Origin of the sequence: Streptomyces sp. PsTaAH-124, assembly GCF_000373685.1 — a bacterium.
GTDB lineage: Bacteria > Actinomycetota > Actinomycetes > Streptomycetales > Streptomycetaceae > Streptomyces > Streptomyces andamanensis.
This window is the reverse complement of record NZ_KB892206.1, coordinates 226426-407095: the sequence shown is the minus strand read 5'-3', so window position 1 is coordinate 407095 and position 180670 is coordinate 226426. Positions and strand designations below refer to the sequence as shown.

Annotated in this window: 150 protein-coding genes and 4 tRNA genes (1 of these 154 cut by a window edge); 109 read left to right on the top strand and 45 right to left on the bottom strand. The window is 72.6% G+C overall.

Annotated elements, in window-relative coordinates; all coding sequences use genetic code 11:
- The first annotated feature begins 1 nt into the window (after nucleotide 1).
- The 9 genes from B086_RS0133645 to B086_RS0133605 all read left to right on the top strand — a co-directional run bounded on the left by B086_RS0133645 (nucleotide 2) and on the right by B086_RS0133605 (nucleotide 12802).
- Nucleotides 2–388 (top strand): DUF6507 family protein, encoded by a 387-nt coding sequence (locus B086_RS0133645; RefSeq protein ID WP_026253039.1) that lies wholly within the window; start codon nucleotides 2–4, stop codon nucleotides 386–388.
- Nucleotides 385–2847 carry an ADP-ribosyltransferase gene (locus tag B086_RS0133640; protein WP_018570836.1) on the top strand — a complete coding sequence of 821 codons (2463 nt, stop codon included), beginning with the start codon at nucleotides 385–387 and terminating at the stop codon, nucleotides 2845–2847. Before B086_RS0133645 ends, B086_RS0133640 begins: the two co-directional genes overlap by 4 nt.
- A gap of 40 nt (nucleotides 2848–2887) precedes the next feature.
- Nucleotides 2888–3292: a hypothetical protein gene (locus B086_RS0133635; protein WP_037874365.1), complete on the top strand. Its 405-nt coding sequence runs from the start codon at nucleotides 2888–2890 to the stop codon at nucleotides 3290–3292.
- A gap of 272 nt (nucleotides 3293–3564) precedes the next feature.
- Nucleotides 3565–4008 (top strand): HD domain-containing protein, encoded by a 444-nt coding sequence (locus tag B086_RS0133630; protein ID WP_037874364.1) that lies wholly within the window; start codon nucleotides 3565–3567, stop codon nucleotides 4006–4008.
- A 109-nt stretch (nucleotides 4009–4117) separates the two neighbouring features.
- Nucleotides 4118–4432 carry a hypothetical protein gene (locus B086_RS0133625; RefSeq protein WP_018570833.1) on the top strand — a complete coding sequence of 105 codons (315 nt, stop codon included), beginning with the start codon at nucleotides 4118–4120 and terminating at the stop codon, nucleotides 4430–4432.
- 75 nt (nucleotides 4433–4507) lie between these two features.
- On the top strand, nucleotides 4508–5863 hold the full coding sequence (gene eccD / locus B086_RS0133620) for a type VII secretion integral membrane protein EccD (RefSeq protein WP_018570832.1): 1356 nt from the start codon (nucleotides 4508–4510) through the stop codon (nucleotides 5861–5863).
- 70 nt (nucleotides 5864–5933) lie between these two features.
- Nucleotides 5934–7343 (top strand): MinD/ParA family ATP-binding protein, encoded by a 1410-nt coding sequence (locus B086_RS45785; RefSeq protein ID WP_018570831.1) that lies wholly within the window; start codon nucleotides 5934–5936, stop codon nucleotides 7341–7343.
- Nucleotides 7344–7386: 43 nt separating this feature from the next.
- Entirely contained in the window at nucleotides 7387–11364 is a 3978-nt protein-coding gene (locus B086_RS0133610; protein ID WP_018570830.1) for a type VII secretion protein EccC, read from the top strand.
- Nucleotides 11365–11371: 7 nt separating this feature from the next.
- On the top strand, nucleotides 11372–12802 hold the full coding sequence (locus B086_RS0133605) for a DUF6177 family protein (protein ID WP_018570829.1): 1431 nt from the start codon (nucleotides 11372–11374) through the stop codon (nucleotides 12800–12802).
- Between the two features lie 22 nt (nucleotides 12803–12824).
- On the opposite strand, the gene B086_RS0133600 is transcribed toward B086_RS0133605, so the two are convergent.
- Nucleotides 12825–14057, bottom strand: a complete 1233-nt coding sequence (locus tag B086_RS0133600; protein ID WP_018570828.1) for an acyltransferase family protein — start codon at nucleotides 14055–14057, stop codon at nucleotides 12825–12827.
- A 462-nt stretch (nucleotides 14058–14519) separates the two neighbouring features.
- Between B086_RS0133600 and B086_RS0133595 the strand changes: the two genes are divergently transcribed.
- On the top strand, nucleotides 14520–14714 hold the full coding sequence (locus B086_RS0133595; RefSeq protein WP_037854478.1) for a hypothetical protein: 195 nt from the start codon (nucleotides 14520–14522) through the stop codon (nucleotides 14712–14714).
- 125 nt (nucleotides 14715–14839) lie between these two features.
- Here the strand turns inward: B086_RS0133595 and B086_RS0133590 are convergent.
- A tRNA-Gly gene (locus tag B086_RS0133590) sits at nucleotides 14840–14913 on the bottom strand.
- A gap of 417 nt (nucleotides 14914–15330) precedes the next feature.
- Between B086_RS0133590 and B086_RS0133585 the strand changes: the two genes are divergently transcribed.
- The 5 genes from B086_RS0133585 to clpX all read left to right on the top strand — a co-directional run bounded on the left by B086_RS0133585 (nucleotide 15331) and on the right by clpX (nucleotide 20065).
- A tRNA-Pro gene (locus B086_RS0133585) sits at nucleotides 15331–15407 on the top strand.
- A 200-nt stretch (nucleotides 15408–15607) separates the two neighbouring features.
- Entirely contained in the window at nucleotides 15608–16993 is a 1386-nt protein-coding gene (gene tig, locus B086_RS0133580) for a trigger factor (RefSeq protein ID WP_018570826.1), read from the top strand.
- Nucleotides 16994–17268: 275 nt separating this feature from the next.
- A complete protein-coding gene (locus B086_RS0133575) occupies nucleotides 17269–17874 on the top strand; it encodes an ATP-dependent Clp protease proteolytic subunit (protein WP_026253037.1) in 606 nt (201 codons plus the stop codon).
- Nucleotides 17875–17930: 56 nt separating this feature from the next.
- Nucleotides 17931–18611 carry an ATP-dependent Clp protease proteolytic subunit gene (locus tag B086_RS0133570; protein WP_018570824.1) on the top strand — a complete coding sequence of 227 codons (681 nt, stop codon included), beginning with the start codon at nucleotides 17931–17933 and terminating at the stop codon, nucleotides 18609–18611.
- Between the two features lie 167 nt (nucleotides 18612–18778).
- A complete protein-coding gene (gene clpX / locus B086_RS0133565) occupies nucleotides 18779–20065 on the top strand; it encodes an ATP-dependent Clp protease ATP-binding subunit ClpX (RefSeq protein ID WP_018570823.1) in 1287 nt (428 codons plus the stop codon).
- Between the two features lie 85 nt (nucleotides 20066–20150).
- Here the strand turns inward: clpX and B086_RS0133560 are convergent, their stop codons facing one another.
- Nucleotides 20151–21155, bottom strand: a complete 1005-nt coding sequence (locus B086_RS0133560) for a hypothetical protein (RefSeq protein ID WP_018570822.1) — start codon at nucleotides 21153–21155, stop codon at nucleotides 20151–20153.
- 136 nt (nucleotides 21156–21291) lie between these two features.
- Between B086_RS0133560 and B086_RS0133555 the strand changes: the two genes are divergently transcribed.
- From B086_RS0133555 to B086_RS0133465, 19 genes are all read left to right on the top strand, one after another.
- A complete protein-coding gene (locus B086_RS0133555) occupies nucleotides 21292–23916 on the top strand; it encodes a valine--tRNA ligase (RefSeq protein WP_018570821.1) in 2625 nt (874 codons plus the stop codon).
- Between the two features lie 256 nt (nucleotides 23917–24172).
- Nucleotides 24173–25687, top strand: coding sequence for a bifunctional tetrahydrofolate synthase/dihydrofolate synthase (gene folC / locus B086_RS0133550; RefSeq protein ID WP_018570820.1), 1515 nt, complete (start codon nucleotides 24173–24175; stop codon nucleotides 25685–25687).
- Between the two features lie 5 nt (nucleotides 25688–25692).
- The gene (locus tag B086_RS0133545; RefSeq protein ID WP_018570819.1) at nucleotides 25693–26073 is read left to right on the top strand and encodes a DUF4233 domain-containing protein; all 381 of its coding nucleotides are present in this window, start codon (nucleotides 25693–25695) and stop codon (nucleotides 26071–26073) included.
- Between the two features lie 55 nt (nucleotides 26074–26128).
- Nucleotides 26129–26542, top strand: coding sequence for a nucleoside-diphosphate kinase (ndk, locus tag B086_RS0133540; RefSeq protein ID WP_018570818.1), 414 nt, complete (start codon nucleotides 26129–26131; stop codon nucleotides 26540–26542).
- A gap of 300 nt (nucleotides 26543–26842) precedes the next feature.
- Nucleotides 26843–27862 (top strand): rod shape-determining protein, encoded by a 1020-nt coding sequence (locus B086_RS0133535; protein WP_018570817.1) that lies wholly within the window; start codon nucleotides 26843–26845, stop codon nucleotides 27860–27862.
- A 164-nt stretch (nucleotides 27863–28026) separates the two neighbouring features.
- Nucleotides 28027–29064 (top strand): rod shape-determining protein MreC, encoded by a 1038-nt coding sequence (mreC, locus tag B086_RS0133530; RefSeq protein WP_018570816.1) that lies wholly within the window; start codon nucleotides 28027–28029, stop codon nucleotides 29062–29064.
- 17 nt (nucleotides 29065–29081) lie between these two features.
- Nucleotides 29082–29759 carry a rod shape-determining protein MreD gene (gene mreD, locus B086_RS0133525; protein ID WP_018570815.1) on the top strand — a complete coding sequence of 226 codons (678 nt, stop codon included), beginning with the start codon at nucleotides 29082–29084 and terminating at the stop codon, nucleotides 29757–29759.
- Between the two features lie 53 nt (nucleotides 29760–29812).
- Entirely contained in the window at nucleotides 29813–32095 is a 2283-nt protein-coding gene (gene mrdA, locus B086_RS0133520) for a penicillin-binding protein 2 (RefSeq protein WP_018570814.1), read from the top strand.
- Nucleotides 32092–33291 carry a rod shape-determining protein RodA gene (gene rodA / locus B086_RS0133515; protein ID WP_018570813.1) on the top strand — a complete coding sequence of 400 codons (1200 nt, stop codon included), beginning with the start codon at nucleotides 32092–32094 and terminating at the stop codon, nucleotides 33289–33291. Before mrdA ends, rodA begins: the two co-directional genes overlap by 4 nt.
- Nucleotides 33292–33362: 71 nt before the next feature.
- Nucleotides 33363–34910 carry a CYTH and CHAD domain-containing protein gene (locus B086_RS0133510; protein ID WP_018570812.1) on the top strand — a complete coding sequence of 516 codons (1548 nt, stop codon included), beginning with the start codon at nucleotides 33363–33365 and terminating at the stop codon, nucleotides 34908–34910.
- Between the two features lie 40 nt (nucleotides 34911–34950).
- Nucleotides 34951–36900 carry a TIGR03960 family B12-binding radical SAM protein gene (locus tag B086_RS0133505; protein WP_018570811.1) on the top strand — a complete coding sequence of 650 codons (1950 nt, stop codon included), beginning with the start codon at nucleotides 34951–34953 and terminating at the stop codon, nucleotides 36898–36900.
- A gap of 392 nt (nucleotides 36901–37292) precedes the next feature.
- A complete protein-coding gene (locus tag B086_RS0133500; protein ID WP_018570810.1) occupies nucleotides 37293–38078 on the top strand; it encodes a TIGR03936 family radical SAM-associated protein in 786 nt (261 codons plus the stop codon).
- A 277-nt stretch (nucleotides 38079–38355) separates the two neighbouring features.
- A complete protein-coding gene (locus B086_RS0133495) occupies nucleotides 38356–42636 on the top strand; it encodes an Rne/Rng family ribonuclease (protein ID WP_018570809.1) in 4281 nt (1426 codons plus the stop codon).
- A gap of 274 nt (nucleotides 42637–42910) precedes the next feature.
- Nucleotides 42911–43231, top strand: a complete 321-nt coding sequence (rplU, locus tag B086_RS0133490) for a 50S ribosomal protein L21 (protein WP_007449531.1) — start codon at nucleotides 42911–42913, stop codon at nucleotides 43229–43231.
- A 14-nt stretch (nucleotides 43232–43245) separates the two neighbouring features.
- A complete protein-coding gene (gene rpmA / locus B086_RS0133485; RefSeq protein WP_018570808.1) occupies nucleotides 43246–43500 on the top strand; it encodes a 50S ribosomal protein L27 in 255 nt (84 codons plus the stop codon).
- Between the two features lie 103 nt (nucleotides 43501–43603).
- Nucleotides 43604–45040, top strand: coding sequence for a GTPase ObgE (gene obgE, locus B086_RS0133480; protein WP_018570807.1), 1437 nt, complete (start codon nucleotides 43604–43606; stop codon nucleotides 45038–45040).
- Nucleotides 45041–45295: 255 nt separating this feature from the next.
- Nucleotides 45296–47056: a stealth conserved region 3 domain-containing protein gene (locus B086_RS0133475; RefSeq protein ID WP_026253036.1), complete on the top strand. Its 1761-nt coding sequence runs from the start codon at nucleotides 45296–45298 to the stop codon at nucleotides 47054–47056.
- On the top strand, nucleotides 47053–48042 hold the full coding sequence (locus B086_RS0133470) for a hypothetical protein (protein WP_086024342.1): 990 nt from the start codon (nucleotides 47053–47055) through the stop codon (nucleotides 48040–48042). The genes B086_RS0133475 and B086_RS0133470 overlap by 4 nt, the downstream gene beginning before the upstream one ends.
- Before the next feature lie 5 nt (nucleotides 48043–48047).
- Nucleotides 48048–50882: a stealth conserved region 3 domain-containing protein gene (locus B086_RS0133465; protein WP_018570804.1), complete on the top strand. Its 2835-nt coding sequence runs from the start codon at nucleotides 48048–48050 to the stop codon at nucleotides 50880–50882.
- Nucleotides 50883–50959: 77 nt separating this feature from the next.
- On the opposite strand, the gene B086_RS0133460 is transcribed toward B086_RS0133465, so the two are convergent.
- The 3 genes from B086_RS0133460 to B086_RS46015 form a co-directional block, all read right to left on the bottom strand.
- Nucleotides 50960–53164: a S1 family peptidase gene (locus B086_RS0133460; RefSeq protein WP_026253035.1), complete on the bottom strand. Its 2205-nt coding sequence runs from the start codon at nucleotides 53162–53164 to the stop codon at nucleotides 50960–50962.
- A 97-nt stretch (nucleotides 53165–53261) separates the two neighbouring features.
- Nucleotides 53262–53783, bottom strand: coding sequence for a hypothetical protein (locus B086_RS0133455; RefSeq protein ID WP_018570802.1), 522 nt, complete (start codon nucleotides 53781–53783; stop codon nucleotides 53262–53264).
- Nucleotides 53784–54345: 562 nt separating this feature from the next.
- On the bottom strand, nucleotides 54346–57717 hold the full coding sequence (locus B086_RS46015; protein WP_018570801.1) for an ALF repeat-containing protein: 3372 nt from the start codon (nucleotides 57715–57717) through the stop codon (nucleotides 54346–54348).
- 401 nt (nucleotides 57718–58118) lie between these two features.
- Between B086_RS46015 and proB the strand changes: the two genes are divergently transcribed.
- From proB to B086_RS0133425, 5 genes are all read left to right on the top strand, one after another.
- The gene (proB, locus tag B086_RS0133445; protein ID WP_078531262.1) at nucleotides 58119–59246 is read left to right on the top strand and encodes a glutamate 5-kinase; all 1128 of its coding nucleotides are present in this window, start codon (nucleotides 58119–58121) and stop codon (nucleotides 59244–59246) included.
- A gap of 143 nt (nucleotides 59247–59389) precedes the next feature.
- Nucleotides 59390–59935, top strand: coding sequence for a hypothetical protein (locus B086_RS0133440; protein WP_018570799.1), 546 nt, complete (start codon nucleotides 59390–59392; stop codon nucleotides 59933–59935).
- A gap of 1181 nt (nucleotides 59936–61116) precedes the next feature.
- The gene (locus tag B086_RS0133435; protein WP_018570798.1) at nucleotides 61117–62403 is read left to right on the top strand and encodes a glutamate-5-semialdehyde dehydrogenase; all 1287 of its coding nucleotides are present in this window, start codon (nucleotides 61117–61119) and stop codon (nucleotides 62401–62403) included.
- Between the two features lie 78 nt (nucleotides 62404–62481).
- Nucleotides 62482–63096: a hypothetical protein gene (locus B086_RS0133430; RefSeq protein ID WP_078509942.1), complete on the top strand. Its 615-nt coding sequence runs from the start codon at nucleotides 62482–62484 to the stop codon at nucleotides 63094–63096.
- Nucleotides 63097–63197: 101 nt separating this feature from the next.
- Nucleotides 63198–64280, top strand: coding sequence for a hypothetical protein (locus tag B086_RS0133425; protein WP_026253034.1), 1083 nt, complete (start codon nucleotides 63198–63200; stop codon nucleotides 64278–64280).
- Nucleotides 64281–64360: 80 nt separating this feature from the next.
- Here the strand turns inward: B086_RS0133425 and B086_RS0133420 are convergent, their stop codons facing one another.
- A complete protein-coding gene (locus tag B086_RS0133420; RefSeq protein ID WP_018570794.1) occupies nucleotides 64361–65533 on the bottom strand; it encodes a M48 family metallopeptidase in 1173 nt (390 codons plus the stop codon).
- Between the two features lie 99 nt (nucleotides 65534–65632).
- Here B086_RS0133420 and B086_RS45190 point away from each other — a divergent pair, with 99 nt between their 5' ends.
- The 18 genes from B086_RS45190 to holA all read left to right on the top strand — a co-directional run bounded on the left by B086_RS45190 (nucleotide 65633) and on the right by holA (nucleotide 82757).
- Nucleotides 65633–65797, top strand: coding sequence for a hypothetical protein (locus tag B086_RS45190; RefSeq protein WP_018570793.1), 165 nt, complete (start codon nucleotides 65633–65635; stop codon nucleotides 65795–65797).
- A 200-nt stretch (nucleotides 65798–65997) separates the two neighbouring features.
- Nucleotides 65998–66153, top strand: coding sequence for a hypothetical protein (locus B086_RS45185; protein WP_026253033.1), 156 nt, complete (start codon nucleotides 65998–66000; stop codon nucleotides 66151–66153).
- 43 nt (nucleotides 66154–66196) lie between these two features.
- On the top strand, nucleotides 66197–66871 hold the full coding sequence (gene nadD / locus B086_RS0133405; protein WP_026253032.1) for a nicotinate-nucleotide adenylyltransferase: 675 nt from the start codon (nucleotides 66197–66199) through the stop codon (nucleotides 66869–66871).
- Between the two features lie 16 nt (nucleotides 66872–66887).
- A complete protein-coding gene (locus B086_RS0133400) occupies nucleotides 66888–68774 on the top strand; it encodes an LCP family protein (RefSeq protein ID WP_018570790.1) in 1887 nt (628 codons plus the stop codon).
- A 76-nt stretch (nucleotides 68775–68850) separates the two neighbouring features.
- Complete coding sequence (gene rsfS, locus B086_RS0133395) at nucleotides 68851–69297, top strand: ribosome silencing factor (protein WP_018570789.1); 447 nt, start codon at nucleotides 68851–68853, stop codon at nucleotides 69295–69297.
- Complete coding sequence (locus B086_RS0133390; RefSeq protein ID WP_018570788.1) at nucleotides 69288–69965, top strand: histidine phosphatase family protein; 678 nt, start codon at nucleotides 69288–69290, stop codon at nucleotides 69963–69965. Before rsfS ends, B086_RS0133390 begins: the two co-directional genes overlap by 10 nt.
- A gap of 107 nt (nucleotides 69966–70072) precedes the next feature.
- Nucleotides 70073–70145: transfer RNA gene (locus B086_RS0133385), tRNA-Ala, on the top strand.
- 208 nt (nucleotides 70146–70353) lie between these two features.
- On the top strand, nucleotides 70354–70533 hold the full coding sequence (locus B086_RS0133380; RefSeq protein WP_018570787.1) for a hypothetical protein: 180 nt from the start codon (nucleotides 70354–70356) through the stop codon (nucleotides 70531–70533).
- Nucleotides 70534–70536: 3 nt separating this feature from the next.
- On the top strand, nucleotides 70537–70770 hold the full coding sequence (locus B086_RS0133375) for a hypothetical protein (protein WP_006136074.1): 234 nt from the start codon (nucleotides 70537–70539) through the stop codon (nucleotides 70768–70770).
- Nucleotides 70771–70950: 180 nt separating this feature from the next.
- A tRNA-Ala gene (locus B086_RS0133370) sits at nucleotides 70951–71023 on the top strand.
- A 348-nt stretch (nucleotides 71024–71371) separates the two neighbouring features.
- Entirely contained in the window at nucleotides 71372–74251 is a 2880-nt protein-coding gene (gene leuS / locus B086_RS0133365; RefSeq protein WP_018570786.1) for a leucine--tRNA ligase, read from the top strand.
- A gap of 128 nt (nucleotides 74252–74379) precedes the next feature.
- Nucleotides 74380–75174 (top strand): hypothetical protein, encoded by a 795-nt coding sequence (locus tag B086_RS0133360; protein ID WP_018570785.1) that lies wholly within the window; start codon nucleotides 74380–74382, stop codon nucleotides 75172–75174.
- Between the two features lie 127 nt (nucleotides 75175–75301).
- Nucleotides 75302–76147: a DegV family protein gene (locus B086_RS0133355; protein ID WP_018570784.1), complete on the top strand. Its 846-nt coding sequence runs from the start codon at nucleotides 75302–75304 to the stop codon at nucleotides 76145–76147.
- A gap of 95 nt (nucleotides 76148–76242) precedes the next feature.
- Entirely contained in the window at nucleotides 76243–77475 is a 1233-nt protein-coding gene (locus tag B086_RS41430; protein ID WP_037874305.1) for a ComEA family DNA-binding protein, read from the top strand.
- A 188-nt stretch (nucleotides 77476–77663) separates the two neighbouring features.
- Nucleotides 77664–80189, top strand: coding sequence for a ComEC/Rec2 family competence protein (locus tag B086_RS0133345; RefSeq protein WP_018570782.1), 2526 nt, complete (start codon nucleotides 77664–77666; stop codon nucleotides 80187–80189).
- Between the two features lie 221 nt (nucleotides 80190–80410).
- Entirely contained in the window at nucleotides 80411–81292 is an 882-nt protein-coding gene (locus B086_RS0133340) for a YceI family protein (RefSeq protein WP_026253030.1), read from the top strand.
- Between the two features lie 127 nt (nucleotides 81293–81419).
- Nucleotides 81420–81674 (top strand): hypothetical protein, encoded by a 255-nt coding sequence (locus tag B086_RS0133335; RefSeq protein ID WP_037874304.1) that lies wholly within the window; start codon nucleotides 81420–81422, stop codon nucleotides 81672–81674.
- A 93-nt stretch (nucleotides 81675–81767) separates the two neighbouring features.
- Nucleotides 81768–82757: a DNA polymerase III subunit delta gene (gene holA / locus B086_RS0133330; protein ID WP_026253028.1), complete on the top strand. Its 990-nt coding sequence runs from the start codon at nucleotides 81768–81770 to the stop codon at nucleotides 82755–82757.
- 214 nt (nucleotides 82758–82971) lie between these two features.
- Here holA and rpsT read toward each other — a convergent pair whose 3' ends face one another.
- Nucleotides 82972–83238: a 30S ribosomal protein S20 gene (gene rpsT, locus B086_RS0133325; RefSeq protein WP_018570778.1), complete on the bottom strand. Its 267-nt coding sequence runs from the start codon at nucleotides 83236–83238 to the stop codon at nucleotides 82972–82974.
- A 222-nt stretch (nucleotides 83239–83460) separates the two neighbouring features.
- Between rpsT and lepA the strand changes: the two genes are divergently transcribed.
- From lepA to hemW, 4 genes are all read left to right on the top strand, one after another.
- Nucleotides 83461–85329 carry a translation elongation factor 4 gene (gene lepA / locus B086_RS0133320; RefSeq protein ID WP_018570777.1) on the top strand — a complete coding sequence of 623 codons (1869 nt, stop codon included), beginning with the start codon at nucleotides 83461–83463 and terminating at the stop codon, nucleotides 85327–85329.
- A 309-nt stretch (nucleotides 85330–85638) separates the two neighbouring features.
- On the top strand, nucleotides 85639–87513 hold the full coding sequence (locus tag B086_RS0133315; RefSeq protein ID WP_018570776.1) for an AMP-dependent synthetase/ligase: 1875 nt from the start codon (nucleotides 85639–85641) through the stop codon (nucleotides 87511–87513).
- A gap of 242 nt (nucleotides 87514–87755) precedes the next feature.
- A complete protein-coding gene (locus tag B086_RS0133310; RefSeq protein ID WP_018570775.1) occupies nucleotides 87756–89648 on the top strand; it encodes an ATP-binding SpoIIE family protein phosphatase in 1893 nt (630 codons plus the stop codon).
- A 485-nt stretch (nucleotides 89649–90133) separates the two neighbouring features.
- Complete coding sequence (gene hemW / locus B086_RS0133305) at nucleotides 90134–91366, top strand: radical SAM family heme chaperone HemW (protein ID WP_018570774.1); 1233 nt, start codon at nucleotides 90134–90136, stop codon at nucleotides 91364–91366.
- Between the two features lie 24 nt (nucleotides 91367–91390).
- Here the strand turns inward: hemW and B086_RS0133300 are convergent, their stop codons facing one another.
- On the bottom strand, nucleotides 91391–92194 hold the full coding sequence (locus B086_RS0133300) for a DUF3097 domain-containing protein (RefSeq protein ID WP_018570773.1): 804 nt from the start codon (nucleotides 92192–92194) through the stop codon (nucleotides 91391–91393).
- Nucleotides 92195–92226: 32 nt separating this feature from the next.
- Nucleotides 92227–92964 (bottom strand): MBL fold metallo-hydrolase, encoded by a 738-nt coding sequence (locus B086_RS0133295; protein WP_018570772.1) that lies wholly within the window; start codon nucleotides 92962–92964, stop codon nucleotides 92227–92229.
- 311 nt (nucleotides 92965–93275) lie between these two features.
- Between B086_RS0133295 and hrcA the strand changes: the two genes are divergently transcribed.
- The 13 genes from hrcA to B086_RS0133230 all read left to right on the top strand — a co-directional run bounded on the left by hrcA (nucleotide 93276) and on the right by B086_RS0133230 (nucleotide 110484).
- Entirely contained in the window at nucleotides 93276–94292 is a 1017-nt protein-coding gene (gene hrcA / locus B086_RS0133290; RefSeq protein WP_018570771.1) for a heat-inducible transcriptional repressor HrcA, read from the top strand.
- Nucleotides 94293–95429 (top strand): molecular chaperone DnaJ, encoded by a 1137-nt coding sequence (gene dnaJ, locus B086_RS0133285; RefSeq protein ID WP_018570770.1) that lies wholly within the window; start codon nucleotides 94293–94295, stop codon nucleotides 95427–95429.
- 132 nt (nucleotides 95430–95561) lie between these two features.
- Entirely contained in the window at nucleotides 95562–96659 is a 1098-nt protein-coding gene (locus B086_RS0133280; protein WP_037874299.1) for a nitronate monooxygenase, read from the top strand.
- Nucleotides 96656–97393, top strand: coding sequence for a 16S rRNA (uracil(1498)-N(3))-methyltransferase (locus tag B086_RS0133275; RefSeq protein ID WP_018570768.1), 738 nt, complete (start codon nucleotides 96656–96658; stop codon nucleotides 97391–97393). Before B086_RS0133280 ends, B086_RS0133275 begins: the two co-directional genes overlap by 4 nt.
- 35 nt (nucleotides 97394–97428) lie before the next feature.
- Complete coding sequence (locus tag B086_RS0133270; protein ID WP_026253027.1) at nucleotides 97429–97821, top strand: VOC family protein; 393 nt, start codon at nucleotides 97429–97431, stop codon at nucleotides 97819–97821.
- A 161-nt stretch (nucleotides 97822–97982) separates the two neighbouring features.
- Entirely contained in the window at nucleotides 97983–98615 is a 633-nt protein-coding gene (locus B086_RS0133265) for a hypothetical protein (RefSeq protein WP_234029419.1), read from the top strand.
- A 104-nt stretch (nucleotides 98616–98719) separates the two neighbouring features.
- Nucleotides 98720–101947 (top strand): S41 family peptidase, encoded by a 3228-nt coding sequence (locus tag B086_RS0133260; protein WP_051115964.1) that lies wholly within the window; start codon nucleotides 98720–98722, stop codon nucleotides 101945–101947.
- Nucleotides 101948–102067: 120 nt separating this feature from the next.
- The gene (locus B086_RS0133255; RefSeq protein WP_018570764.1) at nucleotides 102068–102421 is read left to right on the top strand and encodes a histidine triad nucleotide-binding protein; all 354 of its coding nucleotides are present in this window, start codon (nucleotides 102068–102070) and stop codon (nucleotides 102419–102421) included.
- 12 nt (nucleotides 102422–102433) lie between these two features.
- Nucleotides 102434–103339, top strand: coding sequence for a ribonuclease Z (locus tag B086_RS0133250; protein WP_018570763.1), 906 nt, complete (start codon nucleotides 102434–102436; stop codon nucleotides 103337–103339).
- Nucleotides 103340–103359: 20 nt separating this feature from the next.
- Entirely contained in the window at nucleotides 103360–104361 is a 1002-nt protein-coding gene (locus tag B086_RS0133245) for an adenosine deaminase (protein ID WP_018570762.1), read from the top strand.
- A gap of 1050 nt (nucleotides 104362–105411) precedes the next feature.
- Nucleotides 105412–106716: a glucarate dehydratase family protein gene (locus tag B086_RS0133240; protein WP_018570761.1), complete on the top strand. Its 1305-nt coding sequence runs from the start codon at nucleotides 105412–105414 to the stop codon at nucleotides 106714–106716.
- A gap of 171 nt (nucleotides 106717–106887) precedes the next feature.
- On the top strand, nucleotides 106888–108204 hold the full coding sequence (locus B086_RS0133235; protein ID WP_018570760.1) for a PfkB family carbohydrate kinase: 1317 nt from the start codon (nucleotides 106888–106890) through the stop codon (nucleotides 108202–108204).
- 177 nt (nucleotides 108205–108381) lie between these two features.
- The gene (locus B086_RS0133230) at nucleotides 108382–110484 is read left to right on the top strand and encodes a glycoside hydrolase family 31 protein (protein WP_026253026.1); all 2103 of its coding nucleotides are present in this window, start codon (nucleotides 108382–108384) and stop codon (nucleotides 110482–110484) included.
- Nucleotides 110485–110951: 467 nt separating this feature from the next.
- Here the strand turns inward: B086_RS0133230 and era are convergent, their stop codons facing one another.
- From era to B086_RS0133215, 3 genes are all read right to left on the bottom strand, one after another.
- On the bottom strand, nucleotides 110952–111905 hold the full coding sequence (era, locus tag B086_RS0133225; RefSeq protein ID WP_018570758.1) for a GTPase Era: 954 nt from the start codon (nucleotides 111903–111905) through the stop codon (nucleotides 110952–110954).
- Between the two features lie 121 nt (nucleotides 111906–112026).
- Entirely contained in the window at nucleotides 112027–112398 is a 372-nt protein-coding gene (locus tag B086_RS0133220; protein ID WP_026253025.1) for a hypothetical protein, read from the bottom strand.
- A 126-nt stretch (nucleotides 112399–112524) separates the two neighbouring features.
- Complete coding sequence (locus B086_RS0133215) at nucleotides 112525–113346, bottom strand: helix-turn-helix transcriptional regulator (RefSeq protein WP_234021164.1); 822 nt, start codon at nucleotides 113344–113346, stop codon at nucleotides 112525–112527.
- A gap of 148 nt (nucleotides 113347–113494) precedes the next feature.
- On the opposite strand from B086_RS0133215, the gene B086_RS0133210 reads away from it, so the two are divergent.
- The gene (locus B086_RS0133210) at nucleotides 113495–115009 is read left to right on the top strand and encodes an MFS transporter (protein WP_018570755.1); all 1515 of its coding nucleotides are present in this window, start codon (nucleotides 113495–113497) and stop codon (nucleotides 115007–115009) included.
- A gap of 25 nt (nucleotides 115010–115034) precedes the next feature.
- Here the strand turns inward: B086_RS0133210 and B086_RS0133205 are convergent, their stop codons facing one another.
- The 8 genes from B086_RS0133205 to B086_RS0133170 form a co-directional block, all read right to left on the bottom strand.
- The gene (locus B086_RS0133205) at nucleotides 115035–115394 is read right to left on the bottom strand and encodes an MmcQ/YjbR family DNA-binding protein (protein WP_018570754.1); all 360 of its coding nucleotides are present in this window, start codon (nucleotides 115392–115394) and stop codon (nucleotides 115035–115037) included.
- Nucleotides 115391–116689, bottom strand: a complete 1299-nt coding sequence (locus tag B086_RS0133200) for a hemolysin family protein (protein WP_018570753.1) — start codon at nucleotides 116687–116689, stop codon at nucleotides 115391–115393. Before B086_RS0133200 ends, B086_RS0133205 begins: the two co-directional genes overlap by 4 nt.
- A 6-nt stretch (nucleotides 116690–116695) precedes the next feature.
- Nucleotides 116696–117193, bottom strand: a complete 498-nt coding sequence (ybeY, locus tag B086_RS0133195) for an rRNA maturation RNase YbeY (RefSeq protein ID WP_018570752.1) — start codon at nucleotides 117191–117193, stop codon at nucleotides 116696–116698.
- A 12-nt stretch (nucleotides 117194–117205) separates the two neighbouring features.
- Nucleotides 117206–118297 (bottom strand): PhoH family protein, encoded by a 1092-nt coding sequence (locus B086_RS0133190; protein ID WP_078509943.1) that lies wholly within the window; start codon nucleotides 118295–118297, stop codon nucleotides 117206–117208.
- 144 nt (nucleotides 118298–118441) lie between these two features.
- Entirely contained in the window at nucleotides 118442–119596 is a 1155-nt protein-coding gene (locus tag B086_RS0133185) for an MFS transporter (RefSeq protein ID WP_018570750.1), read from the bottom strand.
- Nucleotides 119597–119811: 215 nt separating this feature from the next.
- Nucleotides 119812–121143, bottom strand: coding sequence for a GH1 family beta-glucosidase (locus B086_RS0133180; protein WP_018570749.1), 1332 nt, complete (start codon nucleotides 121141–121143; stop codon nucleotides 119812–119814).
- A 69-nt stretch (nucleotides 121144–121212) separates the two neighbouring features.
- Nucleotides 121213–121479 (bottom strand): protealysin inhibitor emfourin, encoded by a 267-nt coding sequence (locus B086_RS0133175; RefSeq protein WP_018570748.1) that lies wholly within the window; start codon nucleotides 121477–121479, stop codon nucleotides 121213–121215.
- 21 nt (nucleotides 121480–121500) lie between these two features.
- Entirely contained in the window at nucleotides 121501–122571 is a 1071-nt protein-coding gene (locus B086_RS0133170) for a M4 family metallopeptidase (RefSeq protein WP_018570747.1), read from the bottom strand.
- Between the two features lie 368 nt (nucleotides 122572–122939).
- Here B086_RS0133170 and leuA point away from each other — a divergent pair, with 368 nt between their 5' ends.
- On the top strand, nucleotides 122940–124661 hold the full coding sequence (leuA, locus tag B086_RS0133165) for a 2-isopropylmalate synthase (RefSeq protein ID WP_018570746.1): 1722 nt from the start codon (nucleotides 122940–122942) through the stop codon (nucleotides 124659–124661).
- 182 nt (nucleotides 124662–124843) lie between these two features.
- Nucleotides 124844–125545, top strand: coding sequence for a TerB family tellurite resistance protein (locus B086_RS0133160; RefSeq protein ID WP_026253023.1), 702 nt, complete (start codon nucleotides 124844–124846; stop codon nucleotides 125543–125545).
- 223 nt (nucleotides 125546–125768) lie between these two features.
- Here the strand turns inward: B086_RS0133160 and B086_RS0133155 are convergent, their stop codons facing one another.
- Complete coding sequence (locus B086_RS0133155; RefSeq protein ID WP_018570744.1) at nucleotides 125769–126698, bottom strand: dihydrodipicolinate synthase family protein; 930 nt, start codon at nucleotides 126696–126698, stop codon at nucleotides 125769–125771.
- 86 nt (nucleotides 126699–126784) lie between these two features.
- On the opposite strand from B086_RS0133155, the gene B086_RS0133150 reads away from it, so the two are divergent.
- Nucleotides 126785–127285, top strand: coding sequence for a protein-tyrosine phosphatase family protein (locus B086_RS0133150; protein WP_018570743.1), 501 nt, complete (start codon nucleotides 126785–126787; stop codon nucleotides 127283–127285).
- Here B086_RS0133150 and B086_RS0133145 read toward each other — a convergent pair.
- Nucleotides 127269–127811: a GNAT family N-acetyltransferase gene (locus B086_RS0133145; protein ID WP_018570742.1), complete on the bottom strand. Its 543-nt coding sequence runs from the start codon at nucleotides 127809–127811 to the stop codon at nucleotides 127269–127271. The two genes, B086_RS0133150 and B086_RS0133145, sit on opposite strands and share 17 nt — an antisense overlap.
- A gap of 326 nt (nucleotides 127812–128137) precedes the next feature.
- On the opposite strand from B086_RS0133145, the gene B086_RS0133140 reads away from it, so the two are divergent.
- The 6 genes from B086_RS0133140 to B086_RS0133115 all read left to right on the top strand — a co-directional run bounded on the left by B086_RS0133140 (nucleotide 128138) and on the right by B086_RS0133115 (nucleotide 134997).
- The gene (locus B086_RS0133140) at nucleotides 128138–128887 is read left to right on the top strand and encodes an SCO2525 family SAM-dependent methyltransferase (RefSeq protein ID WP_018570741.1); all 750 of its coding nucleotides are present in this window, start codon (nucleotides 128138–128140) and stop codon (nucleotides 128885–128887) included.
- Between the two features lie 82 nt (nucleotides 128888–128969).
- A complete protein-coding gene (locus tag B086_RS0133135) occupies nucleotides 128970–130814 on the top strand; it encodes an SCO2524 family protein (protein ID WP_018570740.1) in 1845 nt (614 codons plus the stop codon).
- 3 nt (nucleotides 130815–130817) lie between these two features.
- Nucleotides 130818–131735 (top strand): SCO2523 family variant P-loop protein, encoded by a 918-nt coding sequence (locus B086_RS0133130; protein ID WP_018570739.1) that lies wholly within the window; start codon nucleotides 130818–130820, stop codon nucleotides 131733–131735.
- Nucleotides 131732–132697, top strand: coding sequence for an SCO2522 family protein (locus tag B086_RS0133125; protein WP_018570738.1), 966 nt, complete (start codon nucleotides 131732–131734; stop codon nucleotides 132695–132697). The genes B086_RS0133130 and B086_RS0133125 overlap by 4 nt, the downstream gene beginning before the upstream one ends.
- Nucleotide 132698: 1 nt before the next feature.
- Nucleotides 132699–133730, top strand: a complete 1032-nt coding sequence (locus B086_RS0133120) for an SCO2521 family protein (protein ID WP_018570737.1) — start codon at nucleotides 132699–132701, stop codon at nucleotides 133728–133730.
- Nucleotides 133731–133812: 82 nt separating this feature from the next.
- Entirely contained in the window at nucleotides 133813–134997 is a 1185-nt protein-coding gene (locus B086_RS0133115) for a hypothetical protein (RefSeq protein WP_018570736.1), read from the top strand.
- Nucleotides 134998–135013: 16 nt separating this feature from the next.
- Here the strand turns inward: B086_RS0133115 and B086_RS0133110 are convergent, their stop codons facing one another.
- From B086_RS0133110 to B086_RS41425, 3 genes are all read right to left on the bottom strand, one after another.
- Nucleotides 135014–136558: an alpha/beta hydrolase gene (locus B086_RS0133110; protein ID WP_018570735.1), complete on the bottom strand. Its 1545-nt coding sequence runs from the start codon at nucleotides 136556–136558 to the stop codon at nucleotides 135014–135016.
- Nucleotides 136559–136648: 90 nt separating this feature from the next.
- On the bottom strand, nucleotides 136649–137011 hold the full coding sequence (locus B086_RS0133105; protein ID WP_026253020.1) for a DUF1304 domain-containing protein: 363 nt from the start codon (nucleotides 137009–137011) through the stop codon (nucleotides 136649–136651).
- A gap of 64 nt (nucleotides 137012–137075) precedes the next feature.
- On the bottom strand, nucleotides 137076–137585 hold the full coding sequence (locus B086_RS41425; RefSeq protein ID WP_018570733.1) for an RICIN domain-containing protein: 510 nt from the start codon (nucleotides 137583–137585) through the stop codon (nucleotides 137076–137078).
- 293 nt (nucleotides 137586–137878) lie between these two features.
- Here B086_RS41425 and B086_RS0133095 point away from each other — a divergent pair, with 293 nt between their 5' ends.
- Entirely contained in the window at nucleotides 137879–138871 is a 993-nt protein-coding gene (locus tag B086_RS0133095) for a helix-turn-helix domain-containing protein (RefSeq protein WP_018570732.1), read from the top strand.
- Nucleotides 138872–138878: 7 nt separating this feature from the next.
- Here the strand turns inward: B086_RS0133095 and B086_RS0133090 are convergent, their stop codons facing one another.
- Together B086_RS0133090 and B086_RS0133085 are read right to left on the bottom strand one after the other, a co-directional pair.
- Entirely contained in the window at nucleotides 138879–139235 is a 357-nt protein-coding gene (locus tag B086_RS0133090) for a DUF397 domain-containing protein (protein ID WP_018570731.1), read from the bottom strand.
- On the bottom strand, nucleotides 139217–140050 hold the full coding sequence (locus tag B086_RS0133085; RefSeq protein WP_018570730.1) for a helix-turn-helix domain-containing protein: 834 nt from the start codon (nucleotides 140048–140050) through the stop codon (nucleotides 139217–139219). Before B086_RS0133085 ends, B086_RS0133090 begins: the two co-directional genes overlap by 19 nt.
- 140 nt (nucleotides 140051–140190) lie before the next feature.
- On the opposite strand from B086_RS0133085, the gene B086_RS44355 reads away from it, so the two are divergent.
- The 6 genes from B086_RS44355 to B086_RS0133055 all read left to right on the top strand — a co-directional run bounded on the left by B086_RS44355 (nucleotide 140191) and on the right by B086_RS0133055 (nucleotide 144336).
- Nucleotides 140191–140409, top strand: coding sequence for a hypothetical protein (locus tag B086_RS44355; protein ID WP_026253019.1), 219 nt, complete (start codon nucleotides 140191–140193; stop codon nucleotides 140407–140409).
- A 17-nt stretch (nucleotides 140410–140426) separates the two neighbouring features.
- Complete coding sequence (locus B086_RS0133075; RefSeq protein WP_018570728.1) at nucleotides 140427–140630, top strand: hypothetical protein; 204 nt, start codon at nucleotides 140427–140429, stop codon at nucleotides 140628–140630.
- Nucleotides 140631–140718: 88 nt separating this feature from the next.
- Entirely contained in the window at nucleotides 140719–141960 is a 1242-nt protein-coding gene (locus B086_RS0133070; protein WP_026253018.1) for a sensor histidine kinase, read from the top strand.
- The gene (locus B086_RS0133065) at nucleotides 141957–142619 is read left to right on the top strand and encodes a response regulator (protein WP_026253017.1); all 663 of its coding nucleotides are present in this window, start codon (nucleotides 141957–141959) and stop codon (nucleotides 142617–142619) included. Before B086_RS0133070 ends, B086_RS0133065 begins: the two co-directional genes overlap by 4 nt.
- 84 nt (nucleotides 142620–142703) lie before the next feature.
- On the top strand, nucleotides 142704–143450 hold the full coding sequence (gene recO / locus B086_RS0133060) for a DNA repair protein RecO (protein ID WP_026253016.1): 747 nt from the start codon (nucleotides 142704–142706) through the stop codon (nucleotides 143448–143450).
- A 40-nt stretch (nucleotides 143451–143490) separates the two neighbouring features.
- Complete coding sequence (locus B086_RS0133055) at nucleotides 143491–144336, top strand: isoprenyl transferase (RefSeq protein WP_018570724.1); 846 nt, start codon at nucleotides 143491–143493, stop codon at nucleotides 144334–144336.
- A 44-nt stretch (nucleotides 144337–144380) separates the two neighbouring features.
- Here B086_RS0133055 and B086_RS0133050 read toward each other — a convergent pair whose 3' ends face one another.
- From B086_RS0133050 to B086_RS0133035, 4 genes are read right to left on the bottom strand one after another with little or no spacing between them, the layout of a single operon-like run.
- Nucleotides 144381–144809 (bottom strand): Fur family transcriptional regulator, encoded by a 429-nt coding sequence (locus B086_RS0133050; protein ID WP_026253015.1) that lies wholly within the window; start codon nucleotides 144807–144809, stop codon nucleotides 144381–144383.
- Between the two features lie 60 nt (nucleotides 144810–144869).
- On the bottom strand, nucleotides 144870–145772 hold the full coding sequence (locus B086_RS0133045) for a metal ABC transporter permease (protein WP_018570722.1): 903 nt from the start codon (nucleotides 145770–145772) through the stop codon (nucleotides 144870–144872).
- Nucleotides 145772–146539 carry a metal ABC transporter ATP-binding protein gene (locus B086_RS0133040; protein WP_018570721.1) on the bottom strand — a complete coding sequence of 256 codons (768 nt, stop codon included), beginning with the start codon at nucleotides 146537–146539 and terminating at the stop codon, nucleotides 145772–145774. The genes B086_RS0133045 and B086_RS0133040 overlap by 1 nt, the downstream gene beginning before the upstream one ends.
- A 29-nt stretch (nucleotides 146540–146568) precedes the next feature.
- A complete protein-coding gene (locus tag B086_RS0133035) occupies nucleotides 146569–147561 on the bottom strand; it encodes a metal ABC transporter substrate-binding protein (RefSeq protein ID WP_018570720.1) in 993 nt (330 codons plus the stop codon).
- A 184-nt stretch (nucleotides 147562–147745) separates the two neighbouring features.
- Between B086_RS0133035 and B086_RS0133030 the strand changes: the two genes are divergently transcribed.
- The 3 genes from B086_RS0133030 to B086_RS0133020 all read left to right on the top strand — a co-directional run bounded on the left by B086_RS0133030 (nucleotide 147746) and on the right by B086_RS0133020 (nucleotide 150937).
- Nucleotides 147746–149128, top strand: a complete 1383-nt coding sequence (locus B086_RS0133030; protein ID WP_018570719.1) for a glycine--tRNA ligase — start codon at nucleotides 147746–147748, stop codon at nucleotides 149126–149128.
- 170 nt (nucleotides 149129–149298) lie between these two features.
- Nucleotides 149299–150309 carry an aldo/keto reductase gene (locus tag B086_RS0133025; protein WP_018570718.1) on the top strand — a complete coding sequence of 337 codons (1011 nt, stop codon included), beginning with the start codon at nucleotides 149299–149301 and terminating at the stop codon, nucleotides 150307–150309.
- Between the two features lie 37 nt (nucleotides 150310–150346).
- Complete coding sequence (locus B086_RS0133020; protein ID WP_018570717.1) at nucleotides 150347–150937, top strand: TetR family transcriptional regulator; 591 nt, start codon at nucleotides 150347–150349, stop codon at nucleotides 150935–150937.
- Nucleotides 150938–150965: 28 nt separating this feature from the next.
- Here the strand turns inward: B086_RS0133020 and B086_RS41420 are convergent, their stop codons facing one another.
- Together B086_RS41420 and B086_RS0133010 are read right to left on the bottom strand one after the other, a co-directional pair.
- Entirely contained in the window at nucleotides 150966–151400 is a 435-nt protein-coding gene (locus tag B086_RS41420) for a hypothetical protein (RefSeq protein ID WP_018570716.1), read from the bottom strand.
- 220 nt (nucleotides 151401–151620) lie between these two features.
- Nucleotides 151621–153117 (bottom strand): MFS transporter, encoded by a 1497-nt coding sequence (locus tag B086_RS0133010; protein WP_018570715.1) that lies wholly within the window; start codon nucleotides 153115–153117, stop codon nucleotides 151621–151623.
- 107 nt (nucleotides 153118–153224) lie between these two features.
- Here B086_RS0133010 and B086_RS0133005 point away from each other — a divergent pair, with 107 nt between their 5' ends.
- Both B086_RS0133005 and B086_RS0133000 read left to right on the top strand, forming a co-directional pair.
- Nucleotides 153225–154118, top strand: a complete 894-nt coding sequence (locus B086_RS0133005; protein WP_026253014.1) for a helix-turn-helix transcriptional regulator — start codon at nucleotides 153225–153227, stop codon at nucleotides 154116–154118.
- Between the two features lie 122 nt (nucleotides 154119–154240).
- Nucleotides 154241–155215 (top strand): hypothetical protein, encoded by a 975-nt coding sequence (locus B086_RS0133000; RefSeq protein ID WP_018570712.1) that lies wholly within the window; start codon nucleotides 154241–154243, stop codon nucleotides 155213–155215.
- Nucleotides 155216–155268: 53 nt separating this feature from the next.
- On the opposite strand, the gene B086_RS0132995 is transcribed toward B086_RS0133000, so the two are convergent.
- Nucleotides 155269–155493 (bottom strand): hypothetical protein, encoded by a 225-nt coding sequence (locus tag B086_RS0132995; protein ID WP_018570711.1) that lies wholly within the window; start codon nucleotides 155491–155493, stop codon nucleotides 155269–155271.
- A gap of 249 nt (nucleotides 155494–155742) precedes the next feature.
- Between B086_RS0132995 and B086_RS0132990 the strand changes: the two genes are divergently transcribed.
- Complete coding sequence (locus tag B086_RS0132990; protein ID WP_026253013.1) at nucleotides 155743–157065, top strand: UDP-glucose dehydrogenase family protein; 1323 nt, start codon at nucleotides 155743–155745, stop codon at nucleotides 157063–157065.
- Nucleotides 157066–157105: 40 nt separating this feature from the next.
- Here B086_RS0132990 and B086_RS0132985 read toward each other — a convergent pair whose 3' ends face one another.
- Both B086_RS0132985 and B086_RS0132980 read right to left on the bottom strand, forming a co-directional pair.
- Nucleotides 157106–157318 carry a DUF397 domain-containing protein gene (locus B086_RS0132985; protein WP_018570709.1) on the bottom strand — a complete coding sequence of 71 codons (213 nt, stop codon included), beginning with the start codon at nucleotides 157316–157318 and terminating at the stop codon, nucleotides 157106–157108.
- On the bottom strand, nucleotides 157315–158145 hold the full coding sequence (locus B086_RS0132980; protein ID WP_026253012.1) for a helix-turn-helix domain-containing protein: 831 nt from the start codon (nucleotides 158143–158145) through the stop codon (nucleotides 157315–157317). The genes B086_RS0132985 and B086_RS0132980 overlap by 4 nt, the downstream gene beginning before the upstream one ends.
- A 103-nt stretch (nucleotides 158146–158248) precedes the next feature.
- On the opposite strand from B086_RS0132980, the gene B086_RS0132975 reads away from it, so the two are divergent.
- The 3 genes from B086_RS0132975 to B086_RS41415 all read left to right on the top strand — a co-directional run bounded on the left by B086_RS0132975 (nucleotide 158249) and on the right by B086_RS41415 (nucleotide 161401).
- Nucleotides 158249–158509, top strand: a complete 261-nt coding sequence (locus B086_RS0132975) for a hypothetical protein (protein ID WP_018570707.1) — start codon at nucleotides 158249–158251, stop codon at nucleotides 158507–158509.
- A gap of 26 nt (nucleotides 158510–158535) precedes the next feature.
- The gene (locus B086_RS0132970) at nucleotides 158536–159684 is read left to right on the top strand and encodes an NAD-binding protein (protein ID WP_018570706.1); all 1149 of its coding nucleotides are present in this window, start codon (nucleotides 158536–158538) and stop codon (nucleotides 159682–159684) included.
- A gap of 454 nt (nucleotides 159685–160138) precedes the next feature.
- Complete coding sequence (locus B086_RS41415; RefSeq protein WP_078509946.1) at nucleotides 160139–161401, top strand: glycine cleavage T C-terminal barrel domain-containing protein; 1263 nt, start codon at nucleotides 160139–160141, stop codon at nucleotides 161399–161401.
- Between the two features lie 100 nt (nucleotides 161402–161501).
- On the opposite strand, the gene B086_RS0132960 is transcribed toward B086_RS41415, so the two are convergent.
- Entirely contained in the window at nucleotides 161502–162950 is a 1449-nt protein-coding gene (locus B086_RS0132960) for an MFS transporter (RefSeq protein ID WP_018570704.1), read from the bottom strand.
- Nucleotides 162951–163031: 81 nt separating this feature from the next.
- Here B086_RS0132960 and dusB point away from each other — a divergent pair, with 81 nt between their 5' ends.
- Together dusB and ppdK are read left to right on the top strand one after the other, a co-directional pair.
- Nucleotides 163032–164177, top strand: coding sequence for a tRNA dihydrouridine synthase DusB (dusB, locus tag B086_RS0132955; RefSeq protein WP_026253011.1), 1146 nt, complete (start codon nucleotides 163032–163034; stop codon nucleotides 164175–164177).
- 1277 nt (nucleotides 164178–165454) lie between these two features.
- Nucleotides 165455–168202 (top strand): pyruvate, phosphate dikinase, encoded by a 2748-nt coding sequence (ppdK, locus tag B086_RS0132950; RefSeq protein ID WP_026253010.1) that lies wholly within the window; start codon nucleotides 165455–165457, stop codon nucleotides 168200–168202.
- Nucleotides 168203–168402: 200 nt separating this feature from the next.
- On the opposite strand, the gene B086_RS0132945 is transcribed toward ppdK, so the two are convergent.
- A complete protein-coding gene (locus B086_RS0132945; protein ID WP_018570701.1) occupies nucleotides 168403–169191 on the bottom strand; it encodes a PepSY domain-containing protein in 789 nt (262 codons plus the stop codon).
- A 299-nt stretch (nucleotides 169192–169490) separates the two neighbouring features.
- Between B086_RS0132945 and B086_RS0132940 the strand changes: the two genes are divergently transcribed.
- The 3 genes from B086_RS0132940 to B086_RS0132930 all read left to right on the top strand — a co-directional run bounded on the left by B086_RS0132940 (nucleotide 169491) and on the right by B086_RS0132930 (nucleotide 172571).
- Nucleotides 169491–170753, top strand: coding sequence for an ABC transporter substrate-binding protein (locus B086_RS0132940; protein ID WP_018570700.1), 1263 nt, complete (start codon nucleotides 169491–169493; stop codon nucleotides 170751–170753).
- An 89-nt stretch (nucleotides 170754–170842) separates the two neighbouring features.
- Complete coding sequence (locus tag B086_RS0132935; protein ID WP_026253009.1) at nucleotides 170843–171745, top strand: carbohydrate ABC transporter permease; 903 nt, start codon at nucleotides 170843–170845, stop codon at nucleotides 171743–171745.
- Nucleotides 171738–172571, top strand: a complete 834-nt coding sequence (locus B086_RS0132930) for a carbohydrate ABC transporter permease (RefSeq protein ID WP_018570698.1) — start codon at nucleotides 171738–171740, stop codon at nucleotides 172569–172571. Before B086_RS0132935 ends, B086_RS0132930 begins: the two co-directional genes overlap by 8 nt.
- Nucleotides 172572–172598: 27 nt before the next feature.
- Here B086_RS0132930 and B086_RS0132925 read toward each other — a convergent pair whose 3' ends face one another.
- Together B086_RS0132925 and B086_RS0132920 are read right to left on the bottom strand one after the other, a co-directional pair.
- On the bottom strand, nucleotides 172599–173384 hold the full coding sequence (locus tag B086_RS0132925) for an SDR family NAD(P)-dependent oxidoreductase (protein WP_018570697.1): 786 nt from the start codon (nucleotides 173382–173384) through the stop codon (nucleotides 172599–172601).
- Nucleotides 173385–173497: 113 nt separating this feature from the next.
- Nucleotides 173498–174079, bottom strand: coding sequence for a TetR/AcrR family transcriptional regulator (locus B086_RS0132920; protein WP_026253008.1), 582 nt, complete (start codon nucleotides 174077–174079; stop codon nucleotides 173498–173500).
- 361 nt (nucleotides 174080–174440) lie between these two features.
- On the opposite strand from B086_RS0132920, the gene B086_RS0132915 reads away from it, so the two are divergent.
- Complete coding sequence (locus B086_RS0132915; protein ID WP_026253007.1) at nucleotides 174441–175223, top strand: sulfite exporter TauE/SafE family protein; 783 nt, start codon at nucleotides 174441–174443, stop codon at nucleotides 175221–175223.
- Nucleotides 175224–175248: 25 nt separating this feature from the next.
- Here B086_RS0132915 and B086_RS0132910 read toward each other — a convergent pair whose 3' ends face one another.
- Both B086_RS0132910 and B086_RS0132905 read right to left on the bottom strand, forming a co-directional pair.
- A complete protein-coding gene (locus tag B086_RS0132910; RefSeq protein ID WP_018570694.1) occupies nucleotides 175249–175869 on the bottom strand; it encodes a class F sortase in 621 nt (206 codons plus the stop codon).
- A gap of 138 nt (nucleotides 175870–176007) precedes the next feature.
- Entirely contained in the window at nucleotides 176008–176577 is a 570-nt protein-coding gene (locus B086_RS0132905; protein ID WP_018570693.1) for a hypothetical protein, read from the bottom strand.
- Nucleotides 176578–176911: 334 nt separating this feature from the next.
- Here B086_RS0132905 and B086_RS0132900 point away from each other — a divergent pair, with 334 nt between their 5' ends.
- From B086_RS0132900 to B086_RS0132890, 3 genes are all read left to right on the top strand, one after another.
- Nucleotides 176912–177508, top strand: coding sequence for an NADPH-dependent FMN reductase (locus tag B086_RS0132900; RefSeq protein ID WP_018570692.1), 597 nt, complete (start codon nucleotides 176912–176914; stop codon nucleotides 177506–177508).
- 356 nt (nucleotides 177509–177864) lie between these two features.
- Entirely contained in the window at nucleotides 177865–178137 is a 273-nt protein-coding gene (locus B086_RS41410) for a type II toxin-antitoxin system VapB family antitoxin (RefSeq protein WP_018570691.1), read from the top strand.
- On the top strand, nucleotides 178134–178538 hold the full coding sequence (locus B086_RS0132890; protein WP_018570690.1) for a PIN domain nuclease: 405 nt from the start codon (nucleotides 178134–178136) through the stop codon (nucleotides 178536–178538). The genes B086_RS41410 and B086_RS0132890 overlap by 4 nt, the downstream gene beginning before the upstream one ends.
- A 78-nt stretch (nucleotides 178539–178616) precedes the next feature.
- Here B086_RS0132890 and B086_RS0132885 read toward each other — a convergent pair whose 3' ends face one another.
- On the bottom strand, nucleotides 178617–180263 hold the full coding sequence (locus B086_RS0132885) for a M4 family metallopeptidase (protein ID WP_018570689.1): 1647 nt from the start codon (nucleotides 180261–180263) through the stop codon (nucleotides 178617–178619).
- A gap of 234 nt (nucleotides 180264–180497) precedes the next feature.
- Nucleotides 180498–180670, bottom strand: partial view of an arylamine N-acetyltransferase family protein gene (locus tag B086_RS0132880; RefSeq protein WP_018570688.1) — the 3' portion only. It continues 763 nt past the right edge of the window; the window shows 173 of its 936 coding nt (coding positions 764–936); its start codon lies beyond the right edge, outside the window; it ends in the stop codon at nucleotides 180498–180500.

The window sequence follows — 180670 nt, the reverse complement described above, 5'->3', positions numbered from 1 at the left end:
GGTGTCGGGCTGGGATCTGAAGCCGCAGGGTATTTCGGGTGTGTTGAAGACGACGGGTGAGTCGGCGTCGCATCTGGAGACGTACGGGAAGGCGTTCGGGGAGCATCTGACGTCGGCGGCGACGTATGCGGGGACGATCTCGGCGGATTCCGGCGGGGGTAAGGACGGTAAGGGGCAGGGGGGTCTGGTGGCGTTGGCTCTGTCGCAGTGGGCGGAGCATGCGTCGAAGGATCTTCAGTTCGTGGCGGCGCGGGCGGGTAAGTCGTTGCAGGGTGTGGTGGATGCGACGACGGCGTATCTGAATGGTGACGAGGAGATGGCGGCGCGTGCGCAGCGTGCTGCGTTGAAGGCGCCGAAGCTGGATGCTCCTGGGGTGGGCGAGAGGTGATCAAGCCTGAGGAGATTCCGCAGTTCACGGGTGATCTGGGGCTGCTGGAGAAGGCGTACGGGAACCTGAAGGCGGATGCGGGCCATTTCCGTTCGACCGGTCAGGACGTTCATACGAAGTTCCAGGGACTGTCGGCGTATTACACGGCTCCGGAGGCGGAGCAGTTGTTCGCGTCGACCAAGCCCGTGAAGGACCGCGCCGACACGTTCGCCACCGGCCTGGAGTCCGTGTCGGGAGCCCTGTCGGGATACGCGACGGAGATCCGCCCGCTCGTCAAGAAGCTGGAGGACCTGAAGAGCGAAGCGACGACGTTCGTCAACTCGGTGAAGGATGACGACGACTGGCAGTACGACGGTGACAAGGTTGATCATCACAACCGGATCCGGGACGAGATCACGCGGACGGTCGCGGCGTTCTGGGCGGCGGAACGCACCTGCCACAACAAGATCACCGCGCTGTTCCACGGTACGCAGATGGTCGCGGGGGACGGATCCGACCGCAAGGACCAGTACGGGTTCAACGCGGATGACCTGAAGAACGCGAAGCTTCCCTGGGGCGACCCGGTCGAGGAGAAGCATCACTGGTACGAGGTGGGTCACTGGGTCAAGTCGTTCGTGTGGGACGGCCTGATCGTGGACGGTGTGTGGGGCACGATCAAGGGCCTGGGGACGCTGGTCGGTTTCGGCGGCTGGGAGGCGATGGGGCAGGCGTGGAAGGGCCTCGCGCAACTCGCCACCGGCCTGGTCCTGACCTCGTTGCCGGGCCTGGGCACCCTCTTCTGGGCACTGCCCGACGACAAACTCCCCTCCTGGATCCGTGATTCGCGTACGGCGATGAAGGAGACGGGCAAGGCGCTGGTGGCGTGGGACGAGTGGGGCAAGAACCCCGCGCGTGCGGCCGGTGCGGTCACCTTCAATGTGCTGACCACGGTGTTCACGGGTGGTGCGGGGGGTGCGGCGTCGGGTGCGGGCAAGGCCGGCGCGGTCGCGAAGGTGCTGTCGGTGGCGGGCAAGGCGGGCAAGGTCATCGACCCGATGACGTATGTCGCCAAGGGCGCGGGTGCGGGCCTGTCGAAGATCGGGGACATCACCAAGGCCCTGAAGGGCATCGGCAAGATCGATATGCCGACGCTGCCGGACGGCTCGGTCCACCTGCCCGACGGACGGCTGCTGGACCCGCACGGCAACATCACGGCCCCCAACGGCATCCCCGAGACCACACCGGTCCCGCACGAGACCGTCCCGAACGCCCCGAAGGTCCCCGGCCTTCCCGACAGCTGGACGATCCACGGACAGCAGCCCGTCCACGCGGGCGTACACACCGGCGCGGACGGCGTGTCCCACACGACCGACCCGGCCGCGCACTACGGCCACACGCCGTCACCGTCGACGTACGACCACACGGTCCCGCCGTCCGCGTACGACCACACGCCGCCGCCGTCGTCCTACGACCACGCCCCGGCCTCGTACGACCACACCCCGGCGCACACGCCGACCCACGACGTCCCCACGCACGACGTCCCGGGCAGCGGCGGGCACGGCCACACCTCGGACGCGCCGAACGGCCACGGCCAGGGGCATGGCCACGACGGCACGGGACACACCGAGCACGGCGGCGGTGACCACACCGACCACCACGGCGGCGGCCACCACACGGACGGCCACGCCGACGACGCCTCGCACGTGGGCGACCACGTGGACCTCGACCACCCGGTCCTCGACGCCACCGCGCACCACGGCGCCGACGCCCCGGCGACCCCGGTCCACGACCACCCGGACGTGCCGGGACACGGCACCGGGGAACCGTTCGAGTACAAGCCCCTCATGTCGGGGGACGAGTTCGACAACCTGGCCACCGACGCGGAGAAGCACGCGGTGGCCGCGGCCGAACTGACGCCCGGCACGAACCTGGAGCCCAGCTTCAGCGACGAGGCGGGTCAGGCGTACGGCGACAGTTACTGGAACGATTTCCTGGACGACCTCGATCCGGACGCCAGGGACGCGCTGTACACCTACAGCGATCATTACTACACACAGATCAACGGCCACCTCCGCTCCGGGATGGACGTGTCCCAGCACATCCTGGACACCATTGACAACATGGACGAGGTGATGGGCACCCGGCCGGTGCCCGAGGACGTCATGGTCATCCGAGGCACCGGCATCGACCACCTCAATTTGAGGTCGCCCCTCGAGATGGAAGGCCGTGTCTTCGGAGATCTCGCCTACACCTCCACGGCGTTCGGCGAGACGGTGCCGCCAGCGTTCAGGTACAAACCGGTGGTCATGCACTGGAGGGTCCCCAAGGGCACGCCTGCTCTCTGGATCGACCACATCTCAGCCAACCCGGGAGAGCGGGAAATCCTTCTTGCCCGCGGTACGGACTACAAGGTGACGCGGGTCTTCATGGACGACGCGGGCAAGTGGCATGTTTACGGTGAGGTCCTCCCGAGGCCGTAACCTCGTTGAGTGTCGGCACAGGTAAAGGAACGTGGACTTCATGAGCAGTGAACAGCCGGTCAACCCGCGCTTGGAAGACGACCTGAGGTTCGTGGAGAGGGCGGGTGGCCCGCCTCGCTATCAGGACTGGACCGAGAAGCCGGTGCGGTATTTCACGGTAGTCGACAAGCAGAGCGGAGCGATTCTCGGTTATGTGTGGGCCGGTGACGAGGATGACGCCGCCGCCTACGAGCCCCGGCAGGCGGCCGGTCCTCGTGGCGTGAACGAGGGCGGATCCTGGGGCCGTCGGCTGCGCGCGGCCAAGGAACGGGGAGCCCGCCCCTCCCAGGCCCTTGCGGAGCTGTACGGCGACCCCGAGCCGGGCGGCAAGGGCCGCCCCCTGTCTGGCTCCCTGGCGGATGCACCGAACGCAGCGGCCGTCGAAGCCCTCGCCAAAGGCGACTGAACTCCCGCCTCTCGACGGGTGAGCTGCCTTTGTGAAGGAACGTCCGCCCCGGCCGCCGGGCCCGGTCCGCCGGATGCCGTGGCGGTCTCGCCGGGTACGTGGCACGCTGCCCGTCAGGGCACGGGGGAAGGGGCCGCGGGGCTCCACCCCGGGTGTACGGGCGGCCCGTCCATGCCATATGTTGCGGAAGCGAAGTAGGGGGATCCGCGATGCCGCAGGAAAGGCCGCCCCGGACGGGGCGGGCGCAGGCGCCGGTGCGCGCCGGGGCGGTGATGAGCCCGGCCGAGGTCGAGGCCGTCGCCCGTGCCGCGCACGCCGGGCAGACGGACAAGGCCGGACGGCCGTACGCCGAGCACCTGTCGGCCGTCGCCGAGGGCGTCCGCGCCCGCGGCGGAGGTGACGACCTGGTCGCCGCCGCCTGGCTGCACGATGCCCTGGAGGACGGCGCGCTCAGCGAGGAGTGGCTCGACGCGGCCCCGCTGCCCGCCCGTACCAAGGACGCCGTACGGGCCGTGACCAAGCGGCCGGGCGAGGAGCCGGAGGCGTACGCGCGCCGGATCCTGGCCGTGCCCGGCGCCCGTCTGGTCAAGGCGGCCGACCTCGCGCACAACGCCGACCCGCGGCGCCTGGCCGCACTGGACGAGCCCACCGCACGGCGGCTCGCGCACAAGTACGCCACGATGCGCGGCCACCTCGGACTCGGCCCGGACGACTGACGGACGCGCGCACGACGGGCACCGGCACGGGCGACGGACACGGGCACGGACACGGGCGCGGAGCCACGAGACACGGTCACAGCAAACAGCTACTGCACAGGACGACGGGATGGCACGGGACTACGACAGCCAGCTGCTCGAGTCGGTGGCGGTGCGTCGGCGCCGGATGCGCGACGCCCTGCTGTTCGGCGCGCAGCGCGGACGGCGCACGGTCGACGAACGGCTCGGCAAGGTCTTCGCGGGCATCGCCATCGCCGCCGTCCTGTGCGCGGGCTGCGTCGGCTGGTCGTTCCTCCAGGCGACCCTGGCCAAGCAGAAGGCCGACCAGAAGAAGCAGCAGCAACAGCAGGAGCAGATGTACAACCCGTCGGGTACGCCGGCCCCTTCGGCGACCGGCGGCGCCAAGGCTACGGAGAAGCCGTGAAGACGATGTGCGTGGTCACCATGGTCACGTCACGCGGACCCGTGACGGAGAAGACGCGATGATAGGTTCCGGTGAGTGGTGAGCACAGCAACGACGTCCCGGACCCAGCTGAGCCGGGTCACCCTGGTCGGTGAACGCCGACGCGCCGACATCGTCCTGCCGTCGGACACCCCGATCGGCCAACTGCTCCCCGACATCCTGCGGCTGCTCGACGACCGGGCCTCCACCCGCCCGGCCACCCGGCAGCTGATCACCTCCGACGGCTCGGTCCTGCCGCACGACGCGACCCTGTCCTCGGCCGGGATCCCCGACGGCGCCGTCCTCCAGCTCGTGCGCGCCCACGCCGCGCCGCCGGCCCCGGTCGTGCACGACGTCACCGACCAGGTCGCCGACGACCTCGACCTGCGCGCCTGGCGCTGGCGCCCGGCCGCGCGCCGGGCCAGCGCCGGGGTCGCCACGGTCGGCTTCACGGTGGCCGCGGGTGTGCTCGCCCGGCGCGAGTTCGCGCTGGAGAGCGTCACCACCGCCCTCGCGGCCGTCACCGTGGTCTGCCTGGTCGCCGGTGCCCTGGTGGCCCGGATCGGCCAGGGCAACCGGGGGCTCGCCACCGCGCTGCTGCTCGCCACCGGCGGACTCGGGCTGCTCACCGCCTGGACCGCCGCCGACGCCTACGGCTGGTCCGGGACCGCCCGGCTGGCCGGTGTCGTCGCGGCCCTGGTGGTCACCCTCGTCCTCCTCGCGTACTTCTCGCCCCTCGGCCGCGGCGGGCTCGTCGGCGCCGGTGCGGCGGCCGCGATCGCCGTCGTGTGGGAGGCCGTCGCCGCGCTCCAGGACCGGCCGGACCGGCTCGGCGCGGTGATGGCGGTCTTCTCCGTCGTGCTGCTCGGCCTGCTGCCCCGCCTCGCGCTGATGGCGTCCGGGCTCACCGGACTCGACGACCGGCGCTCCTCGGGCGTCTCGGTCAGCCGGCACCAGGTCGCCAACGCGCTCGCCGCCACCCACCGCGGACTCGCCCTGGCCACGGTGGTCACCGCGGTCTCGGCCGCGGCCGGCGGCTGGCTGCTGACCACCGCCCACGAACCGACCGTGTGGACGGTGGCGCTGGCCGCGCTGACGGCCGTCGTCCTGCTGTCGCGGGCGCGGGCCTTCCCGCTGGTCGCGGAGGTCGTGGCGCTGCTCGCGGCGGCGGCCGTGCTCGTCGTGCGGCTGGCGGTGCTGTGGCTGCACCACGCGGGCGGCGCGGGCGCGCTGGTGCTGCTCGGCGCGGCCGGGCTGCTGCCGCTGCTCGTCCTCGCGGTGGAGCCGCCCGAGCACGTACGGGTGCGGCTGCGCCGGTTCGCCGACCTGATCGAGTCCCTCGGCGTGATCGGGCTCTTCCCGCTCGCCGTCGGCGTGTTCGGCATCTACGGGCAACTGCTCGACAAGTTCTGAGACTCACGGACCACTCACGGACGACGCGCCGGCGCTCCGGGCGGGACGACGAGGCGGGGAAGAAGGCGACATGCCCAACGGGGACAACTGGCAGAACGACGTGCTGCGCGACTTGAGGAACACCGCGCCCCGGCGCGGCCCGCAGGAGGAGACCGCGGCGCCGCGACCGGCGGGGCCGGAGGGCCATCAGCCCCCGGGGCCGGCCCAGGCGCCCGCACCGGCGTACGGCTACCCGCACCCGCAGACACCGGCGGAGGCCCAGGGCCCCGCACCGGCGTACGGCTACCCGCACGCCCAGGCCCCCGCCGACCCGCAGGCCCAGGCCGCCCCCTACCCGGCCCAGCCCCAGCCCGCCTTCCCCGCCGAGGGCCAGGCCCCGGCCGCCTTCCCGGCGCAGGCGCAGGCCCCGCAGCCGTACCAGCACCCGCAGGCCCAGCAGCCGTACCAGCCGCAGCAGGCCCAGCAGCCGTACCAGCCCCAGCAGCCCGCCGCACCCCACCAGCCCGCCGCCGCCCGCCCGGCCGCCGCCCAGTACCCCGGCTCCCCACAGCGCGGCGCCACCCCCGACTCGCGTCCCGTGGTCGACAAGCGGCTGGCCGCCACCGGGGGCAAGCCGCGCCGCGGCGAGCCGTTCGCGGCGCGGGCGCTGCGCGCGGTGCGCCGTACCGTGTCCTCCTCGGCCGCGCGCGAGGTCGCCGAGACCACCGCCGTCGCCGAGGTGCTCCAGCAGGCCGTCACCACCGGCCGGCAGATCGCCGTGACCTCCATCCGCGGCGGTTCCGGCAAGACCACCGTCGCCGCGCTGCTCTCCACCACCTACGCGCACTACCGGCAGGACCCGGTGCTGGTCGTGGAGGCCGACCCGGCGCTCGGCTCGCTGCCGCTGCGCCTGGGCGCCGAGAGCCTGCGCTGGACCACCGGCGACCTCGCCGGACTGGTCGAACCGCAGATGTCCCTGCTGGACGTGACCGGCTACCTGGTCCAGCTGCCCGACAACGCCTGGCTGCTGCCCGGCAGCCAGGGCCAGGTCGGCGCGATGCTCGACACCCGCGGCTACGAGCGCGTCATGGTGTCGCTGCGCCGCTACTTCGGCGTGACCGTCGTGGACTGCGAGACGCTGCCCGCCGAGGTCGCCCGCACCGCGCTGTCCGCCGCCCAGGCCCGGGTGCTCACCGTGCCCGCCACCCTGGAGGGCCTGGCCAGCACGCACGCCGTCCTGGAGTGGATGCGCGGCCTGCCCCGGTCCGTCACCACCTCCACCGTCGTCCTGCTCACCGAGACCGTGCCGCACACCGGGCTCGACCTGGACAAGGCGGCCGGGCAGCTGAAGGAGACCGGTGCGAGCGTGCGCGTCCTGCCCTACGACCGGCATCTGGCGGCCGGCGGCGCGATCCGCACCGACCTGCTCGCCCGCGCCACCCGGCAGGCCGCCACCGAACTGGCCGCCGAGGTCTTCCGGCTGTCCCAGACACGCCGCTGAACCCCGTAGCCGAAGGGCACTTGAGGACGACGAGGCACCCACGATGAGCACCCGACTGATCCACCGGCCCGCCCGGACCACCCGGCCCGCGGCGGCCCCCGAACCGCGCACCATAGAGGCGCCGCCCAACCTGCCCGAGGGCAAGGCCGGTTCCATCGCGACCTCGCTGCTGCCGGTGGCCGGTGTGATGTCCTCCGTCGTGATGATGACGGTCGTGCGCAACAGCCAGTTCGCCGGTCTGGGCGCGATCATCCTCGTCGTCACCCTGGCCGGTTCGATGACGCTGGTCTTCTCCCAGCGCGGCAAGGCCCAGCGCACCCGCCGCACCCAGCGCGAGGCGTACCTCGCCTATCTGGAGGACCTGCGCGAGGAGCTGTCCGGGGAGGAACGCGAGCGGCGCGAACGCGCCCAGGTGCTCAACCCGCCGCCGGACGCCCTCTACGACATCGTGCGCGACCCGGCCCGGCTGTGGGAGCGGCGCCGCGTGGACGGGGACTTCCTGCGGGTGCGGGTCGGCACCGGCGAGATGCCCGTACGGGACCTGAAGGTGGCCCAGCAGGGCTCCTCCGTGCTCACCCCGCCCGACCAGTTCATGCTGAACGAGGCGTCCGCGCTGATGTCCCGCTTCAGCAGCGGCACCGAACTGCCCCTCACCGTCCCGCTCGACCGGGTCGGCAACATCAGCGTCATCGGCCCCCGCGAGGACACCCTGCGGGTGGCCCGCGCCCTGATGGTGCAGACCGCCGCCACCCACGCCCCCGACGACGTCGCCATGGCACTGGCCGCCCCCGGCGACCGGATCGCCGACTGGGAATGGGCCAAGTGGCTGCCGCACCTGCTCGACCCCGAGCAGTTCGACGGGCCCGTCGCCGCCCGCCGCATCGCGCCCTCGCTGCCCCAGCTCGCCCGGCAGACCGGCGCCGAGCTGCGCCGCCGCGCCTCCTACGCCGCCGAGGTGCGGCGCGGACTGTCCGGCCCGGACGCCCTGGCCATGACCTCCCGGCTCCTCGTGGTCGCCGACGGACACGGCGCCGACGCCGTCGAACTGCCGCGCCCCGACGACGCGGTGGGCCTGCGCGAGATGGGCGTCACCGTGCTGCACCTGCTCGACGAACGCGTCCAGGAGCCCGGCAGCGTCGGCGTGCGCATCACCGTCGACGGCGACCGCATCCTCATCGAGGACCTGCGCGAGGCCGAACCGGTCAGCGCCCACGGCACCGTCGACGAGGTCGGCGTGCCCTTCGCCGAGGGCCTGGCCCGGATGCTCGCCCCGCTGCGGCTGTCCGCCGAGTCCATGGCCGACGCCCCGCTGACCGGGCCCGTCGACTTCGCCGAACTCCTCGGCATCGACGACGTCGCCCGCCTCGACCTGGACCGGCTGTGGGCGCCGCGCGGCGAACGTGCCTTCCTGCGCGTCCCGATCGGCGTCAGCGACGCCCACGAGCCGGTCCTGCTCGACCTCAAGGAGTCCTCCGAGCTGGGCATGGGCCCGCACGGCCTGTGCGTCGGCGCCACCGGCTCCGGCAAGTCCGAGCTGCTGCGCACCCTGGTGCTCGCCCTGGTCGCCACCCACCCGCCGGACGACCTCGCGCTCGTCCTCGTCGACTACAAGGGCGGCGCGACCTTCGCCCCGTTCGCCGACCTGCCGCACGTCGCCGGAGTCATCACCAACCTGGAGAACCAGGCCGGTCTCGTCGAACGCGTCCACGCCTCCCTCGCCGGTGAGGTCAAGCGCCGCCAGCAGGTCCTCAAGGACGCCGGGAACGTCGCCGACATCGGGCACTACGCCGCCCTGCGCGCCGAGAAGCGCCCCGACCTCGAACCGCTGCCGCACCTGTTCGTCGTCATCGACGAGTTCGGCGAACTCCTCACCGCCAAGCCCGACTTCATCGACCTGTTCCTGTCCATCGGCCGGATCGGCCGGTCCATCGGCGTGCACCTGCTGCTGTCCAGCCAGCGCATCGAGGGCGGCAAGCTCAAGGGCCTGGACACCTATCTGTCCTACCGGCTCGGCCTGCGCACCTTCTCCGCCGACGAGTCCCGTACGGTCCTGGACACCACCGACGCCTTCCACCTGCCCCCGCTGCCCGGCTTCGGCTACCTCAAGGTCGACACCAGCCACTACGAGCGGTTCAAGGCGAGCTATGTGTCCGGCGCCTACCGCGGCCCGGTGGAGCGCGAGACCGAGGACACCGGGCCGCTGGCCCTGGAGTACGCGGCGTACAACACCCTCGGCCAGGACGAGTCCGCCGGGGCCGAGGAACCGCAGATGCGGCGCCGCGAGACCGGACCCACCGAGATGGGCGTCCTGGTCCAGCAGATCGAGGACGCCGGGGCCCGCACCGTACGCCGGATCTGGCTGCCCCCGCTGCCCGACGCCGTCGCCCTCGACCAGGTCGCCGGACCCGTCGAGGTGGGCGCGCGCGGCATGCAGCTCGCCGGGCGGCGCGGGCCGCTCCGGGTGCCCCTCGGCCTGCTGGACGACCCGACCAAGCAGTGGCAGGGCCAGTGGTACCTGGACCTCACCGTCGCGGGCGGCCACGCCGCCGTCATCGGCGGCCCGCAGTCCGGCAAGACCACCCTGCTGCGCACCCTCGCCCTGTCCCTGGCGCTCACCCACACCCCGCAGGAGGTCGGCGTCTACGGCCTCGACCTGGTCGGCGGCGGCCTCCAGGCGCTCGCCGGACTGCCACACGTCGGCGGTGTCGCCGGCCGCGCCGACCGCGAGCGCGCCGCCCGCACCATCGACTCGGTGCGCGGCATGCTCGACCAGCGCGAGGAACTGTTCCGCGTCCACAACATCGACTCCCTGGAGCAGCTGCGCACCCTGCGCGCCGCGGGCCGGCTGCCCGAGCTGGCCTCCACCGAGATCGTGCTGCTCATCGACGGCTTCGGCGCCCTGCGCGACGACTTCGAGGACCTGGACGACGCGGTCGTCGACATCCTCAAGCGCGGCAGCGGCTACGGCATCCACGTGGTCGCGGGCATGCTGCGCTGGAACGACGTGCGGATCGCCACCCAGTCCCAGTTCGGCACCCGCGTCGAACTGCGGCTGAACGACCCCACCGAGTCCAGCGTCGACCGCAAGCTCGCCGAGACCCTCTCCCCGGAGGAGAAGGGCCGCGTCCTCACCGACGGCAAGCTCTTCGCGCAGGTCGCGCTGCCCCGCACCGACGGCCTCGGCGACAGAGCCGAACTCGGCGCCGTCCTGGAGCGCACGGCCCGTACCGTCCGCGCCACCTGGACCGGCGAGGTCGCCCAGCCCGTCCGGGTGCTGCCGCACCTGCTGGAACCGCACCTGCTGCCCGGCCCGGCCGCCGAACCGCGCCGCGTGCCCATCGGCCTGGACCAGACGAAGCTGGCGCCCGTCCCGCTGGACCTGTTCGCGCACGACCAGCACCTGATGATCATGGGCGACAGCGAGTGCGGCAAGACCAACCTGCTCAAGGTCGTCGTCGAGGGCCTGATCGAACGCCACGGCGACGACGAGCTGGTCTTCGGCGTCTTCGACCCGCGCCGCGGACTGCGCGGCGCCGTCCCCGAGGAGTACCGCGGCGGCTACGCCTACAACGCCAAGCTGGCCGGTGCGCTGGCCCACGGCATCGCGGGCGAACTGGACAAGCGGCTGCCCGACGAGAGCGCCGACCCCGCCGACCTGGAGCCCGGCAGCTGGGGCTCGGGCCCGCGCATCGTGATCCTCGTCGACGACTACGACGTCCTGACCACCGCGGGACAGCAGCCGCTCGCCCCCTTCGTGCCGTACATCCCCTCCGCCGTCGACATCGGCCTGCACTTCGTCCTCACCCGCCGGGTCGCGGGCGCCTCGCGCGGCCTGTACGAACCGCTGCTCCAGGGGCTGCGCGAGTCCGGCTCCACGGCGCTGGTGATGTCCGGCGACCGCAGCGAGGGCCAGCTCTTCCCCGGCGTGTACGCGAGCCAGCAGCCGCCCGGCCGCGGCGTGCTGGTGCGCAGGGGCGAGCCGAACCGGCTGATCCAGACCGTCTACGCCGGGAACAGGTGAACCAGCCATGACCAAGGACGTCGTCACCCTCACCCAGAAGATGCCCGATCCGCTGAGCGTGATCGCGGGCCTGCTCTCCGGCGGCCCCGACAAGCTGGTCGGCGCCGAGGACGGGGGCGCCGTGGTGCGCCTGTGCGACGAGCAGGGCCGCCCCCTCGTCACCGTGGAGGCGCCGCTGCTCGTCCAGGTCAGGGGCGAGGCGCAGCGGCTGCTCGGCGCGAGCGAGCCCGAGGTGCCGTACTGGTGGACCGAGGCCCGCGCCACCACCGGCGTCAAGGAGGGCGAGGAACTGGCCGGCACCTTCGCGGCCCGGCTCGCCACCCTCGTCGGCGGCACCGCCTGGCCGCCCCAGGCCGCCCGCTCGCTGGCCGTGGTGAAGACCGACGGGGTGAGCGCCGTCCCGGTGCCCGCCGCGGCCCAGCCCGCCGTGGACGTCCTCACCGACAAGGTCGCCGTGGTCATCCAGGACCGGCCGGTGGTCGCCCTGTCCGCCTGGCTCGCCGACGCCTTCCGCGCGGCGGCCGAGGCCCAGCTCGGCCTCCAGATCGTCACCCCGGCCGGCACCCGGCTCTCCCCGGCGGTCCGCAACGCCCTGCCCGGCTGGCCCTCGCGCTGGGTCGTCCAGGACGAGCGGGACGGCTACTACGACGGCCTGTCCGGCGCCGTACTGGAGTGGAACAACGGCCTGTTCGTGACCGTCGAGTCCCCGCAGGCCACCCCCGAGGACCCGCGTACGCCGCTGGCCGCCGCCTTCACCCGGGACACCGCCGACACCGGTGAACGCCAGCTCGCCGTCTCCTACCGGGCGATCCATCCCGCCGACGACCGGCTCGTCCTCGGCGGCGCCCTGGAGGCCGTCTGGCGCGAGATCACCGGCGAGCCGCCGGCCGGCTGGGGCACCGAGGAACCCGCCAACCTGCCGTGGTCGCTGCGCCAGTTCACCGACGTCGCCCACGAACGGGCCCCCGCGCCGACCTGGTTCGTCGTCGTCGGCAGCCCCGAACGCCCCGCCCTCGCCACGGTCCGGGTCAGCCGCACCAAGGGCGGCGTCGAGGAGGACGTCACCCTGGCGTTCGGCTTCGGCCCCGGCGAGGAGATCCCCCACGAGGCGGTGCCGCGCGCCGCCGAGATCCTCGCCACCCGGCACGACCTCCAGTCCATGCTGGTGCAGATCCGCAGGGCTCGCCGCGACCTGTCGGTGCCCCCGCGCTTCGAGGGCCCGGGAGTCCCGTACGCCTTCGTCCTGGGCGCCGAGGAGGTACGGGCCATGCCCGGCGACCGCGCCCGCAACACCCCGCTCGACCGGCGTCCGCGCGAACTGGGCCCGCGCACCCGTCCGGCGCTGTACTACCCCTTCCCCGGCGACCCGTCCGACCTGTCGGGCTGGCAGCACTTCGAGCGGCTGATGCGGCACCTGAAGGGCGAGCCGCCGGCCTGACGCCGGGCGCGGGGCGGACGGCTCAGCGGACCAGCGCGGCGCCGCGCCCGGCGGCACCGGCGGTTCCGGTGGGCCCACTGCCGTTGTCGCTGCCGCCCGGCCGCCCGCTGCCCCGGCCGTCCGTCGCCGTCCCGCTCCCGGCGGTGTCCCGGCGGAAGGCCCAGTCCATCCGCGGCTCCACGACACACCGGAAGACGCCGCGCACCGGCCGGGTGCACAGCAGCGTGACCCCGCCCGCCGCGACCACGGTGACCACGAGCGCGCCGAGCGGCCGGTGCAGCCACGCCGTCTCGAACCAGCCCGCGTACAGCACGCCCTTGATCACGAAACCGTGCAGCAGATAGCCGTACAGCGTGCCCGTGCCGAGGGCGGTGCACCACATCCGGCGCCCCGGCACCAGCGCCAGGAAGCAGCCGGTCAGCAGCACCGACCCGGCGAACAGCAGCAGCACCATCACCGGCCCGGCCCACCACGGCGCGCCCAGGTCCTGCGCGGCGCCGTTGCGGTAGACCCACGCGGTGTTGAGGTCCGGCACGGTCCACCAGCCGGCCAGGAGCGCCACCGCGAACACCGGGACCGCCACCAGCCGTGCCGCACGGCGGCGCACCAGCCGGAAGTGCTCGGGCCGCAGGCAGAGCCCCAGCACGAAGCAGGGCAGGAACTGGAGCACGCGCGGCAGGTCGAGCGAGCCGCCCATGGCCGGTGACACCGACGCCAGCATCGCGATCCCGAGGGCCACCGCCAGGGGGTGGCGCACCAGCTTCCACACCGGAGCCGTCACCCGCCAGATGAACAGCGCGCACAGGAACCAGGTCAGGTACCACGGTTCGAGAAGGCTGATCGCGTGGTCGCCGGAACGCCCGACGAAGACCCGGAAGAGTGAATACGCCGTCTCGAAGACGACGTAGGGCACGACGATCCCGGTGATCAGCCGTTTCAGCCGGCTCGGCCGCAGATCGAAATCGCGGGAGAAGAAGCCGGAAATGATGACGAACGCCGGCATGTGGAAGGTGTACACGACGTTGTACGCGCCTTCGAGGAACCGGTTGCCGCTCATGACCGGCGCCCAGGAATGCCCCAATGCCACCAGCACGATGGCCAGATACTTCGCATTGTCGAAGAACGGATCGCGCTGCTTTCCGGACCGCCCGGCACCGTCACCGGGTCTGTGCGGCACCGGAGCGGCGGCGTCCGGTGCCTGGGCCGGGGGGAGGGGGGTTCTGTTCTGGCCGGGGGAGGAGGCAGCGTGGAACATCTCAGGCACCTTAGCGTCGACCGTGCGCGATTCGCGGAACCTCCGTCGGCGATCCCGGCTCTGCGCGGCGGCTGCCCCGGATGCGGCCGGGAATTCCCGTCCTGCGGGGTGTCGCCCACCACATGACGACAGGGGCGTGAGCCCTTGATGTCGGGATCGTTCAGGAGGAGTTGACGCGCGGCCCACCGCCCGGCGACAACAATTCGAATTACCGGCGAACGAAATGTGCAGACATCGAAACGGAAACCTCCGCTGTCGCGGCGGCCGCACCGCCGGTCACCGCCCCGCGGCCCCATGGAGCCCGGCCCGCACCGCCGTCCCGGGTGCCGCGCGTGTCACAGACCCGGCCGATGATGCGTCAGGCACGGCATAGGCGGCCCGTGTTGGTGGCACGATGGTTCCAGCGGGGGCGTGGGACGGGCACCCGGCGGGAGAGCGGACCGATCGAAGGTGTGATCAGTTGTGGCCATTTCACTGTCAGTGGTGCTGCTGTTGGCGATCATCCTGGTGGTGCTGCTCCGGGGCGGCTCCATCAAGGCCGGCCCCGCCATCGTCGCCGTGCTCTTCGGCTTCTTCCTGGCCTCCACCGGCATGGCCCCGTCGATCAACCGCTTCATGAACTCGATAGCGGACACGATCAACTCGATCAACTTCTGAGCCGGTGGCCGACCGGTCCCACGGGGCCGGTCCCTGCCCGCGCCCACCGCACCCCGGCGGCGCACCCGGGAAACCACCTCGGGGCCGACCCGGGAAACGATCCCCGGACCGGCCCCGAGCCGTCCTGGAGCGGGCGACGGGAATCGAACCCGCGTAGCCAGTTTGGAAGACTGGGGCTCTACCATTGAGCTACGCCCGCACACAACACGCGCCGCCGGTCGGAGACCGACCGCGGCACACAGGCATCGTAGCGGGTCGCGCCCCGTCCCCGCACACCCCCTTGCGGAGCGGTCGCGCGCGCGGGCCGTCCCGAGGGGCGGTGTCCGCGTCCGGCCCGCCCGGCCCGCCCGTCCGGCACCCGGCCGGGCGTACGCGGTGGCCGGGAATCCAGCCCGGCGGAGCAGGCGCCCCGCGCGTCCGGCGGCCCGTGTCCCCCAGTCGCCGCCCTCCATGGGTACGTAAGGCGTATACGTACGGTCCGCGTACGTACTGTCCGCGCGCCGGGTGAGCGGGTGGGTGCGGCGGGTGCGCCGCCTGCCGGGGGAGGGCGGCTCGGCGGGCGGGAAATGCGGCGGCCGTACCGCCTGCGGGCATGTACCCTACGTGTCGCACCAGACGGGGTGTGGCGCAGCTTGGTAGCGCGTCCGCTTTGGGAGCGGAAGGCCGTGGGTTCAAATCCCGCCACCCCGACCACTCGCCGGCCGCAGGTCGGCGCCACCTCATGTGATTCCCGTGATCGCCTTTTGGGGCGCTGAGCGGCTGCGGTTACTATGCAAGCTGCGCGCCCGTGTGTCCGGCCCAAGTGGGCCTGCGAACTCCTCCGGGCGGCTAATCCGCCGGACCCCCTCTGGCTCCGGCGAAACCAAAGAAGTCAGCCACAAGGAGACCGAACCGTGAAGAGCGCCGTGGAGACCCTGAACCCGACTCGGGTTCGGCTCACTGTCGAGGTGCCCTTCGAGGAGCTCAAGGACAGCCTCGACGCGGCGTACAAGAAGATCAACCAGCAGGTCACGGTGAAGGGCTTCCGCAAGGGCAAGATCCCGGCCCGGGTCATCGACCAGCGGTTCGGCCGCGGTGCGGTTCTGGAGGAGGCGGTCAACGACGCGCTTCCGAAGTTCTACACCGACGCGGTCAACGAGGCCGAGCTGACCCCGCTGGGCCAGCCCGAGGTCGACATCACGGAGCTGAAGGACGGCGAGACGCTGAACTTCACCGCCGAGGTCGACATCCGCCCGGTCATCGAGATCCCGGACTACTCCGGCATCGAGGTCGAGGTGGACGCGGTCGAGGTGACCGACGAGGACGTCGACAAGGCCGTCGAGCAGCTGCGCGAGCGCTTCGCCTCGACCAGCCCGGTCGAGCGGGCCGCCGAGGACGGCGACGTCGTCACCCTCGACCTGGAGGCCAAGGTCGACGGCGAGGTGCTGGAGGACGGCATTGCCGACGGCGTCTCCTACACCATCGGCTCCGGTGAGCTGCTGGACGGCATCGACGACGCCGTGAAGGGCGTGGAGGCCGGTGGCGAGGCCACCTTCACCTCCGAGCTGAAGGGCGGCTCGGCGGCGGGCAAGGAGGCCGAGGTCACCGTCAAGGTCACCCAGGTCGCCGCCCGCGAACTGCCCGCGCTGGACGACGACTTCGCGCAGCTCGCCTCGGAGTTCGACACCCTCGACGAGGTCCGGGCCGACAGCCGCAAGCGCCTGGAGAGCATGAAGCAGTACGACCAGGCCACGCAGGCCCAGGAGCGCGTGCTGGACAAGCTGCTCGAGCTGGTCGAGATCCCCGTCCCCGAGAAGCTCCTCGAGGACGAGGTCAACACCCGCAAGCACAACCTGGAGCACCACCAGCTCGGCCAGATGGGTCTGACCCTCGACAAGTACCTGGAGATCCAGGGCAAGACCGCCGAGGAGTTCGAGACCGAGACCCGTGACGCCGCGGTCAAGGGCATCAAGACCCAGTTCGTCCTGGACGAGCTGGTCAACAAGGAGAAGCTCAACGTCAGCCAGGAAGAGCTGACCGAGCACCTCATGCGCCGCGCCGCCTCCTCCGGCATGTCGCCCGACCAGTTCGCGCAGGCGGTCGTCCAGAACAACCAGGTCCCGCTGCTGGTCGGCGAGGTCGCCCGCGGCAAGGCCCTGGCCGTCGTGGTCGAGGCCGCGACCGTGAAGGACACCAACGGCGAGGTCGTCGACCTGGAGGACGAGGAGGACGAGTCCACCGAGGGCGAGACCGCCGAGGCCGCCGCCGAGGGCGAGGGCGAGGAGAAGGCCGAGGCCTGATCCGCGCGGCGTCCCCGACGTACGTACGATGGGCCCTGGGGCATGTTCCCCGGGGCCCGTCGTCACACCTGGCCACCCCGCCCCACGGGCCCCGGACTACGCCCCCGGCGAACACTCCCCTTCGCGGGATTCCCCGAAGGGGCCCGCGCGTTAGGGTCCATGAATACGAGGGCAGGGGAGTCCCCGGAACCGGCCGGACGGCCCACGCCCCGGCAGTACACGTGAGACGGCCCGGCGCCGTCGTAAGACGAGCAGGTGGATACGTGACGAATCTGATGCCCTCCGCCGCCGGCGAGCCCTCCATCGGTGGTGGCCTCGGCGACCAGGTCTACAACCGGCTGCTCGGCGAGCGGATCATCTTCCTCGGCCAGCCGGTGGACGACGACATCGCGAACAAGATCACCGCACAGCTGCTGCTCCTTGCCGCGGACCCGGACAAGGACATCTTCCTCTACATCAACAGCCCCGGCGGTTCGATCACGGCCGGCATGGCGATCTACGACACCATGCAGTACATCAAGAACGACGTGGTGACCATCGCCATGGGCCTGGCGGCCTCCATGGGCCAGTTCCTGCTCAGCGCCGGCACGCCCGGCAAGCGCTTCGCGCTGCCGAACGCCGAGATCCTGATCCACCAGCCCTCCGCCGGCCTGGCCGGTTCGGCCTCGGACATCAAGATCCACGCCGAGCGGCTGCTGCACACCAAGAAGCGCATGGCCGAGCTGACCTCGCACCACACCGGGCAGACGGTCGAGCAGATCACCCGCGACTCCGACCGCGACCGCTGGTTCGACGCCCACGAGGCCAAGGAGTACGGCCTCATCGACGACGTCATCACGCACGCCGCCGGCATGCCGGGCGGCGGTGGCACCGGGGCCTGAGCCGACCGGCCCAGCCGGCCCCCAGCCGACCGTCCAGCCCCTTTCCAGGAGACATCGTGAACGACTTCCCCGGCAGCGGCATCCACGACCGCACGCGTGCCGAGTACACCGGCCCCACCGCCGAGTCCCGCTACGTCATCCCGCGCTTCGTCGAGCGCACCTCGCAGGGCGTCCGCGAGTACGACCCGTACGCGAAGCTCTTCGAGGAGCGCGTGATCTTCCTCGGCGTCCAGATCGACGACGCCTCCGCCAACGACGTCATGGCGCAGCTGCTGTGCCTGGAGTCGATGGACCCCGACCGGGACATCTCGATCTACATCAACAGCCCCGGCGGTTCCTTCACCGCGCTGACGGCCATCTACGACACGATGCAGTTCGTCAAGCCCGACATCCAGACGGTCTGCATGGGCCAGGCGGCCTCCGCCGCCGCGGTCCTGCTGGCCGCCGGCACCCCGGGCAAGCGCATGGCCCTGCCGAACGCCCGCGTGCTGATCCACCAGCCCTACAGCGAGACCGGCCGCGGCCAGGTCTCCGACCTGGAGATCGCCGCCAACGAGATCCTCCGGATGCGTGCGCAGCTGGAGGAGATGCTGGCCAAGCACTCCACCACGCCGATCGAGAAGATCCGCGAGGACATCGAGCGCGACAAGATCCTCACGGCCGAGGAGGCCCTGTCGTACGGGCTGATCGACCAGATCATCTCCACCCGGAAGCTGAACAACGAAGCCGTCCGCTGACGCGGAAGCCGTACCCCTGGCCGCCCCCCGGCACGGTCACGTCGAAGTGAACCGTGCCAAGGGGGGCCCGAACGGGGGGCCCGGCAAGGTACCGTCGACATAAGGCAGCACCAGGAGTCGCTGGACGAGCGCGTCCAGGCGGCCCCCAGGCGAAGGGGAAGCACACCGTGGCACGCATCGGTGACGGCGGCGATCTGCTCAAGTGCTCGTTCTGCGGCAAGAGCCAGAAGCAGGTCAAGAAGCTCATCGCAGGGCCCGGTGTGTACATCTGCGACGAGTGCATCGATCTCTGCAACGAGATCATCGAGGAAGAGCTCGCCGAGACGAGCGAGGTGCGCTGGGAGGAACTGCCCAAGCCCCGCGAGATCTACGAGTTCCTCGACGGCTATGTGGTCGGCCAGGAGGCGGCCAAGAAGGCCCTCTCCGTCGCGGTGTACAACCACTACAAGCGGGTCCAGGCCGGGGAGAACGGCGGCGGCCAGGGCCGCGAGGACGCCATCGAGCTGGCCAAGTCCAACATCCTCCTGCTCGGCCCCACCGGGTCCGGCAAGACCCTGCTGGCCCAGACCCTGGCCCGCATGCTCAACGTCCCGTTCGCCATCGCGGACGCCACGGCGCTGACCGAGGCGGGGTATGTGGGCGAGGACGTCGAGAACATCCTCCTGAAGCTGATCCAGGCCGCCGACTACGACGTCAAGAAGGCCGAGACCGGGATCATCTACATCGACGAGATCGACAAGGTCGCCCGCAAGAGCGAGAACCCGTCGATCACCCGGGACGTCTCCGGCGAGGGCGTACAGCAGGCCCTGCTGAAGATCCTGGAGGGCACCACGGCGTCGGTCCCGCCGCAGGGCGGCCGCAAGCACCCGCACCAGGAGTTCATCCAGATCGACACGACGAACGTGCTGTTCATCGTGGGCGGTGCCTTCGCGGGTCTGGAGAAGATCATCGAGGGCCGCGCGGGTGCCAAGGGCATCGGCTTCGGCGCGACGATCCGCTCCAAGCGGGAGCTGGAGGCCAAGGACCAGTTCGAGGACGTCATGCCCGAGGACCTGGTCAAGTTCGGCATGATCCCCGAGTTCATCGGGCGCCTCCCCGTCATCACCTCGGTCCACAACCTCGACCGCGAAGCCCTGCTGAAGATCCTCGTAGAGCCGCGCAACGCGCTGGTGAAGCAGTACCAGCGGCTCTTCGAACTCGACGGTGTGGAGCTCGACTTCGAGCGCGAGGCGCTGGAGGCCATCGCCGACCAGGCCATCCTCCGCCAGACCGGCGCGCGCGGCCTGCGCGCCATCATGGAGGAGGTCCTCCAGGGCGTGATGTACGAGGTCCCGTCCCGCAAGGACGTCGCCCGCGTCGTCATCACCGCCGACGTGGTCCTCTCCAACGTCAACCCCACCCTGATCCCCCGCGACGCCCGCGGCCGGGGACCGGGGGAGCAGAAGACGGCGTAGCCGCCCTTCGCCACCGCATACGGAAGGGGCCCCGGTCACTGGACCGGGGCCCCTTCCCTGTGCGTGCCGCGCCGCGCGGGCCGGATCAGATCTTGACCCGGACCTCCTTGCGGAGCTTCGCGGTGGTCTCGGCGGCGGCCGACGGCTCGGTGCTCTTGCCCGACAGGATGTCGGCCATGTCCATCGGGATGACGAAGCCGAGCGTGCTGTGGTCGCCCCAGACGCAGACCGTCATGTTCAGGATCTTCGGCGCGCCGGTGCTCTTCTCGGAGGAGTTGTCTATCTTCGCCTGCTGGCACTTGAGGACCGCGCCGTCGAGCCCGGCGGGCGAGTACGCCTTCGGCTCGCCGACCAGGGTGGTGTCCGCGTCGTCGCCGTCCTTCTTGCCGGACTCCGACTTCATGTGGGCGAACATCGCGTCCACCGTCTTCGCGGGGTCGTCGATGGTGCCGTAGACGCCGTTGAACTGGAGCTGCTTCATGGCCAGCGGCGCGCTCTTGTCGCCGGACTGGTAGGAGGCGCCGATGTCCTTGGGGTTGTGCACACCCCACTTCTCGGCGTCCTTCATGTCGTCCTTCGACATGGTGCCGCTCTCGCCGTCGGCCTTGGCGTAGTTCCCGAGCACCGTCGCCGGCGTCACCAGCTTGTGCGGGCCGTCGTCGGCCACCGAGCCGCTGCCGCCGCTCCCGCCGATCAGGAAGTACGCGCCCACCGCGATCGCCGCCACGACCGCGACCGCCCCGATGATCACCGCCGTCTTCTTGCCGCCTCCGCCGCCACTGCCGGCCGGGGGCTGGGGCATCCCGCCGTAAGGGGGCTGCTGGCCGTACTGCGGCTGCTGCTGCCCGTACGGGCCCGGCTGCTGGGGCTGCTGCGGGTAGCCGTAGCCCTGCTGGGGCTGGGGCGGCGGCGCCTGCTGCGGGTAGCCGTAACCCGGCTGCGGCTGCTGCGGCGGTGTCTGCTGGGGGTAGCCGTAGCCGGGCTGCGCGGGCGGCGCCTGCGGCGGCTGCTGGCCGTAGGGGCCCGGCTGACCGTACGGTCCGGGCTGCTGGGGCTGCCCGCCGTACGGGCCCGGCTGGTTGTGACTCATTACTGGGTTCCCCTCCAGATGCTTATGCGTACCTGACATCCTGGCCCAGCCGGACGCGGCCCAGGCCACCGGGGTGCGCACCGTTACAGAACAAATGCGGTTCGGGACACGGCCGTGACGCCTCTAAACTGGGCGCGTGACCGAGAACGCTCAGCAGCAGCCACCAGCGCCCGACACCGAACTGCCGACCCAGTACGCGCCGGCCGATGTAGAGGGGCCGCTGTACGAGCGCTGGGTGGAGCGGGGGTACTTCGAGGCGGACGAGAAGAGCGACAAGCCGCCGTTCACCGTCGTCATCCCGCCGCCGAACGTCACGGGCAGCCTCCACCTGGGCCACGCCTTCGAGCACACGCTCATCGACGCCCTCACCCGCCGCAAGCGCATGCAGGGCCACGAGACGCTGTGGCAGCCCGGCATGGACCACGCCGGCATCGCCACGCAGAACGTGGTCGAGCGCGAACTGGCCAAGGAGGGCAAGTCCCGCCACGACCTGGGCCGCGAGGCGTTCGTCGAGCGCGTCTGGCAGTGGAAGGGCGAGTCCGGCGGCCAGATCAGCGGCCAGATGCGCCGCCTCGGTGACGGCGTCGCCTGGTCCCGTGAGCGCTTCACCATGGACGAGGGCCTCTCCCAGGCCGTCCAGACCATCTTCAAGCGGCTCTACGACGACGAGCTGATCTACCGCGCCGAGCGCATCATCAACTGGTGCCCGCGCTGTCTGACCGCGATCTCCGACATCGAGGTCGAGTACCAGGACGACGACGGCGAGCTGGTCTCGATGACGTACGGCGACGGGGACGACACCATCGTCGTCGCCACCACCCGTGCCGAGACGATGCTCGGCGACACGGCCGTCGCCGTCCACCCCGACGACGAGCGCTACAAGCACCTGGTCGGCAAGCTCATCAAGCTGCCGCTGACCGACCGCTCGATCCCCGTCGTCGCCGACGAGCACGTCGACCCGGAGTTCGGCACGGGCGCCGTCAAGGTCACCCCGGCCCACGACCCGAACGACTTCGAGATCGGCCGGCGCCACGACCTGCCCGCCATCACCGTCCTCGACGAGCACGCCGTCATCACCGCGCACGGCCCCTTCCAGGGTCTGGACCGCTTCGAGGCCCGTTCCGCCATCGTCGCGGCCCTGCGCGCCGAGGGCCGGATCGTCGCCGAGAAGCGGCCCTACGTCCACTCCGTGGGCCACTGCTCGCGCTGCAAGACCACGGTCGAGCCGCGCCTGTCCATGCAGTGGTGGGTCAAGGTCGGCCCGCTCGCGAAGGCCGCCGGTGACGCGGTCCGCGAGGGCAAGGTCAAGATCCACCCGCAGGAGATGGAGAAGCGGTACTTCGACTGGGTCGACAACCTCCACGACTGGTGCATCTCGCGGCAGTTGTGGTGGGGCCACCGCATCCCGGTCTGGTACGGGCCGAACGGCGAGACCGTCTGCGTCGGCCCCGGCGAGGAGCCGCCGTCCGGCGAGGGCTGGCACCAGGAGACCGACGTCCTGGACACCTGGTTCTCCTCCGGCCTGTGGCCGTTCTCCACGCTCGGCTGGCCCGAGCGGACCGAGTCGCTCGCGAAGTTCTACCCGAACTCCGTCCTGGTCACCGGCTACGACATCCTCTTCTTCTGGGTCGCCCGGATGATGATGTTCGGCCTGTACGCGATGGACGGCACCCCGCCGTTCCACACCATCGCCCTGCACGGCATGGTCCGCGACCAGTTCGGCAAGAAGATGTCGAAGTCCTTCGGCAACGCGGTCAACCCGCTGGACTGGATGGACAAGTACGGCTCCGACGCGCTCCGCTTCACCCTGGCGCGCGGCGCCAACCCGGGCGTCGACGTCCCGATCGGCGAGGACTGGGTCCAGGGCTCGCGCAACTTCGCCAACAAGATCTGGAACGCCACCCGCTTCGCGCTGATGAACGGCGCGACGGTGGAGGGCCCGCTGCCACAGCCGTCGGCGATGTCGGCGACCGACCGCTGGATCCTGTCCCGGCTCAACTCGGTCGTCGCCGAGGTCGACGCGTACTACGAGGACTTCCAGTTCGCCAAGCTGTCCGACGCGCTGTTCCACTTCGCCTGGGACGAGGTGTTCGACTGGTACGTCGAGCTGTCCAAGACCACCTTCCAGGCGGGCGGCGAGGCCGCCGAGGTCTCCAAGCGGGTCCTGGGCGAGGTCCTGGACGTGACGCTGCGGCTGCTGCACCCGGTCGTCCCGTTCGTCACCGAGACGCTGTGGACGACCCTCACCGGCGGCGAGTCGGTCGTCATCGCCGCCTGGCCGGCCGACAGCGGCTTCCGGGACGCGGACGCCGAGCGGGAGATCGAGACGCTCCAGGCGGTCATCACCGAGGTCCGCCGCTTCCGCGCCGACCAGGGCCTCCAGCCGGGCCAGCGGGTCCCGGCCCGGCTGACCCTGGACGGCACGGCGCTCGCCGCGCACGAGGCCGCCGTCCGCCAGTTGCTGCGGCTCCAGCCGGAGGGCGAGGCGTTCACCGCCACGGCCACCCTGCCGGTCGCCGGGGCCGAGGTCGCCCTCGACCTGTCGGGCACCATCGACGTCGCCGCCGAGCGCAAGCGGCTCGCCAAGGACCTGGCCGCCGCCGAGAAGGAGAAGGCCCAGGCGAACGGCAAGCTCGGCAACGAGGCGTTCCTGTCGAAGGCACCCGAAAAGGTGATCGACGGCATCCGCGCCCGGCTCGCCAAGGCCGAGGAGGACATCGCCCGCATCACCGCCCAGCTGGAGCGGCTGCCGCAGGCGTGACATCCCGTACACCCGAAGGCCCCGGAGTCCTCGAGACCCCGGGGCCTTCGGCCGTCCGTGACGTGAGGTGACGTGACGGGGCGGGGGCCTGACGGGGCGGCGCGGGGGCGGGGCGGGCCGGGACGCGGGTCTCCGTGGGGGAGCGGCCCCGAACCCCACCCCCTGAAAGCGGCCGCCCCGCCCCCGCCCCCGGCCTCGCGCACCCCCACGCCGAACCGGCGCCGCGCCTCGTCCCGGTGCTCCGTAGACTGAACCCGTGAGCGACCTCCCGCACGAGAACGACCGGCCCGACCCCCTCGACTCCTTCGACGAGATCATCGAGGCCGAGACCACCCGTGACCCCGATCTCGCGGTGATCGAGGCCGGCAGCCGCACCCTGCGCACCCAGGGCGGGCCGCCGCAGGCCGACGTGCCCGGCCGGCCCGAGGACCCCGAGGTCGACAAGGCGCTGCGGGAGGTCGAGGCCGAGCTGGCGACGCGCTGGGGCGAGACCAAGCTGGAGCCCTCGGTCAGCAGGATCGCCGCGCTGATGGACGTCCTGGGCGAGCCGCAGCGGTCGTACCCCTCGATCCACATCACCGGGACCAACGGCAAGACCTCCACCGCCCGCATGATCGAGGCGCTGCTCGGCGCGTTCGAGCTGCGCACCGGCCGCTACACCTCGCCGCACGTGCAGTCGGTGACCGAGCGGATCAGCCTGGACGGCGCGCCGGTCTCCGCGGAGCGGTTCGTCGAGACGTACCAGGACATCAAGCCGTACGTGGAGATGGTCGACGCCGCGCAGGAGTACCGGCTGTCGTTCTTCGAGGTGCTGACCGGCATGGCCTACGCGGCCTTCGCCGACGCGCCGGTGGACGTCGCCGTGGTCGAGGTGGGCATGGGCGGCACCTGGGACGCCACGAACGTCATCGACGCGGATGTCGCCGTCGTCACCCCGATCGGCCTGGACCACACCGACCGGCTCGGCTCGACCACCGGGGAGATCGCCGGGGAGAAGGCCGGGATCATCAAGCGGGACGCCACGGTGATCATGGCCCAGCAGCCGGTGGACGCGGCGCAGGTGCTGCTGAAGAAGGCCGTGGAGGTCAACGCCACGGTGGCCCGCGAGGGCCTGGAGTTCGGCGTCGTGGCGCGGCAGCCGGCCGTGGGCGGGCAGCTGCTGACGCTGCGCGGCCTGGGCGGCGAGTACCCGGAGGTGTACCTGCCGCTGCACGGCGCGCACCAGGCGCACAACGCGGCCGTGGCGCTCGCCGCCGTGGAGGCGTTCTTCGGCGTGGGCTCGCAGCGCGCCGAGTCGCTGGAGCCGGAGACCGTCCGCAAGGCGTTCGCCGCGGTCAGCTCGCCCGGCCGGATGGAGGTCGTGCGGCGCTCGCCGACCGTGGTGCTGGACGCCGCGCACAATCCGGCGGGCGCACAGGTCACGGCGGAGGCGGTGCAGGAGGCGTTCGACTTCAGCCGGCTGATCGGCGTGGTCGGCGCCAGCGCTGACAAGAACGTGCGCGGGCTGCTGGAGGCGTTCGAGCCGATCTTCGCGGAGGTCGTGGTCACGCAGAACTCCAGCCACCGCGCGATGGACGCCGACGAGCTGGCGGGGATCGCGGTGGAGGTGTTCGGCGAGGAGCGGGTCCAGGTGGAGCCGCGGCTGCCGGACGCGCTGGAGGCCGCGATCACGCTCGCCGAGGAGGAGGGCGAGTTCGCCGGCGGCGGTGTGCTGGTCACCGGTTCCGTCATCACCGTGGGTGAGGCCCGACTGCTCCTCGGGAGGGGCTGACTCTCGTGCGTACGCTGTGTTCCTCGACCCTGATCGGCGAGTTCTTCGTCATCGGTTTCGCCGCGCTGGTCGCGATGAAGGACCCGGACCTGTCCATGGGGACGGTGTGGACGGTCAGCGGCATCGCGATGGTGCTGTGCGTGCTGCTGTGCGGGATGCTGGGCCGGCCCGGCGGGGTGGCCCTCGGCTGGGCCCTCCAGATCGCACTGGTCGCGTCCGGCTTCGTGGTGCCGGTGATGTACTTCCTCGGCGCGGTGTTCGCGGGGCTGTGGTGGGCGTCGGTGCACTTCGGGCGGAAGATCGACGAGGCGAAGGCGAGATTCGCGGCGCGGGCCGCCGAGGCGGAGGCGGCTTCCGCGCCCGCCGCCTCGGCTGACGCTGTGTGACCGCGACCTTGTAGGGTCGTGCCACCGCACATCTGTACAGCAGAAGGAGTCCACCGTGACCCAGCGCACCCTCGTCCTCCTCAAGCCCGACGCGGTCCGTCGCGGCCTGACCGGCGAGATCATCAGCCGTATCGAGCGCAAGGCCGGCTGGCAGATCACCGCGCTGGAGCTGCGCACCCTGGACCAGGACACGCTGGAGCAGCACTACGGCGAGCACAAGGGCAAGCCTTTCTACGAGCCGCTGATGGTGTTCATGGCCTCGGGCCCGGTGGTCGCGATGATCGTCGAGGGCGAGCGGGTCATCGAGGGGGTGCGCGCCCTGGCCGGTCCGACCGACCCGATCGCCGCCGCGCCCGGTTCCATCCGCGGGGACTACGGTGTGATCGTGCGGGAGAACCTGATCCACGCCTCCGACTCCGAGGAGTCCGCCGAGCGCGAGGTGAAGATCTTCTTTCCCGGTCGTGGCTGAGACGTCGGAGCCGCTTTCTGACGTATCGTCAGTTCATCAGCCCGCCTGACCTGGGCGGCCGTGGACATGCGGCCGCCCATCGGCATACCCGAAGGCGATCGGGGGAACGCGTGCCCCCGATGGACCGTCTCCACAAGCGAGGCGGTACGCCATCTGCTGACAATGGCGAAGACCCTCGCGCGGTGTTCGTGCAGGCGCGTTTACGATGGAAGCCTTCACGTCACAGCACCCACCTCGCCGTACCTGAAATGCCCTCAAAAGCTCCCAGGGAAGGCCAGACGAATCCTGATGGGGAACTCAATGTCGTTCATCGGCCGTGACATGGCTGTCGACCTCGGGACCGCCAACACGCTGGTGTACGTCAGGGGTCGCGGGATCGTACTCAACGAGCCGTCCGTCGTCGCGATCAACACGAACACCGGTGGCATCCTCGCCGTCGGCGCCGAGGCGAAGAAGATGATCGGGCGCACGCCCGGCAACATCGTCGCCGTGCGCCCGCTCAAGGACGGCGTCATCGCGGACTTCGAGATCACCGAACGGATGCTCCGCTACTTCATCCTGAAGATCCACAAGCGGCGCTATCTGGCTCGTCCGCGGGTCGTGGTCTGCGTGCCCTCCGGCATCACCGGCGTCGAGCGGCGCGCTGTCATCGAGGCCTCCTCCCAGGCCGGCGCCCGCCAGGTGCACATCATCGAGGAGCCCATGGCCGCGGCCATCGGCTCCGGCCTGCCGGTCCACGAGGCCACGGGCAACATGGTGGTGGACATCGGCGGCGGCACCACGGAGGTCGCGGTCATCTCGCTCGGCGGCATCGTCACCGCCCAGTCCATCCGCGTCGCCGGCGACGAACTGGACAACGCGATCATCCAGTACGTCAAGAAGGAGTACAGCCTTCTGCTGGGCGAGCGCACGGCCGAGCAGATCAAGATCACGATCGGCTCCGCGTACGAACTCGACGCCGACGAGCACACCGAGATCCGCGGCCGGGACCTGGTCTCCGGCCTGCCCAAGACCGTCGTCATCTCGGCCGCCGAGGTGCGCAAGGCGATCGAGGAACCGGTCAACGCGATCGTCGACGCGGTCAAGACGACCCTCGACAAGTGCCCGCCGGAGCTGTCCGGCGACATCATGGACCGGGGCATCGTGCTGACCGGCGGCGGCGCCCTGCTGCGCGGCCTGGACGAGCGGCTGCGCCGGGAGACCGGCATGCCGATCCATATCGCCGAGGACCCGCTGGACAGCGTGGCGCTCGGCTCCGGGAAGTGCGTCGAGGAGTTCGAGGCGCTTCAGCAGGTGCTGGACGCCCAGCCGCGCCGATGACACGACGTTTCGATTCCGCCGTACGAGATGATCTCCTCTCGTACGGCGGATCGTTGATATAGAGGCATAAGCTCCCACAAACGGCCCCCGAGGGTGTGCGCTTTCCCACCGGCGCTCACCGGGGGCCACCCGAATTCCTACGAGGAAGGGCACGGCCGCCGCACGTGAGGGACACGAAAGAGAGCCGGCTGCTCCTGGTGCTGCTGATCGCCGTGGCGTTCGCGCTGATCACGGTCGATATCCGCGGCGGGGAGAATTCCCCGGTGGACGGCGCCCGACGCGGCGCCGCCACCGTCTTCGGCCCGATCGAGAACGGCGTGTCGGGCGCGGTGGACCCGGTCGGCGACGCGGTCTCCGCGGTCCGCGACTCCGGCGGCCGCCACGACCGGCTCGCCGCGCTGGAGAAGGAGAACGCGGCGCTCAAGGCCAAGCTCGGCAGCGACGACCGCAACCGCAGCCGCCTGAGCCAGCTCGACAAGATGCTCAAGCTCGCCGGCCAGGGCCAGTACGGCATCAAGGGCGCCCAGGTCATCGCCATAGGAGCCGCGCAGGGCTTCTCCTGGACCATCACCATCGACGCCGGCGCCGACGACGGCATCCGGCGCGACATGACCGTCCTCAACGGCGACGGCCTGGTCGGCCGCGTCACCACCGTCGGCCCCGGCACGTCGACCGTGCTGCTCGCCAACGACCCCGACTTCACCGTCGGCACCCGCATGGAGGGCACCGACGAACTCGGCTTCGCCTCCGGCCAGGGCGACCGCCCGATGCGCGTGCAACTCCTCAACGGCAAGGCGGAGGTGAAGAAGGGCGACCGGCTGATCACCTTCGGCTCCCAGGCCGACAAGCCGTTCGTGCCCGGCGTCCCGGTCGGCGTCGTCTCCCGCGTCGACCCCTCCGGCGGCGACCTGACCCGCACCGTCTACGTCACGCCGTACGTCGGCTTCACCAAGCTCGACGTCATCGGTGTCGTCGTCCAGGCCCCGAAGAAGGACCCGCGCGACACGGTCCTGCCGGCCAAGCCCAAGCCGGCCCCGACGCCCACCGTGACGGTCACGGTCACCCCGACCGGCGGCGCGAACGACACGTCCGGCCGCTCCGGGGACGGCGCGGGCCTGCCCGACACCCGGGGCACCGGGGCGCGCGACAGCCAGGGCACCGGGGAGCCCGATCCGCAGTCCACCGACGACCAGCAGCCGTAGGAGCGAGAAAAGTCCCCATGCGTCTCAACCGGATCCTGCTCTCCACCGTGCTGGTCGTCGTCGCCCTGGTGATCCAGGTGAGCGTCCTGGCCCGGCTGCACCTGCCCGGCGCCGTGCCCGACCTGCTGCTGCTCACCGTGCTCGGCCTGGCCATGGTCTACGGGCACGTCGGCGGCTGCCTGGTCGGCTTCGGCGCCGGACTCCTCGCCGACCTCGCCCCGCCCGCCGACCACGCCGCCGGCCGCTACGCCCTCGTGCTCTGTGTCATCGGCTATCTGGCCGGGCTCATCAAGCCCGAGACCGGCCAGGTCAAGTCGGCCACCGGCCCGATGGCCGTGGTGGTCGCCGCCGCCCTCGGCTCCACCCTGCTGTACGCCGGTGTCGGCGCCCTCGTCGGCGACACCGCCGCCCGCCACGTCGGCCTGCCCGGACTGCTGATCAGCGCCGCCGTCTACGACCTGCTGCTCGCCCCGTTCGTGGTGCCCGGCATCATGGCGCTGGCCCGGCGCGCCGAGAACGACCCGCTCGCCGAGGCCGGTTCCGCCGCCAAGAAGGCCGACATCTCCTCCGGCTGGCTCTCCTCGGGCACCGGACTGCGCATCGGCGGCCAGCGCGGCGCGCTCGGCTCACTGAAGACCAAGGCCCGCTCCCGCTCCACCCGGGTCGGCCGCATCAAGGGGGTCAAGCGCCTGTGACAGGCCCGCACGCACACGACTCGTCCGGACACTGAGAGGGGGAGGCAGCACCAGTGACCAACATTCCCGAGACCGGTCGGACCCCACGCGTCCAGACCCGGCTCATCGTCCTCCAGATCCTCGTCCTCTCCCTGCTCGGCACCCTCGGCGGCCGGCTGTGGTACCTCCAGATCCGCGAGGGCGCGCAGTACCAGAAGGAGGCGTCGGGCAACCACGTCCAGCAGGTCGTCCAGCCCGCCGTGCGCGGCTCGATCCTGGACGCGCGCGGTGTCCCGCTCGCCGACAACGAGACCCGGCTCGTGGTCTCCGCCTCCCGCACCGACCTGCTCAGGCAGAAGGACGACGGCAAGGCGGTCCTCGCCAAGCTCGCCGGGGTCCTCGGCATGGACCCGCAGGAGATCCAGCAGAAGGTCCGGCTCTGCGACGCCAAGACGCCGCAGCCCTGCTGGAACGGCTCGCCCTACCAGCCCATCCCGCTCACCGACGAGGCCACCCCCAAGCAGGCCCTCCAGATCCGCGAGCGCGCCGAGGACTTCCCCGGCATCACCGCCGAGCCCGAGGCCGTGCGCCGCTACGCGGGCCCCGGCAAGTCCAACACCGCGCAGGTCCTCGGCTACCTCTCACCGGTCACCGACGACGAGATCCAGCAGGCCAAGGACACCTCCTCGCCCTATCTGCGCTCCGACATGGTCGGCCGCTCCGGTCTGGAGCGCCAGTACGACAAGGAGCTGCGCGGCAAGGCCGGCGTCACCCGCTACGAGGTCGACAACCTCGGCCGCGTCATCGGCAAGGCCAAGTCGGACGCCGCCCAGCCCGGCTCCAACCTGGTCACCAGCATCGACGCCCGGGTCCAGCGGGTCGCCGAGTACGAGCTGGACAAGGCGATGAAGGCTGCCCGCCAGCAGTACGACAGCATCACCGGCACCAACTACAAGGCCGACTCCGGCGCCGTCGTCGTGATGGAGGCCAAGACCGGCCGGATCGTCTCCATGGCGTCCGCGCCGACGTACGACCCGAACGTCTGGGTCGGCGGCATCTCCGCCAAGGACTACGCGAAGCTCACCGGCAAGAACTCCGACTACCCGCTGCTGAACCGTGCCATACAGGGTCAGTCCGCGCCCGGTTCGACCTTCAAGGTGGTCTCCACGGCCGCCGCGGTCGAGGCCGGCTACGACTTCAACGGCAACTACCCCTGCACCAGCTCGTACTCGGTCGGCGGCCAGGTCTTCAAGAACTTCGAGGGCGAGAACTTCGGCAACATCTCCCTGGGCCGGGCCCTGGAGGTCTCCTGCGACACCGTCTTCTACGGCCTCGCGGACAACGAGTGGAAGAAGGACGGGGGCATCAACCCGAAGAAGGGCCAGCCCAAGGACTACTTCTTCAAGGCCGCCCACCAGTTCGGCCTGGGTAAGGAGACCGGCCTCGACCTGCCCAACGAGGTCACCGGCCGCGTCCCCGACCGCCAGTGGAAGCAGAAGTACTGGGCGGCCAACAAGGACGCCTGGTGCAAGTCCGGCAAGAAGAACGGCAGCTACGTCGAGAAGATCGCCTACGAGAACTGCCTCGAAGGCAACAAGATGCGCGAGGGTGACGCGATCAACTACTCCATCGGCCAGGGCGACACCCTGCTGACGCCGATCCAGGAGGCCGTCATCTACGGTGCCATCTCCAACGGCGGCACCATGTACACCCCGACCATCGGCAAGGCCGTGGTCAGCCCCGACGGCAAGCACGTCACCGAGATCAAGCCCAGGTCCCACGGCAGGCTGCCCATCACCAAGGCCACCCGCGACATGATGGACCAGGCACTCGCAGGCGTCGCCACCCGCGGTACCGCCGCCTGGAAGTTCAACGGCTGGCCGCAGGACAAGTTCCCGCTGCACGCCAAGACCGGTACCGCCGAGGTCTACGGCAAGCAGACCACGTCCTGGCTCGCCACCTACAGCAAGGACTACACGGTCATCATGACCATCGCCCAGGCCGGTACCGGCTCCGGCGCCTCCGGCGAGGCCGTGCGCAACATCTACAGCGCCCTGTACGGCGTGCAGGCCGACGGGTCCGTCGACAACAAGAAGGCCCTGCTGCCCACCCCGATGAAGGGCCTGCCGAAGATCCAGGCCGACGGCACCATCCCCGCCCCGAAGATCAACGGCGACCCCGCCAAGGACCAGGAGAAGGTCGCCAAGGAGGTCGCCCAGCAGGGCACCACCACCGCCCCGGACGGCGACCAGGACACCCCGGCGACCACCAACAACACGGGGGCGGGCAACCGCGACACCCGAAGGCGCCCGCGCAGGCGCCCGCAGCGCGGAGGAAGGCGGAGGACGACCGCATGACCGGCGCGAACAACTTCTCCGTCTCCGGGTACGGACCCGAGCGGGCCGGCTGGACCCGGCTGCTCGCCCGCGACTCGGTCACCCGCCGCCTGGACTGGCCGATACTGCTGTCGGCGCTCGCCCTCTCCGGGATCGGCTCCCTCCTGGTCTTCTCGGCCACCCGCAACCGCACCGAGATCAACCAGGGCGACCCGTACTACTTCCTGCTCCGGCACCTGATGAACACCGGCATCGGGCTCGCCCTGATGATCGGCATCATCTGGCTCGGCCACCGCACCCTGCGCACCGCCGTGCCGATCCTCTACGGCGCCTCGGTCTTCGGCATCCTGCTGGTGCTCACCCCGCTCGGCTCCACCGTCAACGGCGCGCACTCCTGGATCGTCCTCGGCGGCGGCTTCTCCATCCAGCCCTCCGAGTTCGTGAAGATCACGATCATCCTGGGGATGGCGATGATGCTCGCCGCCCGGGTGGACGCGGGCGACAAGGAGCACCCCGACCACCGCACCGTCCTCCAGGCCCTGGGCCTGGCCTCGGTCCCCATCCTGATCGTCCTGCTCATGCCGGACCTCGGCTCGGTCATGGTCATGGTGGTGATCATCCTGGGGGCGCTGCTCGCCTCCGGCGCCTCCAACCGCTGGACCCTGGGCCTCGTGGCCACCGGCACGCTCGGCGCCGTCGCGGTCTGGCAGCTGCACATCCTCGACGAGTACCAGATCAACCGGTTCGCGGCCTTCGCCAACCCCAGCCTCGACCCGGCCGGCGTCGGCTACAACACCAACCAGGCCCGAATCGCCATCGGCTCCGGCGGACTGACCGGCTCGGGCCTCTTCCACGGCTCCCAGACCACCGGCCAGTTCGTGCCCGAGCAGCAGACCGACTTCGTCTTCACCGTCGCGGGGGAGGAGCTGGGCTTCGCGGGCGCCGGGCTGATCATCGTGCTGCTCGGGGTCGTCCTGTGGCGTGCCTGCCGCATCGCCCGCGAGACCACCGAGCTGTACGGCACCGTCGTCGCCGCCGGGATCGTCGCCTGGTTCGCCTTCCAGGCGTTCGAGAACATCGGCATGACACTGGGCATCATGCCGGTCACCGGCCTGCCCCTGCCGTTCGTCTCCTACGGAGGCTCGTCCATGTTCGCGGTCTGGGCGGCGGTCGGACTGCTCCAGTCGATCAGAGTGCAGCGGCCCATGTCGGCGTAGCGCACGCCTCCTGCGCACCGGATCCGTGCGCAGGAGGCGCCCCCGGCGGCGCGGACCACTACATTCGGTGCATGGCGGCCGTCCGGCGCGAGATCGAGCGGAAGTACGAGTCCGGTACAGGCCGACTGCCGGACCTCACCGGCGTCGGCCCGGTCGCCGCCGTCGCCGACCGGGGCACCATGGCCCTCGACGCCGCCCACTACGACACCGCCGACGCACGCCTGGCCGCCGCCGGACTCACCCTGCGCCGCCGCACCGGCGGCACCGACGCGGGCTGGCACCTGAAGATCCCGGCCGCCCCCGGCGTACGCGACGAGATCCAGGCCCCGCTGTCCGACGAGGTGCCGCCCGCCCTGGCCGCCCTGCTGCGCTCCCGGGTCCGCGGCGCCGCGCTGCGCCCCGTGCTCCGGCTGCGCTCCACCCGCGCCGTCCGCCACCTGCTCGACGCCCGCGGCACGCTGCTGGCCGAGCTGAGCGTGGACACCGTACGGGCCGACCGGCCGGCCGACACCGCCGACGACCGCGGGAGCCACGGCGGTCGCGCCGCCACGGCCCGCTGGACCGAGATCGAGGTGGAACTCGCCGAGGGCGGCGACCCCGCCCTCCTCGATCTGCTGGACGACCGGCTGCGCGCGGCGGGCGTACGGCGCTCGGCCGCCCCCTCCAAGGCCGCCCGCGCCCTGGCGGAGACCGCCCCGCCCGGCCACCGCCCGCTGCCCGGACCGCCCGCCCCGCCGGTCACCGCGGGCGACCACGTCCTCGCCCGGCTGCGCGCCCAGCGCGATGCCGTCGTCGCCCTCGACCCGGCGGTCCGCCGCGACCTGCCCGACTCCGTGCACCGCATGCGCGTCGCCACCCGACGGCTGCGCAGCGCCCTGCGCAGCCACGGCCGGGTCCTGGACCGCGCCGCCACCGCCCCGCTCGCCGCCGAACTGAAGTGGCTCGCCGGGGAACTCGGCCTCGACCGCGACCACGAGGTCCTCGCCGAACGCCTCACCGCCGCCCTCGACGCCCTCCCCGAGACCCTGGTGACCGGGCCGGTCCGCACCCGGCTGCGGCTGTGGTCCGCGAGCCGCCGCGCGGGCGCCCGCAGCCGGGTGCTGGCCGTCCTGGACGGCGGCCGGTACCTGGCCCTGCTCGACGCGCTGGACGCGCTGACCGCCCGGCCGCCGCTGCGGCCCGCGGCCGGCGGCGACCCGGCCGAGGTGCTGGGCCGGGCCCTCGGCGAGGAACACGCCCGGCTGGCCGCCGCCCTCGACCGGGCGCTCGCCCTGCCGCCCGGACCCGCCCGCGACCTCGCCCTGCACGAGGCCCGCAAGCAGGCCAAGCGCACCCGGTACGCGGCCGAGACCGCCGCCGGGGCCCTCGGCGCGGCGGCCGGGCCGCCGGGCGCGGACGCCAAGGCCCTCCAGACGCTGCTCGGCGACCACCAGGACGGCGTGCTGGCCCGCCGCGCCCTGCGCGAGCTGGCCGGGCAGGCGCAGGCGGCCCGGGAGAGCTCCTTCACCTACGGGCTGCTGTACGGGCGCGAGGAGCACCGCGCGGCCGTGCTGGAGGCGGAACTCCCCCGGCTGCGGGCGGGGCTGCGGCCGTTCGGTACGGGCCGCGGAGCGGGTTAGGCTAGATGGTCACCCCTGTCAGCTGACGAAAGTTCCCGCGATGACCGTCGAGTCGGTTTTCCCGCAGCTCGAAGCCTTGCTCCCGCATGTGCAGAAGCCGATCCAGTACGTGGGCGGCGAGCTCAACTCCACCGTCAAGAGCTGGGACGAGTGCGACGTCCGCTGGGCGCTCATGTACCCGGACGCGTACGAGGTCGGCCTGCCCAACCAGGGCGTCATGATCCTCTACGAGGTGCTGAACGAGCGGGCGGGCGTCCTCGCCGAGCGCACCTACAGCGTGTGGCCGGACCTGGAGGCGCTGATGCGGGAGCACGGCGTCCCGCAGTTCACGGTGGACAGCCACCGCCCGGTGAAGGCGTTCGACGTGTTCGGCCTGTCCTTCTCCACGGAGCTGGGCTACACCAACATGCTCACCGCCCTCGACCTGGCCGGGATCCCGCTGGAGGCCCGCGACCGCACGGTCGACGACCCGATCGTGGTGGCCGGCGGCCACGCGGCCTTCAACCCGGAGCCGATCGCCGACTTCATCGACTGCGCGGTCATCGGCGACGGCGAGCAGGCGGTCCTGGAGATCACCGAGATCGTCCGCGCCTGGAAGGCCGAGGGGCGCCCCGGCGGCCGCGCGGAGGTGCTGCTGCGCCTGGCGAGGACCGGCGGGGTCTACGTCCCCGGCTTCTACGACGTCGAGTACCTCCCCGACGGCCGGATCGCCCGCATCGTGCCCAACCGCTCCGGTGTGCCCTGGCGGGTGTCCAAGCACACCGTGATGGACCTGGACGAGTGGCCCTACCCCAAGCAGCCGCTGGTCCCGCTCGCCGAGACGGTGCACGAGCGCATGTCGGTGGAGATCTTCCGCGGCTGCACCCGCGGCTGCCGCTTCTGCCAGGCCGGCATGATCACCCGCCCGGTGCGCGAGCGCTCCATCACCGGCATCGGCGAGATGGTCGAGAAGGGCCTGAAGGCGACCGGCTTCGAGGAGGTCGGGCTGCTCTCCCTGTCCTCCGCGGACCACAGCGAGATCGGTGACATCGCCAAGGGCCTGGCCGACCGCTACACGGACGACAAGATCGGCCTGTCCCTGCCCTCCACCCGCGTGGACGCCTTCAACGTCGACCTGGCCGACGAGCTGACGCGCAACGGCCGCCGCTCCGGTCTGACCTTCGCCCCCGAGGGCGGCTCCGAGCGGATGCGCAAGGTCATCAACAAGATGGTCTCCGAGGACGACCTGATCCGCACCGTCGCCACCGCGTACGGCAACGGCTGGCGCCAGGTCAAGCTGTACTTCATGTGCGGCCTGCCCACCGAGACCGACGAGGACGTGCTCCAGATCGCCGACATGGCGACCCATGTCATCGCCAAGGGCCGCGAGGTCTCCGGCTCGGGCGACATCCGCTGCACGGTCTCCATCGGCGGGTTCGTGCCCAAGCCGCACACCCCCTTCCAGTGGGCGCCGCAGCTGAGCGCCGAGGAGACCGACGCCCGCCTCCAGAAGCTCCGGGACAAGATCCGCGGCGACAAGAAGTACGGCCGCTCCATCGGCTTCCGCTACCACGACGGCAAGCCCGGCATCATCGAGGGCCTGCTCTCCCGCGGCGACCGCCGCACCGGCGCGGTGATCCGCGCGGTCTACGAGGACGGCGGCCGCTTCGACGGCTGGCGCGAGCACTTCTCCTACGACCGCTGGATGAACTGCGCCGCCAAGGCCCTGGCCCCCTACGGCGTCGACGTCGACTGGTACACCACCCGCGAGCGCTCCTACGAGGAGGTCCTGCCCTGGGACCACCTCGACTCCGGGCTCGACAAGGACTGGCTCTGGGAGGACTGGCAGGACGCCCTCGACGAGACCGAGGTCGAGGACTGCCGCTGGACGCCCTGCTTCGACTGCGGGGTGTGCCCGGCGATGGACACCAGCATCCAGATCGGCCCGACGGGCAAGAAGCTGCTGCCGCTGACGGTGAAGCAGCCCGCGGGCAGCGGGCACGCGCACTGAGCAGCCGCCTGCACCGAGCCGCCGGGCGGCCGGGCGGGATGTGACGGGAGCGGGCCGGGACACCACGAGGGTGGCGTCCCGGCCCGCTCCCGTCGTCGGGCGGCGCTCTGGGCTCTGGGCCCGGCTTCCGCGCCTCCTCGTCGGCAGGGACGCCGGGGAGCCCCGGCCGGTGGCCCGGCGGGAACCCGGGACGGCCGGGACGCGTACTCTAGACAGAAGGAACGGGCCCGAGACGCCCCCGCGCGCGGGAGGCGGTCCGGACCGGCCGGCACCGGCAGGACGCCGGCCGGAAGGCTCCCCGGCCGGGGAGCGCGCCCGGTACCGCCCGCCGTACACAAGGAGAAGTTCCCCTGGGCAAGCGACAGCCCGAAGGCCCGCCGCCCGCACCCACGGTGCAGCGCATCCGACTGCGCTACACCAAGCGTGGCCGCCTCCGGTTCACCAGCCACCGTGACTTCCAGCGCGCCTTCGAGCGCGCGCTGCGCCGCGCCGAGGTGCCGATGGCGTACTCGGCGGGGTTCACTCCGCACCCCAAGGTGTCCTACGCCAACGCCGCGCCCACCGGCACGGCCAGCGAGGCGGAGTTTCTGGAGATCGCGCTCACCGCGCCCCGTGACCCGGAGCGGCTGCGCGGTCTCCTCGACGAGTCGATGCCCACCGGACTCGACATCGTCGACGCGGTCGAGGCCCGTACCCCGGGACTCGCCGACCGGCTGACGGCCTCCGTCTGGGAACTGCGCCTGGACGGCGTGGACCCGGCCGAGGCGGACCGGGCGGTCGCGGCCTTCGACGGCGCCGAGACCGTCGAGGTGCAGCGCCAGACCAAGAACGGCGTCCGCACGTTCGACGCCCGCTCCGCGGTCGTGCGTCTGGCCCGCGTGGAAACGCCTGGTGCGGCGGCCGATAGGCCGAGCGACCGGCCCTGTGCGATACTGCGGCTGGTTGTTCGGCACGTGACGCCTGCCGTACGACCCGACGACGTCCTGTCCGGTCTCCGCGCCGTGGCCGACCTGGCGCCGCCGGTCCCCGCAGCGGTGACCAGGCTGGCGCAGGGGCTGCTCGATGAAGAGACCGGCACGGTGACCGACCCGCTCGCGCCCGACCGCGAGGCAGACCCGGCCGCCCCGGCCGCTTCAGAAGGGGCCGCCGGAGCCGCCGCCGCGAAGGTGCCTGCTTAGGGAAGGTTCCGTAGGGACGGACGTCGAAAGCGCCGCCCTCGTACTCGGGAGCCACCTGGGTCGGGCAGCGCACCGACCACAAGACTTTCGCCAGGCCGTACGCGACAAGGCGTACGGAACCGGCGAGACAGGACACAGAGAGCTCCCGTGCGGCGCCCGCGCCCCGGACGGCGGCCATCGCGCAACCGCGAGGCCGCGGACGTCAGCGGTGTCCGATCGACGCGATCGGACACCGGACCAGCGCGGCGCCCGGGAGCCTGACGGGAGATTCGCCCGCATGCTCGAACCGACCGAGCCCACCCAGGGTTCCGAAGAACTGAACACCCCCAGCGACACGCTGCCGCCGCGCCGTCGGCGCCGCGCCGCGTCGCGTCCGGCGGGCCCGCCCGGCGCCGCCGAGGCGCCGGCCGAGGTCACCGCTCCGGCCGTACCGGCTGCGTCCGCCGAGGACATCGCGGACGCCGAGGCCACCGAGGACACCGAGGACGCCGTGGACACGGCCGCCGGGACCCCGGCCGCCGAGGAGCCCGCCGCCCCCGCGCGCCGCACCCGCCGCCGGGCCTCCGCGCCCTCCGGGACACCGAAGACCACCGAGGCCCCGGCCGCCGAGACCGTCGTCCCGGCGACCGCCGCCGAGGAGACCGGGACGGTGGACGAGACGTCCGCCGGGACCGTCGAGAGCGGCGAGGCCGCCGCTCCGCGCCGTACCCGCCGCCGCGCCACGCGCAGCGTGTCCGCGCCCACCGGTGGCGCCGACGAGGCCGCCGAGAGCGGTGCCGTGAGCGGTACGCAGGAGTCGGCCGCGCCCGTGGAGGCCGCCGCCGAGGCGCCCGCGCCCGTCCGCCGGACCCGCCGCCGCGCGTCCGCCGCCGCCGGTGCGCCGCAGGCCGCCGAGACCGCCGCGCCCGCCGCTCCCGCGGAGCAGCCCGCCGCAGTCGAGGCCGCCGAGGAGCCCGCGCCGCCGCGTGCCCGTCGCCGTGCCACGCGCAAGGTGTCGGCGCCCGCCGCCGAGGCAGCCGTGCAGACGGCTGCCGAGGTCCCGGCCGCCGAGGAGCCCGCTCCCGCTGCCGAGGCCGCGGAAGAGCCCGCGCCGCCGCGTGCCCGTCGCCGTGCCACCCGCAAGGTGTCGGCGCCCGCCGCCGAGGCGGCCGAGGCCCCGGTCGCGGAGGAGCCCGCTCCCGCCGCGGAGGTCGCGGAAGAGCCCGCGCCGCGTGCCCGTCGCCGGGCCACCCGCAAGGGTGCGGCGTCCGCCGCCGAGGTGGGCGAGCCCGCCGCCGCGGCTCCCGCCGCCGAGCCCGCGCCCGCCGCCGAGGAGGCCGCGCCGCGCCGTGGCCGCCGCCGGGTGGAGCGGCGCGCCGCGACCGGGTTCTCCGAGCCCGCCGCGCGCTCCGGCGCCGGGGACGACGCGCCGCGCAAGCCCGCGCGGCCCGCCGTCGCGGTCTTCCAGCCGCCCGTCTTCGCCGAGCCGAAGTTCCAGTTCCAGACCCCGCAGCGGGCCGCCGCCGAGGCGGCCGCCGAGGCCGCGCACGAGGAGGAGCCCGACGGGACCGAGGCCCCCGCGGCGGAGCAGGCCGCGCGGACCGAGCCGGCCGAGCAGCCCGGAGCGCGGCGCCGCCGCCGTCGCCGGGGCGCCGCCGACGAGGAGCCCGAGGCCCGTACCGCCGAGGACGCCGTCGAGGCGCCCGCCGCCCCCGCCGCCGACGACGAGGCGGAGGACACCGAAGACGCCGAGGACACCGCGGCCGCCGAGGATCTCGCGGACGGCGACGACGGCGAGGAGTCCGGCTCGCGGCGGCGCCGCCGCCGCGGGGGCCGTCGCCGTCGCCGCGGCGAGGCCGCCGAGCACGGTGACGAGGAGCCGGAGGAGAGCGGCGAACTCGCCGCCGCGCAGGCCGCGCAGGACGTCGAGGACACCGCCGAGCAGGTCGAGGAGGACGCCGAGGACGCGTCCGAGGAGAGCGACGAGGGCGAGGAGCACGCGGGCGCCGCGGGCGGCAACAGCAGCAGCCGCCGCCGTCGCCGCAGGCGTCGCCGGGCCGGGGACGGCGGCCAGGACGGCGAGCCGTCCGCCGACGACCCCGAGCGCACCGTCGTCAAGGTCCGCGAGCCGCGCGGCAAGAAGGACGAGCGGCCCGGCGGCGGCAGCGACGAGGTCCAGTCCATCAAGGGCTCGACCCGCCTGGAGGCGAAGAAGCAGCGCCGCCGCGAGGGCCGCGAGCAGGGCCGCCGCCGTGTGCCGATCATCACCGAGGCCGAGTTCCTGGCCCGCCGCGAGGCCGTCGAGCGCGTGATGGTGGTCCGGCAGAACGGCGACCGCACGCAGATCGGCGTCCTCGAGGACGACGTGCTCGTCGAGCACTACGTCAACAAGGAGCAGGCCGTCTCGTACGTCGGCAATGTCTACCTCGGCAAGGTGCAGAACGTCCTGCCGTCGATGGAGGCCGCCTTCATCGACATCGGCAAGGGCCGCAACGCCGTGCTGTACGCGGGCGAGGTCAACTTCGAGGCGCTCGGCATGGGCAACGGTCCGCGCCGCATCGAGTCCGCCCTGAAGTCCGGGCAGTCCGTCCTCGTCCAGGTCACCAAGGACCCGATCGGACACAAGGGCGCCCGCCTGACCAGCCAGGTCTCCCTGCCGGGCCGCTACCTCGTGTACGTCCCCGAGGGCTCGATGACCGGCATCAGCCGCAAGCTGCCCGACACCGAGCGGGCCCGGCTGAAGACCATCCTCAAGAAGATCGTCCCCGACGACGCGGGCGTCATCGTGCGCACCGCCGCCGAGGGCGCGAGCGAGGAGGAGCTGCGCCGCGACGTCGAGCGGCTCCAGGCGCAGTGGGAGGACATCCGCAAGAAGGCGAAGAACGGCAACTCCAGCGCGCCGACCCTGCTGTACGGCGAGCCGGACATGACCGTCCGCGTGGTGCGCGACATCTTCAACGAGGACTTCTCCAAGGTCATCGTCAGCGGTGACGAGGCGTGGGAGACCATCCACGGCTATGTCGCGCACGTCGCCCCGGACCTCGCCCCGCGTCTGTCGCGCTGGACGAGCGAGGTCGACGTCTTCGCCACGTACCGGATCGACGAGCAGCTCGCCAAGGCGCTGGACCGCAAGGTCTGGCTGCCCAGCGGCGGTTCGCTGGTGATCGACCGGACCGAGGCGATGGTCGTGGTCGACGTCAACACCGGCAAGTTCACCGGCCAGGGCGGCAACCTGGAGGAGACGGTCACCAGGAACAACCTGGAGGCGGCCGAGGAGATCGTGCGCCAGCTCAGGCTGCGCGACCTCGGCGGCATCATCGTGATCGACTTCATCGACATGGTCCTGGAGTCCAACCGCGACCTGGTGCTGCGCCGGCTGCTGGAGTGCCTGGGCCGCGACCGCACCAAGCACCAGGTGGCCGAGGTGACCTCGCTGGGCCTGGTGCAGATGACCCGCAAGCGGGTGGGCCAGGGTCTGCTGGAGTCCTTCTCCGAGACCTGCGTCCACTGCAACGGCCGCGGTGTCATCGTGCACATGGAGCAGCCCACGGCCGCCGGGGGCGGCGGCAAGCGCCGCAAGCGCGCCCGCGCCGGTGCCGAGCAGCCGCACGAGCACGAGCACGAGACCGCGGCGGTCCAGGCCGCCGTGCCCACCGCCGAGGAGGAGGCGGAGGCCGAGGCCGACGTCGTCGTCGAGGCGCAGGCCGAGCCGGTCGAGGTGCCCGCGTTCGAGCTGTCCCCGGACGAGGAGCTGTACAGCTCCGTCGCCGAGGCGGAGGCCGCCGCGTCCCGTGGCCGCGGCCGTCGCCGGGCGAGCCGGCGGGCGTCCGCCCCGGCGGGTGCGCCGAAGGCGGCGGCGGACGGCGCGGCCCCGGCCGCTCCCGAGGTGCCGACCGCCCAGCAGGTGACCGCGGAGCAGGAGGCCGGGCGCCCGGTGCGTCCGGAGCCCGCCGCCGCGGCGCAGGCCGAGCCGGTGGCCGCCGAGGACCCGGTGGTCCCGGCCGCCGAGCCCGAGGCGCCGGTGGCCGAGGAGGCCGCGCCGAAGGGCCGTACCCGGCGCCGCGCGACCCGCAGGGCGTCGGCTCCGGCCGGTTCCCCGGCGGGAGCCGAGACGGCCGTGGTGACGGTCGCGGAGACCGCGTCCGAGCCGCGGCCGGTCCCGGCCGAGGAGGCCGCCCCGGCGGCTGCTCCGGCCGAGGCCGAGGCGCCCGCGGAGGAGGCCGCTCCGGCCCGTCCGCGCCGCCGTGCGGTGCGCAAGGCCACCGCGCCGACCGCGTCCGAGGAGGCGGCCGTCATGGTCGTCCCGTCGGGCCAGGCCGGTGCGGAGGAGCCCGCGGCGGCCGCGGAGACCGAAGCGGCCGGGGAGGCCCCGGCCAAGAAGACGGTCCGCAAGGCCGCCAAGAAGGCCACGGCGAAGAAGGCCGCGACCAAGAAGACGGCGGCCAAGAAGACCGTCGCGAAGAAGGCGACGGCCAAGAAGGCGACGAAGACCGCCAAGACGGCCGGCGCCGCGAAGAAGTCGGCGGCGAAGAAGACCGCGGCGGCGTCCCCGGCCTCCGCCGCGGCCGACGAGAGCTGATCCGCATCCGCGGGACGGTCCTGGTACGTGTACCAGGACCGTCCCGCGGGCCGGTCGCGGCCGCCGCCGTGACCGGCCGCCCTTGCGCGGGCCCGGCCTGGTTTGACCCCTTCGGCCACGGCCCGTAACCTTGACCGTCGACGTGCCGACTGAGCACGTCACATCCCCGTAAACCTCTTCCTCCCGGTCACTGGGTTGGCCGGGAGAGGTCCGCCCGTCGCCGGGCGGCTGGCCTGCGGGGGTGCCGTTTCCCGAGCGAGAGAGTGAGATCCGCGTGTACGCCATCGTGCGCAGCGGTGGTCGCCAGCACAAGGTTGCTGTCGGCGACATCGTTGAGGTTGACAAGATTTCCACTGCCCAGGTTGGCGACACGGTCGAGCTCTCGACCCTGCTCGTTGTCGACGGCGACGCTGTGACCAGCGACCCGTGGGTGCTGGCCGGCATCAAGGTCCAGGCCGAGGTCGTGGACCACCACAAGGGGCAGAAGATCGACATTCTGCGCTACAAGAACAAGACCGGCTACCGCCGTCGTCAGGGCCACCGCCAGCAGTACACGGCGATCAAGGTCACTGAGATCCCCGCGGCTGCGAAGTAAGGGACTGAGGAGACATGGCACACAAGAAGGGCGCATCGTCCACCCGGAACGGTCGCGACTCGAATGCCCAGCGGCTCGGCGTGAAGCGCTTCGGCGGTCAGGTCGTGAACGCCGGTGAGATCATCATCCGCCAGCGCGGCACCCACTTCCACCCCGGCGCGGGCGTCGGCCGTGGCGGCGACGACACGCTGTTCGCGCTCCAGCCCGGCGCGGTGGAGTTCGGCACCCACCGTGGCCGCAAGGTCGTGAACATCGTCCCGGTCGCCTGACCGGAGGCTTTCGCGAGGCGGACCTCACTTCCCGGTCGGGAAGGCGGGTCCGCCTTTCGCGTGTTACCCAAGAGATATTCCCGTAGTTTCTGGAGGCACCAACATGACCACCTTCGTGGACCGCGTCGAACTGCATGTCGCCGCGGGTAACGGGGGCCACGGCTGTGCCTCCGTGCACCGTGAGAAGTTCAAGCCGCTGGGCGGCCCGGACGGCGGCACCGGCGGACGCGGCGGGGACGTGATCCTCACCGTCGACCAGTCCGTCACCACGCTGCTCGAATACCACCACTCGCCGCACCGCAAGGCCACCAACGGCAAGCCCGGCGAGGGCGGCAACCGGTCCGGCAAGGACGGCGAGGACCTGGTGCTGCCGGTGCCGGACGGCACGGTCGTGCTGGACCGGGCGGGCAACGTGCTGGCAGACCTGATCGGCCACGGCACCTCCTACGTCGCCGCGCAGGGCGGCCGGGGCGGTCTGGGCAACGCGGCGCTGGCCTCGGCCCGCCGCAAGGCGCCCGGCTTCGCGCTGCTCGGCGAGCCCGGTGACCTCGGGGACATCGTCCTGGAGCTGAAGACCGTCGCCGACGTGGCGCTGGTGGGCTACCCGAGCGCCGGCAAGTCGTCGCTGATCTCCGTGCTCAGCGCCGCCAAGCCGAAGATCGCCGACTACCCGTTCACCACCCTGGTGCCCAACCTCGGTGTGGTGACGGCGGGTTCGACCGTGTACACCGTCGCCGACGTGCCCGGTCTCATCCCCGGCGCCAGCCAGGGCAAGGGGCTGGGCCTGGAGTTCCTGCGGCACGTGGAGCGGTGCAGCGTCCTCGTGCACGTACTGGACACCGCGACCCTGGAGTCGGACCGCGACCCGGTCTCCGACCTCGACATCATCGAGGAGGAGCTGCGCCAGTACGGCGGCCTGGGCAACCGGCCGCGCATGGTCGTCCTCAACAAGATCGACGTACCCGACGGCAAGGACCTCGCCGAGATGGTCCGGCCCGACCTGGAGGCGCGCGGCTACCGCGTCTTCGAGGTGTCGGCGGTGGCGCACACCGGTCTGAAGGAGCTGTCGTACGCCCTGGCCGAACTGGTCGCCACGGCGCGGGCCGCCCGGCCGAAGGAGGAGGCGACGCGCGTCGTCATCCGGCCCAAGGCCGTCGACGAGGCCGGTTTCACGGTCACCCGCGAGGACGAGGGCCTGTTCCGCGTGCGCGGCGAGAAGCCCGAACGCTGGGTGCGGCAGACCGACTTCAACAACGACGAGGCCGTGGGCTACCTCGCCGACCGGCTCAACCGGCTCGGTGTCGAGGAGCAGTTGCTGAAGGCGGGCGCCCGCTCCGGCGACGGCGTCGCCATCGGCCCCGAGGACAACGCGGTCGTCTTCGACTGGGAGCCGTCCGTGATGGCGGGTGCCGAGATGCTCGGCCGCCGCGGCGAGGACCACCGCTTCGAGGCGCCCCGCCCGGCCGCCCAGCGCCGTCGCGACCGGCAGGCCGAGCGCGACGAGACCGAGCAGGAGTACGACGACTTCGAGCCGTTCTGACCGGCACGGCTGCGCGTCCGGAAGCCCCGGTGGCTTCCGGACGCGGCTGGTGTCCGCGCGGTTCCACGCTGTGATTTATGTCAACACTCGTGACCGATCGGCCCGGTATGTCGCCTTTGCTGACGGTTGCGGTTGTGGCACGGCCATGGGGACGTGGGGTAAACACACTGCATACTTGTCTCGCCGTGTTTTTACCGGATCACCTAGTGGGAGCGTGCCGTTCACCCAGCCGTTCCCGTCGGAGGAGCTCCCGCAGTGCGAAACCCTGAAGCCTCCCGGTTGGTTGGCGTATACCGCCGCGCGGTGCCGGTCGGCGCTCGGCGAGTGATCGCCGAACATGTGGGGACCGACTTCCGCGAGCAGCTGAAGTCGGGGATCGCCGCCGCGGCCGAGGTGCGCAACCAGGTCAAGCGTGTCCGGGTGGTACGCCGTCACCGCGCGCTGCTGGCGCGGCACGACCGGACCGTCGTCAGCGTGGACGGGACGCCGCGCATAGCGCATGTCGTCCCCGACATCACCCCGCTCCAGGCGCGCCGGGCCAACCTCGACGAGGTGATGGCCGCGCTGCGCGGGGCGGGCGTCGACCACTTCTGCGTGCGCTCGGACTCCGAGACCTCCGCGGCCGTCGCGGTACGCCGCGAGGACCGCGAGCGCGTGCTCACCGCGCTGCGCCAGGCCTGCCGGATCAGGCCCGGTTACGTGGTGCCGGTACGGGGCCGCCAGCCCCAGGAGGAGTCCGCGCTGCCCGGCTACGGCGCGGGCCCGTGGAAGCGGGTCGCCGGTGCCGACGTGCTGCGCTGCACCTGGTACCTCACCGACCAGACCGGCCGTCTGGTGCTGGGCCTGCGCTACGGCTGCGACATCGAGTTCTGGCGCCAGGAGGGCGGCGAACTGGTCTCCCCCCGGCGCAACGTTGTCGCCGAGGCCGTACCGGTGGCCGAGCCGCTGGTGGAGGCCGACGAGAGCCTGTTCACCGAACTCGCGCCGCTGCCCGCCGAGCAGGAGCAGGAGCCGGTACGGGTGCCGACCCGGCCGGCCTTCGCCGCGGTCGCCGTGGGCAGCCGCACCTTCCCCGTCGACGTGGTCTACACCTGGGTGGACGGCTCCGACCCGGACTGGCTGCGCCAGCGGGCCGCCTTCTCCGACCGGCCCTACCACGAGGAGGCCGCCAACGCGGCGCGCTACCTCAGCCGCGACGAACTGCGCTACTCACTGCGCTCCCTGCACCTCTACGCGCCCTGGGTCCGCAACATCTACCTGGTGACCGCCGACCAGACCCCGGAGTGGCTGAACACCGACCACCCCCGTATCAAGGTCGTCAGCCACAAGGAGATCTTCAAGGACCCGGCCGCGCTGCCGACGTTCAACTCGCACGCGATCGAGAGCCAGCTGCACCACATCGACGGGCTCTCCGCGCACTTCCTGTACTTCAACGACGACGTCATGCTCGGCCGGGAGGTGCTCCCGCAGCACTTCTTCCTGCCCAACGGCCTCGGCAAGTTCTACCTCTCGCCCGCCCTGGTGCCCTTCGGCGAGTCCTCCGCCGAGGACCCGCCGGTGGCGGCGGCCGGCAAGAACAACCGCAGGCTGATCGTCGAGCGCTTCGGCGACAACATCTTCCGCAAGATGAAGCATGTGCCGCACGCGCTGCACCGTGACGTCCTCGACGAGATCGAGCGGGAGTTCCCCGAGGAGCACCGGCGCACCGCCGCCAGCCGCTTCCGCAGCGTCGACGACATTTCCGTCGCCTCGTCCCTGCACCACTACTACGCGTTCCACACCCAGCGTTCCTTCTCCGGCGAAGGGCTCGTGTACCGCTACTGCGACGTGGGCAGACCCGGGGTCGAGCGCGTGCTCGGCCGACTGCTCGCCCAGCGTGACGCGCACGTCTTCTGCCTGAACGACACGACCTCCACGGAAGCCGAACTGGGCCGCCAGCAGGCCCTGATGAGCCGCTTCCTGGACGAGTACTTCCCGTACCCCAGCCCCTACGAGCGTGGTGCAGACAACCGATGAGACAACTCCCTACCCCGCACAAGGTGATGCGCAAGGGGTACGACGTGGTGCGCTCGGCACGGTCGCGACTGGACAGTCTCGTCCTGGTCCCGCCGAGCGCCGACGACTGGCCGCGCGTCACCGCCGAGCATCTCTCCCTGCTCGACGGCCGGACGCTGAACTTCTGCGTCCGGGTGCCCGGCGAGGTGACCGCCTCGTCCGCCTCCCTGCTGCTGGGCGGCTCCTCGTCCCCGGTGGTCGTCCCGCTGACACTCGTCCAGCGCGGTGACGGCCAGGTCGAGGCCCAGGGCACGGCCGTCCTCGACCTGCTGGAGGCCGACGCCGACACCCACCCGCCGGTGCCCGCCGGAATGCGCAGGTTCCTGCTGGGCTCGGGCCAGTGGCGGCTGTCCGTCGTCTTCACCGACCCCGCGGGCACCGAGCGCCGCTTCGCTCTCGCCAAGGCACCCCGGCTGATGGCCGACGGCCCCACCGTCCCCGAGCCGGTGCGCCCGGACGGCACCTACTGCCGGCTCATCGCCTCCGGCACCGGCCGCGCGTACGTGTCCGTGGGCCGCGACGACGCCGAGGCGGAGATCCTCTCCGTGAAGATCGGCTGGTCCGAGGTGACGCTGGAGGGCCGGCTCGTCAACGCGTCGGCCGGGGAGTGCACCGGTGACGTCGAACTCGTCCGCCGCAGCGGCAAGGCGGCCCGCACCGTCCCGGTGACCTGGCACGGCGACGTCTTCACCTGCGCGCTGCGGGTGGCCGACTTCGGCGACCTCGGCACCAAGGAGCAGATCTTCGACGTACGGCTCCAGCGCCCGCGCCGCCGCGCGCTGAAGATCTCCCGGCAGCGCACCGACGTGCGCAGCCCCCGGGACGTCTTCCGGATGCCGCACCGCCTGCTGACCGCCGACGACGACTCCGTGCTCAGGATCAACCCGTACTACACGCCCATCGGCAGTCTCGCCTTCCGAGCGGCCCACCTCCCCACTGGATGTTGACACCAATGAAGATCACGTTTCTGCTCACCTGGGGCGACGAGATGGGCGGCACGGAGCAGGCCGTCTACACCCAGGCGACGCATCTGGCGCCCCGGCACACCGTCGAGGTGCTCAGCGTCTTCAAGACCCGCGAGAGCCCCTTCTTCTCCGTGGACGAGCGGGTCCCGGTGCGCTACCTCGTGGACCGCACGGGCAAGACGGAACGTCCGGTGCGCGAGAGCGACATCGGCGCCGAGGAGTGCCGCCGGCTGGCCGGGCTGCCCAGCGACCTGATCAGCTCCAAGTGGGAGGCGACCTTCGACGCCCTCTCCGACGTCGAGATGAACCGCGCCCTGCGCACCCTCGACACCGACATCCTCATCACCACCTCCCCGGCGCTGATGTCCGCCGTCGCCGACCTGGTGCCCTCCCGGGTGATCACCATCCACCAGGAGCACCGGCCCTCGCAGCTGCGCGGCGGCACCGGCGAACCGCTGCTGCTGCGGGCCCCGGAGATCGACGCCCTGGTCGTGCTCACCGAGCGCACCAAGCAGTGGCTGGAGGAGTCGCTCGGCAAGGCCGCACCGCGCCTGGCGGCCATCCCCAACGCCATCCCCGAGGGCTTCCGGCCGCGCTCCAGCCTCACCGGCAAGAGCATCGTGATGCCGCGCCGGCTCGTGCCCGACAAGCAGGTCGACCACGCCATCCAGGCCTTCGCCAAGGCACTGCCCGAGCACCCCGGCTGGCGGCTGCGCGTCTTCGGCGACGGACCGCAGATGTCCCGGCTGCGCAACCTCGTCCAGGGCCTCGGCCTGCACGACGCCGTGGAGATACTCGGCCCGAGCCAGCACATGACCGAGGAGTGGGCCAAGGCCAGCCTCACCATGCTGCCCTCGCAGGACGGCGAGGCGTTCCCGCTGGTGCTCCTGGAGGCGTTCGCCGCCGGTGTCCCGGCGGTCGCGTACGACATCGTCACCGGGCCCGCCGAGATCATCCGGCACGGCGTGGACGGGCTGCTCGTCGCGCCCAACGACATCGAGGGCCTGGCCGAGTCCATCTCCCGGCTGATGGGCGACGAGGAACTGCTGCGCTCCTACGGGGAGAACGCGCACGAGGGTTCCGCGCGCTTCGCCGCCGACGTGATCGTCAAGCAGTGGGAGGAGCTGTTCACCGAGCTGCTCTACCGCCGCGACGACCCGCAGCGCATGGCGCAGCGCGCCGACCGCATGGCCCACCGGGTGGCGCACGGCGGCGCGGGCCGCTTCCACGCCGCGGTCGCCGCGGACCGCACGGCGCCCTCCTCGGGCGACCAGCGCGCCCGCGAGCTGATGATCGGCGCCGCCAACCGCGCCCTGGTCCGCGCCAGCGGCCGGCTCTCCGAGGTCCACGACGACCTCCAGGGCACCGACATAGTGCAGCGGAACTTCGAGACGGTCGTCGCCGCGCTGGAGAAGCACGACATCCCCTTCGTGCTGCTGCGCGACCGCGAGGACTCCCCGCGCCGGCGCCTGGCCGTGGACACCGTCCACCAGACGGCGGTCCGCAAGGCGCTGGCCACCGACTACGAGGGCAAGGCGGTCTACGCCGAACTCCTCAAGCCCCGTACGCACGCGCCCGGTGTGCTGCTCGCCGAGCGGCTGGAGGGCGCCGGAGAGGTCGCCGGACTGCGGGTCTTCCGTCCCGTGGTGACCTCCAGCCGCACACTGCGCTTCGGCCCCGCCTACGGCTGCGACGTGGAGTTCTGGCGGCAGGTGCCCGAGGAGGAGGGCGGCGACGGCCAGTACGTCACGCCGCTGCGCGCCAGCGCCGTCGGTCCCAAGCTGCCGACGCTGACCGCCGACGCCCGGCTGCGGGTGCGCGACCGCGAGTACCCGACGCTGGAGCCGTTCACCAAGAAGCTGGTCAGCGACATCACCTTCCCGGTGGACGTCGTCTACACCTGGGTCGACGACGCGGACCCGAGCTGGCAGGAGCGGCGGACGCGGCGGCGCGCGGAACTCGGCTTCGCCGCCGAGACCGCGGGTTCCGGTGACGAGGCGGCGCGGTTCCGCAACCGCGACGAACTGCGCTACTCGCTGCGCTCGCTGGCGATGTTCGCGCCCTGGGTGCGCAAGGTCTACCTGGTCACCGACGACCAGACCCCGCAGTGGCTGAACACCGAGCACCCGGACATCGAGGTGGTGTCGCACCGCGACATCTTCACCGACCCGTCCTGCCTGCCGACGTTCAACTCGCACGCCATCGAGAGCCAGCTGCACCACATCGACGGCCTGTCCGAGCACTTCCTGTACATGAACGACGACGTGTTCATCGGCAGGCCGCTCACCGCGCAGAAGTTCTTCCAGCCCAACGGCACCAGCCGCTTCTACTGGACCCCGACGACCGTGCCGATCGGCGAACCGGCCGAGACGGACGAGGGCTACTTCGCCGCCGCGAAGAACAACCGCAAGCTGCTGGAGGAGCGCTTCGGGGTGACCGTGGCGAACAGCTTCGCGCACGCCCCGCACCCGCTGCGCAGGAGCGTCCTGGACAGCATCGAGGAGGACTTCCCGGAGAGCGTGGCCCGCACCGCCGCCAACCCGATGCGCGGCTGGCAGGACATCTCGATGGTCTCCTCGCTGCACCACCACTACGGCTATCTGACGGGCAGCGCGGTGCCCAGCAGCATCCGCTGCGCCTACATCGACGTCGGCACCTACTCCCGGCACCCGGAGCTGACGCGGCTGCTCGCGATCCGCGGGCACGACGTGTTCTGCCTGGGCGAGTCGCAGGACGCCGAGGTCCCGGACCAGGAGCAGGCCCGCATCATAGGCTCGTTCCTGCGCGCCTACTTCCCGGTGAAGAGCCCGTACGAGCGCTGATCCGGCGGGACGCGGAAGGGGGGCTTCCCCGGCACCAGGTGCCGGGGAAGCCCCCCTTCGTCCGTACCGGCCGGGTCCTAGCGGACCACGTAGCCGAAGCGGCCGCCGGCCGACGGCAGGCCGTCCTTGCCGGGCTGGTACGTGGTGATCGCCGTGTTGGAGCCGCCGGCGGTCACGTTGGCCAGCGGCAGGGCGTAGACCGTGCCGTAGCTGCCCGGACCGTAGGGCATGCCCAGGTACAGGTGGGTGCCCGTGTAGTGGATGCTCTGGCCGAGGTGCTGGTTGGCACCGGCCGGGCCCGGGATGCCGGAGGTACCGGCCTCGATCCAGCGGTTGTTGGAGCCGGGCGAGCCGATCAGCGAGAAGGTGGTGAGGGCACCGGCCTTCGCGGTGGTGCCGATCGCCTCGTCGGTGATGCCGACGGCCAGCTTCATCGTCGCCGTGGTGCTCACCGCGCGCGGCGCGGTGTTCACGGCGGCCAGGGCGGTGCCGAAGCGGTCACCGGCCTCCGAGGTACCGGGCACGGCGTCCGAAGCGGTGCCGGACAGGTAGGTGTTGAGCTGGGTGTACTTGCCGTCCGCACCGATGCGGAAGCTCTGCGCCATGCCCGCGTCGGTCTTGTCGACGCCGTCGACCGACACGTCCTCGCCCGGGGAGCCGACCACGAGGATCGACTCGTTCGCGCTCGCCGCGCCCGAGGGGCGGTAGGGAACCATGGCCAGGGACTTGCCGAACAGGTCGCCGGGCTCGGCGGCGCCGGAGACGGTGTCCAGGTCCTGGTCGAGGCCGAACAGCGGGGTGGGCCGCTTCTCGGAGTTCAGCTGGTGCGAGAAGACCGCCAGGTTGCCGGCGTCCGCGTCGGTGCCGATCGTCTCGTTCGGCGCGGCGATGACGATGTGGTTGGCGTCGGCCGCGACCGCGCCGCCGAAGCCGTCGTTCGCCTCCACGGCGCCGGGTACGCCGGTGCTGTCCTGGCTGATGGCGACGTTGGTGTCACCGTGCACGTAGAAGGCCATGCCGGCCTTGGCGACCTTGCCGATGGCCTCGCCCGGGGAGCCGATCACGACGAACGGCTCGCCCGCGGCGGTGACGCCGGCGGCGACGGCCTGGCCGGTGCGGTCACCGGCCTCCGGGCTGGACGACTTGAAGGAGCCCGTGCCCATGCCCTGCTCGAAGTGGGTGTCCTTCAGGGCGCCCGTGCCGATGCCGCCCGGGGCGCCGTACAGGATGTCGGCCATGCCCGCGTCGGTGGCGGTGCCGAGGTCCTCGGAGGGGGTGCCGACGACCAGGTCGGTGCAGCCGTCCTCGTTGTAGTCAACGGTGTCGACGGCCTCGCCGAACCAGTCGCCGGGCTCGGAGCCGCCGGGCACCCAGTCGAGGTCCTGGTTGATCTCGGCGGTGCCCTTGCCGCCGCCGTAGACGATACGGACCACACCGGCGCCGTCGTCGCCGCCCACGGCCGCCTTCGGGTCGGCGATGGCGACATCCTCGACGCCGTCGCAGTTGAAGTCGGTGATGCGCGGGGCGCCGGTCTTGGAGGCCACCCAGGAGGCGAGGTCGTCGACCCGGGCGCCGATGCCGCCGGTGCGGGTCTCGGCCGGGTCGATGCCGAAGCAGCCGCCCTGGTAGGAACGGCTGTTGAGGGCGACCAGCTGGGGCGTGCCGCCCGCCGTGCGCACCACGGGACCGCCGGTGTCGCCCATGCAGGCGGCGGCGCCGTCCTTGCCGGTGACGGTGGCGGTGGTGGCGTCGGCGGAGTCCACGGTGAGCGCGCCGGTGTGCAGCTTCAGGGGCGCCCACTCGGTCTTGTCGCGTCCGTACCCGGCGAACTTCAGCTCCTCGCCGGCGGCGGGCGCGGTGGCGGCCAGGGCGACGGGGGCGACATTGGTGACCGGGCGGTTCAGCCGGGCCAGCACCACGTCGCGGTCGGCGCGGGGGACCAGCTCGACGATCTCGCGGACGGCGCCGTCGGTGCCGCTCAGGTCGGCACGGCCGACGGTCGCGGTCGTCTTCGCCTTCGGCTTGCCCGCGGGCACGGTGAGGTCGCTCGCGGGGTTGTCGGCGAAGCAGCTGGCCGCGGTGAGCAGCCATTCGGTGTCGACCAGGACGCCGGAGCAGCCCCGGTCGTGGTCACCGACGACGACCTGCGCCGTGAAGGCGAAGGACGCGTCGGTGACCGGGGTGCCGGTCACGGCGGACGCGGGCGCGGCGCAGACCGCCAGGGGGCCCGCGATGAGTGCGGTGGCGAGTGCGGCGAGACGCACGTGTCGGGTATGTGGCATGTGGTGAGTCCTTGGAACGTGGTTTCCGCGGGCCCTCGGCGGCCGGCGGATCGGCTGGCGGAACTGCGTGGAGCGCGGGCGCAGGCGCGGGCGCGGGCTACTTGGAGGTGCGGATCTCCACGAGCATGTGCTCCCGGCCCTGCGGGTCCGCGCTCTCGCCGACCGCGGTCCAGGTGTTCTTGGCGATGTCGAAGCTCTTCTCCTCCGAACCGACCGTCATGTCCACCTGAGCCGCGTAGTCGTTGCCGCGCACGGCGTAGACGGAGGGGATCTCCAGGGTCAGCCAGCCGGAGTTGCCGCTGACCTGGAAGCAGATCTTGTCCTTGCTGCGGGCCCAGACCTCCAGGAAGCCGGTGCCGCTCGCACAGTCGGCGAGGGTGATGTGCCCGTCGCCGCGCTTCAGCACGATGTTCTTCTCCGCGAGGATCTTGTCGGCGCCCGGGTAGTTGAAGTCCTCCACGGCGTATCCGGGGGCCTCACCGGCGACGGAGGTGACCGAGTCCGCCGTGTCACCCCGCGCGGCGGAGGCTCCGCCGCTCAGTGCCGTGAACGCCAGGGCACCCGCGGCCGCGGCCGCCAGGACGGTTCCGGCGATCCTTTTCTGGTACGGCTTCGCCATAACGGTACGTGCCTTCATCGCAGTCCTCACTCGTCGGCTCCGGACCGGACGAACCGGAGCGCATTTCATGCAGCGGCGTGAAGGCAACCGGAAGTGACGTGCAGTGCCCCCACTCCCGGCCGTCGGGGAAAAGGGCCGCTGCCAAAGGGGGCCGCCGACTGCCGGGAAACTGCTCGAACTTGGCTATGAAACCCTCTGAAGTGAACCCTTGTCCACTTCGCAAGCTACTTAAATGGGGCGTAAAGTGGATCCCTTGATGTGAGGTGGATCACAACTTGGGGATGTTTCTCGGACGGATCCCTGCGTCATTTGTCGCACTGCTCGCGCAAGGGATGGAAGGCGATTCCTTCCGGGTGTCCTGCACTGTTCCCGATTTTACCCGTACCGCCTCTGATCAGGCATGATGGGATGAAAAAGCGAACCGGGAAATGGCGAAAGAAGCCCTGTGCGGAAATCGGGAAACAAGGGGCCGCCGGGCGTGGACGGACCTTTCAGGAAATCCCGGCGAGGGTCGACGGGAGAAGTGCCCGCCGACCCTTGCCGGGATGAGGAGACAGAACCGTCAGAAGAGAGATCCCAGCAGTCCGGTGACCGGCGAGATCAGATCATGTCCCGCCTGGGTGAGTTTGGTCGCGACCTTCGCCCCGCCGAGCGCGCCGATCCACTTCGACTGACCGAACGTGATGACGCTCAGCGCGGCACTTCCCAGGGAGGACTGGAACTCGCTGCTGCCCCAGCCGTAGCCGATTCCGGTGAACAGGACGTTCAGTCCCGTGAATGCGAGAGACGCATATCCGAAACCGGCCGCGATGCCTTCGAGGGCGACTCCGGCCGGCGGGAAGAAGACACCCACCCCGAGCCCGACCAGACCGATGCCCACCGAGGCGAAGCCGGTGCCGATGCTGGCCCAGTTCGTGGCGTTGGCCAGCCATCGGGCGTCCTTCTTCCACCAGGGAAGTCCGCCCTTGACATCGTCGTTGTCGGGGGTGTCGGCCGGGTTCTTCCCCGCCTCCTTGGCCTTGCGCGCCTCCTCGGCCGCCTTCTTGGCCGCCGCGGCGATCTCGGCCTTCCGCTTGGCCGCCGCGATCTGGTGGGCCTGGCTGGCCGCCGCCGCCGCGGTCTGCGCGTCCTTGCCCGCCTGGACCGCCGAGGCGCGCGCCGATGCCGCCGACGCCTGCGCCGAGTTGGCCGACGCCACCGCGCGCTGCGCGGCGTCCACGGCCCGGTTGGCGGAGTAGTTCGCCGAGCGCGCCGCCGTACGGGCGGTGGCCGCCGCGGCCTTCGCCCGGTCGGCCGACGCCTGCGCGTTGCGGGCCGACTGCTCGGCGGCGTCCGCGTTGCTGTCCGCCTGCTTGGCGGCCACGGCGGCCTGGTCGGCGGCGGCCTTCGCCTTGTCCGCCCACTTCAGGGCCTCGTCGGCCGCGTTACGGGCCTTGGCCGCCGCCTCCTGGGCGCGGGCGGCGTCCTCCTGCGCCTTGTTCGCGATCTTCGCGGCGGCGGCGATGGCTCCCTGCACCGCCGCGATGTGGGCGGCCGAGTCGTAGTCGAGCTGCGCCGTCTTGTACTGCACCGAGGCGACGAAGTTGCGGCGCATCCACGTCGGGCCCTCCATCGCGGCCTGCGCGTGCGCCTTGGTGTAGGGGCCGCCCGTCTGGATGAGGGCGGCGGTGGCCACCGCGTCGTCCTCGCGCTGCGCCGCCTCGTGGGTGACGCTCAGGAACTCGTACAGGGCCTCGGCGGTCCCGGCGTTCAGCGCGTCGTCGGCCGCCTTCGTCACCGCGCTGCCCGGACCGGCCGAGAGCACCCGGGAGACCGCGACCCGGTTGTCCGTGGCGGCGGCCTCGACGACACCGGTGGCCAGGAACGAGGTGCCGGCCTCCGGGTCGTCGTTCTCCAGCGCCCTGGTCGCGGCGTCCGCCACGTCCGGGCTGGTGATCTGCGCCAGGTACAGGACGGTCTCGCGGTCGTCCTGCTTCTGCGCCAGCGCCCGGTCGGTGTCGATCCAGCCGTGCACGTCCGCCTCCGCGCCGGACAGCGCGAACCGCGCCGCCTCGCGCGACCAGGAGCCGCGGGACTCCAGGTGGGCGAGGGCCGCCTTGCGGCCCAGGGTGGCGGCGAGGCCCAGGTCGTTCGCCCTGAGTGCCGCCTCGGCCCGCGCGACGAGGTCCTTGGTGGCCTGCTCGGCCTGCGAGGCCTGGGTGCGCTTCTCGGCGTACTCGGCCCGCTCCTGGTCCTCGATCTGCGCGAGGTCGCGGGCCTCCTCCAGCGCCTGCTTGACATCGTCGTCAAGACGCTGCCATTCGGCGTCACGGGCCTGCTTCTCCACCGCCACCGCCTGGTTGACGGCGGCGGTCGCGTTGTTGGCGGCCTCCGTGGCCGCGTTGGCGAACTCGGTGGACTTCTTCGCGTACTCGACGGCCTGGCCCGCGTACTTGACGGCCCACTCGGCGGCGTCCGCGGCCTTGTCCGCGTGCCCGGCCGCGCTGTTGGCGGCGTCGCGCGCGGTGCGCGCGGCACTGGCGGCGGTGTTCGCCAGCGCCTGCGCGGTGCCGGCCGCGTTGGTCGCGATCTGCGCGTTGGCGCTGGCGATCCGCGCCTGCCGCTTGGCCTCGGCGGCCTCGGCCTGCGCCTTGCCCGCGGCGGACGCGGCGGTCGCGGAGGCGTTCGCGGCGGACGCGGCGTTGCGCGCGGCCGAGGCGGCGGCGGAACCGGCGCTCGCGGCCTGCGCGGAGGAGGTGGCGGCGTAGTCGGCGGCCTTCGCGGCGCTGCGGGCCTTGGCGGCGGCGTTGCGCGCGGCGACCGCGGCGTCCTTGGCGACGGACGCCTTGGAGGCGTCCTTGGAGGCGGCGATGGCCGCGTTGTACGCGCGGGCGGCGGCGGAACCGGCGGTGGCCGCGGCCTGGCTCGCGGCGGTGGCGGCGTAGGCGGCCCGGCGGGACGCCTGTACGGCGGCGTGCGAGGCCCGGATGGCGACCCGGGACGAGTCGGCGGCCCCCTGCGCGGCCTGCGCCGCCTTGCGGGCGGCCTTGCCCGACTTGACCACGTCGTCCTGGGCGGCCTGGGCCTCGGCGGCGGCCTTCTCGGCGGCCTCCTTGGCCTTCGCGGCGGCCTCGACGGCGCGGGCGGCGGCCTCCTCGGCCTCCTTCGTCTTCGCGTCGGCCTTCTTGCCCTCGCGCTCGACGACCGCGACCAGTTCCTCGATCTTGGCGGACTCCTGGTCGCGGGCGCGCGCGATGTGCTGGCCGGTGTCGAGGAACCACTCGACGTCGTCGGCGGTGCCGTCCAGCGCCCGGGTGGCGTATTTCCGCACCTCCGGGCCCGCGTTCACGGTGAGCGCGGACACCTCGAAGCGCATGTCCTCCAGGCGGGCGCTGTACTGCCCCTCGGTGAGGAAGTCCTCCAGGGCGCCCTGGGTGCCCGCGCCCAGGGCGGCGTCGCCGTCCCGGCGCACGGCCTTGGCGCCGGTCGCCATCACGGTGGAGGTGGCGACGCGCAGGTCCTCGACGATCGCGGTCCTGAAGCCGGTGTCGAGGTAGGCGGCGACGGCGGCGTCGCCGCCGTCGAGCGCGGCCGCGGCCGCCCGCCGGGTGCCGGCGCCGCCGGCGGCCAGGGAGGTCAGGATGGCGACGCGGTTGTCCTCGGCCGTGGCCGCGGGCAGTTCACCGGTCAGGAAGGTGCTGATGTCCGCGTCGGTGCCGCTCAGCGCCAGCTCCGCGGCGGCGCGCACGGCCGGGCCGCCCAGCAGCCAGGCCTTCACGGCCTTGGCCCGGTCGGTGTCCGGCAGGTCGAGCGGGTCGCCGTCGTCGTCCGCCGGGGGCGTGTCCGCGGCCCAGGCGGCGACGGGGTTGAGCACGAGGCTCGACGTGGTCGCCACGGCCGCGGTGGCGGCGAGGGTGCCCAGAACGCGGCGTCTGCTCCAGTAGGTGGTGTCCAAAGCGGTCCTTCGTTGTCGGTGCCCGACGGCTGCGCGAAGACGGCGGAACGCCGCCGGACAGACTGATGTCCGCCGCGCGCATGTCCCCCCGTTGGTGCAGAAGTTGAGCAGGGACACGACAGAGCGCCACGTGAACATACGCACTTTGAAGGAGTTGTTGAACACCTGTGGAGGTCTCGTTGGCCAAATGAAAGCGCTCACAGAAGGCTTTGAGCCATCTTTCGTTCAACCGGCCGTTGCCATGAGCGGCTTGGACGCCACTTGAGAGACACCTCACGTTTCAGACACACCCCGGGGCGAGAACCGGTCATTCGTCCGCGTACTGGACGAACGAGCGGCGGCCGTCCGCCTCGCGTAGATTGCGAGGCGGATCACCGGCACGCGAGGGGACGGACAGCAAGGTGGCAGGGGCAAGGCAGGCCGTGCGCGAGGCCCGCAGGATCGTCGTCAAGGTGGGCTCCTCCTCGCTGACCACCGCCACCGGCGGCCTGGACGCCGACCGGGTGGACGCCCTCGTCGACGTCCTCGCCAAGAGCAGCGGCCCGGGGAACAAGGAGGTCGTCCTCGTCTCCTCCGGTGCCATCGCCGCCGGACTCGCCCCGCTCGGCCTGGCCCGCCGCCCCAAGGACCTCGCCCGCCAGCAGGCCGCGGCCAGCGTCGGCCAGGGGCTGCTGGTCGCCCGCTACACCGCTTCTTTCGCCCGCTACGGCATCCGCGTCGGCCAGGTCCTGCTGACCGGCGACGACACCAGCCGCCGCGCCCACCACCGCAACGCCTCGCGCACCCTCGACAAGCTGCTCGCCATGGGCGCCCTGCCGGTCGTCAACGAGAACGACACGGTCGCCACCGACGAGATCCGCTTCGGCGACAACGACCGCCTCGCCGCCCTCGTCGCCCACCTGGTCCGCGCCGACCTGCTGGTCCTGCTCTCCGACGTGGACGGCGTCTACGACGGCGACCCGAGCCGGCCGGGCACCTCCCGCATCACCGAGGTGCGCGGCCCGGCCGACCTGGCGGGCGTCGAGATCGGCAGCGCGGGCAAGGCGGGCGTCGGCACCGGCGGCATGGTCACCAAGGTCGAGGCCGCCCGGATCGCCGCCGCCGCGGGCATCCCCGTGGTCCTCACCAGCGCGGTGCACGCCGCCGACGCCCTGTCCGGCGAGGACACCGGCACCTACTTCCACCCCACCGGGCGGCGCTCCGCCGACCGGCTGCTCTGGCTCCAGCACGCCTCCGCGCCGCAGGGCGCCCTCACCCTCGACGACGGCGCGGTGCGCGCGGTCGTCCAGGGCCGCAAGTCGCTGCTCCCGGCGGGCATCGCCGCCGTCGAGGGCGACTTCACCGCGGGCGACCCCGTCGAGCTGCGCGACGCGGGCGGCCGCGCCGTCGCCCGCGGCCTGGTCAACTTCGACGCCCGGGAGATCCCCCGGCTGCTCGGCCGCTCCACCCGGGAACTCGCCCGCGAGCTGGGATCGGCGTACGAACGCGAGGTCGTACACAGGGACGACCTGGTGGTCCTGGAGCCGTAATGGGCCGAAACGTCCGGCCGGCCGGTCCCTGAAGGTGGGGGACCTTCCGCAAAACCGCCCCACAGACCCGTACGGCCTGCTGCACTTTGTCCCAGGGACATATTCCGCACGAGCACTGGGTGAAGGAGGCCGTCGTGAGACGAGTGCGCCCTGGGGCGGCGGGGTCCCGCGGTGGTGGCGGCCCGTCCCCCTCCCGCGTACCCGGTGAGGAGCGGACCCTGACCAGCGTCGCGGCCGGCGACCGCTACGAGCGCGAGCACCGGGAGCACCGGGAGCACGACGGCGCGGAAGGCGGGCGGGAGCACGGCACGCACCAGGCGCACGACGGGCGCCCGGAACAGGCGGAGCAGCCCCGGCTGTGGCACATCACCCTGCGGGTCTCCGGGGCCGGGACCCCGCTCCAGGAAGTACGGCGCGGGCTCGAACAGCTCGCCCACGACCACCCCTTCCTGCTGACCAGCCGCTACGCCGACGACCACGCCGAGATCCGCTACTGGGAGGAGGCCCGCGACCTGCACGACGCCGCGGCCGTCGCCCTGCGGCTGTGGGGCGAACACCGCCAGAGCGCTCAGCTCCCGCCCTGGGAGATCGTCGGCCTGGAGGTCATCGACCGCGAGACCTACCACCAACGCCTCGCCGAGGGCTACGGCCCACCCCCGGCGACCCCGATCGGCGTCCACCCCTTCTGAGGCGCCGCGCCCGGTCCGCGGACCTACGCCCGTCCGAGGCCGATCCGATCCGGTCCTGGCCCGTCGCCGGGCGTCTCGTCTCGTCAGGATCGTCGGACCCGCCGCCCCCCGGCCCCGGCCGGGGCGGGACTGCTCCGGGGAGCGAGGCGCGGGCCAGGAAGAGACGGCTTCCCCGATCGAGGAAGGCTGCGCCGGTCCAGCCGATCGGCCGCCCGGCCCAGGAGGAGCCGCCGGTCCGGTCCGGGCCGGGCCACCGACGGGCCCGGCGGCGGCCGGGACCACATCGTCGGCCATCGTCGGCTTCTGCCTGCCGGCTTCTGCCCGTCGGACCCCGCTGCCGGTCCCTGCCCGCCGGGCCGGGGACCGACGTGCGCTGCGGCCTCCGGCCGGTCCGGGGTACGGCGGGCAGGGACCGGACGGGCTGTCCCGGGCCCCGGGGGAGCAGGAGTCGCACCCTGCGGATTGCGCCTCCGGCGCCCTGACCGGTCCGAGTCCCGGTGCTGGGGCCGCACGGGCTGTCCCGGGCACCGGAGGAGTGAGACCCGTGTCCCGGCGGACTGTGCCCATGGCATTCGCACCAGGCCGGGCGCCTGCTCAGAGCCGGGTCCGCTCCGGGGAGCGAGGCGCGGGCGCTCCCCGGTCTCTCCGGCCGGTCCGGACCCGCTGCCGGGGCTGCACGGGTCGTCCCGGGCTCCGGGGGAGCAGGAGGACCCGCGTCCCGCGGATTGCGCCCCCGCCGTCCGGACCGGGCCGGGACCGGCGCCGGATGCCCGTCCAGGGCCGGGTCCGCTCCGGGGAGCGAGGCGCGGGCCCGGTCGCGGCCCGGCCGGTGTCTCTTCCCCGGTCGGGGGGAGGGGCGCCGGACCGGTAGGTCGGCCGCCCGGCCCAGGAGGACCCGTCGCTCCAGCCCGCCGACCGGCCGGAGGCGCGGCCGGGACCACATCGTCGGCCTCCGCCTGTCCGGGCTGCCGGTCCCTGCCACCCGGGCCGGGGCCTGTTCCCCGGCTCCGGCCGGTCCGGGCCCGGGACCGGGACCGGGTTCCCGCGGGCCGCCCCCGCCCCCGCCCCCGGCCCCGGAGGCGCAAGGCCCGCCCCCAAGCACCCACGCCCCCCGCCCCGCCCACGTCTCGCGCTGTGGAACAGCGCGTGAACGCCGCAGCACGGCGCACTACGCTGCCCCCATGACCACGCTCTCGCCGTACGACTCCATGTCCCCGGTGACCCAGGCCGCCTACCGGGCCAAGGCCGCCGCCGCCGACCTCGCGCCGCTGCCGCGCGCCGAGAAGGACGACGCGCTGCTCGCCGTCGCGGACGCCCTGGAGGTCCGTACCAGCGAGATCGTCGAGGCCAACGCGCAGGACGTCGCCAGGGCGCGCGCCGCCGGGACCAGCGAGGCGATCGTCGACCGGCTCACGCTCACCCCGGAGCGGGTGCGGGCCATCGCCGCCGACGTACGGGACGTGGTCGCGCTGCCCGACCCCGTCGGCGAGGTGGTCCGCGGCTCCACGCTGCCCAACGGGCTCGACCTGCGCCAGGTCCGCGTCCCGCTCGGCGTGGTCGGCATCATCTACGAGGCCCGCCCCAACGTCACCGTGGACGCCGCCGCCCTCTGCCTGAAGTCGGGCAACGCCGTGCTGCTGCGCGGCTCCGCCTCCGCCTACGCGTCGAACACCGCCCTGGTCCGGGTGATCCGCGACGCCGTCGGCGGCGCCGGGCTGCCCGCCGACGCCGTCCAGCTCGTGCCCGGCGAGAGCCGCGAGAGCGTACGCGAGCTGATGCGTGCCCGCGGCCTGGTCGACGTCCTCATCCCGCGCGGCGGCGCCTCCCTGATCCGCACCGTGGTCAACGAGTCCACCGTCCCCGTCATCGAGACCGGCACCGGCAACTGCCACGTCTACGTCGACGCCCAGGCCGACCTCGACATGGCCGTCGGCATCCTCATCAACTCCAAGGCCCAGCGCCCCAGCGTCTGCAACGCCGCCGAGACCCTCCTCGTCCACCAGGACATCGCCGCCGAGTTCCTGCCGCGCGCCCTGGACGCCCTCGCCGACGCCGGGGTCACCGTGCACGCCGACGAGCGCGTCATGGCGTACGCCAAGGACTCCCGCGCCACCGTCGTGGAGGCCACGCCGGAGGACTGGGACACCGAGTACCTCTCCTACGACATCGCCGCCGCCGTCGTCGACTCCCTGGACCGGGCCGTCGCCCACATCCGGCTGTGGAGCTCCGGCCACACCGAGGCCATCGTCACCACCTCGCAGCAGGCCGCCCGCCGCTTCACCCAGTTGGTGGACTCCACCACCGTCGCCGTGAACGCCTCCACCCGCTTCACCGACGGCAGCCAGTTCGGCTTCGGCGCCGAGATCGGCATCTCCACGCAGAAGCTGCACGCCCGCGGCCCCATGGGGCTGCCCGAGCTGACCAGCACCAAGTACATCGTCACCGGCGACGGGCACGTCCGCCGCTGAACCCGGACCGCGCCGGTCGCCCCGGGCGGCCCGGTGCCGTCTCAGCAAGCGGATGAATTTCCCTGCGGTCTGCCCAAATTGACCCCCCAGGTCTACTCTGGATCCGTGCCGGAGGACGTGGGGGGCACGCCGTTCCCGGACGGCTGGGAGCCCGACGACGACCACGACCGCGGGGTGTCGGACGAAGAGTTCGCCTCCGTGGTCTTCGACGAGGCGTTCGTACGGGCGGCCGTGGTGCACGAGCCGACCGCCGTCGAACGCCTGCTGGCCGCGGCCCAGGCCAGAGCAGAGGCGTCCGAGGCCGAGGCGCGCCGCGCCCGCACCAGAGGCGAGCGCCACGACGACCGCTTCGGCGCCGACCGGCACGGCTTCGCCACCCGGCACGGCGCGGAGGACCCGGACGACGCCGACCACCAGGACGACGACGGCCCCGACGGGTTCGCACACCGCTTCGGCGGCCCCCGTGCCTTCGGCAGACAGGTCCGCTGGCACCGCCCCGTCGCCTGGGTGCTCGCGGTCGTCATGGGCATCGGCATGGTCGCCCTGGCCTTCGCCGCGGTCTACCGCGGCGGCTCCTCCGGCAGCCGCGACCAGGTGCCGCCGCCCGCCTCCACCGGCCTGGAGCAGGGCAGCGCCGCCGCCCCCGCCGAGCACTCCCGGCCGCCGGTGTCCGCGGCCCCCGGCGGCCACTGAGCACCCACCGGCCGTTGGCCGGCCGCCCATGGCGAGCGGCTGTCACAACTTGGCGCAGAGCAGCGCGTTTACCGGCGCTCCGCGCGACCTACCCTGAAAGTATGGGAGGGCCTGGCGACCCGCCTGAAGGGACACCCGAAGGCACTCCCTCAGGCGCGGAGGACGAGTACCGATCCGTCGTCTTCGACGAATCGTTCGTGCGCGCTGCCCGCCTCCAGGAGTACTCCGCCCAGGAGCGGATGACCGACCACACGCCCGCCGTCCGCCGCCGTCCGCACCTGCGCCGCTCGCTGCCGCGCCAGGCGCTGTTCCTGCTCCTGCTGATCGTGGTCGCCTTCGCCACCGCGATCTACCTGGGCGTGCGCACCCCCTACCGGGACGCGCGGACCCTGCGCCCCGTCGAACAGCTGCGGACGACCGTGATCCCGCTGGCCCCCACCGGAAAGGTGCCCGGGGACAGCGATCCCGCCCGGCTGTACGCCCGCAGTCCGGCCGCCGCGTACGCCACCGGTGCCGAGGGCATCCCGCTGCCCGCCCACCGCGGCACCGCGCACTTCTCGGACAGCCAGGTCGTCGCCGCGCTGACCGGCGCCCGGGACTACATCGTCGCCTCCTCCCTCGACCCGGAGGTGCTCCACGGCGACCGGACCGAGGCGGTGCGGGCGCTGCTCGACCCGGACCAGCTCGACCAGTTCGACCGCAGCACCGGCGGCCATGCCCCCGCCGACGGACGGCACGCGGCCACCGGCTGGCTGGTCCGCTTCGACCCGCGCCGGGTGGAACCGGGCGGCGCCCCCATCCGGGCCCAGGGCAGCCTCCAGGTCGTCGAGACCGACCCCTCCACCCTGGAGGTCACCGCCGACCCCGTCCTCGTCTACGCCCTCAGGCCGGCCGGTTCCGCCGCCACGGCGGCGGCCTCGCTCTTCACCGTCCGGCGGGAACTGCGGTTCCGCTTCGACCGCGACGACCTCAGGCTGCACCAGGTGCAACTGGTCATGTCCACCGTCCAGGCGGGCCCGCTGTCCTGCTCCGAGGACGCCACCGCCCGCTTCCGGCCACTGCTGGCCGGCCAGAGCGCCCGGCCCGGGGGCCCGGCCGGGACGGACCCGTACGCGCCGGACGGCACCGCGGCCGTGTGCGGCTCCCTGGCCCCCGACGCCCAGCCCATGGCCCCCAGGAACTGAGCCGCCGGGGCCCTGAGTCTCCGGGGCCCTGAGCCGCCGGGCCCCGAACCGTCCGCAGCGCCCCCGCGCGGGGGAGGGCTTCAGTCCTCCTCGCGGGCCGCCCCACCGGCGGGCGGCCCGTCCCCGCCGCCCTCTGCGCCCTTCGCGCCCTTCGTACCCTCGGCGCCCTCGGGGGCGTCCTTGCGCGGCCCCGAGCCGCCGGTGAACCCGCTGAAGCCGCGCCGGACCTTCTCGCCCAGGTCGCCCGCGCCGCCCGCCAGGTCGGTCACCAGCTTCATCAGCGGGTCCTTGGAGTTCTTCACCTGGCCCGCGTAGTGCGCGGCCGACTCGCGGAAGGAGTCGGTGACGGAGGTGTCCTTGTCCTCCTCGCGGCGCGGATAGTGGCCGTCCACGATCCGCTGGTAGTCGCGCGACTCGGCCCACGTCTTCAGCTCGGCCGCCCGCACGGTGGTGAAGGGGTGGGTGCGCGGCAGGACGTTCAGGATCTTCAGGACCGAGTCGCGCAGGTCGCCCGCCGACTCGTACTCCTCGGCCTGGCGCAGGAAGGCGTCCACGTTCATCTCGTGCAGGTGGTTGCCGCCCGCGATCTTCATCAGACCGCGCATGGAGGCCCGCAGGTCCTGCCCGACCAGCAGCCCCGCCCGGTCCGCCGACAGCTCCGACTTGCGGAACCACTCGCGCAGTGCCGTCACGATGGCCATGATCGCTATGTTGCCCAGCGGGATCCACGCCACCCGCACCGCCAGGCTGGTCAGGAACAGCAGGATCGTGCGGTACACCGCGTGACCGGACAGGGCGTGGCCCACCTCGTGGCCGACGACCGCCCGCATCTCCTCCTCGTCGAGCAGCTCGACCAGACCCGTGGTCACCACGATGATCGGCTCGTCCAGGCCGATGCACATCGCGTTGGGCTGCGGGTCCTGGTTGACGTACATCGGCGGGACCTTGTCCAGGTCCAGGATGTAGCAGGCGTCGCGCAGCATGTCGTGCAGGTGTGCGAACTGCTCGTCCGAGACGCGTACCGAGTCGGACAGGAAGAGCAGCCGCAGACTGCGCTCGGGCAGCAGGCCGCTGAGGGCCTTGAACACCGTGTCGAAACCGCTCAGCTTGCGCAGCGCGACCAGCGCGGAGCGGTCGGCCGGATGCTCGTACGCACGCGAGGAGATCCCCGGGAAGCGCGCGCGGCGCCGGCCCGGCACCTGCTCGCGCTCGTCGTGCCGGTGGCCCTCGTGCCGGTGGCCTTCGTCGGACATGTCATCCCCCATGCGTCGGTGTCGCCCCATGTGCCCCCGAGGCAGGAGCCACACTAGGCGGAGATACCGTGGCGGGCAGTACACCGAAGGAGTCCCGCCATGGAGCACCATCCTCTGGCCGTGCGGCTGGTCGAGGCCGCGAACACCACCTCCCAGCACCAGGGATCGGGCTATCTGCTCAAGGTCGTCCTGGTCGTGATGGTCCTGGGCTGTGCGCTCACCGGCTGGTTCCTGCTGCGCGGCTACAAACGCAACGACGACTGACCCCGCCGGAAGGTTCCCGGCCCGTCCGCCGCCGGGTGCGGAGCACGGCCCGGCGCGCGCCCGCGCACAACCGTGGGGCACCACGCACAACCGCGGGGTCCCCGCGCACAACGGTGGAGTCGGGGTGGGGCGCGGGAAGCCGGGCGCATACGATGGGCGCACATCTTTATCCCGCCCACACCCGGATAGGTCTGCCGAAGATGAGCATCCCCAGCACCGCTGCCCAGTTGGCCACCCTCGCCGAGGCCGAGGGCGGCCACCACGACAGCCTCAACCCCGTGGTGACGGGCGGGGCCGCCTTCATCATCCTGCTGCTCCTGCTGTGGGTCACCACCCGCTTCAACCGCGACCGCTGAGCCCGGCGGGAGCACTCGGGCCGGGCCGGTAGGGTCTGCACGCATGGGAGAGCAGGACACGCCTACCGGTCCGGTGAGCGACACGGTGAAGCACCTCGGGTACGGCCCCGGCAGCGGCCCCTCGTTCACGGGCAAGCGGCGCCTCGGCGTCATGGGCGGCACGTTCGACCCGATCCACCACGGGCACCTCGTGGCGGCCAGCGAGGTCGTCGCGCAGTTCGAGCTGGACGAGGTGGTGTTCGTCCCCACCGGGCAGCCCTGGCAGAAGTCCCACCGCAAGGTCTCCGCCGCCGAGGACCGCTATCTGATGACGGTCATCGCGACCGCCGAGAACCCGCAGTTCTCCGTCAGCCGCATCGACATCGACCGCGGCGGCGCCACGTACACCGTGGACACCCTGCGCGATCTGCGCGCCCTCAACCCCGACACGGACCTGTTCTTCATCACGGGTGCCGACGCGCTCGGCCAGATCCTCACCTGGCGCGACTCGGAGGAGCTGTTCTCCCTGGCGCACTTCATCGGCGTCACCCGCCCCGGCCACAGCCTCACCGACCCCGGTCTGCCCGAGGGTGGCGTCTCCCTGGTCGAGGTCCCCGCCCTGGCCATCTCCTCCACGGACTGCCGGGCGAGAGTCGCCAAGGGCGACCCCATCTGGTACATGGTGCCGGACGGAGTCGTGCGCTACATCGCCAAGCGCGAGCTGTACCGCGGCGAGTGAGCCGAGAGGGGCACCGGTGAACGACCGATACGACGCTGGGTACGAGAGTGAGGGCTACGAGCTCGTCGGCTACGACGAGTACGGCCGTCCCATGTACCGGCAGGTCCCCGTCCAGCAGACTCCCCAGCAGACGTACGACGCCTACGGCAGCCAGGGGCAGGGACAGGGCTACGGCTACGACCCGTACGCGGCGGACGGCGGGCAATCCGCGGCCCCGCCCGCCTACGGCGGCGCCCAGGACACCGGCGCCCAGCAGCCCGTCCCGGCCCCCGGCGACCCGTACCAGGCGTACCACCAGCAGCCGTACGAGCCGTACGAGCCGTACCCGCACCAGACCGGGCAGCAGCAGCCCTACGACGCGCACCGAGGCGGCGGCTACGGTTCCGGCGTCCAGGCGGACCCGTACGCGCCCCACGACCCGAGCGGCGGCGGCCACGACCCGTACGGCCGGGCCCCGGCCGGCGGGCAGCAGCCCCGTACCGCCGCGCAGCAGCCCCGCGTCCCGCACCAGGCGGGCCCCCCGGCCGGCGGCCCGGCGCAGGACGGCCCTGACGCCGTGGGCGGCGCCGGGCACACGGGCGGCCCAGGCCGCACCGGAGGCCCGGGGGACGATGACGCGCCGGACTACCGCACCGAGCAGTTCGCGTTCGTCGAGGAGCCCAGCGACGACTCCGAGGACGTCATCGACTGGCTCAAGTTCACCGAGAACCGCACCGAGCGCCGCGAGGAGGCCCGCCGCCGCGCCAGGAGCCGCCTCGTCGCGCTGGCCGTGGTGCTGGCACTGGTCGCGGCCGGCGGCGTCGGCTACCTCTGGTACGCCGGGAAGCTCCCCGGTCTCTCGTCGTCCGGCGGCGGGACCGGCACCTCGGCCGCGGCGGGCGCCCAGAAGCGCGACGTGATCGTCGTCCATCTGCACGACACCGCGGGGGGCGGCACCTCCACCGCGCTGCTCGTCGACAACACCACCACCAAGCAGGGCACCACCGTCCTGCTGCCCAACACCCTCGCCCTGGCCTCCGACGACGGCAGCGCCACCACCCTGGCCAAGTCGGTCAAGGACGACGGCTCGGCGGGGACCCGCGACCAGCTCGACACCGTGCTCGGCACCAGCATCCAGGGCACCTGGCGCCTGGACACGCCCTACCTCCAGAACCTCGTCGACCTGGTCGGCGGCATCGAGGCCGACATCGATGCCGACGTGCCCGACCGGGACGCGAAGAAGAAGGGCACCACGCTCCTCGTCCACAAGGGCACGGGCCAGACCCTCAGCGGCCGGATGGCCGTCGCCTACGCCACCTACCTCGGACCGGGGGAGGACCAGAACGTCCGGCTCAAGCGGTTCGGGCAGGTGATGCAGGGCGTGCTGCGCAAGATCTCCTCCGATCCGCAGGCGGCCACCGTCACCGTGCAGACGCTGGCGCAGATCCTCGACCCCTCGCTCACCGACCAGGACCTCGGCACCTTCCTGGCCAAGCTCTCCGAGCTGGCCAAGGGCGGGGACCTCAGGACCGCGCTGCTGCCGGTGCAGAGCGACGGCAGGCTGACTGCGCGGACCAGCGACAGCGTGGTCAAGGACATCCTGGGCGGCACCGCGAAGAGCCCCGGCCAGGGCTCGGCGGTACGGGTCTCGGTGCAGAACGCCTCCGGCACCGGGGGCGACACCGACAAGGCGCGCGTCACCCTGCTCAACGGCGGTTTCACCTTCCTGGACGGGGGCACGGCGTCCGCGGCCCGTCCGGCGTCGGAGGTCAGCTACGCCGACGACGCCCACAAGGACGACGCCACCGAGGCCGCCAAGACGCTGGGCCTGCCCGCGAGCGCCGTGAAGAAGGGTTCGGTCGGCACGAACGCCGACGTCTCGGTCGTGCTCGGCCAGGACTACAAGCCCGGCTCCGCCCGGTGATCCCGTAATGACGTGGGGGCTGTCGGCGGTCCGTGAGACCCTTGGTGTCAAGTGACCGCCGACGGAAAGCCCTGTAGTGACCGCGACCGACCGTTCCATCGAGCTCATCAACACCGCCGCGCAGGCGGCCGCCGACAAGCTCGCGCACGACATCATCGCCTACGACGTCAGTGACGTCCTGTCGATCACCGACGCCTTCCTGCTGGCGTCCGCGCCCAACGACCGCCAGGTCAAGTCGATCGTCGACGAGATCGAGGAGCGGCTCCAGAAGGAACTGGGCGTCAAGCCGGTCCGCCGTGAGGGCGACCGCGAGGCCCGCTGGATCCTGCTCGACTACGTCGACATCGTCGTCCACGTCCAGCACAGCGAGGAGCGCGTCTTCTACGCCCTGGAGCGGCTGTGGAAGGACTGCCCCGAGCTGGAGCTGCCCGAGGAGGCGAAGGCGACCCGCGGCAAGGCTGCGGAGCACGCCAGGCTCCAGGCCGCCGAGGAGCCGGCGCAGCCGGACGGTGAGTGGCGGTGAGCGGCGCCGCTGAGGCGGCCGTCCGGCCGCCCGGCCGGGGCCGCCGCGTCATCCTCTGGCGGCACGGCCAGACCTCGTGGAACGTGGAGCGCCGCTTCCAGGGCTCCACGGACGTCGAGCTGACCGGGACCGGCGTCGGCCAGGCCCGCCGGGCCGCCCGTCTGCTGGCCTCCCTCGGCCCGGACGCGATCGTCTCCTCCGACCTGAAGCGGGCCGCGCGCACCGCCGACGAGCTGGCCGCCCTCACCGGTCTGGAGGTCGCCCGCGACGAGGGTCTGCGCGAGACCTACGCGGGCGTGTGGCAGGGGCTCACGCACGAGGAGATCATCGCCCGGTACGGCGAGGAGTACGCCGCGTGGAAGCGCGGCGAGCCGGTGCGCCGGGGCGGGGGCGAACTGGAGAGCGAGGTCGCCGACCGCGCCGCCCCCGTGGTGCTGCGGCACGCGGACAAGCTGCCCGAGGACGGCACGCTGGTGGTGGTCAGCCACGGCGGCACCATCCGTACGACCATCGGGCGTCTGCTCGGCCTGGAGGCCCGTCACTGGGAGAGCCTGGGCGGGCTGTCCAACTGCTGCTGGTCGGTGCTGGGCGAGGGCGCCCGCGGCTGGCGCCTGCTGGAGCACAACGCCGGCACGCTCCCGGAGCCGGTCCTCGGCGACGACACCTGAGCCCGCCCCCGGGCGGGCTGTCCCCCGCGAGGGACCCGGATTTCACTTTCCGGCAGGTCGCAGGCTAAAGTTCTTCTTGTTCGCCCCGCAGCGCGGGGAGTGAACGAGGGGCTATAGCTCAGTTGGTAGAGCGCCTGCATGGCATGCAGGAGGTCAGGAGTTCAATTCTCCTTAGCTCCACTGATCGGTCCTCCGCGAGGAGAGCCAGAGATCGGTGAAGAGAATCCCGTCCCGCAAGGGGCGGGATTCTCTGCTTTACGCCCCCTCCTGCCCCGGATCCGCCGAGGTCCGGGTACGTATACCTCCGCTACCTCTGCGAAGAGGCCCGGTGGCCGTGGCAGAATCAAACGGCCGGAAGGGGGCGCGGCCCGACTGGGAGGGAGTGGCGATGCCTGCGAGCATCCTCGAGGAGGGCGGACACCTCCTCGGTGCGGCGTCGATACGCGCCACCGCCACCGCCACCCGCCTGGTCTGCCCCTCCTGCGGTTCCCTCCATGTCGCCCAGGTCCTCGGCGACAACGGCGGGGTCTCGTACGTGTGCACGGCCTGCGGCCACAGCTGGAGCTGATCGATGGGTGCCCACAGGCGTAAGTGCGACTGGTGCGGCAGCGGTACGCCGATCGTCCGTGACATGGAGCCGATCAACCCCGACTACCAGTACTGGTGCGAGGAGTGCGCGCGGGCGCTGATCATAAAAGGCGACCCGATCGAGACGTACCGCGAGCTGGAGGGCGAACCGATCTACGGGCGGCTCCTGGAGGAGCACTGCACACTGAAGCGGTTCTACTCGTTCGTCACGGCGTGACGACCCGACCGGCAGACCGACCGGCAGACCGCCAGACCGGCCGGTCGACCGACCGATCCGGCTGATCAAACTGGTCGATATCGGTCATCTCGGGCGAAGCGGAAACCGATTTGGTGAAGCACCCCCTGGACCGTGTAATGTTGGCGTCGCCGCCGGGGAAACCGGGCGGAAGCGGGACAAGGGGCTATAGCTCAGTTGGTAGAGCGCCTGCATGGCATGCAGGAGGTCAGGAGTTCAATTCTCCTTAGCTCCACAGGAATCGAAGGCGGGTCGTCCGAGCGGGCGGCCCGCCTTCGGCGTATGTCTCCGGTGCCCCTGCCGGTGCCCCTGCGGGTGCCTCCGGCCCCCACCCGCCGTGTCCCCTCCCGGTGGCCCTCGCCCCGGTCGTCCACAAGCCTGTCGCGGGCCGCTCGACGGCTGCGGTACCCTGACGCCATGCGTGCCGTACGCCTTCTGCTTAGCGAGCCGCGCTGATCACTCCCGACCGCCGGGTCAATCGGTGGGTCGGCATCGGCGCGGCGTCCCCTCCTGTGCGAGGGGATTTTTCATTTCCGGAAAGTCGCAGCCGCGGGCAGAGACGATCGATGGAGCTTTGAGGATCATGAGCGAGACGAACCCCGCAGCCACCGCCGGCCAGGCGGAGACTGCGCCGCACCGCTACACGGCCGCCGTGGCGGCCGACATCGAGGCACGCTGGCAGGACTTCTGGGACGCCGACGGCACCTACGCGGCGCCGAACCCCACCGGTGACCTGGCCGGGGACCCGGAGCTGGCCGCCCGTCCCAAGAAGTTCATCATGGACATGTTCCCGTACCCCTCCGGTGCGGGCCTGCACGTCGGCCACCCCCTGGGGTACATCGCCACCGACGTCTATGCCCGGTTCCAGCGGATGAGCGGCCACAACGTGCTGCACACCCTGGGCTTCGACGCCTTCGGCCTGCCCGCCGAGCAGTACGCCGTGCAGACCGGCACGCACCCGCGCGTGTCCACCGAGGCCAACATGGAGAACATGAAGGCCCAGCTGCGCCGGCTGGGCCTGGGCCACGACAAGCGCCGGTCGTTCGCGACGATCGACCCGGAGTACTACAAGTGGACCCAGTGGATCTTCCTACAGATCTTCAACTCCTGGTACGACGAGGAGGCCGGGCGGGCCCGCCCGATCGCCGAACTGGTCGCGCGCTTCGAGTCCGGTGAGCGCCCGGTACCCGGGCACACGCGCGCGTGGAGCGAGCTGACCGCCGCCGAGCGCGCCGACGTCCTGGGCGGCTTCCGTCTGGCCTACGCCTCCGACGCGCCCGTCAACTGGTGCCCCGGCCTGGGCACCGTGCTGGCCAACGAGGAGGTCACCGCCGACGGCCGCTCCGAGCGCGGCAACTTCCCCGTCTTCAAGGCCAAGCTGCGCCAGTGGAACATGCGCATCACCGCCTACGCCGACCGGCTGCTGGACGACCTGGAGGAGCTGGACTGGCCCGAGGCCATCAAGCTCCAGCAGCGCAACTGGATCGGCCGCTCGGAGGGCGCCCGCGTCGGCTTCCCGATCGACGGCGAGCGCATCACCGTCTTCACCACCCGCCCCGACACCCTGTTCGGCGCCACCTACATGGTGCTGGCCCCCGAGCACCCGCTGGTCGAGAAGTTCGTCCCGGCCGCCTGGCCCGAGGGCACCCACGAGGTGTGGACCGGCGGCCACGCCACGCCCGCCGAGGCCGTCGCCGCCTACCGCGCGCAGGCCGCCGCCAAGTCCGACGTGGAGCGCCAGGCCGAGGCCAAGGACAAGACCGGCGTCTTCATCGGCGCGTACGCCACGAACCCGGTCAACGGCGAGCGGGTGCCGGTGTTCATCGCGGACTACGTCCTGATGGGCTACGGCACCGGCGCGATCATGGCCGTCCCGGCGGGCGACCAGCGCGACTTCGAGTTCGCGCGCGCCTTCGAGCTGCCGATCCACTGCGTGGTCGAGCCCACCGACGGCCGCGGCACCGACACCGCCACGTGGGAGGACGCCTTCGGCTCCCACGACGCGAGGATCATCAACTCCGCCAACGACGAGATCTCCCTGGACGGCCTGGGCGTCGTCGAGGCCAAGGCGCGCATCACCGAGTGGCTGGAGCGCACCGGCACCGGTGAGGGCACCGTCAACTTCCGCCTGCGCGACTGGCTGTTCAGCCGCCAGCGCTACTGGGGCGAGCCCTTCCCGATCGTCTACGACGAGGACGGCATCGCGCATCCGCTGCCCGAGTCGATGCTGCCGCTGGAGCTGCCCGAGGTCGAGGACTACAGCCCGCGCACCTTCGACCCGGACGACGCCGACACCCGGCCCGAGACGCCGCTGTCGCGCAACGAGGACTGGGTCCACGTCACCCTGGACCTGGGCGACGGCCCGAAGAAGTACCGCCGCGAGACCAACACCATGCCCAACTGGGCCGGTTCCTGCTGGTACGAGTTCCGCTACCTGGACCCGCACAACGACCGCGCGCTGGTCGACCCGGAGATCGAGCGCTACTGGATGGGCCCGCGCGAGGGCATGCCGCACGGCGGCGTCGACCTGTACGTGGGCGGTGCCGAACACGCCGTGCTGCACCTGCTGTACGCGCGCTTCTGGTCCAAGGTCCTCTTCGACCTGGGGTACGTCTCCTCCGCCGAGCCGTTCCACAAGCTGTTCAACCAGGGCATGATCCAGGCGTTCGTCTACCGCGACAGCCGCGGCATCGCGGTGCCGGCCGCCGAGGTGGAGGAGCGCGACGGCGCGTACTACCACGCGGGCGAGAAGGTCTCCCGGCTGCTGGGCAAGATGGGCAAGTCCCTGAAGAACGCGGTCACCCCGGACGAGATCTGCGCCGAGTACGGCGCCGACACCCTGCGCCTGTACGAGATGGCGATGGGCCCGCTGGACGTCTCCCGGCCGTGGGACACGCGCGCGGTGGTCGGCCAGTACCGGCTGCTCCAGCGGCTGTGGCGCAACATCGTCGACGAGACCACCGGTGAGGTCACCGTCTCCGCCGCCGAGCCCGACGAGGAGACGCTGCGGGCCCTGCACAAGGCGATCGACGGTGTGCGCCAGGACCTGGAGCACCTGCGCTTCAACACGGCCATCGCCAAGATCACCGAGCTGAACAACCACCTGACGAAGACGGGCGGTCCGCTCTCCCGCGCGGTGGCCGAACCGCTGGTGCTGATGGTGGCGCCGCTGGCCCCGCACATCGCCGAGGAGCTGTGGCACCGGCTGGGCCACAGCGACTCGGTCGTCCACCGCGACTTCCCCGTCGCCGACCCGGCCTACGTCGTGGACGAGACCGTGACCTGCGTCGTCCAGATCAAGGGCAAGGTCAAGGCCCGCCTGGAGGTGCCGCCGGCCATCTCCGAGGACGAGCTGGAGAAGGCGGCGCTCGCCGACGAGAAGGTCGTGGCGGCGCTGGCCGGCGCGGGCATCCGCAAGGTGATCGTCCGCGCGCCGAAGCTGGTGAACATCGTGACCGCGTGATGCGCGGCGCGGCCTCGGGGTAGTCCCCTACGGGCAGGTTCGGGGTTTTCATGGAACCCCGGACCTGCCCGCTGCGTTTACCGTGGAGGGGTGGCGCGCAGCGCGCCGCCGAGCCGAGGAGGAGCGTCGTGGAAGCAGTCATCGCGGTCTTCGCCGTGCTCTTCCTGCTCTGCCTGGGCGTGGGCGCCTACGCCACGGTCAAGGCGGTCGGCGCCGCCAAGCGCGGTGTGGACCGCACGATCCACCAGGCGCGCCGCGCGGTGGAGGACCAGACCCTGCGGGCCAAGTCCTTCGCCCAGCCGGGCCCGGCCGGTGAACTGGCCCAGCTCCGGCTCGGCCTGCGCACCTCCATGCGCGCCACCCAGGACGCCCTGTACGCGGGCGCCACCGAGGACGAGTCCCTCAAGGAGTCCGTCGCCCTGTTCGAACGCCTCAGCATCCACGGGCGCGAACTGGACCACGAACTCAAGCGGCTGGAGAGCGAGCCGAACCGCGCGACGCTCGCCGAGCGGCTCCCGGCCCTGGCCGAGCGGACCCGGCGCGTCACGGATTCGGCCGACGCCCTGCGCTGGGCCGCCCACGACCGCGCCCGCCGCTTCGCCGACGACGACCTGGACGTGCTGAGCGACCAGATTGGCGTGGAGGCCGACGCCCTGCGCCACTGGACCAGCACCGGCAACACCGGCGGCACCGATGGTGCGGGCGGCGCCGGTGGCACCGGACCTGGGGCCTCCCGACCGGACGAGGGCGGCTTGTGGCCGTCCCCGGACGAGCAGGCCGCCCGGCCGTCCTCGGACCGGGAGCGGGACCGGGGGCAGGCCCGGGACGCGGACCGCGGAGGGGACCGCCCCGCCCTCACGGAGCCGGTGCGCCGCCCCACCTACTCCTGGCAGAAGAAGCCCCGCCCCGAGAGCACCACCTGAGCCGCCGGGCCCGGCGGATCCCGCTCCGCCCGCCCCACCGGTTCCGGCCATCTGTTCCGGCCACCTGCGCACCCGGTCAGAGGGGCTGGACTGCCACCCGGACGCTACGGCAGGTAACCTCCAGCTCATGTCCCGCCATGTCGCGATCGTCACCGATTCAACGGCCTACCTGCCGCCGCGGACGATGGAGCGCCACGGCATCACCGCGGTCCCGCTGACCGTGGTCCTCGGCGACCGGGCTCTCGAAGAGGGCACCGAGATCTCGACCCGCTCCCTCGCCCAGGCCCTCCAGAAGCGGCGCTCCGTCACCACCTCGCGCCCCAGCCCCGAGCGCTTCGCCGAGACCTACCGACGGCTCGCCGAGTCCGGCGCGACCGGCATCGTCTCCCTGCATCTGTCGGCGGAGCTGTCGGGCACCCATGACGCCGCCGTGCTCGCCGCCCGCGAGGCGCCGGTCCCGGTCCGGGTCGTGGACACCGGGATGGTCGCGATGGCCCTCGGCTTCTGCGCCGTGGCCGCCGCCGAGACGGCGGAGGGCGGCGGCACGGTGGACGAGGCGGTCGCGGCCGCCGAGAAGCGCGCCGCGGGCACCTCCGCGCACTTCTACGTCGACACGCTCGACTATCTGCGCCGGGGCGGACGCATCGGCACCGCACAGGCCCTGCTCGGCTCCGCACTCGCCGTCAAACCCCTGCTGCAACTCCAGGACGGCCGGATCGAGCTGCTGGAGAAGGTGCGGACCGCCTCCAGGGCCATCGCCCGCCTGGAGGAGATCGCGGCCGAGCGCGCGAGCGGGGACGGCATCGACATCGCCGTCCACCATCTCGCCGCCCCCGACCGGGCCGCGGCGCTCGCCGACCGGCTGCGGGCCCGGGTGCCGGGCCTCGCCGACCTGCATGTGAGCGAGGTCGGCGCGGTGATCGGCGCGCACACCGGGCCGGGGCTGCTGGGGGTCGTGGTCTCCCCGCGCTGACCCGTGTGGGTGACGCGGTTGTCCACAACCGGCGGGTGGTCCCCGGAAATTGAGCAAGATCATCATGAAGTGACGGGCTGTCCGATGCTGACGCCATGGCACTTCGACCGCATCCACGCCCCGTGACGGCGACCAGCGGCCCGGGTCGCGCCCCGGGCTCGGACAGCCGCACCCATGGCCGCCGCCACCACCCCGCTCCCACCCGCTCCGGACCCCGCCGCCACCAGGCCCCGGCCGAGGACCTGCGCCGCCGCGCCGAGGCCCTGTTCGCCGGGTGTCCCGCCCGCGCGGAGGAGACGGGGGAAGCGGAGGCATCGGGGAGCGGACCTCCGGGCGGTGCGGTCGGAGCCGGCGACGGTCCCGGGGCTGGGCGCGACAGCGCCTCCCGGCCTGCGCGCTCGGTGCCGCCGCTCGCGCCAGGGGCCCGGCCGGTCGCGCCCCCGGCGTCCCCGGCTCACCCGGCCGCTTCCGTGATGGCTTCCGTGATGTCTTCGGCGGTGCCTGCGGACACCCCTCCCGGTACGGCTGGTACGCCTGCCGCGACCGGCGCCGCGGAGGAGGCGGCGCGGACCCGGCGCGGCCCGGCCGCCCTCGCCCTCGCCCTGCGCGAGCGGCTGCCGCTGTGGCTCCAGGCGCGGTGCGGGGTCGAGCGCAGGCATGTGATCGCGCTGACGGTGGTGCTCGTCGCCGCGGCTGTCCTGGCCGTGCAGCACTTCTGGACCGGCCGCACCCAGTCCGTCGCGGCACCCGAGGTGGTCCGGGCGGCGGCGTCCCGGCCGGGCCGTGTCACCGGTGACGACCGGAGCGCAGCGCCGGACTTCCCGGTGGCATCGGCCGCCCCGGCCGCCGCACCGCCGGGGGCCGCTGCCCCGACCGGGGCCCGCCAGATCATGGTGGACGTGAGCGGCAAGGTCCGGCACCCCGGAGTCCACCGCCTCCCGGCCGGTTCACGGGTCACCGACGCACTCCGGGCGGCCGGCGGTGTACGGCCCGGGACCGACCTCGACGGCCTCAACCGGGCGAGATTCCTCGTGGACGGCGAGCAACTGGTCGTCGGCGGACCGGCACCGGCCACCGGAGCGGGGGCGGGGGCGGCCTCGGGCGCCGGGGCCCCGGGCGCGGCCGGGGCCCCGGCGGGCCCGGTCTCCCTCAACACCGCCACCGCCGACCAGTTGGAGACACTGCCCGGTGTCGGCCCGGTACTGGCCCAGCACATCGTCGACTACCGCAGTCGGCACGGCGGCTTCCGCTCGGTGGAGGAACTGCGCCAGGTCACCGGCATCGGCGACCGCCGCTTCGCCGACCTGCGCGGCCTGGTGACGGAATGACCCCGCCCGCGACCACTCGAACCCCCGACACCCGAACCCCCGACACTCGAACCCCTGACACTCGAACCCCTGATACCTGGACCCCCGACAACCCGCCCGCCGCGACCCGCGCCCCCGGCACACCGCCGGGCCAGTCCGCGGCCCCGGAGACCTCGCGCACCGACACCGCCCCCCGTCCCCGCTCCCCGGTGCACCTCGCCTCCGGCCACCGGCTCGGTGCCTCCCGTCCCCGGCAGGAGGGCCCGCCCGATCTGCGGCTGGTGCCTCCCGCCCTCGCCGCCTGGGCGACCGCGGCGCTGGCCCTGGACGCCTCCGTGCGCCAGGTGACGGCAGTCGTCGTCGCCTGCCTCGCCGTGGGAGTTCCGCTCCTCCTGCGGCGGTCCCACCGGGACCGCCGCCCGCACCCCTGGCTGCGCACCGCCACCGCGCTCGCGCTGCTCGCCGCCGCCGCGGCCGCCGCCTCCGCGGGACTGCACGGCGCGGACGTACGGCGCGGACCGGTCCCCGGCCTGGCGCGGCAGTACGCGACGGTGACCGCCGAGGTGGAGCTGACCTCCGATCCCCGGCTCACCCGGCCCCGGGTCAGCGGCGACCACATGGCGCCCGTCTCCGTGCTGGCCGAGGCGGAGGTACGGCGGGTCCAGCGGCCGGGCGGAGCCGCGGTGGCGACCCGCGCGCCGGTGCTGGTCCTCGTGAACACCCGCGCCCCGGCCGCCGAGGACAGGGCGACCACCGGACCGCGCACGGACGGATCCGGCCCCCGGAGCACGTCCCCCTGGCTGGGCCTGCTGCCGTCCACCCGGCTGCGGGTGACCGGACGGCTGGCGCCTCCGCTGACGGGCGGTGACCGGATCGCGGCGGTGCTGAGGGTCCAGGCGAGCGGGACGGGCGGGGCGGCCCCCGAGGTGACCGCGGGCCCCTCCGCGCCGCAACGCCTGGCGGGCCGGCTGCGGGCCGGTCTGCGCGCGGCGACCGACGGCCTGCCGGGGGACGCGCGCGCCCTGCTGCCGGGACTCGTCGTCGGGGACACCTCGCGGATCACACCCGAGCTGGACCAGGCGTTCAAGGACACGGACCTCGCCCATGTGCTGGCCGTCTCCGGGAGCAATCTCACGATCCTGCTCGCCCTGCTCATCGGCCCGCCCGGCCTCGCCCAGCACGCCGAACGCCGGGGCCTGGCACCGAGGCTCGGCCTGTCGCTGCGGGCCACCGCGCTGGCGGGCTCGGTGCTCACCCTGGGGTTCGTCGTGGTGTGCCGGCCCGACCCGAGTGTGCTGCGCGCCGCGGCCTGCGGATCGGTGGTGCTGCTCGCCCTCGCCACGGGACGGCGCCGGTCGCTGCTTCCGGCCCTGGCGGCGGCCGTCCTGCTGCTGGTGCTCTACGACCCGTGGCTGGCTCGCAGTTACGGCTTCCTGCTGTCGGTGCTGGCCACCGGAGCCCTGCTCACCCTGGCTCCCCGGTGGAGCGCGGCGCTGCGGCGGCGCGGGATGCCCGCCCGCCCGGCGGAGGCGCTCGCGGCGGCGGCCGCCGCACAGGCGCTGTGCGCGCCGGTGGTCGCCGTGCTGTCGGCCCGGGTGAGCCTGGTGGCGGTGCCGTGCAACCTGCTGGCGGAGATCGCGGTGGCGCCCGCGACGGTGCTGGGCTTCGCGGCCCTGGCGTGCGCACCGGTCGCGATGCCGGTGGCCGAGGTGCTCGCCCGGTGCGCGCGCTGGCCCGCCGCCTGGATCGCGCGGGTGGCCAGGACCGGCGCCGCGCTGCCCGGCGGGGGAGTGGACTGGCCGGGGGACTGGACCGGGGCGCTGCTGCTGGCGCTGGTCACGGCCGTACTCGTCCTGCTGGGCCGACGGCTGCTGCACCGGCCCTGGCTGTGCGCCGCCTGCGGGCTGCTGCTCCTGGTCGCGGTGGTGCAGCCGCCGCCGCTGACCCGGGTGATCACCGGCTGGCCGCCGCCGGGGTGGCGGTTCGCGATGTGCGATGTGGGGCAGGGCGACGCGACGGTGCTGGCGGCGGGCCCCGGCGCCGGTGTGGTGGTGGACGCCGGTCCCGACTCCCGCCGGGTGGACCGCTGTCTGCGCGCGCTCGGCGTCACCCGGGTCCCGCTGCTCGTGCTGACCCACTTCCACGCCGACCATGTGACAGGTCTGCCCGGTGTGCTGCGGGGGCGCCGGGTGGGCGAGATCGAGACGACGGCCTACGAAGAACCGCCGGAACAGGCGGCGTTCGTGCGGCGGGAGGCGGCGCGGCGGGGCATCCCCCTCACCCGCGCCGTCGCGGGCGAGGAGCGGCGCACCGGCGATCTCGCCTGGCGGGTGCTCTGGCCGCCCGCCCGCCCGGCCGTCGCCCCGGACGGCCCCAACGACGCCAGCGTCACCCTGCTCGTCCGCTCCGGCTCCCTGAGCCTCCTGCTCCTGGGCGACCTGGAGCCTCCGGCCCAGCAGCAGTTGGCCCACTCGCCCGACGCGGCCCGGCTGACCCGCGTCGACATCCTGAAAGTCGCCCACCACGGCTCGGCGTACCAGGCCCCCGAGCTGATGCACCTCGTCTCCCCGAGAGTGGCCCTCATCTCCGTCGGCGCGGGCAACACCTACGGCCACCCGTCCCCGCGTACCGTCGCCGCCCTGCACGCCCAGGGCGCCACGGTCCTGCGCACCGACCGCGACGGCGCGCTCGCGGTCACGGGCGAGGGAGCGGGGGTGCGCGTGGTGCGGGACTGACGGGGTGCGGGGTGGCGCACGGCACCCACCGACGCGCCGCCGGGCGCGGTGCGAAACCCTTCCCTGAACGGGTAATTCAGGTCACATCCGGCTACTCGTGCGAGAGGCAGCACATGCACTGGTTTCCCATGATGTGGCCCCGTGTTGCCTCGAATGCCTCATCGGTGATCGAATGATTCTTCGGAAACAGGTGTTGTCACATCGTGCAGAGGGTGTCGTAGATGATCGGCCGCTTGCTGGGAAGCCGTACGAAGCGAGTGCAACGGACGAGTCCCCTGGCGGCGGTGCGGACCCCACCGGACGCCGGGGTGCTCAGCTGCCGGGTGCTCGATCCGGTCAGCCAGCCGGTGCCGCAGGCGGAGTTCGCGGTGATGGACAGCGTGGGGCGCAAGGTGGTCGGCGGCGGGACGGACCCGTTCGGCTCGTTCGTGGCGGCGGTGCCCGCGGGGGAGTACCGGCTCGCCGTGTCCGCCGAGGGGTACGCGCCCTACCGGGCCGCCGCGACCGTCGCGGAGAGCTCGCTCACCTCGCTCGGCGATGTGACGTTGCAGGTCGCGCAGCCGCCCGAGCTGCCCGCGCCGGGCGACTGGGACATCGAGCCCACGCACTCCTCCATCGGGTTCACCGCCCGGCACATCGGACTGGCCCGGATCCACGGCCGGTTCAACTCCTTCGCCGGGGTGCTGCGGGTCGCCGAGGACATCGAGCAGTCGGCGATGCATGTGGTGATCGACGCGGCGTCCATCGACACCAACGTCAGGATGCGCGACGACCACCTGCGTTCGCCGGACTTCCTGGACGTGGCGCGGTTCCCGACGCTGGAGTTCTACGGCGACCGGTTCGCGCACCGCGGCGGCAACCGGTGGGCGATCACCGGCGCGCTCTCCCTGCACGGTGTGACCCGCACGGTCACCCTGGACACGGACTACCTGGGCCTCGGCCACGGCATGGAGGGCGAGGTCCGGGCGGCCTGCCGGGCCACCGCCGAGCTGCACCGCGACGACTTCACCGTCAGCTGGCAGACGATGCTGGCGCGCGGCATCGCCGTGGTCGGCCCCACCATCAAGGTCGAACTCGACATACAGATCGTGCCCAAGGGCTGAGGCCGGGCGGTTCGCCGGTAGCGCCGATGACGGCGGGGCGGCCGGGGGCGGGTCCGGGGCCGGTGCCCGGCGACGGTGCGCTGCTCCACCGCATCCACCGCATCCACCGCGTTCTCCATGTCCGACAATGGCGTGCGTGAGTGACGTGAGACATGTCCTGGTGCTGCCCGACCGCGATGCCGCCCAGGAGGCGGCCGAGGAACTGGCGGAGCGGTTCGGCATCAGTGAGGAGCCGCAGCTCGTGCGGGACGCGCTGGCCGGTGAGGACGACGCCGAGGACGCCCAGTGGCTCGTCGTCCTGCGTGACGAGGAGGAGCGCCTGGACGCGGCGGAGCTGGACGCGTTCGCGGGCGAGTGGGACGGCTGGCGCGAGGAGCCGTAGCGGCCGGAGCGGGCACACGGAGCGCCCGGTCGACGGGTGCGCGGTGGGTGCGCGGCGCGGGCGTTGTCAGTGGCCCGTGGGATGCTTGTCGCGATGGCCAGGAAGACTGCGAATGACGACCCGCTCGCCCCCCTGACGCTCGCCGTGGGCCAGGAGGAGCTGCTGCTCGACCGCGCCGTGCGGGAGGTGGTGGCCGCCGCGCGTGCCGCCGACGCCGACACGGACGTACGGGACCTCACCCCCGACCAGTTGCAGCCCGGCACCCTCGCCGAGCTGACCAGCCCATCGCTCTTCGCCGAGCGCAAGGTCGTGGTCGTACGCGCGGCGCAGGACCTGTCGGCCGACACCGTCAAGGACGTGAAGGCGTATCTGGCCTCGCCCGCCGAGGAGATCACGCTCGTGCTGCTGCACGCGGGCGGCGCCAAGGGCAAGGGTCTGCTGGACGCGGCCCGCAAGGCGGGCGCGCGGGAGGTGGCCTGCCCCAAGATGACCAAGCCCGCCGACCGTCTCGCCTTCGTGCGCGGCGAGTTCCGCGGTCTGGGCCGCTCGGCGACCCCCGAGGCGTGCCAGGCGCTGGTCGACGCGATCGGCAGCGATCTGCGGGAGCTGGCGTCGGCGGTGTCCCAGCTGGTCGCCGACGTGGAGGGGACGATCGACGAGGCCGTCGTCGCCCGGTACTACACGGGCCGCGCGGAGGCCTCCAGCTTCACCGTCGCCGACCGGGCCGTGGAGGGCCGCGCGGCCGAGGCCCTGGAGGCGCTGCGCTGGTCGCTGGCGACCGGGGTGGCGCCCGTGCTGATCACCAGCGCGCTGGCGCAGGGCGTGCGCGCCATCGGCAAGCTGTCCTCCGCGCGCGGCGGCCGCCCCGCCGATCTGGCGCGCGAGCTGGGCATGCCGCCGTGGAAGATCGACCGCGTGCGCCAGCAGATGCGCGGCTGGACCCCGGACGGCGTCGCCATGGCCCTGCGCGCCGTCGCCGAGGCGGACGCCGGGGTGAAGGGCGGCGGCGACGACCCGGAGTACGCGCTGGAGAAGGCCGTGGTGACCATCGCCCGCGCGGCCCGTTCCCGGGGACGCGGATAGCGGGAGCGCACCGAAGGCACCGCGCCCACCGCGCCCAAGACACACCGAAGGCCCCGGACGCGCTCCCTGGGGAAGGGAGGCGGCCGGGGCCTTCGGTCATGCTGGTGAGCCCATGCCCGCGTGGCGAACGCAGGCCGCGCACAGGCTCTGGGTGCCGTCCGGGGGCGGATGAGAGAGGGCCCGCCCGGGTCCGTCCGGCGTCAAGTCAGGGAGTTCAGCCCTTGAGGGTCGCGACCTTGGTGGCCAGCGCCGACTTCTTGTTGGCGGCCTGGTTCTTGTGGATGACGCCCTTCGAGACGGCCTTGTCGAGCTGACGCGCGGCAGCGCGCTGGTACTCGGTGGCCTTCTCGACGTCACCCGCGGCAGCGGCCTCGCGGGCCTTGCGGATCGCGGTCTTCAGGGAGGACTTGACGGCCTTGTTGCGCAGCCGAGCCTTCTCGTTGGTCTTGATCCGCTTGATCTGGGACTTGATGTTCGCCACGAATGAGCCTTCTCTTTCGAAAATTTTCCGGTGTGCCTCGCGCTGAGAGGGCATGAGACACAGCCCCCCACGTTACCAGCGCCCCGTTCCACGGCCCAAACCGGTCGCCGCTCCCCGGTCGCCGCCGGACATGGGACCATGGAAAGACTACGTATCGATCCGACCCGAGACCGCAGACGGACAAGCACACGTATGCGGACGCCTCAAGAATCAGGACCCTGCGTGCCCGCGACCCCCAGCCATGTGCCCGAGCCGAGCCGTACCGACCCGGCGCTGATCCGCAACTTCTGCATCATCGCGCACATCGACCACGGCAAGTCCACTCTCGCCGACCGGATGCTCCAGCTCACCGGTGTGGTCGAGCAGCGGCAGATGCGCGCTCAGTACCTCGACCGCATGGACATCGAGCGCGAGCGCGGCATCACGATCAAGTCCCAGGCGGTGCGACTGCCGTGGGCGCCGACCCACGACCCCGGCAACACGCACATCCTCAACATGATCGACACGCCGGGGCACGTCGACTTCACCTACGAGGTCTCCCGCTCGCTCGCCGCCTGCGAGGGGACGATCCTCCTGGTCGACGCGGCCCAGGGCATCGAGGCGCAGACCCTCGCCAACCTCTATCTGGCGATGGAGAACGACCTCACGATCATCCCGGTCCTCAACAAGATCGACCTGCCGGCCGCGCAGCCGGAGAAGTTCGCCGAGGAGCTGGCGAACCTGGTCGGCTGCGACCCGGACGACGTGCTGAAGGTCTCCGCCAAGACGGGCCTTGGCGTGGAGGCGCTGCTCGACCGGGCGGTCGAGCGCATCCCCGCCCCGGTCGGCGTCAAGGACGCCCCGGCCCGCGCGATGATCTTCGACTCGGTCTACGACTCCTACCGGGGCGTGGTGACGTACGTCCGAGTCATCGACGGCCAGCTCAACAAGCGCGAGCGGATCCGGATGATGTCCACCGGCGCCACCCACGAGCTGCTGGAGATCGGCACCAACTCCCCGGAGATGCTGCCGGCCGACGGCCTGGGCGTCGGCGAGGTGGGCTATCTCATCACCGGGGTGAAGGACGTCCGCCAGTCCAAGGTCGGTGACACCGTCACCAGCCAGCACAAGGGCGCCACCGAGGCCCTCGGCGGGTACAAGGACCCCAAGCCGATGGTCTTCTCCGGCCTGTACCCGCTGGACGGCTCGGACTACCCGGAGCTGCGCGAGGCGCTGGACAAGCTCCAGCTCAACGACGCCGCGCTGGTCTACGAGCCGGAGACGTCCGCCGCGCTCGGCTTCGGCTTCCGCGTCGGCTTCCTCGGCCTGCTGCACCTGGACGTGATCCGCGAGCGCCTGGAGCGCGAGTTCGGCCTCGACCTGATCGCCACCGCCCCCAACGTGGTCTACCGCGTGATCATGGAGGACGACAGCGAGATCACCGTCACCAACCCGAGCGAGTTCCCCGAGGGGAAGATCGCGGAGGTGTACGAGCCGGTCGTGCGCGCCACGATCCTCGCGCCCACCGAGTTCATCGGCGCGATCATGGAGCTGTGCCAGACCCGGCGCGGCACCCTGCTCGGCATGGACTACCTCTCCGAGGACCGGGTCGAGATCCGCTACACCCTCCCGCTCGCGGAGATCGTCTTCGACTTCTTCGACCAGCTGAAGTCCAAGACGCGCGGCTACGCCTCCCTGGACTACGAGCCCACCGGCGAGCAGAGCAGTTCCCTGGTCAAGGTCGACATCCTGCTGCACGGCGACAAGGTGGACGCGTTCTCCGCGATCACCCACAAGGACCAGGCGTACGCGTACGGCGTGCGGCTCGTCGCCAAGCTGCGCGAGCTGATCCCGCGGCAGAACTTCGAGGTGCCCGTCCAGGCCGCCATCGGGTCGCGCGTGATCGCCCGCGAGACCATCCGCGCCATCCGCAAGGACGTCCTCGCCAAGTGCTACGGCGGTGACATCTCGCGCAAGCGCAAGCTGCTGGAGAAGCAGAAGGAGGGCAAGAAGCGCATGAAGATGGTGGGTTCCGTGGAGGTTCCCCAGGAGGCGTTCATCGCGGTGCTCTCCAGCGACGACAGCGGGGCGGCGGCCAAGAGCAAGAAGTGACCGCAGCGGTCCGCCGTGTCCCGCCGCCGCGGCGGCGGACCGGGCGCGGAACCGGGTGAAAAGGGGCCCGTCGCACGAAAGTGCGGCGGGCCCCTGCGCATGCGCGTGGTAGCGCTCTGTGGGAAGTCTCAGGCCACAGCCCCTTACGCGGTGGCCGGTCGCCCTCTACCCTGATGCCTGCTCGCTAGTTACTCGTGAGTTAAACAAGCCGGCGCCGCCGGCCGGACCAGCCAGCCCAGCCACCACCCGTGAGTCAACCCAGCCGCACCTGAGCCAGCCGCCGCACTGCCGCGGGCCCCGGAGGATGTCGTGAGCGACGCACAGACCCTGATCGAGAACCGTCCGCCGTCCGTGGCGGCCCTCTTCCTGGAGCGTGTGGCGGCCACACCGGACGCCGAGGCCTACCGCTACCCCGTGCCACCGTCCTCGGGCGAGGGCCCCGACGAATGGCGCTCGCTGAGCTGGGCGCAGGCCGCCGAGCGGGTGCACGCCATCGCCGCCGGTCTCATCGAACTGGGCGTACGGCCCGAGGAGCGCGTCGCGCTCGCCTCGTCCACGCGCGTGGAGTGGCTGCTCGCCGACCTCGGCATCATGTGCGCGGGCGCGGCCACCACCACGGTCTACCCGCAGACCAACGCCGACGAGTCCGCCTTCATCCTCTCCGACTCCGAGAGCCGGGTGCTGATCGCGGAGAACGCCGAGCAGCTGGCCAAGGCGGCGGACCGGCGCGCCGAGCTGCCCGACCTGCACCATGTCGTCGTGATCGACCCGGCGGGCGTGGAGAGCGGCGAGTGGGTGCTGACCCTGGCCGAGCTGGAGGAGCGCGGCGCCGCCTACCTGGAGAAGCACCCTGAGCTGATCAAGGAGCGGGTCGGCGCGATCACCAAGGACCAGCTCGCCACCCTCATCTACACCTCCGGCACCACCGGCCGCCCCAAGGGTGTCCGCCTGCCGCACGACAACTGGTCGTACATGGCCAAGGCGATCGCCTCCACCGGTCTGCTCGGCCCCGACGACGTGCAGTACCTGTGGCTGCCGCTCGCCCATGTCTTCGGCAAGGTGCTCACCTCCGGGCAGATCGAGCTGGGGCACGTCACCGCCGTCGACGGCCGCGTCGACAAGATCATCGAGAACCTCCCGGTGGTCCGGCCGACCTACATGGCCGCCGTGCCGCGCATCTTCGAGAAGGTCTACAACGGCGTCGCCGCCAAGGCCCGCGCCGGCGGCAACGCCAAGTACAAGATCTTCCAGTGGGCCGCCGAGGTCGCGCGCGAGTACGGCAAGGTCACCCAGGACAACTTCAAGCGCACCGGTGTGCACACGGCGCCGTTCGCGCTGGCCGCCCGGCACAAGGTCGCCGACGCGCTCGTCTACGCCAAGATCCGCGACGCGTTCGGCGGGCGGCTGCGCGCCTGCATCTCCGGCAGCGCCGCCCTCGCCCCGGAGATCGGCTACTTCTTCTCCGGCGCGGGCATCCACATTCTGGAGGGCTACGGCCTCACCGAGTCCTCCGCGGCCTCCTTCGTCAACCCGGGCGAGGCCTATCGCACCGGCACCGTCGGCAAGCCGCTGCCCGGCACCGAGGTGCGGATCGCCGCCGACGGAGAGGTCCTGCTGCGCGGCCCCGGCATCATGCAGGGCTACCACAAGCTGCCCGAGAAGACCGAAGAGGTGCTGGAGTCCGACGGCTGGTTCCACACCGGTGACATCGGCGAGCTGTCCCCGGACGGCTATCTGCGCATCACCGACCGCAAGAAGGACCTCATCAAGACCTCCGGCGGCAAGTACATCGCGCCCGCCGAGGTCGAGGGCCAGTTCAAGGCGGTCTGCCCGTACGTCTCGAACATCCTCGTCCACGGCGCCGACCGGAACTTCTGCACCGCCCTCATCTCGCTGGACGAGCCCGCCCTCCTCGAATGGGCCGCGGAGAACGGCCTGCGCGGCCGCTCCTACGCCGAGGTCGTCGCCGCCCCGCAGACCGTGGAGCTGATCGACGGCTACGTCCGGCAGCTCAACGACGGTCTCCAGCGCTGGCAGACCATCAAGAAGTTCCGCCTGCTCCCGCGCGACCTCGACGTCGAGCACGGCGAGATCACCCCGTCCCTCAAGCTCAAGCGGCCGGTGGTAGAGCGGGCGTACAAGCATCTGATCGACGACATGTACGCGGGGACCCGGGAGGTCTGACCGCCCCGCCGCCCCGCCCGCGCGGCTCCCTCGGCCGCGCGGGTCGCGGTCGGCCGCCCCGGATCGCCTGTGCCCCCTCGGAACGGTCCCGAAGTGGCCGGAAACGTTCGGGTCCGTGCGCTCCTCGGCGGAGTTCTCGCGTGGGGCGGTCCACTTCGGTAACCCGGTGCTTCGGAGCGTGGTCGGTCTGTCACCCTGGCGGCGATGACCGACCTTTCGTCCGATTGCTCGGGGAGCTGTAGATGGGGGCCATTCCGACGCAGCGGGAGACGGGGTTCCGCGCCGGTGAGCCGGGCGCACGCCGGGGCGCGGCGGCGGCCGGGGAGGTGTGCGCGACCCTGCCCGGCAGCCCGGTGGCGCCCGGCTCCGCCCGCGCGCTGGTGCGCACCGCGTTCACGAAATGGCGCGATCTCGGCCTCGCCGTCCCGGAGCGGCTCGCCGACGAGATCCTGGTCGTCGTCAGCGAACTGGTCACCAACGCCGTCGTGCACGCTGGCACCCAGGCCGAGCTGAGCTGCCGCCGGGAGCCCGACACCGGCGCGTGCGTGGTGGAGGTCACCGACCGGCACCCCTCGCGCGCCCCCCGCGGCCACGGCCAGGAGACGGCGTACGAGCCCCCGGAGTACGGCCGCGGCCTGCGCCTGGTCGCCGCGCTCGCGCAGGAGTGGGGCATCACCTACCGGACCGGCGCCAAGACGGTGTGGGCGCGGCTCTCCGCCGACGAGCGCCAGCCGGACGAGGAGGGCGCAGCGGCAGCGCCGGGCGCCGAACCCTGCCTCGGTGTCGCCGAGATCCTCGCGCCCGGACCGCAGCGCGCCGAACGCGACCGCGAATGGCTGGGCCGCGGCGCCCTGTCCTTCCTCGCCGAGGCGTCCGACCTGCTCGCCGGGCAGCTCGACGAGGACCTCGTCGCCTCGCTCACCGGACAGCTCGTCGTGCCGCGCCTGGCCGACTGGTGCGCGGTGTGGCTGGAGGACGAGGCAACGGCGCGCGGCGGCCTGTGGGGCGACGGCACCGGCGCGCCCGGCGGACGCCTCGCCCGCGTCTGGCACGGCAGCGAGAACCACCTGGAACAACTGCGCCTGGCCCTGGAGAAGGACCCGCCCCGGCCCGCGGACGACGCGCCGGGCTCCGGTCCCGTTCCCTATCCGTGGCCCGGGGCGGCCCTGGGCCCGCGCGAGGCGGACGGCGCCGCGCTCGCCTACCGGCTGGTCGCCGGGGGCCGCCCGCTGGGCACCCTCGTCATCGGCCGGGCCGGACTGCCCCGCTTCCCCGACGAGATCACCGGCCTGGTGGAGGACCTCAGCCGCCGGGTCGCGCTCGGCATCGGCGCGGCCCGCCAGTACGCCCGGCAGGCCACCATCAGCGCCGTCCTCCAGCGCGGACTGCTGCCCGGCGCGGTCGCCGAGATCCCGGGGCTGCGCAGCGCCCTCGTCTACGAGCCGTGCGACCAGGGCGGCCCGAGCGGCGACTTCTACGACCTCTTCCCGGCGGGCGACGGCCGCTGGTGCTTCGCCGTCGGCGACGTCCAGGGCAAGGGCCCGGAGGCCGCCGTGGTGATCGGGCTCGCCCGGCCCTGGCTGCGGCTGCTGGCCCGCGAGGGCTACGGCGTCCCCGACGTCCTGGACCGCCTCAACCAGCTCCTCCTGGACGACGCCACCGAGGCCGCCGACGCCGCCGCGCGCGCCCTGGCCGGTCCCGTCGCCCCCGGCGACGCGCCGCAGACCCGCTTCCTGTCCCTCCTCTACGGCGAGCTGGCCCCCTTCGAGGGCGGTGTCCGCTGCACCCTCGCCTGCGCCGGGCACCCGCTGCCGCTGCTGCTCACCCGGGGCGGCGACGTCCGCACGGTCGCGCACCCGCAGACCCTGCTCGGCGTCATCGAGGACGAGACGTACCTCTGCGACAGCTTCGAGCTGGCCCCCGGCGACTCCCTCCTCTGCGTCACCGACGGGGTGACCGAGCGCCGCTCCGGCTCCCGCCAGCTCGACGACGGCGACGGCCTCGCCGCCGCCCTCGCCGACTGCGCGGGCCTGGACGCCGACCTGATCGCCGACCGCATCCGCGACCTCGTCCACGGCTTCGGCGAGTCCCCTCCCGAGGACGACCTGGCCCTGCTGGTGCTCCAGGCCCAGTGACGGGCCTCCGGCGGTCGGAGGAACACCGGTCACGCCCCGCGACTGCCGGGCGGCGAGCGGCACGCCGGTTGCCGGTCGTGCCCCGGTCCGTGCACGGCCGGGCCGGGCCCGTGACCGGCGTACGGTCGCCGCCCGGAGCATGGCCTGGCGCGGCGTCGGCCCGCCCTCCCCGAGCCGACGCCGGTCGTGCTCCCTACGGCAGGCGGCACACCCCTCATGCTCCGGTCGGCAGGTCGGCAGGTCGGCAGGTCGGCAGGCCAGCACCAGCGTGCCCCGGCGATGCCCGCCGGTCGCGAGTTGGACGCGAGCCGGACGCGCCCCCGGGCGGCCGACGGAACCCCGTTCCTGCCCTAGGCCCACCGGCCCACCGGCCGCCCACTCCTCCCGGCCGCCCGCCCACTCCGCCCGGCCGCTCACGCCTCCCGGCCGCCCGGCCGGCTCCCGTCGCGTCCGGTCCACCGGTCCGATGCCGGACAATGGAAGGCATGCCTTCCGCACTCCCCGACGGCGAGCCCGTCCCCGCCGACGGCGCGCTGCCCGCCTCCGCGCTCACCGGCGCCGCAGGCCGGCCGCTCGGGTTCTATCTGCACGTCCCGTACTGCGCCACCCGCTGCGGCTACTGCGACTTCAACACCTACACCGCCACCGAGCTGCGCGGCACCGGCGGCGTCCTCGCCTCCCGCGACAACTACGCCGAGACCCTCGTCGACGAGGTCCGGCTCGCCCGCAAGGTCCTCGGCGACGACCCGCGCCCGGTCCGCACGGTCTTCGTCGGCGGCGGTACGCCCACCCTGCTCGCCGCCGGTGACCTGGTCCGGATGCTGGCCGCGATCCGGGACGAGTTCGGTCTCGCGCCCGACGCGGAGATCACCACGGAGGCCAACCCCGAGTCGGTCGGCCCGGCGTATCTGGCGGCCCTGCGGGAGGGCGGCTTCAACCGGATCTCCTTCGGCATGCAGAGCGCCCGGCAGCATGTGCTGAAGATCCTCGACCGCACCCACACGCCCGGCCGCCCCGAGGCGTGTGTCGCCGAGGCCCGCGCCGCCGGTTTCGAGCATGTCAACCTCGATTTGATCTACGGCACGCCCGGCGAGTCCGACGACGACTGGCGTGCCTCCCTGGGCGCGGCCCTCGGCGCGGGCCCCGACCATGTCTCCGCCTACGCGCTCATTGTCGAGGAGGGCACCCGGCTGGCCCGCCGGATCCGGCGCGGCGAGGTCCCCATGACCGACGACGACGTGCACGCCGACCGCTATCTGATCGCCGAGGAGACGCTGTCGGCCGCGGGCTTCGAGTGGTACGAGGTGTCCAACTGGGCGACCTCCCGGGCCGCCCGCTGCCTGCACAACGAGCTGTACTGGCGCGGCGCGGACTGGTGGGGCGCGGGCCCCGGCGCGCACAGCCATGTGGGCGGCGTGCGCTGGTGGAACGTCAAGCACCCCGGCGCGTACGCGGCGGCCCTCGCCCAGGGGCGCTCCCCGGGCGCCGGGCGCGAACTGCTCACCGAGGAGGACCGCCGGGTGGAGCGGATCCTGCTGGAGCTGCGGCTGCGCGAGGGCGTACCGCTGGACCTGCTGCGCGAGGCGGGCCTCGCGGCCGCCCGCCGGGCGCTGTCGGACGGCCTGCTCCAGCAAGAGCCGTACGACACCGGGCGCGCGGCGCTCACCCTGCGCGGCCGGCTGCTGGCGGACGCGGTGGTACGGGACCTGGTGGACTGAGCGACCCGGGCCGGCCGGGCGGCTCTACGCCGGCTCCGTCACGAAATCGATCAGTTGCTCGACCCGGCCCAGCAGCTCCGGCTCCAGATCCTTGTACGACCGCACCCGGGAGAGGATCTGCTGCCAGGCCGCGCCCGTGTGGTCCGGCCAGCCCAGGGCGCGGCAGACCCCGGTCTTCCAGTCCTGGCCGCGCGGGATCCGGGGCCACGCCTCGATGCCCAGCGAGGACGGCTTCACGGCCTCCCAGACGTCGATGTACGGGTGCCCGACGACGAGCGCGTGCTCACTGGTGACCGCCTCGGCGATCCGCCACTCCTTGCTGCCCGGGACGAGATGGTCCACGAGGACGCCGAGGCGGGCGTCCGGGCCGGGCGCGAACTCCTCGACGATCGCGGGCAGGTCGTCCACGCCCTCCAGGTACTCCACGACGACGCCCTCGATGCGCAGGTCGTCGCCCCACACCTTCTCGACCAGCTCGGCGTCGTGCCGCCCCTCCACGTAGATGCGCCCGGCGCGGGCCACGCGCGCGCGTGCGCCGGGGACGGCGACCGAACCGGAGGCGGTGCGGGTGGGACGTACCGGACCCGAGGCGGGCCGCACCAGCGTCACCGGGCGGCCCTCCAGCAGGAAGCCCCCGGGCTGGAGCGGGAAGACGCGGTGCTTGCCGAAGCGGTCCTCCAGGGTCACCGTGCCCGCCTCGCAGCGGATCACCGCCCCGCAGAATCCGGTCGCCGGTTCCTCGACCACGAGCCCCGGCTCGGCCGCCACCCCGGGCACGGCCCGCGGCTTCTTCCAGGGCGGGGTGAGGTCGGCGGAGTACTGGCGCATTCGAGTGACGATAGGGAGATCCGGGGCCGCGGTCAGCGCGACACGCCGAAGCGGTCGGCCAGCGCGTCGCGCTGGGCCCGGACGAAGGCGGCGTCGACCACCGCGCCGTGCCCGGGGACGTAGAGCGCGTCCTCGCCGCCCAGTACGAGGAGCCGGTCCAGCGCGGCGGGCCAGCGGGACGGCGCCGCGTCCGGACCCGCCTGCGGCTCGCCGGACTCCTCGACCAGGTCGCCGCAGAAGACCACCGGCCGTCCGCCCGGCACCGGCACCAGCACCGCCAGGTCGTGCGTGCTGTGCGCGGCGCCCAGGTCTGCCAGTACCGCCTCCCGGCCGCCGCCCAGCGGCAGGGCCAGCCGCCCGCTGACCTCGCGGCCGGGGACCGGGAGGGCCGCGGCGGCCTCCTCGGCCGCCGCCGCGTCGAGTCCCTGGCGCACCGCGTCCTCGCGCAGCTCCGCGCGCCCGCGCGCGTCGCCGAGCACCGTGCGCGTCCCCTCGGCGGCGAGGATCTCGGCGCCGTCGAACGCCGCCGCCCCGAGCACATGGTCGAAGTGGGGGTGCGTCAGCGCGAGATGTGTCACATCGCCGCCGGTCAGCTCGCGCGCCCGCGCGCGCAGCCGAGCGCCCTCGGCCAGGCAGGAGCCCGCGTCCACCATCAGCGCCGCCCCGGCTCCGGCGACCAGCCCGACCGTGCAGTCCCACCCCGCCAGCCGCACCCGCCCCACGCCGTCCGCCAGCCGCTCCCACCCGAGCTCTTCCCAAGTCACGGTCATACCGGAACGCTAGGGCCTCTCGTTCGGATCATGCCGGGCTCGCGTGCCCTGGCGCCGCACCTCGCCGCGTTGTCGTCGGTTGCCATGGCTCCGCCATGCCGCCCTCCTCCGCCTTGCGAGGCACGGCACCAGACCCCGCTCCCTCATCCGGCCTGATCCGAACGAAAGACCCTGGCCTTCCCCGGACCGGTCACCTGGACCAGTCTTGCCCCGGGCGTACCCCACGGCCGTACACTGGGCCGGGGAATGCTGGCACTCGTATGCGCCGAGTGCCAGGCGGAAGCCGAGGGACGACTCTGGAGGTGTGCGCGATGCTCAGCGAGCGACGGCTTCAGGTGCTGCGCGCCATCGTCCAGGACTACGTCGGCACCGAGGAGCCGGTGGGCTCCAAGGCCCTCACCGAGCGGCACAACCTCGGCGTCTCACCGGCCACGGTCCGCAACGACATGGCGGCCCTGGAGGACGAGGGCTTCATCGCCCAGCCGCACACCAGCGCGGGCCGGATCCCCACCGACAAGGGGTACCGCCTCTTCGTCGACAAGCTGGCCGGGGTCAAGCCGATGACCGCGCCCGAGCGGCGTGCCATCCAGAACTTCCTCGACGGCGCCGTCGACCTCGACGACGTGGTGGCCCGCACGGTGCGGCTGCTGGCGCAGCTGACCCGGCAGGTCGCCGTGGTGCAGTACCCGTCGCTGACCCGTTCGACCGTGCGGCACGTGGAACTGCTCGCGCTCGCACCCGCGCGCGTGATGCTCGTGCTGATCACGGACACCGGCCGGGTCGAGCAGCGGATGATCGACTGCCCGGCGCCCTTCGGCGAGACGTCCCTCGCGGACCTGCGGGCGCGGCTGAACAGCCGGGTCGCGGGCCGCCGCTTCGCGGACGTGCCGCAGCTGGTCGAGGACCTCCCCGACGGGTTCGACCTGGAGGACCGGGGCACGGTCGCCACCGTGCTGTCCACCCTCCTGGAGACCCTCGTCGAGGAGAACGAGGAGCGGCTGATGATCGGCGGCACCGCCAACCTCACCCGCTTCGGACACGACTTCCCCCTCACCATCCGGCCCGTGCTGGAGGCGCTGGAGGAGCAGGTCGTCCTGCTGAAGCTGCTCGGTGAGACACAGGACCAGGGCATGACCGTGCGCATCGGTCACGAGAACGCCCACGAAGGACTCAACTCCACGTCCATCGTGTCGGTCGGCTACGGTTCGGGCGGCGAGGCAGTGGCCAAGCTCGGCGTGGTCGGACCGACCCGCATGGACTACCCGGGAACGATGGGAGCGGTACGCGCAGTGGCACGGTACGTCGGACAGATCCTGGCGGAGTCGTAAGTGGCCACGGACTACTACGCCGTTCTCGGCGTGCGCCGCGACGCGTCGCAGGATGAGATCAAGAAGGCGTTCCGGCGGCTCGCGCGCGAGCTGCACCCGGACGTCAACCCCGATCCGAAGACCCAGGAGCGGTTCAAGGAGATCAACGCCGCCTACGAGGTGCTGTCGGACCCGCAGAAGAAGCAGGTCTACGACCTCGGCGGGGATCCCCTCTCGCAGTCCGGCGGGGCCGGTGCGGGCGGCTTCGGCGCCGGTTCCTTCGGCAACTTCTCCGACATCATGGACGCGTTCTTCGGCACGGCCTCGCAGCGCGGACCGCGCTCGCGCACGCGCCGCGGCCAGGACGCCATGATCCGGCTGGAGGTCGAGCTGGACGAGGCGGCCTTCGGCACCACGAAGGACATCCAGGTCGACACCGCCGTCGTGTGCACCACGTGCAGCGGCGAGGGCGCGGCCCCGGGCACCACCGCCCAGACCTGCGACATGTGCCGCGGCCGCGGTGAGGTCTCGCAGGTCACCCGGTCCTTCCTGGGCCAGGTCATGACCTCGCGGCCCTGCCCGCAGTGCCAGGGCTTCGGCACCGTCGTGCCCACCCCGTGCCCGGAGTGCGCGGGCGACGGCCGCATCCGCGCCCGCCGCACCCTGACGGTGAAGATCCCGGCCGGTGTGGACAACGGCACCCGCATCCAGCTCGCGGGCGAGGGCGAGGTCGGCCCCGGCGGCGGCCCGGCCGGTGACCTCTACGTCGAGATCCACGAGCTGCCGCACGCCGCCTTCCAGCGGCGCGGCGACGACCTGCACTGCACGGTCACCCTGCCGATGACGGCGGCGGCCCTGGGCACCAAGGTGCCGCTGGAGACGCTGGACGGCCTGGAGGAGGTCGACATCCGGCCGGGCACCCAGTCCGGCCAGTCGATCCCGCTGCACGAGCGGGGCGTCACGCATCTGCGCGGCGGCGGCCGGGGCGACCTCATCGTGCACGTCGAGGTGCAGACGCCGACCAAGCTCGACCCCGAGCAGGAGCGCCTGCTGCGGGAACTGGCCGGGCTGCGCGGCGAGGAGCGCCCCCAGGGGCAGTTCCAGCCCGGCCAGCAGGGCCTGTTCTCGCGGCTGAAGGACGCGTTCAACGGACGCTGAGCGTCCCCGCCCGGCCGCGACCGGGCGGGGAAGCGCTCCCCAGGGCAGCCACCGGTATCGGTGGCTGCCTTTGGCATATGCCAGAGGACGCCCGGATGCGGCGGCGTGCCGCAGACGTGACACCATGCGGTCATGTCCTCCGCATTGTCCGCGCTGACCGATCTCTTCCCTCGGCCGATCGTGCAGGCCCCGATGGCGGGCGGCCCCTCCGGGCCGCAGCTGGCCGCCGCGGTCTCCGAGGCCGGCGGACTGGGCTTCCTGGCCGCCGGCTACAAGACGGCGGACGGCATGTACCAGGAGATCAAGCAGGTGCGCGGGCTGACCGGCCGCCCCTTCGGCGTCAATGTCTTCATGCCTCAGCCCGACCTCGCGGAGTCCGGCGCCGTCGATCTCTACGCCCAGCAACTGGCGGGCGAGGCCACCTGGTACGAGACGGAGCTGGGCGATGCCGAGTGCGGGCACGACGACGGCTACGACGTGAAACTCGCCGTCCTGCTGGACGACCCGGTCCCCGTGGTGTCCTTCCACTTCGGCGCCCCCACCCGTGAGGTCGTCGACTCCCTGCACCGCGTCGGCACCTACGTCCTGGTCACCGCGACCACCGTCGACGAGGCGCTGGCCGTGGGCCGGTCCGGCGCGGACGCGGTGATCGCCCAGGGCGTGGAGGCGGGCGGCCACCAGGGCACCCACCGCGACCAGCCGGAGAACGACGGCGCGGGCATCGGCGTACTCTCCCTGGTCGCACAGGTCAGCGAGGCGGTGGACCTGCCGGTCATCGCCGCGGGCGGCATCATGCGCGGCAGCCAGATCGCCGCCGTCCTCGCCGCCGGCGCGAGCGCCGCCCAGCTCGGCACGGCCTTCCTCGCCACCCCCGAGTCCGGGGCCCACGCCCTGCACAAGCAGGCCCTGACCGACCCGCTGTTCCCGCACACGGAACTGACCCGCGCCTTCTCCGGACGGCCCGCCCGCGGCCTGGTCAACCGCTTCATGCGCGAACACGGCCCCTACGCCCCGGCCGCCTACCCGCAGGTCCACCACCTCGCCTCCCCGCTGCGCAAGGCGGCGGCGCAGGCCGGTGACCCGCAGGGCATGGCGCTGTGGGCCGGGCAGGGCCACCGCCAGGCCCGCGCCCTGCCCGCCGGGGAACTCGTCCAGGTCCTGGCGGCCGAACTGGACGCCGCCCACAGCGCGTTGTCCGCCCGACCGCGGACCGGAGGCGACCCGCGATGACCGCACCGGTGTTCGTGGCCGACGGACTGGCCGGTGCCCGCGGGGAGTTCGTGCTGGACGGCCCCGAGGGGCGGCACGCCGTCTCGGTGAAGCGGCTCCAGCCCGGCGAGCGGGTGGTGCTCACCGACGGCACCGGCCGCCGGGCCGAGGGCGAGGTCACCGCGGCCGAGGGCAAGGACCGGCTCGTCGTCCGGCTGGACGAGGTGACCGAGGAGCCCGCGCCCTCGCCCCGGATCACCGTCGTCCAGGCCCTGCCCAAGGGCGACCGCGGCGAACTGGCCGTGGAGACCATGACGGAGGTCGGCGTCGACGCGATCGTGCCCTGGGCCGCCTCGCGCTGCATCACCCAGTGGCGGGGCGAGCGGGGCCTGAAGGCGCTCGGCAAGTGGCGGGCGACCGCCCGCGAGGCGGGCAAGCAGTCCCGCCGCGTCCGCTTCCCCGAGGTCGCGGACGCCGCCACCGCCAAGCAGGTCGCCGCGCTGGTCGCCGGGGCCGACTTCGCCGCCGTCCTGCACGAGAGCGGCCACGACCCGCTGGCCACCGCCGACCTCCCCGCCACCGGCGAGATCGTGCTGATCGTGGGCCCCGAGGGCGGCGTGTCCCCCGAGGAGCTGGCGCTCTTCGCGGAGGCGGGCGCGCGGATCTGCGTCCTCGGGCGTACGGTGCTGCGTACATCGACCGCGGGGACCGCGGCGGCGGCCCTGCTGATGGGGCGTACGGGCCGCTGGTCCTGAGTCCGCGGTCACCGACCTCACAGGGGGACATGACCGTGGAACTCGCCCAGGTCCGGCTGCTCGTCACCGACTTCGCCGCCTGCTACCGCTTCTACGCCGACGTGCTCGGCCTCAAGCCGCAGTCGGGCGCCGAGCAGGGCCCGTACGAGAAGTTCAGCTCGGCCACCGGTTCGGCGGGCATCGCCCTCCAGGACCGGGCGATGATGGCCGAGGTGCTGGGGGAGCTGGGGGAGACCGCGACCGGGCACCGTTCGCTGGTGGTGCTGCGCGTGGACGACCTGGACGCCTACTGCGCGCAGCTCACCGCCCGCGGCGCCCAACTGGCCCACGGCCCGGCGCCGATGGGCGACCGGATGCACGTCGCCCACCTCAAGGACCCGGAGGGCAACGTCGTGGAGTTGCAGGAGTGGCTGCTGCTGCGCTCCTGACCGTGCGCGATGCCTGCGCTATGCGCCGTGTCCCGCGCTGTGCGCCGTGTCCTGCTTTGTGTGCTGTGTCCTGCTTTGTGTGCCGTGCGCGGGCGCGCACGGCGCGCGCGTGGCCGTGTGCGCTCTACCGCCGGGGGCGGGCCGGTGGCATTCTGCCGGGTATGCGGGTATCGAGGCGGATCCGGCACCTGCCGCGCGGGCGGCGGACGATGGCCGCGGCGGCGCTCGTGGCCGCCGCGGTGGGCGGCCTGGCCGCCTGCGATCCCGGCGCTGGCCTGAGCACAACGGCGGTGTCGTACACGACCGACCGCACGGCCACCGCCGAGCTGAACCGGCGGCATGTCTCCGTGAGCTGGTTCAGCTGCACCGCCCGCTCCCGGGACGACGGCAAGGCGTCCGCGCCGGACCGGGGGAGCGGCTCCTCGCCCGCCGCGTCCCGGTCCGTGCTCGCCTCCGTCGACTGCCAGGGCCGTACGAAGGACAACCGGAAGATCACCGTCACCGGGCAGGTCGACGGGACCGTCGACGGCGCCTGCGTGCGCGGGGACCTGACCGCGAAGGTGGACGGCAAGGTGCTCTTCCACGCCGACGGCCTCGGCGACTGCCGCGCGACCACCGTCCCCACGTACCGGCCGACCACGTACCGGCCGACCACGTACCGGCCGACCACCTACCGGCCGACCACCTACCGTCCGCCCGCGCCCCGGCAGCCGGGGCCGACGGTCACGGTCACCGTCACCCGCACGGTGTGGTGCGGCACCGATCCCGGATGCCCGCCCGCCCGGGGCAAGTAGCGGCGCCCCGGCCCGCCTTGCCGACGAGCGCGGACCCCGGGAAGTGATCGGCGAAGTGATCCGTCCCCCTGTCCGGGACCGCGGGCGCTGCGTAGGGTGACCGGGTGACTCAGTCAGCATCGTCTGCATCGACCGTACCGTCCGCGTATCTCCGCTTTCCGCACCTGCACGGGGAGTTGGTCGCCTTCACCGCCGAGGACGACGTGTGGCTCGCGCCGCTGGACGGCGGCCGGGCCTGGCGGGTCAGCGCCGACAACGTGCCGGTGAACCACCCGCGCATCTCGCCCGACGGCGCCACCGTCGCCTGGACCTCCACCCGCGACGGCGCCCCCGAGGTACATGCCGCGCCCGTCGCCGGCGGCCCCGCCACCCGCCTGACGCACTGGGGCAGCTGGCGCACCCAGGTGCGCGGCTGGACCCCCGGCGGCGAGGTCCTCGCGATCAGCACCCAGGGCCAGGCCAGCCTGCGCCGCAGCTGGGCCCGCGCCGTCCCGCTGGACGGCTCCGAGGCCGCCGTCCTGCCCTACGGCCCGGTCGGCGACGTCGCGTACGGGCCGCACACCGTGCTGCTGTCCGCGCCCATGGGCCGCGAGGCGGCCTGGTGGAAGCGGTACCGGGGCGGCACGGCCGGGAAGCTGTGGATCGACCCCGAGGACACCGGCGAGTTCGTCCGGCTGCACGCGGACCTGGACGGCAACATCGAGTACCCGCTGTGGGTGGGCGACAGGATCGCGTTCCTCTCCGACCACGAGGGCACCGGCGCGCTGTACTCCTCCCTCGCCGACGGCTCCGACCTGCGCCGCCACACGCCCGCCGACGGCTTCTACGCCCGGCACGCCGCCACCGACGGCACCCGCGTCGTCTACGCGAGCGCCGGTGAACTGTGGCTCCTGGACGACCTGGAGGACGCCGCGCCACGCCGCCTGGACATCCGGCTCGGCGGCCCGCGCACCGACCTCCAGCCCTACCCGGTCAACGCCGCCCGCTGGTTCGGGTCCGCCGCCCCCGACCACACCGCGCGCGGCAGCGCCGTCTCGGTGCGCGGCGCCGTCCACTGGGTCACCCACCGCTCGGGCCCGGCCCGCGCGCTGGCCGCCGAGCCCGGCGTGCGCAACCGGCTGCCGCGCACCTTCCGCGCCGACGGCGAGGAGTGGGCCGTGTGGGTCACCGACGCCGAGGGCGAGGACGCCCTGGAGTTCGCGCCCGCCACCGGCCTCACGCCCGGCGCCACCGCGCGCCGGCTGGCCGCCGGACAGCTCGGCCGGGTCCTGGAACTGGCCATGGCCCCCGACGGCAGCCGCGCCGCCGTCGCCGCCCACGACGGCCGGCTGCTGCTCGTCGAACGCGAGAGCGGCGAGGTCCGCGAGGTCGACCGCAGCGACAACGGCGACGTCACCGGCCTCGCCTTCTCGCCCGACTCCGCCTGGCTCGCCTGGTCGCACCCCGGCCCGAGCCCGCTCAGCCAGCTCCGCCTGGCCAACACCACCGACCTGTCGGTCACCGAGGCCACTCCGCTGCGCTTCCACGACTACGCGCCCGCGTTCACCCTGGACGGCAAGCACCTCGCCTTCCTCTCGCACCGCTCCTTCGACCCGGTCTACGACGAACACGTCTTCGACCTGGCGTTCGTGGAGAGTTCCCGCCCGCATCTGATCACCCTGGCCGCGACCACCCCGTCCCCGTTCGGGCCGCAGCGCCACGGCCGCCCCTTCGAGACCGCCGACAAGGACGAGACCCCGGACAGCGAGGGCGCCCCGGCCACCCGGATCGACCTCGAAGGGCTCGCCGACCGGATCGTGCCCTTCCCGGTCGAGGCCGCCCGCTACTCCAATCTGCGGGCCGCCCGCGACGGCGTGCTCTGGCTGCGCCACCCGGTGACCGGAGTGCTCGGCGCCACCCGCGCCACCCCGGACGACCCCGACCCCAAGACCGAGCTGGAACGCTACGACCTCGCCCAGCAGCGCCTGGAGCATCTGGCCGCCGACGCCGACCACTTCGAGGTCAGCGGCGACGGCAAGCGCGTCCTGCTGTGGTCGGACGGCAAGCTCCGGGTCGTGCCCAGCGACCGGCGCGCCTCCGGCGACGAGGACAGTGACTCCAACATCACCGTCGACCTCGGCCGGGTGCGGCAGTACGTCGAACCGGCCGCCGAGTGGCGGCAGATGTACGAGGAGACCGGCCGCGTCATGCGGGACCACTTCTGGCGCGCGGACATGAGCGGCGTCGACTGGGACGGCGTCCTGGACCGCTACCGGCCCGTCCTGGACCGCGTCGCCACCCACGACGACCTGGTGGACCTGCTGTGGGAGGTGCACGGCGAACTCGGCACCTCGCACGCCTACGTCACCCCCTACGGCTCCTTCGGCGACGGCGCCCGGCAGGGGCTGCTCGGCGCGGACATCTCCCGCCACGAGGACGGCAGTTGGCGGGTCGACCGGATCCTGCCCTCGGAGACCTCCGACCCGCACGCCCGCAGCCCGCTCGCCGCGCCCGGCGCCGCGGTGCGCGCCGGGGACGCCGTCGTCGCGGTCGCCGGCCGCCCGGTGGACCCGGTGGCCGGCCCCGGACCGCTGCTGGTCGGCACCGCCGGGAAGCCCGTCGAGCTGACGATCTCACCGGCCGGCGGCGGGGACGTACGGCACGCGGTCGTGGTGCCCCTGGCCGACGAGGAACCACTGCGCTACCACGCCTGGGTGACCGACCGCCGGGCCTACGTCCACGAGCGGTCCGGCGGGCGGCTCGGCTATCTGCACGTGCCCGACATGCAGGCGCCCGGCTGGGCGCAGATCCACCGCGACCTGCGCGTCGAGGTGGCCCGCGAGGGCCTGGTGGTGGACGTGCGCGAGAACCGCGGCGGGCACACCTCCCAACTGGTGGTGGAGAAGCTGGCCCGGCGGATCGTCGGCTGGGACCTGCCGCGCGGAATGCGTGCGGAGAGCTATCCGCGCGACGCCCCGCGCGGCCCGGTCGTCGTCGTCGCCAACGAGTTCTCCGGCTCGGACGGCGACATCGTCAACGCGGCCGTCAAGGCGCTGGGCATCGGCCCGGTCGTCGGCACCCGCACCTGGGGCGGCGTGATCGGCATCGACAGCCGCTACCGGCTGGTCGACGGCACCCTGATCACCCAGCCCAAGTACGCGTTCTGGCTGGAGGGTTACGGCTGGGGCGTGGAGAACCACGGCGTGGACCCGGACGTGGAGGTCCTCCAGCGCCCGCAGGACCACGCGGCGGGCCGCGACCCCCAGCTCGACGAGGCGATCAGGCTGGCCCTCGAAGCGCTGGAGGCGACCCCGGCCAAGACGCCGCCCGCGCTGCCCGGACAGGGGGACTGACCCCGCACCGCGGGGAGCGCGGACGGCCTGTGCACCGGCCCGTGCACCGGCCCGCGTTCCCCGCGGCCGACCGACTACGATGCCCCGTACCAGCTCACCGGCCCGAAGGAGCGCACGCGTATGGCAGGGGAAGCGCAGGACGACTGCCTGTTCTGCAAGATCGTCGCGGGTCAGGTCCCCGCGACCGTCGTCCGCGAGACGGACACGACCGTCGCCTTCCGCGACATCAACCCCCAGGCGCCCACCCACATCCTGGTGATCCCCAAGGCGCACTACCAGGACGCCGCCGCGCTCGCCGCGGGCGCCCCGGAACTCGCCGCCGACGTGCTGCGCGAGACGCGGGCCGTCGCCGACGAGGAGAAGCTGGAGAGCTACCGCACCGTCTTCAACACCGGCGCCGGCGCCGGGCAGACCGTGTGGCACGCCCACGCGCACGTCCTCGGCGGCCGTGGCCTCCAGTGGCCGCCCGGCTAGGCGACCGGTCCCATGTCCGTACGTGAACTCGTCGTCCTCGGCACGGCCAGCCAGGTCCCGACCCGGCACCGCAACCACAACGGCTATCTGCTGCGCTGGGACGGCGAGGGCATCCTGTTCGACCCGGGGGAGGGCACCCAGCGGCAGATGCTGCGCGCCGGGGCCGCCGCCCACGACCTGAACCGGATCTGCGTCACCCACTTCCACGGCGACCACAGCCTGGGCCTGGCCGGGGTGATCCAGCGCATCAACCTCGACCGGGTGCCGCACGAGATCACCGCGCACTACCCGCGCTCCGGCAAGCGCTTCTTCGACCGGCTCCGGCACGCCACCGCCTACCGCGAGACGGTCGCCCTCACCGAGGTCCCGGTGGACGCGGACGGCGTCCTCGCCACGACAGCGGCGTACACCCTCGAAGCGCGCCGCCTCTCCCACCCGGTGGAGTCCTACGGCTACCGGCTCGTCGAACCCGACGGGCGCCGCATGCTGCCCGACCGGCTCGCCGCGCACGGCATCACCGGCCCGGACGTGGGCCGGATCCAGCACGAGGGCTCCCTTCGCGGGGTGCCGCTGGAGGCGGTGAGCGAGGTGCGGCGTGGGCAGCGGTTCGCGTTCGTCATGGACACCCGGCTGTGCGAGGGGGCGCGGGAACTGGCCGAGGACTGCGACCTGCTGGTGATCGAGTCGACCTTCCTCGACGAGGACGAGGCGCTTGCCACCGAGCACGGTCACCTCACCGCCGGGCAGGCCGCCCGCCTGGCCCGGGACGCGGGCGTACGGCACCTGGTCCTCACCCACTTCAGCCAGCGCTACTCCGAGCCCGCCGAGTTCGAACGGCAGGCGCGGGCCGCCGGGTTCGAGGGCGAGCTGACCGTGGCCCATGATCTGCTCCGGGTGCCGGTTCCGAAACGTCGGTGAAGGCGCCGTACGATTCTTTGATGCCCCTGCCCAAAGCTGAACTGCACCTCCATATCGAAGGCACCCTGGAACCCGAGCTGGCCTTCGAGCTGGCCGCGCGCAACGGTGTGACGCTGCCCTACGCGGACACCGAGGCCCTGCGCGAGGCGTACCGCTTCCAGGACCTCCAGTCCTTCCTGAACCTGTACTACGAGCTGATGGCCGTCCTGCGCACCGAGCAGGACTTCGCCGACCTCGCCGACGCCTATCTCGGGCGGGCCGCCGCGCAGGGCGTACGGCACGCGGAGATCTTCTTCGACCCGCAGGCGCACGCGGCGCGCGGCATCGGCATGGGCACGGTCGTCGAGGGGCTGTGGCGGGCGCTGGGCCGCAGCGAGGAGCGGCACGGCGTCTCGACCCGGCTGATCCTGTGCTTCCTGCGCGACGAGTCCGCCGCGTCCGCGCTGGAGACCCTGGAGGCCGCCCGGCCGTACCTGGACCGGATCACCGGCATCGGGCTCGACTCGGCCGAGGTCGGGCACCCGCCGGCCAAGTTCCGCGAGGTGTTCGAGCGGGCCGCCGCGCTCGGTCTGCGGCGGGTGGCGCACGCGGGGGAGGAGGGGCCGCCGCAGTACATCACCGAGGCGCTGGACGTGCTCGGCGTCGAGCGCGTCGACCACGGGCTGCGCTGCATGGAGGATCCCGCGCTGGTCGGGCGGCTGGTCCGCGAGCGGGTCCCGCTGACCCTGTGCCCGCTGTCCAACGTCCGGCTGCGCGCCGTCGACACCCTCGCCGGCCATCCGCTGCCCGCCATGCTGGAGGCGGGGCTGCTGTGCACGGTCAACTCCGACGACCCGGCCTACTTCGGCGGGTACGCGGGCGACACCTTCGACGCCGTCCACCGCGTCCTCGGTCTGTCCGAGGAACGGCTGCGCGAGCTGGCCCGCAACTCCTTCCTCGCCTCCTTCCTGGAGGACGACGAGGAGCGCAGGGGGCGGTATCTGGCGGAGGTGGAGGCGTACGAGTTCCCCCGGACCGCCTGACGCGTCCGCGTCCCTGGCTCGGCCCACCCACCCACCCGGCTCGGTGGATGGGAGGGTCCCGCCCCGGGGCTCCGCCCCCGTCGCCCACCCACCCACCCGGCTCGGTGGGTGAGTGGGTTCCGCCCCGGGGCTCCGCCCCGGCCCCCGGCGGGGGCTCCGCCCCCTGCGCCCCTGAGTTCTCGCCCACCCGCCCACCCGATTCGGTGGGTGAGAGGGACCCGCCACGGGGCTCTGCCCCGGTCCCCGGCGGGGGCTCCGCCCCCTGCACCCCTGGGCTTGCTCGTCCGTCCGCCCGCCTGGCTCGGTGGGTGGGTGGGTCCTGTCACGGGGCTCCGCCCCGGGCCCCGGCGGGGCTCTGCCCCGGGCCTCGGTGGGGGCTTCGCCCCCTGCGCCCCAGGGCTTGCTCGTCCGTCCGCCCACCCGGCTCGGTGCGCGGGAGGGTTCCGTCACGGGGCTTCGCCCCGAACCCCGGCTGGGGCTCTGCTTCCTGCGCCCCTGGACTCGTCCGTCCGCCAGCCCGACGCGGTGAGTCGGGAGGTCCCCCAACGGAGCTCTGCCCCGGACCCCCGCGTGGCCGCACCCCCTGCACCCCCGGCTTGCACGCCCGTCCGCCCGGCTCGGCAGGGCAGGAGGCCCTGCCACCGGGCCCCACGAGGCTTCGCTCCGCCGCCTGCGCCCCCGGGCTCGCCCATCCGCCCGCGCGACTCGGGGGGTGAGAGGGCTCCGCGTGGCTCCGCCCCCTGCACCCCGATGCTCGCTCGCCCTCGGGCGGCTGGAGCGTCCCGTCACAGGGCTTCGCTCCCAAGCCCCTGCGAGGGTTCCGTCGCCTGTGACCCGCCCACCCGGCTCGGTGGGCCGGGAGATCTCGCGCGGGGGCTGCGCCCCCTGTACCCCGTCCGCCCTGTCCCGGCCCGGCCCGGCCTGCCCCGGCCCGAGGAGTCTTTTCCGACGTGGGTCCATTGACGCGACCTGTTCGCCTACCTAGTCTCCATTCTCATACATGGACAGTGTTCAGGTGGGCGGGCGGGTGGAGGCAAGGTGGGGGACAGGGTGTCGGATCTCGGGGCCGGGCTCACGATCACCGGGGTGCGGCTGACCCCGATCCTGGTCGCCGATCCGCCGCTGCTGAACACGCAGGGTGTGCACCAGCCGTACACGCCCCGGCTGATCGTCGAGGTGGAGACGGCGGGGGGTGTGACGGGGGTCGGGGAGACCTACGGTGACACCAAGTACCTGGAGCTGGCCAGGCCGTTCGCCGCGCGGCTCGAAGGGCGCCGGGTCAGTGATCTGAACGTGCTGTTCACGCTCGCGGACGAGGTCGCCGTGGACGCCTCCCGGGTCGAGGTCGCCGTGGACGTCGGCGGGCTGCGCGGCGCCCAGACCGCCGACAAGCTGCGCCTCTCCGTCGTCTCCGCCTTCGAGGTCGCCTGCTTGGACGCGCTCGGCAGGACCCTCGGCCTGCCGGTGCACGAACTGCTCGGCGGCAAGCTGCGCGACCGTGTCGAGTACAGCGCCTACCTCTTCTACAAATGGGCCCGGCACCCGGCGGGCGTCCCCGCCGAACCGGACGACTGGGGCGCCGCCCTCGACCCGGCCGGAGTCGTCGCACAGGCCCGGCGGTTCAAGGAGCGGTACGGCTTCACCTCCTTCAAGCTCAAGGGCGGAGTGTTCCCGCCCGAGGAGGAGGTCGCCGCGATCCGGGCCCTGGCCGAGGCGTTCCCCGGGCACCCGCTGCGCCTCGACCCCAACGGCGCCTGGTCCGTCGCCACCTCGCTGGAGGTGGCCGGGCAGCTCGCCGGTGTCCTGGAGTACCTGGAGGACCCCGCGCTCGGCACCCCCGCCATGGCCGAGGTCGCCGCCCGCACCGGGGTGCCGCTGGCCACCAACATGTGCGTGACCACGTTCGCCGAGATACCCGAGGCGTTCACCCGCGACGCCGTCCAGGTCGTCCTGTGCGATCACCACTACTGGGGCGGACTGCGCAACACCCGCCAACTCGCCGCGCTCTGCCGCACCTTCGGCGTCGGCGTGTCCATGCACTCCAACACCCACCTCGGCATCAGCCTCGCCGCCATGACCCACGTCGCCGCGACGCTCCCCGGCCTCCACCACGCCTGCGACTCCCACTACCCCTGGCAGTCGGAGGACGTCCTCACCGAACGCCTCGCCTTCACCGACGGTCACGTCACTGTGCCGGACGGCCCCGGTCTCGGCGTCGAACTCGACCGCGACAGGCTGGCGTTCCTGCACCGGCGCTGGCTCGACGACGACGGTTCGCTGCGCGACCGCGACGACACGGCGGCCCTGCGCGCCGCCGACCCCCGGTGGACCGCCCCGCCCGTACCGCGCTGGTGACGGGCCGGCCGGACCAGCGCGTCCGGTCCGGCGGCGGGCCACCGCACCCCCGTGCCCACCGAACACGTCCCCGTACTTACCGAGGTATCGCCCCACCCGGCGTGACACCCCCGCCGGGTGCACGTGGTGGTGCACACTGGCTGGATCCGCACCATGCCAGGGGAGCGCACCGTGACCGCGTCCAACACGCCCGCCGGAGAAGGACCGGAGCAGCCGGAACACCCGGACGTCCGGCGGGTCCCGCCGCGCCGCGAGACGCCCGAGTCCCGCGAGACGCCCGAGTCCCGCGAGTACCCGCAGGACCGGGAGTACGTCGTCGGGGCCCCGCACGCCCCCGGCGCCCCGCAGCTCGACCCGCTGGCCGGGCTGCGCACCACGGACGACCCGCCCTGCGACGTCTACCTCACCGGGACCGTCTTCCTCGACATCGTCTTCACCGGCCTCGACTCCGCCCCGGTGCGCGGCACCGAGTCCTGGGCGCGCGGCATGGGATCGAGCCCCGGCGGCGTGGCCAACATGGCGACCGCCCTGGCCCGCCTCGGCCTGCGCACCTCGCTCGCGGCGGCCTTCGGCGACGACCACTACGGGGAGTACTGCTGGGACGCGCTGGAACAGGGCGAGGGCATCGACCTCACCCCGTCGCGCACCGTCCCCGGCTGGCACTCGCCGGTCACCGTCTCCATGGCGTACGAGGGCGAGCGCACCATGGTCTCCCATGGCCACGAGCCGCCCCCGGAGAAGGTCCTCCTCCAGGACTTCCAGGACTTCCAGGGCCTCCAGGGCCTCCAGGGCGCCCGCGGTCTCCCGGACGGCACACCCCCGTGCCTGCCGTCCGCGCGGGCCGCCGTCGCCTCGCTGACGCCCGGCAGGCGCGAGCCGTGGATCGCCGAGGCCGCCCGGCAGGGGACCCGGGTCTTCGGGGACGTCGGCTGGGACGACACCGGCGCCTGGGACCTGGCCGGACTCGCCGACCTGGAGCACTGCGAGGCGTTCCTGCCCAACGCCGAGGAGGCGATGCGCTACACCCGCACCGACTGCCCGCGCGCCGCGGCGCACGCGCTCACCGCGTTCGTGCCGGTCGCGGTGGTCACCCTCGGCGCGGAGGGCGCCTACGCCGTCGACCGGCGCACCGGGGAGAGCGCCGAGGTGCCCGCCATCGCGGTCGAGGCGCTCGACCCGACCGGCGCGGGCGACGTCTTCGTGGCCGGTTTCGTCACCGGCAGCCTGGCCGGCTGGCCGCTGGCCGACCGGCTCGCCTTCGCCGGGCTCACCGCCGCGCTGTCGGTGCAGGAGTTCGGCGGCTCGCTGTCGGCGCCGGGCTGGTCCGAGATCGCCGCCTGGTGGCGCCGGGTCCAGTCGGTACCGGGCCAGGACCCGGCCGCGCTGCGCCGGTACGCCTTCCTGGACCGGCTGCTGCCCGCGGCGTGCGCGGAGTCCTGGCCCCGCCGCCGGGCGGTGCCCACCATCGGTTTCGGCCGCTCCGCGTGACCCGCCGCGCCCGCGTGCGCCGCAACTCCCGGGCCCGGGTACGCCATTGACAGATGACGTTTGCTGCTCAATTATCGGCGGAATCAAGCACGATTTTGCACGCAGCACGGTTTTGCACGGGCCCGCACTTCCAGACCCATGGCTCCCTCCTGACCGCTCCGTCGAAGGACATGCGTCGTGCGCAGACCATCACGCAGCCCCCGAGTGCTCCTCGCCGCCCTCGCCCTGGCCCTCGCCCTCCCCGTGGGACTCACCGCGCAGGACCAGGCCCAGGCCGCCCAGGCGACCCCCGCCGCCCCCGCCCCCCGCCTCACCTCGTCCCCCGCCGAGCTGACCCTCACCGTCCCGCGCGGCCGCACCGCCCCCGGCTACCGGCTGACGGTTTCGACCGCTCAACTCGCCCTCACCACCAGCCGCTCCGGCGCCACCGTCCTGGCCACCGCCCCGGCCGGCACGGGCGCCCTGCGCTTCCGCGCCGACGGGACCTGGCAGCACGCCACCCGCGTCACCGACTGGACCTGGCGCCACGGCACCCTCACGCTCACCGCGGCCACCACCGCGCCCGGCACCAGCGTCCAGGCCCGCATCACACCCGCCGCCGACCGCTACCAGCTCGACTGGCACGTCACCGGCGGCCAGGCCGTCCCCGACCGCCTCGGCCTCGCCTACGCCCTCTCCTCCGCCGGCCACTGGTACGGCCACGGCGAGGCCCAGACCCCCTCGGGCGGACCCGGCACCGACCAGCCCTGGCCGCTGGACAGCGGACAGGTCGTGCACACCAACTTCGGCCCGGCCTCGTACTACATGGTCGACCCGTTCTGGTACACCTCGCGCTCCACCGGGCTGCGCGTGGACACCGGGCACGTCATGGACGTCGCCCTCAACCAGGGCGGGGACGGCCTCGGCCGCTTCGACATCGAGTCCGCCGAACCGTACAGGGCGACCGTCTTCGTCGAGTCGACGCCCCTGGACGTCTACCGCGACTACATCGGCATCGTCGGCAAGCCCGCCAAGAGCGACGCCACCTACCGGCAGTACGCCGAGCCCGTCTGGAACTCCTGGGCGCAGTTCTACACCCACGTCGACCAGGCCAAGCTGCTCGACTACGCCCAGGACCTGCACGACAACGGCATCGGCGGCCACACCCTCCAGCTCGACGACAAGTGGGAGTCCAACTACGGGAACATGACCTTCGACCCGAAGGCGTACCCCGACCCCGCCGCCATGTCGAAGAAGATCCACGGCCTCGGCTTCGACTTCGGCCTCTGGGTCACCCTCTGGATCAACCTCGACTCCGACCAGTACGGCTACGCCGCCGACCACGGCTACCTGCTGAAGTCCGCCGCCGACACCACCAAGCCCTGCACGGTCACCTGGTGGAACGGCACGGCCGGCATCGTCGACCTCGCCAACCCGGACGCCAAGGCCTGGTACGAGGGCCGCCTGAAGTCCCTCATGAGCGCCTACGGCGTCGACGGCCTGAAGTTCGACACCCGCTTCATCGACGAGAAGTGCGCCCCGCACGAGGGCTACAAGCCCACCGACTACCAGCGGCTCGGCGCGCAGCTCGCCGACGAGTACGACCTCCAGGGCGTCGGCATCCGCGTCCACTGGGACACCACCGCCCACCGGGCCGGATTCGTCACCCGCCAGGAGGACAAGGGCACCGGCTGGGACTCCCTGCGGGCCTCCGTCTCCCAGAACCTCGCCATCTCCACCATCGGCTACCCCTTCGTCACCACCGACATGATCGGCGGCTCGCTGGGCCAGCCGGCCCCCACCAAGCAGGTCCTGGTCCGCTGGGCCCAGTCGGCGTCCCTGATGCCCCTGATGTACGCGTCCACGTCCCCCGTCGAGACGAACGACCCCACCACCGGCCAGAAGGTCGTCTACGACCGGGAGACCACCGACCTCTACCGCGCCGCCCTCGCCCGCCACGCCCGCCTGGCCCCGTACATCTGGGACCAGGTCCAGGCCACCCTGCGCACCGGCGACCCGATCATGCGCCCCCTCTTCTTCGACTTCCCGAAGGACGAGGCCGCCTACACGGTCACCGACGAGTGGATGCTCGGCCCGGCCGTCCTCGCCGCCCCCCAGCTCACCGACGCCCCCACCCGCTCCGTCCACCTCCCCCCGGGCACCTGGTACGACGTCGCCCACCACAGGACGATCCCCGGCAACCGCACCCTCACCTCCTACAGCACCCCCCTGGGCACGGCCCCGGTCTTCGTCAACCTCCACGCGAAGGGAGCCCAGCAGGCCCTGCGCGCCCTCCGCTGACCCGCACCACCACGACCGACGGGCCGAGCGCCGTGTGCTCGGCCCGTCGGCCGTGGGGGAAACCGGGAACCGGGAACCGGGGAGGGAGGGAGGAGAGAGGCGCGGCTGTGCAGGAGCCCTGGGCGAGCGTCAGGGGAGAGAGGCCGGGGGCGAGCCGCGCGACGCGACTGTCCGGCCGGCCGAGGCCGACCGAGCGCCGGAGCGGAGGGGCCGAGCCCCGTGGAAGACTTCCCGGCCCACCGGGTCGAGCGGCCGGGTGGGCGAGCCCAGGTGCGCAGGGAGGGGCGGAGCCCCGCAGGGGTCCGGGGCGGAGCCCCGGGGCAGGGCCTCACGACCCACCGAGTCGGGTGGGCGGGTGGGCAAGTCCGGGGTGCAGGGGGCGGAGCCCCCGTCGGGGTTCGGGGCGGAGCCCCGTGGCGGGGCCTCGCCGCCCACCGAGTCGGGTGGGCGGGTGGGCCGGGGGACCCTCAGAAACCGAGCCGACGCAACTGCTTGGGATCCCGCTGCCAGTCCTTCGCGACCTTCACATGGAGGTCGAGGAACACCGGTGTACCGAGCAACGCCTCGATCTGCTTGCGCGACTTGATCCCGACCTCCTTCAACCGCTTCCCCTTCGGCCCGATGATGATCCCCTTCTGGCTGGGCCGCTCGATGAAGACGTTCGCGTGGATGTCCAGCAGCGGCTTGTCCTCCGGCCGGTCCTCCCGTGGCAGCATCTCCTCGACGACCACGGCGATGGAGTGCGGCAACTCGTCCCGCACCCCCTCCAGCGCCGCCTCCCGGATCAGCTCGGCCACCATCACCTGCTCGGGCTCGTCGGTCAGATCCCCCTCGGGATACAGCGCGGGCCCCTCCGGCAGCAGCGGGATCAGCAGATCGGCGAGCAGGTCCACCTGCCGGCCGGCCGTCGCCGACACCGGCACGATCTCCGCCCACTCGATCCCCAGCTCCTTGCCCAGCTGGTCGACCGCGATGAGCTGCTCGGCGAGCGCCTTGCCGTCCACGAGGTCGGTCTTCGTGACGATCGCGACCTTCGGCGTCTTCCTGATCCCCGCCAGCTCCTTGGCGATGAACCGGTCACCGGGCCCGATCTTCTGGTCGGCGGGCAGACAGAAGCCGATCACGTCCACCTCGGCCCACGTGGTGCGCACCACGTCGTTCAGCCGCTCGCCCAGCAGCGTCCGCGGCTTGTGCAGCCCCGGCGTGTCCACGAGGATCAGCTGCGCGTCCGGCCGGTGCACGATGCCGCGCACGGTGTGCCGGGTGGTCTGCGGCCGGTTGGAGGTGATCGCCACCTTCTGCCCGACCAGAGCGTTCGTGAGGGTGGACTTGCCCGCGTTGGGGCGGCCCACGAAACAGGCGAAGCCGGCCCGGTGGGCAGCCTCGGCGGACTGCTCGGATGACTGGGTACGAACGCTCATGGCGCCCATTGTCCCTGATCCACGACCCCCCGCCGAACAGGGCGCCGCGACCGGCACCCCACCGCCCCCGGCAGCCGCCCCACCACCCCGGACGCGCCCGGCCGCCCGGCCGCCCGCGCCGCTACTCCGCCGTCCGCGCCGCCAGCGTCACCCGCACGGCGCCGTCCGGCCCGGCCAGCAGCACCGGCGTACCCGCCCCGCCCAGGTCCGCCACGGCCGCCAGGTCCTCCGGCGGCAGCCCCTGAGCCGAGCTGACCACGGCCGCCGCCTCCAGCGAGGTCGCCCCGGACGCCACCGCCATCGCCACCGCGGTGCGCAGCGCGCTCAGCTCCAGCGAGGCCAGCCGCACCGACCCGGCGGCGTAGGTACGGCCCGTCTCGTCCCGTACCGCCGCGCCCTCCGGCACGCCGTTGCGGGCCCGTACCGAACGGGCCAGGGTGACGATCTTGCGGTCCTCGGCGTCCAGCGCGCTGCTGTCGGTGCTCTCGGTCATGGCCCCGAGCATACGGAGCCCCGCCGACAGTCCCACCGACAGCCCTCCCGCGCACCCCGGCCCCCGCACCACACCCGGCCCCCGCGCCGCCCCGCGCCGCACCCGGCCCCGCCCCGCGGCGGAACCTCACCCCGCCACCGGATACATCGCCCCGCGCCGTCCCTCCGGCGAGGCCAGCCACTCCAGCTTCGCCGCGGTGTTCGCCTCGTCCAGCGGCGTGTGCAGCACCACCGTGAGATCCGGCCGAGCCGGCACCTTCATCGCCGTGGACTCCACGCACAGCAGCCCCACCAGCGGATGCTCCAGCTCCTTGCGCACCTGCCCCGGCTCCTCGACGTCCCACTCCTCCCACAGCGCCGTGAACTCCGCGCTGGCCCGCGAGACCCGCTCCAGCACCGCCTGGTACCCCTCGTCGCCCGGCCGGGCGGCGCACGCGGCCCGGAACTGCGCGACGACGGTACGGGCGTTGCGCTCCCAGCTGTGCGAGCGGGCGCGGTACAGCGGGTCGGTGAAGAAGTCGACGAGGCAGTTCTGCGTGATGTCCGGACGCATGCCCAGCACCACCGCGGCGGCGTCGTTGTACAGCACGCAGTTGTAGTAGAGGTCCATGATGTGCGCCGGATACGGCATCCACGTGTCGATCAGCCGCCGCAGCCCCTCGCACATGTCCCGCTTGTCCGGCGCCACCTCGGGCGCGGGCGGGTTCAGCCCGGCGAGCACGTACAGATGGCGCCGCTCGGTGCCACCGAGCCGCAGCACCCGCGCCACCGCGTCCAGGACCTGCGCGGAGACGGAGATGTCCCGCCCCTGCTCCAGCCACTGGTACCAGGAGGCGCCCACCCCGGCGAGCACGGCGACCTCCTCCCGCCGCAGTCCGGGCGTACGCCGACGCGCCCCGCCGTCCGGCAGCCCCGCCTCGGCCGGGGACACCCGGGCCCGCCTGCTCATCAGGAACTCGCGCAGCTCATGCCGCCGCTGACTCTTCGACACGTCCGTATCCGGCACGTACGGATCCCCCTCGCGCTGTCTGGTGGTGCCACCACCACCATAAGTTCCGACTCCCCACATCTGTTCCGGCCGCAAGAAGCTCTTTGCCATGGCGATCGACACCACCCCGACGGCCACCCCGGCCACTCCATCCACCCCGGCCGCTTCAGCCGCCCCGACAACCGTCCCCGACCCCCGGCCCGCCCCCTCGACGCCGGAGACCTTCCGGCTGTCGACGCGCGACAAGCTCGTCCTGTTCGTCCTGTGCGCGGCCCAGTTCATGGTCGCCCTGGACTTCTCCGTCCTGAACGTGGCCCTGCCGGAACTCGGCACCGACCTCGGCATGAGCCGCTCCGCGCTCCAGTGGGCCGTCACCGCGTTCGCCCTGCCCTCCGGCGGCTTCCTGCTGCTGTTCGGCCGGGTCGGCGACCTGTTCGGCCGCCGCAGGCTGTTCCTCGCCGGGCTCGCCCTGTTCGGCGCGGCCTCCCTGCTGGCCACCCTCGCCTGGGACCCGGCGTCCTTCCTGACCGGGCGGGTGCTCCAGGGCCTGGGCGCCGCGGCCATCGTGCCCACCGGCATGTCCCTGCTGACCACCACCTTCCCGGAGGGCCCGGCCCGCGACCGCGCCCTCGGCATCTCCGGCACCCTGCTGTCGCTGGGCTTCACCGTCGGCATGGTCGCCGGCGGCGTCCTCACCGACGCCCTCGGCTGGCGCTCCACGATGGCACTGCTCACCGTCTTCGCGCTGATCGTGCTGCCCCTGGCCCCCGGCCTGCTCCCCAAGTCCCTCCCCCATGGCCTCAAGGGCATGGGAGGCGCCCCCACTCCCCACCGCCCCCGCCTCGACGTGCCCGGCGCGGTCACCGTCACCACCGGTCTGCTCTCGCTGATCTACGCCCTGTCCACCGCCGCCGACCACGGCTTCGGCCGCGCCGACGTGATCGCCGCGCTGCTCGCCGGACTCGCCCTGCTGGCCGTGTTCGCGGTCGTGGAGTCCCGCTCCGCCGCCCCGCTGGTCTCGCTGCCCATGCTGCGCCGCCGCACGGTGGCCTTCGGCAACCTGGGCGGTCTGGTCACCTTCTCGATGATGTCGACGGTCGTCTTCGTCCTGACCCTCTACCTCCAGGAGACCCTGCGCCTGTCGGCCTTCGAGACCGGCCTCGTCTTCGGGGTGCAGGGCGTGCTGTCGGCCGTCGCCGGCTCGTACGCGGCGAAGGTCATCGGCCGCTTCGGCGCCCGCCGCACGCTGGCCGGTTCGCTGGCCGGGCAGGGCGCGCTGATCGCCGCGCTGCTCGGGCTGGGCACCGGCTCCTGGTCGGTGTGGCTGGCCACCGCCGCCGTCGCCCTGGCCAGCATGTTCCACCTGGGCGCGATCGTCTCCTACGGTCTGACCGTCACCTCGGGCGTGCCCGACGAGGAGCAGGGCCTGGCCACCGGGCTGGTCACCTCCACCCAGCAGGTGGGCATCACCGTCGGCATCCCGCTGCTGGGCGTCCTCGCCACCACCTCCGACGACCTGCTGGCCGGGGTGCACACCGTGCTCGCCCTGGACGCGCTGATCGTGCTGGCGGCGGCGGTGCTGGTGGGACTCGGCCTGCGCGCCGGCCGGGGAGCCCGTTCCTGAGGGGGTCTCAGGGGCCTCAGGGGCCTCAGGGCCGGTCGAGGCGGAGCCGCTCGGCACGCGGCAGACCGGCCACCACCAGGTCGTACGAATCCTCGACCAGCTCCCGGACCAGCCGGTCCGGGAGCCGTCCGTCGACCGTGACCGTGTTCCAGTGCCGCTTGTTCATGTGCCAGCCCGGGACGACCAGCCCCGGGTGCTCGCCGCGCAGCCGCACCGCGTCCTCGGGATCGCACTTGAGGTTGACGGTCAGGGGCCGCGCGTCCAGCGCCGTCAGCGCGAAGAGCTTGCCCCGCACCTTGAAGACCGAGGTCTCCGGGGTGAAGGGGAAGTCCTCCACGGTGGCGTTGAAGGACAGGCACAGGGCGCGCAGCTCCTGGGGCGTCATCCGCTCTCCGCTCCGTCCCCGGGGCCGCCCACCGGCTCCACCAGCACCGTCACGATCTTGTTCCGGCGGCCCGCCGCGGACTCCGCGGTCAGCCGCAGCGTCCGCCCGTCGGGCAGCTCGACCGGCGCCGAGGCACCCGCGATGGGAACCCGGCCCAGCGCCTTGGCGAGCAGCCCGCCGACCGTCTCCACGTCCTCGTCGTCGTACTCCTCCAGGCCGTACAGCTCGCCCAGATCGGTGATGTCGAGGCGGGCGGTGACCCGGTGGCGGCCCTCGCCGAGGTCCTCCACCGGAGGCAGCTCCCGGTCGTACTCGTCGGTGATCTCGCCGACGATCTCCTCCAGGATGTCCTCGATGGTGACGATCCCGGCCGTGCCGCCGTACTCGTCGATGACGACCGCGACGTGGTTGCGCTCCTTCTGCATCTCGCGCAGCAGGTCACCGGCGTTCTTGGTGTCCGGTACGAACACCGCCGGGCGCATCGCCGTGGACACCAGCTCGTTCTCCGCCTCCCGGGTGATGTGGGTGCGGCGGACCAGGTCCTTCAGATAGACGATGCCGACGACGTCGTCCTCGCTCTCCCCGGTGACCGGGATACGCGAGAAACCGGAGCGCAGCGCCAGCGTGAGGGCCTGGCGGATGGTCTTGTACCGCTCGATGACGACGAGGTCGGTGCGCGGCACCATCACCTCCCGCACCAGCGTGTCCCCGAGCTCGAAGACGGAGTGCACCATGCGGCGCTCGTCGTCCTCGATCAGGGACTCCTGCTCGGCCAGGTCGACCAGCGCCCGCAGCTCCGCCTCCGAGGCGAACGGGCCGCGCCGGAAGCCCTTGCCCGGCGTGAGCGCGTTGCCGATGAGGATCAGCAGCGAGGGGATCGGGCCCATGATCCGGGCGAGCGGGACCAGGACGTACGCCGCCACGGTGGCCGTGTTCAGCGGATGCTGCCGGCCGATGGTGCGCGGGGAGACCCCGACGGCGACGTAGGACACCAGGACCATGACGGCGATCGCGACCACCAGGGCCTCACCGGTCCCGGAGAACGCGTCCAGGCAGACATAGGTGACCAGGGCCGCCGCCGCCATCTCGCAGGCGACGCGGACCAGCAGGGCCACGTTCAGATAGCGGGTCGGGTCGGCGGCGACCTGGGCGAGCTTGGCGCCGCCCCGGCGGCCGGACTTCACGGCCTCGTCGGCGCGGAAGCTGGAGACGCGCGCGAGGCCCGCCTCCGCGCAGGCGGCGAGCCAGGCGACGACGACCAGGGCGACGGCGCCGACGACGATCTGCGGACTCATCGGCGGTTACGAGACGGTCGGCGCCGGAGAGGGACCCTCCAGGCCCCGCTCGGCACGCCAGCCGTCCACGATCGCCGCCTGGAGGCCGAACATCTCGGCCTTCTCGTCCGGCTCCTCGTGGTCGTAGCCCAGCAGATGCAGCACCCCGTGGACGGTGAGCAGGTGCAGCTCCTCGTCCATGGAGTGCTTCGTCTCCGCCTCGGCGCCCTGCCGGGCGGCGACCTCGGGGCACAGCACGATGTCACCGAGGAGGCCCTGCGGGGGCTCCTCGTCGTCCTTGCCCGGCGGACGCAGCTCGTCCATCGGGAAGGACATGACATCCGTCGGACCCGGCAGGTCCATCCACTGGATGTGCAGCTGCTCCATGGCGTCGGCGTCCACGACGATCACCGACAGTTCGGAGAGCGGGTGGATGCGCATCCGCGCGAGCGCGTAGCGGGCGATGTCGAGGATCGCCTGCTCGTCGACCTCGGTTCCGGACTCGTTGTTGACGTCGATCGACATGGTCGTGCTGGTCTACTTCCCCTTGTGCCCGTGGCCGTGCCCGGCGGCGGACCGGGACCGGCCGCCCTTGGACACGCCCCCGTTCTCGGTGCCGTGCGTGCTGTCGTACTTCTCGTACGCGTCGACGATACGGCCCACCAGCTTGTGCCGTACGACGTCCTGCGACGACAGCCGGGAGAAGTGGACGTCCTCGACGCCCTCCAGGATGTCCTGCACCTGCCGCAGACCCGACTTGGTCCCGCTCGGCAGGTCCACCTGGGTGACGTCACCCGTGATCACGATCTTCGAGTCGAAGCCGAGCCGGGTGAGGAACATCTTCATCTGCTCGGGGCTGGTGTTCTGCGCCTCGTCCAGGATGATGAAGGCGTCGTTCAGGGTCCTGCCGCGCATGTACGCCAGCGGGGCCACCTCGATCGTGCCCGCGGCCATCAGGCGGGGGATCGAGTCCGGGTCGATCATGTCGTGCAGCGCGTCGTAGAGCGGGCGTAGATAGGGGTCGATCTTCTCGTAGAGCGTGCCCGGCAGGAAGCCGAGGCGCTCGCCGGCCTCGACCGCGGGGCGGGTCAGGATGATGCGGTTGACCTGCTTGGACTGGAGGGCCTGCACCGCCTTGGCCATCGCCAGATAGGTCTTGCCGGTACCGGCGGGGCCGATGCCGAAGACGATGGTGTGCTTGTCGATGGCGTCGACGTAGCGCTTCTGGTTGAGCGTCTTGGGGCGGATGGTGCGCCCGCGCGAGGACAGGATGTTCTGCGTCAGCACCTCGGCCGGGGTCTCCTGGCCGTCGCCCTCGCCGTTCCCGCTCGCCTTGAGCATGGCGATCGAGCGTTCCACTGCGTCCTCCGTCATCGGCTGCCCGGTGCGGAGCACGAGCATCATCTCGTCGAACACGCGCTGTATCAGGGCCACGTCCGCTGTGTCGCCCACCGCGCTGATCTCATTGCCCCGGACGTGGATGTCGGCCCCCGGGAAGGCCTTCTCGATCACGCGCAGGAGGGAGTCGCCGGAACCCAGCACGGTCACCATGGGGTGCTGGGCGGGGACGGTGAACTGTGCTCTCGCCTGCCCCTGCGCGGGGGTCTTGGCTGCGGGTGTCTGAGTCATGGGCCGGCGCTCGACGCCTGCTTTTCCTCCTCGTCACGGCCGCACAGCTGACGGCGGCCTCGCGCTTCCCAGGGTACGACGGGGGAGCGACAAGCCCGTAGGGCTTTTCCCCGGCCGACGGCCCGGATCCGTCCACGCCCCGGATCAGTCCACGCCCCGGATCCGGCCCACCAGCACCGCCCCGGCCAGCCCGATCGCGGCCGCGACCAGGTAGAGGACGCGGTAGCCGCCGAGGTACGTCACGATCGGCGCGGCCAGCGCCGGGGCCGCGACCTGGGGGAGGGCGTTGGCGACGTTGATGACGCCGAGGTCCTTGCCGCGGTCCAGGGCGGTGGGCAGCACGTCGGTCATCAGGGCGAAGTCGACCGAGGTGAAGACGCCGAAGCCGACGCCGAGGACGGCCGCCGCCACGAGCGCGCCCGGCCAGGTCTGCCACGCCGCCAGCGCGGCCGTGGCCACCGCCATGAGCACGCCCGACCAGACCACGAACGGCTTGCGGCGGCCGGTCCGGTCCGACCACACCCCGCCCGCCACCACCGTGGCCAGCAGGGTGATCCCGTTCACCGCCGTCAGGACGAGGACGCCCCGCTCGGGATCGGCGTAGCCGACGCGGTCGCGCAGGTAGTAGAGGAGGTAGAGCAGCACCAGGGAGTTGCTGAGGTTGATCAGGAAGCGGGTCAGCCAGGCCCAGCCGAGGTCCGGGTGGCGGCGCGGGCTGAGCAGGAAGCCGCCCCAGAAGCCCCGCCAGGACCAGGGCGGGCGGCGTGCCGCCGGGAGCCGCAGGTCCCGGAAGCCGAGGAGATACGGCAGCACGCCCACCGCCGTGAACACCGCGCAGGCCGCGTACCCGGCCCCGGTGCCCCCGGCCAGCGTCGCGAGGCCCGTCCCGCCGACCACCCCGAGGATCTGCGCCGCTCCCAGCCAGCCGCCCACCGCTCCGCGCTGCGCGCGCGGCACCCGGTCCGGCACGGCCGCCGTCACCGCCGCGAAGGCCGCGTTCAGCGTGAGCTGGACCAGGCACCAGCCGGCCGTCATCGCGGCCACGCCGTGCGCGCCCGCCAGCAGCAGCAGCGACAGCGCGCCGCCCACCGCCCCGGCCGCGATCCACGGCGAGCGGCGGCCCCAGCGGGCCGTCGTCCGGTCCGACAGTGCCCCGAACAGCGGGTTGGCCACCAGCGACACCACCGCCCCGGCGCCCGTCACCCAGGCCAGCAGCGATTCCTTGGACAGGCCGGTGCCGGGCGCGAAGTCCCGCGCCTGGGCGGCGAGCAGGATCTGGAGCGGCCCGTACCAGCCCACCCAGATCGCGCCGTTGGCCAGCGAGAGCGCGGCCGTCCAGCCCCGCCCGACCGGCCGGACGGGTTCGGCGAGCGGGTCGGGCCCGGCGGGCGCTGCGAGCCCGCCCGGGTCCGCGGACGGGCCCGGCGGATCCGCCGGTTCCGCCGGATCCTGTGGACCCGGTGGGCGCGGTGGACCCGGTGGATCCGGTGGGCGCGGCGGTCGGCGGGGGCGGGTCATCTCTGGGCGCTGAGCAGGCCGCGGTACCAGTGGTAGGAGGACTTCGGGGTGCGTTCCAGGGTCGCGTAGTCGACGTGGACGAGGCCGAAGCGCCGGGCGTAGCCCTCCGCCCACTCCCAGTTGTCCAGCAGGGACCACACGAAGTAGCCGCGTACGTCCACGCCCGCCGTCATCGCCCGGTGCAGGGCCCGCAGATGAGCGTCCAGGTAGGCGATGCGGTCCTGGTCGTCCAGGCCCTCGTAGGAGCAGCCGTTCTCGGTGATGACGAGCGGCGGGAGGCGGTCGCGGTAGCGCTCGCGGAAGCCGGTCAGCAGCTCGGTCAGGCCCTCGGGGACCACCGGCCAGCCGAAGTCGGTGACCGGGCGGTCCTCGATCTGACGGACGGTGAAGGGCAGTCCGGCGGGCAGCGCGATCCCGCCGACCTCCACGTCGGTGCCCTGCGGGGCGCCCACCCGGGCCGGGGCGTAGTAGTTGACGCCGTACCAGTCCAGCGGCTCCGCGATCACTTCGAGGTCGGCCTCGACGTCGCCGGGCATCAGCTCGCCGACGCCCTCCGGGTAGCGGCCCAGCAGCAGCGGCTCGGCGAACAGGCGGTTGAGCAGCATGTCGTAGAAGTCCGCCGCCTCCACGTCCGCGGCCTCGCGCGAGGCGGGCCAGGTCGGGGCGTGCGAGTTGGCGATGCCGATGTCCGCCGCCCCGGCCGCGCGCAGCGCCCGTACGGCCAGACCGTGCGCGAGGAGCTGGTGGTGGGCGGCGGGCAGGGCGTCGAACAGGAGCTGCCTGCCCGGCGCGTGCACCCCCAGCGCATGGCCGAGGAGGGTGTGTTCGGCGGGTTCGTTGAGGGTGATCCACTTGCCGACGCGGTCGCCGAGGCGATCGGCGACCACCGTCACGTACTCCGCGAAGTGCTCCGCCGTGTCGCGCTCCAGCCAGTCCAGACCGGCGGGCAGGTCCCAGTGGAAGAGCGTCGGGACGGGGCGCACCCCGGCCGCGCACAGCTCGTCGACGAGCCGGTCGTAGAAGCCGAGGCCGCCGGGGGAGTTCACCCGGGGCCAGGACACCGAGAAGCGGTAGGCGCCGACGCCGAGCCCGGCCAGCAGGGCGACGTCCTCGGTGTGCCGGTGGTAGTGGTCGCAGGCCACCGCCGCCGTGGAGCCGTCCTTGATCCGGCCGGCCTCGGCGGAGAACACGTCCCACACGGACGGCTCCCGGGCGTCCGCCGCTCCCTCGATCTGGTGCGCCGAGGTGGACACCCCCCACAGGAAGCCGTCCGGGAACCGGGGGAGCGGCCCGGCCGAGGTGCCTGGGGTGCCTGCGTCAGTCGCCATGCGCGGATCATCCGTACCGGCGGTAACGGAAGTCAACGCCCGTGCACGGAAAGGGCTTGCGGGCCCCGGCTACGCGCCTTCCTTCAGCACTCTGGTGATCAGCTCGCGCTGGTCGTCGGTGAGCCGCGGGTCGGCGGCGTGGACCGTGTGCCCGTCGACCGTGATCTCGTAGTGGAAGCCGTCCGGGACCCCGGCGGGCGGGGTGCCCTGGCTCGCGGCGAGGGCCTTCTCGGCCAGGGACCGCCACTCGGGGGCATCGGGCCGCTGCGAGGTGTCCACCTCGGCGTGCCGCTCGATGCCCGCGAAGCCGCCCGTGCGCCGTACCTGAATACGCATGGGTCAGTGTCTAGTACGGATTCAGAGCGTCCGCACCCCCACCTGCTCCCAGCCCTTCTGGACGGCCTGGAGCACGTCCCCCGCGCCGTACCGCTCGCGGGCGGTCTGCACGGTGAGGGTGGCGAAGGCCGCGAAGTCCGCGTCCTCCTTGAGCTTGCCGCCGGTCAGCGCGTCGTACCAGACCTGTCCGGCCTTCTCCCAGGCGTGCCCGCCGAGGGCGGTGGCGACCAGGTAGAAGGCGTGGTTGGGGATGCCGGAGTTGATGTGCACGCCGCCGTTGTCGCTGCCGGTGTGGACGTAGTCGTCCATGGTGGCGGGCTGCGGGTCCTTGCCGAGCACGTCGTCGTCGTAGGCGGTGCCGGGCGCCTTCATGGAGCGCAGCGCGGTGCCGGTGACGCGCGGGGCGAGCAGCCCGGCGCCGATCAGCCAGTCGGCCTCGCTCGCGCTCTGCCCGAGCGTGTACTGCTTGATCAGCGAGCCGAAGACGTCGGAGACCGACTCGTTGAGCGCGCCGGACTGGCCGAAGTAGGCCAGGTTGGCGGTGTGCTGGGTGACGCCGTGGGTCAGCTCGTGGCCGATGACGTCGACCGGGATGGTGAAGTCGAGGAAGATCTCGCCGTCGCCGTCGCCGAACACCATCTGCTCGCCGTTCCAGAAGGCGTTGTTGTACTTCTCGTCGTAGTGCACGGTCGCGTCCAGCGGCAGGCCGCTGCCGTCGATGGAGTCGCGGCCGTACGCCTTCAGATACAGCTCGAAGGTGGCGCCGAGGCCGGAGTAGGCGCGGTTGACGGTGGCGTCCTTGCCGGGCTGCCGGCCCTCGCCGCGGACCTTGGTGCCGGGCAGGTCGGTGCGGTGGTGGGCGTCGTAGATCGTGCGGTGCGGCTGCTCGGCCTGCTTGCCGGCGGGCGGGGCGACGGCGGTGGCGCCGACGACGGTGGTCAGGCGCCTGCGGGTGCGTTCCATGGCGTCGCGCTGGAGGCTGCGGCGGGCCGGGCCGGACAGCGCGGGGTCCTCGTTCCGGGCGAGCCGGTCGAGGACGTGGGGCGGGACGATGGTGCAGAAGACGGGCTCTTGGCCCCCGTGGGTGGTCATACGTCGACCATCGCACTGCGTGATGTCAAAGTCACTACCTGCAACCTTGATTGGTGAAAAATCGGGGCAAGGCGTTCCTTCGGCGGTCGCGAAGGGTAGGGATGGCTGCGCGGTGTGACGACGCGCACTCTTTGTACCTTTTGCTCCCTTTCGCGGGTCTCGTTTCGCATACTGGACGGGTCCACACATCCGACGCGGCTCGGCTAGGCTGCACAGCACCATGCGTTTCGGGCTGCTTCTCCTTAGCTGCCGCGGCGAGGGCCTGTAGTCGAGGCCGACCCCCTCCCCGCGGAGTCTGGCGTTGCGCCGTCGGCCGCCCCACCGGCCTCCGCGTCACCCGCGGACCTCCCGAGGAGCCCCACGCCACCATGGTCAACCGCCAGCAGTCCAGTTCCATGCCGGTCCGCAAGTACGGCCAGTACGAGCAGGTCGACATCCCCGACCGCACCTGGCCCGAGCAGCGCATCACCGCCGCCCCCCGCTGGCTCTCCACCGATCTGCGCGACGGCAACCAGGCCCTGATCGACCCGATGTCGCCCGCGCGCAAGCGCGCCATGTTCGACCTGCTGGTCAAGCTGGGCTACAAGGAGATCGAGGTCGGCTTCCCGGCCTCCGGCCAGACCGACTTCGACTTCGTGCGCTCCATCATCGAGGAGGAGGGCGCGATCCCGGACGACGTCACGATCTCCGTGCTGACCCAGGCCCGCGAGGACCTGATCGAGCGGACCGTGGAGTCCCTGAAGGGCGCCCGCCGCGCCACCGTCCACCTGTACAACGCCACCGCGCCGGTCTTCCGCCGGGTCGTCTTCCGCGGCTCCAAGGACGACATCAAGCAGATCGCCGTCGACGGCACCCGTCTGGTGATGGAGTACGCCGAGAAGCTGCTCGGCCCGGAGACGGAATTCGGGTACCAGTACAGCCCCGAGATCTTCACCGACACCGAGCTGGACTTCGCGCTGGAGGTCTGCGAGGCGGTGATGGACGTCTACCAGCCGGGACCGGGCCGCGAGATCATCCTCAACCTGCCGGCCACCGTGGAGCGTTCGGCACCTTCCACGCACGCGGACCGCTTCGAGTGGATGCACCGCAACCTCTCCCGGCGCGAGCACGTCTGCCTGTCCGTCCACCCGCACAACGACCGCGGCACGGCGGTGGCCGCGGCCGAGCTGGCGGTCATGGCCGGCGCCGACCGCGTCGAGGGCTGCCTGTTCGGCCAGGGCGAGCGCACCGGCAACGTCGACCTGGTCACCCTGGGCATGAACCTGTTCTCGCAGGGTGTCGACCCGCAGATCGACTTCTCCGACATCGACGAGATCCGCCGTACGTGGGAGTACTGCAACCAGATGGAGGTCCACCCGCGCCACCCGTACGTGGGCGACCTGGTCTACACGTCCTTCTCCGGCTCCCACCAGGACGCCATCAAGAAGGGCTTCGACGCCATGGAGGCCGACGCGCGGGCCAAGGGCGTCACGGTCGACGACATCGAGTGGGCGGTGCCCTATCTGCCGATCGACCCGAAGGACGTCGGCCGCTCCTACGAGGCGGTCATCCGCGTCAACTCGCAGTCCGGCAAGGGCGGCATCGCCTACGTCCTGAAGAACGACCACAAGCTGGACCTGCCCCGCCGGATGCAGATCGAGTTCTCGAAGATCATCCAGGCGAAGACCGACGCCGAGGGCGGCGAGGTCACGCCGAAGGACATCTGGTCCGTCTTCCAGGACGAGTACCTGCCCAACCCGGACAACCCCTGGGGCCGCATCCAGGTCAAGACGGGCCAGTCGACCACCGACACCGACGGCGTGGACAGCCTGACGGTGGAGGCCCAGGTGGACGGCGAGGACACCGTGCTGACCGGCTCCGGCAACGGCCCGATCTCCGCGTTCTTCGACGCCCTCCAGTCCATCGGCATCGACGTACGCCTGCTGGACTACCAGGAGCACACGATGAGCGAGGGCGCCTCCGCGCAGGCCGCCTCCTACATCGAATGCGCGATCGAGGACAAGGTCCTGTGGGGGATCGGCATCGACGCGAACACGACACGTGCGTCGCTGAAGGCGGTCGTCTCCGCCGTCAACCGAGCCGCCCGCTGACCACCCTGACCGGCGTTTTCCCGGCCCCGGCCGCCCATCGAGGCAGCCGGGGCCTGGATTTTTGCCGTCGTTTACCGGCCAGGTCACGGAAAGGTCTCGTCCCGGGTACTGACTCAGCCTCACCGATGTGGCTAACATCACGCCCACGTGGCGATGTTGCCGCGTGGTTACGGAGGTGCGACGTGCTGCCAGTACGGGGACGAAACGGCCGTGCCGTCAGGCTTGCCCGCATACTGGGCACCCGTACCGCCTGGACACCCGTGGGCGACGGCGAGTTCTTCTGCCCCGGCTGCGGCGGTGACCGCAACTACCAGCGGCTCACCGGCCGGCGCCGGTTCACCGTCCTCGGGGTGCCGCTGCTGCCGCGCGGCGCGGCCGGACCGGTCGTGGAGTGCGCCGCCTGCACCGGCCGCTTCGGCACGGACGCCCTGGACCACCCGACCACCACCCGCTTCTCCGCGATGCTGCGCGACGCCGTGCACACCGTCGCCCTCGCGGTGCTCTCCGCGGGCGGCACCTCCTCGCGTACGGTGCTGGAGACGGCCGCCGCCGCGGTGCGCGCCGCCGGTTTCGCCGAGTGCACCGAGGAGCAGCTCGCCGCCCTGGTCGACGCGCTGGCCGCGGACACCGGGCGGGTCTACGAGGACCAGCCGTGCGCCCCCGGGCTGACCATAGAGCTGCACGAGGCCCTGGACCCGCTGGCCCCGCACCTCGCCCCGGCGGGCCGCGAGGCGGTCCTGCTCCAGGCCGCCCGCATCGCCCTGGCCGACGGCCCCTACACCCCCGCCGAGCGCGACGTCCTCGCCACGGTGGGCGCGGCCCTCACCATCTGCGCGGACGACATCGGCCGCCTGCTGGCAGCGGCGGCCCGCACCCCGTCCTGACCACCGGCCCCCACCGGGGTCGGGATGCTTTCCCGGCCGCTGACCCTCGGCCCTCGGCCCGTCCCGGACGCCGTCCCGGCCAACGCTCCCGGCAGACCCCGGCCGCTGTCCCGAACCTGCCCCGGCGGGGTCGGGATGCTGCCCGTCCGCTGCCCCCCGGCCCCCGCCAAGACCCGGCCCCCGCCACCGCCCGCCCCGCGCACCCCGGCCCCCGCCCCGGGCCCTACAGCAGTCCCGCCGCCGCGAGGTGGTCGCGTACGTGTGACACCTCCCGTTCCGTCAGCGGGAGCTGTGGCCCTGCGGTGGCCGGGCAGGCGATGATTCCGCGCAGGTGCAGGGCCGCCTTCAAGGGGCCGGGTGCCGCGGGTCCCGGGCCGCCGGTCCGGGTGAGGGCGAACAGCGCGCACAGCCGCTCCTGCTCGGCCCGCGCCCCCTGCGCGTCACCGGCGCGCGCGAGGCGGTAGAGGCGTACGAAGCCGTGCGGGTCGACATTGGCGAGCCCCGGCACCGCGCCGTCGGCGCCCAGTGCCAGCGCCACGTCGACCAGCCGCTCGGAGCCGGTCAGCACGCTGAACCCGGCCGTACGGGAATCCGCGCGCACCCCGGCGGCGACCTCCCGGAAGCCGTCTAGCTCCCCGCTGGAGTCCTTCAGCCCGGCCAGGACCCCTTCCCCGGCCAGCTCCAGCACGAGAGCGGCGGGCAGCTTGGTGTGCACCGCGGCGGGGATGTCGTGGGCCAGCACCGGGACCGGGCTCGCGGCGGCGACGCGGCGGTAGTGGCGGGCGACCTCCGCCGGGCGGGCGGCCGCGTAGAAGGGCGCGGTCACCACCACGGCCCGCGCGCCCGCCGCCGCGACCGCGGCCACCTGGTCGAGCACCCGCGCCGTGGTCATGTCGACCGCGCCCGCCAGCACCGGCAGCCCCGCCCCCACGTGCCCGGCGACCGCCTCCACCACCTGCCTGCGCTGCCGGTCCGTCAGGAACGCCGCCTCCGAGGCCGTCCCGAGCACGAACAGCCCGTGCACCCCGCCCGCCACCAGATGGTCGACCAGCCGCAGCAGCGACCCCACGTCCACCTCGCCCTCCGGCGTCAGCGGCGTGCACACGGGCGGGACGACACCGGTCAGCGGCGCGGGGAACGCGGGGAAGGTCATACGGGCTCCCGGGAGCGGTGGCGGTCGACGACAACTGCCTTGTATCGTCGCCGCGCCACCACACGTCCGAGGGGAGCGCCGCGCCCGTGAACGAGCAGTCCGCGCCGCCCGGCGGGCGGTCCGTGCCCCTCTGGGACGAGGACGCCCCCGGCGTCCTGCGCCTCCCGTCCGGCCGCCTGGTGCGCGGCCGGGGCCTCAGCCGCCCCCTCGACCCGGCCGCCCCCGCCCCCACCTGCGGCGTCTATCTGCTCGGCAGCCCGCCGCCCGGCTTCCCCTGGGAGTCCCACTGGCTGCGCTGGCCCGACTTCCGGCTGCCCGCCGACCCGGAGGCGGCCCGCGAGCTGTTCACCCGTGCCTGGCGGCGTACGGCCACCGAGCGCGTCGAGTTCGCCTGCGCCGGCGGCCTGGGCCGCACCGGCACCGCTCTGGCCTGCCTGTCCGTGCTGGACGGCGTACCTCCCGGGGACGCGGTCGGCTATGTGCGCGCGCACTACGACCGGCGTGCTGTGGAGACGCCCTGGCAGGAGCGTTATGTGCGGGACTTCGCGCCGCCGCGCACGGCCGGGCCGCTCAGCGGCCCCGGGTGAGGTCGAGGCGCAGTATCCGCCGGTGCATCCCGGGGCCGAAGTAGTCCGGGCGCAGGCCCCCGTCGGGTTCCTCGGGATCGAAGCCCAGCGAGCGGTAGAGGAGTATCGCGGCCCGGTTGGTGGGCTCGACGGTGAGCCGGACCTGCTCGATCCCGGCGCGGCGCAGCCGGTCCAGGACCGCCGTCATCAGCTCCCGGCCCAGCCCGTTGCGGCGCCGGTCGTGGGTCACGCCCAGGCCGAGGATCCAGCTGTCGCGGCCGAGCGCCGTCGTGCCCGCCAGCACATAGCCGCGCAGCCGGCCCGTCCCGTCGTCCAGGACGAGGAAGTGCTCCGCGTACATGTCGTAGAGCTGGCGCAGCAGAAAACCGGGGTACGCGACCTCGTGGAAGACCTCCGCGTCCAGCCGTTGCAGTTCGGGCAGGTCGGACTCGTGCACCCGGCGCAGGACGAGTGGCAGCGAGGCCGGGAACGGTGCGGTGAGCTGCTCGTGGCGGTCGAGGAAATGCTCCAGCGGTTCGGCGGTCATGCCACCCCCAGTCGGGACATGCGGATGTCAATCCGGCGGAAGCAGGCGCGCTCACCCGAAGGACTGAGGCCCGGATGTGGCGGCCGGCTGCTCGTTCTGCCACAGTGGAGCCTCCAAGTTCCGTACTGCAAGGGTCAGTTGGGGTGTGCGCCCGGATGTGCTGACGTGCGCCGGGGTGCACCGGACGCGTCCCGCGGTGAGGGACCGGCGTGTTCGGGGCGGGTCTACGGTGCGGGGGACGAGGTCCGCCGCCTCGGGCTGCCGGTGTCCAGCGGGCTCGCGCACACGGATCGGCAGGCAGGGAAATGGAACGCGGCAGGGTGACTATGGATCGCAACGCTGACGCCCCGTGGTCGAAGTTCGATCCTGAGGTGTACGTCGACAACAACTACCGCACGCCGCTGGAGGCCGACCTCCACATCGTGCGCCTGCTGCGCGACTACTTCAGCCGCTGCTTCGCCGGCTCCGCGCCCGCCCTCGCGCGGGGCGTCGACGTCGGCGCGGGCGCCAACCTGTACCCCGCGCTGTCCATGCTGCCGTGGTGCGAGAAGGTCCTCCTGCTGGAGTACGCGCCGCCGAACATCGAGTACCTCAAGCGGCAGACCGCTCCCGGGGGCCTGGGTACGGAGTGGGACGCCTTCTGGGACGTGCTCACCGAGGCCCCTGCCTACCGCGGCGTCGACCCGCACAGCCGGGTCGGCGAGATCGTCCGGGTGGAACGGGCCAACCTGTTCGACCTCGACGGGCGGCGCCGCTGGGACATCGGGACGATGTTCTTTGTCGCCGACTCGATGTCCGAGTGCCCCGAGGAGTTCCAGCGGGGCGTGCGCTGCTTCATGGAGGCGCTCGCGGACGGGGCGCCGTTCGCCGTGGCGTTCATGAAGGAGTCGGTCGGCTACCGCGTGGGCGAGCACCGTTATCCGGCCTACCGGGTCAACGAGGAGCGGGCCAGGCAGGCCCTGGAGCCGTTCACCGCCGAGCTGGAGCTCCACGATCTGCACCACGTGGTGCGGCCGGGACACGAGGGCATGATCCTCGCCCTGGGACGGCGCAAAGAGGAGATTGCCGCTCCGTAGGAACGGGGACCATGTCTGGGCGTGAGGGGCGCCGGCACGGGCGACGGCACAGGACAACGGGATCTGTTCGAGGGGTACGGGGATGCAGATCAAGCCACGGCAGCATCTGCTGGACATCTGGCGGGCCACGGCCCGGCAGTCGTTCGAGGACGGCAAGCTCCTCACGGGCGACACCGACGGGATGAGCAGTGTCGCGGACGCCGAGCGCCTGCTGTGCCTGCTGTATCCCGCCACCGAGGTCCCCGCGTTCCGCGTCGACCAGCCCGACACCACCGAGCGGGACGTCCTGCGCGCCGTGGAGCGGGTCGGCAGCCGCCTGGAGATCCCGCTCAACCTGATCACCGCGCTGACCCAGTTCATGCGCACCCACACCGGAGCCGACGACAGCCCCACCTTCGCCGGCGGCCACTACTTCAAACCGGCCGAGGCCGGCGGCGAACTCACCCACGACCAGGAGCAGCTGGGGGTGGTCGACTCCTACTCCATGTCCGTCACGCTCTGCCTGGCCACCCTCGGCTTCCTCAAGGTCTACGAGACCACCACGACCCGCCCCGAGGTCCGCCGGGCCGTCGACGAACTGCGTGACGCCACCAACGCCCGGCTGACCGCCGCGATGATCAGCCTGCTGCGCTCCTTCACGGTCAACGTCTTCGACGCCGAGTCCGAGCAGGGCAAGCGGCTGATCCGGGTCATCGGGCAGAACCGCCAGTCCGACCGGGCCGTCCTCCAGCAGTTCTCCCGCCGCTTCCGGCCGCTGCGCGCCACCATCATCGAGAGCCTCACCCGCGGCATCCAGGTCGACGAGAGCATCCGCGACGAGAGCCAGCTCTTCGAGTGCGGCTGGGCCTGGGGCGTGGTGCGGGACGCGCCGCGCGTCACCGACCTGGACGTCCAGGTCCCCGGCCAGCCCGACGGCATCGCCGACCGGCTGCCCTACGTGTACTTCACCGTGGTCGCGCTCGACGGCATCCAGGACCTGTTCTCCGAGCGCACCCTCACCCTCGGACTGCTCGACGCCGACCAGCAGAAGCTCTCCGAGGCGCTGCGCCTGCGCTGGGAGCTGAGCCAGCAGTACTGGTCCGCCGTCGCCCGCTTCGGCAGCGAGCGCTGGCCCCTGGAGGACCTGCCCTGGCAGACCACCGGCCTGCGGCTGGAGTCCGAGTACTTCTCCCTGACCGTCGCCGCCATCCTCGTCCACGACCTGGTCCGCCGGAAGGCCACCGACGACGACCTGACCCGCACGGTCGCCATCATGGAACGCCTGGCCGACCGCGGCCGCGTCACCAGCCGGATGACCCGCAACGACCCCGCCATCGGCCTGCACCACCCCGGCGTCACCATGCCGCTCGCCGGTTCCGACCGCTCCGGCGGACTGCTCCTGTGGCGGATGACCGACTTCTCCGCCCAGCTCCTCAAACGGATCGTGCAGCTCGCCGAGCTGTCCCGGAACATCGACGCGCAGGACCGCCTGCTGCGCCTGGCCGAGCAGACCTTCGAGCACCTGTGGAACCGGCGGATCCAGGACGGCACGGGCATCGACCTCTGGGACGACGTACGGACCGTCTACCCGGACGCGCGCGGGACGCCCCCGCGCATGTCCTGGAGCATCACCGAGCGCATCGTCGAGTGCCTGGTGGCCGCCCGCAACCTGTACGAGCAGCAGCCCATCCGCAGCCCCGAACTCGCCCAGCTCGCCCGGGAACTGCTCAGTGAGGCCACCCATCTGTTCGGCCAGGAGCAGCTGGAGGCCGCCACCGGCACCGACAGCGGCCGGGGCCGGACCATGCGGAGCATCGAGAGCCGCCTCGAACACGCCCGCAGCCTGCTCGACGACCGGCCCGCCACCGCCTTCGCGCTCGCCCTGCCCGTCCTCCAGGAACTCGACACCCTGGCCCAGGCCAGGGGCGCCGCCACCCAGGAGGTGTGAGCCGTGCTCGTCTTCGCCGCCTCCGACAAGGGAGGCACCGGCCGCTCGGTGACCAGCGCCAACCTGGCCTACCAGCGCGCCCTCAGCGGCGACCATGTGGCCTACGTGGACTTCGACTTCGGCTCGCCGACCGCCGCCGCCGTCTTCGACGTGCCGGGCGCCATGCGCGGCATCAAGGAGCGCGGCCTGCACTCCTACCTGGAGGGCGAGACCGCCGAGCCCGCCAGGATCGACGTCTGGCGGCAGACCGAGCACCCGCTGCTGCGGGCCCGCCCCAACCAGTCCGGCCGGCTGGTCCTGCTGCCCGGTGACGCGGGCGGCGGCGAGTTCGCCACCGGCGAGGAGACCCTGGAGCGGTGCGTCGACCTGCTGCTGCGGCTGAACACCGAGTTCGACGTGATCGTCGTCGACCTCAGCGCGGGCCGCAGCTACGCCGTCGACCTGGCCCTCGCGGCCACCGCCCACCCCAGGATGCGCAACGTTCCCTTCCGCTGGCTGGTCTTCCACCGCTGGACCCGGCAGCACGTGATCGCCGCCTCCGGGCTGGTCCACAAGGAACACGGCATCATCAAGGGCGGTGTGGCCCGCGGCCACGACGAGCAGGCGCTGCGGGCCGCGATCCGCTTCGTACGGGCCGCCGTACCGGATCCCGAGTCGCCGCTGTGGTCGCACGGCTCGTCCGCCCAGGCCGCCTGGATGCAGGCCTGCGACGAGACACTGCGCAGGCTCGCCGCCGAGCACCGCATCGGGGACAGCGTCGTCGTCGGCATCGTCCCGCTGGAACCGATCCTCCAGTGGCGCGAACAGCTCATCACCGAGGAGGACGTGCTCTCCACCCAGATCGCCAACAAGGAGACCCTGGAGGCGCTGGAGGAGCTGGCCCGGCGGCTGACGGACGACATGTACTGGGGGCAGCTGTGACGGAGGCCGTGTTCCGCGAGACCGCGGCCGAGCCGCGCACCCAGGCGGTGCCCCTGTCCCACCTGTCCCTCGAACTGGGCCACCTCTACATGGAGGACTTCGAGGCCGGTCCGCAGCGGCTGCGGGACCACTTCGAGCAGGTGCGGCCCTGGGCGGAGGCGGCCCGCGCCGCCGCGGCGGCCCGCACCGGCGGCCGGCGCCCCCGGATCAGCACCTGCTTCCTCATCGACGACTACTTCACCCGCTTCTCCAGCCCCGCCGAACTCGTCCCGCTGCTGCTAGCCGAGGCCGAACGGGCCGGGCTGGCCGTCGACTACCTGGCCCGCGAGTCCGGCTGCGCCGACACCGGCGAGGTGCCCGTCGCCCAGGCCGTGGCCGCCCGGCTGGTGGAGGAGCCCGCGCCGGGCAGCCACGGCGCCCGGCCGCCCGCCGCGCAGACCGGCTGGCTCGCCAACGGCGAGCGCAGCCCCGCCGCCCGCGCCCCGCAGGCGATGAAGACCGCCGCCGCCTGGCAGCCGCCCCGGGAGACCGCGGCCCGCCGCCACTCCGTCTTCCTTGACGCCGAGCTGTGGAGCGACGACGCCGACGGGCGGCGCACCTGGTCCTGCCCGTTCCTGGCCGCCGTCTGGCAGCTCGGCCGCCTCGGACTGCTGCGCCACGAGGGCGCGCCCGTCTTCGACCCGCACCGGCCGTCCGGCGCGGGCTTCCCCGACGACTGGGACGACCTGCCGCCGCTGCTGCGCCTGAACGAGCGCGCCGACCCGTTCGCCGCCTACCGCACCTGCTCGGTGCTGCCCAGCCGGTTCCTGCCCGTCGAGCACGCCGTGCGGGTGGTGCTCGACCAGACCGACGTGGACCGGGGGGCGCTCGACCAGGTGGCCGAGCGGTCCGCCCGCGAGCGGGTGACCGTCCCGGACTCGGTGGCCGACCGGGTCTCCTACGTGTTCTACGCGGGGCCCTGACATGGCGGACACGCCCCTGGACGGGACCGGGACCGGGGCCGGGGCCGGGGCCGGGAACACCGTGCTCGCCTGCGGCGAGGTCCGCACCTGCCTGCTGCCCGCCGGACAGGCCCTCGACATCCGGGCCGCCGACCGGCTCCTCGCGCTGCGCGCCGGTGAACGCGTCCTGCTCTCCGAACGCCCCAACCTCTACGCGCGCTCTCCCGAGACCCTCACCGGCGTCGACTGCCCGCTGCCCAGCGCGGGCGGCGCCGTCCGGGCGGTCGGCACGGTCGCCGCGCGGGCCGCGCTCACCGAGGGCCGCGTCCTACAGACCTCCGCGTACTTCCGGCTGGCCGCCACCGGCCCCGACCAGCGGCGCCCCTGGGGCCAGTACCTGGTGCGGCCCGGTCTGCTGGAGCCGTTCGGGAAGGCGCCGCACGAGGCGGTCGCCCGGGGCGTGCTCGACGGCGGACGCCCCGGCGACCTCGACGTCGGCCTGATCGCCGACGCGCTGCTCACCCGGCTGCTGCGCGATCCCCTGCTCGACCAGCGCCCGCCGCTGCGCTCCCGGCCTACCCGGCTGCGCTGGGCGGCCCTGCCCGCCGAGGGGGCGGCCCGGCCCGCCGTCGAGCGGTTCACCCTCGCCGAGGACGAGTTGCGCACCGTGCGGCTGCGGGTGCCCGAGGGCACGCCCGCTGCCGACATCGCCGGACTCTGCGACGACCTGGCCCTGCACGACTGGCTGCTGACCACCCTGGTCCGGCTGCTGGACGGCATCACCCTGGGCGCCCCGGCGCAGCCGGTGCGCGCGAGAGCGGCGGCGCGGGACCGCCCCACCGTCGTCACCGTGCTGCGGCCCGCCGTCGACCACCTGCTGCACCTGTGGATGCCGCGGGCCCGGGTGGCGGCGGAACTGGCCCCGCTCTGGGACGTCCTGGAGGAGCGGCCCGGCTTCACCCGGCAGTGGCGGGCGCAGGTGCAGCGCATCCGCGACCAGCTCGCCCTGCACGCGATCCCCGCGCCGCACCGGGAGGTGGAGCCGGTCCCCTGACCGGACGCCCGCCCGCCCGGGTCCCCCACGGCACCTCACCGCATCCCGATCCGACGCGTATCCCAACGGGGGGAGAAGCGAGATGAGCACGGCACAGACACCCCAGCCCGATGAACCGGCCGCCCCGGACGGCCCGGCGGCGCCGTCCGGCCCCGCGAACCGGCTCCGAGCGGCCCTCGCCCCCCACCCGGCGCGAGCGGCCCGCCCCGGCCCGTCCCGGTGGGCGCGCCGGATCGCGGCCGGTGTGGTCACCGGCGCGCTCGCCTGGTCCGTCACGGCGGTACTGGCCCCGCACACCGCGCTGTCCCGGCAGGCCGGGGCCGCCGTCCTGTGCGCCACCGCGGCGGTCCTCGTGCAGCACGTCCTCGGCCTGGACCGGCGGCTCGACGAGCACGGCGGAGCGCTGGCCGCGCACTCCCGGGACACCGCGACCCTGCTGAGCGGGGCCGCCGACGCCGTACGCGACGGTCTGCGCCGCCACGACGACCGGCTGGACACCGGACTGACCCGGCACTCCGCCGACATGCGCCAGCTGGTGGAGAGCCGGATCGCCGAGGCGGACCGGTCCGCCGGGCCCTATCTCCCGCCCGCCCAGATCCGCGTCGACGGCGTGCCCGAACTGGCCAAGGGCTTCGCCGAGGTGCTGGCCCCCGGCACACCGCTCCTCTACACGTTCGTCCGCCTGGAGATGGGCCGGGTCGTCGGCCACATGGCGGACCTGGCCAGTCTGAGCGCCGAGTGCCCCGGCGAGAACCACGACTGGCTGCTGTCCCTCACCCGGGCCGCCGAGCACTCCATCTGCGCCACCAGCACCTCCGTGGACCGCGAGTTCTGGAACAGCGAGCCCGCCAGCCGCTACCTCCAGGCGCAGCGGGAGGCGGTGGAGCGGGGCGTGAGCGTGCGCCGCGTGTTCCTGCTGGAGAGCGCCCGCGAACTGGGCGACCCGCTGTTACGGCTGTGCGAGGAACAGGAGCTGCTGCACATCGAGGTGCGCGTCTCGATCCTGCCCGAGCTGCCGCCGCTGCTCCAGCGCGGCACCACCGACGACTTCATCGTCTACGACGAGGAGGCGTCCTTCGAGATCGACCAGGACCTGCGCGACGTCAACGTCCGCACCCGCCTCATCGCCCGCCACGACCACGTCGAGGACCGCATGAAGCGGTTCCGCGAACTGTGGGAGGCGGGCATGAGCGTGCGGGAACTGGAGGTCCGGGTCGACGACGAGGAGGACGGCACCTGGATGGTCGACGCGGTCGAGCCGGGCTGAGCGCGGCCCGCCCGGCTCAGCGGCAGTACACGTCCGCCGCCGGGCGCTGCCCCGTCGCCAGGAAGCGCGAGACGGTGCGGTCGCCGCAGGGATTGCCGTTGGCCAGGTAGGCGTCGTGGCCGATGGAGTCCACGGTGACCATGACGGCGCGCCGGCCGAGGGCCGCACGGAGTTTCAGGGCACCGCCGAGCGGGGTGGCGACGTCGCGCCGGTTCTGGACGAGCAGCACACGGGACGGGCCGCGGTCGGTGACGCGGACGGGGGCCTCGCGGGGCGCGGTGGGCCAGGCGGCGCACAGCATCGCGTTACGGGGCATGCCCGCCGTCAGCGGGTACGCGGCCCGGCTGTCCGCCACGTCCTTCGCGTACGCCGCCGCCGAGTGCGGCCAGGCCACGTCGTTGCAGAGGGTACCGGCGCCCACGGCCGCCACGTTCTGGAGCACCTCCTCCGGGGGCCCCTGCGGCGCGGGCGGGACGGTGCCCTGCCGCGCGGCCTGGATCAGCTTCGCCAGGGCCGGGTAGTTCTTCGGCGCGTAGAGGCTGTCCAGCAGGGTCTGGCGCAGCACGTTCCCGTTCAGCTCCTCGGGGTTCGCGCCGGGCCACGGGATCGGGGCGCGGTCCAGGCGGGCGGCGAGGTCCAGGAACAACGGCCGTACGTCGGACGCACGTTCGGCCAGGCGGTCCGGGTTGCCGGGCCGTGACGCCCAGGCCGCGAAGTCCGGGAAGGTGTCCTCCACACCCTGCTCGTGCGCGCCCAGCCAGGCGCGGTTGACCTGCTCCGGGTCCGGGTTGTCGTTGCTGTCCAGCACCATGCGGTCGACGCGGCGCGGGAAGAGCTGGTTGTAGACGGCGCCGACGTACGTCCCGTACGACACGCCCCACGCGGACACCGTGTCCTCGCCGAGCGCGGCCCGCAGACGGTCGAGGTCGCGGGCCTCGTTCGCGGTGCTCAGATGCTGGAGCAGCGGCCCGGCGTTCTTCGCGCAGGCGTCCGCCATGCGCCGGGCGTCGGCCAGGTTCCCGTCGATCGAGCCGTCGGCGGCCGGCCACGGGCGCAGCCGGGACGTCGCCAGGTCGGCGTGGTCGAGCCCGCAGTCCACGGCGGTGGACGGCGCGAGGCCGCGCGGTGCGAAGCCGACCAGGTCGTACTGGTCGCGGACCGCCTGCGGCAGCTTCTGCCCCTTGCCGGACGGGTCGTTCAGGCTGGAGCCGCCGGGGCCGCCCGGGATCAGCAGCAGCACCCCGTGCCGTGCGGACGGTTTCTCGCTCGCGATGCGCGAGACGGCGATCTCGATGTGCGGGCCGTGCGGATCGGCGTAGTCCATCGGGACGTCCAGGGTCGCACACCGCTGGCGCGGATCGAGGCCGTCGCCCGCGCACTTCGTCCAGGTGAGGGTGGGGGCCGGGGACGGCCGGGCGGCGGCCGACGCGGTCACGGGCGCGGTGATGCCGAGCAGGACGGCGGTGGCGCCGACGAGTGCGGCGTTGCGGCGGGTGCGGACAGTGCGGACGGTGCGGACGGTGCGGACACGGGTGCGCTTGCGCTGGGTCAGCTGGGTCATAGGAGGAGCCTCCCGGACCGCCCCGGCCCGCTCCATCCGGCCAACTGGCATGCCGTACAGGGGGTTTACCCCCGCAGAACCCCTACGGGTTCAGTGTGACAGGAGCACCAGCGCGAGACCGGCGGCGGCCGGGACGGTCTGGACGAAGAGGATCTTCCGGCTGGAGGTGGCGGCCCCGTACAGGCCCGCGAGCGCGACGCAGGCCAGGAAGAACACCCGCACCTGGAAGCCCACCGGATCGGAGGCGAGTGCGCCCCAGATCAGCCCGGCGGCCAGGAAGCCGTTGTAGAGGCCCTGGTTGGCGGCGAGCGTCTTCGTCCGCTCGGCGAACTCCGCGGTGGTGCCGAAGGACCCCCGCACCCTCGGCACCGTCCACAGGAACATCTCCACACCCATGATCAGAAGGTGCACACAGGCGTTGAGCCAGACCAGGACGGCCGCTGCGATCGACATGCCGACCATGATCGCCCGTCGCGGGCCGCTTGCCCAGGGGCAGCGGCCCGCGAGGTGGCCGGACTCAGTACCAGACCTGGTACTGGCCCCCGTTGCACTTCAGCGTGTAGACCGCGCCCTGGGCGTTGCTGTCGAGGCACTGGCCGGTCATGCGGTTGACGAGGTTGAAGCCGTTGCCGACCCAGACCTCCTTCCACTGCTCCCAGTAGTTGGCCGGGCTGGAGCAGGGCTCCAGGTACGCGGCGCCGTTGGAGTAGGCCGTCAGACAGCCGCGGCCCGCGGGTCCGCCCGCCGGTGACTCCACCCAGTACTCACCGGTCTGGTCCTGGAGGTTGCTGGACTCGTCGTTCCACAGGCTGCCCTGCGGGCTGCACACGCCGAGGATCGGGTTGACGGCCTGGAGCAGATAGCCCCACGGGTTGGAGTGGTCCTTCCAGTACAGGCACTTGTCGGTGGCGCGGTTGCGCCAGGTGATGTTCTGGCCGTCCGCGTGGGCGCTGACGCCGGTGGTGATCAGCAGGGCGGGAACCGCCACCGCGAGGCCGACGAGTCTGGCCAGCCGCTTGCTCTTCATCACTGTCCCCGTTCAGGTCGTGTGGGTCGTGCTGCGGGTCGTACGGGCCGTGCGGGTCCGTGTGGAACCGGGCCAGACGGAGCCTAGGCAGCCGGGCACCGGTTCCTGTGTGCACGCCGTGCGGTCTTCCTCGACGATGCGTGCAATGCCCCGCAACGGCTCTGAACAGCACAATTCCCCTCTGGCGTGAGCGGCTCGGCGTCATGCACACTTCCCCTCGGCCCCGCCCGCCGACCGCGGTGACGGGGTGCGGCAGGGCGCGGGGGGCGCCGGGGGACAGGGGGATCTCGACGATGTGGCAGGGCGGTTCCACGGGGGCGGTACCGGCGGACGACCGGTTCGCCTGGTTCAGTGATGTCGTGTCCAGCGCGCTGATGCCCTCGGCGTTCAGCGCGCCCGACACCACCGGCTTCTACGCCGAAGGGGCGCTGCTGGATCTCGGCGGCGCCCAGGTGTCCCGGTTCACCTACTCACCGCTGCGCTCCCGGCGCACCCCGGCGCTGATCCGCCGCGGCGACCCCGAGCAGTACCAGCTCGGGCTGGTCACCCGGGGCTCCGCCTGGTTCGCGCAGAACGGCGCCGAGGCGGAGCTGCGGCCCGGGGACATGGCCCTGTGGGACACCTCACGGCCCTACGAGTCGGGTTCGGGCGCGGACGGCGGGTCCGTGGAGGTCTTCGTCCTCCAGATACCCAAGTCCGCGATGCCGCTGCGCACCGAGCGGCTGGAACGGCTCCTCGCCCGCCGCATCCCCGGCGGCCGGGGGCTCCCCGGCGTCCTGGCCGACTTCCTGACGTCCCTCACCGGCAACGGGCCCGACTGCCGCCCCGAGGACCTGAGCGGCCTCGGCGGCATGGCCGTGGAACTGGCCGCCACCTGCCTGGCCCAGCAGGCCGGTGCGGTCCGCGAGATGTCCGAAGAGGCGCGCGCCGAGGCGCTGTTCCGGCGCGTCGACGCCTTCATCGAGAACCACCTCGGCCATCCCGACCTCACCCCGCGCGCGATCGCCGAGCACCATCACATCTCGCTGCGGACCCTGTACGCCCTCTTCCAGGACCGGCGGGAGGGCGTCGCCGCGTCCATCCGCCGACGCCGCCTCGAACGCTGCCGCGCCGATCTGGCCCGCCCGGAGCTGCGGGACACGTCCGTGCAGACCATCTCCGCCCGGTGGGGCTTCACCAGCCCCACCGTCTTCAGCCGCACCTTCCGCGGCGTCTACGGCATCACCCCGAGCGAGTACCGCCACCGGGCCCGTATCGAGGGGACGGCGGCGGACCTGCCGCGCTGACGCCTGCCTACTCGGCCCCGGCCACTCCGGCGACGAAGCGCGCCCACGCACCGGCCCGCACCACCAGCACGGGACCGTCCGCGACCTTGCTGTCCCGGACGGGGACGACACCGGGGAAGCCGTCGGCGACCTCTACGCACGAGCCGCCTTCGCCATTGCTGTAGGTGCTTTTGCGCCAGCGGGCGGCGCCGGGGAAGTCGTAGGCGACTTCCACGCAGTTGCCACCGCTCCCGTTGCTGTGGGTGCTTTTGCGCCAGCGGGCGGCACCTGGGAAGTCGCGGGCGACCTCGACGCAGTCGCCGCCGTTGCCGTCGCTGTAACTGCTCTTGCACCAGCGGGCGCTGGTCAGGTCGTACTCGCGCATTGTCTGAAATCCTCCGCCGTTGAATCGATCAGGGCCAGGGACACCTCAGGCGACAGCGCGGCGGCCCTGATCTGATCGTATGCCGAGCGGACACGCTTGACCACGGGCGGATCGTCCAGCAGGTTGCCGGAATACACCGCCTCTGTATAGGCAGTTGGCGGTGCGTCGTCAAACTCCATGAGCTTCATGGGTCCCGTCATGGCCGGATAGGCGCCCGAGGCGTACGGCAGCACCTGCACCTTCACCACGCGCTCGCGCGCCATCCGCGCGATGCAGTCGAGCTGTGCCGCCATGCTTGCCGGTCCGCCGGCGGGGATGCGCAGCGCGTTCTCGTGCAGGACGACCCAGTACCGAGGCCGGGTCGCGTCCGCGAGGATGCGGGCGCGGTCCAGGCGGCCGGAGACCTTCTCCTCGATGTACTCGTCGGGTGCGAACGGGTTCATCGACACCGTGACCGCCCAGGCGTAATCCCTGGTCTGGAGCAGCCCAGGCACCAGCGCGGGCGCGAACTCGTAGATCTCGGTGGCCAGTCGCTCCAACTCCACCACATGGGCGAAGTAATCCGCGTACCGTGGATCGTCGATCAGCTTTCTGCACAGCCGCTCGAAAATACCGTCGGTTTGCAGGACGTCGTCGATCCGCTGGGCCACATCCAGTTGTGGTTTTCTGATCGCCTGTTCGAACTGGCCGATGTAGCCGCCCGAGACGAAGACCCGCCCGCCCAGCTCCACCTGCGTCAATCCGGCGTTCTCCCGGCGCCGCTTCAGTTCGGTGCCGAAGAACTCCCAGACGACCTGGCGTGAAGCATTGGCCATTACCAACCCCCTTGTGCAGCCGCTCCCTTGCAGTGCCCGAAACCCTTCCGAGTGTAGACGTGAAACACCATTGTGGAGACGCGAAGAGTAAAACCCCGGGATGACGGAAATCCCGGAAAGGGAAAGGGAGGAAGAACACCGTGGCAGCACAGCAGCACTCGGCTCACTCGGCGGTCTGTGTCCAGGAGGCGGAGGAAACACTTGTTGAATTGCGTACCGCGCTGGAAAAGGCCGGAATCACCCTGCCCTCACTGGGGCTCGACCCGAGCGGGCTCGCCCGTGAGGCGCCCTGCCCGCTGGTGGAACTGGGCCGCTGTTCCGTGGAGACGGCGGCCCGGCTCGTCGCGGTACTGCGGTGAGCGGCCCGTGTCCGCCGGTGGGGGCTTACGCGCTCGACACCGGCACCGGGTGCGTCGGCGTGGTCATGGGCCACGAGGGGCCGTACGTCCAGCTGCGGCCCCTCGGCGGGGGCCGCGAGTGGGACTGCGTACCGGAGCGGGTCCGGGCGGCGACCCTGGCGGAGCGGCTGAGCGCGGCGACGGCGTACGCGAACGCCCGCAGCCGGGGCGAGGCACCGTGAGCCGCGCGGACCCGGCGCGGGATGTCGACCCGGGGCGTACGTCCCCGGGCCGATGACCGGCGGCCGTGGCCGGTCCTACGATCACGGCATGTCCGCCACCGTGCCGCCGCCGCTGCTCCGCCGTGTCCCGCCCTCGGGCTGGACGGCGCTCGTATGGTGCGCGAGCACGCTGTTCACCCTGCTGACCACTGTCCGGCTGCCCGGCGAGACCGAGCCCGGACAGTGGCCGGCGGCCCAGCTCTACCGCTGGGACGGCCTGACGGTCACCGTGCTGTCCACCGCCCTGGTGCTGTACGGCGGCCTGCTGCTGGGGCGGCGGCCGCTCGTCGCGCTGGCCGTGCTGATCGCGGCGGCCATCGGGGAGACGACCACCCTCGGGGTGGGCGAGCTGCCCATGGCGCAGTACCTCGCGGTGGCGGTGGCGCTGTACTTCGTCGCCGCGGGCAGGCCGCGCCGCACCGCCGCGGCCGGTCTCGCCCTGGCGGTCGGCACGCTCGTCGGCTTCGTCGCCTTCCGGTTGCTGCGCGGCTGGTCGGCGGGTGTCTCGGCGGAACTGGCCGTGGCCCTGGTCGCGGTGATCGCCTGGCTGCTCGGCGACTCGGCGCACCGGTCCCGCGAGCACGCGCGGTGGATGAACGAGCGGGCCGCCGAACAGGCGGTCACGGCCGAACGGCTGCGCATCGCCCGGGAGATGCACGACACCGTCGCGCACAGCATCGGCATCATCGCCCTCCAGGCGGGCGCGGCGGTCCGGGTGGCGGCCACCCGGCCGGACGCGGCCCGCGAGGCGATGCGGGCGGTGGAGAGCACCGGCCGCGAGACCCTGGCCGGGCTGCGCCGGATGCTGGTCGCCCTGCGCGAGACCGACCCGGACCCCACCGATCCCACCGATCCCACCGGCCCCATCGCCCCCACCGATCCTGCCTGCCCCATTGATCCCGTCGGGCTCGGTGGCCTCGACCGGCTGGCCGCCGCGACCACCGCGGCGGGGGTCCGGGTGGAGGTGCGGCGGCTGGGGGAGGTGCGGCGGCTGCCGCCGGACGTCGACCTGTCGGCGTTCCGCATCGTCCAGGAGTCCGTCACCAACGTCGTACGGCACTCCGGGGCGCCCGCCTGCCGGGTGACCGTGGACTACGGGGACGGCGCGCTCGCCCTGGAGGTCACCGACGACGGCCGCGGCCACGGCACCGCGACCGGCACCGGGTTCGGGCTCGCCGGGATGCGCGAGCGGGTCGCCCTGCTGCACGGCGAGTTCAGCGCGGCGCCCCGGCCGGAGGGCGGCTTCCGGGTGGCGGCGCGGCTGCCCCTGCCCGCGGCGGCCCCGCGATGACGGTCCGGGTGGTCCTCGCCGACGACCAGCAGCTGATCCGCGCCGCGCTGCGCATGGTCATGGCGGACCTGGCCGACATGGAGGTGGTGGGCGAGGCCGCCACCGGCGCCGAGGCGGTGGCGCTCACCGGGGAACTCGACCCGGACGTCGTCGTCATGGACATCCGGATGCCGGGGACGGACGGCATCGAGGCGACCCGGGCGATCACCGCGGGTCCGGCCGCGGCGCGGATCGTCGTCCTGACGACCTTCGACGACGACGCGTACGTGTACGGGGCGCTGCGCGCGGGCGCCTCCGGCTTCCTGGTCAAGGACATGGGTCTGGACGACATCATCGGGGCGGTACGGGTGGTCGCCGCCGGGGACGGGCTGATCGCGCCGAGCGTCACCCGCCGCCTGATCGAGGACTTCGCGAGCCGGGCCGCGCCGTCCGCCGGGCCCGCCCGCCGCGAGCTGACCGGCATCACCGAGCGGGAGCGGGAGGTGCTGACCCTCGTCGGCACGGGTCTGTCCAACACGGAGATCGCCGCCGAACTGTGCATCAGCGTGGCCACCGCCAAGACCTATCTCAGCCGCCTGCTGGCCAAGCTGGGCGCCCGCGACCGCGTCCAGCTGGTGATCATGGCGTTCGAGGCGGGACTGGTGTCGGTGCCGGGCTGACCGCGCCCAGGTCAGCGCCCGCGCGGGCGGCGGCGTCCACCCGGGCGGACCGGGACGCGTCCGCGGTGGGCGAGAATGGACCCCATGAGTCTGTTCCGCGACGACGGCATCGTGCTGCGCACCCAGAAGCTGGGTGAGGCGGACCGGATCATCACGCTGCTCACGCGCGGCCACGGCCGGGTGCGGGCGGTGGCGCGGGGCGTACGGCGCACGAAGTCCAAGTTCGGCGCCCGGCTGGAACCCTTCTCGCACGTGGACGTGCAGTTCTTCGCCCGCGGCAGCGAGCTGATCGGGCGCGGGCTGCCGCTGTGCACGCAGAGCGAGACCATCGCGCCGTACGGCGGCGGGATCGTGACCGACTACGCGCGCTACACCGCCGGGACGGCCATGCTGGAGACGGCCGAGCGGTTCACGGACCACGAGGGCGAACCGGCCGTCCAGCAGTATCTGCTGCTGGTGGGCGCCCTGCGCACACTGGCCCGCGGCGAGCACGCCCCGCACCTGGTGCTGGACGCGTTCCTGCTGCGCTCGCTGGCCGTCAACGGCTACGCGCCCAGCTTCGGCGACTGCGCGAAGTGCGGCATGCCGGGGCCCAACCGGTTCTTCTCGGTGGCCTCCGGCGGCTCCGTCTGCGTCGACTGCCGGGTGGCCGGCAGTGTCGTACCCTCGCCGCAGACCCTCGCACTGCTGGGCGCGCTGCTCACCGGGGACTGGGCGACGGCGGACGCCTGCGAGCCGCGGCATGTGCGGGAGGGCAGCGGGCTGGTCTCCGCCTACCTGCACTGGCATCTGGAGCGCGGCCTGCGCTCGCTGCGGTACGTGGAAAAGTAGAGAGCAGCACGGGCAACACAGCAGAGGGAGACGAGAGCACATGGCCGTACGCGGGTTCCTGGGCAGCCGGCGACGCGAGTACCTGGCGCCCGAGCCGCATCCGTCCGGCGCGCGCCCCCCGAAGCTCCCGGGCGAGCTGGTCCCCGAGCACGTGGCGATCGTCATGGACGGCAACGGCCGCTGGGCCAAGCAGCGCGGCCTGCCCCGCACCGAGGGGCACAAGGTCGGCGCCGAACGCGTCCTGGACGTGCTCCAGGGCGGCATCGAGATCGGTGTGCGCAACATCTCGCTGTACGCCTTCTCCACCGAGAACTGGAAGCGCTCGCCCGACGAGGTGCGCTTCCTGATGAACTTCAACCGGGACTTCATCCGCAAGTCCCGCGAGCAGCTCGACGGGCTCGGCGTCCGGGTGCGCTGGGTGGGCCGGATGCCCCGGCTGTGGAAGTCGGTCGCCAAGGAGTTGCAGATCGCCCAGGAGCAGACCAAGGACAACGACCTGATCACGCTGTACTTCTGCATGAACTACGGCGGCCGGGCCGAGCTGGCGGACGCGGCCAAGGCGATGGCCGAGGACGTGGCCGCGGGCCGCCTCGACCCGTCCAAGGTCAGCGAGAAGACCATCCAGAAGTACCTGTACTACCCGGACATGCCGGACGTGGACCTGTTCCTGCGCCCGAGCGGCGAGCAGCGCACCTCCAACTACCTGATCTGGCAGAGCGCGTACGCGGAGATGGTCTTCCAGGACGTCCTGTGGCCCGACTTCGACCGCCGCGACCTGTGGCGCGCCTGCCTGGAGTTCGCCTCCCGCGACCGCCGCTTCGGCGGCGCCATCCCCAACGAGCAACTGCTCGCCATGGAGGGCCGCCAGGAGGACCCCTCCGCGTAGGGCCCCGGCCGATACCGGCCCAGGCTCACCGCCTGGGCCGCAGCTCACCGTTCGGCGTGGGTCTCCAGGGCCGCGCAGTCCGCGCAGGTGCCGAAGATCTCGACCGTGTGGGCGACGTTGACGTAGCCGTGTTCCGTGGCGATGGCCTCGGCCCACTTCTCCACGGCCGGGCCCTCCACCTCGACGGCCTTGCCGCAGACGCGGCAGACGAGGTGGTGGTGGTGCTCGCCGGTGGAGCAGCGGCGGTAGACGGACTCGCCGTCGGAGGTGCGCAGCACATCGACCTCGCCGGCGTCGGCGAGGGACTGGAGGGTGCGGTAGACGGTGGTGAGGCCCACCGAGTCGCCCTTGTGCTTGAGCATGTCGTGCAGGTCCTGCGCGCTGCGGAACTCGTCGACCTCGTCGAGGGCTGCCGCGACGGCGGCGCGCTGCCGGGTGGCCCGGCCCTTCACGGGCGGTCCTGCGGTCGTCACCGGATGCCTCCTCACGTCTGCGCCTGCCGGGGCCATTGTGCCAGCCCCGGCAGGCCCGGGTCAGACGCCGATCCCGTCCGCGGCGCCCCGGCTGGCCGGAATCGCGCACTCCGCGGGGTCGCCGGCGGGCCGTGCGGCGGCGAGCGTCCGGGCGCGGCGCCGGGCCAGTGGTGTGGCCAGGACGGTGAGGACCACGAACGCGCCGATGGTCAGCAGCACGATCGTCGCGCCGGGCGGCACGTCCTGGTAGTACGAGGTGACCGTGCCGCCGATGGTCACGCTCACACCGATGGCCACGGCCACGGCGAAGGTCGCCGCGAAGCTGCGGGTGAGCTGCTGGGCGGCGGCGACGGGCACCACCATGAGCGCGGAGACCAGCAGCAGCCCGACCACGCGCATGGCGACCGTCACCGTCACCGCCGCCGTGACGGCCGTGAGCAGGTTCAGGGCGCGCACCGGCAGCCCGGTCACCCGCGCGAACTCCTCGTCCTGGCTGACCGCGAAGAGCTGGCGGCGCAGGCCCAGGGTGACCAGCACGACGAAGGCGGCCAGCAGGCAGATCGCCACCACGTCGGACTGGGAGACGGTGGAGAGCGAGCCGAAGAGGTACGACGTCAGGTTCGCGGTGGAGCCGCCGGGGGCGAGGCTGATGAACATGACACCGCCCGCCATGCCGCCGTAGAAGAGCATCGCGAGGGCGATGTCGCCGCGGGTGCGGCCGTACCAGCGGATCAGCTCCATCAGGACGGCGCCGAGCACGGAGACCGCCGACGCCATCCACACCGGCGAGGCGGAGAGCAGGAAGCCGAGGCCGACGCCGGTCATCGCCACATGGCCGATGCCGTCGCCCATCAGCGCCTGGCGGCGCTGGACCAGGTAGATGCCGACCGCGGGCGCGGTGATGCCGACCAGGACGGCGGCCAGCAGCGCCCGCTGCATGAAGGCGTAGTTCAGGAAGTCCATCAGCTCAGCAGTCCCGTGCGGATCGGATCGGCGCCGACGGCGTCGTGGGGGTGGACGTGGTCGTGGCCCGGCAGGGCATGCTGGCCCACGGCCTTCGGGGGCGGGCCGTCGTGCAGGACGCAGCCGTCGCGCAGCACGACCGCCCGGTCGATCAGCGGTTCCAGCGGGCCCAGCTCGTGCAGCACCAGCAGCACCGTCGCCCCGGCGGCGACCTGCCCCTCCAGCGTCGCGGCCAGCACCTCCTGGCTGGCCAGGTCGACGCCCGCCATCGGCTCGTCCATGATCAGCAGTTCGGGCGCGGCGGCCAGCGCGCGGGCGATCAGCACCCGCTGGTGCTGGCCGCCGGAGAGCGCGTCGACCGAGTCCTTGGCGCGGTCCGCCATGCCGACCAGTTCCAGGGCGCGGCCGACGGCCTCCCGGTCGCTCCGGCGGAAGACGCCGAAGCGGGTGCGGGAGAGCCGGCCGGAGGAGACGATCTCGGTGACGGTGGCCGGGACGCCGCCCGCGGCGGTGGTGCGCTGCGGTACGTAGCCGACGCGCGCCCAGTCGCTAAAGCGGCGCCGCGGGACGCCGAACAGCTCGATCTCGCCGCTCGTCACCGGCACCTGGCCGATGACGCTGCGCACCGCCGTCGACTTGCCGGAGCCGTTGGCGCCGAGCAGCGCGACGACCTCGCCGCGGCGCACGGTGAGGTCGATGCCGCGCAGCACGGTGCGGGCGCCGAGATCGGCGGTGACCTTGCGCATGGCTATGACGGGCTCGCCCATGGGAGGCTCCTCGGGCCGCTGGGAGTGGGTCACTTGGCGCCCAGGGCCTGCTGGAGGGCCTTGAGGTTGGCCTCCTGCACCGCGAGGTAGTCGCGGCCCCGGGACTTGTCGGTGATGCCCTCGATCGGGTCCAGGACGTCGGTCTTGAGCCCGGCGTCCTGCGCGACGGTCTTCGCGGTCTTGTCGCTGACGAGGGTCTCGTAGAAGACGGTGGTGACGCCGTCGGCCTTCGCCATCTTCTCCAGGTCCTTGATCCGGGCGGCGCTGGGCTCGGACTCCGGGTCGAGGCCGCTGATGGCCTCCTCGGTCAGGCCGTAGCGCTCGGCGAGGTAGCCGAAGGCGGCGTGCGTGGTGATGAAGACCTTGGACTCGGTGTGCGCGAGGCCGTCCTTGAACCGGGTGTTCAGCTCGTCGAGCTGCTTGACCAGGGCGGCGGTGTTCTTGCGGTAGTCGGCCGCGTGGTCCGGGTCGCCCTTCTCGAAGGCCTTGCCGACGCCCTCGGCGATCTGGGCGTAGCGCACCGGGTCGAGCCAGACGTGCGGGTCCTTGCCGCCGCTCTCGCCCTCGTCCTCGCCCTCGTGGGTGTCGTGCGCGGCGGCGTGCCCGCCGACCTCGCTGCCGTGCTCCTCCAGGGTGGTCAGGGAGGCGGCGTCGACCTTGGTCCTGATCCCGGACTGGTCGATGGCCTTGTCCACGGAGGGCTGGAGGCCCTTGAGGTAGAGGGCCGCGTCGGAGTCCTGGAGCCGCGCGGTCTGCTGGGCGCTGATCTCCAGGTCGTGCGGCTCCTGGCCGGGCTGGGTGAGGTTGGTGACGTGGACGTGGTCGCCGCCGATCCGCTCGGCGAGGTAGGCCATCGGGTAGAAGGACGCGACGACGTCGTACTTGCCCGTCTTGCCCGGCTTGCCGGAGGCGTCCGCGGACGAGCAGGCGGTCAGGGCGCCGAGTCCGACGGCGGTGACCGCGGTGAGCGCGGCGGCCGTGCGTATGCGGGACGGGGCGAGGAGGTGTCGTCGAGCGTTCATGACACTCATTTTCATCAAAAATGGAAACCGTTGTCAACAAGCCCCCCTGAACAGGTCCGGAGGTGCCCGGACCGTGCCGTTTCCGGGCACCGATTTGATTGAGGGGGAGCCCCCGCCGGTACCCTGAGGCATTCGCTCTGAAGCGTCTCGCTTCGTCGCCCGTCGTCGTAATGAAGAGAGCACCGTGGCCGCCGACAAGATCGACACCATCGTCAGCCTGAGCAAGCGCCGTGGCTTCGTATTCCCGTGCAGTGAGATCTACGGCGGCCAGCGCGCCGCCTGGGACTACGGTCCGCTCGGTGTCGAGCTGAAGGAGAACCTCAAGCGCCAGTGGTGGCGCTACATGGTGACGTCGCGCGAGGACGTGGTCGGCATCGACTCGTCCGTCATCCTGGCCACCGAGGTCTGGGTGGCCTCCGGCCACGTCGCCACCTTCACGGACCCGCTGACCGAGTGCACCGCCTGTCACAAGCGGTTCCGCGCGGACCACCTGGAGGAGGCGTACGAGGCCAAGCACCACCGCCTCCCGGAGAACGGCCTCGCGGACGTCAACTGCCCCAACTGCGGCAACAAGGGCCAGTTCACCGAGCCCAAGCAGTTCTCGGGCCTGCTCTCCACGCACCTCGGCCCCACCCAGGACACCGGCTCCGTCGCCTACCTGCGCCCGGAGACCGCCCAGGGCATCTTCACCAACTTCGCCCAGGTGCAGACCACTTCGCGCCGCAAGCCGCCGTTCGGCATCGCCCAGATGGGCAAGTCCTTCCGCAACGAGATCACGCCCGGCAACTTCATCTTCCGCACCCGCGAGTTCGAGCAGATGGAGATGGAGTTCTTCGTCAAGCCGGGCGAGGACGAGAAGTGGCAGGAGTACTGGATGGAGCAGCGCTGGAACTGGTACACCGGCCTGGGCCTGCGCGAGGAGAACATGCGGTGGTACGAGCACCCGAAGGAGAAGCTCTCCCACTACTCCAAGCGCACCGCCGACATCGAGTACCGCTTCCAGTTCGGCGGCAGCGAGTGGGGTGAGCTGGAGGGCGTCGCCAACCGCACCGACTACGACCTCGGCGCCCACGCCAAGGCCTCCGGCCAGGACCTCGCGTACTACGACCAGGAGGCCCAGGAGCGCTGGACGCCCTACGTCATCGAGCCCGCGGCCGGTGTCGGCCGCGCGATGCTGGCGTTCCTGCTCGACGCCTACGTCGAGGACGAGGCGCCCAACGCCAAGGGCAAGATGGAGAAGCGCACCGTGCTGCGCCTCGACCACCGCCTGGCCCCGGTGAAGGCCGCGGTGCTGCCGCTGTCGCGCAACCCGGAGCTGTCCCCGAAGGCCAAGGGCCTGGCCCAGGCGCTGCGCCAGCACTGGAACATCGAGTTCGACGACGCGGGCGCCATCGGCCGCCGCTACCGCCGCCAGGACGAGATCGGCACGCCGTTCTGCGTGACCGTCGACTTCGACACCCTGGACGACAACGCGGTCACCGTCCGCGAGCGCGACTCGATGAAGCAGGAGCGCGTCTCCCTCGACCAGATCGAGGGCTACCTGGCCGCTCGCCTGATCGGCTGCTGAGCCCGCACCACCCCGCTTGGACGAATGCCGTACGGCCGCCGGATCACTTCCGGCGGCCGTACGGCTTTTCTGTGCGGGTCGGCGTCCGGGCCGGCCGGTGCTTCGTGGGGGCTGACAAGTATGGAATGACAGATATTGAAATCTGTCATTCCTTGTGCGAGGGTGGAGTCATGACGACGCACACCCGCTCCCTCGGAACCACCGGCCCCCAGGTCTTCTCCCTCGGTCTCGGCTGCATGGGCATGTCCGCGCTGTACGGCGAGGCGGACCGGACCGAGTCGATCGCCACCGTGCACGCCGCCCTGGAGGCCGGCGTGACCCTGCTCGACACCGGCGACTTCTACGCCATGGGCCACAACGAGATGCTGATCGGCGAGGCCCTGCGCACCGCCCCCGCCGCGCTCCGCGAGAAGGCCCTCACCAGCGTCAAGTTCGGCGCTCTGCGCGACCCCGACGGCAACTGGAGCGGCTACGACGGCCGCCCCGCCGCGGTGAAGAACTTCGCCGCCTACTCCCTCCAGCGCCTCGGCGTCGACCACCTCGACGTCTACCGCCTGGCCCGCCTCGACCCGGACGTCCCCGTCGAGGAGACCGTCGGCGCCATCGCCGAGCTGGTCGAGAAGGGGTACGTACGCCACATCGGCCTCAGCGAGGTCGGCGCCGACACCATCCGCCGGGCCGCCGCCACCGCCCCGATCTCCGACCTCCAGATCGAGTACTCGCTGATCTCGCGCGGCGTCGAGGACCGCATCCTGCCCGTCACCCGGGAACTGGGCATCGCGATCACCGCGTACGGCGTCCTGTCGCGCGGGCTGATCTCCGGGCGCCTCACCCCCGGCCACCGCTTCGCCCCCGGCGACTTCCGCTCTTTCTCGCCCCGCTTCCAGGGCGAGAACCTGCGGCGCAACCTGGACCTCGTCGAGGCGCTGCGCGCGGTGGCCGAGGGCAAGGGCGCCACGGTCGCGCAGACCGCCATCGCCTGGGTGCTCTCCCGGGGCGAGGACATCGTGCCGCTCGTCGGCGCCCGCACCCGCGAGCGGCTGGCCGAGTCCCTGGGCGCGCTGGACGTCACCCTGGACGCGGCCGACCTGGCGGCGATCGAGGAGGCCGTACCGGCGGACGCGGCGGCCGGCACCCGCTACCCGCAGGCGCTGATGGCCGACCTGGACAGCGAGCACTGACCGCCGTGCCGGACAGCCGCTTGGGTACGGTCTAGGCATGTCACCCGCTGCTGAGACCCTGACCGCCGAGCGCATCATCGAGGCGACCGAGGAAGTGCTGCGCCGCCACGGCCCGGCCAAGGCGACCGTGGTGGACGTGGCCCGCGCGCTCGGCGTCAGCCACGGCAGTGTCTACCGGCACTTCCGCACCAAGGCCGCGCTGCGCGAGGCGGTCACCAAGCGGTGGCTCGACCGGACCCACGACGCCCTGTCCGGCCTCGCCGCCGACCCCGGGCGCACCCCGGAGGAGCGGCTGCGGACCTGGCTGCGGGCGCTGTTCGAGGCCAAGCTGCGCAAGGCGGGCGACGACCCGGAGATGTTCGCGACGTACTCGGTCCTCGCCGCGGAGAACGGCGCGGCGGTCGAGCAGCACATCGCCGAGCTGACCGAGCAGTTGACCGCGATCGTCGCGGCGGGCGCGGCCGCCGGGGACTTCACCGCCGCCGACCCGGCGGTGACGGCCCGCGCCCTCTTCCACGCCACCGGCCGCTTCCACGACCCGTGTTACGCGGGGGAGTGGAAGCGGCCGGGGATCCAGGACGAGTTCGACGCGGTCCTGGACCTGCTGGTACGCGGCCTGCGGCCCTGACGGCCGTCAGGCGGATGTCAGGTGGCCGTCAGTGCACCTTGACGGCCACCGCCGAGGAGTGCGTCTTGCCGTCCGTGGTCGCCACCCGCAGGTGCTCGGTGCCCTTGGTGCCGAGCTTGTTCGAGGTCAGCGAGAAGACGCCGCCCTTCTTGACGGTGGTGCTCGCGTGCAGCGTGGTCCACTTGCCGTTGTGCAGGTGCTGGAGGACCAGCTTGGTGCCGGGCTTGACGTCCTTGGCGTGACCGGCGAGCTTGACGGTCTCACCGGTCTTGACCGTGGTGTGGTTGGCCTTTGCCGTGATCGAGCCCTTGGTCTTCGTCATGGTGCTGTGCGACGGGCTCGGCTTCGCCACCGGCGCGTTGTCCGAGGCGAGGGCGGCGGCCGATCCGGCCGACACCAGGGCTGCGGACAGGGCACCGGCGGCGAGCGCGCGGGCCCAGCGGCGGCTGGTGGTGACAGGCATGGTGGTCTCCCGTTGGTCGACGGATTCCCCCCTGCGGCGCGGGACCCCAGGGGCCGTCCGCGCTCCTCCAGAGTTGCCGGGGTTCGCCCGCGCGGCGAGTCGAGAACGCTCGGAACACGTGCCGAAATTCCCAGGTTTGGGATAAACCCGCAGGTCGGCGCGGGCGTCCCGGTTCACCTTTTTCTTACCTTCGGCCCGCCGGGGCGATCATGCGCGCCCGTCAGCCGACGGTGCGCGGCAGCCGCAGACTGAGCAGTCCCGTCAGCACGATCCCGCAGAGCTGCACCAGCAGGGTGGTCACCAGGGCGCCGCCCATGCCCAGGCCGGGCACCAGGGACAGGAACAGCGTGCCCAGGGTGGCCACGCCCAGCGCCAGCGCCGACTGCTGGGCGGTGACCATCACCCCGCTGCCCACCCCGGCACGCGCCGTCGGCACCTCGGACAGGATGATCCGGAAGATCACGGGCAGTTGCAGCGCCTGCCCCGCACCGGCGACCGCCGCGCCGGGCAGCAGCTCCACGAAGCCCACGTGCGGCCAGGACCCGTGCACGGCCAGCGCCAGCAGGCCCACGCCCACGAACTGCACCACCGCGCCCGCCGTCACCACCCGGGTCCCGAACCGGGCGACCAGCCGGGGCCCGGCCAGCGAGACCAGGAAGAAGACGACGGCCATCGGTGCGAGTGCCAGGCCCGCCGGGACCGGACCGAGCCGCGCGCCCTGCTGCAAGGCCACCGCGATGACGAACATGAAGCCGCTGAAGCCGATGGAGAACGGCACGATCAGCGCGAGCCCGCGGCGCAGCGAGACCAGCCGGAACAGGCTCGGCGGCACCAGCGGCGTACGGCCCGCGCGGTCCGCGCGCCGCTCCACGGCGTAGAACCAGGCCGCCACCGCCGGGAAGGCGGCCAGCGACAGCCAGGTCCACAGCGGCCAGTGGGCGGCCCGGCCCTCGGTGAGCGGGACGAGCAGCGTCAGCAGGGAGGCGGCGAGCAGGACCGTGCCGGGGCCGTCGACCGGCTCCGGGCGCTGCGAGCGCGTCTCCGGTACGGCCCTGGCCGCCAGCACCAGCCCGACGGCGGCGACCGGCACGTTCACCAGGAACACCGAGCGCCAGCCCGTGCCCCACAGGTCCGCGGCGACCAGGACGCCGCCGAGGATCTGCCCGGCCACCATGGACAGGCCCGCCGTGGCGCCGTACAGGCCCATCGCGCGGGCCCGGCGCGGCCCCGCGGTGGCCGCCTGGATGGTCGCGAGCACCTGCGGCAGCATCGCGGCGGCCGCCGCGCCCTGCGCCACCCGCGCCCCGACCAGGGACCAGGCGTCCGGTGCCAGACCGCAGGCCAGCGAGGTCAGGCCGAAGGCCGCCATGCCGCCGAGGAAGAGCCGCCGCCGGCCGAACAGGTCGCCCAGCCGGCCGCCGAGGACCAGCAGCACGGCGTAGGCCACTCCGTAGCCCGCGACGACGAGTTCGAGGACGGCCTCGCCCGCGTGCAGGTCGCGACCCATGGTGGGCAGGGCCACGTTGACGATGAAGAAGTCGATGAGGGGGAGCGCCGCGCCCAGCAGCACCGTGAACAGTCCGAGGCCGCTGAGCGCCGGGGGCGCGGTGGCGGCGGCGGTGGCGGTGGCGGGGGTGCGGACGGCGGGCGAGGACGCCGAGGACGGCGAGGACGCCGAGGACGGTGAGGACGACGAGGAGACGGTTCGGGTGGTCACGTCACCGAGCCTGCGCCTCCGCCGAACCGGGTACCAGAGTGTCCTTATCCTGGTAGTAGGAGTACCTGGCAACAGGGTCGGCGGAGCGGCAGGCTGGAGGCATGAGCATGAGCACGATGGCCTCGCACACGGCGGTCGCCCCCCGGACCCGGGAGGCCACCGCCTCGGCGGTGCGGCGCCACGAACTCGCCGCCTTCCTGCGCCACCGCCGCGAGCACATCACCCCCGAGCAGGTCGGCCTGCCACGCGGCGCCCGCCGCCGTACGCCGGGCCTGCGCCGCGAGGAGGTCGCGCACCTCTCGGCGGTCGGGGTCACCTGGTACACCTGGCTCGAACAGGCCCGTGACATCCAGGTCTCCGTGCAGGTCCTGGACGCGCTCGCCCGCACCCTGCTGCTCGACCCCACCGAGCGGGCCCACCTCTTCCAGCTCGCCGGTACCGCCGACCCGGCCCCGACGACCACGTGCCCCTCGGTCACCCCGGCCCTGCGCGCCCTCCTGGAGCAGATCGAGCCCTTCCCGGCCTGCCTCCAGAACAGCAGGTACGACATCCTCGCCCACAACCGCACCTACGGCCTGCTCCTGTGCGACCTGGAGTCGGTGCCGCCCGAGGACCGCAACTGCATGATCCTGTCGTACACCCACGAGCAGTGGCGCTCCTCGATCGTCCACCTGGAGTCCGTGACCCGGCTCATGGCCGCCCGCTTCCGCGCGGCGATGGCCGGCCACCTCGCCGACCCGGCCTGGAAGGCGCTGCTCAAGCGGCTGCGCGAGTCCTCGCCCGACTTCCGCGAGATCTGGGACCGCCACGAGGTGGTCGCCCCGGTCGGCAAGCGCAAGGAGTTCCGCAACGCCTACGTCGGCCGCCTCACCGTCGACCACACCGACCTCTGGCTCAGCCCCGACATCGGCCCCCGCATGGTCACCTACGTCCCCGCCGACGAGGAGTCCCGGCAGCGGCTGGAGAAGCTGCACGCGATCGCGCTGGAGCGGCAGGCGTAGCCGCACGCTCTCGTGAACCGGTCCAGACCTGGCCTCGTTACCTGACTGTGGGGCAGTCAACGTGCCCCAGCCGCCCACGTGTTAACGGCTGGGGCCGGTGAGGTCAGGGAAGCAGGAATCTCGTGCACTTCTGGAAGAGATGGCAACTGGGGCTGGTCGCTCTCGTCGCGGCGCTCGGTCTGGGTCTGGTCACCGCGGGAACCGCGGCGGCCGCCGAGTCCGGCTGGTCCAACTGGGACCCGGGCGAGACCACGGCGGACTCGCCCTCCGAAGCGGTCAGCACCAGGGCGGGCTCCACGTGCATGGTGTGGCGGGGAAGCGGCAACGACCACCACATCTATTACGTGATCTACACGGCCGGGACCGAGCCCGGTCCCGGGGCGGTGATGAGCGACACCTACACCGACAGCGCACCGACCGTGGTCGCGGTCGACGGCCAGTTCGTGATCTTCCACCGCACCGCGGAGAACAACATCGCCTACTCCCAGAACATCGGTGACTTCTGGACCCAGTGGTACACCGTCCCGGGAAGCCAGACCCGGACGACGCCGGTGGCGACGGAGATCAACGGCCAGGTGGCACTGGCCTGGACAGGTCTGGACGGGGTGCCGAGGAGCAGGATGGGGTCGCTGATGGGCTCGTTCTCGCCGATCGACTGGGTTTCCTCGCAGCAGGCGCCGATCATGACGCAGAACGCCCCGGCCATCATCAACTTCGCCGGTACGCTGGTCATGTTCGTCCGCAACAGCAACCAGCGTGTCGCCTGGGCATGGCATGACGGCCAGCTCGATTCCTGGGGACAGTTCTCCCAGGTCCCCAACAGCCCCGCGACAAATGGCAGGCCGACGGCTGCGGCAGTCGGTAACACCATCGATGTGGCGGCTCTCAGCAGGGACGAGAGTGCGGGCGGCGGATACACCATCAATCGCTGGGTGTGGAACGCGGCGACCGGCGGTGCGGGCCGGTGGAGCCAGGATCCCCAGAGCTGGCGCAGCCGTTCGGTACCGACCCTGATGGCCATCGGTGCCGTAGCCGTCTGGATGTTCCTGCGCGGAATGGACAACGCGATCTACCAGAAGAACTTCCAGAGCTTCTGACGACATCGCGCGTCGGAAGAAGCGGCTGCCTGTCCGTGCGGCGGGCAGCCGCCCTACCCCTCTCGACGTGCCCCGCACGAGCGCAGACGCTCCAGGAAGTCCCGCACTCCGTCGACCGCCGTGTACGGGCGGAACTCCGGCCCCAGGTCGCGCACCAGGGCCACGCAGCGGTCGGCGCCGATCCGCTGCGCCAGGTCCAGGGACTCGGCGGAGACCGCGAGAGCCTGCTCGACCTCCCCGGCCCGGATCAGTGACCGTGCCTCGTACGTACGGAACACCCCTCGCGTCTTGTCCCGCGAACGAGGCAACAACGACAGGCCCTCTCCGATCCGGGCGCATCTCATCGAGGGCGCCCGGGAGGGCGATGTCGTGGTTCGCTCGGAGGCTGCCCCCGCACTGCTCCGTCTGGCTGAACTTCTCCGCTTAGACGTTTGAGCGGACACGGATCGCTCCCGGCCCCGCTCACGCACCGATAGCGTCCAAAGGCGCACCGGGCACGGTGTGCCTCCGACGGACAAGGACCTGCCATGCGTGTTTCCGTGATCGGCTGTGGTCACCTCGGTATCCCGCACGCTGCGGCGATGGCCGACCTCGGGCACGAGGTCATCGGGGTGGACGTCGACCGGTCCAAGGTCGACCGGCTCAACAACGGCGAATGCCCCATCTACGAGGCCGGACTTCCCGAACTGCTCGCCCGCCACACCGCGAGCGGACGCTTGAAGTTCACCACGGACATCCGTGACGCCGCCGCATGCGCGGACCTGCATTTCATCGGGGTCGGAACACCCATCGACGCCGACGGACGCTCCTACGACACCGGCCAGGTGTACGGCGCCGTCCGGGGACTGGCCCCTCATCTGAACCGGCCCTGCACCATCGTGGGCAAGTCCACCGTCACCGTCGGCACGACCCGTCGTGTCACGGCGCTCGCCCAGCGGCTGGCTCCGGCGGGCGGCCGTGTCGACGTCGTATGGAATCCGGAGTTCCTCCGTGAGGGGCACGCGGTGCAGGACACCCTCCGGCCGGACCGGATCATCGCCGGTCTCACCACCGCTGAGGCCGAGAAGGCGATCCGCGCTGTCTACGCCCCCATCCTCGACACCGGCGTTCCGCTCTTCGTCACCGACCCGCAGACGGCCGAACTCGCCAAGGGCGCGGCGAACACGTACCTCGGCCTCAAGATCTCGTACATCAACGCCGTCTCCGACATGTGCGAGGCCGCAGGTGGCGACGTGGCGCAGATCGTGGACATCCTCGGCATCGACCCGCGCATCGGCAGCGGCGGGATGAGGCCCGGCATCGGTTACGGCGGTGGCTGCCTTCCCAAGGACGTCCGCGCTTTCACCGCTTCCGCCCGGCAGCTCGGCGCCGACCGGGTCGCCGACCTCCTGCGCGCCGCCGAAGTGATCAACGAGAACCGCACGGTCGTCGCCCTCGGCCTCATCACCCGCGCCCTGGGCGAGCGCCCTCTCCGGGGCACCCGGGTCACCGTGTGGGGTGCCGCCTTCAAGCCCGGCACCAACGACGTCAGGGAGAGCCCGGCCCTCGCCCTCGCTCAGGCCCTCCAGCAGGCCGGCGCCCTCGTCACCGTCCACGACCCGCAGGCCGTGCCCACCGCGATGGTGCGCAACCCGGAGCTGGAGTACACCGTCGACCTGGCCGCGTCCCTCGACGGCGCCGAACTCGTCGTCCTGGCCACCGAGTGGCCCGAGTACGGGCGGGCCGACGCGAGGGCCCTGGTGGACCGCCCCGCCGCCCCCCTGCTCGTCGACTGCCGAACCACCCTCGACCCCGAGCCCTGGCGCACCGCGGGCTGGACGGTCCACCAACTCGGCCGTCCCGGGAAGTAGCCCCTCGGAGCGGCCGCTTCCCGGGATCAGGGCCGGAGGGTCAGGCGGACCTGAACCGCCCGGACTTGACGCCCGCGACGAACGTCGAGAACGCCCCGGTGGGCAGGTTGAGGACCGGGCCGGTGGTGTTCTTGGAGTCGCGGACGGGGATCACGCCGTGGGTGGCGGTGAGGTTGACGGCGACCTCCACGCAGGCGCCGCCGTTGTCGCTGTACGAGGACGTGAACCAGCGGGGGGAGTCGGTCGTCGTCACGGGATGCCCTTTCGAAGCTCTTTGATCATGTCCACCGATGCCGCCTGGTGGAGCGCTTCCGCCTGTAGCTGATGGTAGGCCGTCAAGTGCGGCAGCACGGAAGTGGTTTCGCGATCAAGGTGTCCCTGGGTCTGCGACTCGGCGTAGCACATCATGGACCGGTCCGTCATGGTCAGCAAATAGACGGGCAGATTGAATGGGCGGCGTTCGCCCATCTCGAACGGCGCCACCTGCAACACCGTGTTGGGGCGCTCAGCGAACTCAAGCAGTCGGTCGAGCTGTGCACGCATGACAGCGGGGCCTCCGACGGGACGGCGGATACAGCTCTCGTCCATCACGACGAAGATCATCGGGGAATGGCGCCGCTCCAGAGCCTTCTGGCGCTCGGCGACGACCGAGACGCGCTCGGCGGCGTAGTCGACGGTGATGGCTCCCCGTCCCACCGCACTGTCGGCCAGCACCCGTGCGTACTCCGGTGTCTGGAGCAGGCCAGGGATGATTCCGATCTCATACAGCCGGATCTCCACCGCGCGGCCCTCGTGCCCGACATACTCGGGGAAGCCCTCCAGCAGCACCCCGTGCTTGATCTCGCGGTACTTGCGTTCGAACAGGTCACCCGTGCCCAGCGCCCGGTCGGCACTGCGCGAGAAGCGCAAGGTTGCCATTTTCCGACCAGTTTCAACAGCTGAGACATGAGTGCTGGAGTAGCCCATCTCCGCGCCCAGATCCTCCTGCTTCCACCCTCTGTTCTCGCGGCAACTGCGTAGCTGTGCTCCGTAGCCTGCCTGCGGGCTGCTCTCGGGTCGAAGCTCCTTGCGATTGACCAACGCGACACCAACTCTCCTGCCAGCACTGACACGTTGAGTGAGCACCGACTCTACGCCACGCTGAATCCGCTTGGTAGCGAAATGGCTACGGAGAGGAACGGCCATGCCTGGCGAACACAGTCCTGCCGACCGACAGGAGACCCGCACCCTTCCGCCCGTCGGCACGCTGGTGGTGGACACCGGAAGCGGGGACGCCGTGGGGGAGTTCCGCGGTGTCACCGGCTCCCGCTGGTCGCTGCGGCCGGTGTGCGGCGGGGCCGAGTGGGAGGCGGAACCCGGCCGCGTACGGCCGGTGAGCGACGCGGAGCGCCTGCGTGCGCGGACCGCCCGCGCGAACGCCCGGAGCCGGGGCGAGTTCCTGTGAAGCGCGAGATCAAGGGAAGGTGTCCGATGAAGACTGGAGAACGTGCGCGGCTGGAGGCGTACTTCGCCCGCACCGCATGGGAGTTCGCCCCCTCGCTGGTGCCTTCCTCGCTGCTGGTGACGCGGCTTGCGCCCGAACGGCTCCCGTTCGTACGGGTGGTGGGCACGGTCTCGCGCCTGCGCGGCGTGCTCCCGGAGCCCGCGTCCGGCTCCGGAGCCGCCTCCGGAGCCGGGGACCGTGAGGCGAAGCGCGAGGCGGAGCGGCTGTTCGCGGTGGACGAGCTGTCCCGCGAGCGGTTCGCCGATCCGGGGACGGTGCTGACGTATCTGGAGACCCGGGCGGCCGGTGAACCGGTGGTGCTGCTGGACGCGGGCGGCTGCTTCGCGCCGTCCCTCGACGTGCTGTGCGAGCGGTTCAGCGGAACCGTGCTCGGCGTGGTCGAGGACAGCGACAGCGGGCACCGGCGGTACGCCGCGCGGGAGAAGCTGCCCTGCCCCGTGGTCTCCGTCGCGCGGTCCCCGCTGCGGGAGCCGGAGGAGTTCCTGCTCGGGCAGTCCGTCGTCTCCGCGGCGGAGGCGCTGCTGCGCGGGTGGCGGGAGACGCCGGGCGCCCGGCCCGCGCTGGTGCTCGGCTTCGGGCGGCTCGGCGGCTCGGTGGCCTCCGCGCTGCGCGCCAGGGGAGCGCGGGTCACGGTGTACGACACCGATCCGGAGCGGCGCGCACAGGCGCTGGCGCAGGAATACGCCGTCGTGGCGGACCGGGCGGCCGCGCTGGAGACCGCGGCGCTCGTCGTCTGCGCGTCGGGCGTGCTCGCACTGCGCGGCGAGGACTTCCGTGTACTGCCGGACGGGGCCTTCGTCACGTCGGTGACCGGCCCGGCGGAGGCACCGGACCTCTCCGGGCTGCCCGACGACTACAGCAGGTACACCGCGACCCGGCACGTCACCCGCTACGAAGCGGACGACCACTACTTCTACCTGCACGACGCGGGCGCGGCCGTCGGCGTTACGCGCGGCGCGGGCGTGGACCCGTACCCCGTCCTGGCGCAGGCCGAAACCCTCGCGGCCCTGCGCACCCTCGCGGACGGCCGCCCCACCCGCGCCCTGCACGAGGTACCCCCGGCCGACCGCCGCAAGATCGCCGCCCTCTGGCTCCACTACTACAGCGAGCGCTGACCGGCCCGCCCGTCCGAGGCCGGCCCGACCGAGCCCTCGTGTCCTCGCCGCCGTCCTGAGTGCCGTACACGGGACAGGCGGCGGCGGGATTTTTTCGTCCGGAAAGTGTCTTCGGGTTCGTCGGGGACAAGGGCTCGGGAAATCCCTGTTCTCGCTGGTGGCGCCGCGAGGCTGTTGATCCGGTGTCTTTCCGGTTTCCTTTCGATGTCTTTCGGGCTTCACGGCATGTGTGCATTCGGCGCGTTTGCGCCGGTCACCCGGCACGGAGCGCGGTCGCGCGGCACGCGTTTTGAAGCGGTGGAGGGCCGTGAGACGGTCCTTGGTCACGGGTTCGCGCCGTGTTACATTCGGGAATGCACCATGTCCGATTCGCTGGTTCGCAGCGAATATCGCTGCCATCGCCGCGTACCTCAATGAACCGGCACCGAGTAAGGTAGCCACGGTAGGGGATAGTGTGACGAACGAGTCTGGCAAATGGGCGGACCCCAACTACTCATCGGTCGATCAGTCGGACAGAACAGTCCCTGTCAATCTGCGGCAGACAGGCCGACCGGACATCAAGCTTCTGATATCGACGCGCGCCCGTAAATCGCCGTACTGGCATCTCGCGGTCGAGGCGGGATGCTGGCGCGCAGAGGTCTACAACCGCATGTATCTGCCCAGGGGCTACGGCTCCGACGAGGGCGGCGGGTCCGGAGCCGAGTACGAGGCGCTGACGCAGCGGGTGACGTTGTGGGACATCGCGGCCGCCCGGCAGATCCGCGTGCAGGGGCCCGAGGCCACCGAGTTCGTCGATTACGTCGTGACGCGGGACGTCACGCGGCTGGCGTCCATGCGGGCGGCGTACGCCGTGCTCTGCGACGCCGGCGGCCGGATGATCAACGACCCGCTGCTGCTGAAGATCTCCCCCGAGGAGTACTGGTTCAGCATCTCCGACTCGGATCTGTCGCTGTGGCTCAAGGGCGTGAATGTCGGCAAGGGGTTCGATGTCCAGATCCAGGAGATGGACGTGTCGCCCGTCCAGATCCAGGGGGCGCAGGCGAACAGCCTGATGGCCGACCTCATCGGCGATATGGCCGCCGAGATGCCCGTTTTCGGTCTGGCGGAGACCGAGATTGCCGGACTTCCGGTACTCGTTTCCCGGACCGGTTTCTCCGGAGAGGCCGGATACGAAGTCTACCTGAAGAATTCGAGCATTCACGCGGAGCAGATGTGGGATGCGATTCTCCGGGCGGGCGATAAGTACGGACTGACGGTGACCGGTCCCATCCAGCCCCACCGGGTCACGTCAGGAATTCTTGCGTGGGGGCAGGACGTCGACAGCGAGATGGTTCCTTTCCAGGTCGGACTGGCGTCCCACATTCCCCGCAACAAGGCGTCGGACTACATCGGCCGTGCCGCCCTCGAAAAGATGCGGGACGAGATCGCCGCCGGAAACCATCCTTACCGGCTCACCATGGTGGGCCTGAAGGTGGAGGGCGAGCCGCTCGTGGACTACCTGTCCGACTTCTGGCTGGTCGCGCCGGCGCCGGACGCGGAGCCCGTGGGCTACCTGACGTCCGCCTCGTACGCCCCGAAGATCCGGTCGAACGTCGCCCTGGCCCGCCTGCCCGTCGACCTCGCGGTCCCGGGGACACAGGTGTACGTGTTCAAGCCGTCCGGCGACTCGACGGGCACGGGCATCCCGGCCGTGGTCTCGGAGTTCCCGATCGAGTGAGGCCGCCCGGCCACGGCCCCGGGCAGCCGGAACGGCCCGTCGGCTCCCCCCGGCGGGCCGTTCCGGCCGCCCGGCCGCGGGCGCGGGGGTGGTTCCTGCCTCAGGCCGAGCCGACCCCCGCCGTCTGCCGCACCTCGTCCTCCTGGAGGCGGTCGGCGGTGCGCTCGGCGGTGCGGCGGGCCCAGGGGCCGCTGGTGAGGGCGCCCAGGACGAGGACGAGGACGCCGCAGGCGACCAGGACCCACCAGCCGGGACGGGCGGCGGAGACGAAGGTGTCGCGGTAGGACGAGGAGCCGATGCCGGAGACCAGGAGGGCGCCGACCACGGCGACGCCGAGGGTCGAGCCGAGCTGCCTGCTGGTGGAGGCGACCGCCGCGGCGACCCCGGCCTGGGCGCGGGGCATGCCGGAGACGGCGGTGTTGGTGATGGGCGCGTTCACGAAGCCGAAACCGATGCCGAACAGGACGTAGCCGAGGACCAGGGTGAGGTCGGACGTCTCCGCCTCGAAGGCGGCGAACAGCACCGCGCTCACCGTCATCGCGGTTCCGGCGATCAGCAGCGGCAGCCGGGGACCGCGGGTGCCGACCAGCCGCCCGGACAGCGGCGCGCACAGGAACGTGGGCGCCGCCATCGGCAGCATCCACAGACCGGCGTGCAGGGCGTCGAGGCCGCGCACGTTCTGGAGATAGAGCGTGGACAGGAACAGGAAGCCGCCGAGTGCCGCGAAGCCGCTGACCGCGATGACCGTGGCCCCGCTGAACGGCGCTGAGCGGAAGAAGCGCAGGTCGATCAGGGGTTCGGCGCGGCGCGGCTCGTACCACAGCAGCCCGAGCAGCGCGGCGAACGCGACGACGCCGAACGGCACCACGACGGCGGCGCTCGCGTCCGGCGCCTCGATGATCGCGTACGTCAGCGCGCCGAACAGGGCGATGACGAGCACCTGGCCGACCGGGTCGGGGCGGCGGGCCTTCGGGGCGCGGGACTCGGGGACGTAGCGGAGGGTGAGCAGGATCGCGGCGAGGGCGACGGGCAGATTGAGCCAGAAGATCGAGCGCCAGCCGACCGACTCCACCAGCAGCCCGCCGACCAGCGGTCCGGCCGCCATGGATATGCCGACCACCGCGCCCCACGCACCGATGGCGCGGGCGCGTTCGCGCGGGTCGGTGAAGGTGTTGGTGATGATCGACATGGCGACCGGGTTGAGCATCGAGCCGCCGACCGCCTGCACCATCCGGAAGACGACGAGCAGCTCCAGGTCGGGTGCGAGCGAGCACAGCAGCGAGCCGAGGGCGAAGACGACGAGACCGGTCATGAAGACGCGCTTGCGGCCGACGCGGTCGGCGGTGGACCCGGCGAGCATCAGCAGCGACGCCAGGACCAGCGTGTACGCGTCGATGGTCCATTGCAGGCCGGACGTGCTCGCGTGCAGCTCGCGCTGCATGGAGGGCAGGGCGACGTTCAGGACGGTGTTGTCGAGGCTCACGATCAGCAGGCTCATGCAGCAGATCGCGAGCACCAGCAGCCGTCGGCGGTGGCTCAGCTCGGGCATGGGTTCCAGCGTAGTCCACTTCGATAGTGCGGTTAACTAATGACCGTTACAAGTGCCTCGCGCATGCGGGACAATGAAGGAATGCCCATGCCCGAGTCCCCCCTCCAGATCGGTCCGCACACCGCGGCGCCGCCGGTCGTCCTCGCCCCGATGGCCGGGATCACCAACGCCCCCTTCCGCACCCTGTGCAGGGAGTTCAGCGGCGGCAAGGGCCTGTTCGTCAGCGAGATGATCACGACCCGGGCCCTGGTCGAGCGCAACGAGAAGACCATGCAGCTGATCCGGTTCGACGCGAGCGAGCAGCCGCGCTCGATCCAGCTGTACGGCGTCGACCCGGCCACCGTCGGCAAGGCCGTCCGCATGATCGCGGAGGAGGGCCTCGCCGACCACATCGACCTGAACTTCGGCTGCCCGGTCCCCAAGGTGACCCGCAAGGGCGGCGGCTCGGCCCTGCCCTTCAAGCGCAACCTGCTGCGCGCGATCCTGCGCGAGGCGGTCAGCGGTGCGGGGGACCTGCCGGTCACCATGAAGATGCGCAAGGGCATCGACGACGACCACCTCACCTACCTCGACGCCGGCCGCATCGCCGTGGAGGAGGGCGTCACCGCCATCGCGCTGCACGGCCGCACCGCCGCGCAGCACTACGGCGGCACGGCCGACTGGGACGCCATCGCGCGCCTCAAGGAGCACGTCCCGGAGATCCCCGTCCTCGGCAACGGCGACATCTGGTCCGCCGAGGACGCGCTGCGCATGGTCAGCGCCACCGGCTGCGACGGCGTGGTCGTCGGCCGCGGCTGCCTGGGGCGGCCCTGGCTCTTCGCCGACCTGGTCGCGGCCTTCGAGGGCCGCCCCGACGCGTTCGTGCGGCCCACGCTGCGCGAGGTCGCCGACGTGATGGTGCGGCACGCGACCCTGCTCGGGGAGTGGATCGGCGACGAGGCACGCGGTGTCATCGACTTCCGCAAGCATGTCGCCTGGTATCTGAAGGGCTTCGCGGTCGGCTCCGAGATGCGCAAGCGCCTGGCGATCACCTCCTCCCTGGCCGAGCTGCGCAGCGGCCTGGACGAGCTGGACCTCGACCAGCCCTGGCCCACCGGCGCCGACGGCCCCCGCGGCCGCACCTCCGGCAACAACCGCGTCGTCCTCCCGGACGGCTGGCTCAAGGACCCCTACGACTGCGCCGGCGGCATCAGCGAGGACGCGGAACTGGACACCTCGGGCGGCTGAGGCCGCCGTGCGGGGAGCGGTTGGGCTGGGGTTGAGCTGTGGCTACGGCTGGTGCTGGTGCTGGTGCTGGTGCTGGTGCTGGTGCTGGTGCTGGTGCTGCGGCTGGGGCCGGGTCGGGGGCGGGGGCGGGGCCGCCGCCCGTCCTCCGGCCGCCTGACCTGGCTGCGCGGTCCCTGGCCTCCGGCCCGGCTGCCTGGCCTTCGGCCCCTGGCCGTTCGGCCTTCGGCCCGCTTCCGGCCTCGGTGCACTCTTTGGCTCCTGGCCCGCGGCCGCCCGGCGACCGGCACCTGGCCCCTGCCCCCTGGCTTCCCGCCCCTGGCCGCTCGGCCCCCGGCCCGTTCCCGGCCTCGGCCCGGCTTCCGGACCGGCCCCTGCACCTCGGTCTATGGAGCCCGGCTGCCCGGCTCCTGGGCTCCGGCCGCCCGCCCTTTGGCCTCCCGGCTGCCCGACCCGGCCGCCGTGCCCCTGACCCCCGGCCGCTGGGCGTTCGGCCGCTGGCTCCCGCCCTGGCCGTCGACCGCTCGGCTTCCGGCCCGCCCCGGCCCCTGCCGCCTGAACCAGTGGCTCTGCCCCTGACCTCCGGCTCCCGGGTCCTCGCCGCCCGGCCCTCGGCCCCGGCCGCCCGGCTTTCGGCCCCTGGCCGTTCGGCCTTCGGCTCGCTTCCGCTCCCGGCCCTGGCCGCCGCCTGACCCGGCCTCCCGGCGTCCCGCCCCCCCCGGCCTTCCGGCCCCCTGCCCACTCCCGCCCCCGGCCACCCTCGGCCGCCCCGCCCCCCCCTGGGTCCCGGTCAACGCCCTCACCTCCACCCCACCCCAAGCAGCGCCCGACCGTCGCTCCACCCCCTCCCGAGCGTGCGCAGAGCGTGGCCCCGGTATGGCCGGACATGCGGTCCAGGCGTCCGCATGGTGAAATCCGAGCGTGTGCGGCAGCGTGATTCTCGCCACCCTTGAGAGGGGTTTTGCTCAGATGAGCGGATCTTCGCCCGTCTGCACTTCTCCAAGGGGTGGCACTCGGTGCCACCCGGTGATCGTTCATCGATCGAAATCACACGTGCCCATAGCCGCTCACATGAGCGACTGGGAGGGTCTGTGAGCCGAGATCCGTTCAAGAAGTGAAAACATCCGGCCCTGACGACTTGCCAAGCCTTGACTTTCGATCCGCTGGCGGACCGCTGGTTACGGGCGCATGACGCACGAGTGGACGTACCCACAAGCCTTTGATCTGGGTATGTTCCTCGCCGTCAGGGCAGCCACCGCGTCCTCGAGGAGTCGAGACCCGTGTCGGAAAACAAAGATCTCCAGGTACCCGCGCCGGGCGGGAGCGTTGAGGGCGTGAAGTTCGTCTACGACTTCACCGAGGGCAACAAGGACCTCAAGGACCTGCTCGGCGGCAAGGGCGCGAACCTCGCCGAGATGACCAACCTGGGGCTCCCCGTCCCGCCGGGCTTCACCATCACCACCGACGCCTGCAAGGTCTACCTGGACAGCGGCGAGGAACCGGCGGCCCTGCGCGACGAGGTGAGTGCGCACCTCGACGCGCTGGAGCAGCGCATGGGCAAGAAGCTCGGCCAGGCCGACGACCCGCTGCTGGTCTCCGTGCGCTCCGGGGCGAAGTTCTCCATGCCCGGCATGATGGACACCGTCCTGAACATCGGGCTCTCCGACAAGTCCGTCCAGGGCCTGGCCAAGCAGGCCGGTGACGAGCGGTTCGCGTGGGACTCCTACCGCCGCCTCATCCAGATGTTCGGCAAGACCGTCCTCGGCGTCGACGGCGACCTCTTCGAGGACGCGCTGGAGAAGGCCAAGGAGACCAAGAAGGTCGCCGTCGACACCGAACTGGACGCGGCCGACCTGAAGAAGCTGGTCACCAAGTTCAAGAAGATCGTCAAGACCGAGGCCGGCCGCGACTTCCCGCAGGACCCGCGCACGCAGATGGACCTCGCGATCAAGGCCGTCTTCGAGTCGTGGAACGGCGACCGCGCCAAGCTCTACCGCCGCCAGGAGCGCATCCCGCACGACCTCGGCACCGCCGTCAATGTCTGCTCGATGGTCTTCGGCAACCTCGGCCCCGACTCCGGCACCGGTGTCGCCTTCACCCGCGACCCCGCCTCCGGCCACCAGGGCGTCTACGGCGACTACCTCCAGAACGCCCAGGGCGAGGACGTCGTCGCGGGCATCCGCAACACCGTGGCGCTCGCCGAGCTGGAGCAGATCGACAAGAAGTCGTACGACCAGCTCATGCAGATCATGGAGACCCTGGAGAACCACTACAAGGATCTCTGCGACATCGAGTTCACCATCGAGCGCGGCCAGCTCTGGATGCTCCAGACCCGCGTCGGCAAGCGCACCGCGGGCGCCGCCTTCCGCATCGCCACCCAGCTCGTCGACCAGGGCCTGATCGACGAGGCCGAGGCGCTCCAGCGGGTCACCGGCGCCCAGCTCGCCCAGCTGATGTTCCCGCGCTTCGACGACGGCGCCAAGGTCGACCAGGTCGGCCGGGGCATCGCCGCCTCGCCGGGCGCCGCCGTCGGCAAGGCCGTCTTCGACTCGTACACCGCCGTCAAGTGGTCCCGCTCGGGCGAGAAGGTCATCCTGGTCCGCCGGGAGACCAACCCCGACGACCTGGACGGCATGATCGCCGCCGAGGGCATCCTGACCTCCCGCGGCGGCAAGACCTCCCACGCGGCCGTCGTCGCCCGCGGCATGGGCAAGACCTGCGTCTGCGGCGCCGAGGACCTGGAGGTCGACACCAAGCGCCGCCGGATGACCGTCCCCGGCGGGCACGTCGTCGAGGAGGGCGACGTCATCTCCATCGACGGCTCCTCCGGCAAGGTCTACCTGGGCGAGGTCCCGGTGGTGCCCTCCCCGGTCGTGGAGTACTTCGAGGGCCGGATGCACGCGGGCGCCGACGACGCCGACGAACTCGTCCAGGCGGTCCACCGCATCATGGCCTTCGCCGACCGCAAGCGCCGCCTGCGGGTGCGCGCCAACGCCGACAACGCCGAGGACGCGCTGCGCGCCCGCCGCTTCGGCGCCCAGGGCATCGGCCTGTGCCGCACCGAGCACATGTTCCTCGGCGACCGCCGCGAGCTGGTCGAGCGGCTGATCCTCGCCGACACCGAGGCCGAGCGCGAGGAGTCCCTCAAACAGCTCCTGCCGCTCCAGAAGAAGGACTTCGTCGAGCTGTTCGAGGCGATGGACGGCCTGCCGGTCACCGTGCGCCTCCTCGACCCGCCGCTGCACGAGTTCCTGCCCGACATCACCGAGCTGTCGGTCCGCGTGGCCCTGGCCGAGTCCCGCCAGGAGCCGCACGAGAACGAGCTGCGCCTGCTCCAGGCCGTGCACCGGCTGCACGAGCAGAACCCGATGCTGGGCCTGCGCGGCGTCCGCCTCGGCCTGGTCATCCCCGGCCTGTTCACCATGCAGGTGCGGGCCATCGCGGAGGCCGCCGCCGAGCGCAAGGCCGCCAAGGGCGACCCGCGCGCCGAGATCATGATCCCGCTGGTCGGCACCGTCCAGGAGCTGGAGATCGTCCGCGAGGAGGCCGACCAGGTCATCGCGGAGGTGGAGGCGGCCACCGGGACCCGGCTCAAGCTGGCGATCGGCACCATGATCGAGCTGCCGCGCGCCGCGCTCACCGCCGGGCAGATCGCCGAGGCCGCCGAGTTCTTCTCCTTCGGCACCAACGACCTGACCCAGACCGTGTGGGGCTTCAGCCGCGACGACGTGGAGGCGAGCTTCTTCACCGCGTACCTGGAGAAGGGCATCTTCGGGGTGTCGCCGTTCGAGACGATCGACAAGGACGGCGTCGGCTCCCTGGTGAAGTCCGCCGCCAAGGCCGGCCGCGCCACCCGCCCCGACCTCAAGCTCGGCGTCTGCGGCGAGCACGGCGGCGACCCGGAGTCCGTCCACTTCTTCCACGAGGTGGGTCTGGACTACGTCTCCTGCTCCCCGTTCCGCATCCCGGTCGCCCGGCTGGAGGCGGGCCGCGCGGCCTCCGGTTCGGAGGGCAGCGACCACCGGTAGAGCCGGTGACCGCCGGTCACGCGCCGGCGCCGCAGATCCCGGAGTCCTCGTCGTGGTCCCCGACCCTCACTACCGATTGCGACGAGGACTCCGGTCCCCAAGACGAAACACAGGAACGAAGTCAGGGAACAGAGAAGGGGCGGCGTCCTGTGCGGGGACGCCGCCCTTCCCGTGTCCGGCTCCGCACGGCCGGCGGGTGCTCAGTCCTGGTCGGTGTGCTCGCGCGCGATCTTGCCGCTGGCCGCGTCGACGTCGTACGTCGTCTTCTTCCAGTCCTTCGTGTCGACGACGTCGACGGCCCAGACGAGCTTGCCGTCGCTCTCGTCGAGCATGGCGCCGGTGACGGTGCCCTTCTTCTTGTCGGTGGCGGCCTTCACGGCCTGGGCGGGGCTCTGCGTGGCCTTGCGCAGCCGGTCGGCCACCTTGCGGCGGTCGTCGGCGCTCTGGCCGGGCTGGGCCTGGTTGCGGAAGACCTTCCCGTCGGCCGCGTCGACGTCGACCATGTGGACCGTGCCGTCGGCGGCGGCGACCTTCGCCTGCCACTCGGGGGAGCCGGGGGAGGGGGCCGGGGCGGGCGAGGACGGGCTCGCGGTGCCGGGGCTCGCCGTACCCGGGCTCGCCGTGCCGGGACTGGCCGTCCCGGGGCTGGCGGTGCCCGGCGACGCGGAGTTCTCCTGCGAGGCGGCCTTCAGCTCGATCCCCATGAGCTTGCCCCCGGACACCTCCTTCACGGCGGTGCCGGCGGCCTTGTCCCAGCTCACCTTGGTCTTGGAGACCAGGTCCCGGCGCTGCATCTGGTCCTTGGTCAGCGAGGCGGTGGGCGAGGGCGAGGCGGTGTCGGTCGGCGAGGCGGTCGTGGGAGCGGCCTCGGCCGCCTCGGCCTGCGACCCGGTCGTGGTCGAACAGGCGGTCATCAGCAGGGCGGAACCGCCCAGAGCGCAGATCGCGACGATCGTGCGGAGGGGCGGGATACGAAGCGCAGTGGTCATAGCACTGTCAGTAACCCCCGCATCGGAACATGACACCGACCCGCCGCCGAATCCACCCCAATGGCCCCGCCCGTCACCGGCCCGGCCGTGCACGCCGTGCGGGTGCGCCGGGCGGGTGCGCGCCGCGCGGCCGGGGCTGGCCGAAACGGTCCTCTTGACGCGTACACACCGCTGCAACGCTCCTGTCGTAATCGCGGCGCATGGTTGATCGTTGGGCCGTGCGCGGCGGGTGTGCGGCCGCGTGGCAGGGCATACGGCACCGGGCACAGGTGCGGGGACACGAACGCCAGGGGGCGCAGATGACCATCAGCCGCAGAGCACTGCTCGCCGCCGGGGCCGTCGCGGGCGGCGGACTGCTGACCGCCTGCGGCGGCAACACCGGGCGCGGGGACGGGGGCGGCGGCTCGGGACCCGCGCTGTCGCAGTGGTACCACCAGTACGGCGAACCGGGCACCGAGCAGGCGGTCAAGCGGTACGCCGCCGCGTACGAGAAGGCGCGCGTCACCGTGCAGTGGCGGCCGGGCGACTACGACCGGCAGACCGCCGCCGCCCTGCTGACCGACTCCGGTCCCGACGTCTTCGAGGTCGACGGGCCCACCCTGGACCAGATCCAGGGCGGCCAGGTCGCCGACCTCACCGCCCTGCTCGCCGGGGTCGAGGACGACTTCAACCCGGCGGTGCTCGCCCCCAAGAAGTACGACGGGAAGATCTGGGGCGTCCCGCAGGTCGTCGACATGCAGATGCTCTACTACCGCAAGAGCCTGCTGAAGGACGCCGGTCTCGAACCGCCCGGCACCCTCGACGCGCTCGTCGACGCCGCGAAGAAGCTCACCACCAGGAAGACCAAGGGCCTCTTCCTCGGCAACGACGGCGGCGCGGGCGTCCTCGGCGGAACCCCCCTGTACGCGGCCGGACTTCAGCTCGTCACCGACGACGGCAGGCCCGGCTTCGACGACCCGGCCGCCGCCCGCGCCCTCGCCAAGATCCACCGGCTCTACGCCGACAGGTCGCTGCTGCTCGGCGCCCCCGCCGACTGGTCCGACCCGTCCGCCTTCCTCCAGGGCCTGACCGCCATGCAGTGGTCCGGGCTCTGGGCGCTGCCCCAGGTGCAGAAGGAACTCGGCGACGACTTCGGCGTGCTGCCGTTCCCGAAGGACGGCCCGGCCGGACGGCCCGCCGTGCCGGTCGGGGCGTACGCCGCCGCCGTCAGCGCCCGCGGCCGCAACCGGGAGGCCGCCGAGGCGTACGTGAAGTGGCTGTGGGTCGAACGCACCGACGACCAGGAGGACTTCGCGCTCTCCTACGGCTTCCACATCCCGGCCCGGATCTCGCTCGCGAAGAAGGCCGCCAAGCTGCGCACGGGCGCCGCCGCCGAGGCGGTCCGCCTCACCACCGACCACGGCCACGCCGAGCCCCTGCTGTGGACCCCGGCCGCCCGCACCGTCTACCAGGACGCGCTGAGCCGGATCATCAAGGACGGCGCCGACCCGGACGCCGAACTGCGGTCGGTGCTGCGGAAGGTGACGGCCGAACTCGACCGCGTACGGAACAGGAAGCCGTGAGCAGCCGTACGGTGGCCGGGCCCGCCACGGGCCCCCGGCCGGACGGCGGCCGCGCACCGGGCGACCGCACGGCGGCGGCCCGCCGCAGCCTGACCCGGCGGCGCACCCTGTGGTTCTGGGTGTTCGTCGGGCCCTTCGCCGCCGGGCTCGCCCTATTCACCTACGTCCCGCTGCTGTGGAGCGTCGGCCTCAGCTTCTTCGACGCGCACAACACCGTCACGCCCACCCGCTTCGTCGGCCTCGGCAACTACACCGCGGTGCTGTCGGACGACGCCTTCACCGGCAGCCTGCGCACCTTCCTGCTGTTCACCGCGTTCATCGTCCCGGCCACCTACGTCCTGTCCCTGGCGCTCGCCCTCATGGTCAACCGGGTGCGCCGGGCACGGGCGTTCTTCCGGTCGGTGTTCTTCCTGCCGGCCGCGTGCAGCTATGTCGTGGCCGCGCTGATCTGGAAGATGTCGATCTTCAACGGGGTGCGGTTCGGCCTGGCCAACACCGTCCTGGACGCCTTCGGCGCCGAGCCGGTGGCCTGGCTGTCCACCACCCACCCGCCCTGGTACTGGCTGGTCATCGTCACCGTACGGCTGTGGCTCCAGGCGGGCTTCTACATGATCCTCTTCCTGGCCGGGCTCCAGCGGATCGACCCGGTGCTCTACGAGGCCGCCGCCGTGGACGGCGCCCGCCCCGGCCCGCAGGTGCTGCGCCACATCACGCTGCCCCAACTGCGCGCCACCTCCGTCGCGGTGGTGCTGCTGCTCGTCGTCAACGCCTTCCAGTCCTTCGACGAGTTCTACAACCTGCTCTCCGACGCCCGCGGTTACCCGCCCTACGCCCGCCCACCGCTCGTCTACCTCTACTACACCGCCCTCGGCCAGGGGCAGAACCTCGGCACGGGCAGCGCGGGCGCGGTGATCCTCGCCCTGATCATCGCGGTCGTCACGGTGGGCCAGGCCCGCTGGTTCGGACTGGGAAGGACGGATGCCGATGGATGACGCCCTGGTCCGGGCCGGGCGGGCGCTGCGCCTCGTGCTGCTGATCGCGCTCGCTCTGCTCTTCCTGGTCCCCTTCTACCTGCTGGTGCGCAACGGCCTGTCCAGCGAGCAGGACATCACCTCGCCCGACTGGACGTTCTTCCCCTCCGAACTGCGCTGGGGCAACGTCCGCGAGCTGTTCGACGACACCTCCGTGCCGTTCGCGCGCTCGCTGCTGAACTCCGCGCTGATCGCGGTCGCCACCACGCTCGGCACCCTGGTCCTCGCCTCCCTCGCGGGCTACGGCCTGGCCCGCATCCCCTACCGGCACGCGAACAAGGTCTTCTACGCCGTCCTGGGCACCCTCATGGTCCCGGCGGCCGTCACCTTCGTGCCCAGCTTCGTGCTGGTGTCGTCGCTGGGCTGGATCTCCACCCTGCGCGGACTGATCGTCCCCACCCTGTTCTCCGCCTTCGCCTGTTTCGTCTTCCGGCAGTATTTCCTGGGCTTCCCGCGCGAGCTGGAGGACGCCGCGCAGGTCGACGGGCTCGGCTACTGGCGCACGTACTGGCTGATCGTCGTGCCGAACGCCCGGCCGGTGTTCGCGGCCGTCGGCACGATCGTCTTCCTCGGTGCCTGGAACTCCTTCCTGTGGCCGCTGGTCATCGGCCAGGACCAGAGCGCCTGGACGGTCCAGGTCGCCCTGTCCTCCTTCACCACCGCCCAAGTGGTGCGGCTGCACGAGCTGTTCGTGGCCGCCGCCGTCTCGATCCTGCCGCTGCTCGTGGTGTTCCTGTGCTTCCAGCGGTGGATCGTGGCGGGAGTGGAGCGCTCCGGGATCGACTGACCGGCGGCACCGGCCACGGAGTCACCGTCACAGCGAGCCGCCGCTGTCCACGACCAGATCGGTGCCGACGAGCGAGGCCGCGTCGTCGGAGGCCAGGTAGAGGATGGCGGCGGCGACCTCCTCGGTGGCGGAGACCCGGCCGAGGGGGAGAGTGGCGCGGGCCCGGTCGGCACGGCCCGCCTCCGTCTCGCCGGGGCGCAGCGACATCCCGGTGGCGGTCGCGCCGGGGCTGACCACGTTGACGCGGACGCCGTCGCCGATGTGGTCCAGGGCGGCGCCCCGGCTGAGCGCGGTCACGGCCGCCTTGGTCGCGGAGTAGGCGGCGGCGCCCGGCGAGGCCGTGTGCGGGCCGAAGGTGGAGGACACGTTGACGATCGCGCCGCCGGACGGCTGGGTCCGCATCCGGCGGATCTGCGCCTGGAGGGCCAGGTGGACGCCGGTGACGTTGACGGCGAGCTGGGTGTGCCAGTCGTCCTCGGGCAGGTCGGCCAGGGGGGTGCCGCCCCGGAAGACGCCCGCGTTGTTGACGGCGACGTCGAGCGAGCCGAAGCGGTCCACGGCGGCCCGGACCAGCGCCTCGGCGTCGGCGGCGCGGGAGACGTCCGCGGCCACCGCGAGCGCCGTGCCGCCCGCCTCCTCGATCAGCGCGACCGTCTCGGCCAGCGGCTCCGGACGGCGTCCGGCGACGACGACCCGGGCGCCCTCGGCGGCGAACGCGCGGGCCGTCGCGCGGCCGATGCCCGAGCCCGCGCCGGTGACCAGCACGGTCCGGCCGTCGAAGCGTCCGGCGGGCCGGGTGCTCTGCGTGGTCATGATCTCCCCTTTGGACAGCTCTGGTGGGTGCGTCTTTATTTGACCGAACGGTTCAGTATGAAGGCCGGAGAAAACGCCCCCCGCGCGCGAGGGGGCGGCGGGGCGGCGGGTCGTCAGCCGAGCAGGGCCAGGGCCTGTTCGGTCGCGTCGCGGACCCGGGCCGGGTCGCGGGTGGCCTTGCCCACCACCCGCATGCCCTGCATCAGCACCAGCAGCATCCGGGCCAGGGCGCGCGGATCGCGCTCGGCGTCCAGCTCGCCCTGGGCCCGTGCCCGGGTCAGCGCCGAGCCCAGCAGCGTCTCCAGGTAGTCCCAGCGCTGCTCGACGCGGCGGGCCGCCTCGGGGTCGTGCGGCGCCAGTTCGGCCGCCGTGTTCGTCACGAAGCAGCCGCACTCCCGCTGCTCCGAGGTGGCCTCGGCGGCGAACCGCCGGATCACCGCCCGCACCGCGGGCAGCGCGGGCCCCGGCCGGGACAGCTCCCGCAGCAGCACCGCGTCGCTGTTCTCGCAGTACCGGTCGAACGCCTTCAGGTACAGCTCGTGCTTGCTGCCGAACGTCGCGTACAGACTGGCGCGCCCGATGCCGAGGTGCGCCACGAGGTCCGCCATCGACGTCGCCTCGTAGCCGCGCCGCCAGAACAGCTCCAGGGCCGACTGCAACGCGGCGTCCGGATCGAATTCCTTGGTCCTGGCCACGGAGGGGAGGCTAGCCCTTTCTGAAACGTACGGTCAAGTAAACGGCCGGTCGGGGCGAGGGGGACGGACCTCAGAAGTCGCTCAGATGCATGGATCATGCACCCGCCCTTGCCTAGGGCCTGTCGTCAAATTCCCGCCTGCCCCGCGACGCCATGCACGCTCCCCCAAGCTCTTCGAGCAGGGGGGACCCCCACTCGCCGCACCGGGCCCGGACCCGAGTACGTCCAGTACGCGGGTCAGGNCCCGGCACTCCCCCGAGCTCTTCGAGCAGGGGGGACCCCCAGAGCACGCACCTGACGCCGCGAGGCCCGCCCTCCGGGCGGACGACGGGAATTTGACGACAGGCCCTAGGGTCGTGATCATGCCCGACATATCGCTGACCGTGGTCGCCCTGCTGTGTCTCGCCGCGCTCGCGGCGGGGTGGATCGACGCCGTGGTCGGCGGGGGCGGGCTGCTGCTGTTGCCGGTGCTGCTGCTGGGGCTGCCGGGATCCACACCGGCCGCGTCCGCGCTGGGCACCAACAAGGCGGTCGCGATCGTCGGGACGACCGGCGCGGCGGTCACCTACGCCCGCCGGGCACCCGTGGACGTGCGTACGGCGGTGCGCATCGGACTCGCGGCGCTCGCCGGGTCCTGCGCCGGTGCCTTCTTCGCGGCCGGGATGAGCACCGATGTGCTCAAGCCGCTGATCATGGTGGTGCTGCTCGCGGTGGGGGCCTTCGTGATCCTGCGGCCCGCCTTCGGCACCGCCCCGGCGCCCGGCCCGGCCACCCGGCGGCAGATCCTGGCGGCGATCGGCCTTGCGGGCCTCGGCATCGGCTTCTACGACGGCTTCATCGGCCCCGGCACCGGTACGTTCCTGGTGCTGGCGCTGACCGCCGTCCTGCACCTGGACCTGGTGACCGCCTCCGCCACCGCCAAGATCGTCAACTGCTGCACCAACGCCGGTGCCCTGGCGACCTTCGCCTGGCAGGGCTCGGTGCTGTGGGAACTGGCGGCGCTCATGGCGGTGTTCAACCTGGCGGGCGGCATGCTGGGCGCCCGCACCGCGCTGAAGAAGGGCAGCGGCTTCGTCCGCGTCGTGCTGCTGACGGTGGTGTGCGCGCTGGTGGTGAACCTCGCCTACGAGCAGTGGGTGGCGTAGCGCGGCGGACCGCCTGCCCGCGGAGTCAGCGGCCGCCCGTCAGATGGGCGAAGACGACCACGTTGCCCTGGTAGCCGGTGGCCCGGGAGTAGCCGCCGCCGCAGGTGATCACCCGCAGCTCGGGGCGGGTGGCGGCGCCGTACACCTTCTGGTCGGGGAAGTCCTTCGCCGCGTACACCTCGATCGCGTCCACGGTGAACACCGCGACACCGCCGTCGCGGCGGTCCACCTCGATCACGCTGCCCTTCTTCAGCGCGCCGAGGTCGTAGAAGACGGCGGGGCCCTGGGTGTTGTCGACATGGCCGGCCACGATCGCGGTGCCGCGCTCGCCGGGGGTGGTCCCGGCCTCGTACCACCCGGCCAGGTTCTTGTCGGCGGCGGGCGGCACGGCGAGGCTGCCGGAGGCGGTCAGGCCCAGGCCCGTCAGAGGGGCGTCCACCCGGATCGAGGGGATGCGGATCCGGGTGGGCGGGGAGGGCGGCAGCGCGGGCGCGCTCAGCCGCTCCTCGCCCGGGTCCGGGGTGCCCTCGGCCGCGGCGGGCTGGGGCGGGGCGTGCGTGGTGCCCTCACCGTGCAGCAGCCACACGCCGCAGCAGAGGCTGACGACGGTGACGGCGGCTATCGCACAGTCGCCGATCCTGCGCATGCGTACCCCTCTCCGTATTTCCTCGTGTCGGGGCGGGTCCTGCGGTCGTGTCCCCTTCCCCTCCGGGCCGCGAGGGGCGTCGCACCCGGAGGGGGAGGGGACGTGCGGTACCGGCCGACGGACAGCGGAGGGTGTCCGTCAGATCCCGTCGCCTCTCGCCCGGCGATGCAGGAGCCAGGTACCGCCCGCGGCGGCGACGGCGAGAGCCGCCACGCCGGCCGCGGTCTGCACGGGGTCGTGGCCCAGAGCGCCGCCGACCCCCGTCTTCACACTTCCGCGGGGCTGCACCTGCTGCCCCTGTGCCGCCGTCAGGGTGACGACCAGGTCGCCCTTGATCTCCCGGCCGCCCTCGGCGCACTCCGCGACGATCTCGTACGTCCCCGGCTGCGCGCTCTCCGGCACCCGGAAGCGCCCGATCGCGTCGTCCCGCTCGCTCGGCGCCAGGGTGAAGGGACCCGCGCCGACCGCACTGGCGTCGCCCGCGGCGGAGGTCTTCCCGCCGCACGCCGTGGTGTTCACGGTGACCTGCCCGCCCGGCACCACCGAGGTGGGGGACACCTCCAGGCCGCTCGCGGCCGAGCCGAGGGGACGCGTGGCCACGGGAGCGGTGTCCGCGCCGTACGCGGGCGCGGCGAGGCCGCTCACGGCGGCGACGGCGAGCGCGGCCCCGGTCACGGCCCCGGCCGGCAGACGTGCGGTACGTCGCATCGATGCTCCTTAGAGCTGCTCAGCGGTCGGGACACGGCCGCGGCACCCGCATGTGCCGCCGTCGTCGCGTCCCTGCCCTTCCGAGGTAAGTGGCACAGCCGTCCCCGCGCTTCCTGAGGGACCGTCAGAAATACGGTGAACGGGTGCCGCCGCGCCCGGGTCGGGCAACGGAAGGTGCGACGTTTCCGCAGGTCAAGGGCTATGCCCCTGACGGTGTGTCGGAAATTTCCCGAAGGGCGCCCGGTGCGGGGGTGAACGGGTGACCGGGGGGTGTGGACCGGGCGCCGGGCCGCCGCTTGACCTCAACCTTGGTTGAGCTACCAGGCTGTGCCGCATGGACACCACCACCGCGCCCGGCGCGCCCCTGAAGGTCACCCTCGTCCTCGGCAGCAACCGGCACGGCCGCTTCGGACCCGTGGTCGCCGACTGGCTCCTCACCCATCTGCGCGCACACGCCGGCCTCGCCGTCGAGGTCGTGGACGTGGCCGACACCGCCGCGCTCCCGACCAGCCTCGACCCCGGCCCCGAGGCGCGGGCCGCGCTCGCGGAGATCACGCCGAAACTCGCGGGCGCGGACGCGTTCGTCGTGCTGACCCCCGAGTACAACCACTCCGTCCCGGCCGGCCTCAAGAACCTCATCGACTGGCACTTCACCGAATGGCAGGCCAAGCCGGTCGCCCTCGCCTCCTACGGCGGCCTCGCCGGCGGCCTGCGCGCCGTCGAGCACCTGCGGCAGATCTTCGCCGAACTCCACGCGGTCACCGTCCGCGACACCGTCTCCTTCCACAACGCCGGCGCCTCCTTCGACGACACCGGCCACCCCAAGGACCCGACCGCCCCCGACGCCGCCGCCAAGGCCATGCTCGACCAGCTGACCTGGTGGGGCCACGCCCTGCGCGAGGCGAGGGAGCGGCGGCCGTACGGGAGTTAGGGCCTGTCGTCAAATTCCCGTCGTCCGCCCGGAGGGCGGGCCTCGCGGCGTCAGGTGCGTGCTCTGGGGGTCCCCCCTGCTCGAAGAGCTTGGGGGAGTGCCGGGTCCTGACCCGCGTACTGGACGTACTCGGGTCTGGGCCCGGTGCGGCGAGTGGGGGTCCCCCCTGCTCGAAGAGCTTGGGGGAGCGTGCATGGCGTCGCGGGGCAGGCGGGAATTTGACGACAGGCCCTAGGGGGGCGGGGCGAGCCCTCGTGCGCACCGGGGGGCGGCTGCCTCGGAGGCGCCGGGCCGCCCACCGCGGCCCCGGCTGATATCATTTTTCCAAAACGTATATACGGCACTCGGGAGGCGGTATGAGCCGGACCGTGATCGATCTTGACGACGAGGCCCTCGCTGAGGCGGCCCGTCTCCTGGGCACGACCACGAAGAAGGAGACGGTCAACGCCGCGCTCAGGGAGATCGCGGACCGGCGGCGGAGAGCGGCGGCCGTCGAGCGCATGCGGCGGATGGTCGCCGAGGGCGAGATCGACCTCTCGCTGATCGAGGAGCCGGCGCACCCGTCGCCCGCCGGGCCCGGCGAGAACCCGGACGAATCCTCCCCGGGTCTGGGGCATCACGCGGCGTGAGCGAGACCTTCCTCATCGACACGAGTGCGCTGATCCGGTTCTATCGCGGCCAGACCGGCGAGGAGTGGGACCAGCTCGTCTGCTCCGGCCTGGTCGAACTGTGCGAGCCCGTGCGCCAGGAGTTCCTGCGCGCGGTCGGCGGCAGGCCCGCGTACTACGACGCGGACGCGCTGCTCCAAGAGACCTTTCCGTACTGTCCGATGCGGGATTCCGCCTGGGAGGCGACCGCCGCACTGCAGCAGGCTCTCGCCGATCGGGGATGGCACCAGTGCGCGAGCCCCGTCGACCTTCTGGTCGCTGTCACCGCTCAGCAGCACAAGCTGACCGTGCTGCACGAGGACTCGGACTTCGAGACCATCGCCCGGGTGACGGGGCAACCGGTGCGCCGCATCGTGGAATGAGCGTACGCGGAACGCTCGTACCGCACGGCCGCCCGGACGTGTGGTCCGGGCGGCCGCTGTGAGCGGTGGGGGCGGGCGTCAGTTCACGCTCACCGCGCTCCAGGCCGCCGCCACCGCGTTGTACTCCGCGCTGCCGGAACCGTAGAGGTCCTTGGCGGCGTTGAGGGTGGCGGTGCGGGCGGCCGCGTAGTTGGTGGAGGAGGTCATGTAGACCGTGAGGGCGCGGTACCAGATCTTGCCGAGCTTGTCGTGGCCGATGCCGGTGACCGTGGAGCTGTTGCAGGTGGGGGAGTTGTAGGAGACGCCGTTGACGGTCTTGGCGCCGCTGCCCTCGGCGAGCAGGTAGGCGAAGTGGTTGGCGACGCCCGAGGAGTAGTGGACGTCGAGGTTGCCCACCGAACTGCTCCAGCAGTCGGCCGAGTTGCCGTCCCTGGAGGGCTTGTCCATGTAGCGCAGGGCGGTGCCGCCGAAGCCGGAGCGGACGATCTCCTCGCCGATCAGGTAGTCGCCGGGGTCGGCGGGGTTGGCCGCGTACCACTCGACCAGGGTGCCGAGGATGTCGGAGGTGGCCTCGTTGAGCCCGCCGGACTCGCCCGAGTACGTCAGCGCCGCCGTCTTGGACGTCACGCCGTGCGACATCTCGTGCCCGGCGACGTCGAGGGCGACCAGCGGACCGAAGGTCGTGCCGTCACCGTCGCCGTACGTCATGCAGAAGCAACTGTCGTCCCAGAAGGCGTTGTTGTAGTTGGTGCCGTAGTGGACGCGGTTGTACGAGCCCTTGCCGTCGCCCGCTATGCCGGTGCGGCCGTGGACGTTCTTGTAGTAGTCCCAGGTCTCGTTCGTGCCGTACTGGGCGTCCACCGCCGCCGAGGCCCGGTCCGCCGTCGCGCCCGTGCCCCAGTGGTTGTCGGCGTCCGTGAACAGGGTCGCGGGCGCCCGCTGGAAGCAGATGCCGAAGATGCACAGGTCGGTCTTGTTCTCCGCGTCACCGGTGTACGTGTTGCCCCGCGTCGGGTCCTTGAGCTGGTACGACGAACCGGACTGGGTCGTCTCCAGCGCGACCGTCCCGCTGTAGAGGGACTTGCCGTCGCCCGTCGCCGTCTCGATGCTGTCCCAGGCGTCGATCTGCGCCCCGGTGCGCGCGTCGGTCAGGACGGTGCGGGCGGCCGGGTTGCCGAGCGAGTCCAGACCGGCGGCGACCGTGCGCCAGGCCAGCCGGGGGCTGCCGTGCAGGGCGTCGACGACCAGGCTGGGCCGGGCCTTGACCTGCTGGAACCGGGTCCCGGCGTGCGCGCCGCGCAGGGCGCGCTCGGCCAGATCGGCGGCCTTGGGGGCGGCGAGCGCCGGGGTGGTGGTCGCCAGGGCGATCGTGCCGCGGGTGGCGCGGTCCGCGCCCCGGTACGCCCCGTCCGGGGCCAGGTGGACCACGAAGTCGCCGCCCAGCACGGGCAGTCGGTCGTAGGTGCGGTCGTAGCGGACGTGCTGCGTGCCGTCCTTGTCGACGATCACGTCCCGCACGGCGGTGTGCTCGGCGGCGGTGAGTCCCAGGGCACGGGCGTGGCCCGCGAGCGCCGAGGCGGCGTTGTGGACGGCGGTGGTCCGGTCGGGTCTGGGGTCCGCGTGCGCGGCGGGGGAGAGTACGGCGGCCAGCAGGGTGGCGGCGGTGGCGGCCCCTGCGGCCGCGGCCAGGCGGGAACCTCGGGTGTGCCGTGTCCGACTGCTCATCGGTCTCCTTGAGCGCGGGCGCCCTCGGGGCGCGTGGGGGTGGCGCTGACGGTGACTGAGATTTAAGTGGGCATGACATGTCATGTCCATAGCGCCCGCACGGTCGGATGTGGCGCGAGGTCCCGCGCCCGACTTCCCCGGCCCCCTCCCCCCCGGACTCCCCGGACTCCCCGGACTCCCCGGACTCCCCGGACTCCCCGGACTCCCCGGACTCCCCGGACTCCCCGGAGGGAATCAGCCGAGCAGCCGCAGCCCCTCGGGCACGGCGATGCCGAACTCCCCGTCGGCCACGCGCCGCGCCTCCGCCTCGTCGGTGAGCGTCCGTTCGGTCACCGTGCCGTCGGCGAGGGTCTCGGTGAACCGGGCGCCGTCCAGGCAGACATGACGCCCGGCGGTGGTCCGCTGGA

What these genes read in the sequence shown, in the direction of transcription:
- B086_RS0133635 (WP_037874365.1), top strand. Translation starts at nt 2,888, where the DNA reads ATGAGCAGTGAACAGCCGGTCAACCCGCGCTTGGAAGACGACCTGAGG.
- B086_RS0133630 (WP_037874364.1), top strand. Translation starts at nt 3,565, where the DNA reads ATGAGCCCGGCCGAGGTCGAGGCCGTCGCCCGTGCCGCGCACGCCGGG.
- B086_RS0133625 (WP_018570833.1), top strand. Translation starts at nt 4,118, where the DNA reads ATGGCACGGGACTACGACAGCCAGCTGCTCGAGTCGGTGGCGGTGCGT.
- B086_RS45785 (WP_018570831.1), top strand. Translation starts at nt 5,934, where the DNA reads ATGCCCAACGGGGACAACTGGCAGAACGACGTGCTGCGCGACTTGAGG.
- B086_RS0133610 (WP_018570830.1), top strand. Translation starts at nt 7,387, where the DNA reads ATGAGCACCCGACTGATCCACCGGCCCGCCCGGACCACCCGGCCCGCG.
- B086_RS0133605 (WP_018570829.1), top strand. Translation starts at nt 11,372, where the DNA reads ATGACCAAGGACGTCGTCACCCTCACCCAGAAGATGCCCGATCCGCTG.
- B086_RS0133600 (WP_018570828.1), bottom strand. Translation starts at nt 14,057, where the DNA reads ATGTTCCACGCTGCCTCCTCCCCCGGCCAGAACAGAACCCCCCTCCCC.
- B086_RS0133575 (WP_026253037.1), top strand. Translation starts at nt 17,269, where the DNA reads ATGCCCTCCGCCGCCGGCGAGCCCTCCATCGGTGGTGGCCTCGGCGAC.
- B086_RS0133560 (WP_018570822.1), bottom strand. Translation starts at nt 21,155, where the DNA reads ATGAGTCACAACCAGCCGGGCCCGTACGGCGGGCAGCCCCAGCAGCCC.
- B086_RS0133535 (WP_018570817.1), top strand. Translation starts at nt 26,843, where the DNA reads ATGTCGTTCATCGGCCGTGACATGGCTGTCGACCTCGGGACCGCCAAC.
- mreD (WP_018570815.1), top strand. Translation starts at nt 29,082, where the DNA reads ATGCGTCTCAACCGGATCCTGCTCTCCACCGTGCTGGTCGTCGTCGCC.
- rodA (WP_018570813.1), top strand. Translation starts at nt 32,092, where the DNA reads ATGACCGGCGCGAACAACTTCTCCGTCTCCGGGTACGGACCCGAGCGG.
- B086_RS0133510 (WP_018570812.1), top strand. Translation starts at nt 33,363, where the DNA reads ATGGCGGCCGTCCGGCGCGAGATCGAGCGGAAGTACGAGTCCGGTACA.
- B086_RS0133505 (WP_018570811.1), top strand. Translation starts at nt 34,951, where the DNA reads ATGACCGTCGAGTCGGTTTTCCCGCAGCTCGAAGCCTTGCTCCCGCAT.
- B086_RS0133495 (WP_018570809.1), top strand. Translation starts at nt 38,356, where the DNA reads ATGCTCGAACCGACCGAGCCCACCCAGGGTTCCGAAGAACTGAACACC.
- rpmA (WP_018570808.1), top strand. Translation starts at nt 43,246, where the DNA reads ATGGCACACAAGAAGGGCGCATCGTCCACCCGGAACGGTCGCGACTCG.
- obgE (WP_018570807.1), top strand. Translation starts at nt 43,604, where the DNA reads ATGACCACCTTCGTGGACCGCGTCGAACTGCATGTCGCCGCGGGTAAC.
- B086_RS0133470 (WP_086024342.1), top strand. Translation starts at nt 47,053, where the DNA reads ATGAGACAACTCCCTACCCCGCACAAGGTGATGCGCAAGGGGTACGAC.
- B086_RS0133465 (WP_018570804.1), top strand. Translation starts at nt 48,048, where the DNA reads ATGAAGATCACGTTTCTGCTCACCTGGGGCGACGAGATGGGCGGCACG.
- B086_RS0133460 (WP_026253035.1), bottom strand. Translation starts at nt 53,164, where the DNA reads ATGCCACATACCCGACACGTGCGTCTCGCCGCACTCGCCACCGCACTC.
- B086_RS0133455 (WP_018570802.1), bottom strand. Translation starts at nt 53,783, where the DNA reads ATGGCGAAGCCGTACCAGAAAAGGATCGCCGGAACCGTCCTGGCGGCC.
- B086_RS0133435 (WP_018570798.1), top strand. Translation starts at nt 61,117, where the DNA reads ATGACCACGCTCTCGCCGTACGACTCCATGTCCCCGGTGACCCAGGCC.
- B086_RS0133425 (WP_026253034.1), top strand. Translation starts at nt 63,198, where the DNA reads ATGGGAGGGCCTGGCGACCCGCCTGAAGGGACACCCGAAGGCACTCCC.
- B086_RS0133420 (WP_018570794.1), bottom strand. Translation starts at nt 65,533, where the DNA reads ATGTCCGACGAAGGCCACCGGCACGAGGGCCACCGGCACGACGAGCGC.
- B086_RS45190 (WP_018570793.1), top strand. Translation starts at nt 65,633, where the DNA reads ATGGAGCACCATCCTCTGGCCGTGCGGCTGGTCGAGGCCGCGAACACC.
- B086_RS45185 (WP_026253033.1), top strand. Translation starts at nt 65,998, where the DNA reads ATGAGCATCCCCAGCACCGCTGCCCAGTTGGCCACCCTCGCCGAGGCC.
- nadD (WP_026253032.1), top strand. Translation starts at nt 66,197, where the DNA reads ATGGGAGAGCAGGACACGCCTACCGGTCCGGTGAGCGACACGGTGAAG.
- B086_RS0133380 (WP_018570787.1), top strand. Translation starts at nt 70,354, where the DNA reads ATGCCTGCGAGCATCCTCGAGGAGGGCGGACACCTCCTCGGTGCGGCG.
- B086_RS0133375 (WP_006136074.1), top strand. Translation starts at nt 70,537, where the DNA reads ATGGGTGCCCACAGGCGTAAGTGCGACTGGTGCGGCAGCGGTACGCCG.
- leuS (WP_018570786.1), top strand. Translation starts at nt 71,372, where the DNA reads ATGAGCGAGACGAACCCCGCAGCCACCGCCGGCCAGGCGGAGACTGCG.
- B086_RS0133355 (WP_018570784.1), top strand. Translation starts at nt 75,302, where the DNA reads ATGTCCCGCCATGTCGCGATCGTCACCGATTCAACGGCCTACCTGCCG.
- B086_RS41430 (WP_037874305.1), top strand. Translation starts at nt 76,243, where the DNA reads ATGGCACTTCGACCGCATCCACGCCCCGTGACGGCGACCAGCGGCCCG.
- B086_RS0133340 (WP_026253030.1), top strand. Translation starts at nt 80,411, where the DNA reads ATGATCGGCCGCTTGCTGGGAAGCCGTACGAAGCGAGTGCAACGGACG.
- B086_RS0133335 (WP_037874304.1), top strand. Translation starts at nt 81,420, where the DNA reads ATGGCGTGCGTGAGTGACGTGAGACATGTCCTGGTGCTGCCCGACCGC.
- holA (WP_026253028.1), top strand. Translation starts at nt 81,768, where the DNA reads ATGGCCAGGAAGACTGCGAATGACGACCCGCTCGCCCCCCTGACGCTC.
- B086_RS0133310 (WP_018570775.1), top strand. Translation starts at nt 87,756, where the DNA reads ATGGGGGCCATTCCGACGCAGCGGGAGACGGGGTTCCGCGCCGGTGAG.
- hemW (WP_018570774.1), top strand. Translation starts at nt 90,134, where the DNA reads ATGCCTTCCGCACTCCCCGACGGCGAGCCCGTCCCCGCCGACGGCGCG.
- B086_RS0133300 (WP_018570773.1), bottom strand. Translation starts at nt 92,194, where the DNA reads ATGCGCCAGTACTCCGCCGACCTCACCCCGCCCTGGAAGAAGCCGCGG.
- B086_RS0133295 (WP_018570772.1), bottom strand. Translation starts at nt 92,964, where the DNA reads ATGACCGTGACTTGGGAAGAGCTCGGGTGGGAGCGGCTGGCGGACGGC.
- hrcA (WP_018570771.1), top strand. Translation starts at nt 93,276, where the DNA reads ATGCTCAGCGAGCGACGGCTTCAGGTGCTGCGCGCCATCGTCCAGGAC.
- B086_RS0133280 (WP_037874299.1), top strand. Translation starts at nt 95,562, where the DNA reads ATGTCCTCCGCATTGTCCGCGCTGACCGATCTCTTCCCTCGGCCGATC.
- B086_RS0133275 (WP_018570768.1), top strand. Translation starts at nt 96,656, where the DNA reads ATGACCGCACCGGTGTTCGTGGCCGACGGACTGGCCGGTGCCCGCGGG.
- B086_RS0133265 (WP_234029419.1), top strand. Translation starts at nt 97,983, where the DNA reads ATGCGGGTATCGAGGCGGATCCGGCACCTGCCGCGCGGGCGGCGGACG.
- B086_RS0133255 (WP_018570764.1), top strand. Translation starts at nt 102,068, where the DNA reads ATGGCAGGGGAAGCGCAGGACGACTGCCTGTTCTGCAAGATCGTCGCG.
- B086_RS0133250 (WP_018570763.1), top strand. Translation starts at nt 102,434, where the DNA reads ATGTCCGTACGTGAACTCGTCGTCCTCGGCACGGCCAGCCAGGTCCCG.
- B086_RS0133245 (WP_018570762.1), top strand. Translation starts at nt 103,360, where the DNA reads ATGCCCCTGCCCAAAGCTGAACTGCACCTCCATATCGAAGGCACCCTG.
- era (WP_018570758.1), bottom strand. Translation starts at nt 111,905, where the DNA reads ATGAGCGTTCGTACCCAGTCATCCGAGCAGTCCGCCGAGGCTGCCCAC.
- B086_RS0133220 (WP_026253025.1), bottom strand. Translation starts at nt 112,398, where the DNA reads ATGACCGAGAGCACCGACAGCAGCGCGCTGGACGCCGAGGACCGCAAG.
- B086_RS0133215 (WP_234021164.1), bottom strand. Translation starts at nt 113,346, where the DNA reads ATGAGCAGGCGGGCCCGGGTGTCCCCGGCCGAGGCGGGGCTGCCGGAC.
- B086_RS0133210 (WP_018570755.1), top strand. Translation starts at nt 113,495, where the DNA reads ATGGCGATCGACACCACCCCGACGGCCACCCCGGCCACTCCATCCACC.
- B086_RS0133205 (WP_018570754.1), bottom strand. Translation starts at nt 115,394, where the DNA reads ATGACGCCCCAGGAGCTGCGCGCCCTGTGCCTGTCCTTCAACGCCACC.
- B086_RS0133200 (WP_018570753.1), bottom strand. Translation starts at nt 116,689, where the DNA reads ATGAGTCCGCAGATCGTCGTCGGCGCCGTCGCCCTGGTCGTCGTCGCC.
- ybeY (WP_018570752.1), bottom strand. Translation starts at nt 117,193, where the DNA reads ATGTCGATCGACGTCAACAACGAGTCCGGAACCGAGGTCGACGAGCAG.
- B086_RS0133190 (WP_078509943.1), bottom strand. Translation starts at nt 118,297, where the DNA reads ATGACTCAGACACCCGCAGCCAAGACCCCCGCGCAGGGGCAGGCGAGA.
- B086_RS0133180 (WP_018570749.1), bottom strand. Translation starts at nt 121,143, where the DNA reads ATGGCGACTGACGCAGGCACCCCAGGCACCTCGGCCGGGCCGCTCCCC.
- B086_RS0133175 (WP_018570748.1), bottom strand. Translation starts at nt 121,479, where the DNA reads ATGCGTATTCAGGTACGGCGCACGGGCGGCTTCGCGGGCATCGAGCGG.
- B086_RS0133170 (WP_018570747.1), bottom strand. Translation starts at nt 122,571, where the DNA reads ATGACCACCCACGGGGGCCAAGAGCCCGTCTTCTGCACCATCGTCCCG.
- leuA (WP_018570746.1), top strand. Translation starts at nt 122,940, where the DNA reads ATGGTCAACCGCCAGCAGTCCAGTTCCATGCCGGTCCGCAAGTACGGC.
- B086_RS0133155 (WP_018570744.1), bottom strand. Translation starts at nt 126,698, where the DNA reads ATGACCTTCCCCGCGTTCCCCGCGCCGCTGACCGGTGTCGTCCCGCCC.
- B086_RS0133145 (WP_018570742.1), bottom strand. Translation starts at nt 127,811, where the DNA reads ATGACCGCCGAACCGCTGGAGCATTTCCTCGACCGCCACGAGCAGCTC.
- B086_RS0133140 (WP_018570741.1), top strand. Translation starts at nt 128,138, where the DNA reads ATGGATCGCAACGCTGACGCCCCGTGGTCGAAGTTCGATCCTGAGGTG.
- B086_RS0133135 (WP_018570740.1), top strand. Translation starts at nt 128,970, where the DNA reads ATGCAGATCAAGCCACGGCAGCATCTGCTGGACATCTGGCGGGCCACG.
- B086_RS0133120 (WP_018570737.1), top strand. Translation starts at nt 132,699, where the DNA reads ATGGCGGACACGCCCCTGGACGGGACCGGGACCGGGGCCGGGGCCGGG.
- B086_RS0133115 (WP_018570736.1), top strand. Translation starts at nt 133,813, where the DNA reads ATGAGCACGGCACAGACACCCCAGCCCGATGAACCGGCCGCCCCGGAC.
- B086_RS0133110 (WP_018570735.1), bottom strand. Translation starts at nt 136,558, where the DNA reads ATGACCCAGCTGACCCAGCGCAAGCGCACCCGTGTCCGCACCGTCCGC.
- B086_RS0133105 (WP_026253020.1), bottom strand. Translation starts at nt 137,011, where the DNA reads ATGTCGATCGCAGCGGCCGTCCTGGTCTGGCTCAACGCCTGTGTGCAC.
- B086_RS41425 (WP_018570733.1), bottom strand. Translation starts at nt 137,585, where the DNA reads ATGAAGAGCAAGCGGCTGGCCAGACTCGTCGGCCTCGCGGTGGCGGTT.
- B086_RS0133095 (WP_018570732.1), top strand. Translation starts at nt 137,879, where the DNA reads ATGTGGCAGGGCGGTTCCACGGGGGCGGTACCGGCGGACGACCGGTTC.
- B086_RS0133090 (WP_018570731.1), bottom strand. Translation starts at nt 139,235, where the DNA reads ATGCGCGAGTACGACCTGACCAGCGCCCGCTGGTGCAAGAGCAGTTAC.
- B086_RS0133085 (WP_018570730.1), bottom strand. Translation starts at nt 140,050, where the DNA reads ATGGCCAATGCTTCACGCCAGGTCGTCTGGGAGTTCTTCGGCACCGAA.
- B086_RS0133070 (WP_026253018.1), top strand. Translation starts at nt 140,719, where the DNA reads ATGTCCGCCACCGTGCCGCCGCCGCTGCTCCGCCGTGTCCCGCCCTCG.
- B086_RS0133065 (WP_026253017.1), top strand. Translation starts at nt 141,957, where the DNA reads ATGACGGTCCGGGTGGTCCTCGCCGACGACCAGCAGCTGATCCGCGCC.
- recO (WP_026253016.1), top strand. Translation starts at nt 142,704, where the DNA reads ATGAGTCTGTTCCGCGACGACGGCATCGTGCTGCGCACCCAGAAGCTG.
- B086_RS0133055 (WP_018570724.1), top strand. Translation starts at nt 143,491, where the DNA reads ATGGCCGTACGCGGGTTCCTGGGCAGCCGGCGACGCGAGTACCTGGCG.
- B086_RS0133045 (WP_018570722.1), bottom strand. Translation starts at nt 145,772, where the DNA reads ATGGACTTCCTGAACTACGCCTTCATGCAGCGGGCGCTGCTGGCCGCC.
- B086_RS0133040 (WP_018570721.1), bottom strand. Translation starts at nt 146,539, where the DNA reads ATGGGCGAGCCCGTCATAGCCATGCGCAAGGTCACCGCCGATCTCGGC.
- B086_RS0133035 (WP_018570720.1), bottom strand. Translation starts at nt 147,561, where the DNA reads ATGAACGCTCGACGACACCTCCTCGCCCCGTCCCGCATACGCACGGCC.
- B086_RS0133025 (WP_018570718.1), top strand. Translation starts at nt 149,299, where the DNA reads ATGACGACGCACACCCGCTCCCTCGGAACCACCGGCCCCCAGGTCTTC.
- B086_RS0133020 (WP_018570717.1), top strand. Translation starts at nt 150,347, where the DNA reads ATGTCACCCGCTGCTGAGACCCTGACCGCCGAGCGCATCATCGAGGCG.
- B086_RS41420 (WP_018570716.1), bottom strand. Translation starts at nt 151,400, where the DNA reads ATGCCTGTCACCACCAGCCGCCGCTGGGCCCGCGCGCTCGCCGCCGGT.
- B086_RS0133005 (WP_026253014.1), top strand. Translation starts at nt 153,225, where the DNA reads ATGAGCACGATGGCCTCGCACACGGCGGTCGCCCCCCGGACCCGGGAG.
- B086_RS0132990 (WP_026253013.1), top strand. Translation starts at nt 155,743, where the DNA reads ATGCGTGTTTCCGTGATCGGCTGTGGTCACCTCGGTATCCCGCACGCT.
- B086_RS0132975 (WP_018570707.1), top strand. Translation starts at nt 158,249, where the DNA reads ATGCCTGGCGAACACAGTCCTGCCGACCGACAGGAGACCCGCACCCTT.
- B086_RS0132970 (WP_018570706.1), top strand. Translation starts at nt 158,536, where the DNA reads ATGAAGACTGGAGAACGTGCGCGGCTGGAGGCGTACTTCGCCCGCACC.
- B086_RS0132960 (WP_018570704.1), bottom strand. Translation starts at nt 162,950, where the DNA reads ATGCCCGAGCTGAGCCACCGCCGACGGCTGCTGGTGCTCGCGATCTGC.
- dusB (WP_026253011.1), top strand. Translation starts at nt 163,032, where the DNA reads ATGCCCATGCCCGAGTCCCCCCTCCAGATCGGTCCGCACACCGCGGCG.
- B086_RS0132945 (WP_018570701.1), bottom strand. Translation starts at nt 169,191, where the DNA reads ATGACCACTGCGCTTCGTATCCCGCCCCTCCGCACGATCGTCGCGATC.
- B086_RS0132940 (WP_018570700.1), top strand. Translation starts at nt 169,491, where the DNA reads ATGACCATCAGCCGCAGAGCACTGCTCGCCGCCGGGGCCGTCGCGGGC.
- B086_RS0132930 (WP_018570698.1), top strand. Translation starts at nt 171,738, where the DNA reads ATGGATGACGCCCTGGTCCGGGCCGGGCGGGCGCTGCGCCTCGTGCTG.
- B086_RS0132925 (WP_018570697.1), bottom strand. Translation starts at nt 173,384, where the DNA reads ATGACCACGCAGAGCACCCGGCCCGCCGGACGCTTCGACGGCCGGACC.
- B086_RS0132915 (WP_026253007.1), top strand. Translation starts at nt 174,441, where the DNA reads ATGCCCGACATATCGCTGACCGTGGTCGCCCTGCTGTGTCTCGCCGCG.
- B086_RS0132910 (WP_018570694.1), bottom strand. Translation starts at nt 175,869, where the DNA reads ATGCGCAGGATCGGCGACTGTGCGATAGCCGCCGTCACCGTCGTCAGC.
- B086_RS0132905 (WP_018570693.1), bottom strand. Translation starts at nt 176,577, where the DNA reads ATGCGACGTACCGCACGTCTGCCGGCCGGGGCCGTGACCGGGGCCGCG.
- B086_RS0132900 (WP_018570692.1), top strand. Translation starts at nt 176,912, where the DNA reads ATGGACACCACCACCGCGCCCGGCGCGCCCCTGAAGGTCACCCTCGTC.
- B086_RS41410 (WP_018570691.1), top strand. Translation starts at nt 177,865, where the DNA reads ATGAGCCGGACCGTGATCGATCTTGACGACGAGGCCCTCGCTGAGGCG.
- B086_RS0132885 (WP_018570689.1), bottom strand. Translation starts at nt 180,263, where the DNA reads ATGAGCAGTCGGACACGGCACACCCGAGGTTCCCGCCTGGCCGCGGCC.